At 60.6% G+C, this 230686-nt stretch carries 195 protein-coding genes, 3 pseudogenes and 1 riboswitch (2 of these 199 running past the window's edge); of the genes and pseudogenes, 103 read left to right on the top strand and 95 right to left on the bottom strand.

Annotated features, from left to right (window positions below):
* A protein-coding gene (locus BACI9J_RS12160; RefSeq protein WP_236558675.1) for a LysR family transcriptional regulator crosses the window boundary here: on the bottom strand, window positions 1-329 show its beginning. 598 nt of this gene lie to the left of the window's left edge; the window shows 329 of its 927 coding nt (coding positions 1-329); it begins with the start codon at window positions 327-329; its stop codon lies beyond the left edge, outside the window.
* Between the two features lie 317 nt (window positions 330-646).
* On the opposite strand from BACI9J_RS12160, the gene BACI9J_RS12155 reads away from it, so the two are divergent.
* The 3 genes from BACI9J_RS12155 to BACI9J_RS12145 all read left to right on the top strand — a co-directional run bounded on the left by BACI9J_RS12155 (window position 647) and on the right by BACI9J_RS12145 (window position 4191).
* The gene (locus BACI9J_RS12155) at window positions 647-2257 is read left to right on the top strand and encodes a sugar ABC transporter ATP-binding protein (RefSeq protein WP_159734612.1); all 1611 of its coding nucleotides are present in this window, start codon (window positions 647-649) and stop codon (window positions 2255-2257) included.
* Window positions 2254-3321, top strand: a complete 1068-nt coding sequence (locus tag BACI9J_RS12150; RefSeq protein WP_159734611.1) for an ABC transporter permease — start codon at window positions 2254-2256, stop codon at window positions 3319-3321. The genes BACI9J_RS12155 and BACI9J_RS12150 overlap by 4 nt, the downstream gene beginning before the upstream one ends.
* A 636-nt stretch (window positions 3322-3957) precedes the next feature.
* Window positions 3958-4191, top strand: a complete 234-nt coding sequence (locus tag BACI9J_RS12145) for a hypothetical protein (protein WP_159734610.1) — start codon at window positions 3958-3960, stop codon at window positions 4189-4191.
* A 569-nt stretch (window positions 4192-4760) separates the two neighbouring features.
* Here the strand turns inward: BACI9J_RS12145 and BACI9J_RS12140 are convergent.
* The gene (locus BACI9J_RS12140; protein ID WP_159734609.1) at window positions 4761-5312 is read right to left on the bottom strand and encodes a hypothetical protein; all 552 of its coding nucleotides are present in this window, start codon (window positions 5310-5312) and stop codon (window positions 4761-4763) included.
* Window positions 5313-5584: 272 nt separating this feature from the next.
* Between BACI9J_RS12140 and BACI9J_RS24625 the strand changes: the two genes are divergently transcribed.
* A complete protein-coding gene (locus BACI9J_RS24625) occupies window positions 5585-5713 on the top strand; it encodes a hypothetical protein (RefSeq protein WP_268891952.1) in 129 nt (42 codons plus the stop codon).
* A 152-nt stretch (window positions 5714-5865) separates the two neighbouring features.
* Here the strand turns inward: BACI9J_RS24625 and BACI9J_RS12135 are convergent, their stop codons facing one another.
* From BACI9J_RS12135 to BACI9J_RS12115, 6 genes are all read right to left on the bottom strand, one after another.
* The gene (locus BACI9J_RS12135; RefSeq protein ID WP_236558674.1) at window positions 5866-6972 is read right to left on the bottom strand and encodes a DUF4192 family protein; all 1107 of its coding nucleotides are present in this window, start codon (window positions 6970-6972) and stop codon (window positions 5866-5868) included.
* A gap of 928 nt (window positions 6973-7900) precedes the next feature.
* A complete protein-coding gene (locus BACI9J_RS12130; protein WP_159734608.1) occupies window positions 7901-9136 on the bottom strand; it encodes a hypothetical protein in 1236 nt (411 codons plus the stop codon).
* Between the two features lie 50 nt (window positions 9137-9186).
* Window positions 9187-10044 (bottom strand): DUF4062 domain-containing protein, encoded by an 858-nt coding sequence (locus tag BACI9J_RS12125; RefSeq protein ID WP_159734607.1) that lies wholly within the window; start codon window positions 10042-10044, stop codon window positions 9187-9189.
* A 476-nt stretch (window positions 10045-10520) separates the two neighbouring features.
* On the bottom strand, window positions 10521-11558 hold the full coding sequence (locus BACI9J_RS12120; protein WP_159734606.1) for a hypothetical protein: 1038 nt from the start codon (window positions 11556-11558) through the stop codon (window positions 10521-10523).
* Between the two features lie 1603 nt (window positions 11559-13161).
* On the bottom strand, window positions 13162-13287 hold the full coding sequence (locus tag BACI9J_RS24620; protein ID WP_268891951.1) for a hypothetical protein: 126 nt from the start codon (window positions 13285-13287) through the stop codon (window positions 13162-13164).
* A gap of 186 nt (window positions 13288-13473) precedes the next feature.
* The gene (locus tag BACI9J_RS12115; protein ID WP_159734605.1) at window positions 13474-14928 is read right to left on the bottom strand and encodes a UDP-N-acetylmuramoyl-tripeptide--D-alanyl-D-alanine ligase; all 1455 of its coding nucleotides are present in this window, start codon (window positions 14926-14928) and stop codon (window positions 13474-13476) included.
* 265 nt (window positions 14929-15193) lie between these two features.
* Between BACI9J_RS12115 and BACI9J_RS12110 the strand changes: the two genes are divergently transcribed.
* The 6 genes from BACI9J_RS12110 to BACI9J_RS12085 all read left to right on the top strand — a co-directional run bounded on the left by BACI9J_RS12110 (window position 15194) and on the right by BACI9J_RS12085 (window position 22238).
* A complete protein-coding gene (locus BACI9J_RS12110; RefSeq protein WP_236558673.1) occupies window positions 15194-16264 on the top strand; it encodes an amidohydrolase in 1071 nt (356 codons plus the stop codon).
* Between the two features lie 89 nt (window positions 16265-16353).
* Complete coding sequence (locus BACI9J_RS12105) at window positions 16354-16758, top strand: Rid family detoxifying hydrolase (protein WP_159734603.1); 405 nt, start codon at window positions 16354-16356, stop codon at window positions 16756-16758.
* Window positions 16759-16908: 150 nt separating this feature from the next.
* Window positions 16909-18543, top strand: coding sequence for a PucR family transcriptional regulator (locus BACI9J_RS12100; RefSeq protein ID WP_159734602.1), 1635 nt, complete (start codon window positions 16909-16911; stop codon window positions 18541-18543).
* 205 nt (window positions 18544-18748) lie between these two features.
* Window positions 18749-19897 carry a pyruvate dehydrogenase (acetyl-transferring) E1 component subunit alpha gene (gene pdhA / locus BACI9J_RS12095; protein ID WP_159734601.1) on the top strand — a complete coding sequence of 383 codons (1149 nt, stop codon included), beginning with the start codon at window positions 18749-18751 and terminating at the stop codon, window positions 19895-19897.
* Window positions 19894-20904 carry an alpha-ketoacid dehydrogenase subunit beta gene (locus BACI9J_RS12090; protein WP_159734600.1) on the top strand — a complete coding sequence of 337 codons (1011 nt, stop codon included), beginning with the start codon at window positions 19894-19896 and terminating at the stop codon, window positions 20902-20904. The genes pdhA and BACI9J_RS12090 overlap by 4 nt, the downstream gene beginning before the upstream one ends.
* Complete coding sequence (locus BACI9J_RS12085; protein WP_159734599.1) at window positions 20901-22238, top strand: dihydrolipoamide acetyltransferase family protein; 1338 nt, start codon at window positions 20901-20903, stop codon at window positions 22236-22238. The genes BACI9J_RS12090 and BACI9J_RS12085 overlap by 4 nt, the downstream gene beginning before the upstream one ends.
* Here BACI9J_RS12085 and BACI9J_RS12080 read toward each other — a convergent pair whose 3' ends face one another.
* Window positions 22239-22724: an Lrp/AsnC family transcriptional regulator gene (locus BACI9J_RS12080; RefSeq protein WP_159734598.1), complete on the bottom strand. Its 486-nt coding sequence runs from the start codon at window positions 22722-22724 to the stop codon at window positions 22239-22241.
* A gap of 165 nt (window positions 22725-22889) precedes the next feature.
* On the opposite strand from BACI9J_RS12080, the gene BACI9J_RS12075 reads away from it, so the two are divergent.
* The 7 genes from BACI9J_RS12075 (at window position 22890) to BACI9J_RS12045 (ending at window position 30341) form a co-directional block, all read left to right on the top strand.
* A complete protein-coding gene (locus tag BACI9J_RS12075) occupies window positions 22890-24173 on the top strand; it encodes an alanine racemase (RefSeq protein WP_159734597.1) in 1284 nt (427 codons plus the stop codon).
* A 79-nt stretch (window positions 24174-24252) separates the two neighbouring features.
* Entirely contained in the window at window positions 24253-25098 is an 846-nt protein-coding gene (locus BACI9J_RS12070) for a M55 family metallopeptidase (protein WP_159734596.1), read from the top strand.
* 167 nt (window positions 25099-25265) lie between these two features.
* The gene (locus BACI9J_RS12065; RefSeq protein ID WP_159734595.1) at window positions 25266-26720 is read left to right on the top strand and encodes an ABC transporter substrate-binding protein; all 1455 of its coding nucleotides are present in this window, start codon (window positions 25266-25268) and stop codon (window positions 26718-26720) included.
* A gap of 55 nt (window positions 26721-26775) precedes the next feature.
* Window positions 26776-27711 (top strand): ABC transporter permease, encoded by a 936-nt coding sequence (locus BACI9J_RS12060; protein WP_159734594.1) that lies wholly within the window; start codon window positions 26776-26778, stop codon window positions 27709-27711.
* A complete protein-coding gene (locus BACI9J_RS12055) occupies window positions 27708-28604 on the top strand; it encodes an ABC transporter permease (protein ID WP_159734593.1) in 897 nt (298 codons plus the stop codon). Before BACI9J_RS12060 ends, BACI9J_RS12055 begins: the two co-directional genes overlap by 4 nt.
* A complete protein-coding gene (locus BACI9J_RS12050; RefSeq protein WP_159734592.1) occupies window positions 28601-29536 on the top strand; it encodes an ABC transporter ATP-binding protein in 936 nt (311 codons plus the stop codon). The genes BACI9J_RS12055 and BACI9J_RS12050 overlap by 4 nt, the downstream gene beginning before the upstream one ends.
* A gap of 1 nt (window position 29537) precedes the next feature.
* Window positions 29538-30341, top strand: coding sequence for an ABC transporter ATP-binding protein (locus BACI9J_RS12045; protein ID WP_159734591.1), 804 nt, complete (start codon window positions 29538-29540; stop codon window positions 30339-30341).
* Between the two features lie 84 nt (window positions 30342-30425).
* Here the strand turns inward: BACI9J_RS12045 and BACI9J_RS12040 are convergent, their stop codons facing one another.
* The 5 genes from BACI9J_RS12040 to BACI9J_RS12020 form a co-directional block, all read right to left on the bottom strand.
* Entirely contained in the window at window positions 30426-31271 is an 846-nt protein-coding gene (locus BACI9J_RS12040) for a M55 family metallopeptidase (protein WP_159734590.1), read from the bottom strand.
* 10 nt (window positions 31272-31281) lie between these two features.
* A complete protein-coding gene (locus BACI9J_RS12035; protein ID WP_159734589.1) occupies window positions 31282-32148 on the bottom strand; it encodes a hypothetical protein in 867 nt (288 codons plus the stop codon).
* Window positions 32149-32294: 146 nt separating this feature from the next.
* Complete coding sequence (locus BACI9J_RS12030) at window positions 32295-33899, bottom strand: ABC transporter substrate-binding protein (RefSeq protein WP_201296575.1); 1605 nt, start codon at window positions 33897-33899, stop codon at window positions 32295-32297.
* 119 nt (window positions 33900-34018) lie between these two features.
* The gene (locus tag BACI9J_RS12025; protein WP_159734588.1) at window positions 34019-34918 is read right to left on the bottom strand and encodes a serine hydrolase; all 900 of its coding nucleotides are present in this window, start codon (window positions 34916-34918) and stop codon (window positions 34019-34021) included.
* On the bottom strand, window positions 34915-36303 hold the full coding sequence (locus BACI9J_RS12020) for a serine hydrolase domain-containing protein (protein ID WP_159734587.1): 1389 nt from the start codon (window positions 36301-36303) through the stop codon (window positions 34915-34917). Before BACI9J_RS12020 ends, BACI9J_RS12025 begins: the two co-directional genes overlap by 4 nt.
* A gap of 166 nt (window positions 36304-36469) precedes the next feature.
* On the opposite strand from BACI9J_RS12020, the gene BACI9J_RS12015 reads away from it, so the two are divergent.
* From BACI9J_RS12015 to BACI9J_RS11990, 6 genes are read left to right on the top strand one after another with little or no spacing between them, the layout of a single operon-like run.
* Window positions 36470-37453: an ABC transporter permease gene (locus BACI9J_RS12015; protein ID WP_268891950.1), complete on the top strand. Its 984-nt coding sequence runs from the start codon at window positions 36470-36472 to the stop codon at window positions 37451-37453.
* A gap of 3 nt (window positions 37454-37456) precedes the next feature.
* The gene (locus BACI9J_RS12010; protein ID WP_159734586.1) at window positions 37457-39442 is read left to right on the top strand and encodes a dipeptide/oligopeptide/nickel ABC transporter permease/ATP-binding protein; all 1986 of its coding nucleotides are present in this window, start codon (window positions 37457-37459) and stop codon (window positions 39440-39442) included.
* A complete protein-coding gene (locus tag BACI9J_RS12005) occupies window positions 39439-40428 on the top strand; it encodes an ABC transporter ATP-binding protein (RefSeq protein ID WP_159734585.1) in 990 nt (329 codons plus the stop codon). Before BACI9J_RS12010 ends, BACI9J_RS12005 begins: the two co-directional genes overlap by 4 nt.
* Complete coding sequence (locus BACI9J_RS12000; RefSeq protein WP_159734584.1) at window positions 40425-42431, top strand: S9 family peptidase; 2007 nt, start codon at window positions 40425-40427, stop codon at window positions 42429-42431. The genes BACI9J_RS12005 and BACI9J_RS12000 overlap by 4 nt, the downstream gene beginning before the upstream one ends.
* Window positions 42428-44068: a PucR family transcriptional regulator gene (locus BACI9J_RS11995; RefSeq protein ID WP_159734583.1), complete on the top strand. Its 1641-nt coding sequence runs from the start codon at window positions 42428-42430 to the stop codon at window positions 44066-44068. Before BACI9J_RS12000 ends, BACI9J_RS11995 begins: the two co-directional genes overlap by 4 nt.
* Before the next feature lie 41 nt (window positions 44069-44109).
* Entirely contained in the window at window positions 44110-45222 is a 1113-nt protein-coding gene (locus BACI9J_RS11990; protein WP_159734582.1) for a mandelate racemase/muconate lactonizing enzyme family protein, read from the top strand.
* A gap of 20 nt (window positions 45223-45242) precedes the next feature.
* Here the strand turns inward: BACI9J_RS11990 and BACI9J_RS11985 are convergent, their stop codons facing one another.
* The gene (locus BACI9J_RS11985; RefSeq protein ID WP_159734581.1) at window positions 45243-45881 is read right to left on the bottom strand and encodes a response regulator; all 639 of its coding nucleotides are present in this window, start codon (window positions 45879-45881) and stop codon (window positions 45243-45245) included.
* On the bottom strand, window positions 45869-47119 hold the full coding sequence (locus BACI9J_RS11980) for a sensor histidine kinase (protein ID WP_159734580.1): 1251 nt from the start codon (window positions 47117-47119) through the stop codon (window positions 45869-45871). The genes BACI9J_RS11985 and BACI9J_RS11980 overlap by 13 nt, the downstream gene beginning before the upstream one ends.
* 135 nt (window positions 47120-47254) lie before the next feature.
* On the opposite strand from BACI9J_RS11980, the gene BACI9J_RS11975 reads away from it, so the two are divergent.
* From BACI9J_RS11975 to BACI9J_RS11960, 4 genes are all read left to right on the top strand, one after another.
* Window positions 47255-48589 (top strand): acyltransferase family protein, encoded by a 1335-nt coding sequence (locus BACI9J_RS11975; RefSeq protein ID WP_159734579.1) that lies wholly within the window; start codon window positions 47255-47257, stop codon window positions 48587-48589.
* A 47-nt stretch (window positions 48590-48636) separates the two neighbouring features.
* Window positions 48637-50145, top strand: coding sequence for an alpha/beta fold hydrolase (locus BACI9J_RS11970; protein ID WP_159734578.1), 1509 nt, complete (start codon window positions 48637-48639; stop codon window positions 50143-50145).
* Between the two features lie 97 nt (window positions 50146-50242).
* Window positions 50243-51013: an ABC transporter ATP-binding protein gene (locus tag BACI9J_RS11965; RefSeq protein WP_159734577.1), complete on the top strand. Its 771-nt coding sequence runs from the start codon at window positions 50243-50245 to the stop codon at window positions 51011-51013.
* Window positions 51014-51087: 74 nt separating this feature from the next.
* The gene (locus BACI9J_RS11960; protein ID WP_159734576.1) at window positions 51088-53523 is read left to right on the top strand and encodes an ABC transporter permease; all 2436 of its coding nucleotides are present in this window, start codon (window positions 51088-51090) and stop codon (window positions 53521-53523) included.
* 1027 nt (window positions 53524-54550) lie between these two features.
* Here the strand turns inward: BACI9J_RS11960 and BACI9J_RS11955 are convergent.
* Both BACI9J_RS11955 and BACI9J_RS11950 read right to left on the bottom strand, forming a co-directional pair.
* Window positions 54551-55069, bottom strand: a complete 519-nt coding sequence (locus BACI9J_RS11955; protein ID WP_159734575.1) for a PaaI family thioesterase — start codon at window positions 55067-55069, stop codon at window positions 54551-54553.
* 43 nt (window positions 55070-55112) lie between these two features.
* Window positions 55113-55829 carry an SDR family oxidoreductase gene (locus BACI9J_RS11950; RefSeq protein ID WP_159734574.1) on the bottom strand — a complete coding sequence of 239 codons (717 nt, stop codon included), beginning with the start codon at window positions 55827-55829 and terminating at the stop codon, window positions 55113-55115.
* Window positions 55830-55955: 126 nt separating this feature from the next.
* Here BACI9J_RS11950 and BACI9J_RS11945 point away from each other — a divergent pair, with 126 nt between their 5' ends.
* Window positions 55956-56438: a winged helix-turn-helix transcriptional regulator gene (locus BACI9J_RS11945; RefSeq protein WP_159734573.1), complete on the top strand. Its 483-nt coding sequence runs from the start codon at window positions 55956-55958 to the stop codon at window positions 56436-56438.
* Between the two features lie 76 nt (window positions 56439-56514).
* Here the strand turns inward: BACI9J_RS11945 and BACI9J_RS11940 are convergent, their stop codons facing one another.
* Genes BACI9J_RS11940 through BACI9J_RS11915 form a run of 6 tightly spaced genes read right to left on the bottom strand, consistent with a single transcriptional unit; the run spans window position 56515 to window position 64369 of the window.
* On the bottom strand, window positions 56515-57717 hold the full coding sequence (locus tag BACI9J_RS11940; RefSeq protein ID WP_159734572.1) for an aminotransferase-like domain-containing protein: 1203 nt from the start codon (window positions 57715-57717) through the stop codon (window positions 56515-56517).
* Complete coding sequence (locus tag BACI9J_RS11935) at window positions 57714-59411, bottom strand: dipeptide ABC transporter ATP-binding protein (RefSeq protein ID WP_236558672.1); 1698 nt, start codon at window positions 59409-59411, stop codon at window positions 57714-57716. Before BACI9J_RS11935 ends, BACI9J_RS11940 begins: the two co-directional genes overlap by 4 nt.
* A gap of 20 nt (window positions 59412-59431) precedes the next feature.
* Window positions 59432-60286, bottom strand: a complete 855-nt coding sequence (locus BACI9J_RS11930) for an ABC transporter permease (RefSeq protein ID WP_159734570.1) — start codon at window positions 60284-60286, stop codon at window positions 59432-59434.
* Window positions 60283-61251: an ABC transporter permease gene (locus BACI9J_RS11925; protein WP_159734569.1), complete on the bottom strand. Its 969-nt coding sequence runs from the start codon at window positions 61249-61251 to the stop codon at window positions 60283-60285. The genes BACI9J_RS11930 and BACI9J_RS11925 overlap by 4 nt, the downstream gene beginning before the upstream one ends.
* Window positions 61248-62900 carry an ABC transporter substrate-binding protein gene (locus tag BACI9J_RS11920; protein WP_159734568.1) on the bottom strand — a complete coding sequence of 551 codons (1653 nt, stop codon included), beginning with the start codon at window positions 62898-62900 and terminating at the stop codon, window positions 61248-61250. Before BACI9J_RS11920 ends, BACI9J_RS11925 begins: the two co-directional genes overlap by 4 nt.
* A gap of 56 nt (window positions 62901-62956) precedes the next feature.
* Window positions 62957-64369 (bottom strand): FAD-binding oxidoreductase, encoded by a 1413-nt coding sequence (locus BACI9J_RS11915; RefSeq protein WP_159734567.1) that lies wholly within the window; start codon window positions 64367-64369, stop codon window positions 62957-62959.
* A 539-nt stretch (window positions 64370-64908) separates the two neighbouring features.
* Here BACI9J_RS11915 and BACI9J_RS11910 point away from each other — a divergent pair.
* A complete protein-coding gene (locus tag BACI9J_RS11910) occupies window positions 64909-66045 on the top strand; it encodes an ABC transporter substrate-binding protein (protein ID WP_236558671.1) in 1137 nt (378 codons plus the stop codon).
* Between the two features lie 74 nt (window positions 66046-66119).
* Here BACI9J_RS11910 and BACI9J_RS11905 read toward each other — a convergent pair whose 3' ends face one another.
* From BACI9J_RS11905 to BACI9J_RS11895, 3 genes are all read right to left on the bottom strand, one after another.
* Window positions 66120-66662: a GNAT family N-acetyltransferase gene (locus BACI9J_RS11905; RefSeq protein ID WP_159734565.1), complete on the bottom strand. Its 543-nt coding sequence runs from the start codon at window positions 66660-66662 to the stop codon at window positions 66120-66122.
* Window positions 66663-66664: 2 nt separating this feature from the next.
* Window positions 66665-68008, bottom strand: a complete 1344-nt coding sequence (locus tag BACI9J_RS11900; RefSeq protein ID WP_159734564.1) for an LLM class flavin-dependent oxidoreductase — start codon at window positions 68006-68008, stop codon at window positions 66665-66667.
* A 93-nt stretch (window positions 68009-68101) separates the two neighbouring features.
* Window positions 68102-68986, bottom strand: a complete 885-nt coding sequence (locus BACI9J_RS11895) for a MetQ/NlpA family ABC transporter substrate-binding protein (protein ID WP_159734563.1) — start codon at window positions 68984-68986, stop codon at window positions 68102-68104.
* A 222-nt stretch (window positions 68987-69208) separates the two neighbouring features.
* Between BACI9J_RS11895 and BACI9J_RS11890 the strand changes: the two genes are divergently transcribed.
* From BACI9J_RS11890 to BACI9J_RS11880, 3 genes are read left to right on the top strand one after another with little or no spacing between them, the layout of a single operon-like run.
* A complete protein-coding gene (locus tag BACI9J_RS11890) occupies window positions 69209-70327 on the top strand; it encodes a methionine ABC transporter ATP-binding protein (protein ID WP_201296573.1) in 1119 nt (372 codons plus the stop codon).
* Between the two features lie 2 nt (window positions 70328-70329).
* A complete protein-coding gene (locus tag BACI9J_RS11885; RefSeq protein ID WP_026540442.1) occupies window positions 70330-70989 on the top strand; it encodes a methionine ABC transporter permease in 660 nt (219 codons plus the stop codon).
* A gap of 17 nt (window positions 70990-71006) precedes the next feature.
* Window positions 71007-72167, top strand: a complete 1161-nt coding sequence (locus tag BACI9J_RS11880) for an LLM class flavin-dependent oxidoreductase (protein WP_159734562.1) — start codon at window positions 71007-71009, stop codon at window positions 72165-72167.
* 91 nt (window positions 72168-72258) lie between these two features.
* Here BACI9J_RS11880 and BACI9J_RS11875 read toward each other — a convergent pair whose 3' ends face one another.
* Window positions 72259-73632, bottom strand: a complete 1374-nt coding sequence (locus BACI9J_RS11875) for a PLP-dependent cysteine synthase family protein (RefSeq protein WP_159734561.1) — start codon at window positions 73630-73632, stop codon at window positions 72259-72261.
* Between the two features lie 191 nt (window positions 73633-73823).
* Here BACI9J_RS11875 and BACI9J_RS11870 point away from each other — a divergent pair, with 191 nt between their 5' ends.
* Window positions 73824-75359 (top strand): MFS transporter, encoded by a 1536-nt coding sequence (locus BACI9J_RS11870; protein ID WP_159734560.1) that lies wholly within the window; start codon window positions 73824-73826, stop codon window positions 75357-75359.
* Here BACI9J_RS11870 and BACI9J_RS11865 read toward each other — a convergent pair.
* Both BACI9J_RS11865 and BACI9J_RS11860 read right to left on the bottom strand, forming a co-directional pair.
* Window positions 75323-75775 (bottom strand): rhodanese-like domain-containing protein, encoded by a 453-nt coding sequence (locus BACI9J_RS11865; protein ID WP_159734559.1) that lies wholly within the window; start codon window positions 75773-75775, stop codon window positions 75323-75325. The genes BACI9J_RS11870 and BACI9J_RS11865 overlap by 37 nt on opposite strands.
* A gap of 41 nt (window positions 75776-75816) precedes the next feature.
* A complete protein-coding gene (locus tag BACI9J_RS11860; protein WP_159734558.1) occupies window positions 75817-76956 on the bottom strand; it encodes an LLM class flavin-dependent oxidoreductase in 1140 nt (379 codons plus the stop codon).
* Window positions 76957-77178: 222 nt separating this feature from the next.
* Window positions 77179-77288: riboswitch (SAM riboswitch) on the top strand.
* A gap of 36 nt (window positions 77289-77324) precedes the next feature.
* Between BACI9J_RS11860 and BACI9J_RS11855 the strand changes: the two genes are divergently transcribed.
* From BACI9J_RS11855 to BACI9J_RS11830, 6 genes are all read left to right on the top strand, one after another.
* A complete protein-coding gene (locus BACI9J_RS11855; protein WP_201296572.1) occupies window positions 77325-78419 on the top strand; it encodes an LLM class flavin-dependent oxidoreductase in 1095 nt (364 codons plus the stop codon).
* A 62-nt stretch (window positions 78420-78481) separates the two neighbouring features.
* Window positions 78482-79897: an NtaA/DmoA family FMN-dependent monooxygenase gene (locus BACI9J_RS11850; protein WP_159734557.1), complete on the top strand. Its 1416-nt coding sequence runs from the start codon at window positions 78482-78484 to the stop codon at window positions 79895-79897.
* Window positions 79894-81531 (top strand): ABC transporter substrate-binding protein, encoded by a 1638-nt coding sequence (locus tag BACI9J_RS11845; RefSeq protein ID WP_159734556.1) that lies wholly within the window; start codon window positions 79894-79896, stop codon window positions 81529-81531. Before BACI9J_RS11850 ends, BACI9J_RS11845 begins: the two co-directional genes overlap by 4 nt.
* A gap of 7 nt (window positions 81532-81538) precedes the next feature.
* The gene (locus BACI9J_RS11840) at window positions 81539-82486 is read left to right on the top strand and encodes an ABC transporter permease (RefSeq protein WP_159734555.1); all 948 of its coding nucleotides are present in this window, start codon (window positions 81539-81541) and stop codon (window positions 82484-82486) included.
* Between the two features lie 10 nt (window positions 82487-82496).
* Window positions 82497-83444, top strand: a complete 948-nt coding sequence (locus BACI9J_RS11835) for an ABC transporter permease (protein WP_159734554.1) — start codon at window positions 82497-82499, stop codon at window positions 83442-83444.
* Window positions 83441-85096 (top strand): dipeptide ABC transporter ATP-binding protein, encoded by a 1656-nt coding sequence (locus BACI9J_RS11830; protein WP_159734553.1) that lies wholly within the window; start codon window positions 83441-83443, stop codon window positions 85094-85096. The genes BACI9J_RS11835 and BACI9J_RS11830 overlap by 4 nt, the downstream gene beginning before the upstream one ends.
* Before the next feature lie 110 nt (window positions 85097-85206).
* Here the strand turns inward: BACI9J_RS11830 and BACI9J_RS11825 are convergent, their stop codons facing one another.
* The 4 genes from BACI9J_RS11825 to BACI9J_RS11810 form a co-directional block, all read right to left on the bottom strand.
* Window positions 85207-86691 carry a hypothetical protein gene (locus BACI9J_RS11825; protein WP_159734552.1) on the bottom strand — a complete coding sequence of 495 codons (1485 nt, stop codon included), beginning with the start codon at window positions 86689-86691 and terminating at the stop codon, window positions 85207-85209.
* A gap of 158 nt (window positions 86692-86849) precedes the next feature.
* Window positions 86850-87422: a flavin reductase family protein gene (locus BACI9J_RS11820; RefSeq protein WP_159734551.1), complete on the bottom strand. Its 573-nt coding sequence runs from the start codon at window positions 87420-87422 to the stop codon at window positions 86850-86852.
* Window positions 87423-87424: 2 nt separating this feature from the next.
* The gene (locus BACI9J_RS11815) at window positions 87425-88471 is read right to left on the bottom strand and encodes a methionine synthase (RefSeq protein ID WP_159734550.1); all 1047 of its coding nucleotides are present in this window, start codon (window positions 88469-88471) and stop codon (window positions 87425-87427) included.
* 20 nt (window positions 88472-88491) lie between these two features.
* Window positions 88492-89484, bottom strand: coding sequence for a DUF1852 domain-containing protein (locus BACI9J_RS11810; RefSeq protein WP_159734549.1), 993 nt, complete (start codon window positions 89482-89484; stop codon window positions 88492-88494).
* Between the two features lie 120 nt (window positions 89485-89604).
* On the opposite strand from BACI9J_RS11810, the gene BACI9J_RS11805 reads away from it, so the two are divergent.
* On the top strand, window positions 89605-90546 hold the full coding sequence (locus tag BACI9J_RS11805) for a LysR family transcriptional regulator (RefSeq protein WP_159734548.1): 942 nt from the start codon (window positions 89605-89607) through the stop codon (window positions 90544-90546).
* Between the two features lie 228 nt (window positions 90547-90774).
* Here BACI9J_RS11805 and BACI9J_RS11800 read toward each other — a convergent pair whose 3' ends face one another.
* Window positions 90775-92364: an amidohydrolase gene (locus BACI9J_RS11800; protein WP_159734547.1), complete on the bottom strand. Its 1590-nt coding sequence runs from the start codon at window positions 92362-92364 to the stop codon at window positions 90775-90777.
* On the bottom strand, window positions 92361-93605 hold the full coding sequence (locus BACI9J_RS11795; protein WP_159734546.1) for an MFS transporter: 1245 nt from the start codon (window positions 93603-93605) through the stop codon (window positions 92361-92363). The genes BACI9J_RS11800 and BACI9J_RS11795 overlap by 4 nt, the downstream gene beginning before the upstream one ends.
* Window positions 93606-93800: 195 nt before the next feature.
* Here BACI9J_RS11795 and BACI9J_RS11790 point away from each other — a divergent pair, with 195 nt between their 5' ends.
* Window positions 93801-94406: a TetR/AcrR family transcriptional regulator C-terminal domain-containing protein gene (locus BACI9J_RS11790; protein ID WP_026540479.1), complete on the top strand. Its 606-nt coding sequence runs from the start codon at window positions 93801-93803 to the stop codon at window positions 94404-94406.
* Between the two features lie 524 nt (window positions 94407-94930).
* Here the strand turns inward: BACI9J_RS11790 and BACI9J_RS11785 are convergent.
* From BACI9J_RS11785 to BACI9J_RS11760, 6 genes are all read right to left on the bottom strand, one after another.
* The gene (locus tag BACI9J_RS11785; protein ID WP_159734545.1) at window positions 94931-95233 is read right to left on the bottom strand and encodes a hypothetical protein; all 303 of its coding nucleotides are present in this window, start codon (window positions 95231-95233) and stop codon (window positions 94931-94933) included.
* A gap of 108 nt (window positions 95234-95341) precedes the next feature.
* Window positions 95342-95998, bottom strand: a complete 657-nt coding sequence (locus tag BACI9J_RS11780) for a TetR/AcrR family transcriptional regulator (protein WP_159734544.1) — start codon at window positions 95996-95998, stop codon at window positions 95342-95344.
* Window positions 95995-98457: a beta-glucosidase gene (locus BACI9J_RS11775; protein WP_201296571.1), complete on the bottom strand. Its 2463-nt coding sequence runs from the start codon at window positions 98455-98457 to the stop codon at window positions 95995-95997. The genes BACI9J_RS11780 and BACI9J_RS11775 overlap by 4 nt, the downstream gene beginning before the upstream one ends.
* Window positions 98454-99590, bottom strand: a complete 1137-nt coding sequence (locus BACI9J_RS11770) for an LLM class flavin-dependent oxidoreductase (protein ID WP_159734543.1) — start codon at window positions 99588-99590, stop codon at window positions 98454-98456. The genes BACI9J_RS11775 and BACI9J_RS11770 overlap by 4 nt, the downstream gene beginning before the upstream one ends.
* Before the next feature lie 22 nt (window positions 99591-99612).
* On the bottom strand, window positions 99613-100611 hold the full coding sequence (locus tag BACI9J_RS11765; protein WP_159734542.1) for a LysR family transcriptional regulator: 999 nt from the start codon (window positions 100609-100611) through the stop codon (window positions 99613-99615).
* A gap of 78 nt (window positions 100612-100689) precedes the next feature.
* Window positions 100690-101907 (bottom strand): flavin reductase family protein, encoded by a 1218-nt coding sequence (locus BACI9J_RS11760; protein WP_159734541.1) that lies wholly within the window; start codon window positions 101905-101907, stop codon window positions 100690-100692.
* A gap of 253 nt (window positions 101908-102160) precedes the next feature.
* Between BACI9J_RS11760 and BACI9J_RS11755 the strand changes: the two genes are divergently transcribed.
* Window positions 102161-103786, top strand: coding sequence for an MFS transporter (locus BACI9J_RS11755; RefSeq protein ID WP_159734540.1), 1626 nt, complete (start codon window positions 102161-102163; stop codon window positions 103784-103786).
* 18 nt (window positions 103787-103804) lie between these two features.
* On the opposite strand, the gene BACI9J_RS11750 is transcribed toward BACI9J_RS11755, so the two are convergent.
* Window positions 103805-107107, bottom strand: coding sequence for a glycosyl hydrolase (locus tag BACI9J_RS11750; RefSeq protein WP_201296570.1), 3303 nt, complete (start codon window positions 107105-107107; stop codon window positions 103805-103807).
* Window positions 107108-107306: 199 nt separating this feature from the next.
* Here BACI9J_RS11750 and BACI9J_RS11745 point away from each other — a divergent pair, with 199 nt between their 5' ends.
* From BACI9J_RS11745 to BACI9J_RS11725, 5 genes are read left to right on the top strand one after another with little or no spacing between them, the layout of a single operon-like run.
* The gene (locus tag BACI9J_RS11745; protein ID WP_159734539.1) at window positions 107307-108692 is read left to right on the top strand and encodes an ABC transporter substrate-binding protein; all 1386 of its coding nucleotides are present in this window, start codon (window positions 107307-107309) and stop codon (window positions 108690-108692) included.
* 35 nt (window positions 108693-108727) lie between these two features.
* Window positions 108728-109687: a carbohydrate ABC transporter permease gene (locus tag BACI9J_RS11740; RefSeq protein ID WP_159734538.1), complete on the top strand. Its 960-nt coding sequence runs from the start codon at window positions 108728-108730 to the stop codon at window positions 109685-109687.
* Window positions 109688-109693: 6 nt separating this feature from the next.
* Window positions 109694-110530: a carbohydrate ABC transporter permease gene (locus tag BACI9J_RS11735; RefSeq protein WP_159734537.1), complete on the top strand. Its 837-nt coding sequence runs from the start codon at window positions 109694-109696 to the stop codon at window positions 110528-110530.
* Window positions 110527-112068: a family 43 glycosylhydrolase gene (locus BACI9J_RS11730; protein ID WP_159734536.1), complete on the top strand. Its 1542-nt coding sequence runs from the start codon at window positions 110527-110529 to the stop codon at window positions 112066-112068. The genes BACI9J_RS11735 and BACI9J_RS11730 overlap by 4 nt, the downstream gene beginning before the upstream one ends.
* A 42-nt stretch (window positions 112069-112110) precedes the next feature.
* Window positions 112111-113745 (top strand): DUF5597 domain-containing protein, encoded by a 1635-nt coding sequence (locus BACI9J_RS11725; RefSeq protein ID WP_159734535.1) that lies wholly within the window; start codon window positions 112111-112113, stop codon window positions 113743-113745.
* Window positions 113746-113806: 61 nt separating this feature from the next.
* Here the strand turns inward: BACI9J_RS11725 and BACI9J_RS11720 are convergent, their stop codons facing one another.
* On the bottom strand, window positions 113807-115321 hold the full coding sequence (locus BACI9J_RS11720) for a GMC oxidoreductase (RefSeq protein ID WP_328699797.1): 1515 nt from the start codon (window positions 115319-115321) through the stop codon (window positions 113807-113809).
* 292 nt (window positions 115322-115613) lie between these two features.
* On the opposite strand from BACI9J_RS11720, the gene BACI9J_RS11715 reads away from it, so the two are divergent.
* Genes BACI9J_RS11715 through BACI9J_RS11705 form a run of 3 tightly spaced genes read left to right on the top strand, consistent with a single transcriptional unit; the run spans window position 115614 to window position 119289 of the window.
* Window positions 115614-116666: a TIM barrel protein gene (locus BACI9J_RS11715; protein ID WP_159734534.1), complete on the top strand. Its 1053-nt coding sequence runs from the start codon at window positions 115614-115616 to the stop codon at window positions 116664-116666.
* A complete protein-coding gene (locus BACI9J_RS11710) occupies window positions 116656-117048 on the top strand; it encodes a C-glycoside deglycosidase beta subunit domain-containing protein (protein ID WP_159734533.1) in 393 nt (130 codons plus the stop codon). Before BACI9J_RS11715 ends, BACI9J_RS11710 begins: the two co-directional genes overlap by 11 nt.
* Before the next feature lie 54 nt (window positions 117049-117102).
* Complete coding sequence (locus tag BACI9J_RS11705) at window positions 117103-119289, top strand: glycoside hydrolase family 3 N-terminal domain-containing protein (protein ID WP_236558670.1); 2187 nt, start codon at window positions 117103-117105, stop codon at window positions 119287-119289.
* 69 nt (window positions 119290-119358) lie between these two features.
* On the opposite strand, the gene BACI9J_RS11700 is transcribed toward BACI9J_RS11705, so the two are convergent.
* On the bottom strand, window positions 119359-120282 hold the full coding sequence (locus BACI9J_RS11700) for an AraC family transcriptional regulator (protein WP_201296568.1): 924 nt from the start codon (window positions 120280-120282) through the stop codon (window positions 119359-119361).
* 203 nt (window positions 120283-120485) lie between these two features.
* Between BACI9J_RS11700 and BACI9J_RS11695 the strand changes: the two genes are divergently transcribed.
* Genes BACI9J_RS11695 through BACI9J_RS11680 form a run of 4 tightly spaced genes read left to right on the top strand, consistent with a single transcriptional unit; the run spans window position 120486 to window position 124841 of the window.
* Complete coding sequence (locus tag BACI9J_RS11695; RefSeq protein WP_159734532.1) at window positions 120486-121838, top strand: ABC transporter substrate-binding protein; 1353 nt, start codon at window positions 120486-120488, stop codon at window positions 121836-121838.
* A gap of 20 nt (window positions 121839-121858) precedes the next feature.
* Window positions 121859-122827 carry a carbohydrate ABC transporter permease gene (locus BACI9J_RS11690; RefSeq protein WP_159734531.1) on the top strand — a complete coding sequence of 323 codons (969 nt, stop codon included), beginning with the start codon at window positions 121859-121861 and terminating at the stop codon, window positions 122825-122827.
* On the top strand, window positions 122824-123738 hold the full coding sequence (locus tag BACI9J_RS11685; RefSeq protein WP_159734530.1) for a carbohydrate ABC transporter permease: 915 nt from the start codon (window positions 122824-122826) through the stop codon (window positions 123736-123738). Before BACI9J_RS11690 ends, BACI9J_RS11685 begins: the two co-directional genes overlap by 4 nt.
* Window positions 123739-123779: 41 nt before the next feature.
* Window positions 123780-124841 (top strand): NAD(P)-dependent alcohol dehydrogenase, encoded by a 1062-nt coding sequence (locus BACI9J_RS11680; protein WP_159734529.1) that lies wholly within the window; start codon window positions 123780-123782, stop codon window positions 124839-124841.
* A gap of 150 nt (window positions 124842-124991) precedes the next feature.
* Here the strand turns inward: BACI9J_RS11680 and BACI9J_RS11675 are convergent, their stop codons facing one another.
* Complete coding sequence (locus BACI9J_RS11675) at window positions 124992-125801, bottom strand: alpha/beta fold hydrolase (RefSeq protein ID WP_159734528.1); 810 nt, start codon at window positions 125799-125801, stop codon at window positions 124992-124994.
* Window positions 125801-127063 (bottom strand): amidase, encoded by a 1263-nt coding sequence (locus BACI9J_RS11670; protein WP_201296566.1) that lies wholly within the window; start codon window positions 127061-127063, stop codon window positions 125801-125803. The genes BACI9J_RS11675 and BACI9J_RS11670 overlap by 1 nt, the downstream gene beginning before the upstream one ends.
* Window positions 127064-127277: 214 nt before the next feature.
* On the opposite strand from BACI9J_RS11670, the gene BACI9J_RS11665 reads away from it, so the two are divergent.
* From BACI9J_RS11665 to BACI9J_RS11640, 6 genes are all read left to right on the top strand, one after another.
* On the top strand, window positions 127278-128297 hold the full coding sequence (locus BACI9J_RS11665) for a LacI family DNA-binding transcriptional regulator (protein ID WP_159734526.1): 1020 nt from the start codon (window positions 127278-127280) through the stop codon (window positions 128295-128297).
* 10 nt (window positions 128298-128307) lie between these two features.
* A complete protein-coding gene (locus BACI9J_RS11660; RefSeq protein WP_159734525.1) occupies window positions 128308-129291 on the top strand; it encodes a helix-turn-helix transcriptional regulator in 984 nt (327 codons plus the stop codon).
* A 105-nt stretch (window positions 129292-129396) separates the two neighbouring features.
* Entirely contained in the window at window positions 129397-129633 is a 237-nt protein-coding gene (locus BACI9J_RS11655; protein WP_159734524.1) for a hypothetical protein, read from the top strand.
* A complete protein-coding gene (locus tag BACI9J_RS11650) occupies window positions 129633-131183 on the top strand; it encodes a sodium:solute symporter family protein (RefSeq protein WP_159734523.1) in 1551 nt (516 codons plus the stop codon). The genes BACI9J_RS11655 and BACI9J_RS11650 overlap by 1 nt, the downstream gene beginning before the upstream one ends.
* 71 nt (window positions 131184-131254) lie before the next feature.
* Entirely contained in the window at window positions 131255-132142 is an 888-nt protein-coding gene (locus BACI9J_RS11645; protein WP_159734522.1) for an alpha/beta fold hydrolase, read from the top strand.
* Window positions 132143-132775: 633 nt separating this feature from the next.
* Entirely contained in the window at window positions 132776-133750 is a 975-nt protein-coding gene (locus BACI9J_RS11640) for a cyclase family protein (RefSeq protein ID WP_159734521.1), read from the top strand.
* Window positions 133751-134072: 322 nt separating this feature from the next.
* On the opposite strand, the gene BACI9J_RS11635 is transcribed toward BACI9J_RS11640, so the two are convergent.
* From BACI9J_RS11635 to BACI9J_RS11615, 5 genes are all read right to left on the bottom strand, one after another.
* Entirely contained in the window at window positions 134073-135263 is a 1191-nt protein-coding gene (locus BACI9J_RS11635) for an FAD-dependent monooxygenase (RefSeq protein ID WP_159734520.1), read from the bottom strand.
* Window positions 135264-135282: 19 nt separating this feature from the next.
* Entirely contained in the window at window positions 135283-135966 is a 684-nt protein-coding gene (locus tag BACI9J_RS11630; protein WP_159734519.1) for a TetR/AcrR family transcriptional regulator, read from the bottom strand.
* On the bottom strand, window positions 135959-136876 hold the full coding sequence (locus tag BACI9J_RS11625) for an alpha/beta hydrolase (protein ID WP_236558849.1): 918 nt from the start codon (window positions 136874-136876) through the stop codon (window positions 135959-135961). The genes BACI9J_RS11630 and BACI9J_RS11625 overlap by 8 nt, the downstream gene beginning before the upstream one ends.
* Window positions 136877-137091: 215 nt before the next feature.
* Complete coding sequence (locus BACI9J_RS11620) at window positions 137092-138522, bottom strand: APC family permease (protein ID WP_159734517.1); 1431 nt, start codon at window positions 138520-138522, stop codon at window positions 137092-137094.
* Between the two features lie 71 nt (window positions 138523-138593).
* Window positions 138594-139001: a hypothetical protein gene (locus BACI9J_RS11615; protein WP_159734516.1), complete on the bottom strand. Its 408-nt coding sequence runs from the start codon at window positions 138999-139001 to the stop codon at window positions 138594-138596.
* Between the two features lie 225 nt (window positions 139002-139226).
* Between BACI9J_RS11615 and BACI9J_RS11610 the strand changes: the two genes are divergently transcribed.
* Window positions 139227-140141 carry a dihydrodipicolinate synthase family protein gene (locus BACI9J_RS11610; RefSeq protein ID WP_159734515.1) on the top strand — a complete coding sequence of 305 codons (915 nt, stop codon included), beginning with the start codon at window positions 139227-139229 and terminating at the stop codon, window positions 140139-140141.
* 11 nt (window positions 140142-140152) lie between these two features.
* On the opposite strand, the gene BACI9J_RS11605 is transcribed toward BACI9J_RS11610, so the two are convergent.
* From BACI9J_RS11605 to BACI9J_RS11590, 4 genes are all read right to left on the bottom strand, one after another.
* Entirely contained in the window at window positions 140153-140869 is a 717-nt protein-coding gene (locus BACI9J_RS11605) for a YoaK family protein (RefSeq protein ID WP_236558669.1), read from the bottom strand.
* Between the two features lie 145 nt (window positions 140870-141014).
* Entirely contained in the window at window positions 141015-141740 is a 726-nt protein-coding gene (locus tag BACI9J_RS11600; RefSeq protein ID WP_159734514.1) for a GntR family transcriptional regulator, read from the bottom strand.
* 103 nt (window positions 141741-141843) lie between these two features.
* Window positions 141844-143658: a gamma-glutamyltransferase family protein gene (locus BACI9J_RS11595; protein ID WP_159734513.1), complete on the bottom strand. Its 1815-nt coding sequence runs from the start codon at window positions 143656-143658 to the stop codon at window positions 141844-141846.
* A gap of 47 nt (window positions 143659-143705) precedes the next feature.
* Window positions 143706-144230: an Lrp/AsnC family transcriptional regulator gene (locus tag BACI9J_RS11590; RefSeq protein ID WP_159734512.1), complete on the bottom strand. Its 525-nt coding sequence runs from the start codon at window positions 144228-144230 to the stop codon at window positions 143706-143708.
* A gap of 148 nt (window positions 144231-144378) precedes the next feature.
* Between BACI9J_RS11590 and BACI9J_RS11585 the strand changes: the two genes are divergently transcribed.
* The 11 genes and pseudogenes from BACI9J_RS11585 to BACI9J_RS11535 form a co-directional block, all read left to right on the top strand.
* Window positions 144379-145470, top strand: coding sequence for a Glu/Leu/Phe/Val family dehydrogenase (locus tag BACI9J_RS11585; RefSeq protein ID WP_201296565.1), 1092 nt, complete (start codon window positions 144379-144381; stop codon window positions 145468-145470).
* Window positions 145467-146549, top strand: coding sequence for a thiamine pyrophosphate-dependent dehydrogenase E1 component subunit alpha (locus tag BACI9J_RS11580; RefSeq protein WP_159734511.1), 1083 nt, complete (start codon window positions 145467-145469; stop codon window positions 146547-146549). The genes BACI9J_RS11585 and BACI9J_RS11580 overlap by 4 nt, the downstream gene beginning before the upstream one ends.
* Complete coding sequence (locus BACI9J_RS11575; protein ID WP_159734510.1) at window positions 146546-147532, top strand: alpha-ketoacid dehydrogenase subunit beta; 987 nt, start codon at window positions 146546-146548, stop codon at window positions 147530-147532. The genes BACI9J_RS11580 and BACI9J_RS11575 overlap by 4 nt, the downstream gene beginning before the upstream one ends.
* 13 nt (window positions 147533-147545) lie before the next feature.
* Complete coding sequence (locus BACI9J_RS11570; protein WP_159734509.1) at window positions 147546-148853, top strand: dihydrolipoamide acetyltransferase family protein; 1308 nt, start codon at window positions 147546-147548, stop codon at window positions 148851-148853.
* Window positions 148854-148896: 43 nt separating this feature from the next.
* Window positions 148897-149136, top strand: a complete 240-nt coding sequence (locus BACI9J_RS11565) for a hypothetical protein (protein WP_159734508.1) — start codon at window positions 148897-148899, stop codon at window positions 149134-149136.
* Between the two features lie 43 nt (window positions 149137-149179).
* The gene (locus BACI9J_RS11560; protein WP_236558668.1) at window positions 149180-150394 is read left to right on the top strand and encodes an acyl-CoA dehydrogenase family protein; all 1215 of its coding nucleotides are present in this window, start codon (window positions 149180-149182) and stop codon (window positions 150392-150394) included.
* A 46-nt stretch (window positions 150395-150440) separates the two neighbouring features.
* Window positions 150441-151196: an SDR family NAD(P)-dependent oxidoreductase gene (locus BACI9J_RS11555; protein ID WP_159734507.1), complete on the top strand. Its 756-nt coding sequence runs from the start codon at window positions 150441-150443 to the stop codon at window positions 151194-151196.
* A gap of 47 nt (window positions 151197-151243) precedes the next feature.
* Window positions 151244-152465, top strand: a pseudogene (locus BACI9J_RS11550) (acetyl-CoA C-acetyltransferase).
* A 146-nt stretch (window positions 152466-152611) separates the two neighbouring features.
* Window positions 152612-153538: a methylisocitrate lyase gene (prpB, locus tag BACI9J_RS11545; protein ID WP_159734506.1), complete on the top strand. Its 927-nt coding sequence runs from the start codon at window positions 152612-152614 to the stop codon at window positions 153536-153538.
* A pseudogene (locus BACI9J_RS11540) lies at window positions 153535-153979 on the top strand (citrate/2-methylcitrate synthase); the annotation flags it as partial. The gene prpB and the pseudogene BACI9J_RS11540, both read left to right, overlap by 4 nt.
* A gap of 1 nt (window position 153980) precedes the next feature.
* Window positions 153981-154310: aminotransferase class IV (locus BACI9J_RS11535; protein ID WP_236558667.1), on the top strand; the 330-nt coding region annotated here is incomplete at its 5' end.
* A gap of 642 nt (window positions 154311-154952) precedes the next feature.
* Here BACI9J_RS11535 and BACI9J_RS11530 read toward each other — a convergent pair.
* Window positions 154953-155234, bottom strand: a complete 282-nt coding sequence (locus BACI9J_RS11530) for a hypothetical protein (protein WP_159734505.1) — start codon at window positions 155232-155234, stop codon at window positions 154953-154955.
* A gap of 187 nt (window positions 155235-155421) precedes the next feature.
* Complete coding sequence (locus tag BACI9J_RS11525) at window positions 155422-155868, bottom strand: universal stress protein (protein WP_159734504.1); 447 nt, start codon at window positions 155866-155868, stop codon at window positions 155422-155424.
* A 376-nt stretch (window positions 155869-156244) separates the two neighbouring features.
* Between BACI9J_RS11525 and BACI9J_RS11520 the strand changes: the two genes are divergently transcribed.
* The gene (locus BACI9J_RS11520) at window positions 156245-156691 is read left to right on the top strand and encodes a universal stress protein (protein ID WP_159734503.1); all 447 of its coding nucleotides are present in this window, start codon (window positions 156245-156247) and stop codon (window positions 156689-156691) included.
* A gap of 21 nt (window positions 156692-156712) precedes the next feature.
* On the opposite strand, the gene BACI9J_RS11515 is transcribed toward BACI9J_RS11520, so the two are convergent.
* Entirely contained in the window at window positions 156713-157576 is an 864-nt protein-coding gene (locus tag BACI9J_RS11515) for a universal stress protein (RefSeq protein ID WP_159734502.1), read from the bottom strand.
* 301 nt (window positions 157577-157877) lie between these two features.
* Between BACI9J_RS11515 and BACI9J_RS11510 the strand changes: the two genes are divergently transcribed.
* A complete protein-coding gene (locus tag BACI9J_RS11510) occupies window positions 157878-158576 on the top strand; it encodes a response regulator (RefSeq protein WP_159734501.1) in 699 nt (232 codons plus the stop codon).
* A gap of 4 nt (window positions 158577-158580) precedes the next feature.
* Here the strand turns inward: BACI9J_RS11510 and BACI9J_RS11505 are convergent, their stop codons facing one another.
* A complete protein-coding gene (locus BACI9J_RS11505) occupies window positions 158581-160290 on the bottom strand; it encodes a sensor histidine kinase (RefSeq protein ID WP_159734500.1) in 1710 nt (569 codons plus the stop codon).
* A gap of 154 nt (window positions 160291-160444) precedes the next feature.
* On the opposite strand from BACI9J_RS11505, the gene BACI9J_RS11500 reads away from it, so the two are divergent.
* The 3 genes from BACI9J_RS11500 to BACI9J_RS11490 all read left to right on the top strand — a co-directional run bounded on the left by BACI9J_RS11500 (window position 160445) and on the right by BACI9J_RS11490 (window position 164008).
* Window positions 160445-160915 (top strand): pyridoxamine 5'-phosphate oxidase family protein, encoded by a 471-nt coding sequence (locus BACI9J_RS11500; RefSeq protein WP_159734499.1) that lies wholly within the window; start codon window positions 160445-160447, stop codon window positions 160913-160915.
* 87 nt (window positions 160916-161002) lie between these two features.
* Complete coding sequence (locus BACI9J_RS11495) at window positions 161003-162070, top strand: zinc-dependent alcohol dehydrogenase family protein (RefSeq protein WP_159734498.1); 1068 nt, start codon at window positions 161003-161005, stop codon at window positions 162068-162070.
* A 9-nt stretch (window positions 162071-162079) separates the two neighbouring features.
* Complete coding sequence (locus tag BACI9J_RS11490; protein ID WP_159734497.1) at window positions 162080-164008, top strand: heavy metal translocating P-type ATPase; 1929 nt, start codon at window positions 162080-162082, stop codon at window positions 164006-164008.
* On the opposite strand, the gene BACI9J_RS11485 is transcribed toward BACI9J_RS11490, so the two are convergent.
* On the bottom strand, window positions 163953-164375 hold the full coding sequence (locus BACI9J_RS11485) for a pyridoxamine 5'-phosphate oxidase family protein (protein ID WP_159734496.1): 423 nt from the start codon (window positions 164373-164375) through the stop codon (window positions 163953-163955). The two genes, BACI9J_RS11490 and BACI9J_RS11485, sit on opposite strands and share 56 nt — an antisense overlap.
* Before the next feature lie 207 nt (window positions 164376-164582).
* Here BACI9J_RS11485 and pta point away from each other — a divergent pair, with 207 nt between their 5' ends.
* Window positions 164583-166652, top strand: a complete 2070-nt coding sequence (pta, locus tag BACI9J_RS11480; protein WP_159736439.1) for a phosphate acetyltransferase — start codon at window positions 164583-164585, stop codon at window positions 166650-166652.
* A gap of 2 nt (window positions 166653-166654) precedes the next feature.
* Here pta and BACI9J_RS11475 read toward each other — a convergent pair whose 3' ends face one another.
* Window positions 166655-167113: a universal stress protein gene (locus BACI9J_RS11475; RefSeq protein WP_159734495.1), complete on the bottom strand. Its 459-nt coding sequence runs from the start codon at window positions 167111-167113 to the stop codon at window positions 166655-166657.
* Window positions 167114-167181: 68 nt separating this feature from the next.
* The gene (locus tag BACI9J_RS11470) at window positions 167182-169782 is read right to left on the bottom strand and encodes a cation-translocating P-type ATPase (protein ID WP_159734494.1); all 2601 of its coding nucleotides are present in this window, start codon (window positions 169780-169782) and stop codon (window positions 167182-167184) included.
* Between the two features lie 134 nt (window positions 169783-169916).
* Here BACI9J_RS11470 and BACI9J_RS11465 point away from each other — a divergent pair, with 134 nt between their 5' ends.
* Window positions 169917-170423, top strand: coding sequence for a pyridoxamine 5'-phosphate oxidase family protein (locus BACI9J_RS11465; RefSeq protein WP_159734493.1), 507 nt, complete (start codon window positions 169917-169919; stop codon window positions 170421-170423).
* Here the strand turns inward: BACI9J_RS11465 and BACI9J_RS11460 are convergent.
* Complete coding sequence (locus tag BACI9J_RS11460; RefSeq protein ID WP_236558848.1) at window positions 170420-171214, bottom strand: universal stress protein; 795 nt, start codon at window positions 171212-171214, stop codon at window positions 170420-170422. The two genes, BACI9J_RS11465 and BACI9J_RS11460, sit on opposite strands and share 4 nt — an antisense overlap.
* A 170-nt stretch (window positions 171215-171384) precedes the next feature.
* On the opposite strand from BACI9J_RS11460, the gene BACI9J_RS11455 reads away from it, so the two are divergent.
* Both BACI9J_RS11455 and BACI9J_RS11450 read left to right on the top strand, forming a co-directional pair.
* On the top strand, window positions 171385-172524 hold the full coding sequence (locus tag BACI9J_RS11455) for an acetate/propionate family kinase (protein WP_159734491.1): 1140 nt from the start codon (window positions 171385-171387) through the stop codon (window positions 172522-172524).
* A gap of 16 nt (window positions 172525-172540) precedes the next feature.
* Window positions 172541-174961: a phosphoketolase family protein gene (locus BACI9J_RS11450; RefSeq protein WP_159734490.1), complete on the top strand. Its 2421-nt coding sequence runs from the start codon at window positions 172541-172543 to the stop codon at window positions 174959-174961.
* 93 nt (window positions 174962-175054) lie between these two features.
* Here BACI9J_RS11450 and BACI9J_RS11445 read toward each other — a convergent pair whose 3' ends face one another.
* The 8 genes from BACI9J_RS11445 to BACI9J_RS11410 all read right to left on the bottom strand — a co-directional run bounded on the left by BACI9J_RS11445 (window position 175055) and on the right by BACI9J_RS11410 (window position 181165).
* Entirely contained in the window at window positions 175055-175693 is a 639-nt protein-coding gene (locus BACI9J_RS11445) for a LysE family translocator (protein ID WP_159734489.1), read from the bottom strand.
* A 92-nt stretch (window positions 175694-175785) separates the two neighbouring features.
* The gene (locus tag BACI9J_RS11440) at window positions 175786-176853 is read right to left on the bottom strand and encodes an LLM class flavin-dependent oxidoreductase (RefSeq protein WP_159734488.1); all 1068 of its coding nucleotides are present in this window, start codon (window positions 176851-176853) and stop codon (window positions 175786-175788) included.
* A complete protein-coding gene (locus BACI9J_RS11435) occupies window positions 176853-177077 on the bottom strand; it encodes a tautomerase family protein (protein ID WP_159734487.1) in 225 nt (74 codons plus the stop codon). The genes BACI9J_RS11440 and BACI9J_RS11435 overlap by 1 nt, the downstream gene beginning before the upstream one ends.
* A gap of 5 nt (window positions 177078-177082) precedes the next feature.
* The gene (locus tag BACI9J_RS11430) at window positions 177083-178570 is read right to left on the bottom strand and encodes an aldehyde dehydrogenase (protein WP_159734486.1); all 1488 of its coding nucleotides are present in this window, start codon (window positions 178568-178570) and stop codon (window positions 177083-177085) included.
* Complete coding sequence (locus tag BACI9J_RS11425) at window positions 178560-179297, bottom strand: alpha/beta fold hydrolase (protein WP_159734485.1); 738 nt, start codon at window positions 179295-179297, stop codon at window positions 178560-178562. The genes BACI9J_RS11430 and BACI9J_RS11425 overlap by 11 nt, the downstream gene beginning before the upstream one ends.
* Before the next feature lie 11 nt (window positions 179298-179308).
* Window positions 179309-179863: an amino acid synthesis family protein gene (locus BACI9J_RS11420; protein ID WP_159734484.1), complete on the bottom strand. Its 555-nt coding sequence runs from the start codon at window positions 179861-179863 to the stop codon at window positions 179309-179311.
* Window positions 179860-180468, bottom strand: coding sequence for an amino acid synthesis family protein (locus tag BACI9J_RS11415; RefSeq protein WP_159734483.1), 609 nt, complete (start codon window positions 180466-180468; stop codon window positions 179860-179862). The genes BACI9J_RS11420 and BACI9J_RS11415 overlap by 4 nt, the downstream gene beginning before the upstream one ends.
* Before the next feature lie 16 nt (window positions 180469-180484).
* Complete coding sequence (locus tag BACI9J_RS11410; RefSeq protein WP_159734482.1) at window positions 180485-181165, bottom strand: GntR family transcriptional regulator; 681 nt, start codon at window positions 181163-181165, stop codon at window positions 180485-180487.
* Window positions 181166-181306: 141 nt separating this feature from the next.
* Between BACI9J_RS11410 and BACI9J_RS11405 the strand changes: the two genes are divergently transcribed.
* The 5 genes from BACI9J_RS11405 (at window position 181307) to BACI9J_RS11385 (ending at window position 186482) form a co-directional block, all read left to right on the top strand.
* Window positions 181307-182257 (top strand): flavin reductase, encoded by a 951-nt coding sequence (locus tag BACI9J_RS11405; RefSeq protein ID WP_159734481.1) that lies wholly within the window; start codon window positions 181307-181309, stop codon window positions 182255-182257.
* Window positions 182258-182358: 101 nt separating this feature from the next.
* Entirely contained in the window at window positions 182359-183789 is a 1431-nt protein-coding gene (locus BACI9J_RS11400; RefSeq protein ID WP_159734480.1) for a purine-cytosine permease family protein, read from the top strand.
* A 104-nt stretch (window positions 183790-183893) separates the two neighbouring features.
* On the top strand, window positions 183894-184403 hold the full coding sequence (locus BACI9J_RS11395; RefSeq protein ID WP_159734479.1) for an NUDIX domain-containing protein: 510 nt from the start codon (window positions 183894-183896) through the stop codon (window positions 184401-184403).
* 10 nt (window positions 184404-184413) lie between these two features.
* On the top strand, window positions 184414-185907 hold the full coding sequence (locus BACI9J_RS11390; RefSeq protein WP_159734478.1) for an NAD-dependent succinate-semialdehyde dehydrogenase: 1494 nt from the start codon (window positions 184414-184416) through the stop codon (window positions 185905-185907).
* A 26-nt stretch (window positions 185908-185933) separates the two neighbouring features.
* Window positions 185934-186482 carry a cysteine hydrolase family protein gene (locus tag BACI9J_RS11385; RefSeq protein WP_159734477.1) on the top strand — a complete coding sequence of 183 codons (549 nt, stop codon included), beginning with the start codon at window positions 185934-185936 and terminating at the stop codon, window positions 186480-186482.
* Between the two features lie 74 nt (window positions 186483-186556).
* On the opposite strand, the gene BACI9J_RS11380 is transcribed toward BACI9J_RS11385, so the two are convergent.
* From BACI9J_RS11380 to BACI9J_RS11320, 14 genes and pseudogenes are all read right to left on the bottom strand, one after another.
* A complete protein-coding gene (locus BACI9J_RS11380; RefSeq protein ID WP_159734476.1) occupies window positions 186557-187582 on the bottom strand; it encodes an SDR family NAD(P)-dependent oxidoreductase in 1026 nt (341 codons plus the stop codon).
* Entirely contained in the window at window positions 187579-189435 is a 1857-nt protein-coding gene (gene uidA, locus BACI9J_RS11375) for a beta-glucuronidase (RefSeq protein WP_159734475.1), read from the bottom strand. The genes BACI9J_RS11380 and uidA overlap by 4 nt, the downstream gene beginning before the upstream one ends.
* A 22-nt stretch (window positions 189436-189457) precedes the next feature.
* Window positions 189458-190468, bottom strand: a complete 1011-nt coding sequence (locus BACI9J_RS11370; protein ID WP_159734474.1) for a Gfo/Idh/MocA family protein — start codon at window positions 190466-190468, stop codon at window positions 189458-189460.
* Window positions 190465-191328, bottom strand: coding sequence for an ATP-binding cassette domain-containing protein (locus tag BACI9J_RS11365; protein ID WP_159734473.1), 864 nt, complete (start codon window positions 191326-191328; stop codon window positions 190465-190467). The genes BACI9J_RS11370 and BACI9J_RS11365 overlap by 4 nt, the downstream gene beginning before the upstream one ends.
* Complete coding sequence (locus tag BACI9J_RS11360) at window positions 191328-193112, bottom strand: dipeptide/oligopeptide/nickel ABC transporter permease/ATP-binding protein (protein WP_236558666.1); 1785 nt, start codon at window positions 193110-193112, stop codon at window positions 191328-191330. Before BACI9J_RS11360 ends, BACI9J_RS11365 begins: the two co-directional genes overlap by 1 nt.
* Entirely contained in the window at window positions 193109-194050 is a 942-nt protein-coding gene (locus tag BACI9J_RS11355) for an ABC transporter permease (RefSeq protein WP_159734472.1), read from the bottom strand. Before BACI9J_RS11355 ends, BACI9J_RS11360 begins: the two co-directional genes overlap by 4 nt.
* A gap of 49 nt (window positions 194051-194099) precedes the next feature.
* Window positions 194100-195656, bottom strand: coding sequence for an ABC transporter substrate-binding protein (locus BACI9J_RS11350; protein WP_159734471.1), 1557 nt, complete (start codon window positions 195654-195656; stop codon window positions 194100-194102).
* 278 nt (window positions 195657-195934) lie between these two features.
* Complete coding sequence (locus BACI9J_RS11345; RefSeq protein WP_159734470.1) at window positions 195935-196588, bottom strand: TetR/AcrR family transcriptional regulator; 654 nt, start codon at window positions 196586-196588, stop codon at window positions 195935-195937.
* 121 nt (window positions 196589-196709) lie between these two features.
* Window positions 196710-197516 (bottom strand): LacI family DNA-binding transcriptional regulator, encoded by an 807-nt coding sequence (locus BACI9J_RS11340; protein ID WP_236558847.1) that lies wholly within the window; start codon window positions 197514-197516, stop codon window positions 196710-196712.
* 48 nt (window positions 197517-197564) lie between these two features.
* Window positions 197565-197735, bottom strand: a pseudogene (locus BACI9J_RS24345) (LacI family DNA-binding transcriptional regulator); the annotation flags it as partial.
* A gap of 91 nt (window positions 197736-197826) precedes the next feature.
* Window positions 197827-198645 (bottom strand): SDR family NAD(P)-dependent oxidoreductase, encoded by an 819-nt coding sequence (locus BACI9J_RS11335; protein ID WP_159734468.1) that lies wholly within the window; start codon window positions 198643-198645, stop codon window positions 197827-197829.
* A complete protein-coding gene (locus BACI9J_RS11330; RefSeq protein WP_159734467.1) occupies window positions 198642-199874 on the bottom strand; it encodes a glycoside hydrolase family 1 protein in 1233 nt (410 codons plus the stop codon). The genes BACI9J_RS11335 and BACI9J_RS11330 overlap by 4 nt, the downstream gene beginning before the upstream one ends.
* 56 nt (window positions 199875-199930) lie before the next feature.
* Window positions 199931-202597 (bottom strand): family 78 glycoside hydrolase catalytic domain, encoded by a 2667-nt coding sequence (locus tag BACI9J_RS11325; RefSeq protein ID WP_159734466.1) that lies wholly within the window; start codon window positions 202595-202597, stop codon window positions 199931-199933.
* A gap of 33 nt (window positions 202598-202630) precedes the next feature.
* Window positions 202631-203983: an MFS transporter gene (locus tag BACI9J_RS11320; protein WP_236558665.1), complete on the bottom strand. Its 1353-nt coding sequence runs from the start codon at window positions 203981-203983 to the stop codon at window positions 202631-202633.
* Window positions 203984-204164: 181 nt separating this feature from the next.
* On the opposite strand from BACI9J_RS11320, the gene BACI9J_RS11315 reads away from it, so the two are divergent.
* Window positions 204165-204791 (top strand): TetR/AcrR family transcriptional regulator, encoded by a 627-nt coding sequence (locus BACI9J_RS11315; RefSeq protein ID WP_236558664.1) that lies wholly within the window; start codon window positions 204165-204167, stop codon window positions 204789-204791.
* 37 nt (window positions 204792-204828) lie between these two features.
* Window positions 204829-206283 carry a glycoside hydrolase family 43 protein gene (locus BACI9J_RS11310; protein WP_159734464.1) on the top strand — a complete coding sequence of 485 codons (1455 nt, stop codon included), beginning with the start codon at window positions 204829-204831 and terminating at the stop codon, window positions 206281-206283.
* Here BACI9J_RS11310 and BACI9J_RS11305 read toward each other — a convergent pair.
* Window positions 206275-206760, bottom strand: a complete 486-nt coding sequence (locus tag BACI9J_RS11305; protein ID WP_159734463.1) for a MarR family winged helix-turn-helix transcriptional regulator — start codon at window positions 206758-206760, stop codon at window positions 206275-206277. The two genes, BACI9J_RS11310 and BACI9J_RS11305, sit on opposite strands and share 9 nt — an antisense overlap.
* Window positions 206761-206845: 85 nt before the next feature.
* Here BACI9J_RS11305 and BACI9J_RS11300 point away from each other — a divergent pair, with 85 nt between their 5' ends.
* Both BACI9J_RS11300 and BACI9J_RS11295 read left to right on the top strand, forming a co-directional pair.
* Entirely contained in the window at window positions 206846-208681 is a 1836-nt protein-coding gene (locus BACI9J_RS11300; protein ID WP_159734462.1) for a flavin-containing monooxygenase, read from the top strand.
* 167 nt (window positions 208682-208848) lie between these two features.
* The gene (locus tag BACI9J_RS11295) at window positions 208849-209715 is read left to right on the top strand and encodes an SMP-30/gluconolactonase/LRE family protein (protein ID WP_201296564.1); all 867 of its coding nucleotides are present in this window, start codon (window positions 208849-208851) and stop codon (window positions 209713-209715) included.
* 62 nt (window positions 209716-209777) lie between these two features.
* Here BACI9J_RS11295 and BACI9J_RS11290 read toward each other — a convergent pair whose 3' ends face one another.
* The 5 genes from BACI9J_RS11290 to BACI9J_RS11270 form a co-directional block, all read right to left on the bottom strand.
* Window positions 209778-210599, bottom strand: coding sequence for a mesaconyl-C4 CoA hydratase (locus BACI9J_RS11290; RefSeq protein WP_159734460.1), 822 nt, complete (start codon window positions 210597-210599; stop codon window positions 209778-209780).
* A complete protein-coding gene (locus BACI9J_RS11285) occupies window positions 210559-212007 on the bottom strand; it encodes an MmgE/PrpD family protein (RefSeq protein WP_159734459.1) in 1449 nt (482 codons plus the stop codon). Before BACI9J_RS11285 ends, BACI9J_RS11290 begins: the two co-directional genes overlap by 41 nt.
* Window positions 211997-213199, bottom strand: coding sequence for a cytochrome P450 (locus BACI9J_RS11280; protein ID WP_159734458.1), 1203 nt, complete (start codon window positions 213197-213199; stop codon window positions 211997-211999). The genes BACI9J_RS11285 and BACI9J_RS11280 overlap by 11 nt, the downstream gene beginning before the upstream one ends.
* On the bottom strand, window positions 213196-213387 hold the full coding sequence (locus BACI9J_RS11275; protein WP_035760629.1) for a ferredoxin: 192 nt from the start codon (window positions 213385-213387) through the stop codon (window positions 213196-213198). The genes BACI9J_RS11280 and BACI9J_RS11275 overlap by 4 nt, the downstream gene beginning before the upstream one ends.
* Before the next feature lie 188 nt (window positions 213388-213575).
* The gene (locus tag BACI9J_RS11270; RefSeq protein ID WP_159734457.1) at window positions 213576-214475 is read right to left on the bottom strand and encodes a LysR family transcriptional regulator; all 900 of its coding nucleotides are present in this window, start codon (window positions 214473-214475) and stop codon (window positions 213576-213578) included.
* Window positions 214476-214592: 117 nt separating this feature from the next.
* Between BACI9J_RS11270 and BACI9J_RS11265 the strand changes: the two genes are divergently transcribed.
* The 8 genes from BACI9J_RS11265 to BACI9J_RS11230 all read left to right on the top strand — a co-directional run bounded on the left by BACI9J_RS11265 (window position 214593) and on the right by BACI9J_RS11230 (window position 222708).
* Window positions 214593-215795 carry an FAD-dependent oxidoreductase gene (locus BACI9J_RS11265; protein WP_159734456.1) on the top strand — a complete coding sequence of 401 codons (1203 nt, stop codon included), beginning with the start codon at window positions 214593-214595 and terminating at the stop codon, window positions 215793-215795.
* A gap of 58 nt (window positions 215796-215853) precedes the next feature.
* Window positions 215854-217002: a CaiB/BaiF CoA transferase family protein gene (locus BACI9J_RS11260; RefSeq protein ID WP_159734455.1), complete on the top strand. Its 1149-nt coding sequence runs from the start codon at window positions 215854-215856 to the stop codon at window positions 217000-217002.
* Window positions 216999-217838: an HpcH/HpaI aldolase/citrate lyase family protein gene (locus BACI9J_RS11255; protein ID WP_159734454.1), complete on the top strand. Its 840-nt coding sequence runs from the start codon at window positions 216999-217001 to the stop codon at window positions 217836-217838. The genes BACI9J_RS11260 and BACI9J_RS11255 overlap by 4 nt, the downstream gene beginning before the upstream one ends.
* Window positions 217839-217846: 8 nt before the next feature.
* Window positions 217847-218632, top strand: a complete 786-nt coding sequence (locus BACI9J_RS11250; RefSeq protein ID WP_159734453.1) for an SDR family oxidoreductase — start codon at window positions 217847-217849, stop codon at window positions 218630-218632.
* Between the two features lie 32 nt (window positions 218633-218664).
* Window positions 218665-219381: an alpha/beta fold hydrolase gene (locus tag BACI9J_RS11245; protein WP_159734452.1), complete on the top strand. Its 717-nt coding sequence runs from the start codon at window positions 218665-218667 to the stop codon at window positions 219379-219381.
* On the top strand, window positions 219378-220292 hold the full coding sequence (locus BACI9J_RS11240; protein WP_159734451.1) for a dioxygenase family protein: 915 nt from the start codon (window positions 219378-219380) through the stop codon (window positions 220290-220292). Before BACI9J_RS11245 ends, BACI9J_RS11240 begins: the two co-directional genes overlap by 4 nt.
* Window positions 220289-221347: a maleylacetate reductase gene (locus tag BACI9J_RS11235; protein WP_159734450.1), complete on the top strand. Its 1059-nt coding sequence runs from the start codon at window positions 220289-220291 to the stop codon at window positions 221345-221347. Before BACI9J_RS11240 ends, BACI9J_RS11235 begins: the two co-directional genes overlap by 4 nt.
* A 125-nt stretch (window positions 221348-221472) precedes the next feature.
* On the top strand, window positions 221473-222708 hold the full coding sequence (locus BACI9J_RS11230; protein ID WP_159734449.1) for an NAD(P)/FAD-dependent oxidoreductase: 1236 nt from the start codon (window positions 221473-221475) through the stop codon (window positions 222706-222708).
* A 23-nt stretch (window positions 222709-222731) separates the two neighbouring features.
* Here BACI9J_RS11230 and BACI9J_RS11225 read toward each other — a convergent pair whose 3' ends face one another.
* Window positions 222732-222902, bottom strand: a complete 171-nt coding sequence (locus BACI9J_RS11225; RefSeq protein ID WP_159734448.1) for a hypothetical protein — start codon at window positions 222900-222902, stop codon at window positions 222732-222734.
* 34 nt (window positions 222903-222936) lie between these two features.
* On the opposite strand from BACI9J_RS11225, the gene BACI9J_RS11220 reads away from it, so the two are divergent.
* Window positions 222937-224262: an MFS transporter gene (locus tag BACI9J_RS11220; RefSeq protein ID WP_201296563.1), complete on the top strand. Its 1326-nt coding sequence runs from the start codon at window positions 222937-222939 to the stop codon at window positions 224260-224262.
* 88 nt (window positions 224263-224350) lie between these two features.
* Here the strand turns inward: BACI9J_RS11220 and BACI9J_RS11215 are convergent, their stop codons facing one another.
* Window positions 224351-224656 (bottom strand): antibiotic biosynthesis monooxygenase family protein, encoded by a 306-nt coding sequence (locus BACI9J_RS11215; RefSeq protein WP_159734447.1) that lies wholly within the window; start codon window positions 224654-224656, stop codon window positions 224351-224353.
* 252 nt (window positions 224657-224908) lie between these two features.
* Here BACI9J_RS11215 and BACI9J_RS11210 point away from each other — a divergent pair, with 252 nt between their 5' ends.
* Complete coding sequence (locus BACI9J_RS11210; protein ID WP_159734446.1) at window positions 224909-225097, top strand: hypothetical protein; 189 nt, start codon at window positions 224909-224911, stop codon at window positions 225095-225097.
* A 15-nt stretch (window positions 225098-225112) separates the two neighbouring features.
* Here the strand turns inward: BACI9J_RS11210 and BACI9J_RS11205 are convergent, their stop codons facing one another.
* Window positions 225113-227521, bottom strand: coding sequence for a LuxR C-terminal-related transcriptional regulator (locus BACI9J_RS11205; protein WP_159734445.1), 2409 nt, complete (start codon window positions 227519-227521; stop codon window positions 225113-225115).
* 444 nt (window positions 227522-227965) lie between these two features.
* Between BACI9J_RS11205 and BACI9J_RS11200 the strand changes: the two genes are divergently transcribed.
* The 3 genes in view from BACI9J_RS11200 to BACI9J_RS11190 are tightly spaced (at most 45 nt apart) and all read left to right on the top strand, a layout consistent with a single transcriptional unit that may run on beyond the window.
* Window positions 227966-229156, top strand: a complete 1191-nt coding sequence (locus BACI9J_RS11200) for an acyl-CoA dehydrogenase family protein (RefSeq protein ID WP_159734444.1) — start codon at window positions 227966-227968, stop codon at window positions 229154-229156.
* Between the two features lie 12 nt (window positions 229157-229168).
* On the top strand, window positions 229169-229675 hold the full coding sequence (locus tag BACI9J_RS11195) for a flavin reductase family protein (protein WP_159734443.1): 507 nt from the start codon (window positions 229169-229171) through the stop codon (window positions 229673-229675).
* Between the two features lie 45 nt (window positions 229676-229720).
* Window positions 229721-230686, top strand: partial view of an aldehyde dehydrogenase gene (locus BACI9J_RS11190; RefSeq protein WP_159734442.1) — the 5' portion only. Its footprint extends 513 nt past the window's final position; the window shows 966 of its 1479 coding nt (coding positions 1-966); its start codon is at window positions 229721-229723; its stop codon lies beyond the right edge, outside the window.

Below are 230686 nucleotides of genomic sequence, written 5' to 3'. Positions count from 1 at the left end.
ACTCCCACCCTCAGACGCCCCCTAATGTGACCCGCAGCCGCCGCAGCGTCGACCACGGCGCGCTCCGCTGCCAGGAGGCACGCACGCGCGGCGGAAATGAACGCTGTGCCCGCCGCCGTTAGCTCCACCCGCCTACTCATGCGGCTGAACAGGGCGACGCCAAGCTCTTTTTCCATCGCTTTAATCCGATGACTTAAAGCGGACTGTGCCACAAAGCACTTGGCGGCCGCCCTCGTGAAGTTGGCCTCCTCAGCGACAGCCACGACATAACGCATCCCTTGCAAATCCATCCATTGATCGTGGCATGAGATAGGTGCAATGACAAACATGTGTTGGACTCATCGTCGCTGGGCTTCCAGAATGGGATGACCACAACGCGCCCACTCCCTCCGCCGACACAGCCGCGGGACACCGTTGGTGATCGACCGGAACAAGGATGATCATGCATCTTCATATGGCAGGTAGCTATTTCTCGACGCCGGCGCCTCAGTGGAGTTGCACTTGACGATGTTGGGCGACGACGTTCGGGAACCAACGGTGTCGGTCTGGCCGGAGGTCCCGGCACAAATCCGCGAGACCGATCGGAATGATTGACCATGATCTTTGGCATTAGTGAGCTGATTCTCAGTACCGACCGGGAGCGGCCATGACAGGTCAGATCAACCTCGGCCTTGGAGACGCTTTGACAAGTCCGACCGTGGCGCTGGGCGCTAAGACCATCAGCAAAACTTACGGCGGAACACGCGCTTTGAACGAGGTGTCCATTGGGGTTTCAACTGGTGCGATCCACGCCTTGATGGGCGGGAATGGATCCGGAAAGTCCACGTTCATCAAGGTCATGGCCGGCATCGTGACGGCTGATCAAGGACACTTGGCATTCGGCCGTGAATGGTCCGACGCGCGTTCGCACACGCCGGCTCGAGCGAAGGCAGCAGGGCTGCACTTCGTGCACCAGCAGAACTCCATCTTTCCTGACCTGACGGTTGCCGAGAACTTAGCGCTGAGTCGTGGGTTCGAGTTGACTGCGATGAAGTCCATATCTTGGAGAGCCCAAATGGCGCGGGCCCGCGATGTGCTCCAACGGTTCGAGATCAACGTCGCTCCGGAGACGCCGATGGACCGACTGTCGGCAGCAACGCAGATGATGGTGGCGATAGCTCGAGCATTGCAGGACCAGGACGACACGGCTGAGCGAGGAGTGCTCGTACTTGACGAACCGACGGCGAGTCTGCCTAAGCATGAGGTCGATCTGCTGCTCGATGCGCTTCGTCGGTATGCCGCGGACGGGCAGACGATCATCTACGTGTCCCATCGGCTAGACGAAGTCACTGCGATCGCCGATGAGGCGACTGTGCTCCGCAATGGCCGGGTAGCGGCTCGCCTGTTCGGAGCTGAAATCACCCATGACGCCTTGGTATCGGGGATTACTGGTGTTGTTGTCGGGAGTTTGTCCCCCACCACGGCTCCACCGAAGGCACCAGAGGTGTCGACGCATGGGCAACCTGGGGAAGTGCCGTGCCTTAGCGAGCCAGTGTTGACGCTCCGGCGGAGTGCCATAGCCTATGGGGAGGTCTCAGATGCGCTTGTGCTTCGAAAAGGCGAGATCGTCGCCGTCGCCGGTCTGTTGGGCTCCGGTCGCTCCCGACTCCTCAAGCAGATTTTCGGTGTCGTGCCGCGCAAGGATCTGCAGGTGGTCATCGGAAGTCAACCTCTGGCACCTTCCAAAATACGAGACGCGATGAAATGCGGCATCGGGTTAGTCCCTGAAGACCGGCTGCATGAAGCGGCCTTTCCGGATTTGAGTATCGCAGACAACCTCTCGATCAGCTGCTTGAGCGGGCTCTCGCGCTTCGGCTGGATTAGCCCGTCCCGTGAGCGGCAAGCTGCGAACAAGCAGATCGAGGAGTTCGCGGTCGTTGCCCCCAACAGTTCGACACCGTTGATTGCGCTTTCAGGTGGCAATCAACAAAAGGTGATGCTCGCCCGATGGATGCAACGTCGCCCGAAGGTTCTATTGCTCGATGAACCGACCCAGGGTGTGGATATCGGTGCTCGAAATGAAATACACGACTTGGTGCGCGCTGCGGCTGCGGCCGGAACCGCCGTGCTTGTGATCTCCTCTGACTTCGATGAGCTCGCTGCATTGGCGCACCGCGCTGTCGTGGTCAGTGACGGCAACGTCGTTTCGGCCGTGGATGGTCCCTTGACCGAGGAGAACCTCACCAAAAGCGTTTACGCACAGGAGAAAGCACTATGAACAACACGTCGCAAACGACCGAACCGAGTAATGCCTCTGGCACCGCGAGCGTGGCACCAGGGACGGAAATGCAGATGCACGAGCGCAAAGCGAATCGGCGGGCTATGGGAAATGGTCGCCTGAATCGCTTCCTTGAGTCTTACATACTGGTGGTTCTCTTGGTGGCGATTACACTGTTCTTTTGGTTCTGGCCTGAGACGTCCTCGACTTTCGCAACGGTGGCGAACCTGCAAATTCTTCTGTCCAGCCAAGTCGTGATCGGTGTGATCTCGCTGGGAGTGCTGCTTCCCTTGATGACTAAGGAATTCGACCTCTCGGTTGGCAGTATCGCCGCACTTTCCGGGGTCATGGTGGCGCAGTTTGCCACAGACACGGGCAGTTCGCTGGGCGCACTCGGGCTGGCATTGCTCATCGGACTCGTTGTCGGAGGCCTAAACGCGGTGATCGTCACCCGACTGCATGTCAATGGCGTCATCGCTACGTTGGGCATGGGGACAATCCTCACGGGTGTCATCCTCCAGCAAACAGGTGGTAGGGCCGTCTCGGCCAACATCCCGGACTTTATGTCGGCATTCGGAACCGCCGAGATCGGAGGTGTGCCGATCATATTCTTTGCGCTGCTGGCCATCGCTGCGTCAACCTACTTCATGTTGGACCACACCTCGCTTGGACGCCAGATATCCGCTGTCGGCTCCAACATCGAAGCTGCCAAGTTGGTGGGTCTGCGCACTGACGGGCTGCGTGCGACAGCTTTCATTGTTGGAGGTGTGCTCTGCGCGGTGGGTGGGTTCCTTTACGTCTCCCGTGCCGGTGGCGCGTCACCCAACGTGGGAGCGTCCTTTCTGCTTCCCGCCTTTGCTGCTGCCTTCCTCAGTGCCGCCTCGGTGAAGCCTGGTCGGTTCAACGTGTGGGGCCTTATCATTGCCGTCTACTTCCTCGCCGTGCTGAACAACGGATTGAGCTTGGCTGGAGCTACCCCGTACGTGAACGATTGGGTCAATGGCGCAGCGCTCATTTTGGGAGTTGCCCTCGCTGCTCTGCTTTACCGTCGACGGACTACCTGAGGACTCCCGAGACCGCCTTTCCGTCGAGCTGCCGGTCGCAGCCCGATTCCACTCACTTCCTGATTGGAAAGAGCGGACTGCGTGGATGCTTATGGTTCTGCTGCTTTGGGTTGTCGGATACCGGCATGGCTTTCACCAAAAATAGGTGCTTCGAGCTCGTCGGTGGAGTTGCCGCGGGCCCAATCGAACTGCTGAAAGCTGCCGCCAAGATGTCTCCGCACCTGGTGCCCCGCTGATATATAGGTGCGGTTGTCAAGAGGTAGAGGTGAAGCGGCTCGGGGGTTTGTGGTTCCGAGGGCCGCTCACCGTGTCGCCGGCCGGGTCGTGGTGTGGGTGTTGGCGTGTCTTTTTCGACTGCAGTATCAGGCTCATATTCGCGGGTTGGTACCGCATGACGATGTCTTCGGCTGGAGCGCGGGACGCCAGTGACCAGCACCAGCCGAAAGCTCGCGGGCGATCGCGGTGTTGGCTTTCACTGACATTTTGTGCCGGTCATCGAGGTGTTCCCCACTTGAGGTGGAGCCTGTGGTTTCCTTCCAGGGCACGGATGCGGGTTGCCGGGGAGCCAGAGCGTGTCGGCGCAGCAGCCGGACCCCCGGGGCGGGCGTAGGGGCGGCGGTGCACCAGGCCGCTTCGATGGGACATCCTGACAAAGCCGGAAGTCGACGCACTGCTCACCGCCGCCGACGCCGTACACCCCACGCGGTGCCGATCTCGAACTCGATTGCGGGCCGAGGCGTCGCGGGCGTGTTTGCCGCACGCACCCGGTCCGGCCTGCAGGTCGACGCGATGGGCGTCTCCCGGGATGCAGAAGGCATCGTCGCCCACCAATCGGTCTACGGCGGCGCCTATACGTCGACTCCGCGTTGACCTGGGAGTGCGTCGGTGATCACGGTGCGATAGGACTCCGTCGACGCGCAAGCCCAATTGTGCGTGTCCGACGTCGAGACACTGCCGGTGACCGCATCGGGCAACTTCTCGGCATCCATCGTGTTCTTCCTAGTCCTGCGGCAACGGCTTGTCGAAAACCCGCTCGCCGGTTGCGTTCAACGCAGCAGCACGATGCTCGGGCTTACCGTCATCAAGCGCGCAGAAGATCTCGTATCGTTCGTCCATCCGGCGCTTCTTTGCACCACTTTTGGCCGCAGTCACGACACCCGATGCTGGCACCCACGTTACAAAGAGATCTGGCCCCTCGGAAGGAGCCAGCCGGGTCCTTATCAGCAATCAGCGCGTGTCTCCGAACCTAGCGACACCCCTCGGTCATTAGTGACAGGGCAAGAAAGTCATACCAAGTCCAGCGACCAACTCCCGGTCCTCGGCGACGGAATAAATGTGAAGAGCGATAGATGAGGCGTTCCCTGGTCGCCGCGGGCCGCACTCAGCGGGGTTGCTCGCCTAGCCACGCGCAATACTTGGACACATGCTTGGGCGAGCGACTACAGCCATCGGCCTTGCGCTAGGTCCGACCAAAAATCGATTTGAATTGGTGGTTTGGAATCGGGCTGACCAAGAAACTCGGCCGCAAAGTAGGCGGCAATATTCCTGCCGTAGTAGATCACTTCGGTTTGGTAAACCGAAAACACGGAACTTTCCTCAGACGCTGGCGCTGCCAGCACATAACGGTGCGCGTAAAGGGGAATCAGCGTGGGCACGGATTGCATGCTTTCCCGTCCAACACGCAAAGCAGTAGCCATGTCGTTGGGCCTAGGTCCCCAAATGTTAGGCCAAAAAGCATTGTGTTCCACGTCGTACAAGACGCCATCCAGAGGCCAGCTTAGCCGCTCGTGGATCCCATTAGGATCGCCCCTCCAATCAGCCCATCCGGGACCCATCGGCGTTACCAAACTCAGTAGCTGCGCATGGTCGGGGCTGAACTCGATACCAAACTCATGTTCGACATTGGCGAGCTCGGTAGTGGATAGGCCTGGACCCAATGGCATTCGTACTGCGTTCAGGACATCAATGGCTGTTGCAACGACGGAATCCATGCCTGAATCATGTCATCTGATGGCCGCGCTATCTACAAGGCTTACGGTGGAAACGCGGAAATTCGTTGAATGGCAGAGTTCTTGCAACTACTCCCAGTTCGTACGTGGAGCGCCGATCAAGATGTTCCGTCAGTGAGGGGAGTGGCCAGCCGAGTCATTCATGACGCGCCTGAATAACGATATGGGGACACGTACGATGAGCGGACATTGACGAGTTCCATTCAGCCATATCTGTATCTGAATGGATAGGCGCCGGTGCACCAGATGATGAAATGAAGGCTGCCAGTCTGCAGTTCGTCAAGCCTGTGACGAACGTGGGAGTCAGCGATTCCATGCGACTCTGGGAACTACTAGGCAAGCCATGGAGCCAGGTCATCAGACTCGGAGGCACCAACGCGTGAGATTATCTCGAGGTGTAAGGAACAGAATTCTCGCAGCAGCTTCTACTACGGTACTTTGACGCTGTTATCGGACGATTCGTCAAGCAAGCCACCAACGACCCGGTAGGGATGCACGGGCCTATCCACGTCTACCTCGCGCTGGTCAGCCTCATTTACGGCATGTCGAGGCGGGTTTTGTAGGCGGTGTCTTTGTTGGTGTTCCACCCGGCGATGATGCCGGCTCCGAGCATTTGGTCGCTGAGTCTGGCGAAGCGGTAGGCGGGGTCGCTGTCGAGGGCGAGCTGCATGAACTGGTGGGCTTTGGAGCCTCTGCCTTGCCACCAGTTGATGTAGCCGATGGTGGTGAGTATGGGTGCTGCGTGTTGTGGGCTGGTTCTGGTGTAGGCGTGGAGGAGTAATTGTTGGGCCCATTCGATCCTTGACCATTGAGGTGGTGTCTGGGTTTGGGCGAAAAGGATGTGGTGGGCTGGTTCGTTGATGCCGGGGATGTCTGCCATGAGCTGATCACGGATGTGCGGGAACTGGAAGTAGGAGATCAGCGCTGTGGTGTCGTCGTCGTTCGGGTATTCACCTGTGTTCAGCATTGCGGTCCAGAGGTCATGGGCCTTTTGGACGGCTGCTGCTGGCGGCTGACTCAGGATTGTTTGCTGGTGGTCTTCGACGGCGGTCGCGTGCTCTGCTTTGTCAGTCGCCTCCGGGAGGATCACCTGGTTAGAAGGTGCGATGGTGCTGCCGCGGTAGATAAATTCGGCGTTGACTTGGCTGAACTGGGTTTTGCTGACGGGGAAGGTAAGTGTTTGGCCGATTTCGTCGTCGAAGGGGGAGTAGGTGGTCTCTCCGACGAAGATGCCGTCGCGGATTGTGATGCCGTTGCCGGCGAGAGTGCCGGTGAGGGCTGCGATGGTCGCGGCGTGGGGTTTCGATTGCCCGGGTTCGGGCTGGGCTGATGTGTAGAGGGCGAAGACGATGCTGTTAGCGTTCGTGTCGCTGGTGAGGTAGCTGGTGACGGTTCGGGCGTACAGGAGTTCCTGCCCTGGTTGCTGGGGGAGGTCGTGCGCAGTGTGGCGCCGACGTTGTTCTGGTTGAGGGTGATGCAGACAAGGCTTTCTTTGGGCCAGAAGCCCAGCGTGTGCCCGATGAAGCTGAGCAGATCGGCGGGGTCCTTTATCGTGAGCGCATTCATCGTCCTGTTCCCATATCTTGCTCGTTGTAACTGTGGTCGTTGAGTCCGATCGCTGCTCTGATGGGGATCGAAACACTCGGCTGAAGGGTTGGTGTCCGACTCTGGAGCGAACACCCAACTCTCCGCAGGGTCCCCGCACATGCCGTGGTTTGTTGTTAGGTGAACGGCGAGGATTTTGATACCGGAATGACAAGCAGCGATTTTGCTTCTGGTCTTTCATGGACGGGTCATGCCGTCGCACCATGACTCAGATGTAACCGGTTTGCACCGCTTAAACCGGCGGACCAAGATTTGCGCGGACTTGTTCAGTCCGGTTGTTCGATCAGCGTGAGCTGCGTACCGTCGGGGTATAAGAAGTATCCGGCTCGGAGGCATCATGTCTGCATACGGGCCGGGTGCAGACATGCTGCCTCCGGCCATCCTGACCGACACACCGAATTGGATGATGGCGTCGTAGTGTTCGATGACATCAGCGACGGGCAAACAACACATGAAGCTGCTGGATAGAACGCTTCAGTCGCATCGGAACCCTGTAATGGGAGATTGAGGGACGGCGTCATCGCGTGCCGGGGTCGAGGCCATTGACCAAAGGTGGCATATCGCAGACGCCGCGAATGGGCCGGTCCCCTGTACAGGATAAGTCGCTGCCGGAGGACAGCATCTCCACGAATGCTGAATGTTCGGCGGACCTGAGCACCCTCTGCTGTCCTGGCTGACCGACTTGGATCTACGCGACAGAAGTCATAAGCGCCGTTATCGGCACTCGTTGTGCGGGGACGGAGCGGACCAGTGTATGGTGTTCGCGATCGCCACGGTTGCATGTGAATGCCAGCAGAACCCGGAGCCGTTTCAATGCCTATCGCGCAGGGCTGCCCCGAACTTTGTGCTCCGAGATGCGGGGCAACTTAGGGCCATACTGCGGTCACTCTAGGTGAGATCGTCTTAGGCGCTTCGTGATGACCCTGGCCGGAACCTTCACCGCATTTGGCATGAATAGCCCGGACCTACCCCGTCGGTGCGGGCAGCCATTCCGGGTAGCCCCAAGACGACGTCTCGGCCAAAAGGGATAAAGCCGCCAGCAGGGGAACTGATGCCCTCGGCCGATAGATATCAGGAAGCATGCGTTCTGGTGTGTCAACCAGCCAGTCTGCCTCGTCGGCAGAAAGTCGTATCGTCGTTCGATCGTCAACGAAGCCCTTTTCCTTCGCAGGTATGGGACGTCGGTCTAGCTCATCGGAACTTACTGAGAGGCGAGTGATGGTAAAGAGCTCAGGACACGCCGCCTTGTCAAGCCACCTACCAAAGCCGAGGAACTGGCTTTCCACGATTTCACTTTCAGCGACTCCAGCTTCCTCTTCCAGTTCTCGATTTGCACCGTTCGCAGCTAAGTGATCCAAGGTTGTTGATGCAAGACGTCCGAAGTCTCTTGCTTCGAGAGATCCGGACCCGCTCGGCGCGTAGAGTCCCCGACTGCGGGCGTTACGTTTGCTCTGCTCGATGACGACTAGCTTTCCGTCTGATGTGAATGCCAGAGTGGAGGTTCCTATCCCATTAAGCAACCAGGACTTTCCGAGATCGCGAATGTTGTGAGAGGTGTCAATGAAAAGACTGCGACCATATTTGGCATCTTGAGTTCCCCTGCTTTTCACATCCCAAAGAGCAAACTCGTCTGTCTGGAGTTTTTGGAAGAATGTGGCAGGTTGCATCTCTATCTCATTGATGTCTATGTTCGATGTCCGACCGATGTCTGTGTTCCAACCAAGAACATCGCCATCATGCAGTCGTCGGGCGCCGGGTAGTGCTTGGCTTAAATAACGTAGACCCAGGTCACCTATTTCTGGTGGCGTTGTGTATTGCTCGTTTATGACTCGGGCTTTGACGAGACCGCTGCGGATCTTTGAGCTCAACGTAACGTCGTGAATAAAGATGCCGTGAGGGAAGACCTGAGGCCTGAATCGCTTGTTTCCTTCAAGCTGACCCAGAACATCTGAGAAAGAATCGGCACTACGCCTTCTGAAAGAAACAGATCGCCAACGTTTGAGCTGAGCTTTGGCTTCCACAAATATAAGGAAGAATGCGCCAATCGCAAACACAAGGTTGATCGTCAGGGGAATGGTCGAAAAGGCCCCAATGAGGCCCACAGCGGCGGATACTAAACTGGCTGCCAACCACTTCCAGCGACCAATCCAATACCTCACCACATAAGCAACAGTCTCCACTCGGCGCTTATTGGTGCTCAAAATTCCATCCTGATGTAGGTAGACGTGTGCTACAGCCCTTCGTGGTGAACCTATCCAACGTGAAATTCGCGGGATCTTTCTTGCCCGTCCTCAGTCCACAAAATTCGGAGTATGGGCTGCCCGGAGCCTCCCATGGTGAAGGCTGCGCCAACCCTCCTGGCTTGTCCACGATGAATGATGGTTGGCTCGTCATCAGAGAAGAGGTGCATTGATGACTCGGGGTTTGCATTCTCGAACCGTACGTTCTCTGCGTCTTTTCCGCCGTCGTTCGTCACCTCCAGCCAGTGGTTAGTGGTGTAGCGAGGCGAGCCATTCGAGCTGTATCCCGCTACCTCACGTTCTGAGTGTGGTTGGACAATGAAATCGACACCCTTGTTACGCTGGTGCAAGGATGGTTCGCCCAGGTTCAAAGTGACGAGATCGTGTTCGATCGCTTTCCACACTTCGTAGGTAAGCTCACTTGCGCTGTTGAACTCACCGAGGAGGCTTTTATCCTGCATGGCCTTCTTGAACTCACGAAGAGCGGAGAGTTGCTCCACATCGACGTCCGAGGGCAATGGGGCATTAGAAAAGTAGACATGGACTGGTTTGCCAAGCTCGACAGCACGCTCTATTTCCTCGGCCGTCCCAGACGCTGCTTCGGATGTTGGGCTACCTAGACGACTACCGAATAGCGCGAAAACAATGTCAGATCTGTCCACGCCCTGCGTGTTTATGAGCGCTTGGGCGCGCCCTCCAACCATAGGGACGGCTGACGTCTCCCATCTCCATGGTTGCAATACAACTCCCTTGTTCCGAGCGTTGGCTTCGTTCCATCCGTAGATGGCTTCCTGGACCGCATTACGGGCATCGGGGAGATCAGAGGGAGAAGCGATCATTACACTTAGGACGTGGGCCGCGAAACTCATATGTGCAGTTTACGGGAGTAACCGAAGCGACATTGGTAAGGCCACGGCCAGAGAAGCTGCGGACAATGGCAAAGGCAAGCCCAAGACTCTTAACCAAAGCAAGACGAGGAGCTGAAGGCGGAGAGTTTCCACCGGACGGCGCAAGGCCTGTGCGACGACTCCCCAGATCAGCCTATGCGTGAGCATTGCGACCCCGGGGCCTGTAAAGGCATGTTCCGAGGTCCCGACAATTTTCCCGGCGCAGATTCCTCATCGGCCCCTTTGCCTTACCAGCCGGAGACAAGAGGGTTCCTCCTGCATGGTCTGATCCTCATCCGAACCCCTTTGAATCCTCGGACGCGAGGCGGACTCCGCAAAGCCTGTCAACGAAGGCCGCTGAACCAAGAGCGGTTTTCGCTGAATGTGTGGTGCTCATCATGAAGGATTGTTAAACCGACACAGCAGCGAAACTGCCGAATTCTGGTCAGAGGCTCAAGTTATGTGGTTATTAGGGGAGATGAAGGGACTTCCGTTCTCCAGGCGTGCAAGCTCTGTGCCCATGGACCGCATTTGCACGGGCATGCTTCTGTCGGCTGAACGGGGAGGAGATTTCGCCAGTACGTGCGTTGCGTCATCGCCGACGCGGAAGTAGTGAGCCCGAAATCGTCCACTAATCTGAGCGCCGCATACAGGTGCTCAACGAGGAGCAGTCCGCAAGTTTCGAGCGCCGCGCCAGCTCTATCTTCGATGTCATAAGTGAAGTTAACCTGGTCGCCAGTAGGGTCGACGAGACGGAGGGGCGATCGACTGTGTAGACGTAGTGCAGTTGATCCGGACGCGTGCCGCAGCGGATTGGTCACATATACGAGACGCGCTCCGAAGGCGGGGTGCGAGGCATCCGACAGCCAGTCGTACCAATCAGAAAACTTGGAACTTTTGGAGAGCTTGTCCAGCTTTGAGATGTAGGTAAGCACATTAGTGGCACTTGGAGCGTTGGCCGGTTTGCTGGACATTCGACTTGCAAATAGCAATCTTGTCATTAGGGGAACGAGATCACCTCCCAACAACTCAGCCCGACGAACGGTGTCGACGTCCGGAAGCTTGGCTGTCTCCCACGCCTTCCGGATCAAACCCAGCTCAGTTACTAGGCATCCGAGTTCTTCTAAGAGAGCCCGTGAGGTGACAGCGGCGACGCTTGTGGTGCCACTCGAGGAAGATTCAATGCCGGTCTTCAAAAGGTCAACGCTCCGCCAAGCGTGGAATAACCACCAACCCACAAGTTGGGAGTGGAGTGGCGAGAAGACGACACCCTCGACGGGATTGCGGTGGGCTAGATGTGACGGCCTGTCGACTGCCAGAGTCTTGCTGCCACGGACTGCATAGACCCAGTCTTCACCGCCCCTGGAAGCCATTCGTTTCCAGTCCATTGCCGCCGCACCATCCATTGGAATGACAAGAACTTCCTCTACATAGGCGTCCCGAGTAAGCTCATCGAGCGCCGCCATCTGAAGTTGCAACTCCGTGAAATCGGCCACACATGCACCTTACCTGAGCTAGGGAAATACCTTGCAGCTCGCGAAATCGAAAAGGAAGATGTCCGACATAGTGGCTCCTGGCCTTCGCCCAACCTTAGTCTGCAGAAATCTTGGCAGACTAACGCCTATCTGTGGCTGGTTCCAGTCCTATCGATACTCAGCCGCCGACCATGAGCAGCCTGGAGGCAACCAGGTTGCTCTTTGCGATTGAATGGCGGGACTGAGACAGCGAACTAACCTGATCATGCCTCGAGGGAGAGCTCATGTCGACGATGACGGACCCGTAAGTTGCAAGGTACTGGTTCCGGAGCACACCCTCGGCACATCAGGGGAATCCGGTATTGGGCCTGATCTCTCGGATAAGAGAAGTCATATGGCTGCGATCCGGACCCACCATTGAACTGTGAAAGGAGGTGACACGATGAGGGATTCTTGCCCGTGGCCGGGTTGGGAAGTTCCAGTCCGTCGAACCCCTGGTTTGGGGTTCAACTCTCCGTACGCTGCGTCAGCAGGGACGTCTCTCGTCGCACTGGTTGCCGGGCAAAAAAGAGAGTGTGGACAATGTCCACACTTTCCACCCCGGACTGCTTCGTACACCCATCGGACTGCCCCGGATTCCGCAGGTTTCCGCGGGAACCCAGCAATAACAAGGCCGGGAATCGCGTTCGAGTCCCACCTCGGGCACGGCATACCCCCTCGTCAGAGGGGGTTTTTGCTTTAATGTGTGTACATTCTGGTTGGTCTGGTCCCTCTGACACTGGCCGCGGGGTGTGCCTGGCGCCGCGGGTCGCCTGTGAACTTGTGGGGGAGCGGGTCCAAGGTCGTGGCTGGTCGGCCCTCCGCTGGCTCTGAAGTGGGGTTATGTGTTCCTCTCGTGGTTCGTCGGGTAGGTCGTGGTTGGCCTTCACCTCTTCATGGGGAGGAGGACTGAGCGCAACATGACTTCGAGATCCGGAGTCAAAGTTCCTGGTTTTGACTCGTTGCTGGGGTTCAGAGGCCTGATTGAGGAGAGCTTTGTTAGGCCAAAGGGGGTATGGACATTGTCCACACTTAAATCTCCTTTATTGGGCCTGATCATTGCCATTCGCTATCCCCTGTTCGGCCTCCATCTACTCCTGCATCTGAGCACCATAGCGACATGACTCGGATCCGGAAGCGCTCTGCATGTGCAGAGTCATTCCCAGGCGAGAGTTCGGCAGCAACGGTTGGCCGAGTGCTTTCATGGTGGACTTGGCCATGTCATCGAGGCGCACTGGGAAATCAAGAAGACACGCGCCCGACGCACATGACCGCTCCCCAGCGGTGCCCCCGGAACATCGCAGCTCACGCGATCGTTGGCCGAGCACGTCGACGCGGGCCAGTCTGCCGACAAGTGTCCGTATGTTGCCCTGCCTCCGGTTTAGGTTTAAGAGCCGCTCAAACCTCCGTCCATGAAAAGGACTTCATGGCCTTCTTCGACGAAGTTTCTGCCGAGGACCTGACGTCGGGCCGGATTTTTCTTGCTGGGCAACCGACGTAGGCCATCTTCTCCGGACCTGGCGGGTTCCGTTACAAAGAGGGTGTTTTCACCGAAACCTGAGACTACCCCGCCCTGCAGCGTTGCTCAGAAGGGATCCAAACGACACACGCCCCAGCGCTTGGATGTTCGAAGAAGCTCCTGCTGGACCTCGTCGCTGACGGTCGTCCGGGTATCAGCGATGGCTTCCCGAAAATCCTGGGTGGACGTCACGTACGCCAGCTTGCCTAGCGTAATAATGCTAAGCGCCCTTGGCAGCTGTTTGTCGACCTCTGGGAGCAGTGAGTCTTGGGCTTACGGCCCGACGGCGGTCAGCAGACGGAGGTGACGCCGGGACCCTGTACGAGGCCGCCGCCGGATACCAAGTCTGCTCCGGCCGCAGATTCTTCACACACTCGCTTAATCTTTGCCAGCAGGGGAACTGGCACGAGGAGAAAGTGATGTTCTGTCGCCCAGGTGCCGCAGACCTACTTGCTTGGACGACTTGAACAAGACCAGGTCGCCCGCCTCCAGTTCGTTTTGCAGGAGCTCGTAGGCGTCCTCCACTGACTCGGTGAAATGGCACTCGTCCCCGGGCAATCCTTCCTTGATGGCGGAGTCAAAAAGGGCGCGGGCTTCCTGGCCCACCACCACCAGTTTGGAGATGTTCAGCTGAACCACTTGGGCGCCTACCGCGTTGTGTTCCTGGACGGAGTCGTCTCCCAATTCGAGCATGGCGCCCAGGACAGCCCAGGTACGCCTCTCCCGGCCAAGCTCCGCCAAGGCTCGCAAGGCTGCGCTCATTGATTCCGGATTCGCGTTGAAGGCATCGTTGATGATGGTGACACCGTCTTCGCGTTCCATCCGCTCCATGCGCCAGCGACTCGCTGCTGCCTGTGAACTCAGTGAGGTCGCGATGGCTGAGCTCGCTATGTCTGCCGCAAACGCTGCGGCAGCGGCCGCCAACAGGTTTGTCACATGATGGGCGCCAATTAGGCGGCTCCTTACAGGAACTGAAGGCCCGCCGTCCGGTAGAGCAAGATCGAAGCCGGGGAAGCCGTCGGAATTGATGAATACGTTTAGAGCGCCCACCTCCTCAGGGAGGCCGGCCGAGGCGGTAAAGCCCAAGACCTTGGCTTTTGTCCGGGGCCGCATGGCCGCCACTCGGGCGTCGTCGAGGTTTATGACCGCGGTACCATGCTCGCTGAGGGCCTCGAGCAGTTCACCCTTGGTCCTCGCTATATTGTCCACGCCACCAAACTCACCGGCGTGGGCCGTACCAACCATCAAGACAACACCGATATCAGGCTTGACCATGTCAGCGAGGTACTTGATATGCCCGAGTCCGGTGGCCCCCATCTCGATGACAAGGAAACGGGTTCCGGCATCAGCGTTGAAAACCGTTAGCGGGACGCCTACCTCGCCATTGTAGGAACCCTGCGGTGCAACTGTGGCACCGGTGGTGGAGAGTATGCCTGCAAGAAGATCCTTGGTGGTGGTCTTTCCAGCGGATCCGGTGATACCAATAACCGTGAATAATTCACCGCGAAGTTTGCGTTCGGACCGGATACGCCGGATGGTCTCCGCGGCCAACGCGCCCAGGGCCAGCACCGCATCATCAACCACGACGGCGGGATACGGGCTGCCGTGGGCGTCAACAACTTTGCGTTCGGCCAGGACCAGGACGGCGCCCCGCTCAAAGGCAGCGTGGACGAAGTGGTGGCCGTCGGCGTGTTCGCCGGGCTTCGCCACATACAAGGAACCGGTTTTGGCTTCCCTGGAATCAGTCACTACGGAAGTGGGTGTGACGTCCGGGTCTCCGTTCAGCCGGCCGTGGGTTAGCTGTGCGATCTCGGCGGCAGTAAATGCAATCAATTCATCATCCTGTCTTCTGTGTAACGAAAAGAAGTGGGGATGCCCGCTATCAGGCACTTTTATCTTCTTTGAGCTAAGCAGCCATACATGAGCTTTGACTTGGCGTTGCGGACTAAGATTTCGAGCTAACTTGGTGCTGACCCCTGAAGACAGGCTTTCATTGGCAGCATTGAATGTAGCTATGGCAGTAAAGGCTGAATCAAACCTCTCATCATCATTGACATCAAGCTCCCGGAAAGTGCGGCTTTCCAGGATTTGGAAGTATTTGAACCGGCATCCCGAGCCGAGCATGCGGGAATTCAAGACCACCGACTTTCTCAGGGTCATCATGGAGGAAGCAGGCCTTCAACCGCAGGAGTTCGGTGCATTTCCCGGGTTTGTCGTTGACGTGGGGAGAGGCAAACCCCGGGTCGGCCTCAGGGCGGACATGGACGCCCTGATTCAGGACATTGACGGGGTGCCGACGGCGGTGCACTCCTGTGGCCATGATGCGAACATGGCCATTGTTGCCACGGTGATGCTTGAACTTGCTGAAGTCAGTGACTCGATCGGGACGGGAGTGCGAGCAATCTTTCAGCCCTCCGAGGAGACCGGAAACGGGGCGGAGCTGGTGGCAGGACTTGGTGTTGCCGACGATCTTGACTACTTGTTTGGGGTGCATCTCCGTCCGGGTGACGAGCTTCCTTCTCCGTACTTTTCCCCGGCGATCGCCCACGGGGCCTGCCTCTTTGTTCAAGGCTTCATTCATGGTGAGGATCACCATGGGGCCCGGCCGCATCAGGGGGTCAATGCCATAGAAGTGGCTGGCGAGATCTCCGATGCACTGCATCGGATGAAGATCGATCCGCTGACGCCCCACTCCGCAAAGATGACCATGCTTAAGGCCGGAAGTGCGCTGAACGTCATACCTGGCAGTGCTCAATTCGGAATTGATCTCAGAGCACAGACCAATGGATCGATGGAGGTTTTGAAGCAGGGGCTCATTTCCTTGTGCCACCGCATCACCTCCAGTTCGTTGGTGACTATTGACTTGGAATTTCAAGATAGTGTCCCCGCCGCTTCGGTTGGCCCGGAAGCCGAGCGCATCCTCGCGACTGCCATCAAGTCGCAATATGGAACGGACTCCCTGATGCCTCGAACCGTTACCTCAGGTTCTGATGATTTCCACTTCTATTCGGTCCGAAATGAGCGTCTCCAAGCAGCCATGCTTGCAGTAGGTGCCGACGTTCGTCCGGGACTGCACAATCCTGGGATGACATTCGAATTTACGGCTATGGAACGCGCCGTGGCGGTCATGGTCGAGGCCTGCAGGCAGGCGCTTGTTCGCAACGTTTAAGTGGGACCGGACCTCACCCCTGCACAGAGCCGGGGGAGGTGACGATACCAGCACTCCCCAAGATGCAACATCACGAGATTGGAATAGCAATGCCTTCCACAACTGCTGACTCCCGAGCAATCACTACCACGGGTGCACCGATGGCAATCGGGCCCTACTCCCAAGCTGTGGCCAACGGGAACCTCATCTTTATCTCCGGTCAACTTCCTATCGATCCGGCCACTGATGGGATTGTAGAGGGCGGAGTCGCAGAACAAACCAAGCGAGTGTTGGACAACATCGAAGCAATCCTGCATTCGGAGGGGCTCACGCTTGGCAATGTCATCAAGACGACGGTCCTGCTGATGGATCTCGGGGAGTTCACTGTGGTCAACGCAATTTACGCGGATAGGTTCAATGAAGGCGTGCTCCCGGCGCGAGCGACCTTCCAGGTGGCTGGGCTGCCCAAAGGGGCGCTTGTGGAAATTGAAGCGATCGCGGCTGTCGCTGCGTGAGGTGTCCGCGGCATTCCAAACCTGATGGAACCGGCTCGCGACACGAAATGTGTTCCGGTCTGCCCGTTATGGACGAAGCGGCAAGTTGGTAGCCTCGTTAGCAGCCGTTATCGCACCATGACAGGTTTTTGATCGAGGAGATCCACTCGAATGACCGATCCGTTTGTCAGGCAAGCACAGCCATCGTCGAGGGGCATCACGATTGGAGTGCTCCTGGACAGCCTCGGTCCCGAGGTGGTGCGCCCTCTCGCGCTGCCACAAGGCCCTTCGGCGCCAATCGGTTCTCCCATAATCCATGATCCCGACCAGGTTAATATCGATCTCACCGATGCTGTGCTGCTGGTGCCTGGAAACCCGGATCCGGCCTTGTTCGGCACGGCTGCCGAGGGCCAGGTTGCAGCGGTAGTTGTGCGTGCCGGTGGCACGGAAATAGGGCGGTTGACAAAGCTTGCCAATCACTCCGGTATCACATTGTTGGAGTGTAGTGTAGAACTTTCTTGGGGCCAGTTGTATGTGCTGATCGATGCCCTGCGAGCCATCAGGGATCCGATCCACGATCAGGACGACAGGGCGGCGGACCTATTTTCACTGGCGAACGATATTGCCCTGCGGTCAGGTGGCGCAGTGGCTATTGAAGACTTGTCCATGAGGGTGTTGGCCTACTCCAGCATCCCGGGCCAAGTTGTGGATGACCTGCGCAGGGACGGTATCCTAGGACGAAGGGTCCCGGACCATCCCACCAATGCAGAAGACTATGCCAATGTGCTGCGCGCTGGAACGGCGACTTGGATAGGTATCGACGCCGACTTCCGCCCACGGCTCGCTATCGCCGTCCGTGATGGCGGTGAGGCACTGGGGAGTATCTGGGTGCAGTTGGGCGAGGCCCCCCTGGCTACCAACGCGGCGGAGGTCCTGACGGAAGGTGCCCGCCTTGCTGCGCCACATTTAGCCCGATTGAACGTTGCTGCCGATATTGACCGGCGACAACGGTCCGAGCGATTCGGTCAGTTGCTTCGAGGCCCTGTTCCTGACCGACAGCTCGCTGAGTCGTTTGGCTTGCGCTTTGACGCCCCTGCCACGGTGGTGGTGATCGGCCGTGACGAAGATTTGCCTGCCCGGTCTCGCGGCATGTCGGCCGAGTCGGCAGCAGTTCACGTGAGTGTACTGCTAAGGATGGCGTTCTCCTCGTACCGCCTGCAGACCGCCGTCGGAGCCGTCGACGGGCAGGCTGTAGCCGTTAGTGGCACCGCAGCGGATTCTCCAGTGTTGCAAAACATCCTCGCGTCTGTCCTGGCACGGGCCGGCGAAAGCCTGGGGGGCGGTTGGCGGGCTGGGATAGGCCGAACAATGGACACCGTGGCGGACGTGCCAGCCGGTTACGTCCAGGCAAAACAAGCCTTGGAAGTGATGTGCGGACCGCTCGGGCAGGGAGAGATCGGCAGGCATCAGGATCTGGGCGCATCTTTGTTTTTGCTTGAGGTGATGAATGCACTGAACTTGGAGCGGGGTGAGAACGTGGAGCCGCTCTCTCTGGTGGCTAACCACGATAGGCAGCACGGCACGGAGTACGTGAAAACGCTTCGCAGCTGGATTGCTGCGCACTACGACATCGCCAAGGGGGCAGACGCGTTGGTGCTACATCCCAATACCCTTCGGCATCGACTCCGCAGGATGGCAGAGGTGGTTAACATTGACGATCCTGACATCCGCCTCGCCTTGGCTCTGCAATTACGCCTTAAGGAAATCAGCACGAAGATGATGGACCGTCTGCCGCCGTCCGGCTAACTTGTGCTGCGGGATTTTTCCGGGCACCGTGATAACTATTTTGGTTCCGCTTCCGCCTTAACTGGGCTTCGTGTACAACCGTCGAGGGCCTTGTTGTGGGTGGTAACCCCGGATCAGTACCTTCTGATCCAACAGGCGTACGTATGGCAATACGCGTGGGAAACGACGTCGCTGTCACCGAACGACATCACAAAGGTGCGTGAATATGCTGGTACATGAGTTGAGCCTTGCATCAGGAGAGCAAGAACTACAGGATCCATCAGGGGAAGACCTCGTCCAACTGATTTCACCCGAAGGCCGCCGGCGGAAAAACTCCGACTTTGACCCCTGGGTGGAAGATGTAACTGATACCCGACTGGCTTCACTTTACGAGGACATGGTGGTCATTAGGAGGATCGATACGGAGGCCACGTATCTTCAACGCCAAGGTGAACTCGCGCTCTGGCCCCCGCTTCTCGGCCAGGAGGCGGCACAGGTTGGCTCAGGGCGTGCTTTACGGAACGAAGATTTTGTTTTCCCGAGCTACCGGGAGAACGGGGTGGCCTACTGCAGGGGTGTCGATTTGGGCGACCTTGTCCGAGTATGGCGTGGAAACGCGCACTCAGGATGGGACCCCTTCCAGCTAAACATGGCCACCCCGCAGGTCATCATCGGCGCCCAGACTCTGCATGCTACGGGTTATGCAATGGGAATCCAGCAGGATGGCAGTGACGCCGTTGCACTGGCCTACTTCGGGGACGGGGCAACCAGCCAGGGTGACGTCAACGAAGCGATGGTCTTTGCGGCCAGTTTTCGTGTTCCCGTCATCTTCTTCTGCCAGAATAACCAATGGGCCATATCTGAGCCTGTAGGTCTGCAGGCCCAGGTTTCGCTCTCTTCACGTCCGCTGGGTTTCGGCATCCCCTCTGTCCGCGTAGACGGCAACGATGTTCTGGCCGTACTTGCCGCCACTCGGTTGGCCCTCCACCGAGCGCGGACCGACGGCGGTCCAACGTTTATTGAGGCCGTCACCTATCGTATGGGTCCCCACACAACTGCAGACGATCCCACCCGATACCGTGACCCGCTCGATCTCGAAATGTGGGCTGCGAAAGACCCGATAGCCAGACTGGAAGCATTGCTTAAAGAGAAAGGAGCACTCACTCCCGAACTCGAATCATCCGTGGCTGCCAAGGCTGATGGTGTGGCCAAGGAGATGCGCGAAGCATGTATCACTATGCCGCCGCCGGCCGCCCTGGACCTTTTTAGCCATGTCTACAGCGAGCCGCATTCAGCGCTGGAAACCCAAAAGACCAATTACGCCCGCTACCTTCAGACTTTTGAAGGCGACCCCGTTGAAGGGATGAACCCATGAACACCATGACCCTCGGAAGGGCAATCAACGCGGGTCTGCGCAAGGCCTTGGAAGACGATTCGAAAGTGATACTCCTGGGCGAGGACATCGGAAAACTGGGCGGCGTATTTCGTGTCACCGACGGCCTGCAGAAAGAATTCGGAATCCATCGCGTAGTGGACACACCTCTGGCAGAGGCTGGGATCATGGGGTGCGCTGTAGGACTCGCCTACAGGGGGTATCGCCCCGTGGTCGAAATCCAGTTCGATGGGTTCATCTATCCCGCATTTGACCAGATCGTGTGCCAGGTCGCGAAGCTGTATTACCGGACTCAGGGAAGAGTCAAGATGCCGATTACGGTTCGTGTACCTTTCGGTGGTGGGATTGGTTCTCCCGAACACCATTCTGAGTCTCCGGAAGCTTACTTCACTCACACCTCCGGCCTCCGGGTAGTAGCGGCTTCGAATCCCCAGGACTCTTATTCCATGCTTCGTCAGGCCATCGCATCAGAGGATCCAGTAGTCTACTTCGAACCAAAACGCCGGTACCACGTCAAAGGCGAGGTAATTGAATACTCTGACCTGGAGGAGCTGTTGCCGATGGGTAACGCCCGGATCCTGCGTGATGGACGCGACCTTACGCTGGTCACCTACGGCCCTCTCGTGCCGACCGCCCTGGATGCTGCGCAGGCGGCCGAAGATGAAGGTTTGTCCATCGAGGTCATTGACGCCCGTTCGTTGTCTCCCATCGACTTTAACTGCATCGAAACTTCTGTTCGGAAGACCGGCCGCTTGGTGATTACCCACGAAGCGGCTCAAACGGGAGGTCTGGGAGCGGAGATCGCCACCACCATCACCGAACGCTGCTTCAACTATCTCGAAGCCCCGCCCCTTCGGATTACAGGTTTCGATGTTCCATACCCGCCCTCAAAGATGGAGGAGCACTACCTGCCCGATTTGGACAGGATCCTTGACGGTGTGGACCGGGCACTGGGCCGCCCCAACTCGCTGACAGGACTGGAAGCATGAGCGGGACCGAATTGAAGGAATTCAGCTTGCCGGACTTGGGTGAAGGCCTGACGGAGTCGGAGATTCTTAGCTGGAAAGTATCGGTAGGGGACCACGTTGCACTGAACCAAGTGATCGCGGAGGTGGAAACAGCCAAAGCCGTGGTGGAGTTGCCGTCTCCGTATGAAGGCACGGTGGCGGCACTACATGAACAGCCGGGAACGGTAGTTGCGGTGGGCGCGCCCATCGTTTCATTTACCGTCCCGGCGGATTCTCTGCATACTCCCGTAGAAGGGAACAGCCACGAGTCGGGTGTCACCCAGCGTGTACCCACCTTGGTGGGTTACGGAGCCGAGGTTGAAAAGTCCGGGCGCCCCAGCCGCCGTGCACGCAGGGCCCTGTTACAGGACCACCGGACCATCGGCGTGGACAAGGAAAATGTTGAGGGGGAGAGTTCCGACGCTGATATTGACCTTCCCCGCAGGGCAGGGCGGCCGCGGTGCACACCTCCCGTCCGCAAACTGGCGAGGGACTTGGGCGTTGACTTGGAAATGCTCACGGGCACAGGTCCGTCAGGACTAATCATCCGGCAGGATGTCAGCGCGGCTGCGATGAAGTCTGCGCGGCGGGAACTGCAGCCTGTTTCCAGCTCCGCCCGCGAGACCAGGACCCCCATCAAGGGGGTGCGGAAGCGCACAGCGTCCGCCATGGTCTCCAGCGCATTCACCGCGCCGCACGTTACGGAGTTCCTGACAGTGGATGCCACCGACGGCTTGGAACTGCTGGCAAGGCTCAAGGGAAAACGCGAGTATGCGGGCTACAAACTGACGCCCCTGACACTCGTGGCGAAGGCTGTCCTGGTTGCACTTAGCCGCAATCCCTCACTCAATTCCACGTGGGATGAAAACCGGCAGGAAATCGTGCACTTCAACTACGTCAATCTCGGAATTGCAGCCGCGACACCGCGAGGACTCATTGTGCCCAATATCAAGGACGCGGAAACTTTGTCACTCACAGGCTTGTCTAAGGCCCTGAGTGAACTTGCGGAGACGGCCCGAGGCGGAAAAACGAGTCCGGCGGCGCTCGCCGGTGGCACTATCACCATCACGAACATTGGAGTGTTCGGGATTGACGCCGGAACGCCTATCCTCAACCCGGGCGAAGCTGCCATCTTGGCGGTGGGGTCTGTCCGGCGCTTGCCTTGGGAGCACCACGGAGAAGTTGCGCTGCGCAGTCTAATGACACTTAGCCTTTCCTTTGACCATCGTTTGGTGGATGGCGAGCAGGCTTCCACGTTCCTGGCAGACGTGGGCTCCATTGTCTCGGAGCCCAGCACCGCTTTAGTCATGATGTAGTCAGGCGTGATCCAGCAGCTGGTGGATCCGCAACGGTATTAGTCTTTTCAGCAACAGGGAAGTGGTGCTGCGACGTATCCCTGCGCACTCCGTAATCGCCTGCCCAAGCCTGAACAGATCCTCCATGTCCCGCGCAACAACGCGGATAGCCAAGTCCGCTTCACCTGCCATGCCTTGTACTTCGATGACCTCGGGAATGCTGCCTAAAGCTTGGACGGCTGCGTCCAGGGATGACTGTTCAACTTCGGCGGTGACGAGCGCGGATATGGGTAGTCCCAATGCCTCAGGGGCGATGCGTGTGCTGTGGGGGAACAAGGAGCCTCCGGTCATCTTTCGTTCCAGCCTCGTCTGAACGGTACCTCTGGCAAGTCCCAGCTTTTTGGCAAGGAAGAGAATGGGGATTCGTGGGTCATCGTCCAGCGCCTTGAAAACGGCTTTGTCCGTACCGTCAAATATTTGCAGTGTTTTGGAGTCTGCGGTGGTCATGGAGGCTAAGGTATCAGTCCCATGACGATCGTCAAGGTTCCGCAAGGGGTCTTGCAAGGACTTCGTCCGAAAGGAAGAAACCAAGGCCCAGACCTCTGCCTGCAGCACCAAGGACGCAGATTCACGGCGGCGTATCTTCGAAGAAAGACCGAGGAGAACCCTTCAATGGCGCTAAATGATGTGCGTACCCCTGCTACGCAAAAGATTCACACTGAGCCGGCTGACTACCGTTTCAAAGCATTCCCTTCGGGCACGTCCTGGCTTTCCCTGGCAGAAATTCCGGAACAGGACTGGAACGCGCTCAGCGGAGACTTCTCCCTGCCGGTCATGGTGCTCAAGGAAGCAGAGCTAAACCACAACATTGAGCGGATGGCCGCTTGGTGCAATGGGCGTGGGGTCCTTCTGGCACCGCATGCGAAGACGACCATGAGCCCGGAGCTGGTTCGCCGGCAGATTGAGGCTGGTGCATGGGCTGTCACGGTAGCAACGGTGTCGCAGGCGCGAGTCCTGGCTGAGTTCGGAATGAGACGGATCATCATTGCCAATCAGGTTCTCGCCCGAGCTGATCTTGAATGGATCTGTGCTTTCCTTCGCGGAGATGTGACACGGGAAGTCTACGTTCTGGTGGACTCCCTGGCAGGTGTTCGCCTGATGGATGAAGCGTTGAGCGGCATCGGTGAGGCCGGGCGTTCCCTGCCGGTGCTGCTCGAACTCGGCTACAACGGAGGCAGGGCGGGATGCAGGACCACGGATGAAGCGCTGGCAGTGGCATCCGCCATTTCATCCTCTGCCCACCTGGAGCTGTTTGGCGTCGAAGGTTTCGAGGGTTTGGTCCCAGGCGAAACAGCCATTTACCGCCTCATTGCTGCGAGGGCTTTCCTTGCCGCCATGACGGCTACTGTGCTTGCCCTGCACAATGCCGGCCTCCTGCCGTCGCGTCCGATGGTCACCAGCGGGGGGAGCGCCTACTTCGATGAAGTGGTCCGTGAATTTGTTGGCGAATGGCAGGGCCCGCCCATCAGCGTTGTCCTGCGAAGCGGGTGCTACATCACTCACGATCATGGCCTCTATGAAACAGCGTCACCTCTACGTGACGACGCTGACCCCTTCCTTCCGGCCCTGGAGGTGTGGGCACACGTTTTGTCTGTACCTGCCACCGGCTTGGCAATCCTTGGGTGCGGCCGACGGGATGTCCCTTATGACGCCGGCATGCCGGTTCCCTTGAGGGTGAGGAATGCCGACAGCGAAAGAGGACTTGCCGATGCCAAGGTCACCTCGCTGAATGACCAACATCTCTTTCTTTCGTTTTCAGATGAGAATCGCTTGGCTGTTGGCGAATTGGTCTGCTTGGGGATTTCACATCCATGTTCCGCCTTTGACAAGTGGCCCCTGATTCCCCTTGTCGACGACTCCTACCAAGTGGTCGGCGCCGTCAAGACCTATTTCTAAACCGTCACCGTCCTTGCGGCGCCCAGCCGAAGATCGGCGCGGCCCGGAGTACCGTGCAGCGATCCTAAGGAGATTCACAATGAAGGTCTATATCTCAGTGGACATGGAAGGCATTGCCGGAATTGCCACCTACGACCAGGTTATTCGTGGCGGAAGCGGCTATTCGCGTGCCCAGCTGCTGATGACCTCTGAGACGAACGCCGCCATCGAAGGCGCCTTCGATGGCGGCGCGACGGAAGTTCTCGTAAATGACAGCCACGGAACCATGGACAATCTCATCCACGAGCAGCTGGATCCACGAGCACGAGTCATTTTTGGTTCCCCCAAAGCGTTCTGCATGGCCGAAGGCCTGACGTCCGATTTTGATGTGGCGCTGTATGTGGGCTATCACGCTCCAGCCGGCTCTGAGGGCGTACTGGCACACTCTTTCTCCGGTTACTTTGCAAGCTTCCGGGTCAACGGCGCTGTGGCTTCCGAAGCGTCCGTGAATGCGATGTTTGCTGCCACAAGGGGCGTGCCCGTCGGTTTGGTGACAGGAGACGACATTATCTGTGACATTGCGCGGAGAAGCTTTCCGGGCGTTCGAACTGTCCAGGTGAAGGAAGCCCGCGGTGTCATGGCGGCCAATAGCCTGTCGCCCCAAGAAGCCCGGAAACAGATCAGAAACCAAGCCGCGGATGCTGTTCGAGGGAACGGCGGAACGCAGCTTTTGCCCGTTCCAGACGGCATACGGCTTGAGATCGGATTTCAGACGGCGCTTGCTGCCGAACTCGTGGAGGCCGTGCCCGGAGTAGTCCGCACCAGCAACCTGTCCATTGCCCGGGAGCTCGACTCGCCGGAGGACCTCCTGGGAATGATCGCCACCAGTTACAACCTGGCGGGCCTCGCTGCCAGGACGGTGTACTCACTCGTCAACCGGACTTGAGTTCCGCCGAACCAGTAAATCCCTCACAACCGGCACATGCCTGACATTTAGGAATAACAATGTTCTCAACAAAATGGTTGCCAAAGCTGGCTGCTGTGACTGCCGTCTCGTCGCTACTCCTGGTGGGTTGCTCTCCAGGTGGGTCCACGTCATCAGAGGACCCGGGGGTGCCCAAAAGCGGTGGACAACTTGTTTTGGCCAGGGAAGCGGACGCATCAACGTTGATGCCGGCCGATGCCTCGGACAATGAGTCGATCTGGACGGTCGAAGAAATTTTCGACACCCTTCTTGTCCCTTCCGTGGACGGGGAAAGTCTCAATCCTGCCCTCGCCACCGCGTGGGTGCAGTCCGAAGATAAGCTTGCGTGGACGTTCACCTTGCGGCCCGACGTCAAGTTTTCCGACGGAAGCCCGCTCACCTCGGCAGACGTGAAGTTCTCCTTGGAGGCCGCTTCGGACCCGGACTTGCCCTCGGGTTTCCTCAACGAGCAGATCGAGACCGTTGAGGCGCCCACACCCGGGACTGTGGTCATCAAGACGAAGACCGCATGGTCTCCACTGCCCTCGGTGCTGGCACTTTTTGCCAACTCCATAGTCCCGGAGAATTACGGCGGATTGTCCAGGGAAGACTTCGCGAAGGCCCCTGTGGGGTCCGGTCCTTTCAAGGTGAAGAACTGGACCAAGGGGCAACAACTGGAACTCGTCAGGAACACGGCCTACTGGGGCGCTGACCGGCCATACCTGGATGCAGTGACGTTCGTGACCGTGCCCGACGCCAATACCCGTGCGACGCAACTTCAGGGCGGCCAAATCACCATCAACGAAGCCCCGGCCGCGAGTAGTTTCGCCGCATTGGCGTCAACCCCAGGACTAAAAGCTTCAGCATTCGACAGCAGTCTGACCAGCTTCCTCACGCTCAACAATTCCAGAGCTCCTTTCAATGATGTCCATGTGCGGCGCGCCATTGCCTCCGCGATTGATCGCGAGGCGATCCTGAAAGCTGCGTACTTTGGGCAGGGTTCTGCTGCCGGTTCGTTCCTGAGCCCGGCCTACTGGGCCTACGACTCAAACGTAAAGGGCCGGCAGCTTAATCTCGATGAAGCCAAGAAAGAGATGGCCAGCTCTTCCCACCCACGGGGGTTCGACGCGAATATCCTGGTGACCAGTGGCAATGCTACCCAGCTGACCATCGCCCAGATCCTGCAGAGCGAGCTCGCCGAAATCGGCATCAACGTCACCATTAACCAGATGGAGCCTGCATCACAACGGGCAGCCCGGAAGTCGATGGACTACGACATGGCCATCAGCGTGGCCACCACGGACATCACGGATCCCGACGAAATGGTGCGGTTTATTGCAGTGCAGTCGGGCGGGTCCAACGCCCTGTACACGGGCTACGACAATAAGGAAGTCGCTGATTTGGCAACCCAGGCAGCGGGCCTCAGCGATCAAGCTGAAAGGGTCAAGCTCTACTCAAGGATCCAGCAGATGGTCGACGAAGATCAGCCGATGGTCCCGTTGTTCTACCTGCCAGCCCTCTACAGCTACAGCGACACCGTCCGCGGTTTCCAACCGTCCATCACTGGCAACTACAACCTGGTCAACACATGGCTGTCCAACTAGTGCATCGCGGCCAACCGGTGGCGTCCTGGACCCCCAGCGGATCGGATGTCAGGAAATGACCCGGTTCCTGGTTCGGAGGCTTGGCTTGCTTATCCTTGTGATTTGGGGCGTAGTCACTGCGACGTTCATCCTGGTCCACGCCACTCCAGGTGATCCTGCCCGGACAACGCTGGGCGACAAGGCCTCCGAATCGGCTGTCCAGGCCCTTCGGAGCGAATGGGGATTGGACCAGCCTCTCGGTGTGCAGTATTGGAACTTCCTGGGTGATCTCCTCCACGGCAACCTCGGAAACTCATTTCAATTCCGAACCCCGATCGAGTCCCTACTCGCCGAACGGCTACCAACCACGCTTCTGCTAATGCTGCTGGCTGTGGTGTTCGCCGTGGTGATTTCCCTGCCGCTCGCGACCTGGGTGGCTGTCCGTGGCCGGGGTGGTGCGGACATCGGAGTTCGCGTCTTCGGCGCTGTTGCACAGGGCACTCCTGCGTTTCTGATCGGTACCCTGCTGGTCATCGTCTTCGGCCTGAACTTGCGCTGGTTTCCGGTAGGCGGTTACGGAAGAACAACCGGGGAACATCTCCACTCCCTCGTCCTGCCTGCCCTGACAATCGCTCTGGGAATTGTTCCCATGCTGGTCAACAGTTTGAGGGCCTCGCTAACGGATGCATTGCAAAGCGACTTTGTTGCCTTTGGCCACTCCAAAGGGCTCAGGCGATCCACAGTGATGGTTACGTACGCCATCCGCAACGGCAGTATTTCCGGCGTGACAATTCTGGGAATCCAAGCCGGCGCACTGGCAGGCGGGGCACTGGTGGTCGAAAAGGTGTTTGCGATTCCAGGTATGGGAAGTCTCATGCTGGCAGGCATCCTGGGACGGGATTTCCCCGTAGTGCAGGCCACCACGCTGATATTTGCGGGAATTGTTGTTGTGGTCTACCTCGTCACGGACTTTTCCTATGCCCTACTTGACCCGAGAGCGAGACTGGCATGACCCAGACACTTTTACCCCAACCACCGGCCAGTCCCGGATTCACCGCTTCAAAACGGCCAAGGCGGTTTGGTCTGCGGCCCTTGCGTCGCGGGGCCAACATCGAACTCATCATCGGAGGGACCGTTTTCGGAGCCATGGTGCTGGCGGCAGTATGCGCCCCGCTCCTGACTCCGCATGACCCCACTGCGCAGGACCTGGCGAACACCTTGTCCGGGCCAAGCGCTGCCCACCCCTTGGGGACTGACAACCTTGGGCGGGACACTTGGAGCCGCTTGCTGTTCGGCGCCCGCAGCGACCTTGGAATAGCCTTTTTGGCAGTACTCTTTCCCTTCGCCCTGGGCACTGTTGTGGGAGCACTGTGTGGCTACTTCCGCGGCTGGTTCGACACTTTGATAATGCGCATCGCCGACGTTGTTTCCGCTTTCCCGTTCTTTGTTCTGGTCATTACCCTGGTGTTTGTATTCGGGAACGGACCCATGAGTATCTTTCTTGCCATCAGCTTGGTGAGCTGGGTGTCCTACGCACGAATAGTGCGCGCCGAGACACTCGTCATCAGGAGCAGGGACTTCATCCAGTCCTGTGAAACCGGCGGCTTGAGCAACGCCCGCATCGTGGTCAGGCATGTCCTCCCCAATACCGCGACGCAGGCCATTGTGTTCGCAATGAGTGACGTCGTAGCAAACATTGGCGTCATTGTGACGCTGAGCTATTTCGGGCTCGGAATTGTTCCGCCTACTCCGGACTGGGGACAAATGATCAGTGACGGTCAACAATTCCTGGCCTCGGGAAACTACTCGCTTGTCCTGATTCCCGGTGCAGCAGTCATCCTGGCGAGCCTCTCCCTTACATTCCTAGGGGATGGAATTGCCAACACCTTGCGGGCCAAGCGATGAGGGGGATCCCGGTGGTGGAGTCGTTGCTGACAGTCGAAGGACTATGCGTTGATGTTTCCATCCAAGGCCGTGCCTACCCGGCGCTAAGGGACGTATCCTTTAGCGTTCAGCGGGGGGAAGCCCATGGCCTTGTGGGGGAATCAGGGTCCGGGAAGAGCCTGGCACTGCGTTCGCTGATGGGTTTGCTCCCGCAGAACGCAAGGGTCAGCGGAGGAAGTGCATTTTTCAACGGAACAGACCTTTTTGCCAACAATGGCAGGAATATCCGAAAAATCCGCGGCACAGGAATATCGATGGTTTTTCAGGAACCTGCTGTGGCGCTGAATCCCATTGCCCGGGTTGGCACGCAGATATCGGATGGAATAGCCCAGCGAAAAGGACTCAGCCGGAAGGAAGCCCGGAATTGCGCCATCCACATGATGAGTTTGGTGGGAATACCCAACCCGGAACTCCGAGTGGACGCTTATCCGTTCCAGTTGTCCGGGGGGATGAGGCAGCGGGTCATGATTGCCGCCAGCGTTGCTTGCGAACCTGAGCTGATTCTGTGTGACGAACCCACAACGGCCCTTGATGTCACAGTTCAAGCGCAGGTTCTGGCTCTCTTCGCGGGGCTGAAGACGGAGTTGAACGCGGGCATACTTTACGTCACCCATGACCTGGCCGTAGTTTCCGAACTCTGCAGCACCATCAGCGTTCTCTATGCCGGGCGATTGGTGGAGTCCGGTACCGCGGCCGAGGTCTTGGGGAATCCGCAGGAGGACTATACCCGCGCCCTCCTCTCGGCCACCCCGCGCATTGATGAGCCGGGTCAACGGCTGCAACCAATACCAGGAACCACGTTGGCGCTCCGGGACAGGCCAGCCGGCTATTCGTTCGCAATGCGGATGGCGGACCACGGCCCTGGTATCCAATCGATCTCTAAGGAGCTGTAGCATGTCCAACACTCAGCCAAACCGGCCCGGCTGTGACAACATTTTGGAGATGCGGGACATACGGGTGGAGTTCTCCAGTGGCCGTGGCCGCAGCAAGCGCCAAATCGTTGCCCTGAACGGCGTGGATCTTTCTGTCCCGAGGGGCACGATTCTGGGATTGGTGGGTGAATCCGGTTCAGGGAAGTCTACATTGGCCCGGGTGCTGACCGCTTTGGAGAGTTCATTTACCGGGACCATGGTCTTCAACGGTACCCACTTGCCAGCGCGCAGAACCAAGGAACTAAGGCGCCAGATCCAGATGGTTTTCCAAGACCCGTATTCTTCCCTGGATCCGAGGATGACTGTTCGTCAGACGCTGGCCGAGCTGTTAAGTGTCCACAAGATTGTAGAACGGCGCGATGTGAACAAGCGCTGCCGGGAACTCATGGAGCAAGTTCAGTTGCCCGAGAGGGCATTGGACACTTACCCGATCTCCATGTCCGGTGGGCAACGACAACGAGTGGCCATTGCCAAGGCACTGGCCCTTGAACCATCCCTGTTGGTAGCGGACGAGGCCGTGTCCGCCTTGGACGTCTCCGTACAAGCCGGCATCGTCAACCTTATGGCCGATCTGAGGGACGAACTGGGGTTGTCTGTCTTGTTCATCGCTCATGATCTGGCGGTGGTCCGCAGTCTTTGCGAAAACGTGGTGGTGATGTACCACGGCAACATCGTGGAAGCCGGGACCACGGAAACGGTCTTCGCGGAACCACGCGACGGATACACTAAGACCCTCCTCCGCTCGATCCCACGGATAAGGTACTGACGCCAGCTGCCTTATGAGAGGGTTAAACAACTTTGCAGGAGCCGGAACAGGCTCCTGCAAAGTTGTTTAACCGTGATGTGAAAGTTAGTTCAGGGACTCTCGAAGAAACATCGTCTTCGCGGCCACCGCAGCCAGCTCGTACGTAGTCCCAATCATTCCAAGAAGTTCTTCGGACGTGTCCACCTCCCGGGCGATCACGAGGTTGCTGATTCGGGATACGCCGGGGACGGCTTCCAAAAGTTCAGCGGCCAACGGGTTCTGGAAGCCGATCTCGAGCCGGAGTCGATCCGGAACGGGTAGCAACCGGGTCTTTTCCACGCCTTGGACGGCTGCGCGGGCACTCTTGCGAATGGCCTCGCGGGCGAAACCAGGGGAGAGACTGTTTGCTGCCTGGAATCCGTGGGCTACCTTCACCGGAACGGTCACCACTCCCGGAAACTCTTGCTCGGCAATGGCACAGATGACGTCGTCCCCTGTCACCAAGCCAACGGGAACCCCTCGGGTAGCGGCGAAAAGCCCATTGATGCTCGCTTCTGATGCGATCTCTCCATTGAGCTTGAAACTGGTGAAGAGCGCGGAGAAGCTGTGGGCCAACAGGCCCTCCACGCCGGCAGGGGCATGGTATCCAACGTAAAAGGCAACATCGAAGTCCGACGTCAGGCCCTCGGCCATACAGAATGCCGTAGGTGAGCCGAAGATAACGCGAGCCCTGGCGTCCAGATCCTCGTGCAGGAGGTTGTTCATGGTCCCGTGGCTATCGTTGACCAGAACCTCCGTGGCACCGCCTTGGAAGGCACCTTCAATTGCAGCGTTAACTTCCGCTGTCATGAGTGCTTGTGCCCGTGGGTAGCCTCGGCCTCCCCGGATGATTTGGTCGTATGTGGCCACTCCCGAGATGCCCTCCATATCAACAGAGATGTATACCTTCATGTGAGTCTCCTTAGAACGTGAATGCGGCGGGTGTGAGCTTGTACCAGCCCGTACGGCTGACTCCTGATGCAACGTAACCGGACGCCAATGCGGCTTCCAGGATGGCGCGGAGGTGCGAGCGCCATAGAGCGGCTTCCTGCGGGTTTGTTCCTCGTAGGGCGATAATGTCCCGGGGCGCCCGGCACCATAGATTGCCCTCGGACTGCACCAACGCAGGCTGCGAGTCGGGGCCGTATTCCATGACCCGATCCAGTGCGCCCTGCGGAAGGGTTACCTCTTCGGGCAGCCCTTCGCTGCACTGGATGGTGCGCGCAGAGGATAACGGCCATACGACAACCAACCTGTCGGATTGGTCATTGGCATTAAGTTCGTCCTGCATTTCACCGTAGAAGTTTCGTTCATACTCTGAAGCAACAGCGCCCAGCTTAGTCAGGTTGAACCGGGCATTCCGGCTGACCAGTGGATCGAACGTCCATGTCATGGTTTCCATGCCGCGCGCCAGGGACCAGGCCCGCTGGTGTTGCTTCAGGGCGAAGCCTACGCCTCTGTCAGCAATGCCCGGAAGCACCCCGGCAATCAGTGAGTACACTGACCCTTCAGGTGAAACGATTGCCACCGCGGTTCCGCAAAGGACCCCTTCAGGGGTATAGGCGGCTGCGACGTTGCACCCTGCATGAGAGATGCTGCGCAGCAAATCGAAGGGGATGGGAGCTCCGTGAGGAGACATTCCCCATACGGAGACCAGCAACTCTTCAACCTGCTGGAGCTTGTCCCGGTTGTGCTCGTCTATGATGTGGACGTTGGCCGTGGCCGCCGCTGATGCTGCAGTGAACAGTGCGCGCTCTGCGGAGGGGTGGGCGTCAAGATTCAGTGACATGATTCAATCCTTGCGTGGTGAGGGGCGTCTGGCTTTGTCCGCCCGGACCAACAGTTGACGCACTGCTTGTCTGGAAGAACCACTCCGAAAATAGGGAATGCTCCGCCCTGCGGAACAGGACGAAGCATTCGCTGTGAACGGGACTTTTAGCGGAGCATGCGAACCGAGGCAGGAGCCAACTGCCCGTCGGCCAGTTCGAACGTAGCGCCCTGGGCGAAGGTTGGGGTTGTGGAGTTGACGAACGGTACGACGTCGACGTGCTCAAAGATTTGCTTCTCGGCAGCGGCCCAATGTTCGCATCCCGCCTCACCGGTGGTGGCAACAGCCTTCTGGACGTTCTCCAAGTAGCCAGGATTGGTGATGTAGGCAAAATTGGTGCCCTCGGGAGGGGTGGGTCCTGATACAAGAGGTACCAGTTCATTTGGCAGTGCTACGCCTATCGGCACAAAGGCCGCCCCCCATCCTCCTTGTCCGCCAAGAATCAGGGAGCTCCCCTCGGCATCCGTGACCGGCCGCAGTTGAACATCCACACCGATCCCGGACCAAACTTCCTTGATCAGTTCCGCCCCGGCGGCAAAAGAGGGGCCCATGGTGCTGGGATAGAAGAACTCCATTTTCAGGGGCGTCCCGTCTTTGCTCCGCACGCCATTCCCGGCGGCTTTCCACCCTGCTGCGTCCAACGCGGATTTTGCCGCTTCGAGATCGTGCTCAGGCAGATTGCCGCTTAGCGTGTCCTGCTTGCAGGGGCTCAGCACAGGCGCAATGAGACCCGTGGAGGGCTTACCCGTGCCACTTGTCACCACTTGCCCGAGTTCATCGAGTTTCAGGGCTTGAGTCAACGCGCGGCGGACATTCTCATCCGCACCCGGGGAACCTGGCTTCTGGTTGAACCAGATTTGCCCCAAGGCCGTGACCAAATCACGCTGGAAGGCTTTCTTGCCTTCAAGCCTCTGTTTGTCAGGTCCAACAATGGTGGCAGCATTCACTTCCCCGGACAGCAGTAGATTTGCTGCCGTGGTCTCATTGGCGATGACTTTGAGGACAACTTTGTCTGGCAGGCCCTCCTGGTCCTTCTTCCAGTCGCCCGGGCCCCATGCGTAGTCCTTGCGGCGGGTCAAGGTGTAGTGGTCTCCCGCTGCTACCTCAGTCACTGTGTACATCCCGGTACCGTCCGCCCCTTGGGCGAGGATACTGCGGTCTTTCGCTCCCGCGGCACAGACGATAGGCAGTCCGCCCACGTTGCGGATCAGGAAGGGCTCGGGCGACGCCGACGTGACGGTCACGGTTCCGGCGACGCTGTCAGCAGTAGCTGTGCCACCAGGAGGAACATAGACGCCCGTCCGTGTGGAGTTATTGGCGGCGTCTCCCACGAAGTTGATGTTGGCTGCCACAATCTCCGGCGTTAAAAGGGTGCCGTCCGAGCATGTGATGTCTTTGCGCAGGGTGTAGGTGACGGTGGTTTCTGTCCCCTCCCAGGTCTGCGCCAGGCCCGGGATGATGTTCCCGTCGGGATCAAAATTGACCAGTGAATCGTAAAGGAACCTCGTGGCCTGCTGGGTAATGGAATTGGAAGCAAAGTGGGGGTCCAGGGAACCCGGGTCCACGCTCAGCCTCAAGGTGAACGTTTTGCCGTTCGCGAGCTCCCCGCCGCCGGCCTTCGGCGCGGAACCAGAGCAGGCAACCATCGTCACTGATAGCGCCCCGATGGCGGTGATGCTAAGAACCGCTTTGATCATGCCGTGAATTTTCATGGGGTTATTCTTTCCGCATATGTTCCAGAGGCCTTTAGCTAAGGCGACAAGCGCCGACGTTAGCGTTTGTCCAAAAGGACTACGAGGCCTCTGGCGGTGGAGATGGATGTCCTGGCCGTTTACTGTTGGCGCAGGAAATCCACAGCCAAGCGCGCCGCTTGGCCAATTGACGCATCGATAGCGGGCTGAGGGTCCTCAAGGGTCGCCGCCCTGGTAAAGACGGCGACGGCATAGTGGCGACCGTCCGGATACGTCACTACTCCCACCTCGTTGCGTATGGCCGGAAGGGTGCCGGTCTTGCCGGCTACCAGAACGCTCCCGTCGAAACCGGACGCAAGGCGCTGCCGCCAAATCTGCTGGGCCATCATTAACCGGACTCGCTCGCACGCCTCCGGTGAGCCTGCCGAATCCGTCCAGATGGCCTCCAAAAGGCGAACGATGTCCCGGGCCGTAGAGGAGGGTGTCCTGGCCGGGTCAAGGATTCCCAAGGACCAAATCTGCTGGGGCGTTGCCGCCGCAAGTATGGCCTCTAAATCGACGGGGCCGGCCTTCGGGTCCATGCCAAGATCTTCCGCCACCTGATGGTCCAGGTCTTCCCCGCACCCGATGATCTGCGTGTGTTTGAGGTTCAAGTCATCCAGGACGGCGTCCACTGCAGCTTGGCCCAAACGGTGGTAGAGGACGTCCGTGGCGGCATTGTCACTCATGGCCAGCATGAAGAAGGCCAGATCACGCCAGCTCATTTCGACGTCGTCCGCGCAGCCTGCGGTCCCCAGACCTCCTACCCGGTACCGCGAAGTCACGGTGGTTCTCTCAGTTTCCACCAGGCGGCCCGCCGAGACTTCCCGTGAGTAGGCAACGGCAAAGGGCACCTTGAAGACAGAAGCCAGGACTACGGGTTCATCCGCGTTCAGAGAAACCTCGGGACCATCGATGACCCCGATCTCCCGTGCGTGCAGGGATCCCACAGCTCCTGCAGAAGCGAAAATCCCTGCAAGTTTCTCCGTTTCCATGTTCATGCGTTGGCGCGGCGATCGGCCCGGCCGGTATGGACGAATAGTGCCCGGCCTTCACCGTCATCGCCGAGGAATACATGAGGTAGGTGCATGCCGTATTGCAATTGCGCAGGCAAAAAGTTGTCCCCGCCGGCTGCCACCAATTCAATCTTTTCCGTCTGGTCCCCAACTTCCTCGTAGAGCCCCTTGGGTGTTCTTTCCAGCCAGATCCTGCCTTCTGCGTCCTGGCTGACCACAACGTCGGCAACCTGTGAGCAGTACTGGCCCACGTAACGGGATGCATCTACTGGCGTTTGTGATTCGGAGGGAGCAGGAAGTTGCGGCAGGCCGATGCCGGCAAACTCCCGCAGCACACGTTCTCCGATTTCCGTAAACACCGAAAGCGGGGTGCCCCCATTACAGAAAAGTGCGAGGGAAACGTCCTTCTCCGGGCAAAGCCGCAAGAAGGCCGTCTGGCCGATAGTGCCGCCGTCGTGACCCACTACAGTGCCGCCGTCGTAGTCGAAAAGTGCGAAGCCGAGGCCCCACGCAGCGCCCATCCATCCCAAATCCGGCAGCTTCACTTGTGGTTTCAGCATGGCAGCAGCGGATGTGGCGCTGAGTATTTGCTCTCCTGATCCCGTTCGCCCCGAATCAAGGTGCATCTGCGCGAACTTGAGGAGGTCACGTGGACTCATGGTGAGCATGGCCCCCACAGGAGCAGTTGAGCGAGGCAACGCCCAGATAGGGCTCACCTGAGGCTCTTCACCTTCGTTCTGGACGATGTGTCCCACCGCAGTGCGGAAGAGAATGGCCTCGTAGGGGCCGTTTGCCGCGTGAGTGAGTTCCAGCGGCGCGAACAGAAACTCGCGTAGGCACTCGTCATAGGGCTTACCACGCAGAACTTCCATCATCCTGCCCAGCACCACGTATGCCGCGTTGTTGTAGGAGAACATGGTGCCCGGCGTGAATAACTGCGGAACTTCTCCAAAGGTCTCCACAAGCTTGGAAATGGCGTCGTCACCCTGACCGGTGTCGGTGAAGATGTCGCCCTCAAATCCGGCAGTGTGACTCAGCAGTTGGCGGGTGGTAACAACGGCAGCGGCTGACTCATCTTTGAGTCGGAAACCAGGGAGGTAAGTCGTGACTGGAACGTCGAGATCAATCTTCCCTTCGTCTACCAGTTGCATGATGAGGGTGGCTGTCCAGAGCTTGGTGATCGAACCAACTTGGAACAGCGAGTCCGTGGTCACCTCGACGCCGGTGTTCTTGTTGAGCACGCCGGCAGCGGCCTCTATCACCTCGCCCTTAACAGAGACCGCTACAGCCGCGCCCGGAACCTGATGTTCGGCCAGCAACGCGGGGAGGCGGCCTTCCAGCCAGGTACGAAGTTCATTGAGATTGGTCATTGGCCAATGGTAAGGCGCGGACTAACCGGCGCTTTTGTCCATTCCCACTATCCATGGCGAAATGCATGGGCCAAAAGGCCAACGGCCTCCGGAAATGTGAGCCACATAATAGAGATCGCCGGTCTCGTGGGAGGTCCATGAGACCCAAAAAGCAGGAGTTGAAAACTTGAGCACTGCACCTAGTGTCGTCGCGGTCGCTATAAGCAGTCCGTGGACAGGCTTTGCGGCGCGAAGGATAGGTCGCTTGGTGGTTTCCATCTGGGTGCTGGTGAGCGCGTCCTTCCTCATGATCCATCTGATTCCGGGCGATCCAGTGAGGTCCGCGCTGGGTGCCACGGCTCCGGCTGCCTTGGTGGAGGCCCGACGTGAAGCTTTGGGTCTCAACGACCCCCTTTGGCTGCAATACTTCCACTACCTCCAGGGCTTGTTGAGCGGAAACCTTGGAACCTCCATGACTTCTGACCTGCCGGTAGCTCAGGTCATAGGCGAACGATTTCCGGCGACCTTTGAGCTCGCCGGTCTGGCCTTCATGCTGGCCGTCCTGATTGCAGTACCTCTGGGTGCGCTGATGGGAGTGCTCACGAGAGGCGGCCGGCGCCGTCGGACAGAGCTCGCCTTCACATCCACTTCGATCTTGGTGGCAGCAATACCGGAGTTCCTCCTAGCCGTGGGGTTGGTGTTCTTATTCGCCGTACACCTCGGCTGGTTTCCGGTGGCTGGACGATCCGACGCGAGCTCGTACGTCCTACCCGTTCTGTCCATGGCCGTCGGCTCGGTTGCTGTACTGGCCCGCATCGTGCGGGTGGAAATGCTCTCCGTCCTCGGTGCTGACTACGTTCGCACTGCCCGTGCCAAGCGACTCCCGGACTGGGTGGTGTATTTCAGGCATGCCCTGCCAAATGCCTTGACTGCCACACTGACCCTCGGTGGCTTGATGCTCAGTGCCATGGTGGCAGGAACAGTCCTGGTGGAAAACGTCTTCGCCTGGCCTGGTCTTGGCAGCACTATTGTCGCGTCCATCCTCGCCAAGGACTACCCAGTGGTTCAGGGTGTGGTGTTGGTTTACGGCATGGGTGTGTTGCTGGTGAATCTTTTGGTTGACGTAGCACTGGGGCTGCTCGATCCGCGTTCGACGATTAAAGAGAGCTGACATATGCGCACTTTAAGCAAGGTAACTGCCCCGGGGGCGGGGGCTCGGTGGTTGGTGGCGCTGAAGTCGCCTGTAGGCGCAGTTTCTGCGGTGATGCTTTTTCTGGTCCTTGCGCTGGCAGTGGCCGCGCCCATTCTGTGGTCCGGACAGGCCGAGGAGGTGAACACCAAGGCCATTTTGCAAGGACCGTCGGCAGAACACCTGGTGGGCACTGACAGCCTGGGCCGTGATTTGTTCTTCCGTCTGCTGGTTGCCACCGGGTTGTCCGTCAAGCTGGCCTTGGCGGCAACCGGGATTGGCGTTCTTGCCGGCCTTGCCCTCGGCACCGTTCCATCACTGGTGGGGCGGCGCGCCGGAAGAATCGTCACAGCCTTCGTGAACATCGCCGTGGCTTTCCCGGGTCTGCTCCTGGCAATGTTTTTCGCGGTAATCTTTGGCGTCGGCGAAACGGGCGCGGTGTTGGCCATTGGTTTCGCCACTGCTCCTTCTTTTGCCCGCCTGACCCAAACCCTGGTGGCAACACAAGAAGAGCGGGACTTTATTGCTGCTGCAAAAATGGCCGGCGTCGGGAAGCTTCATCGGCTGTTCCGGCACATACTCCCCAACATCGCCGAACCTCTGGTGGTCACGGCCACGATCGGTGCGGGCGGTTCGCTCTTGGCCTTCGCCGGGTTGTCGTTCCTGGGACTGGGTGTCCAACCGCCAGCCTACGATTGGGGCAGGTTACTCAATGAAGGCCTTAACAGTATTTATGTGCACCCCATGGCGGCGCTTGCTCCGACCATGGCAGTGGTCATCGCCGGACTGGCGTTCAACCTCTTCGGCGAAGCGGTGGCCAAGGCCCTCGGCACCCCAACAGGCATCACCGGCACGGGCACAGCACCTCAGCGTGTGCTGGCGCCAACCGTCGTCGAGCCTTCAAGCAACGTCCAAACGGCCCCGGTTGAGGCGCACGGCGCAGTTCTGACTGTCACGGACCTCTTCGTCAGTTTTCCCGGCCCCAACGGCCCCATCACTCCTGTCCGTGGCGTGAGCTTTAGCCTGGCGCGAGGAGAAGCGGTGGGGATGGTGGGGGAATCCGGCTCCGGCAAGACTCAGACCGCCTTGGCGCTGGCGCAGTTGGTGGAGTACCCGGGGCAGGTGAAGGCATCCCGCCTTGAGTTCCTTGGCCAGGATCAATTGTCCGGGACCTCGCGGGCCCGCCGCCAACTGCTGGGAACCTCGTTCGCCATGGTGTTCCAGGATCCCATGAAGTCCTTCAACCCCACTATGAGGATCGGCATGCAGTTGGCGGAGGTCGCCATGCGGCATCAGGGGATGAACCGCCGGCAGGCCCTGACTCGGGCTGTTGACCGTCTCCGGGCGGTCAGGGTACCGGCCGCAGACAGGCGGCTGAAGCAGTACCCCCATGAATTCTCCGGCGGGATGCGGCAGCGCGCAATGATCGGGATGGGCATCATGGGATGCCCGGCGCTGATCGTCGCCGACGAGCCCACCACGGCATTGGACGTAACTGTGCAGCAACAGGTGCTGCGGTTGCTCTCCGCCATCAGGGAAAAGGACAACGTGGCGATGCTGCTCATCAGCCACGACCTTACGTTGGTAGGGCAGGTTTGCGATCGGGTCCTTGTGATGTATGCGGGCCGCATCGTGGAAGATCTGCCTGCTTCGGATCTCAAAAGGCAAGCCTTGCACCCGTATACGCAGGCCCTTCTGGCCGCGGTCCCGGACATGGACACGGACCGTGAAAGACCGCTGGCCGTGGTACCTGGTCGCCCCGCTGATCCGTCACAGCTGCCTGGAGGATGTGCCTTTGCCGCCCGCTGCGCCAAAGCATCTGAGCAGTGCGTCCGCGAAGATCCCGTACTCGTCCAGCGGGAAGATGGGCACCGGGTGGCCTGCTGGCATCCCTCCTCGGAGACTGATCCCCGACTAATTCCTGTGGAACTGAAATTGCACGCTGCAGCATTACAAGGAGATGCACTATGAGTGAGCTTCGGTTCGAGCAGGTTTCGGTCCGGTTCGGTGGCCGTCGCGGGATGACGGCTGTGGACGGGGTTGACCTCGTGGTGCCCCGAGGTCAGGTGGTTGGTTTGGTGGGGGAATCCGGCTCAGGGAAATCAACATTGGCCCGGGCCGCGGCAGGTCTTACTCCCCTCTCCGGTGGCCGGATCCTCTTGAAGGGCCAACCCCTGAGCACCCGCCAGGGAGAGCGCAGACCCCTGCAGATGGTATTCCAGGACCCGCATTCCTCGCTGAATCCGCGCATGAGCATCGGCGACTCCATCGCAGAATCGCTCTCCCTTTACGGGAAGGGGGCCAAGGCGAAGCGAACCGCCGAGGTACAACGGCTCCTGGAGATGGTGGGCCTGGATCCGCAACGAGCCTTCAGTTACCCCGGCCAGATGTCGGGTGGACAACTGCAGCGGGTTGCCCTGGCAAGGGCACTGGCCGGGCAGCCGGAAGTAATCATCGCGGACGAGATCACTTCTGCGCTTGACGTCTCGGTCCAAGGCACAGTCTTGAACCTGGTGCGGGACCTGCAACGCGAACTCCGGTTGTCCATGCTGTTCATTTCGCACAATCTGGCGGTTGTGCGTTACGTGGCGGACCGCATTGCAGTGATGTATCTCGGGCGGATCGTCGAACAAGGACCCGCAGAGCAGATCCTTTCAAACCCCCAACATCCCTATACCAAGGACCTGCTGGCCGCTGTACCAAGCCACACGCGTTCCAGTCTCACTCCGATGGCCATTGATCCGGCCGTCAGGGCGGTCAATGACGCTGAGCCAGCGGACCCGCACCACCCACCCAGTGGCTGCAGATACCACATGAGGTGTCCGATTGGCCCTCTTGTACTTCCAGGCCGCGGCATTTGCAAAGAGTCCGATCCAGCAGCCGAGGACCATCAACATGCGGCGGCATGCCACTTCGCCGATGAATTGTTGCCAGCGGGCAAGGCGGGGCTGTCATGACTCGCAGGCTTCGTTGTGAGGACTTGCTGGAACTGGAGGTCCCGGAGCAGCCCACGCTGTCCCCGGACGGTCAGCTGGTGGCCTACGTGCTGCGACGACTGGATGCCGGCACGGACAGCACACAACGGAACCTTTGGGTGGTGGATACCGGCGGCCGTTCAGCACGGCAACTCACTTTCGGTAACAGTGATTCATCGCCTGCTTGGTTGAGGAATGGAAGTCTCTCGTTCGTCCGCGAATCCGAGGGCCGGAGTCTGCTCTGCCTCTTGGACGTCAATGATGGACTTGTGGAGACCGTAGCCACCTTGCCGCAAGGAGCCGGCAAACCTGTGTGGAGTCCCGACTGTTCGCGCGTTGCTTTCGGCGCCTTTGTTCCCGGTGCCGTTCCGGGTGTCGGTCCGTCAGAGCGGGTTCCGTTGGCAGATCCTCCGAAGGTGGCCGATGGCTTGAACTATCGGTCAGATGGTGTCGGCTTGCTCGGAACGTTAGTGCGGCAGCTGCATGTCCTGGAACCGGCAAGCGGGGTTTGCAACCGGCTCACTCACGGGCAGTGGCATGTGCGGGACCCGGAGTGGTCTCCTGACGGCAGCCGGTTGGCATTTGCGGCAGGCCCGGCAGTAGATAATGATGCCAGCCTCGTCGCGCCGGTTCATGTTGTGGATATCAACCGTCCAGAGGGCAAGCCTGTAGTGGTGGGGCCCGCTGACATTGTAGTCAGCGCGTTGGAATGGGCTGTGGATGGAGAATCACTTTTTGTGGTGTCCACCCGGCCGGTTGGCCACAACTCCCTGGTTCGGCTTCCGTTGGATGGCGGCCCCGGCCTGGACCTTGCAGGTTCCCTGGACCGTAACGTCATGGCCGGAGCCCCCGCTTATCCAGGCGCCTCGCCTCGGCTCACGAGAAACGGTGGGACGCTGCTGTTCTGCATCCGGGAGCGTGGCTTCACGCACCTTTTTGGCGTGGACGTCGACGGCGGCCTACCTCGTCCCGTCCTGCAGGGCGACGGCTTAGTGGTCTCGGAACTCGCCGTGGCCGGCAGCACGGCAGTCACCATCCTCAGGACGCCGACCTCCTTCGGTGAGGTAGTAAGTGTTGACACTGAAACGGGCGCCACGCATGTCCTTACCCGGCACGGGGAAAACTTTGGGGACGTGGAACTGTTCCCTCGCGAGGAGCGGGAGTTCACCACCTCTGATGGCACGGTTGTGCACGGCTGGATCATGAGGAATCCGGAGACCATGGGCGCCCAACCGTTGTTGTTGGACATCCATGGTGGTCCGCATAACGCTTGGAACAGCGCAGCGGATGAAGTGAACATCTATCACCAGGAACTGGCTGCCCGTGGATGGGCGGTGTTGTTGCTCAACGTCCGGGGGAGCGATGGCTACGGCGAACAGTTCTACCAGGCTGCGTTGGGGCGTTGGGGCATAGTTGATGCCCCCGATTTCCTGGAGCCGTTGGATGTCCTTGTTGCCGAAGGGCTGGCAGACCCGAATCGTTTGGCGGTTACCGGGTATAGCTACGGGGGATATATGACCTGTTACCTAACCAGCCGCGACAACAGATTTTCCGCCGCTGTCGCAGGCGGGGTAGTCAGCGACCTCAGGAGCTTCGCAGGAACCTCTGACAGCGGACACTTCTTCACCGAACGCGAACTCGGATACCACGAGGCCACATCCCCGGAGGCGTACGAGGTAATGTCACCGATAACCAGGGTGGATCAAGTAGCGACCCCAACGCTCATCCTGCACGGTGCCAACGACCTCCGGTGCCCGGTGGGCCAGGCCGAACAGTGGCATGCGGCTCTGTGTGAGCAGGGCACAGTGAGCCGTCTGGTTCTATATCCCGGGGGTTCTCATCTTTTCCCGGATGTAGGTCCGCCTTCGCACAGGATTGACTTCAACCGACGGATCGTTGATTGGGTGGAGGAACATGCCAATGGTGTGTACCTAAGGACTGAATTGCAGGCTCGCCCGACGGTAGTTGAACGGGGACTTGAATGAGCAATCAGCATCCCCGCATCAGCCTCGGGCGCGTCCTCGACGACCTCGGGGCAACCCTCCTGGAGCTTGTGGCGGGAGACGTTGGACGTCCCGACGAGATCGGCGGAGTCGTCATCCACGACCCGTTCGACGAGCCGGTGCTTCCGCCCAACGCCTTGGTGCTCGGTATAGGTCTTCAGGACGCCGAGTGCATCGCGCCGTTGCTGACACGGCTGGGCCTACAGGGAGCCTTAGGGCTGGTTGTCCGTGCCCCGGTCGCAGCTGACCTCCGGATAGCCAACGCCGTCAGGGAATCAGGAGTGACCCTACTGGGGCTCACCCCGGGCGCCGCGTGGGCACAATTGGCGGCAATGCTGCGTACTTTGATGGCGGCTCGTGAGGCTGGTGCAGCCAGCACGGATTCGATGGGTGGGCTGCCCTCGGGCGATTTGTTTTCGTTGGCGAACGCCATCGCGGCACTCATGGATGCGCCCGTGGTCATCGAGGACCGCAGCTCCCGCGTGCTCGCCTTTTCAGGACGCCAGGATGAGGCTGACCACTCAAGGGTTGAGACGATACTCGGGCGCCAGGTACCTGAGGCTGTGTCCAAAATATTTGTGGAACGGGGAGTCTTCCGGGAGCTGTATCGGTCCAACGAGCCGGTCACGGTTGAGGCCTTGCCGCCAAACCTTGACGCCATATCACTTCCAAGAGTTGCCGTGGCTGTCCGTGCAGGCGACGAAGTCCTTGGGTCTATCTGGGTGGCTGTGCGAAGGCCACTTGGTGAAGAAAGGATGCAGTCCCTGCGGGACTCGGCCAAATTGGTGGCCCTGCATCTGCTCCGTCTGCGTACCGGCGCTGATGTAGAGCGAAGAATGCGCGCCGACCTTCTAAGCAAGGCCTTGGAGGGAGGCCTTGGCGCCCAGGACGCACTGGATCGTTTGGGCTTGGCGGAGCAACCGCTTGTGGTGCTTGCCTTGGCCGTGCTCCAGAATCCAGGCCGGCACGTGGAGGGCGACGCAGGACTTGCCATGGAGAGGCAGAGAATCAGCGACAGCTTCGCCATGCATCTGGGCGCGGTGCAGCCACGTGCCGCAGTAGCCCTTCTTGGAGACACCACGTACGCCTTGCTTCCCGTTTCCCAAGACGACCAGGGGGAAGAGCGCGCGGCCGCAACCGGTGGTGATTTCCTGCGGAGGCTGGGCGATCGTGCCAACGCCGCCATCGGCGTCGGGTCTCTTGCCAAGGGTGCAACTGAGCTGCCTGCTGCCCGAACCAGTGCAGACCGAGTTCTTCGTGTCCTGCGAACCGGAGACGGGAAAGGGCAACGGGTGGCACGTCTGGCTGATGTCCATGTTGAAGCGTTGATCCTTGAGCTCTCCGACCTGGCGGCTTCCCGAGGCGAACAACCTACAGGGCAGATTGCGCGCCTATACGCCTACGACGAGAAGCACAACGCTAACCTGGTGGACACCCTCCGTGCCTGGCTGGACGCGTTTGGCGATGTAGCAGTGGCCTCCGCAGCTGTTTATATCCATCCCAATACTTTCAGGTACCGGCTTCGGCGCCTCTCGCTCGTAGGCGGACTCGACCTGGACGATCCTAAAACACGCTTTGCTGCCATGCTTCAGCTCTGCATTCTGTCCTCGCGCTCCTAGCGACAGATCGCTGCCGCTGACCGATCGATAGGAAGACACCTATGAAACTCACTCGCGCCACCATTACCCTGATTGACCTTCCGTTAACCGAACCCTTTGTGGTCTCCTACGCGTCCTACCCCTCGATGCCAAGCATTATCCTCACCCTGGAAACGGACGACGGACTGATGGGATTTGGCGAGAGCGTGCCTGACGGGCACATTACGGGCGAGACCCCCACAGGTAGTGTTGAAGCGCTCAGAACAGAGCTGCTGCCAGCGGTTCTAGGCCTGGATCCTCGTGACATCACGGCCATCCATCAACGCCTCGATGCCGCGCTCAAGGGGTGCGGTGCTGCCAAAGCGGCGGTAGACATCGCCTGCTGGGATCTAGCTGGAAAGGCTGCAGGGCGTCCGGTGTATTCCTTGCTGGGCGGACGCCGGCCGCAACAGCCAACAATTGCCAGAGTGATGAGCATTTTGGCCCCGGACGTTCTTGCCGCGCAAGCCGTTGTAGCGCGGCAGGAAGGGTACCGGCACCTCAAAATGAAGTTGGGCGGGGGAGACGGCCTGGACATCGAGCGTGTACGTGCCGTGCGTGCTGCAATTGGCATGGACATGGGAATCCGCGTTGATGCGAACCAAGGCTGGGAAGACCCCGCCACCGCGCTCACCATGATCCGGGCCTTGGAGCAGTACGACATCGACTGGGTGGAGCAGCCAATCCTGGCCGACGATATTGATGGTTTCCGGTTGGTGCGGCAGGGCACCGTCATGCGGCTCATGGCAGACGAATCCGTGGTGGACGCCCGGGATCTTGCGCACTTTGTCCGTGACCGTTCAGTGGATATGGTCAACCTGAAGCTTATGAAGAGCGGTGGGATTACGCCGTGCCACCGATTGGCAACCCAAGCTGAACTCGGTGGGCTCAAAGTACAAATCGGCTCGATGCTGGAGACGAGCATCGCCTCTTCCGCGGGCTTCCACCTGGCACTGAGCCACCCCAACATCGTTTCCACAGAACTTTCCGGTCCCATGAGGTTCGCAAAGGAACCAGGCGACCTGAAGTACGTGGTTCCGGACGTACAAATCACGGAGAAACCCGGGCTGGGCGTCGAGGTCGACGTAGATATGCTGGCTGAACTAATGGTCCGCGAATGCGAGGTCGTGGCCTGACGGCGGGTGCGTCCCCGGGGCTACGTCCGTAGGTAGGCGAGGACGGCTAAAACCCGCCGGTGTCCTGGGTCCATGGCGGACAGGTCCAGCTTTTGGAAGATGTTCCCTATGTGTTTGCTGACGGCAGTCTCCGTAACCACCAACCGCCCCGCTATGGAAAGGTTGTCCAGGCCTTCAGCCATCAAGCCCAGAACCTCGCGCTCCCGGGGGGTCAACGTACTCACAGGGTCGCTGGCCCCCCGCCTGCTCATGAGCTGGGAGATGACCTCCGGATCCATAACGGTTGCACCGGCGGCTACCCGACGGAGCGTGTCGGTAAATTCGGCCACTTTTCCCACGCGTTCCTTCAACAGGTAGCCGAGGCCGGCAGCGCCCTCGGAGAGCAGGTCCCCAGCATAGCGGTCTTCCACATATGCGGAGAGGACCAAAACCGGGAAGCCTGGCCGTCGTCGTCGGGCTTCCCGTGCTGCCTGCAGTCCCTCGTTAGTGAAGGTGGGCGGCATCCGCACGTCCAGGACGGCGGCGTCGACATCGTCCAGCACGGCAAGGAAGTCATCGGCATTGTCCACAGCAGCCACAATGTCGAAACCCTCGCTTTTCAAGAGAAGCGAGAGCCCTTCCCGAAGGAGGGCATCATCCTCGGCTATTACCACTCGCACGGCAACTCCACCCTGACAGTTGTAGGTCCCCCTGCTGGGCTCTCAAACCGGGCTGAACCTTCGAAAGCCTCTGTCCGGCGGCGGATGCCTGCGAGTCCTCCGCCCGGACGTTCAAGCGCTCCGCCGGAACCATTATCTTCGACGGAGATGAATAGTTTATCCGCCGTCCCCGGCCGAACTGCCTCCCGGCTGACCTCGACGGATATTTGCGAGGCGGCGCTGTACTTATTTGCGTTGGTCAGGGCCTCGGCGACAATGAAATAGCTTGCGGACTCCAACGCTGCGGGTACCCTTTGAAGCTCCTTCAGGGTCAGGCGGCATGGGATTGCTGACCTTCCCGTGAGCGCGGAGAGGGCACCTTCCAGTCCGAGTTCGTCAAGGATCGGCGGATGGATGTCATGCACGGCTGTCCGGAGGCCCGCCAGTGCTTCTGTGGCAGCCTGTTGGGCCCGCCGGACGTGGGGGAGGGCCTCATCCGGGTTCTTTTCAAGCGTCCGTTCCGCCAGCCCAAGCATCATGACCACGCCCACCAGTCGATTCTGCGCGCCGTCGTGAAGGTCCCGTTCGATTCTCTTGAGCTCAGCGGCGTGTGCGTCCAAGGCTGCAGCCCTGGACGCCGTCAGCGCCGTCACCCTTTCTACCAAGGTTGATTTGGAAGGGGCAAGGATCCGCGACTGGATCCAGGAAGACCCTTGCGCTACTGCTGGGATCAACCACCAGGAAACGGCCGCATAGCCAAGCCCGATCGGCACCATCCAGTAGGCGCCCTCCCAAGAAGTTACTGGATAGATGCTGCTGACTGGCTGGTCCGGGGGAAGGAGATACCAGTATGTCGGGATGAGCAACGTGTTCAGAGCGGCGAAAGGCAGCCCGATGCACAAAACGGTGACGAGCGGCGTGAACAATCCATGCCCCACCAGCCAAAGGGTGTCCTTGCCGGTCCTCCGGGAAAAAACAAGGCGCAGTCTCTCTTCGAAAGAAGGTTTCCGGCGAAGTGGAAGGTAGTCAGCCGTGAGTTCGCTTCCTCTGTAGTGGCTTAGGCGGCGCCGGGCAATTGTGGCCCACCAACGGAGCGCAGCCACAGCGGGGTGCGCAATCAGCCACCCGCCACTGAACAAAAGCAGGGGAGTGAGAACAGCCGCGAGCATGAAGAGTCCCATGGAAATGAATCCGAATACCAGTTCACCGGCGAGGTAGGCAAAGGCGCGGCACCATCGCCCAAGTCGTCTTTTGATCATCTACTCAGTCTGCCTTAGCGGCGGGCCGCTCGTCGGTGTAGCCAGCTCCACCATTGGGCGGTGTAGCTCTCACCATCAAGAAGATGGCACTCTGCACCATCGTGCCCGGCTCCGGCAATCCGTAGCGTCGAAAGCATGAATACCGATGCAACATTCACAGCCATCCATCCGGAGGCGAGAGACATGGGCGGCACGTCTGTCGCGCCTCTGCAGCACCCGGACGGCCTCAAGAAGCAGTCGTCACGAGACGTCAGTATCGACGTGGTTCGGAGCCTTAGCTTGGTAGTGGTGGTAGTTCTTCACGCCCTCATGGTTGGCGTGAGCCTGGGACCTGATGGGCCCGTCCTCGAAAACGCCCTTGATAACCAGTCATGGTTCGCTTCCGTTACGTGGTTTGCGCAAGTCATGCCGCTGTTCTTCATGGCGGGAGGCTTCAGCTCGATCTCCCAATGGCGCGTCCTGTCAGCCAGGGGTGAAACGGCGGCGGACTATGTTCGCTCCCGGCTTTTGAGGCTCATGGTTCCGGCGGTGGTTCTGGTCGGTTTGGTGGGTTTCGGCCTGCTACTGCTGACGCTGGCGGGCGTTCCCGCCGAGATAGTTTCAACCGCCGGATACCGCATCAGCCAGCCCTTATGGTTCCTGGCCGTGTATCTTGGCTGTTCGGCTTTGGTTCCTTTCATGGCGCATGCGCACAAAAAGGCGCGAGTCGGTGCCATAGTGGGTTTACTTCTCCCTATAGTTGTTGTCGACGCACTCAGGATTCTGACAGACCAAACGGCCGTCGGCTACGCAAACCTCGTGTTTGTTTGGCTCTTTGTCCAGCAGCTGGGCTTTTGGCTCGCGGATGGGTCGCTTGAGCGATTGGCTCCGGTTGCCCGGGGATGGGCAGCGGGGTTAACACTGGCCCTGTTATTGGCCTTGACTGTTGCCGGCTGGTACTCCGGCGACATGTACGTGAATCTCAATCCGCCCACGGGAGCCTTGGCACTGCTGGCAGTTGTGCAGGTGATGGTCTTCTCCCTTTGCCAGCCGAGCATCCGGCGTTGGGCAGAAAATCCAGGTGTCATCAGTTCGATCCGTGCTGTTGGTTCACGCGCGATGACGATCTATCTATGGCACATGCCGGTTCTCGTGGCCCTTGCGGGGCTGCTCCTCATTCTGCCCTTGCGACTGCCTGTGCCAGGGAGCGGAGAGTGGTGGTTTACGCGGTCGTATTGGCTCGCGGCTGTCCTGTGTGCCCTCATCCCCGTTGTCCAGGTACTTGGGCTTTTCGAACGTGCGGGCAGCGAGCCGCGTCTATGTCCGAGCAGCAACCGACGCGCTGCGTTCAGCACCGTGCTCGGCGTAGTGGGAGTGATTGTCCTGTTGATAGAGGGAGTCACCCCGGTGACGGCCGCAATAAGCGTCGCGCTGTTCTGCTGCGCACTGATAGGTCACACAAATCTTCCACGCCTTCGACCAGCCCGTTAGCTTCAGCCCTTCGGGGTATCGACGTCATCAGAAAAGGAAAATGACCCATGAAAAAGCTGCGTACCACGTCCGTCGCCGCGGCCCTGCTCACCGTCCCACTCATGGCAGGCTGTGCGCCGGCAACCCTACCTGCCGATCCGGCAAGCGGCTTGGCGCGCTTTCACGATCAGAGCATCGGGTGGGTTGCGTGCGAGGACCAAGAGCTCGCCAACTCTGGAACTGAGTGTGCAACGGTTACCGTTCCACTCGACTATGCCGCCCCGGACGGCAAGACCATCACCGTAGCGATCTCCAGGATCGCATCCACGGACCCTTCGCAGCGGCGCGGGATCCTGCAGACCAACCCGGGCGGCCCTGGAGGGAGGGGCTTGGGCTTGCCGGCCATACTCCGCTCCGGCATGACGCCGGAGGTCGCCGCGGCCTATGACGTGATAGGCATGGATACGCGTGGGCTGGGGAAGAGCACTCCAGTGGACTGCGGCGTTCCCCAGATGTCCTGGATGCGGTCCGCCGGCGCCGACCGCGAAGGATTTGATGAGAATGTCGCAAGGGCTAAGGAGGCAGCTGATCGGTGCTGGGAGAAGTACCCTGATATCCTTCCCCACATCAATACACAGAATATTGCGCGGGACATTGACGTTATCAGGGCGGCAATGGGCGAATCCGAGACATCATTTCTGGGTTGGTCCTACGGGACGTTCCTCGGCGCTACGTATAGCCAGATGTTCCCCGACAGGATCGATCGTCTGGTCCTGGACAGCGCACCCGACCCTGCCAAGTATGGAATCACCATGTTCAAGGACATGGCTGCCGCAAACGAGAAGGCAATAGACGACTTCGCAGCGTGGGCATCTTCGCGGGATAACAGATACAGATTGGGGTCGACGTCAACCGAGGTACGGCATGGCATCGAAATGCTCATCAGTGACGCAGCAACTAAGCCCATCCCGGTAGGCGGTCACATGCTGGACGATCACGTGTTGCCCTTCCTCATGTACGTCAACGGGGTCAGCGACCTTCAAGCGGATAACGAAACGTTCGCGCAGGTGCTGGTTCAACTGCGGGACCTCGCCCACGGTGAAAACGTTGAGCTTCATCCCATGCTTGCCGGCTTGGTCCAAGCATGGTTCATGACTGAGCTCGGCACCGGCCCCGACTACTCTGCAACCCTCGCCATCATTTGCGGGGACGTAACCATGCCCTCCGACCCCGAGTGGTACTGGGACGAGATCCAGCGGCACCGGCGGGACCAGCCAATCTTTGCCGGGGTGCACAATACGATTACCCCCTGTTCGTTCTGGCGGGAGGCCCCTCCCATGCCCATTACCATCGACAACGCAGTGCCCGCCTTGCAGATACAGGCGGTGGGGGACACCAGGACCACCTATGAGGAAGGCTTGGGCATGCACGCAGCGATGAAAGGCTCCCGCTTAGTTACGCTCCCTGGGCGCATACACGCCGTTTTCCCGACCTACGGCAACCAATGCGCCAATTCCGCCGTGAACGATTACTTGCTTGACGGGAAGCTTCCTGGCAGGGACATGTTCTGCGAGTAGCAGGTCGCTGGGCTCAGCGCTTGGTATAGCCAGCACCACCTTCTTTCCGGGGCCTGGCTGGATGGGACGGAGCACGCGTCCGTTTTAGCGTTGAAGCATGGCTTCCCTACTCCGCGGCATCGCCAAGGCGATGCATCAGTCCACCGAGGTGCTGTGCCTCGATTCAGTCATCAAAACGTACGGCTCGAAGGCCAATAAGGTCACTGCGCTCGGCGGCGTCAGCCTGTCTCTCCAGCGCGGCAGCTTCACCGCCATCATGGGACCGTCAGGCTCGGGCAAGAGCACGTTGCTCCACTGCGCCGCTGGCCTCGACACCCCCACGAGCGGCTCGATCCGGCTTGGCGGTACAGAGGTAACCGGGTTGTCAAAGTCAGCACTTACGGCATTCCGGCGCGACCATGTGGGCTTCGTGTTTCAGGCATACAACCTGCTTCCTGCACTGTCGGTGGAGGAGAATATCAGCTTGCCGTTGCTGCTAGCCGGAGGCTCGGTTGAAAAAGGCTGGTTGGACTTCCTCTTGCATTCCGTTGGTCTGGAAGCCCATTCAGGGAGGCGGCCCTCGGAACTTTCGGGCGGGCAGCAGCAGCGGGTTGCGATAGCAAGAGCCCTGATCACACGACCGTATGTTGTGTTCGGGGACGAACCCACGGGGGCCCTCGACTCACGTTCAGGGAAGCAGGTGCTGGATCTGCTTGCACACACGGCGCGCGAACTGGAACAGACCGTGGTTGTTGTCACGCACGATCCCGTGGTCGCAGCACACGCCGATCGGGTCATCTTCCTCGCTGATGGCGCCTTCGCAGGACACCTCGACGGTGCCAGCCCCACCCAAATTACAGACCACATGAGCACCTTGGGGGAGTGGTGATGGGTAGTAGGCGTCTAACCTTTCGTCGTCTGGTCCATGCGGGCCTGCGCCACAACCGCACAAGCTTCGTGGGCGTGGCGGTATCGATTCTCGTCGCGACGGCGCTCATCACAGGCTTGGGCGTCCTGGTGGAGTCCGGCATCCGTGGCGGCATAGCCCCGGAGCGATACGCTGCTGTCGATGTGATCGTTGGTGGCAGACAGTCACTTCCCATCAAGGACGATATCCCGCTGCCCCTGTTTGAGCGAGTCCCCCTTTCGGCGGGACTCGCAGAGCAGATCTCTGAAATTTCCGGGGTGGCATCGGTAGTCGCAGATGCCACGGTTCAGCTTGCATCCGAGGAAGGCACGGTTGATGGACATCCATGGTCCACCTCAAGCCTGGGCGGGTTCACGATCCAGGAAGGAACCGCACCTTCGGTCAGCGATGAAGTCGTAGTATCGGCTTCCTCCGCTGCGGTGGTAGGAGACATGCTCCGTTTTACGCATGGAGGTGTTCCCGCTGAATACCGCGTTGTTGGCAAAGCAAACGCACCGATGGAAGTCACACGCGCTCAACACGTGTTCCTCAGCGGGGAACGAATCGCGCAACTGGACCACAAGGGCGGTGCGCCGCAGGTCCTGGGCGTCTTTGCTGAGGACGGCACGCAGCCAGCGGCCTTGGCAGCGGCAATCTCTGCGCGTTTCCCTCATCTGGCAGCGCAGACTGGTGATGCCAAAGGCGATGTTGAATTCCTGGAATCCGCGGCCGCACGCTCGTCACTCGTGGCCATTGGCGGCGCGTTCACAGGCACGTGCCTGCTTGTCACGATGTTCATCGTCGCCGGAACCCTGTCGCTCTCAATGCAGTCCCGCCGTCGGGATTTCGCCCTGCTCCGGGCGGTCGGGGCGGGTCCCACCCAGATACACCGCCTCGTGGCTCGCGAGGTGTTCACAGTTGGGTCGATCGCTGCGCTCCTGGGTATCGCCCCCGGGTACGTGCTGGCAACAACGCTGCAGGGCGCTTTCGTGAACTCAGGCGTTATCCCTGGTGACTTCGCACTCGCGTTCAGTCCGATTCCGGCTCTCGGAGCGGTGACCCTGGTGCTCTTGGCCGGCCGGGGCGCCGCCAGGGTCGCCGCAAGCCGTTCGGCTCGAATGGACCCGGTCGAGGCCGTGCGTGAAGCCTCGAATGGTCCAACGACTATAAGCAGGGGGCGGTGGATGACCGGGATCGCGCTCGCTGTGGCTGGTTTGACGCTCTCGGCCCTCCCATTGGCCATCAAGGGACAAAGTGCCGCCGGTGCGGCGGCGGGTGCCTCGATCATCCTCATCATTTCGCTCGCCCTGCTGGGTCCCTTGCTTGTTCGCTTCGCCGTCCGCTGCATCGGGACCAGCCGTGCACACTCATCTACTTCAGCGTTTCTCGCCTCGAAGAACGGAATCGCGAACGCAAGGCGGCTGGCTGCTGCAATCACACCGCTCGCGCTTGGCATCTCGTTGGGCCTGGTGCAGCTTGGCGGTCCTTCCATCCTGGCCAGCGAAGCCAAGGCCCAGGCGCAAGCCGGCGTGCTTGCCCAGTTGCGGGTGACTGCGCCGGGAGGGCTTTCGAGCGAGCGTGTCGAGGAAATCAAGGCGACGCCCGGTGTTGCCATCGCAAACCCTGTGGTGGTGAGTCAGTTGGTGCTCCACCAGGATAGGACGTACGGAGGACAACCAGCGAGCAGTTCCGCATTCGTTGCGCAAGGTGTTGACCCCCGCGCTGCCGCAGAGACCTTGGATCTCAAGGTGCAGGAAGGATCGCTCGAAGCCCTCAGAGGGGAACATCAAGTGGCCCTCAGCAGTAACGCGCAGCAGATACTCGGCATTGGCATTGGCGATAACATAGCCGGCCACTTCGGCGATGGCGGTCGGCTCGACGCCACAGTTGTGGCGATATACGAACGCGGTTTGGGATTTGGCGACGTCACGATGTCTGGTGAGGCGGTGCGGTCACACACCACGGCCGGTCTCCATGGATTTGCGCTTGTTAACGCCGTAGATGACGTGAATTCGACGCGCTCAGCCCTTTCAGAAGCGGGCTTCGTGGTCAGCGGCGGCAACGCAGCGGACCCTGCTGGTTCTGCAGGGCGGTCACAGCAGGGATGGGTGGGGCTGGTCGCGCTCATCGTGATTCTGGGGTACATCGCGATCGCCGTGGTGAATACCTTGATGATGGCTACTGGACAACGATCGCGCGAGTTTGCGCTGATGCAGCTCATCGGAGCTTCGCGACGGCAGGTCCGGGGAATGATGCGGCGTGAAGCCATGGTGGTTGCCCTTCTGGCAACTGTGTTCGGCCTCACCATAGCCTTGCCGCCGCTCGTGGGCATAAGCGTGGGCGTCACCGGGCATCCCTTGCCCCAGCTTTCGCTGTTCTGGTGTCTCGTGGTGATTGGGTCGATGTGCGCTCTGGCACTAATAGCCTTGGCGGTTTCGACGCGCGCCACCCTGCGGGTCCGCCCCATCGTGGAGATCGGCTCGCGCCAGTAGGCCCACGCGTGCAATCGGGTGCACTGCCTTGCGCGATCGAACCCAACTGCACGGAAGGGTCGTTGTTGCCACCAATTCATTGCGCGGAGCCGGCAATAGACTCGGCGATATTGCTGGCACAACCAGAGGGAGCTTCATGGTGGAATCACTGCCACAGGTTGGGTCCGGGTGGAGGAAAAACTGCCCGACTTGCGTCCGTGGCGATCCTCAGTGATGGCGAGGTGGTGCAGACCGCGGCAGGCGCCGTAAATAAAACGAGTGGTGTTGAGGCCACCTCCGATTCCATTTTTCGGATCGGTTCCATCACCCGGGTTTGACCGCCTCGCACGTCATGCAGTTGTGGATGAGGGCCTCATGGAGTTTGTGGACAATGTCCACACTTTCCACCGCGGACTGCCTCGTTCAGCCATCGAATCGGCCCGGATTCCGCATGTTTCCGCCACTTCCCAGTGTTTCCAAGGCTCGGAATCCCGTTCGAGTCCCACCTCGGGCACGGCATACCCCCTCGTCAGAGGGGGTTTTTGCTTTTAACTGTTGACAGCTGTTGACAGGAGCCTCTGATGTGGTTCCGGCTGTTGCCTGGCCGCCGGTTGGCCTGTTCAATTGTGGGGGAGCGGAATCAGGGGCGTGGCTGGTGGGCCCTTCGCTTGCTGTGAGCTGGGGCTATGCGGGTCCTCTCCAAGTTCGTCCGGTAGGTCGTGGTTGTCCCACACCCCTTCATGGGCAGGGGGACTGAGCGCAACATGACTTCGAGGAACTGCGTAGATGCCGCCTGGATCCGGCTCTCTCCTGGCGTGAGCAGACCGGGTCTGGCGCAGCTTTGTCAGGTTAAAACGGGTGGGGACAAAGCCCGATAGAGCACCGTTACGAGTAAACCTGAACGTCCCGTCCCACACCGAAGACACTCGGCGGAAGCATCACATAGTCGAGTGTCTTCGGGCCCCGGGCATCTTGGCTGGCCGCACATGCAGGCCCTCGATGGACCTCTCCCATGGTCTTAGGCTGGTCCTCTGAGGAGCGGCTGTAGCTAGTTCCCGCCCGGTTGGTGCGGGAAGACCAGCAGCGTGCTTGTGGCAGTGGCGAGGAGTTTTCCGTCGGCGGTGCTGAGGCGTCCTTCGGTGAAGATTGCCCGCGGGCCGGCTTTTACAACTGAACCCTCTGCGAGCAGAGCACCCTTCTGAAGCGTGATGGGTCTGAGGTATTTGACCGCCAGATCGATGGAGGTGTAGCCGACCCCCGCATCCAAGGTGGTGTGTGCTGCGCAGCCGAGTACCGTGTCCAGGAGCGTGCAGGCGAGGCCACCGTGCACCATCCCGAGGGGGTTGTAATGCGCTTCTCCCGGCCGGCACTGGAACTCCACGTGGCCGTATTTCGCGTCGACGAGATCGAAGTTCATCAGGGAGGCAATCGGCGGCGGAGCAATGCTGCCGTCCCGCAGGCCGGAGAAGTAGTCCATACCCGAGAGCCGTGGCAGCTTTTCGAGCGCGATTGCCGGATCAATCCACGTGAATGTTTCAGAGCGTTGTGCTGAGGTGTCGGTTGTCACGGGGTTCTCCTTGGGGCTCTCATGACTTCAGGTTTTGCTTCGGTCATGCCGGGGTGCTGGCTGCCAATGCGGGGTAAAGGTCCGAGATCGGCCCTGCCAGGCCCATTTTTACCCCTGCGCTGATTTCGTCCACGATGACCTCGTAGTCACCCTGCTCCAGCCCATCGAAGGACTTCCGCGCCACTTCCTCGGCCGAGGTCTTCGGGGCATTGACGCCCTTGGCCATGGCTGTGTCCATGTAGCCGACGTGAACACCGGTGACATGCGTGCCTTGGGGCGCCAATTCCTGGCGGAAGGAGTTGGTAGCCGACCACAGCCCTGCCTTTGACGCACTGTAGGCGCCGGTGAGGGCGATCCAGCTGAGCACCGAGTGAATGTTGAGGACCGCTGATGTCCCGTTGGCGGCGAGCACCGGTGCGAACGCCCTGGTCAAGGCAACCGGTCCGAAGAAGTTTGTCTCCATGATTTCGCGGAACTTCTCGTCGGAGAGAGCCAGGAATGTATCCGATTCGACGCTGATGCCGGCGTTGTTGATCAGAACGGTGACATCCTGGGCCTGAGTAACTGCGGTCCGGATCGAGTCCGGGTTGGTGACATCCAGGGCGAGGGGGACGACTCGGGAGTCGCTCCACTCCTGCGGTCGGCGGGCCGTCGCATAGACCTTCGCGGCACCCCGGGCGAGCGCCTGTTGCACGAGTTCGTGGCCCAGGCCTCCATTTGCACCGGTAACAAGGACGACGGCGCCAGATAGCAGCGGCATGGATTCTCCTGAACTCAGATTGGAGGCGACGCGGTTGTCGCGACCTCAGAACATCAGAGTAATGGAGACGGTTGGATTTTCCAACCCACTTGTATACTTGAGAAACGTAACGAAAGCAGGTGACAGGTGAACAGTCCGACAGACAAGGAACTTGATGGGCCCAGGGCGTGTTTTATCGCGGCGGGGCTCGACGTTCTGGGGGAGCGGTGGGCGCTGCTGGCGCTTCGCGAGATGTCCTTGGGCGTTCACCGGTTCGATCAGATCGCGAGAAATACCGGGGCGTCCCGTGACATACTCACGGGTCGACTACGAACCCTCGAAAATCGCGGCGTGATTGAGCGCGTCCAGTACTCCGAACATCCCCCGCGCTACGAGTACCACCTCACAACTTCCGGGACCGAAGTAGCACCCATCCTCATCGCACTGGCAGCATGGAGCAGTGCGTGGATGCACGACGAGACGCCCCGTGCTTCCTACCAGCACAGTTGCGGCGCCGACCTGCAGCCGGTGGTCTCCTGTGCGGTGTGCGGTGAAGAATTCGCCCAAGGAAGTCTGATGTTCGGGCCGCTTGTGACAGCGGCCGGCGCGGAGTCGGCGCCCGGCGAATAGGAACAGACAGGACGGAGGACGACGGCGGTACCTCCCGCCGTCGTCGTCATGCCTCACTCGATCCTGAACCAACTATCTAGCCGTGCTGCCTCGCCAGCGCCCGCCCCAGCCTTGCAGCCGCTTCCTCAAGCTTCGGCGCCGGAACGTCACCGTAGGCCAGGCGAAGGTGCCGGTCAGCGTCCGTACCCGGTCCCGAAGGGAAGAACGAACCCCGTTGGTACTCCACGCCTTCAGCGCTGGCGTCGGCGGCCAGTTGGTCCGGGTCAACGGCAGGGTCTGCCAGTTTGGGCCAGAGGAATAGACCGCCGTCGGGAAGAACGGTTTCGAAAGCCCCTGGCGCCTCACGATGCAGTGCGGCGACAAGCGTTTCGGCCCGGTTCTTGTACAGGGCACGGGCCCGGTCCAGGGTTGCGTCGAAGATTCCGGGGTCGGCGGTCACCAGTTCTCCGATGATCGCTTGGACCAGAGTGGAGCTGTGTGAATCCTGCCTGCTCCGCAAAGCCACAAGATCGCGTGACAGGCGCTCGGGTGCCACGGTCCAGCCGAGGCGAAGTCCCGGCCCCAGGGTTTTGGTGAACGTGTTGATGTGGAGGACGTGATCAGAGTTGTTGAATTCCTCCACGCTCTCCTGTTCACCGGCAAAACGAAGTTCGCGGTACGGGTTGTCGGCCAGGACCACGAAGCCGTAGTGCTCGGCCAACCGGACCAGCTCCTTCCGGGCCTCTCCAGGCAGAGTTCCCTGCGAGGGATTGTGGAAGTCCGGCACGGTATAGAGCGCGGATGGACGGGCGCCCGCGCGTAACTGGTCTGAGAGGTGATCCACGTCGAGGCCTTGGAGTCCCACCAAGATGGGCAAGGTCCGCGCATCCGACAACTGAAGCCCCCGCAGGAACAATGGAAAGATCGGGTTGTCCACCGCCACCAGGTCGCCTCGTTCCACCACGGATTGGATGGCAAGGGAGAGTCCGTGGAAGCCGCCGTTGGTGATCAGGATGCGGTCCACCGAAACACCTTCGCGCGCGGCGATCCATTCACGCAGCGGGGAGATGCCCTCCGTTCGCGAGTACTGCAGTGCCGGGACGCCTGGTCTGGCCAGCACGCGGCTGGTAGCGGCGGCCAATGCCTCTGTGGGGAGGACGCTGGGGTCCGGGATGCCGCCCAGAAGTTCGATCGCATCTGCCCTGCGGTCCCGGAGCGTTTGGTCGCCGAATCCCTTCGGTGCGGTGAAGGCCTCGACCAGTGCGGGGCGTCGGGTGGTTGTCAGCGTCTGGGTGGTCATGCCGTGGCCTTTGCTAGTTGTTTGGTTTCCGTGGCAAGCCCGCCAAGCGCGGATGCGGGAGTGGCCAGCGGAATCGAGTCGAGGAGTGCACGGGTATAGGGGTGCTGTGGTCGCGAGAAGATGTCCTCCACCGCGCCGGCTTCCACCACCTGTCCCTTTCGCAGGACGGAAACGGTGTCAGCCACTTGCCTTACCAGTGCCAAATCGTGGGAGACGAACAGGTACGTGAGGCCCAGTTCGCGTTGCAGTCTGGACAGCAGCTCAAGGATCCCCGCTTGGACGCTCACATCCAATGCGGACGTCGGCTCATCCAAAACCACGACGTCGGGCCTCACCACCAGCGCGCGGGCGATCGCCACCCGTTGGCGTTGGCCACCGGACAAGTGCGCGGGCCGTCTGGACGCTACATCGGCCGGAAGCCCCACTGACTCCAGCGCCTCGCTCACCCGCTGGGCACGCTCCGGCTTGGTCCCTACTCCGAACTGGTCCAACGGTTCACGGATGATCCTGCCTACCCGCCAGGTGGGGTCCAAAGACGTGAAAGGGTTTTGGTACACGAGTTGAAGGTGCCTGCGGATGTCGCGCACTTCCGCGCGGGACCTGCCCGACGTCGATTGGCCGGCAACGGAGATTTGCCCGCCGTCCGGTTGTTCGAGTCCAAGCAGCAGCCGCACGGCAGTGGTCTTGCCGGAACCGGATTCGCCAACGAGGGCGTGCGTCCGCCCGCGTTGCACGGAGAAGGACACTCCGTCGCAGGCAAGGACGTCCTTCCCACCGGCGGAGAAGCGCTTGGTCACGCCCTGAACTTCAATCTGAAGTCCCGGTGACGGTGAGGAAGCAGCCCCAGTGCGGGAGTCGCCGTCGTGCGCCTGCTCGGCTGGTCGAAACACAACGCGCTGGTCACGGTACCGGTCCGGGTGAAGCGCGGGGACGTCGGCTTGCAGGCTGCGGGCGTAGTCCGTTCGGGGTGAGGCGAAAACGTCCCGTGACGGGCCGCTTTCCTGCACGGCACCATCCTTGAGCACCACCAGCGAATCGGCGCGTTCGGCCGCGATGGCGAGGTCGTGCGTTATGAGCAGCAGGCTAATGTCCAGTTCCTGGCGGAGCTCGGTGAGCATGTCCAGGATCAGCTTTTGGACGGTCACATCCAGCGCAGACGTGGGTTCGTCGGCCACAATCAGTGACGGTCGGGGCAGAACAGTGAGCGCGATGAGCACGCGTTGGAGCATGCCGCCCGAGAGTTGGTGGGGGTAGGAGTCGTACACCCGCACGGGATCGGGCAGTCCCACTTGCTCCAGCACATCCAAGATCCTGGTGCGCCGGACTGAAGGATCGCTTTCGCCGAGCAACGCCGCTGCTTCATGTGCTTGGGCGCCGATGGTCCGGACCGGATTCAGCGCGGAGGCCGGATCCTGGGGGATAAAACCGAGCTCCCGGCCGCGCAGGGGACGGAACTGTTTTTCGGGCAAGGCCAAAACGTCCCGACCGTTCAATGCCACCCGGCCCGTCGCCGTCGCTTCGCCGTGGGGGAGCAGACGCAGGACGGCCTTGGCGATGGTGGACTTCCCCGAACCGGACTCGCCAATCAGTGCCAGGCTCTCGCCTTTGGCTACCGAAAACGAGACGTCATTAACGACGGCGGTGGGACCGTAAGCGATCGACAAGCCTTCCACCGTGAGTAGGTCAGCTGACACGTCGGTGTCCTTTCGAATTGTCACTTGGCGTTTCGCAGCCAGCGGCTGATGCGGTTCACCGACAGGACGGTGACCACGATGACCAAAGCGGGGGCGTACACGAGCCATGGCGCGGTGACGTAGGTTTTGCCCGAAGCGACCAGGAGCCCCCAATCCGAGGCGGGGGGTGGATCGCCGTAGCCGAGGAAGGCCAGGGAGGCGATGATGAGGATGGACGTGCCGAACTGCAGGACCGCGAGGACCAGCACGGAGCGGTACGCGTTGGGGAGGACATGTCCCAGCAGTGCGTGCAGCCGGTTTCCGCCCTCGAGGTAGGACGCTTCAACGTAGGTGGCGCTGCGGACCCGCATCACTTCTGCCCGCATCAGCCGGGCAAAGACCGCGACGGCGGACACTCCCGTGGCGATCGCGGCGTTGATGGTCTGGAAACCCAGTGAGCTGACGATGACCACCGCCAGGAGGAAGCCGGGGATGGCCAGCAGGACGTCAACGAAACGTCCCAGGACGGCATCCACCCAGCCGCCACGGAACCCGCTGGCCAGGCCGATGATGCTGCCGATCACCAAGCCGATGAGCACGGCCACCAGTGCACTTGTTACTGAAGATGCGGTTCCGTGGACTACGCGGGCGTATTGGTCGCGGCCGAGGTAGTCGGTGCCGAACCAGTGGGCGGCGCTCGGTGCGGCCAACTTGCTGGCGGTGTCGCCCGTGACCGGGCTCAAGGACGTGAAGAAGCCCGGTACCAATGACCATAGGATGACCACCAGAACAACCGCGAAGGACAAGAGGACGGTTGCCGGGGGCAGACCGGCGGTGAGTTTCCTCGGCGCTGACCCGAGGTCGCGGAGCTGGGTGTTGCTGAGGATGGCAGTCATGCGCCCACCTTTTCCTTGAGTGTGGTCTCCCGGAGTTTGACGCGTGGATCCAACAGCGGCGAGGCAAGGTCCGCCACCAGGTTCACGGCGACAAAGACCACGGCTGAGAGGGAAACGACCGCTTGGAGGACGGGTTGGTCCTCACCGGTCACGGCCTTTTGGACCACTGTGCCGATTCCATCGCGGCCAAAGATGGTCTCCGTAATCACTGAACCTCCCAGCAGTTCACCCACAATGAGCGCCACCATGGCAACCGAAGGCAGGGCCGAGGGCTTCACGAGGTGCTTGGCGAACAGCTTGGCCTCGATCAGCCCGCGCGAACGGGCCACCAGAGCGTATTCCTGCCGGGATTCGTGGTCCAGGCTGGCTATAAGAACTTCGGCTAGGGGCGCCGAGACCGGGATGGCCAGGGTGATCGCGGCGAACAGAGTTGCTACCGGGCTGTTGGGATCGGTGGTGGTGAACGAGTGCAACCGGAAGGCGAAGAACTCGATCAGCACCAGGCCGATGACGAAGTTGGGTACCGACAGGAAGAACGACGGTATGGACCGGACGATTGCGGCCCACTTCCCCGGCAGGTACTGGGCTCCATAGGCAATGGCGACAGCGAAAATGATGGCGATGAACAGTGCCGTTGTTGCCAGGGTCAGCGTCGAAGGCAGGGCATCACCCACCAGTTGGGACACCGGAAGGTTGGACTGCAAGGAGAAACCCAGTTCACCGGTCAGGAAGCGTCCCAGGGAGAGCAGCAATTGGACGATCACCGGCTGATCGAGCCCGTAAAACGCAACAATCCGCTGGATGTCTTCCTCGCTCAAGCCGTGCTGCGGATCCCTGAGCGTATTGGTAATGGCATCGCCCGGGAGGACGCTGATGATCAGGAACGTGAACACGTACGCGAGGAGCACAACGACGATCGCCTGTCCTGCGCGCGTCAGGGCAAAACGCCGGTAGTCGCCCGTCACTGCGAAATCCAGGCCGTGTAGAAGTTCGCGTACGCCAGGCCGTTGTACTGAACGTCCTTGATCTTGGGGCTGATCAGGTACAGGCGCTGGACCAGTTGGTTGAGGGGGATGAAGTAGCCCTGTTCCAGGACGTACTGCTGCAGTTCATCGGCAACCTTTTCGCGGGAGGCCCGGTCCGAGGCCGTGGCGATGGCGGTGGAAAGGTCGTTCAGCTTCTGGTCACTGGTGCCCAGCCCAAACCAGTCTTCGCCCTTGTTCTGGCTGGTCAGGACTCCGGCGACCGTTCCGACGTCGACGAAGCTGCGGGAAGTTTGGAACAGCGGCGGTTTGCTGGCCTGCACGGCCGCGTAGCCGGCGACGTCCACCACCTTGAGATTGACCTTGATACCCACCTTCTTGAGCTGCTGGGCGATGAGCTCGTCCTCGGCTTTGGTGGAGGGCACGTACGGGTTGGGTGTCAGGGTGAATTCGACGGTTTTGCCGTCCTTGGAACGGTAACCATCCGAACCGGAAGCCCAGCCGGCGTCGTCGAGGATTTTGTTGGCTTTATCGGCGTCGAACTTAAAGGTGTCGCTGAACTCGCCTGCTTCCGGCACGTTGCCCTGAATGAACGTGGTGGCCGCATTCCAGTCGCTGGTGTAAACGGTCTTGAGGATCTCGTCGCGGTCGATGCCGTGCTGGATGGCCTTACGGACCGCGGGATCGTTGGTGGGGAAGGCTTGGGTGTTGACCTGGAATCCGTCCACGAAGCCCAGGTATCGCGGCGTTCCCACCGTGAAGCCCTGGGCCTTGAGCGACTCAATTTCCTGGGGTTCCACGTTGAAGGCAACCTCCGCCTGTCCCGAAACCACGGTGGATGTCCGGACCGAGGTGTCCTTGATGACCTTGTACGTGATGGTGTCCAGGCGTGCCGGGCCAGTGTGGCCAAGCGCTGCCGGGCCCCAGTTGTAGTCCTTGCGTTTTTCCAGGACGTAGCTGTCACCCTGCTTCCAGGACTTGACCACGAACGGGCCGCTGCCGATTTCCTGGCTGAGGTCCGCCTGCGCTTCGACTGGGAGCGCGAGGGTCTTGGGCGAAAGCAGGATGCAGCCGTGATAGGCGAGTGTGGCGATGAAGCCGAGCGCGGGGGAGGAGAACGAAACCTTGACCGTGATTGCGTCAGTGGCCTCGGCAGAGACAAAGTTGGTCGACGGGAACAGGCCCACCTTGCTGACGCCGCGGGTGGGATCGCCCTTCGCCCAGGCGGTGAGGTTGGCGACGACGGCGGCTGCGTCCAGCGGGGTGCCGTCGGAGAAGGTGACGCCCTGCTTCAGGTGGATGACGAAGTCCTTGGCGCCGTTGAGTTCTTCCCAGCTCTCGGCAACCCACGGGCTCAGCTCGCCCTTTTCATTGACGTACACCAGCTTGTCCGTGATCTGGCCCCACAGGTTGCCCTCGTAGCTGGAGATGGAGGTCTTGCTGGAAACCCAGCCGGTGTCGTAGCCCTGGATCAGGAAGGTGATGTTGCCGCCATCCACGGGTGTGGTCGAACCGCTTCCGGTGCCGGCGGTGGTGCCGCCGCACGCCGTGACGAGGGCGGAGGTGGACAGTGCGCCGAGGCCGGCGAGGAAGGCCCGCCTGCGGAACTCGGGGGTGTTGAAGGTAGTCATGGGGTGGCTCCTGAAGCGTAGTGAAGATTGCGTTGGGGTAGTGCTGCGGAGGGCGGCTAGATGGCCTTGCCCGGATTGAGAAGTTGCTGGGGGTCAATGGCGGCCTTGATGGCATGCTGGAGTTCGCGGCTCCGCTCTGAAAGTTCCAGCGCTGCCCATTCGCGTTTGATGGTTCCCACACCGTGCTCTCCTGTGACCGTGCCGCCGAGCGAGAGCGCCACCTTCACCAGCTCTGTGGCAGCTTCGGCGAGGGAGGCGGGTGGGTTCGTGCCGTCGTCGGGCGTTTTGCCCTTGGTGATCAGCGGGTGGAGATTGCCGTCACCTGCGTGCGATACCGCCGAAATTTCCACGCCGAAGCGGGCCTCCAAGGCCGGGAAGGCCGCGTAAACCTTGGGCAGTTGGGACTTGGGGACGGCGATGTCCTCGCCGATGTACCACTTGTCCTGCGGGAGACCGCGGCCGCTGCGGCGCAGTTCCCAGAGCCGCACGCCGTCGTCGTCGGATTCCACCGTGACGCGGCCGCCTGCCGCGGTGAGCGCTGTGGCGAGGTGGGCGGCTTGATCGCCGATGCCGTAGCCGTCGATTTCGATGAGGATCAGCGCGGCGCCCCTTTCTCGCAGCGCGGTTCCGGAGTGGGCGTCAATGTTCGCCAGACTGGGAGTGTCGAAGAATTCGATCGCGGCCGGGCGCACCGGTGAGAGGGTGATGGCCGCGAGCCCCTCAGCACCCTCTGCCGTGCTGTTAAAGAACGCGGTGACCGTTTTGCGGGCGACCGGGATGGGACGCAGGCGCACGGTCGCTTTGGTGACGATGCCCAGAATTCCCTCCGAACCGACGAACAGGGACGTCAGATCCAGTCCGGTCACGCCCTTGATGGAGCGGTGGCCGACGGTAATCAGGCTCCCGTCCGGAAGAACGACGTCGAGCGACAGGATGGATTCGCGGGTCACCCCGTATTTGGCGCACCTTAGCCCGCCGGCGTTGGTGGCGATATTGCCTCCGATGGAGGAAATATCGAAACTTGCCGGATCCGGGGCGTAGAAAAGACCGAATGGTTCAAGGTGCCTATTCAGATCGGCATTGATGACGCCGGGTTCAACTACCGCCACTTCATCCAGAGGTGATACCTCAATGATGCGGGTGAGTTTCTCGGTGGAAATAACTATCTGCTCCGTGTGCGCGGTGGCGCCACCCGACAGGCCCGTTCCAGCACCACGGGGCACCACCGTTACGCCAAGCTCCGCCGCCAGCTTCACGGCTGCCTGGACCTCGGCTGTTGTTGCGGGAAGCACGACGGCGGGACCCGGCTTTCCGCTGTCGGCTGTAGTTTTAGCGGTGGCTGCGTCGTGGCTGTAGCGGGTGGTCCCGGCGCCGGGCTCGAGGATCTCGATGCCTTCAACCCGTCGCGTGAGTTCGCGGACGTAATCCTGGATGGTGGTTTGTTCTTGGCTGAGCTGCTGTGTTGTCATGCCGGCGTCTCTCTGTCCGGGTGCATGACAAGGCATTCCTGCGCGAAGCACCCAAAGGCTTTTGATGGAAATCCCGGTCACAAATGACTGGGTCCTCAAAAGCTAGCGGGATTCGGAATTTACTCGCGAGTTTCCTGAAACTTCAATCAACAGTTCTCAATGCGGGGTAGTAAAGCAGATTATTGAGTAAAGGAGCGCAATTCAGCGACACCATTCTTTGTTGATGGTTCCGGCCAGCCTGCTTGCGCGCCCAAGATGACGGTAATGGTCTGTTTGTTGCGCCAACGCGTCGTCCCGAGAACTTTGGTGTCGCCGCATTACTGCTGGAGACATACCCCTTTGTTACGGGGGAGTGAGCTACGTAATCTCGAGCATGCATCGGCTCTGAAGAAGAGCAAACTCCGTCGCATGAGGATCCCTAAGGACGTCTTTGCTTTCCGCGTCCGCTGGGTGTCGGCGGGTCATCCCCAGCATCCTCACCATCTCCGTTTATGGCCTGGAGCTTCTGCAGGCCAGCCCTCTCGCAAAGGAATATGTCCGTGTCTTCACCCCAAGACAACTCGTCCACCCGCATCGTTGCCGGTGAGACCGCAGCCAAGCCCAAGCGCCGCCGCACAGTAGAGATCGCCCTCGGCGTGGGCTTGGTGCTCCTCATCGGCGCAGGCGCTGCAGTTGCTTCCGCTGTTTCGCAGAACAACCAGGCCGCCCCGGCGCCCACCACGTCCCCGGCTGCTGAGCTGAAGCTTGGCTACTTCAGCAACGTCACCCACGGCCCCGCACTGGTAGGCACCAGCAAGGGCCTGATCGCCAAGGAACTCGGCGATACCAAGCTCAGCACCCAGGTCTTCAACGCCGGCCCCGCCGCGATCGAAGCCCTGAACGCCGGCGCCATCGACGCCACCTATATCGGCCCGAACCCGGCCATCAACTCCTACGTCAAGAGCAACGGCGAGTCCATCAGCATCATCGCCGGTGCAGCGTCCGGTGGTGCGCAGTTGGTGGTGAAGCCGGAGATCAACTCCGCGGCCGACCTCAAGGGCAAGATCCTCAGCTCCCCGCAGCTCGGTGGAACCCAGGACGTCGCTCTCCGGGCCTGGCTTGGTGGCCAGGGCTTTAAGACCAACACTGATGGCAGCGGCGACGTGAACATCAACCCCACGGAGAACGCCCAGTCGCTGAAGCTCTTCCAGGATGGAAAGCTCGACGGCGCGTGGTTGCCTGAGCCTTGGGCCTCCCGCCTGGTGCTCGAAGCCGGCGCGAAGGTTCTGGTGGATGAGAAGGACCTGTGGGAAAACGGTGACTTCACCACCACCATCCTGATCGTGAACAAGAAGTTCGCCGCCGAGCACCCGGAAACCGTGAAAGCCCTCCTGAAGGGCCACGTGGAATCCGTGAACTGGCTCAACTCCGCTTCCGCTGAGGAGAAGGCCACCACCATCAACGCCGTCCTCAAGGACACTGCAGGCAAGCCGCTGCCGGCCAACGTGATTGAACGGGCGCTCCAGAACATCAAGTTCACTACCGACCCCTTGGCTGGAACGTATAACAAGCTGCTGGAAGACGGTGTCAAAGCCGGGACCACCCAACAGGCCGACATCAACGGCATCTTCGATCTCCGCACCTTGAACGAGGTTGAAGGCAAGAAGACCTCGGCCGCAGGCCTCGGCCAGGAGTAAGTAGGAACGGGCTGGTCCGCTTCCCCTTGCGGTTCGCGCGGGGAGCGGGCCGGCCTTTTGCCATGTGGAAGCGGTCAAGCGGCGGGCGGCAAGTCCAACGTGTACACCACCAACTGCACCTTGGGCGCGGGACGTTCTTTCTCACGCTCGGGCCGGCGCACATAGCCAAGCCGGCGGTATAGGCGTTGTGACGGCTCATTGTCGACGGCGGTGTCCAGCACCACGCGCTCGGCGCCCCGAACTGCGGCCAAGCGGGCAGATTCGTCCAGCAATCTCCGGCCGAGTCCGGTCCGGCGGGCTTCGGGCAAAACTGCGAGCAGCCTGAGTTCCACTTCGCCCTCCAAGGCCTGCCGGCTCAGTCGGGAGCCATAGGGCAGCAGGGTTGCCGTTCCCACCAAGCGCCCCGTTTCCTGATCCTCGGCTACCAGCAGCACACCTTCGCGAGCCCGCGCGGCGGCATCCAGCAACAGACCGAGCCGCTCTTCGTCGGGTTGATGCGCCCCGGGAAGATGGTGGCCGAAACCTTCGTACGTCAGCCGGCCCACGGCGTCGTACTCATCCTCAAGAGCCTCGCGAATCACTATTGTGCCCGCGGCGACTGTCGACGTAGTGGTCATGGTTATCCTTTCAGCTGCGGATCGAGTCCGAGGTGCGATTTCAAGGTGGTGCCCGAGTACTCACGGCGGGCGAGGCCACGCTCCTGAAGCAGGGGAATGACCTCGGAGGCGAAGCGCTCCAGGTCCTGGGGGAGCAGCGAGAACATGAGGTTGAAGCCATCGGCGGCGCCTTCTGCATGCCACCGAGCCAAAGAATCGGCCACGTGCTGTGGGGTTCCGATGAAGTCGGGATTGCGTTTGTCGCCTGTGAGGATCGAGTAGAGATCCTTGAGCGTTACCTCATCTTCGCGGCCCCGGATCTGCTCGCCGGCCGAGCGGAAATCGGTCCTGGGCTGCGCGATGGTAGGAATGCCTGACTGCGCCACGGTGGCGTCAGCTCCCAGCCCGGTGAAGTCGAGGTGGTCAGCGAAGTACTCCTGCAGGAAATCCAGCACCTGCTGGTCAGTGATGAGGTTGTCCAGCTCCCGGATGCGTTCCACGGCTTCCTCACGGGTGTCTGCAACGACGGGAGAGATGGCTTGGTAGACGTAGATCTCATCAGGATTTCGGCCGAACGCCGCAGCCTGGTCCCGGACGGATTCCCGGTACTGCCGCGCCTGCGGAATGTCGGGGTGGCTCGCGAAGAGGGCGTTGGCAAAGCGGGCGCCCAACTGCTGCCCGGGGCCAGAAGTGCCGGCCTGGGCCAGCAACGGCGAATGCTGCGGAGATGGCCCGATGTTGAGCGGACCCGCAACTTTGAAGAACTCGCCTTCGTAATCCAGACGGCTTAGTTTGCGCCGATCAAAGAAGCTGCCGGAGTCCTTGTTGTAGAGGAAAGCGTCCGTATCCCAGGAACTCCACAGTCCTTTGGTAACTTCCACGAACTCTTCAGCGCGGCGGTAGCGGAGGCTGTGGTCGAAGTGCTCATCGGCGCTGAAGTTGCCGGCCGTGCTGTTGGTGAGGTCCCGCGTGGTGACGATGTTCCAGCCGACGCGGCCGCCGCTGATGTGGTCCGCGGTAAGGGCTGCGCGGGCAAAGTTGAAGGGCTCGTCGTAGGACGTGGAAGACGTGGCGATCAGGCCGATGTGGCTGGTAACCGCGCCAAGCGCCGTGACCAGGCCGATGGGATCGAAGCGGTTAAGGATACCCGGATTGGACGTCTCGTCGATTGCGAGGGAGTCACCCAGGAAGATCGCGTCGAATTTGGCGTCCTCGGCAGTTTTGGCGAGCTGTACCTGGTGGGCGAAATCGATGCTCGCCTGGGGGAAGGCTGTTTCGTGGCGCCATGAAGCCAGATGGATGCCGGTGCCCACCAGGTAGGCGAAAAAATGGATCTGCTGGCGTTCACGGATGAGTGTCTGGTTCATGGGCCTGCTTCGGTGCTCTTGGGTGCTCTTCGGGGTCAGGGAGGTTGAGGGGCGGCAGCCCTTCTGTGGCGCAGGGCCGCTGCCTCTCAAGTGCTATTTGGTCTTCTTGATGGCAGCTTCTTCAGCGGTGAGGACTTCCTGCAGCTTGGCCGCGGTCCAGTCAGCCTTGAACTGAAGATTTCCGTCATTGAGCTTGGTGACCGAGGCTTCGACTTCAGGAGAGTGGTAAGCCTCCACGATCTTCTTCCAGGTGGGATCGTCCTTGCGGTCAGCCTTCACCACGAAGCCGTTGATGTACGGCGCCAGGGACTCAGAGTTCAGGTCCTCCTTGAAGATGATCTTCTCGTCGCCAAGCCCACCCTTCTGAGCCTGCGTGTTGTTCACGACGGCGGCATCCGTGGTTCCCTTGAGCGCGTTCACCGTCTGGTTGCTGTCCACCGGGACAACCTTGATCTTGCTCGAGGTGATCTCAGCCGGGGTGGAGAGCGAGTTGCCGCCATCCTTGAGCTGCAACAGGCCGGCGGTCTGCAGGTTCAGCAGGGCCCGGGCCTGGTTGGTGGGGTTGTTGGGAATGGCAACCTCGGCATCAGCCGGCAGTTCCTCAACGGACTTGAACTTCTCCGAGTACAGCGCCAGCGGGTACACGGCGGTAGCGCCCACCGGAACCAGGGTGCCATTGCTGTTGACGTTGAACTGCGACAAGTACTTCAAGTGCTGGAACAGGTTGATATCCACCTGACCCTGCTGGGTGGCCGTGTTGATCTGCGCGCCATCGGTGAAGTTCTTGACCTCAAGATCGATCCCCTGATCCTTCAGCTTGTTCTTCAGCAAGGTCCAGTGCTCCTCAGCACCGTCGTCGACGCCAATGACCACTTTGGTGTTCGCCGCGGGTGTCGAACCACTCGAAGCACCCCCGCAAGCCGAGAGAGATAGGGCGGCGATCAGGCCGACGGCGGCCACTAACAGGCGGTTCTTCATGATGCTTCTCCGTACAAAGGATATTGGTGCGAATGGAAAGTACGGGGTGTTCCCCCTGGCTCACGCTAGGCAGTTGGCACAGTGAGAATCGAACGCCCTCGCAACACTCCGACGCGCACCGTCAAGGAAAGAAACCGCAGGTCACATGGGTTCATTGGGTTCGATTCGGAAGCCGGGGCGCTGTTGGAATAGGCATCCAATCAACCCCAAAAGGAGGCACCGGTGAGCGCGATCATTTCGCTGCGCGGCGTCAGCAAAGTGTTCCCGGTCCAAGGACGCCATCCCGGACAACGCGGCCAGCGCCCGGACCCAGTACGCGCCGTGGACGATGTGACCCTGGACATTGAAGAAGGCACGGTGGTGGGCATTGTGGGATATTCCGGTGCCGGAAAATCCACGCTGGTCCGCCTTCTCAACGGCCTGGAACGTCCCACCGAGGGCCAGGTTTTCGTCAAGGGCCAGGACATCTCCTCGCTCCCAGAAGGCCAGTTGCGCAAAGTCCGTGCCGGCATCGGCATGATCTTCCAACAATTCAATCTCCTGAAGTCCCGCACCGTGTTCGGAAACGTCGCCTACCCGTTGAAGGTGGCAGGGTGGCCCAAGGAGAAGATCAAGCCGCGCGTAGAGGAGCTTCTTGTGTTCGTGGGTATCGCGGACAAGGCAAGCTCCTACCCTCGCCGTCTCTCCGGCGGACAGCAGCAACGCGTGGGCATTGCCCGTGCGCTGGCAAACGCCCCGGACATCCTCCTCGCTGACGAAGCAACCAGCGCCCTGGATCCCGAAACCACCCGCGACGTCCTCCGACTGCTCCGCCGCATTAATAAGGAACTCGGCACCACCGTTGTGGTGATCACCCACGAGATGCACGTTGTCCGCGAAATCTGCGACACCGTGGTGATGATGGAATCCGGCCGGGTAGTGGAAACCGGACCCACGTACTCCGTATTCGCCGACCCCCAGAGCGACTCCACCCAGCGCTTCGTCTCCACAGCCGTCCACGGCACGCCGGAAGTGGACACCGTCAGCCGCCTCGCCGCAGCCCACCCGGGCCAGCTTGTGTCCATCGGCATCTCCGAGGCAGCGCCGACCCCTCTGGTTGCGGCCACGTTCGCGCGCCATGGCGTGGGCTCCAGTGTGGTGTTCGGGGGTGTCACCGAGATCCAGAACAAGATCCTGGGCACACTCACCTACGAACTCACGGGCAGCGAAACCGCGATTGACGCCGCGCTCGCCGAGCTGGGCGACGTCACCGCCGTCGAACGCCAAACGCCGACGGCGGACCCCGCCGACAGTGCCGTTCCGCAAGTCCCAGCCACCGTCCCCGCGAACGCCGGAGAATAGCCATGACCGACTGGACAACCCTCCTGCCCGTCCTGGGCGAATCCTTCCAACAGACCATCTACATGGTGGTCATTACCGTCCTGCTCAGCGGCATCGCCGGGCTTGCGCTGGGGGTCACGCTCTACGCCACCAGGCCCGGAAACCTGTTTGCCAATAGGGCCGTATTCTCGTTCCTGAATTTCCTGGTGAACATCATCCGGCCCATCCCGTTCATCATCTTCATCACGGCCATTGCGCCGCTGACCCTGATCATCATGGGCACCACTATTGGCACGACGGCGGCCATCCTGCCCATGGCGCTGATGGCCGGCGTCGTGATTGGCCGGGTAGTGGAGCAAAACCTGGTGGCCTCAGACCCGGGCGTGGTGGAAGCTGCCAGGGCCATGGGTGACAGCAGGCTGCACATCCTGTGGTCCGTGGTGATTCCGGAGTCGCTCGCACCCCTGATCCTGGGCTACACGTTCATGATCATCGCGATCGTGGACATGTCTGCCATGGCCGGGTACATCGGCGGCGGTGGGCTGGGCAACTTCGCCATTATGTACGGCTACCAGCAGTTCAACTGGGAAGTCACCCTGGTGACCGTCCTGATCATCATCGTCATGGTCCAGGCCGCGCAGTTGCTGGGTAACTTCCTGGCCCAGCGCATCCTCCGCCGCTAACTTTCAGGAGCCACAACATGCCTATCGAATTCCTCGGTATGGGTGCCGGTAACGACTCCACGGAGACGTCCCCTGCCACCACATCTTTCTTTGACCCCGCGTACGCCGCCAGGATTGCGCGGATCCACGAGGACAACAACTGGGACCACGTCCTGTTCGCCTACAACTCCACCACGCAGGATCCTTCAGTCCACGCGGCGTGGGTCGCGGCGAACACGGAGAGAATCCAGTTGAGGTTGGCTCACCGGCCCAACGTTTCCCACCCGACGTTCGCCGCCCGGTCCTTCCTGACGCTGGATCACATCGCGCAAGGCCGGCTGACCGTGCACTTCATCACCGGCGGAAGCCAAACGGACCAAGCCCGCGAGGGCGATTTCCTGGCCAAGGATGCGCGGTACGGCCGGACGCTGGAGTACATGCAGATCGTTCGGCGGGCATGGTCGGGGGATTCGTTCAGTTGGGACAGCGAGCACTATCGCTTTGAGGACTTTGCCTCTGGGCTGGCGCCCTTTGCCGGGAAGAGGCCGGGTATTTCCTTTGGCGGCTCCTCCGAGGCCGCGTGGTCTGTGGGCGCTGCCGAAGCAGACATCTATGCGCTCTTCGGCGAGCCGCTGGCCGACGCCGCTTCACAGCAAGAGCAGATCCTTGCACGGGCCGCTGCTCTGGGGCGCGTTGAACCATTGCGTTGGCAGATCGCGTTCCGGCCCATTGTTGCTGCGTCTGATGAGCTGGCGTGGGAGAAAGCGCACGCGATCTTTGGAACGTTCGAGGCGCGACGGTCTGCCGGTGAGGTCATTGATCCTGTCCGCCATTACAACCAGAAGCCCGAAGCCGCCGGCACCCAGCGATTGCTCGCCGCTGCGGAACGAGCTGACCTGCACGACCGCGCCCTCTGGACGGCCCTCGCCAAAGCAGCGGGTGGCGGGGGCGGAAGCGCGACGGCGTTGGTGGGCAGCTACGACACCGTCACCCAAGCGATCCTGGACTACCACGACCTCGGTTTCGAGATCTTCGGCCTCCGCGGGTACGACTTCGTCCCGGACGCACTGGAGTTTGGCCAGCACGTCATTCCGCAGTTGAAGCAGGAAGTGGCGCATCGGGAGCAGGGCCGCACGGCCGAGGAACTCCGGGCGGGCCAAGCCGCTGCCCGGGCACGGGTGCTGGCCGACGCTTCCTAACCCTCTTTGAGGGCAGTCCTCGCCCAATCCAACTTTTCCCGGTTGTTTCTGAGCATCCAAGGCGGCAAAGCAGGTGAGGAAGCAACGCCACCTACGGGAGAGTGGCGGCGATTCGGCCGTCGATCAGGACCGCGATGACCTCCGGCGTTGCACCAGCGCCGGAATCCGGGTCCGCGGCCGCGCCTGCCTCCGTAACCGGCAGTCCCGCGGCAATCGTGCGGTGGGGGATGGCCGCAGTGACCGCCGGCGTGGCCGGCTCAACGTCGCCCAGTGAACGTAGGGTCACCACTCCCATGACTTCGCGTGGATGCACGGTCCCGAAACTCTGGCCCCGGTCCAGGACCAGGAACACCGGCTCGTCCGGAGTTATTCCCCGGGAGTGAAGTTCGACGACGGCCTCCGCCGCTGTCAGGTCGCTCGCCAAAAGCTGCACTCCGGCAGGCGCAGTGGTGAGAAGCGAACGGATGGTTCCTTCCGGCGTCGGGGGTTCCAGGAAGCCGAGCGAGGCGAGCCAGTGGTCGTCGAAATAGGTGGACAGGTAGTTCCTGCCCGAGTCCGGCAGGACCACCACGATGGTGTGCTCCTCGTCCAAGGTTTCGGCGAGGTTCAAGGCAGCAGCCAGGGCGGTCCCGCCGGTGGCACCGATGAGGAGTCCTTCCTCGCGGGCGGCACGGTGGGCGGTGAAAATGGCGTCGCGATCACTGACGCTGATGTATTTGTCCACCAATGCGGTGTCGAACGCCTCAGGCCAGATGTCTTCCTTCGACGCCGGGTGCAGGGGGTGGCCGGCGCCCTCCGTGTATTTGAGCGAGCCGTTGCCCCCTCCATAGCGCGAGTGCTCGGGGTCAGCGGCGATGACCTGCACCAGTCCGTCGCTGGCCTGCTTCAAGTACCGGCCGGTTCCGCTGATGGTCCCGCCGGTCCCGACGCTGGCCACAAAGTGCGTAACCGACCCCGCGGTGTCGGTCCAGATCTCCGGCCCGGTGCTCTCCGCGTGGGCTTGCGGGTTGGCTGGGTTGTCGTACTGCAGGGCGAGCCAGGCCCCGGGAGTGGAGGCCGCGAAGGCCGCTGCCCGGTTGGCCAGGTGGCCAGGATCGGATCGCGGAACGAAATCAGCCACCAGATGGACTTCGGCTCCGAAAGCGCGCAGGAGGCGGATCTTTTCAGCAGCTGTGGCCGCCGGAGCGAAAATCACGGAGCGATACCCCAGTTGTGCGGCCACCAAACTCAGCCCGATGCCAGTGTTACCGCTGGTCCCTTCCACCACGGTCCCGCCGGGCTCCAACAAACCGGCCCGTTCTGCGGCCCGGATCATGGAAAGTGCGGCCCGGTCCTTCACGCTCCCGCCGATGTTCTGGAACTCGAGCTTCGCGTAGATGCGGGGCCGGACACCTTCGCCCAGCCGCTCCAGCCGAAGCAGGGGAGTGCCGCCGATTGCGTCCAGGATTGATTCATACACGGTCATGCGGCCACGCTAAGACGCGGACATCGCCCCACAAAAAAGCGTTTCCCGCTGCGTCCTTCCATGACCGGAGCGTCGGCGGACAAGCCCCAAAGAGTCATAAACGAGTCACCGGCGGTAACCCGGATTAACGCCCCTTAACCGGGTGTCTCGCGATGCCCGGACCCGGCAGAACCCGCCTAGAGTCCACAATCATGGGCCACGGAAATCACGCTAAACGTTCCGCCCTCTGGCTTTGCCTGGGCGCCGGATTCATCACGCTGCTAGACCAGTCAATGTTTGTCCTGGCCGTTCCCGCGATGTCCGCCTCCCTGCACGCCGATTCCGGGTCCGTGCAGTGGATCCTGGCGAGCTACTCGCTGGCGTTCGGCGTCGCATTGGTTCCCGCAGGTAGGCTGGGCGACATTGTCGGGAGGCGCACGCTTTTCATCGCCGGCATTGCCGTCTTCGGGGCATCCAGCCTGGTGGGTGGCCTGGCCACAGACCCCTCGCTGGTCATCATCGCCAGGCTCCTCCAAGGACTTGGTGCAGGCACCCTGAACCCGCAGGTTCTCGGACTCCTGCAGGACATCTATAAGGGACAGGACCGTGCGAAGGCCTTGGGCGCCTACGCCGCCGCCGGTGGTTCCGCTGCAGTGTGCGGACCACTGCTTGGGGGACTCGTCCTCTCGCTGGGCGACCCCGCGATCGGATGGCGGATCCTGTTCCTGGCGAACGTTCCCTTAGTGCTGATCCTGGTGCCACTTGCCTTCCGCCTCCTCCCGCGGCCGGCAGGCAGACACCCCGGAAACGCCAAGCCGTCCATCGACGTCATGGGCGCGTTGCTGTTGGGCGGAGTGGTGGTGGCATCACTCATTCCCACGATCTACGGCGCGGGCACCATTGCTGTGACGTCGCTGGCTGTCGGTGCCGGTGCGCTCCTCGCCTTCGCCGGCTGGGAGATCCTGTACCACCGGCGTGGCCGAACCCCGTTGCTCAGTGCCCCGCTGGCGAAATCCAAGGGTTACGCACTGGGAACAGTGGTGGCACTCTGCCAATTCGGTGTGGGTGCCGGAATGGCGGCCGTGACCGCCTTCTATTTCCTCTCTGGAACTGGGATGGCTCCGTTGGCAGCGGCAGCCATCCTTGCGCCGCAAGCCGCCGGCATGCTGCTGGCGTCGAGTTTCAGCTGGCGTTTCGTGGTCCGGTACGGGCGGGCCGGGATCGTGTACGCGCTTCTCGGCAGTCTGGCCTGCCTGATTGCCAAGGACCTTTTTGTGCAGGGGCTCGACGGCGGGACAGCGGCTCTTGCGGTGGCCGCCGTCGGGCTTCTCCAAGGTGTGTCAACCGGCCTGGTGGTCGCGCCTAACCAGACACTCACCCTCGCCCATGCGCCCGTGGGCGCCGCCGGAGTGGCTGCAGGGTTCTACCAACTCAGCCAGCGGTTCGCTGCGGCGCTTTGCTCCGCCGCGGCTGCAGGAATGTTCCTTCAAGCGCATGGCGCGGCCACCGGCCAAGCCTCCAAGGACGCCTTCCACCAAGGCATCGTCATGTGCTGCATCTTGCTGGGTGTCGCCTTGCTCGCCGGCGGACTCGACTGGCTGCGCGAGGCGCGGGACCTCACAAAGACAAGTGCCGCCGTCGTGACTTCCGGAAGGGAAGCCGCGACGACGGCACTGGTGCTGACGCCGGAAGGTCCGACGGCGGCAGGTACTCAGCGCTCGGAAGCCACCGAATCGGTGGACGCCTGAGTGGTGGCGGCGGGCGGTGCCGCTTCGGCGGGCGGTGCGGTGGGCCCGGTGGTGGGGACGCCGGCGTCGCGGAGGGCCGGGAAGCCACCGTCCACGTGGACAGCGTTTGCGTAGCCGAGGACCTTGAGCTTCTGCGCGACGGGTCGTGAACCGTTCACGGAGCCGCAGAACACCACGATCTTCTGGTCCGTGCCGGTGACCTGGGGCAGCCGATGCGCGGATTTCGGGCTGAAGTCCTCCTCCACGTGCTCGCGGTTCACCACCACAGCGACGGGGACTGCGTCGGTGCTGGCGCGGCCGCCTTCGCTGCGGACGTCGATCAGCAGGGCACCTTCTTCGATGAGCTTGGCAGCGGCATCGGCAGTGATCAGCTGGGTGTCTTGGACTGATTCTTGGACGGCGGTTTCAATGGACATGGTGCTCCCTTATATAGGTGGTGATTGGAAAATCGGAAACGCTAGAGACCCCATACCTCGGCCAGCAGCTGGTAGGAGTTCTGCCGGTCGGCGGGGTCATGGGCAATGGTGGTGATGAGAAGTTCCTGGGCACCCGTGGCCCGCTGCAAAGTGCGGAGTCCTTCGCTGACCTGGTGGGGGTCGCCCACGAACCGGGTGTCCAGACGATCCTTGATGAGCTCCCCGGCTTCGGCGTCCAAGGAAAGCTCCAGCGCATCCTCCGGTGACGGGTACGGGATGGCACCCTGGCCGCTACGGATCCCGTGAACCCACTGGGCGTAGCCGAAGGCCAGGCGCTGGGCCTGGCGTTCCTCCGGGGCTACCAGCACGTCCGCTGAGACGATCACATGCGGTTCCCGCAAGGCCGCGGAGGGTTCGAAGTGGGCCCGGTATTCGGCAATGGAGTCCAGAACGCCCGCCGGTGCTACGTGATAGTTCGCGCCGAAGGGGAGGCCCAGCTTGCCAGCCAAGCGGGCACTGGGTCCGGCGGTGGACCCGTGGATCCAAAACTGGGGCGCCTGGCCGAGGGCGGGGATCGCGGTGACTTCCTCGCCGTGTTTGGTCCTGTACTCGCCGGTGAAAAATCCGATGATGTCCTGGATGTCGTTCTCGAAGTTGTCCGTGTCTCCGGGGAAGCGGCCCAGCAGCTCGCCCTGCAGCCGGAACTTCCTGGGCAGGACCGCACCGAAGATGGGGCGCGGCGCAGGAACCAGAAGTCCGTCGACCACACGATCGGTGGGCTCGGAAGAATTAGCGGGTACCACTCCGGGAGCCGGATCGCTGGGGGATTTGGGCGGACCTGAGCGGCCAAAGCCAAGGTCGATACGGTCCGGGAAAACGGCGGCCAGCGTTCCAATGCTCTCGGCAATCTGGAGCGGCCTGTAGTTCCCCAGCAAGGTGGCCGCGGTCCCCACCCTGATGGTCTTGGTGGCCGAGGCAACCAACCCGGCCAGAATGTGCGGGGCTGACCCGGCAACGCCGGTGTTGAGGTGGTGCTCGGCCAGCCAATACCGCGAGTAGCCGGAAGCCTCGGTAACTGCGGCAAGGGCAACGGTGCTCCGCAGGGCATCGCCGGGAGTCTGACCGGCGGACACCGGGCTCAGGTCAAGGACGGACAGGGGAGTAACGGGAGGCTTCGGCATGGCACGACACTACGGATCCCAGCGCAGAGCCCAAAGCCGATCCGTCACCCCGCTCAACCGGGCTAAATCCAACGAAATCCGGCGAAACGGGCCGTCACAACCGACCCTTCAAAAGCCCGAAAATGACGATTCCAGCAGGCCTTTGACGTGGTATTTCCCGCCTTGACGCCGCAAGTCCAGCGGTTTGTACATTCCTTGGACAGCCTCCTAGATTCAAGTTCAGGTCAAGAGTCAGCACGCCAAGGACCGGCTCGTGCTGCGGCAACCCTCAGGCATTACGTGGCGGGGTGCTCCGGAAACAGACCAGGCCGCATCTGCGGCAAGTGAATGTCGTCCCGGCCGCTGTGCGGCCTCTGAAAGAGAGAATCATGCCTTCCACACCTGTACCCGAATTCCGCTCCCGCGTCATCGCAGTGGAGCTCGACGGCGACGGCGCCCACCCCGCGTCGTGGCGCAAGGCCCACCATGATCCGCAGGCGCTATTGGGGGGCCAGCGGATCCGTGAAACCGTCCAGGCAGCGGACATCGCCGGTTTCCATCTGGCCACGTTCAAGGACACCCGCGTGGTGGACACGGGCTCCACTGGGATCCCCGGACGAATCGACGCGATCCAGCGGGCAGCCTTCGCGGCGCCCATCACCCGCTCCATCGGCCTGGTCCCGGAAGCCGGAACGCTCTTTACCGAGCCGTTCCATGTAGCTACGCAGCTGGCCAGCCTGGACTACTCCTCCTTGGGGAGGGCGGGTTGGCTGGTCGCCGGGGACAACCTGGCCAAGGAAGCCCGCTCCGTGGGGCGCACGCAGTTGCCAGAAAGCGAGGCAGTTAGCGAAGCCGCGGATGTGGTCCAAGCCAGCCGCCGGCTTTGGGACTCCTGGGAAGACGACGCGGTGATCCGTGACATTGCCACCGGGCGGTACCTGGACCGGGACAAGCTGCACTACGCCGACTTTGAAGGTGAACGCTTCTCCGTCAAGGGACCGTCCATCATCCCGCGCCCACTTCAAGGGCAGGTAGTGGTGTTCGCGCCCGTTGAGCTGATCCCCGCCGTCGAGGCTGACGTTGCCCTGGTCTCCGCAGTCACCACGGACGCACTCCCGCAAGCAGCCCAAGCAGCTGCCGCGGGTGCGCCGAGGACCCTAGTGGAGCTGGACCTCATCCTCGATTCCCGTGGGCAGACCGCGCAGGACCGTCTTGCCGAATTGGACTCGTACGAAGAGTGGACGGGCGGTGCCCGCTACGTGGGCAGCGCCGAAGGCTTGGTGGAACTGCTCACCACGCTGTTCGCAGCAGCCGACGGCGTCCGCCTCAAGCCAGCGGTACTGGATGTGGACCTGCCTGAATTGGCCAACAAAGTGCTCCCGGAACTGTTCCGCAGCGGGCTGGTGGTACCGCCGGCCCCGGGAAGCACATTGCGCGAATCCTTCGGCCTTCCCCGTCCCGCGAACCGCTTCGCCGCGGCCTGACCGCCGCCTGACCACCGCCCGCCGCCAAGAGCCCACGGCCACCAGATTCAGAGAGCAGAACCATGACCAACCACCACCGCATCGCAGGCAACGGCCAGATCCAGTTCGGTGTCTTCTTCCAAGGCGTCAACCACACCACTGTGTGGAAGGACCCGCAGAGCGGCTCGCAAACCGACTTTGAGTCATTCCGCCGGGTCGCCCAGACAGCAGAGCGCGGACTCTTCTCCGCCTTCTTCCTCGGAGAAGGACTACGCCTCCGGGAACACCTTGGAAAGATCCACGATCTGGATGTCGTGGGCCGTCCCGACGCGCAGACCGCCCTCGCCGCGCTCGCAGCCATCACCACGAATATCGGTTTGGTTGCCACACAGAACACCACGTACAACGATCCCGCGGACCTTGCCCACCGCCTGGCCAGCCTGGACCTGCTGTCCGGCGGCCGTGCTGCCTGGAACATCGTCACCACGGACAACGCATGGACCGGTGCCAACTTCAGGCGCGGCGGGTTCCTCAAGCACGAGGACCGTTACGTCCGGGCCGAAGCGTTCGTTCAAACGGCCAAGGCCATTTGGGATTCCTGGGCTGACGGCGCAATCGCCGGGTCCCGGAAGGATCCACGCTGGCTCCGCGAGGACGCCATCACCACGGTCAAGCGCAAGGATGAGAGTTTCGACGTCGAAATCACCGGCAGGTTGCCGCGTTCCAGCCAGCAGCACCCTGTTCTGTTCCAGGCCGGGGACTCGCCGGACGGCCGTGATTTCGCCGTGCGGAACGCCGACGTGATCTTCTCGGCACATCCGGAACTGGAAGACGCCAAGAAGTTCCGCGACGACATCGTGGCCCGCACCCTCAAGGCCGGGCGTCCGGCAGATGACGTGAAGATTTTCCCCGGCCAGGAGTTCATCCTCGGTGCCACAGCTGCTGAAGCGGAAGAAAAGCACCAATGGGTCCGCTCGCTGCAGGTGGGTCCGGAAACGGCCATCGCCTACTTGGAACAGTTCTGGGGACGCACCCTCACCGAATACGACCCCGACGGTCCGCTGCCGGACATCGACCCTATTGTGGACGTCACCAACCCCACCCGCGGCAACGCCTTCCACGGGAAGAGCGCCAAGGACCTCGCCGCCCAGTGGCGCGCGGACGCCAAGGAAAACGGGCAGTCGATCCGTCAGTTCGTTGCTGCCCGTTCCCGGCTCAACGGCCGCGGTCTGGTGGGATCGTACGACGACATTGCGGACAAACTCGCCGAGTATGCCCACACCGGCGCAGTTGACGGCTTCAACATCACCCCGTGGATTGTCCCCGGCGGGCTGGATGACATTGTCAACGAACTGGTTCCCCGCCTGCAGGACCGCGGTGTCTACCGCACCGACTACGAAGGCACCAACCTCCGCGAAAACCTCGGCCTCCGCGCCCCGCTGACCCGCCGCGGATCACTCACCAGCACCAAACTCACTGAAAGCGAAGAAGTCGCATGAGCGTCCCCAACCCAACCTCAGCGCGCAAGCTGTGGAAACCAGCCGCCGTCGTTTCCGTCCTGGGAGCCTTTGCGCTCCTGGCTTCAGCCTGCGCTGGAGGGGCCGACGCCGGCAATCAGCAAAGTGCCGACGCCACACCGGTCTCCGGTGGCAACCTGAACTTCGCGGTGTCCGTTGATCGCGGCTGCATCGACCCGCAGCAGGTGGGCAACAACGATGCGATCGCGATTGCCCGCCAAACCGTGGCGTCGTTGACGTCTCAGGATCCGAAGACGGGCGAGATCGTTCCGTGGCTGGCGGAGAAGTTCGAAACCAACACCAACGCCACCAGTTTCACGTTCACACTCCGCAGCGGTGCGACGTTCGCAGACGGCACGGCGATTGATGCTGCCTCGGTGAAGACCAACTTTGAGGCCATCAAAGCACTCGGTGCCAAGGCAACGCTGGGTTCTACTTACCTGAGCGACGTCAGTGCCATCACCGTGAAGGACCCGCAGACCGTGGTGGTGGACTTCTCCAAGCCGAACGCGCAGTTCCTCCAGGCAACGTCCACGTTCACGCTGGGCCTGTTGTCCCCGGCATCTGCCACGCTCTCCGAAGCTGACCGTTGCGCCGGGAAGTTCTCCGGCTCCGGGCCGTTCAGCGTGAAGAGCTACACCGTGGACAAGGAAGCTGTCTTGGAACGCAGGGCCGGTTACAACTGGCCCGCCGCCACCAACAGCAACAAGGGCGAGGCCTACCTGGACACTGTCACCTTCAAGATCATTCCCGAGGCAGGCAACCGCACGGGCAGCCTGCAGTCCGGCCAGATCGATGCGACGGCAGCGATCTCCGCCGCTGACATCAGCCTGTTCAACGGCAACGGCTTCTGGAACGAAACACGGGCCAACCCGGGTGTGGTCTACAACCTGTACGCCAACCAGACCAACCCCAAGCTCAAGGAAACCGCCGTCCGGCAGGCCATTTCCAAGGCCATCAACCGCGAGGAAATTACCAAGACCTTGCTGACCGAAGCGGACCAGCCGGCCAAGGGCGTTCTCTCCCACACCACGCCGTACTTCAAGGACTACAGCGAGCTGCTGAAGAGCGATCCCGATGGCGCCAAGAAGCTCCTGGACGATGCCGGCTGGAAGGTGGGAACGGACGGCGTCCGCGAGAAGAACGGCGAGAAACTGTCCTTCAAGGTCACCTACTGGCAGTCACCCAAGGAAGTGCTGGAACTCGTGCAGCAGCAGCTCAAAGTGATCGGCGTGGACCTGCAGCTGAAGTTCACCACCATTGCGGACGTGACGGCTGCCCAGGCTGACAAGACCTATGACTTCTCCTACGGCAACCTGACCCGCAGCGACCCGGATGTCCTGCGCACCGTTTTCGCCTCCACCACAGCCCGTGGCGGAAGCAACCTCCGCGAGAAGCTGCCAGTGGACGATGTCCTGGGCGAGCAGGCCGCGGCGCTGGACAAGGACGCGCGCCAGAAGCTGGTGGACGAAGCACAGGAAATCCTGATCAAGGACGCCCACTCCATTCCGCTGTATGAGCTGTCCACCACTATTTCCGCCAGCGACAAAGTCAAGGGCCTCACGTTCGAAGCTTCCAGCCGCCTGGACTTCTATGACGCCTGGCTGAGCAAGTAGGAATCCCATGATCCGCTACATCGGCCAACGGTTGCTGCAAGGCGCGTTCGTCCTCTGGGCCGCCTACACAGTGTCCTTCCTGATCCTGTACTTGCTGCCCGGCGACGCCGTCAGCATCATGGCCAGCGGGGACGAACAGAACGCAGTGGATCCGGCACTCGTGGAGAAGCTGCGCGCGGAGTATGGCTTGGACAGGCCTCTTTACGAGCAATACTTCGTGGCGCTGTTCAAGGCGCTCCAGCTGGATTTCGGGCTATCCATCAAGAATGGTGTCCCTGCAACTCAGACTGTGGCGGAAGTCCTGCCGGAGACCATCAAGTTGGCTGTAGCGGGATTCGCACTCGCGGTGCTCCTGGGCAGTGCCTTGGCAGTGGTTGCGGCGTTCAGCCGCAACCGCTGGATCCGTCAGGCCTTCTCCTCGCTACCGCCTTTGGGCATCGCGGTGCCCACCTTCTGGATCGGCCTCCTGCTCCTGCAGTTCTTCTCCTTCCGGTTGCGCTTGTTTCCCGCGATAGGGAACGACGGCGGCCAGAGCCTCGTGCTTCCAGCCCTGACTTTGGCCATACCCACCTCTGCCGTGATCGCCCAGCTGCTGACGCGCAGCTTGCGCCAAACGTTGGGCGAACCATACATCGAACAGATCCGGGCCAAGGGAGCCAGTGAAGCGCTGATCAACTTTGGCCATGCCCTCCGGAACGCAGCCATTCCCACGCTGACCATGCTCGGAATTTTGGTGGGAAATCTGCTGGCCGGTGCAGTGGTGAGCGAGACAGTGTTCTCCCGAGCAGGCATTGGGCGGCTCACTGTCACAGCCGTCAACAGCAGGGACATCCCGGTGGTCCAGACCCTGGTGGTCCTGGCAGCCGCCATCTTTGTCATCACCAGCTTGATCATTGACCTGATCTACCCGCTCGTGGACCCGCGCATCAACACAGCGCGCGGCGCCAAGGTCTAGGAGGGCCATCATGACGCAGCAACTTGTGAGGGAACCTACGTCTGCTGAGAGCAGCTCGTCGGACGGAAAGCCACCCACGAGCTCCGTGGGATCCGCTGCACCGAGTGCCGTTGGCAGGGCTTCTGCCCGCGGCTGGGTCCTCAGGGTCCGCCAGGCTGTGGCCAAGCCGGGGTTGGTGCTGTCCGTGCTGGTCCTTGCCTTGGTGATCCTGTGGGCGTTGGTTCCCGAGGCTTTTACCCAGTGGCCTCCGGACACGGGTGTTCCGTCGTCGCGGCTCAAACCGCCGTCCGCGGAACACTGGTTTGGAACCGACAGCCTGGGCCGCGACCTGTTCTCCCGGGTGGTCCACGGCTCGGCGACGTCCTTGGCTGCCACGGCTGTGGCTGTCGCCGTCGGCCTGGTTGCGGGATCGGCGCTCGGTTTGCTGGCTGGCTCCATCAGGGGGTGGGTGGATGACGCCATCATGCGCGTCATGGATGTGCTGCTGGCCATTCCCAGCTTGCTGCTTTCCTTGGCTCTCATCACGGTGCTCGGCTTCGGAACCATCAACATCGCAATCGCGGTGGGTATTGCCAGTGTGGCCAACTTCGCCCGGATCATGCGGGCTGAAACCCTCCGGGTGAGCACTGCTGTGTACGTTGAGGCTGCACGGTCCTCGGGCGTCGGGTGGCACTCCATCCTCCTCCGACATGTCCTCCCCAACGCTGCCGGCCCGGTTCTGGCCTTGTCCGCGCTGGAGTTCGGCATGGCAGTCCTGTCGATTTCATCGCTGAGCTTCCTCGGGTTCGGCGCACCACCACCCTCTGCGGAATGGGGTTCACTGGTGGCCGGAGGTCGCGACTACCTGGTGGCTGCGTGGTGGTTGGTGACGTTGCCGGGCGTGGTGATTGCCGCCGTCGTGCTGTCCACCAACCGTATTTCGCATGCTTTCCAAGACTCTGAAAGGAACCGGCCATGAGCTCCCCTGCTGAAACGCTGTTGAAGGTGGAGAACCTACGTGTGGACTATGCGGTGGACGGATCCCCGCGGAACGCGGTGGCGGGTGTCAGCTTTGAGGTCCGGGCGAGCGAAGTCGTGGCGATTGTGGGGGAGTCGGGCTCCGGCAAGACCACCACGGCGCATTCCATCATCAACCTTTTGCCTGGCAACGCCCGAGTTTTGTCCGGCAGCGTGACCTTCGACGGCACGGACCTGACGCAGCTGACGCGCAAGGAGTGGCAGGGGGTGCGCGGCAAGGATATCGGGCTGATTCCGCAGGACCCCACGGCGTCATTGGATCCCCTCCAACGGGTGGGCGAACAAGTGGCCGAAGCGCTCACCATCCACCGGCTCCAGCCCAGGAAGGCTGCGCGGCAGAGTGCCGTCAGGTTGCTGGAGGAATCCGGAATCCGCGACGCTCCCTCCCGGGCGCGCCAGTTTCCTCATCAGTTCTCCGGTGGCATGCGCCAACGTGTCCTCATTGCCACAGCGCTTGCTGCCCAGCCGAAACTGGTCATCGCTGATGAGCCCACCAGTGCGCTGGACGTGACGGTACAGCGGCAGATCCTGGACAACATTGCTGCCTTGACCGAGGAGCGGGGGACCGCGGTCCTGCTGATCACCCACGACCTCGGCGTCGCGGCTGACCGCGCGCACCGCATTATTGTGATGCGTAGCGGAGAGATTGTGGAGGAAGGGTCAGCAGCGGCTGTGCTGGGAAGCCCACAGCACAGCTACACCCGGCAACTCATTGAAGCGGCACCGGGGCTGAACCCGCGCAGGCTGCGGCCAACGGTGCCAGTTGTTGACCGGGGGACGACGCCGGCCGGCGGTACTGCGTCCGGCTCAACTCTGGTGGAGGCCAAGTCGCTCAGGAAAGTCTTCACACTTCCGCGTGCAACCGGAGGCACAAGATCGCTGACCGCCGTCGACGATGTTTCGCTGAATATCAACCGCGGCGAAACTTTGGCGCTGGTGGGGGAGTCCGGCTCCGGAAAGAGCACTGTTGCCCGCTTGTTGCTGAGGTTGGACAAACCGACGTCCGGTTCGGTGGTGTTCGACGGCGTGGATCTGGCCAGTGCGAAAGGAGAGAGGCTGCGCCAGCTCCGACGCCGGTTCCAAGTGGTGTTCCAGAGTCCCTACGCATCTCTGGACCCTCGTTTCACTGTGGAGGACATCATTGCCGAGCCACTGCGGGCCTTTGCGGACGGCACACCGGCTGATCGGAAGGGCAGGGTGAAGGCGTTGCTTGAGGAAGTCCATCTTCCCGTGGACTACGGTTCCCGTCGTCCGGCGGAACTCTCTGGCGGCCAACGTCAGCGTGTGGCCATCGCCCGGGCCTTGGCGTTGAAACCGGAGCTGGTGGTGCTGGATGAAGCCGTGTCTGCCTTGGACGTTTCCGTGCAAGCGCAGATCCTGTCGTTGTTGGCTGAGCTGCAAGCGCAGGAGTCCTTAAGCTACCTGTTCATCTCGCATGATCTTGCAGTGGTGCAGCAAATCTCAGACCGCGTGGCGGTGATGCAGGCCGGGAAATTGGTGGAAATCGGGGAGGCACTCGAAGTGCTGGACAGCCCCACTCAGGAGTACACCCGCCAACTGATTTCCGCGATTCCGGGGCGGGTGACGGGCTAGAGGTACCTCCCTTATCCCGCAGTTGCCTCCGGCTGCGTGCACCCTCACGGAATTCGGTGTTTCGAAGTGATGCTGCGCGAACTTGTCCTTGTTCGCAGCTGGAAGTTTAGTTATTGACATGACGCAGAATACTTAGGTGTGCGGAGCTGGCTGGCCGCTCCGATTGGCCGATTACTCTTTGTTGTTGGCTGCCAACTGCCACGTCGGGGGCGTGGGAAATGAGCGAGCACTCCGCCACCCACCGACGAGGCTAGTGTTCCGGCGCTTTCGTGCGGGTATCGCCCAGAGAGCGGGAGGGTGGTCGCTGGGTGGTATCCAGGGGTGGTGAGGTAAACCGCGGTGGTGTCAGTGAGGTGGATCGTGACGTCGTGGTTCGTGAAGTGTCGTAGTGCGCCGTGCAGTCGCTGAACTGCCAAATATGTGCTCGCGGGTTGTTGATTATTGGTTTGCGCTTCGACACGGATGGAACCGGTACGAGCGGTCTCTTGGCTAGTGGCAGAAGAGATGTGTAGGAAATCCTGCTCCAGCTGCACTCTGACGATCCCGCTCTTGTAGCCGGTTCGCGAGGACTCGGCCAGGCGTTTTGCCTCGGAGAGATAGGAGAAGACTTTCTTGCTATTGAACGTCGCCGACGCGGTGATATTGCAGTCGGCAGGATTATGGGTTTCTTTCCAGGGGGCAACCTTGCTTGTCCAAGCCGCCCAGTGGCTTCCAGCGATCATGACGAGCTTCTTGCCCGCCGGCGATGTTGTCTCACCGAGGTGGATTTCGCCGCTGCTGATTGCTTGGGTGACGTCCTGAAGCCAGCGGTTATTAAGGGAAGTGGTGAAGTCTGAGTCGTGCCGGGCGAGGACGGCGGACTGGGCATAGGAGTACCGGTCGATGGCATCGAGGACGAGGCGCCCATCCAAGGTTCGGAGGGCCACTTGATTTGGTTCTCGGGGGTCCGGGCCGGTCGTGTTGCTCCCAGCGGAAGCTGATGCGAAAGGGACTGCTTGCTTGAAACCTGCAACTGTATGCACCCTGACCGTGGCATCCGCTCGCGGGGGTAGCTCGGGTTCGTCAATAACGCGGGTCAGTATTGCAGCTAGGTGGGACCGCCCACCAACGCTGATGCGTGCTCGCTCTTCTCCGTCATGCTCGATCGTTGCTATTGCGGCTGCTCGCGCCGCCGAAGGCAGCCCTTTCCGGAGTGCATCGACAATCTGCCAGAACTCGCGAGAGTCGATGACAGCAGTTCCTGGGACGTCAACGTTTGCTTCGAGGTCGCAGATGGCTGCGGCGAAGTCGCTGCTTGAACACATTCTTACGCCGTCTTGAAGGGGTTGCAGCCAGATGCCGCCTTTGGTGGCGCCTGTAGGGGAGTAGTCAGCCCCCGTCCTGACCAGATCGAGTGCCGAGACGAGTCGCATCAAGGGGATATGAAATCTGAACGGCTCGGCTGGTTTTGGAGGGTCGATCGTTGGGCTGAGGCGGTCGGTCCAGCCCGGCCATGTCAGCCTCGCGTCCCGAAGTGCTTGAATGACCAGGCTGTACTGGTCATCTGAGAGCTCGTCAATCAATCGCTTGAATTCCCACTTCTTAATTTCTGGCACAGTGCCATCATCCCTCATCGCATGCGTGCAGATCAGGGTTGCATCCGAGCCGTTCAGGAAGTCGATGGACGCGCCGACGTTAACGAGGACGACGGCGGGAGTTACCTCCCGCCGTCGTGCGCTGTTCGGCTTGGCGCCCCGCGTTGTTGGCGAGGCGCTTAGCCGTCGAGCTTGGAATGCTCGCCCAGACGGTGCCAGGAACGGTTGTGGTAGACCAGGGCGTCGCCGGGTTCTCCCGCTGGGACGTCACGCATCACGCGGGACTCCAGGGCGTGAACGGCGATGATGGTGGATGTCCCTACCTCCATGCGATTGATGACGGCGCAGCGCACCCAGGCGCGGACGTCGTCATACACCGCTTCGCCGGTTGCAAGGGCCGACCAGCGGTGTGTCTGGTTGAAGCGGCCGGCGCCGGGGGTCGCTCCGAACTTCGCCAGGTCGACGTCGTGCGCGTCCAGCAGGTGCACCACGACGGTTTCAGCGCGGGAAAGCACGGCCGATGCTGAGGACAGTGCCGAGACCGAGAAAATCAGCAACGGAGGTTCGGCACTCACTGACACCACCGACGATACTGTCAGTGCCACCGGCCCTTCGCCGGCATCCGCCGTGATGACGGCGACACCGCCCGGGTGGCCACGAAACAGTGCTTTAAATTCGTCAGCCGAGAGGGAGGACGGGAAGCTTTGCTCCGGAGCCCCGAGCCAAGTGTCTGGGGGGTAGGCGTGAAACATCGTTATGGCACCTTGGGTGCGGAGCGCTCGAGTTCCTCGCGAACGATATCCGTCCCTGCGCTGAGGGCACTCAGCTTGGCCAGTGCGACGTCCCGGGGGAACGGGGCCATGCCGCAGTTGGAGCTGGCAATGAGCTTGTCCGCATCGACGAACTGCAGGGCCTTGCGGAGGGTGTCGGCGACTTCCTCCGGGGTCTCGATGGTCTCGCTTGCGACGTCGATTGCCCCGAGCATGACTTTCTTGCCGCGGAGGAGCTCGATGAGGTCCATAGGCACGTGGGAGTTCTGGGATTCCAGCGAGATGATGTCGATGCTGGAGCTCTGAAGCAGCGGGAACGTTTCCTCGTACTGCCGCCACTGCGAGCCGAGCGTCGCCTTCCAGTCGTTGTTTGCCTTGATCCCGTAGCCGTAGCAGATATGTACGGCGGTCTCCGCACGCAGCCCTTCTGCCGCTCGCTCAAGCGCAGCCACGCCCCAGTCCTTGACCTCATCGAGGAAGACGTTGAACGCGGGCTCGTCGAACTGGATGATGTCCACGCCGGCCGCCTCCAGTTCTTTCGCTTCCTGGTTCAGGATCGCAGCGAACTCCCAGGCCAGCTTCTCGCGGCTCTTGTAGTGGTCATCGAAGAGCGTGTCCACCATGGTCATGGGACCGGGAAGGGTCCATTTGATCGGCCGGTCGGTGGTTGCGCGGAGGAACTTCGCGTCGTCGACGAATACCGGCCGCTCGCGGCGCACCGGCCCGACGACGGTGGGCACGCTCGCGTCGTAGCGATCGCGGATGCGCACGGTCTTGCGCTGTTCAAAGTCGACCCCGCTGAGATGCTCGATGAAGGTGGTGACGAAGTGCTGGCGGGTTTGCTCGCCGTCGCTGACGATGTCGATGCCGCGTCGGCTCTGCTCATGGATGGCGATGCGCAGCGCATCCTGCTTGCCCTCGAGCAGCGCATCTCCCTCCAGTTTCCAGGGAGACCACAGAGTCTCGGGCTGTGCGAGCCACGAGGGTTTGGGCAGGCTTCCAACAACGGTGGTGGGCAAAAGTGTGTTCATGATTGACGTTTCTCCGTGGGTCAGTTGACGAGAGCGGGGTGTTTGGCGGTCCACTGGTCCAATAGATCCTTGTGGGGCGTGATGAAGTGTTCCTCGGTGTACTTCGCCTGGGTGACCGCGAGCTGACTGCGCTCGACGCGGTCGTAATCGATCTGGGTCCGCGAGTAATCCTGCTCTCCCAGGCTCGGCTGATAGACGACGGCGGCGGCGGAGTTCGCGTTGTAAATTTCCGGGCGGTAGATCTTCTGGAACGTCTCCATGGTGCTGATCGTGCCGATGAGCTGCAGGTTGGTGTAGTCGTTGAGCAGGTCGCCGCGGAAATAGAAGGCCAGCGGCGCTACGCTGCCGCGTGGCATGAAGTAGCGGACCTGCAGCCCCATCTTTGCGAAGTACGCGTCGGTCAGTGAGAACTCGTCCTGCTGGTACTCGACGCCCAGGACGGGGTGATGGTTTTCCGTTCGCCGGTACGTCTTGGTCGTGGAGACGCTGATGCACACCACTGGCGGCTGCGGGAAACGTTCCTGGCATGCCGGGGAATCGAGGAATTGCTGGAACAGTTTGCCGTGCAGATCGCCGAAGTCCTCGGGAACGGTGGGCTTGCCTGCCTCCGCTGATGCCGCCGGCAGTACCACGCTGAAGTCGAAGTCACGGACGTAGGAGGAGAAGTTGTTCCCCACGATTCCTTGGTGGCGGACCCCGTTCAGTTGGTCGACGATCTGGATGTCGAGAACCTCGAACAGGGGGAACTTCTGGTCCGTACCTTCGGCAGTGAACTCTATCTGCACGGAGACGATCTCAAGCTCGAGCGTGTAACGGTCCCGGTCCGGGTTGTCCCAGCTTGCCAGATCGTTGAAGCGGCGCCGGATCATGGTCAAGGCGTTGCGGAGGTTCTCCTGGCGGTGCTCGCCCCGTGCCAAGTTGGCGAAATTCGTGGTGATCCGCGAGCCTTCCGACGGGGAGTAGTCCTCGTCGAAGGGGGTGGTGGTGATGCTGAAGGTGAAGTCGTCTGCCATGTGCTGCCATTCCGTTGATGGGCCGGAGACGGCCTTTCCGAAGGGGATGTATCCATAGTGCAGTCTGGCGAGGGATATCAGGTAACTAGTGGTTGCTATGCATTGATATAGAATTTTCCTATGGCCCAGATATCGAGCGGATTGACCCTGCAGCAGCTCCGCTACTTCATAGAAGTTGCAGCAGAGGGGTCGATCTCCGCGGCTGCCGATCTTCTCTACGTAGCGCAGCCGACAATGTCCGCATCGATGAAGGACCTTGAGGCCCGGGTTGGCCGTGCGCTCCTGGTTCGTTCCGCCCGCGGGGCCACCCTCACCGCCGACGGGGTAGAGTTCCTCGGCTACGCGAGGCAGGTCGTGGAGCAGTTTGCGCTCCTCGAGCAGCGCTACCTAGGCAGGCCACCGCGGCGACGTCTGCTCGGGGTGTCAACGCAGCACTACTCTTTTGCGGTGGACGCCTTCGTCCGGATGGTCAAGGCCACTGATGTGGCCGAATACGAGTTCTCGCTCCGTGAGTCCCGCACCTGGGACATCATTGAGGATGTCCGGACGCTGCGCAGCGAGATAGGCATCCTCTACCGGAACGATTTCAACCGGAAGGTCATCGACAAGCTGCTCCGGGAATCCGGGCTCGCGTTCACTCCGCTTTTCCTCGCCGATCCACACATTTTCGTCGCACGGAACAACCCGCTCGCTTCAAAAGAGCGTGCGACCCTCGATGACCTCGCCGGGATGCCGCGGCTGACCTTCGATCAAGGTGCGAACAACTCCTTTTACTTCGCCGAAGAGATTCTCTCCACCATGTCCAGTAAGCAGGAGATCCGGGTCTCTGACCGTGCCACAATCTTCAACCTCATGATCGGGCTCCACGGCTACACGATCTCCACGGGCATCATCAGCGGGGAGCTCGACCCGGAGATCGTCGCCATCCCTCTCGACGTTGACGAACGCATAGAGATCGGCTGGATCGGCCACGCCGCGATCCCGCTCACCGACCAAGCACAGCACTACGTCAGGGAATTGCGGGCCGTCGTCGCCGAGTTCGGCGTAGCGCTACTCGACTGACCCCAGGTGAGCGCGCGGGTCCGCCGTCGTGGGCATGGCCCGTCCATCGCGGAAATGAACACCCAAGCGATATGGTCAACTGAAAGTGCCCGTGGTGATCGCCACGGGCACTTCGAGTTTGCGAGGGACACGAGCTGCCCGATGACGCGTGGATGCGGGTGGAATACCGTTCACCCGAAGGTCATCAGGGATCACTGCATGTTGGTGCAGCGATCATGCGGCTCCGCCTTACTCCACCGAGTACTCCTCCCGTCCTGCGATGAACGTGCGCACGATGCGGGCGGTGAGCAGCGACGACTCACCATCGGTGAATGGGTCGGTGTCGAGCACACAGAAATCGGCGGCTTGCCCCACAGCGATACGGCCGCGCCACTCACCGTCGCCAACCGACGCGGCAGCATCTCTCGTAGCGTGTGTGATAGCTCGTTCCAGCGGCATGGCGTACTGCGGTTGCTCGGTCGGAAGGGACGGATTGAGCGCGGAGGATCGGGTGGCAGCTACGTACATGTTGGTGAGTGCCTCGAAGGGGGCGGTTGGGGCGTCCGTGGAGAACGCGAGCAGCGCCCCTGCATCCTCGTACTCAGACCAGGCGAATGCGCGGTCGACCCGTTCGTCACCAAGCTGCGCACTCCAGTTCGGGAAGATCGCGAGGTCGGCGTGTACTGGTTGCATCGATGCGGTCACACCCAGCCGGGACATCCGTTCGGCCGTGCCGGGTGCCGCGTATTCCAGGTGCTCGATGCGATGGCGACGATCAAGATCGCCGTTCGCGACCATGGCATCCTCGATCGCGTCCAATGCGAGTGTGCTGGCGTGGTCCCCGATGGCATGCATCGCGATCTGAAGACCCGCAGCATCCGCCGCAGCGATCACAGGGAACAGCCGTTCGGCGGGCCATATCGTTTCGGCGTTCGAACCGTCGGCATAGGGGTGTTTCATCGCTGCGGTGCACGCGTCGATCGTGCCGTCCACCAGCAACTTGATGCCGAGAACACGCACGCCCGGATGGTTTTCCGCCGCGAGCTCGGCAGCGCGGGCCACCTGTGCGAGATTGGCGGCGTCCTGTCCCGTGTTGAGGATGAACCAGTGCGCGTCGATCCGCAAAGGTAGCGCTCCACGTTCGGCGGCGCGGTTGAGCGCGGCGAGTCCATTTTCCTCAAGGGCCATGTCTACAGCCGCAGTAACGCCAGATGCAAGGTAGGCGGCCACTACTCGGTCGATGTCGGCGTCCCGCTGTGCGTCTGTGGTCATCGCGTCACGATGTGACCACACAAACTTGAGCGCAGTTTCGTACAGCATGCCGGTGGCCTGGCCGTCGGCGTCACGTTCTATACGTCCTCCAATCGGGTCGGGTGTGTCACTGGTGATGCCGAGTCTCGTGAGCGCCGCGCTGTTCATCCAGCATGAGTGATAGTCGTTCGCGAAGAGGTAGACAGGGATGTCGGAAACCGCGGCGTCGATCATCACGGCGGTGGGAGCACCGCCGTCGATGGCGTCAAAGAGCCAGCCGCCACCGTACATCTCATCCTTGGCATGGGCCCGTGCCGTGCGCAGCCGTTCTTGAATTTCGTCGAGTGTACCGGCATCGGTGAGGCCGACCTGACCGAGCGCACCGCCCGTCAGGAGCAAATGTGTGTGGGCGTCGGTGAAGCCGGGTAGCACGAGCCGTCCCTCGAGTTCCACCACCCGATCACACGCAGGAGAGTCAGCTTCCGTGCCGACGAACACAAACGAGCCGTTGTCGACGACGGCGGCGTCGGCCCACTGCGGGTGGTCTGCAGTGAAGAAGCGGGCATTGCGGTACAGCGTGCGAGTCATGCGTTTATCTCTTCCATGTGGTGGGTGTTGGTGCGCTCCAGGCGCGTGGTGAGTAGGGCTATTGCCCCAGCCGGGACGGCGAGCATGAAGCTCGCAATACCGAGGGTGATCGAGAAGCCTTGGTAACCGAGAATGTTGATCAGAGCGGCGCCGATCACAGGCGTCAGGGCTGACCCGACGAGGTAGACCGACAGCATGGGTGCGGACCAACGCCCGCCACTGTCGAGTGCGGCAGATGTGGCGAAGAAGAACATGAACGCGACAGCATAGACGGTGTTCCAAGCGATGAACACGACAATAAACGCCGTGGGATCGGTGGTGAAACCCTCAACAATCTTGAGGACGCCGCCCGCCAGCAGCAGGATCACCAGCGGCACGGCGCGTCCGAACTTGTCGCCGACGATCATGAGAAGCACCGCGGCGATGAGCGCTCCGGCAGTAGCCCCGCTGAGAGCGATACCGAGTCCTTCTGGTGTGAGGTCCGCCTGGTCGGCACCCATTACGCCGCCCATCGCCCACAGGGAATCCTCACTCACAGCCCAGAGCGTGAAAACGACAAGCAGTCCGAACCCGGCAAGCTTCACTGTGGGGGAGGGGGCGGGTGTGATTCGAATTGCCCCTGTCGATGGAACCTCGATCGGCATGGCCTCCGCCACAGCGGCGCCAGCCTGCGGATCGAGGACGGGAGCGGCCGGCAGCCACGTCGAGAACAGCAGTCCGAGCAGGCTGAACAGGGAGAGTGCGCCGAAGACTGTGATCGGAGCGAGCCCGATGAGCGGGATGACGGCGATCACGATCGTGACGAGGCCGCCTTTCACGAGTCCGCTGATACCGGCGACGCGTTCGGGATTTCGGAAGGCTGCCATTGCGGCGCCTGCTGCGGCGATCGCCCCACCTGCGCCGACGCCACCGACGAGGAGACCCGGAATCATGAGGGCGGGCACAAGGGCCGCTGCCCCGAAGCCGAGCGCGGCGATTGTAAGGCCCACCCGGGCTACGGTGCTGCGGAGGGTGCCCGCGCATAGTGGAGCGATCACCAAGCCGGCCAGCGCCGTGAGGAACAGGCTCGCGGTGACGATCCAGCTCGCCTCCAGAACGTCAATGGCTAGGGCCGCTTGTACGGCTGTGATCATGTAAGGCGAGAGATTGACGCCCAGATAGCCGGCGATGCCCACTGCGAAGGTGGCGGTGGCCGTGGGTAGGCGGAGTGGCACTCGTGTGCCGAAATCGATTGCTGTCATGGAGGACTCCAGGGAGCAGGTGGTGCACGAAAGGTGCGGGATGGGGGAGGCAGTGCGGTGCCCTTCGTGGAGCACGTCATCCTAAAACGAATGATGTTCGTAAATGAATGGTGTTCATTAGTATGCATGAAGGAGAAGTCTTAGGGAAGCCCCGGTATTGTCGAAGTTAATTTCTGCTGAGAGTTGAGTCATCCCATGTCCAGGCCATCCACTCCGCGCTTGTCGCCGGAGATCATCGGAGACGCCGGCCTCGCCCTATCCCGTGCCGGCGAGCCTTTCGGAGTTAACGCGATCGCGCGACACCTCGGAGTGCGGTCATCATCGCTTTACAACCACGTGGACGGCATGGACGGCATCGTCGAGCTCATGCGTGTCCGTCTCCTGGCCACCTATCGCGTCGATTTACCAAGGGAACGCTGGGAGGAGTACGTTCTGGCAATGTTGCGTGCACAGCGTCAGGCGTATGCAGATCATCCAAGCCTGGTGCCGCTGCTCGTCGGGAAGACCATGACCAGCCCCACTGTCGTGGAGGCCTATGATGACCTGGCAACGGTCCTCGCCGACGGCGGCTTCCTTGAAGAAGAGATCCTCTCGATCATCGCCGTCCTCGATGCATTTGCTATCGGCTTCGGCCTCGATCTCGCCGCGCCGGACGATATCTGGCAGCCGAACGAGGAGACACGCACTTTGAGACGCCTCCTAGAGTCAGGCGAGCGGGGCAGGGCGCGGGCCGATCACACCTTTGAGCTAGGCGTCAGTGTGCTCATGGACTCTCTCAGGGCGCGGCTAACAAATACTTGAGAGCCCGGGGCTCTGGCAGGCTATTGTTGCGACCCTGCGGGTACTGCCGGTCCGGACGAGAAGTGTGGACAACGTCCACTCTTTGCGTCCCGGATCGGGTCGTACTGGGGCTGACTGGCCCGGATTCCGCATGTCTCCTCCACTTACCAGCGGTCGCAAGGCTTGGAATCCCGTTCGAGTCCCACCTCGGACACGGCAAACCCCTGGGTACAATACGACTTGAAGCGCTGTGCTCAAGACCAGTAGTTCCCGCTTTTTTCTATAGCGAGGATGTCGTCGAGCAGGTCCGGGGCCTCCTTTAGCAATGCGAACCGGCACGGACGAGGAATGACGCCATGTAGCCGGGCTTCGTCTAAGAGCGCGGCGTAAGGTCCCGCAGGAGCATGAAAGTTAAGGCGCGGCCGGAGGACTGTACCGTCAGGAGAAATGAAGGCCCTTCAGGGTCAAAAATTTCGTCTCCGCCGGTCGCCTCACCATCAATCACGGGCCGCACGTGCCATGCTGACTTGTCCATTTCCAACCGATCAGTAGGCTTCGACGTGCGCGCGAACGTGGCTGCCGTCCTCGCTCAGCCATCCCTTACCGGCGGCGTAGACCAGCATGTTGGCAAAGCGATAATTCCAGCCCATGCCGATCCGGCCGGCGCATTCGTTGCGGATCCAGTCGACCGAGACGAGGACATCGCCGTCGTCGAGTTGCCCCGCTGATGTGGTCCTGAGCAAGGCAGGGAGTTTGTCTCGCGCCGCTTCGGACAACAGCACCTTGAAGCTGGTGCAGTCGTCGGGCTCGTCGAGGGCTACGGATCCGGGGCTGACGCGAACGTGCACGGCGGACTCCTTCCAATCGGCAGTGAAAATTTTTTGCTTGTTTCCACTATGCCGAGAGGCGGGAAGCGTCAGGAAGACGAGCTTTTGGATAGCCGGTATTGCTGAGATTTATGCCTTACTGGAAGGTTCCTGAATACTGGCCATAAGGTAGGACGTCACCATGCCCGTCAGCTTTTCCGAGATCTCCGGCCACTCCAGCTTTCCGCTTCCTTCCATGGTGCTTCCCAAACCAAGCCTTCGCGCGATGACGCTGTAGGAAACGTTGAAACACCAGTCAATCTCATCCTGCCCAAGGTACGCGCCAGTCCATTTGCGCAGCACGGCAGCGAAGTTCCCTGCGTGTACCGCATGGGATGCTGCACCTCTTTGCGAGACGGTTTCATCATTCGTGGCTCGGAGCATGAAGGGGCGAAGAATGTCCGCGTACCGCCTAAGGAGTTCGATGGTCGCGTCCATGGCTTCACGGACCACGGCTTCCAAGCCATCCTCCGCGTGGGACGGCAGAGCCCCAAAAAGATGGTTGGAGACGGCGTCGATGTCGTCCATTTTCCGGCCGTGGGCAACGCTGACGAGGTCCTCCTTGCCTTCGAAGCGCGCATAGATGGAGCCGATGGACACGCCTGACCGGGCGCTGACGTCGGCCAGCGTGAACTCGTCGTTGCCCCGCTCTTCGAGCAGGGCCAGGGCCGCCTCGATCGTTTTTTCGAACGACTGGCGGCTCCTGGCCTGCTTGGGTTCGCGGGATTTGGTCTCCGGAAGGGTCACAACGCGATCCTACAGAGGATTCCTTCATCAGAGGCACTCCGGGATACGCGAACCTCCCAATCTCCGGACGGCACGGTCCATCCAGATCCCGAAGAGTTCCATCGCCTGAACCCCAGGGCGTCCAAGGCAATCTCTGCCTCTGCGGTGTCGCCCGCGTTTACCGACACCGCTGCGAAGCCGACCAGCCTGAAGTCCATCTCACCGGGCGCCTTGGCGTAGGCCTGCAGGACATCCCGTCCATGAAAGCGGCCAGTGTTGCTGATGGTGGCCCGTACGTAGAGACCGCTGACGCCGTCGCTGGCAGTTTCCCGCCGGAAAGAAGAGCCAACGGAAGCGACGGCATCTGAGAGTTCGAAGGTGGTGTAACCGAGGCCGTACCCGAACGCGTAACGGGGCTGACGATGCGTAGTCTGGAAATGCCGGTAGCCCATGGGTTCACTGGCTGCATAGTCCAGCGTAAGTTCGGAATCCAGTCCGGTTCCCCATCCAGGAATGTCTTCGTCCCGGCGGGGGAAAGAAACCGGAAGGCGCCCTGAGGGAGCAGCATTACCGGTCAGGACGGAGGCCAAAGCGCGACCAAATTCCTGCCCTGGGAACCATGCCATGAGCACAGCCTTGACCTTGTCCGCCCACGGCAAGATCACTGCCCTGGAGGCGTTGACCACCACAATGGTTTCCGTAGCGACCTCAGCTACCGCATTAACCAGACGGTCGTCCGCGGGGTCGAGCGCCGCCGTCGTGCGGTCTGCACTTTCACGTGATGATCCCTGCTCATCACCGATGACGATCACCACAGCGTCGGCGCGGGCCGCGATTTCAACCGCTGCAGTCAGGGGGTCCCTTACTTGTGCGGGTGTTGCGACGGCGGTGATGGCTTGGACGCGTCCGGGCTGGAAGGCCATGTCGATGACCACTTGGACATTCCCGGCGGGAAGGTCCAAAGCAACTTCCTGTGTGTCTGCGCGGGCCACGACTCCCATGACGTCATCGGGCGCGGGCGGTGGAACCACCAACACCTCGCTGCCATCTACCCGAAGGGAACTAACGCCGGTTCCACCCGCACCCAGGGTCCACCGGGTCGTTTCGGGCAGGTCGAAGTGCGCCGTGATGCGGGCGCGCCCCGGAACGCCTGCCCCAAGACCTGGAACGGGTCCGAACCAGACGAATGCTGATGCCTTGCGCACCTCGCTGTAAAGGACGTTTTCCGCGTCGCCTGCTGCCAGGACCTCCAGAAGAACGCCGGGCGTGCCGTCCGGTGCTGCGCTGCCAAGGTCCGTCAAGGATAGAGCCGAAGACGGCGCGGCGCCAGGTTCGTAGAGAACCTCCACACCGGGTCCGGCGGCTTCGCGGATGGCCTCCAGCGGGGTGACAACCTCACCTTCGGGTCGGACCGTGGCAAAGGTTCCGCCCTGGAAGCACGGCTTGTCCGCGTTGGGGCCCACGACGGCAAGCGTCTTGATCCCTGACATGTCCAACGGCAGAACATTGCCCTTGTTTTCGAGCAGGACGAATGATTCGCTGGCAGCCTTGCGGAGGATTGCCCGCTGCTCTTCCTGACTGCGGAGTTGGGCGGGTGCCGTCGCAGTTCCGCCCGAACGGCGCCCGGTCCGATCCGCGAGCCTGGTGACGCGTTCGACGGCGTCACGCAGCCTCCGGGGTGCAACGTCACCGGCGGCGACTGCCTCACCAAAGCGGGCGCCAAGGTACGTGGCGGGTCCGGGCATTTCCAGATCGAGCCCAGCATTGGCAGCAGCGACGGTATCGTCCACGCCGTACCAGTCGGAGACGACCACGCCGTCGTAGTTCCATTCATCTTTCAAGACGCTGATCAGTTCTGCGTTCTGCGAGCAGTGGGTGCCGTTGACCCGGTTGTAGGCCATCATCAGCATCCACGGGTTGGCTGATCGAACGGCAGTCTCGAATGGCCTAAGGTATGTTTCGCGCAAGGTGACCTCATCCACGCGGGAGTTCATCCGGCGTCGTTCGGTTTCGGTGTCATTGGCGACAACGTGCTTGGTGCATGAGCCCACACCTTGGGATTGAACGCCATCCACCCAGGCAGCTCCCAGCACTCCGGTCAGGAAGGGGTCCTCGGAGAACATCTCGAATCCCCTGCCCGTGAGGGGAGACCGCGGCATGTTCAGATTGGGTCCCAGGATGGCCGACACCCCACGCTCCACGCCTTGCTGACCGATGACCTGGCCTACTTCTGAGACCAGCTCCGGGTTCCACGTAGCACCGAGCGCCGTGCCCGAGGGCATGATCAAGGACGTGTCGCGCTCATCCATGGCCTTGCTGACGATCCCCAGCGGGCCATCCAGGAGGACCATTTCCTCGACGCCGGCGCCTGCGCTTGCCGACGTGCTCCAGCCGTTCAGGCCGCCGGTGAGTTCTGCTCCAGTGAGGTCGGGGCCAGCGACGTTTATCTCTTGTTCGCTGGTGGCCGCACCCGCCGTCACAGTGCCGCGACCTTCTCTGTGTCAGTAGCGGATTCTGCGGTCCGCAGCAGGGGCTGAACGCGCTCTGAAAAGAGTCGCATGGTTTGAGCGGTGAAGCGGCGGCGTTCATCGGTGAGGGGGCCTCCCATGATCGCCATGAGGACATTACCGATTCCCAGATCAGCGTACTTCCGGAGCTCAGCAGCCACGGTTTCGGGGCTGCCGTAAAGGCACCAGGTGCCCTTATAGCCCTCCGTGCGCGCGTCCGGCGTCGGCCGCAGATCTACGCCGCTGATTTGCTCGGCCGCCTTGTTGGCAGCGTGTTCGCGCTCCACGGTCTCCTGGTACTGCTCAAGGATGATGTCCATTTCGGCGGCAGCTTGCTCGTCCGTTTCCGCGATGTGCACGTGCTGGTAGGAGTGGGTGGTCCACTCCAGGGCCGCTTTGACCGCCTCATCTGAATGGCCGGCCGCTTCAAGGGCAGTGCGGTAAATGCCGAAGTTCTTCTTCACTTCCTCATAGGCGTTTCCGCTGTCAATCACGGGAGGTGTGAAAGCGAGGATGAAGGCAGGCTGGGCGTTCTTGGCGGCGCGTTCCACGCTGGAAGGACGCGCAGCGACGGACATGACGCGGGGCTCCGGCTTGGTAAACGGAGCGGGGACAATGCGGGACACAACTGCTCCGCGGTAGTGGCCGTTGTCGAAGACCACCGGATCGTCGCCTGGTTTCTTCGCCCAGAGCCGCTCTGCGATCTCCAGGTTTTCGTTGGCCAGGCGTGAGCTGTCCTGGTAATTCACCCCGAAGCCGATCATTTCTTCAGGCGTAGTTCCGCTGCCCACACCCACCAGCAGCTTGCCGGCAGTCAACTGGTCCAGCAGTGCGAGGCGCTCTGCAAAGCGGACGGGGTGGTGGAGCGCGAGGGTCTGCACCGAGAATCCGAAGTGCATGCGTTCGAGTTTTCCAGCCAGGTATGCCGCGAAGACGAAGGGGTCACTGGCTGGGGGAGCGTACCCGGTGAAGTGATGATCGGGAAGGAAGACCGCGTCGAATCCCTTCTGCTCGGCATCCACGGCGTGCTCCACCATGGCCTGCATGACAGGGCGGTCTTCCTCCGGGCCGCGGGAACGGGAGGTGAGAAACAAAGAAAAATGCATGGGAACTCCTGAAGTGTTTGTGTCAGGCAAGAACGTGTTGAGCCGTCTGTGGCTCGAAGGTTCGTTCTGCCTCGGGTTTTTCTGATGTTCGGGTGACAGGGTTGTCGGTGGCTTCGGCGTCCAGCTTCGCTGCGGCGCGTGCTACCAGCCGGCGGAACCACTGATGCCCGGGGTCAGCTGTCTTGGAGGGGTGCCACCAGGCGCACTCCACCAAAGTGGGAAGGCTGATGGGAAGCTGCATGATCCTGACGCCGGCCACGGAGGCCAGCATTCGTGCGAGCCTCTCCTGGACGAGGGCCAGGCGGGCTGTTCCTGCCACGGCGAACGGAAGCATCAGGAAGCTGTCCACGATGATGTCCGTCCTTTCGCCCAGTTGGAGGTCATAGACCCTGCGGTCCGCCAACGTTGAATCAACCTCAGTCCCGAAGAGCCTCGCCCAGCGGGCGTCCCGCATCTCCTCTACGGTCAGCGTTCTTTCCGGCGACGTGGCCCCTGTGACGCATACCCAGTTATCGGTAAATAGCTCGGTATGCGGAAAGCCGGAAAAATGACCCTTGGGAATGAGCATGAGATCTGCCGACTGAAGCGTCTCCTTGATGCGTTCCACGGCCTGCGGGGTGACGGCATCAAAATGAACCTGCACTCCGGGTGCTTCCTCTTGGAGCATGCTCATCAATCTCCCGGACAGCGCTGTAAGGCAGTAGTCCGAAGTGACGATCCGGAAGCTCCGGGTTGACAGTGCGGGGTCAAATACGGCTTGCGCGTCAAAGGTTCTTTCCACCATGCGGAGGATCTGGGCGACGTCTTCTTTGAGGACCTGTGCCAGGGGGGTGAGTTCATAGGCTGCACCAACGCGTGTCAGCAGCTGGTCATCAAACTGCCTGCGTAGCCGCTGGAGGGACGAGCTCATGGCCGGTTGACTTATACCGATCCTGGCGCCTGCCCGCGTGACATTCTGTTCGACGAGCAGTGCGTCCAAGGCAACCAGCAGGTTGAGGTCCGCAGTCAGAAGGTTGACCATGAGGTTCTCCAAATCCGAATTAGAATACTGATACTAATTATGGGACGCGTCACACCCCAGGTCAATAGGCTGCCAGGACTATGGTGCGATGGCGCTCGGGGGAGTGCCTCCGATCGTTTGGGTGATGGCCGCAGCCGAAGCAGCCAGCCTGTCGCGGCAGTCTTCAAGCCGGGCCAAGGAGTCATCCCCGGAGAATCCGTTCACCGTGAGCGTCACGGCAACCTGCCCTTCCGAATCGAAAACGGGGGCGTGCAAGGACGTAACCCCTGCAGGATCATCCAATGCGGCAGGCCCGGAGGATGCTGCCCGTTCGATGAGAAGGGGCAGGACACCGCTGAGATCAGGTGCCGCGGTGTCGCTGGGTACGTGGACAATCCGTTCAAATTCAGCGGCTGCACCCACATCCACGGATACGGCGTATCCCAGGGAACGGACCTGCTCCAACTCGGCGTGCGCGAGGGTGGCATCAATCTTGCCCACCACCTCACGGGCATTGTCGATCCAACGCTTCTCTGCGCCCTCGCCTGCCCACGCCACGTGGAGCGGTGCAAGCGGAGCGGCAAGGCCGAAAGAGACCCCTACGCGTGATGGTGAGCCCCCGGGGGAGCTGTCCACACCAGCGGCGGTGAGGACTACAACGGAATCGTCAACGACTCCGCTCACCAGGACTTCAAGCTTCAACTCTTCGGCAAGTGCTTCAATAACCGGGCGTGCAGCATCCGCGGCCTTAACGTGCCTCGTGAGGGCGGTAGCCGGAGAAATGATGGAGGGAATGGTGAAGGAACCGTAGCCGCCACGGAGAAACAGCAGAGGCAGTTCCTTGGAGGACCCCACTCCCAATGCTCTGACGCGGCCAATAACGATGTCGTGATCGCCCGAGCGGATGACGTCCTCGATGTCACAGTCAATCCAAGCGGCCGCCCCCTCCAGCCGCGGGCTGCCCGATGGTGTGTCTGCCCAATGATTGGCGCTGAAGCGGTCCTCAGCTTTCCGGGAAAATGCGCGGCAAACATCCTGCTGTCCAGCGGTGAGGATGTTCGCGCAGAAGGAACCGGTTTCCCTGATCTTGGGCCAACTTGTGGAGCGGACATCGGGCATGAACGCCACCAGGGGCGGATCCAGTGAGACCGAACTGAACGTCCCCACCACCATTCCTGCGGGCTCATCGTCGCCGGGCGCAGCCGTGATCAGGGTGACGCCGGTGGGGTACTGGCCGAGGACGTAGCGGAACCAAGCAGCGTTTTCGGGGCTGGTCTCGTGCGTTTCGGCAGTGGAAGCGCGGATGCTCTGTGTCATCGTCTTGCTCTCCTCTTCGTTGAGATTTCCTCCAGTAAACGTGGGGGAGAGGCTGGTGCGGAAATAGTTCCAAAGTATGCGCGCTATCGCGAATTCCGATGCTTCATCCCCCGGTCCGGGGATGTGCGCCGGTGATAGGTTCGTGGGGATACCGGGGCCCTCGGGGCCCGTCGGCTGAGGGTCAACGTTCCCCCGGGCGCGCATCTGGCCGGTATCGAGCCACCTTTGCTGGCTCTCCCAGAACGAGGTTGCGGTGCGCCGTTCAAACTTGTCCCCACCCACCAGCCCCGACGATGTTGAGGGTTCTCCTGCTCTTGCTGCAACGTCGGCCACTGAGCCCCTGGAACCATCCGATGCGGTAGTGCCATCCGATGCGGTGATGCCCTCCGATGCGTCAGTCCAAGCTTCACCCAAGGTCCGGATCGGCCCGCTTTACGCCGCGTTGCTGATCATCGTTTTGCTGGGGGCCTTGGACCACACCATCGTGGCCACGGCCCTGCCTACCGTGGTGGGCGAGCTGGACGGTGCCCGCCACATGGCGTGGATCATTACGGCCTACACCTTGGCGATGACGGTGGGCATGCCTGTGTATGGGCGGTTGGGGGACCGGTACGGCCGGCCGATGCTCCTGATGGTGGCCTTGACCATATTCCTGGGGGCATCCGTCCTGTGCGGCTTCGCCCAGGACATGTTCCAGCTTTCCCTGTTCCGTGGCATTCAAGGATTGGGCGGTGCGGGACTCGGAGTGCTCCCGCCGGCGATCATCGCCGACCTCGTACCGCCGCGCCAGAGGGCAAAATACCTGGGCCCGCTGGGATCCGTTTTTGGTATTGCCACAGTCATCAGCCCCTTGGTTGGTGGCGCCATTACTGACACCGTTGGGTGGCGGTGGGTGTTCTGGATCAACCTTCCCGTTGGCCTGTTGGCTCTGGCCATGGCGTTTTCGCTCCGCCGCCTGAAGACCATCCGCGGATCGGGCGGCGTGGATTGGCCCGGCACCCTCCTGATGGTGGTCTTCACCTGTTCGTTGGTAGCGGTGATTTCGCTGGGCACGGAGCCGGATATAGCCGCAGGGATTCTCTGGGCAATCGGTGTATTGGCGGCCGTTTCCGGCGTGCTCTTTGTGGTGGTGGAGATCCGATCCAAGCACCCGCTGATCCCCATGAAAATGTTCAAGAGCTGGCCCGTGGTCAATGCGGCCGGTCTGGGCCTGGTGATCGGTGCCGGCCTGTTCAGCGTGGTGGCGTACCTTCCCAGCTACGTGCAGATGGTGTATTCCACCTCGGCTTCCGTGGCCGGCATGATTCTCCTGCCAATGGTCCTGGGGATGATGGTTTCTACGAACCTCACCGGATGGCTTGTCAGCCGTACAGGGAGGTACAAGATTTTCCCTCTGGCAGGGTCGGCGCTCGCCGTTGCAGCAGCCATTGGCCTCAGGCTCCTGCAGCCCGGTAGCCCGTTGCCGGTGGTGGGTCTCCTTCTTGCACTTTTGGGGTTGGCCGTGGGGAGCTTCATGCAGATCACCGTTGTGGCGGCGCAAAACGCGATGCCGCACTCCGTGGTCGGTAGCGTGACCGCATCCCTTGGCTATCTTCGTGAACTCGGGGTCACGGTGGGCACAGCGGTCTTCGGTGGACTCTTTGCGACCATGCTCGCCCGGGGCTCAGCAGAGAACAAGCTAGGTTTGCCGCCGTCGATGGTCACCGATCCCCAGGCGGTCCAGCAACTGCCCCCGGCGCTTCAGTCCGGTGTGGCCAGCATCTACACGGACGCGTTTCTCCCGATCTTCGGGTTGCTGGCCTGCATCTTCGCCGTCGGGGTATTGCTCTCTGTCTTCATGCCGGAGCAGCGCCTGGCCGACCACAAAGACGTCGGCTAGGCGCTGGCCAGCGGGGCCCTATCCCGCTCTGGCCAGGAGCCGGACCGGCCCGTGAAGGCCGGCCGGCAAGGTCGCGGCATTGGCTTCAAAGATGGATGCTCCCGGACGCTGGGGGTTGCCTTCCCCGGCATCGCCTGCCAGCCGGTTCCACCAGGTGTTGGTCACAGCTATCTCCAGAACATTGTTTCCGGTTTGGACAGCGTCGCTGATATCAATGATGAAGGGGTGGGTCCACAGCGTGCCCAGAAGTTTGCCATTGAGCCGAACCTCGGCAAGGTCGCTGACATCTCCCAAATCCAGAAGCAAGCGTTGGGGCGGCCCGGACAGTATCGCATCAGCAGAGAACGCATGGCGATACGTCGCAGTTCCTGAAAAGAACGTGACGTCATCCGTGTGATGGCCGGCGTTCGGCCCGCTCCAGGGTGCCGCGGTTTCCAACACGAGTGCGGACGGTGACTGGCCGTCGCCGTCGAAGACTACTTCCCACGGACCCTCCAACAGCTGCTCTGCGGTAGCACTTTCCTGACGATGGTTGACAGCTGCAGCGCGGCCGCCATGCGGGCGGAGAAGAATGAAGACCGAACCGAATGGTTCGAGGTGGAGGTCGACGGCGGTCCGGCCCGCTTCGGAGCGGACACTGACATCGGAGCGGGACGCCTTAACAGGGTCCCAAAGCTCCGCCGACCATGCCTCGCCCCGGAAAGATGCACTCACCTGTTCCTGGCGATCCTGCTGGTTGCTGACGAAGTAGAGTTCAGCGTCTTTCAGATGACGGCGGATGACTGGCAGCACCGCGGCCTCTGAAGCCCGCATCGCCCAATCGGCGTCCACGCCTATCCTGGCGAGTACAGCGGCGACGCCGTGTGCCGATGCCACGCCCGAAAGGTCCAGCAGGCCAGGATGCCCGCCCCATAGATTCTCGACGGCGGCAGCCCACACGGTGGGGTCGTCACTTTGGCTGGGGGAGCTTTCGGGACGCCACCCGGCAACGGTGGCTCCGGCGTCGAGCAATTCCGTGATGCGCCGGACGGCCGCCAGGGTCATCCGGCGACTGGAACCGCCTAGATACAGCAAACGGTAGGTTGTGCCGCCAGTGGTGAGCAGACCGCCGTCGGGGGTGACGCTGAGGTGATTCAGCAGGCCGTCAAGATTGATGAAGTCGAAGCCGTACCCCTCAGGCACTTCCGAAGCTGTGTCACCGAAGACAGCTGTGAGGGGTGCTTCCTCGCCGTAGAAGTATGCGACGTCAGCGGCGTATGTGCCCTGCTGGAGCAGGTAGCTGCAACGGCCTATGTAATCGAGCCACGGCATCGCTGCATGCGCCCAGGTTTCGTTCCGGGTGAAGGATTGACCAAGATACGGTGACAGAGGAATGCCGGGCTTGGGAACGGTCTCGGGCTGATGGGGCGATGTATGGATGTTCAGGAGATTAACTCCCAGCGCGAATTCCATATCAACGATTGGCTTGAGTTTACGGGGTGAATAAGTGAACGGCTTCCCGAAGGCACTCATGGACTCGGCGCCGGTTGCTGCTTTCCCGTAGACATGGGCAACGGAAGCGGCACCCCGAAGATCCGCAACATATGTTGGCTGGGGTCCTTCGTCGGGCTCGTAACACCACATGGCGCCCATGGGGATGTCAGCGTGGGAGCGCATCTCGAGGTCGTCGCCGAGCTGTGGCCGATGATCCTCCAACGCTTCCGCGTAATATGTCAGGCCGCGCTCACGGGCTATTCCGGCAATGGTTCCATAGTGGTTGTCTGCGAGAAGTTCGGAGATGGTCTTCCGGAGGTCCCAGAGGAAGGAGTCACTCTGCTGCGCACTGCCCACAATGATGCCGCTGATGGTGGGCAGCCATGGCAGAAGATCGTAACCGCGACGCCTTTGGAACTCGCTGCGCATGGCCGCCGTCCAATTTTGCGGGCCGGACTCGATGCTGTCACTGAGCAGAGCCGAGATTCCCTCCAACTCGTTGCCGAGAGCGTCCTCAAAGAATCCCAGATAATCCTCGAAATATCCGGTGACCAGACCCGCGTCCAGTTTGTCCACTTCCAGGCCGGTGGCGTCAACAGGCGCCGGAGCATTGAGATGCCCGGTCAAGGAGTAACCAAAGCGCAGGACAGTCCATTCTCCGCTTACAGGTACCCAGTCCAACGTTCCGTCAGGAAGCAGGTACGCCGTGACGTCAAGGACGTCCTGCGGGCGGACGGCATCGGACGGTTGGCTCGGCCCGCCGTCGAGCGCGTAATAGTCAGGGGCGGGCGCGTACCCGGCCTTTTCCTCCGCACGGTTGACGCGTACACCGGAGAAGAGCTGAAAGGCTGACACCTTGAAGGCTGGATTAATGGACGAGGCTAAACCGGGCAAGGGCCTGAGGCCCGGTTCAATGGGGAAACTGTGGCCCTTTCCCGTCTCAAGGACCAGCCGGAAGATGGGGGCGGTCACGGCAGGAAAACTCGTGGAACGAACCGGCGATCCCGACGCCGGGAGCTCTGCCACCAAGCTGAAGGTCACGCCGTCAAGGCTGGCCTCCAACCGGGCTTTGGGGGCAGGCGGCGCTCCGAAGCCGTGAGGGACCGGTAGGCCAACCCGCACGGACGAAATTGAAGTCGGCTGCTCGAATTCCGTCATGATCCACGCGGTATCACCGTCTGAAGAGAGTTCCAGGGCAGGCCAGAATCGGGCATCCGCCAACGAACTCAGCTTCCGGTTGCCTGTAGTTACTGCGCTCGCAGTGCAGCGACCCGTATCCAGCGGAAAGTGGCTACCCTCCCGGGGAATCGCCAAGACGGCCAGGTCTTCGTAATAGTCCGGTACGCCGATCGGGTCCTTTCGGACGGCCGCGAAGGGAATGTCCTGATAAGGCCCCGACGACGACGGCGGCGCAACCAGTTGTGGCCGGCCCGCCTGAGCAGCGGTCACGCATGCGGCACTCCAAACGAGCTTCTTCATTCCAGCGGCCGGGGCAACCCACGGGCCGCCCGTGGCGCTCCAGCCGGCTGACGTTGCAATCGCCAGTTCAAGCCCGAGCCTTGTGGCTGTGGACGCCGCACACGCGATGGCCGACTGCCATGCCGAAGAGCGGAAGGTTACGCACTCCGCGGTGTACTGGGGGACACCCATGGACCCTGTAAACGCTTGAACGCCACCAGCACCGGACGCTGCCAACCACTCGAGATCCTTGACGATTCCCGCTTCATCCACGTTCCCATCCATCCAATGCCACCAAACCCGCGGGCGGGCCGAAAGCGGCGGATCCACAAAACCCGGGAACAGGGTGTCTGCTTCGAGGGAAGGGGTGGCTGCGGCATCTTCGGGCACAGGGACATCCTTACGTAGGGGAGACGGCTCATGCCGCGACTTCTCAATTCAGCCTAAAACCTGCGCATGTACCCATGGGGGAAAGCAGGCATGCGGAGAGAAGATGGTGAGCATAGACGATAACTATTTCCATGGCCGCTGTGACCTGACCTACCTTGAATGACAGGAGCCAGCTTGTGATCCAGGAAACATTTCCCGGATGCGGCTCGAATCCACTGATCGCTATGGCGAGCAGGACAACGACGTCATGAAAGGCCCCACCATGAAGAATGCACCAAGCCCCGCTGGCCGGAGGTTCCTCTCCGTTGCAGCGCTGGCATCCGTCACCGCATTGGCGCTGAGCGCCTGCGGTGGGGGCGATGCGAACAGCAACGCACCCATCGCAGAAGAGACAGGCCCGGTTGAGATCACCCTGGCAACCCCCGCATTCACCGGCGGCGGCGCCGGAAACCCTTACCTGACGTTGATTGACGCCTTCAAGGCCAAGAACCCGAACATCACGGTTAAATTGGTTGAATCGCCCAACGACCAGCACGGGCAGACCATGCGCACCCAGCTCCAGGCAGGCAATGCGCCGGACATTTTCTACGTTACGGCAGGGCGCGGAAACAACCAGTCCTTTGCCTCACTGGCCGAGGCAGGCTACCTGCAGGACCTGACGGACCAGAAGTGGGCAGCGGATGCGATTCCAGCCTCCGCCAAGAACCTGTACTACGACGAGGACAAGGTCTTTGCCGTTCCGGCCGACCTCGCACCCATCACCATGCTGCAGAACACGGGTGTTTTGAAAGAGCTTGGCCTCCAGGAACCCGCCACGTTGGACGAACTGATCACCCAGTGCAAAACCGTACGGGCAGCAGGCAAGTCGTACTTTGCGGTAGCAGGAACTTCGGGTGCCAACACCGGTCTGCAGGCGATGCAGCTGTCCGCCTCGCTTGTTTACGCCAAGGATCCACAGTGGGACGCCAAGCGCGCCAAGAAGGAAACCACCTTTGCTGACTCCGACTGGAAGAAGGTCCTTGAGCAGATCGTGAAGTTCAAAGACGCTGGCTGCTACCAGGATGGCGCAGCGGGTGCCGGCTTTGACCAGCTCTTCCCGTCAGTTGCCCAGGGCAAAGTGGCCGCAGCATTTGCTCCTGCAGGTGCCGTTGCTGCACTCAGGGCCCAGGTCAAGGACGGTTCCTTCGACGTAGCGGTTCTCCCGGGAGAGAAGGCTGAGGACACCCGGTTGATCGCAAGCCCCGGCAACGCCTTGGCCGTCAATGCTGCCAGCAAGCACAAGGGTTCCACCCTGAAGTTCCTTGAATTCCTGGCCCAGCCCGCCAACCAGGACGCCTTGGCCAAGGCCAATGGAAACGTATCCGTCACCTCGGCAATTTCCAGCACGGTGCCTGAACAGTTCCCGTCGTTGGAACCGTACTTCTCAGAGCCTGAGAAGAAGATCGTTTCCCAGCCCAACTACCTCTGGCCCAACAGCGGCGTTTACGACTCGCTCGGCACCGGTATTCAGGGCCTCTTGACCGGTCAGGCCACCCCTGACCAGGTTCTGAAGACCATGGACGAGCAATACGACCGCGGCGCCTAGCCCACGGCGTCGAACCCTGATTGGAACAACTTCCCATGACCGCACAACTTGAGCACAAAGCGGAAGGCGCCCGGGTCACCGGGCGCCAGCCCCGCTCCGGCAAACAGAACAGCCGCAAAGGTGACCGCAACACCGAGCGTCGCTTCGCAACGTGGTGGTGGTTCACCCCCGCACTCCTGGCCCTGGTGCTCATCCACTATGCCCCCAGCGCCATTGGAGGTTTCTTTGCCTTCACCAACTGGAAAGGCTTGGGAAAGTGGAAGTTTGTGGGCTGGGAAAACTTCGCAGCAATAGCCGAAGGCGGCCCGACCACCACAGCCCTCATCAACACTTTCATCATCGGAATTTCGTTCGTGGTCCTCACAAACGTCCTTGGCTTGTTGCTTGCTCTTGGCCTCAACAGGACCGTGAAATCACGCAATGTCATCCGTACGCTGATTTTCGCTCCGGTGGTCCTCAGCTCGCTGGCAACGTCCTACATCTGGAAGTTCATCTTCGAACAAGACGGCCCGCTCAACGAATTCCTGGCATCGATCGGACTTGAGTCTTTGCAACGGACGTGGTTGGGCGATCCGTCCACCGTCCTTCCGGCGATCATCATCGTCATGGTCTGGCAGAACGTCGGCTTGGTGATGGTCATGTACTTGGCCGGACTGGCCACAGTATCGCCGGAACTCGAAGAGGCCGCATCCCTTGACGGGGCGAGCCTTTGGCAGAGGTTCAACTACGTGGTCCTGCCGGCCATCATGCCGTCCGTGGTGATCGCCATGACACTCATGCTGATCAACGGTCTCCGCGTCTTCGACCAGATCCAGGCCCTGACGGGTGGCGGTCCCTACGGGGCTTCGGAAACCCTCGCCGTGACCATCTATAAGGAGACCTTTGTGATGGGCCGCTTCGGATTCGGTGCCGCACTTGCCTTGGTCATGTCCGTGATCATCATCATCCTCACGGTGGCCCAGCGCCTCCTCCTCCGTACGAATTCCAAAGGTTAGCCAGCCATGTTCCGTTACACGAAGAAGACCTTCCTCCGCGAGGCACTGCTGATCCTGGTTGCCCTCATCTTCCTGCTGCCGTTTTACTTCCTGATCAACCTGGCCCTCAAGAACGGCAACGACGCTCTCACGACGTCGGCCATGCAACTGGTCACCAACCCCACCTTGGATGCTTTCGGTCAAGCCATTCGCGGCGGCCGCCAGGCAACGCTGATGGATGGGATGTTGAACAGCGTCATCATCACCGCGGGAAGCGTGCTGGTGTTGGTAGCTGTTGGATCCATCTCTGCCTACACGCTGAGCCGCCGGACCGGGAAGCTCAGCAAAGTGGCCATGGGACTCATCCTGGTGACCATGGTCCTGCCCGCGCAGGCCGCCATCATCCCCATTTATGTGGGTATGCGAAACGTCGGCCTGGTGGGCACCCACGCCGGCACCATCATTATGTACGCCGGTGCGCTGCTGCCCATCTCGATCTTCCTCTACATGGGATTTACCAACGGCATAGCCCGGGACTACGAAGAAGCCGCCCAGATCGACGGAGCTTCCCGGTTCACCGTGTTCCGTAAGATCATCTTCCCGCTGCTTTCGCCAGCCACCGGCACCGTGGCGATATTCACCGGACTCATCGTGTGGAACGACTTCTTCACCGGGCTGATCTTCCTCAACGGTTCAGACGCCGTCACCCTGCCAGTGGTGATCTACAACTTCGTTGGCGAGAGCGTTTCCCAATGGAACGTGATCTTCGCAGCCATCATCATCTCCATGATCCCCATCCTGGCGTTCTTCCTGGTGGCACAGAAGCAATTCATCCAAGGCTTCACAGGAGGCGTCAAATCTTGAGTTCACTCGAATTGACCACCGACGTCGAGGGCCAGCGTCGCGCTGATCTCGGCGATGGGACCTACATAAATCCGGTCTTCGCAGGCGACCATCCGGACCCGGCCATCCTCAAGGACGGTGAGGACTACTACGTCACGTTTTCGTCCTTTGAGTCCACTCCCGGACTCATCATCTGGCACTCCCGCGACCTCCTCAATTGGCGGCCGTTGGGCGCCGCCTTGCCAACACCGATCGGAAACGTCTTCGCCGTCGACATGTGCAAGGTGGGGGACAGGTACTACATCTACGTTCCCATTATTTCCACTGCCGTATCCCCGGACCCCACCGCGCCACCACAGATCTACGTGATTCACGCGGACTCCATGTCCGGGCCGTGGAGCGAACCCACCAACCTGGGAATCAACGGTCACATCGATCCAGGCCACGTCGTAGGCGAAGACGGCCACCGGTACCTTTTCCTCAGCGGCGTGAGCCGCGTCCGCCTGAGCTCCGACGGGCTATCAACCGACGGACCGGTAGAGCACGTTTACGACGGTTGGCGTTATCCGGATGATTGGGTCACCGAGGCTTATGCACTCGAAGGTCCAAAGCTCACCAAGCGCGGCGAATGGTTCTATCTCACGACGGCGGTGGGCGGCACTGCCGGTCCGCCCACGGGGCACATGGTCACAGTAGCCCGCTCGCGTTCGGTTCACGGGCCTTGGGAAGACTGCCCCGCCAATCCGATCATCCGAACCTGGGATTCCACGGAACCATGGTGGAGCAAAGGACATGCCACACTCTTTGAAGGACCAGGCGGCCAATGGTGGAGCATCTATCACGGCTATGAAAATGGCTTCACCACGTTGGGCCGGCAGACTTTGCTGGAGCCTATCGGGTGGGACAAGGACGGCTGGCCGCGTGCAGCCGGTGGAGATCTTTCCAAACCGCTGCCTGCGCCGCTTCCTGAAGTTTCCAGTTCGGGACAAACACGCCATGGGATCGAACTCTCTGACGACTTTGCTGAGGAACGGTTCGGTATTCAGTGGTCCTTCCATGCTCCGTCCAAGGATGAGTATCTCCGGGCTTCCTTGGATGACGGACTCGTCCTTGCGGCGCGCGGCACCAACCCATCAGACAGCTCTCCGCTGACTTGCATCGTGGGGGACCGGCGTTATGAGATCAGCGTCGAGGCCGAGTTCGTTGGTGGCGCCCAAGGAGGTCTGTTGCTCTATTACAGTGACCGGCTCTTTTGCGGCATGGGCCACGACGGCACCCGCTTGCAGAGCTACCGGGCTGGCAGGGATATTCCCTACTGGCGTGAACCGGCGCCCTCTGCGACGAAGATCCATTTCCGCATCGTCAACGACGGAAACATTGTCACCCAGTACTACAGCACCGATGGCATCGACTGGACGCGCCACGGCCTGCGGTTTGAAGTTTCCGGTTACAACACCAACACCGCGGACGAACTGCTCAGTCTGCGCCCCGCGATGTTCGCTACCGGCTCCGGCCACGTCAAATTCAGGAACTTCCGGTATCGGGCGCTCCAGGGCTAGAGACCCCGTGGCCCATGACCGCAGTTAATAAGAAAGAAGACCATGCCGTCCCTCCCCAGACTTGAACGCTATGCCGGCCACACCCGACTGATCGTTGACGATGAACCGTTCCTCTGTATTGGCGGTGAGCTGCACAATTCCAGCTCTTCGGATCGCCAGTTCATGGCACCACTGTGGGCAAAGATTGCTCAGTCCAAAGCCAACACAGTGATCGCAACAGTGGCGTGGGACCAGATAGAACCATCTGAAGGTGTCTTTGATTTCTCCGCCGTTGATGGGCTCATAGAAGATGCTGGATCGGCTGGCATGAAGCTCGTCATCATCTGGTTTGGAGCGTTCAAGAATGCTTCATCCACCTACGCGCCGTCGTGGGTACGAGGTGACACATCACGCTTTCCCCGAGCTGAGCGCGGATCGCAAACCATGGAAACTCCCTTTTCCTACAAAGGCTCCATGCCCCGCCCAACACTCTCTGTTTTTTCCAAGAACCTCTACGAAGCTGACAAAGCAGCGTACTGCCGCTTCATGGCCCACCTTGCTGAGACGGATACACGGCACACCGTGATCATGGTCCAGGTGGAGAACGAAGTCGGACTCCTCGGAGCAGGAAGGGACCGCTCAGCAGCAGCTTTGACCGCGTGGCAATCGCCTGTACCGGAAGTACTCAGGAAGGCCCTGGCCAACAATGAGCACTCATTCGATCCCTCGCTGGCGGCAGTTCTCCATCCCATCACCACCTCTGATGCCAGCTGGGAAGAGCACTTCGGCGACGGTAATCCGAACGCGGACGAGGCGTTCATGGCATGTGCGTTTGCCACGTACGTCGGTGGTCTGGCGGCCGCTGGCAAGGAAATACTGAATCTTCCGGCCTACGCCAACGCATGGATTGGACCGCAGCCCGGCCAGGATCTGCCAGGCAATTACCCGAGTGGCGGTCCAACGGCGAAGATGTTGCCGGTGTGGCAGGCAATTGCCCCGGCCCTGGATTTCCTTGCCCCGGATATCTATGTCCCCAACTCTGCCGAGATCATGGCCCAGTACGCTCTGCCGGAGAATGTGCTCTTCATCCCGGAGGCCAAATTCCGGGCAGGAGATGCCTTCCTCGCGGTGGGCCGGTTCGGAGGTTTTGGCTACCATGTCTTCGGCCTGGAGGATGGACGTGCGGGCAACCAATACAGCCGGGCGTGTCAGGCCATAACTTCCCTTACCCGGGAGATTGTTGATGCGCAGCGGGATGGGCGAATCTTCGGGTTTGCCTTGGAACAGGACGAAGATGACGTTGCCACCAACTTCGGCGGGATCACTGTCAGCATCCGCAACGCAGCGAAGCTATACCGGGCCATGCTCCTTGACGCAGGGGTAGTCCTGCCGCCGCCTGCGGAGTTGCCGGGGGAGACCGAAGGCTCCGCACACGGGCACACTCCAGGTGACAACCGTCCATTCGGGCTCATCATTGAGACGGGACCATTGGAGTTCCTGGTTGTGGGCCAAGGCGCGCTGTTCGATTTTAAGGGAGCAGACTCGGTGCTGGAGGTGGACTCGGTGCGGGAGCTTCGTCTGACGTTCGATGGTTGGCAAGAGGGACGACACCTAAACGGTGATGAGCGTCTGCAGGTTCTTCAAAGTGACACAATCAGCGCTGCTCGCATCAAGCTGCTGGACGTTTCCCAGCGCTGACGCTTCACAAGTATGGCGGTGTCACCTCAAAGGTGACACCGCCATTTCGCTGTCTGTGTGCTTACTGGATGCGGTCAGCTATGGCCCGGGCACCCAGCACCGCCAAGGCCACAGAAGTCAGCGTCGGATTGCAGGCAGTGGATGTGGGGATGACCCCGTTGCCGGCAACATACAGCCCGTCAGCACCCCAGACCTGGCTGTCCGGACCGCACACTGAGCGACCGTCGTCGTACTGGCCCATGCGAACCGAACCTTGGTAGTGCAATGACGAACCCGCTGGCAGGAGGAAGGGCGGCCTGTCATCCAGGAAAGTTCCCAACGCCTTCCCGGCCCGCGTGACTGACTCCTTGGCTGCTTCGATGGTCTGCAGGTCTTTCCATGTCAGGTGGTACTGGATGCTCATGCGAGGCATCCCGTAGTGGTCCAACGCGTTCTCGTCGAACTCAACCCTGTTCTCTTCCACGGTTTCCGTGGCGCAGAACCACCCGAGACCAATGATGGATCCGGGCACTACATCATCATCTTCTGCGAGTGGAACGGGCGATGCATCAAGTTGCATGACTTGGCCGTGGAAGGGCTCTTGGTCCGTGTAGGGAACCCAGGAGACTCCGCTGTGTTGTGCCGCACCCGCGGCAGCAGCTACCGTCCCGGCTTCGACAACGTCATGCGGCAATCGGACGGCAGTGATCACTTGCGGCTGGTCGTTCAAGTAGCGGCCCAGAGCGCGCAAGCGGATACCGGAAGCGAAAAGAATCTGCGGGGTCCGGAGGGCATCAGCTGCCACGACGACTATCGGAGCGCTCACAAAGGAAACAGCGCCGGTTCTGAGCTCCTTCAGCTCGACTCCGGTGACGCGTCCGCCGTCGAGCATTACGCGTTGGCACAGCGTTTGATCACGTAACTCGAAGCGGTCGCCGTGCGTCTTCGGTTCAGCCAGCGGACCAAGTACGACGTCGGTCCCTGACCACGTGACGGTGCCATTAGGATGCTTTTGAACAGCCAGCGGCATCGCTTTGACTGCCGCCGGCACTGGACGATGAAACTCACCCTCAAGTCGACGCCGGACCTCAGCCGCGAATGGTGCGTCCTCAAACGCCTCCGAAGTGACGGACAGGATCCGCTCGGCATCGGCAAGCGCTGCGTCCAAGGTGCCGTCGTCGAGGAACGTGATCCGTTCGGATCCTCCGGGCCGTGGACAGGCACAGGTCCAATGGGCGCCCATGCCGCCCACGTTGCTGGACATGGCTGCCGCCGGCATCCCCGCCAGGGGAGCCAATTCGTCGGGACGCAACAGGAACGTTCCAGGGCGTCCCGGACCTGGTGTTGGTGACTCGGTGCTAAGGGAGGTGACAGGGCCTTGGGACGCGAGCTGTGCAGCGGCTCGTGATTGTGGGTCCGGCAGGTTCTTCACGTGCAGACCTGGTTGCCCGGCCAGCAGCGGTCCGGCTTCAACCATCAGCACCCGGAGTTGTGGAGCATCTTCGTGGAGGATGCGGGCATACGTGGAGCCGGAGGGGCCGCTGCCAACAATGACGACGTCGTAAGGTTGGCCATGCATATCAGATTCGGTTTTCACGGTGGAATCCTTCGCGGATTACGTCAGTGCCCTGGTGGTGAGCCCGGCGCACAGTGCCCGGGAGCATCAGCGCACGAAGCGTTCTCAATCGATGCAGGCACCTGTAAAAACGCTACCCTTTGAAACTGCGGCGGTGCCGCTTGTGGTCATTCGATCTGTGGATGCGCAGCATCGGTGTTCGTGATCTTCCGGGCACTGCCTTTTGTGGGACTCCGCCGGTACCGTGGCAATACGCCCGTCGTTGGTCGGTGCGAAATGTCGCGCATACAGCGTGCCAAACACGAGGAGCCGGGTGTTGAATACCGCCCATCAGATCAAGCGTGGAGTCAGTTTCTACAGCTACCAGGAAGAGTGCTTCCTGAAGAAAATGTCCCTGGAGGACTGTGTCCGGGAAGCCGGATCCATTGGGGCTTTCGGTGTTGAGATCATTCCCGAACAGTCCATGACCGGCTACCCGAATCCCGGGGACGAGTTCTACCGCACCTGGGACGGATGGATGGCGAAGTACGGCACCACCACTGTGGCCACGGACCTTTTCCTGGACACCAAGCGCTACCCCGGCCGCGTCATGACACTGGATGAGATGACCGAGTCAGTACGTAAAGACCTGGACATCGCAAAAAGGCTCCGCGCAAAGTACGTCCGGGCCATCATCAATACCCCTCCGGAGGTCATGGAAGCATGCGCTCCTTACGCTGAGAAGCTGGGCCTGAAGCTGCTCCTGGAAGTTCATGCTCCCTTCCACTACGAACATCCGTGGATCATCCGGCACCTGGAAGTAATGCATCGGCTGGAGTCGCCGGCCTTGGGATTCATGCCGGACATGGGCACGTTTGTTGAACGTTTCCCGCGGGTCATGTCGGATCGCGCCTTGCGTGATGGCGCCCGGCCTCAGTTCGTTGAGCTCGCAGTGGAGACCTACAACAACCGTGGGGACGTGCACGGCCTCATGGATACGTTCAACTACATGGGTGCCAACCCAGTGGAACAAGGGATCGCACGACTCTCGACTTTCCTCACCTGGAATGACCCCAAGGTGATGCTTGAACACATGCCGCTGATCCACCACATCCAAGCCAAGTTCTACGAGATGACCGATGACGGCGTGGAGTACAGCATCCCCTACGACAAGATCATCCCGGTGCTCATCGAGGGCGGCTACAGCGGTTACCTTTCCAGCGAGTACGAGGGTAACCGGCACATCCAGGACATCTTTGACGTGGACAGCGTTGAGCAGGTCCGCAGGCAGCACCGAATGTTCGAACGCTTGCTCGGTGAAGAACCAATGATCGACGCCGCCGCTAGGGTCGGCATTTCCACCGTGGGAGGAACCAATGTTCGATAAATACATCATCGTGGAGGACACCCTGCGAAACGTCGTGGACGGCGACGACGTCACTGGCTTTGAGCTCGGCGTTCGACTTCCGTATTACCGCGGTTTAGGTCTTTCGATGGTGGAAGACGTTCAGGTCACCATTGACGGTGAAACTGCTCCGGCCGCATCGGTGTCACTGACGGTTCACGGCAATACGTACCAGCTGACTGACCTCCCAGGCGTTTTTGATGACCGATGGGAAATGGGGGAAGTCGCCACGGTTTCCGTTGCAAAGGGCGGTGGCTTGACCGCGGGCGATCATGCCGTCGCTGTGAGTGAACGGCTTCGGATCTCCTATATGCCCGTGCCGGGTGGGGGCGCGGACCAGAAGGTGCTGACCCTCCGGGACTGAACGCCAAAGCCCGCTGTAGTTGCAATCCCGTCCACTGACCAAAGGAAAATACCTGTGACATCAGCCCCTGTTCAGGAAGGGGTCATTGACCTTCTCGTCGCGTCGATGACGTGGGAACAAAAGCTCGCCCAGCTTCAGATAGCCTTCCGGCCCCGACTGGAGGACGCTGCGGATTTGGTCCGCAGCGGCATCGGAGCGGTCTTTTGGCCCCGCAGCGCAGCATCCACCAATGAACTCCAGAGGATTGCCCGCGAAGAGACACCTCACGGGATCCCACTCTTGGTGGGTTTGGATGTCGTTCACGGACAGCGGACCACTTTCCCGGTTCCCCTTGCGCAGGCTGCGAGCTTCGATCCGGCGACGGCTGAAACCGACGCTCGCGTATCTGCGCATGAGGCGGCCTCGGGGGGAGTTAACTGGACGTTCTCACCGATGATCGATGTATCCCGAGACCCGCGCTGGGGACGCGTTGTCGAGGGCTTCGGAGAGGACGCTTACGTCAACGCCGTGTTTGGTGCGTCGAAAGTGCGTGGCTATCAGGGCGAGTCGCTGCGTGATCGGGATTCCATCCTTGCCTGCGCCAAGCACTTCGTGGCCTACGGTCAGGCTGAGGGTGGTCGGGATTACAACACGGTGGATGTTTCCATGCAGCGGCTCCGAAACGTCTACCTCGAACCGTTCAAGGCAACGGTTGACGCCGGTGTGGCAACCGTTATGGCGGCCTTCAACACCGTATCCGGCCGTCCCGCCCACGCCAACCACCTCCTGCTGACAAGCATCCTCAAAGGGGAATTTGGGTTCAATGGCGTGGTGGTGGGAGATGCAGACGGCGTGGTCAACCTTCTTGATCACGGCATCGCAGAAGACCTGCCGGACGCACTCCTGCAGTCGTTTGCTGCCGGACTCGACGTCGAAATGGGCGGAAATGTTCTTTCCGATGACGGCCGTTTGCGACTGAGCCCCGGGGACGTTCCTTTGGAACGCGTGGACGATGCCGTTCGCCGGGTTCTGAATTTGAAGCTTGCCCTTGGTCTGTTCGATGATCCTTACCGGGAAGCAGACCACGAGGTGACGACTCCCTCACCCGCCAGTCGCCGGGCGACGCTTATGGCCGCTGAGAAGGGTCTGGTGCTACTCAAGAATGAATCTGTCCTGCCTCTTGGTCCGGCGCCGAAACGTGTACTGCTGGTTGGGCCCTATGCCGAGAGTACTGACCACCTCGGAGCATGGATTCAGTCGTTTGCGGAGCCTACCGGCTCCCTGGCCGACGCCATTGGGGAAGAGTGCCCTGAATGGTCGTTGACAGTGAGGGAAGGGACTGGCTTCTTCGGGGGACAGTCTGGCCATATAGCCGATGCAGTGGCTGACGCTGCGGACTTCGACGCCGTTGTAGTTGCTGTAGGGGAGCCTTCTGCGCTGACCGGCGAAGCTAGTTCCCGCAGTGATCTGCGGCTTCCGGGTGCTCAGGAGGAGTTGATTCGAGCCGTCGCCGCAACCGGCGCAGCGGTGGCCATCGTCATGTTCAACGGGCGGCCTTTGGTGACCAGCGGATGGATTGGTGCTGTGCCCGCAATTCTTGAAGCTTGGCATTCCGGTTTGGAGGGGCCTCGGGCGGTGGCGCGGGCCTTGAGTGGCGCAGTAAACCCTGGAGGTCGGCTGCCGATGACTTTCCCCCGATCGTCCAGTCAGGTGCCGATCTACTATGACCACGAAAACACCGGACGTCCGGCCACGGTCTCGGGCTCCCTTGACGGCGCTGCCGTTGATGTTGCGCTAATGGGTCCCGGCAACACGGACGACCATTACACCTCGAAGTACAAGGATCTTGACCTCGGACCCCAGTTCCCTTTCGGTCACGGCCTCAGCTATACCTCATTCGAGTACGGGGATCTTAGCCTCACGCACTCCCGGATCACCATGGAGGATCTTCGCGCCGGTCAGTCAATAGAAGTGACAATAGATGTGACGAACACCGGTCCGTGTAAAGGGGATGAAGTCACAATGCTGTTCATCCGGGACCTCGTTGCCTCGCTCGCCCAACCGGTCCGTCGGCTGCGGGGCTTCACCCGAAGCAGCTTGCAACCTGGCGAGACCATAACGCTTTCCTTCGAGCTGGGCTGGAATGACTTGGGCTTCTGGGACAACGAGGGTCTTTACATTGTGGAACCGGGTGCTTTCGAAATTCACGTAGGCGGTGGCCTCGACGATACGAGGGTATTTAATCTTCACCTGCGACCATAAATCGACAGAACAACGTGGTGTGCCCTTGAACCACGCCAAGACTGCAGGAGTGTCATCCAAGGATAGAGGCTAATCCTGCACACGTTTGCGATATTGGCTAGGGCTCTCGCCCGCATCGGCCAAGAAATGGCGGTTGAAGTTGGACAGGTTGCTGAATCCCACCTCGTAGCAGATGTCCGAGACGGGCTTATCGGTTCGTTCCAGGAGGCGGCGTGCGTGGGCCAATCGCAGTTTCCGGACGAGATCTGAAAAGTTCTGGCCGGTCGCACGTTTGAAGTATTTGGAGAACGTGGGCTCTGCCATGCCCACCATGGCTGCTGCTTCTGACATGGAGACGCTGCCGGCGTGGTTGCTGAAGACGTACTCCAAGACGATGTCCACTACGGCTTCTGCCTGGCCGTCCAATTGCGGTCGGAACCATTCGTCGGCGAGGTATTTGCGTTCGTGGTCCGGTGCCCGGGAAAGGGTGGCAAACAATGCCAGCAGGTGATGCAGCCGTTCCAAACCCGTGGAGGTGCCCATGGCTTCAATGGACGCGGCTGCCACTTCCGCCGTATGGCCAAAAAACTCTATGCCCCGTGCTGACTGTTCCAACAGCGGTTTCACTTCCGCCAGCTCCGGGACCAGCTCTGCCGCGTGTTCAACCCACCTTCCGTCAAACTGGATCACGGCATCGCGATTTTGAAGCAGTTCCCCTGGTTCGAGGTCGCTGACCCAATCATGGGGGAGCCCGGACCCAACCAGGGAAACGTGTCCGGCCTCGAAGGTGCCAATGTAGTCACCCACAATGAATTTTCCCGATCCTGTTCGGATGAGGTGGATCTCGTATTCAGGGTGATAGTTCCAACGCGCCACGGGGCTGGGGTAGTCGTGCTGGTGCCAACGGACGGAATGGTTCGGGTCTTCGGGGATCACTTCGCGGTTGGCCCGCATGCCCAGGAGCCGCTGGGCCAAGCGCGCCGCAGCACCATCGTGGGTGTAGGTGGAACTCACGGGGCCTCCAACTGGTAGGGAAAATAAGTATCAGTATGCGTCATCTATGACGCTAGTTGTGCCCCACCCCACACGCCTAATCTTGAGGAACACAGCGAGGCGCCCCGGTCATCCGGTCGAATGCCTTGCCCAGGTCTTGTACTTCCACGCAGTAGTAGGAGTGCGGAGACTGCGCACCCCCCCGAAGAACGAAGGAGTCCTCAATGCGCTCAAAAACACGTGCGGCAGCCCTTGCAGCCGGCGCTTTGTCCATCGCGCTCACCGCCACGGCCTGCGCCGGAGCGGGCGGAACCGGAGCTGGTGACCAGAACAGCATCAGCGTCCTGATGGTCAACAACCCGCAGATGGAAGACCTGCAGAGGCTCACTGCGGATAACTTCACCAAGGAGACCGGCATCCGCGTGAACTACACGGTGCTGCCGGAGAACGATGTCAGGGCGAAAATCAGCCAGGAGTTCTCCAGCCAGGCCGGACAATACGACGTCGCTTCGTTGTCCAACTACGAGATCCCCTTCTACTCCGCCAACGGCTGGTTGGCCCCTCTGGACAACGTGGCCAAGGATCCCGAGTTCAAGCAGGACGACATTCTGCCCGCCTACACTGCGTCCCTCACCGGCACGGACGGCAAACTCTATGGTGAGCCGTTCTATGGTGAATCCTCCTTCCTGATGTACCGGAAGGACGTTTTCGATGCCAAGGGTCTGACCATGCCGGAGAAGCCCACCTGGGATGAAGTGGCCGAGCTCGCCGCAAAGGTGGACGGCGCGGAACCCGGGATGAAGGGCATCTGCCTCCGCGGCCAGCCTGGTTGGGGGCAGGTCTTCGCGCCGCTGACAACGGTGGTCAACACCTTCGGCGGTACCTGGTTCGACAAAGACTGGAACGCGAAGGTCAACTCGCCCGAATTCACCGAAGCAACCCAGTTCTACACCAAACTGGTGCGGGAACATGGCCAGGCCGGTGCAGCCCAGGCAGGCTTCACGGAGTGCCTGAATAACCTGACGCAAAGCAAAGTGGCCATGTGGTACGACGCAACCTCGGCCGCCGGCGCGCTGGAGGCCGAAGCTTCCCCGGTGAAGGGCAAGATCGGATACGCCCAGGCCCCGGTGAAAGAAACCTCATCCTCCGGCTGGTTGTGGACTTGGTCCTGGGCTTTGCAAGCGGCTTCCAAGAAAAAAGACTCCGCTGAGAAGTTCATCGCATGGGCCAGCTCCAAGGAATACGAAGAACTGGTCGCCTCCAAGCTCGGCTGGGCAAAGGTGCCCTCAGGCAAGCGCATCTCCACGTATGAGAACGCCGACTTCCAGAACGCCGCCCCGTTCTTCGAAGCCGAACGCTTTGCCATCGAGAATGCAGACCCTAAGAACCCCGGCCTCCAGGAACGCCCCGCCGTCGGCATCCAGTTTGTCGGCATCCCCGAGTTCGCCGCTCTCGGCACCAACGTCTCCCAAGGCGTCAGCTCTGCCATTGCCGGACAGGGGAGCGTGGCTGAGGCCTTGACCAAGGGCCAGGAAGCCGCGCAAAAAGTTGGCGACAAATACAAGAACAAGCAATAACCGAACCGCAGGAGAACATCATGACTACCGCAACGGCGCGCATCTCCCGCCCGGGACATGCCACAGCCAAACCTTCACGAAACAAAGCATCGCGGGAACGCGCCCTGGCCTGGGCACGGCGCGCGCCACTGCTTCCAGCCCTGATTTTCCTCATCATCGTCACCCAGCTCCCCTTCGTGGTGACCCTGATCATCTCGTTCCTGAACTGGAACAGCCTGAGCCCCGGCACCACCGGTTTCGCCGGCTTCGAGAACTACGTCACGGTCCTAACAGATCCCGATCTCCGCCAAGCAATCTTCACCACCATCCTCCTCACGGTGGCCGTGGTCCTGGCGAGTCTGGTCATCGGCCTGGGCCTGGCCCTGCTGCTGGATAAGAAATTCATCGGACGCGGACTGGCAAGGACACTGCTGATTGCACCGTTCCTGGTAGTGCCCGTGGCCGCTGCCCTGATCTGGAAGCACGCACTGCTCAACCCCACCTACGGCCTGATCAACGGCATCCTGACGTGGGCATGGTCCCTGTTCGGCAGCGATACTCCTCCCCAGCTGGACCTGCTGTCGCAAGCACCGCTGATGGCCGTGATCATCTCGCTGGTGTGGCAATGGACTCCATTTATGATGCTCATCCTGCTGGCCGGCCTCCAGTCCCGGCCCATGGACACCGTAGAGGCAGCCCAGATGGACGGTGCCACACCGTGGGCCATCTTCCGGCACCTGACACTCCCGCACCTGCGGCAGTACCTGGAACTTGGGGGGCTCTTGGGTGCCATCTACATTGTCCAGAATTTCGACGCCGTCTTCACCCTTACGTCCGGTGGCCTGGGTACAGCGAACCTCCCTTACGCGATCTACCAGACGTTCTACTACGCCAATGAATACGGGCTGGCCTCCGCGGCCGGCGTGGTGGTGGTCATTGGCACCATCCTCGTGGCGACCTTCGCCCTCCGCACCGTTTTCTCGCTCTTCAAGAAGGAGGCAGCACGATGAGCACACTCAGTCCTGCCGCAGCCCGCACCACGCCTGAAAAGTCCAGCACGCCGTCGGGAACCCGCCGTCGCGGCAAGTCCCGCATGGACCCCACCCGCAACAACACGGCCGCCGGTCTCGCCGCCTGGCTGCTCGCGCTGCTCTTTGCCACACCCGTCCTCTGGATGATCCTGACCTCGTTCCACTCCGAGACTGACGCCGCCACCAACCCGCCGTCATTGGCTGCCAATCTCACCCTGGACGCTTACAAGGAGTTCTTCGGGGAGACCTCAGGCGTCAGCCCGTGGCCTTCGCTGATCAACTCCGCCACGGCCTCCATCCTGTCCACGGTTCTGGTGCTCGTCCTGGCCATTCCCGCCGCTTATGCCCTGTCCATCCGGCCGGTGAAGAAGTGGACGGACGTCATGTTCTTCTTCCTCTCCACCAAGATGATGCCGGTGGTCGCGGCGATCCTGCCGCTGTACCTCTTTGCCAAGACCGTTGGCGCACTGGACAACATCTGGTTCCTGATCCTCATGTACACCTCCATGAACCTGCCTATCGCAGTGTGGATGATGCGGTCCTTCCTCGCCGAAGTCCCCGTCGAAATGCTGGAAGCGGCCCAGATCGACGGCGCCAACCTGATCCTCACGCTGCGCAAGGTGATCGCACCAGTCGCGATGCCTGGCATCGCAGCCACAGCCCTGATCTGCTTCATCTTCAGCTGGAACGAACTGCTGTTGGCCCGGGTACTCACAGGCGTTGTGGCAGGCACTGCTCCCGTGTTCCTGACCGGATTTGTTTCCAGCCAAGGCCTCTTCCTAGCCAAAGTCTGCGCGGCTGCCGTCGTCATTTCGCTGCCAGTGCTGCTCGCTGGATTCGCGGCTCAGGACAAGCTCGTCCAGGGCCTCTCGCTCGGCGCGGTCAAGTAATTCAGCGCGGTCAAGTAATCAACTCCAAAGGACCCGAAATCATGACAACCTCAACGACCCAAACCCCCTTGCTTAACCAGCCGGAGCTGCCAGCCACCATGCGTGCGGCCATCCTGCAGCGCCAAGGGGAAATGACCATGGTAACGCTGCCCATCCCGCACCTCGACGCCGACCAGGTGCTGGTGGAGGTATCAGCGGTCGGAGTCTGCGGAAGCGACGTCCACTACTACGAGCACGGGCGGATCGGCGATTACATAGTGGACCACCCCTTGATCCTCGGCCACGAACTCGCAGGGCGGATTGCTGCCGTCGGGAGTTCAGTGGACCCCGCCCGCATTGGTGCGAGAGTCGCCGTCGAGCCGCAACGCCCCTGCCGAACCTGCAAGCAATGCAAGGCCGGACGCTACAACCTCTGCCCGGAAATGGAGTTCTACGCGACGCCTCCCGTGGACGGCGCCTTTGCCGAGTACGTCACCATCCAAAGCGACTTCGCGTACGACATCCCGGACAACGTCAGCGACGAAGCAGCCGCCTTGATAGAGCCGCTCTCCGTCGGGCTCTGGGCGTGCGAACGCGCAGAAATCAAGCCCGGCAGCCGGGTCCTGATCGCCGGCGCCGGACCGATCGGCGTCATTGCGGCGCAGGCCGCACGGGCCTTCGGCGCAAGTGAAATTTACATCACGGACATCGCCGAGGACCGTCTCGCCTTCGCCCTGGAACACGGCGCCACCCACGCGCTGAACGCGAAAACGGACAGCGTGCAAGGGCTCGGCGTCGACGCCTTTATAGGCGCTTCCGGCGCCCCTCTAGCGGTGCGTTCCGGCATCAAGGCCGTCGGACCCGCGGGCCGCGTGATCCTGGTGGGACTCGGCGCGGACGACGTCGAACTGCCGGTTTCCTTCATCCAGAACCGCGAGATCTGGCTCTCCGGCGTATTCCGCTACACCAACACCTGGCCCCTCGCCATCCAACTCCTCGCGGAGGGCAAAGTAGACCTGGACATCCTGGTCACCGGCAAGTTTGGACTCGCTGAGTCCGAGGACGCCCTCAAAGCTGGCAGGCAGCCCGGCCAGCTCAAAGCCGTGGTTTACCCGGGCCGATGACCAACGAGCGATCCACGCTCGTCGCGGACCGTGGCGCATCCTAGTGACGAGTCAACGTTGACCAACCGGTGGCGTGCGTAAGCATTGCCAGCGACGGCGCCGTGAGTAGGTTGACCGGAAGCCTGAATATTTCGTGACGGCAATGACGAACTAGCTGGAGTGTTGGGATTCGTTGTGCTTCAAGACAGCTTGCGTGAGGTGCTCCGCCAGAACGGCCGGCGCTTCACTGTGTGCAAGATGGCCCTGATTTGCCATGCGTACGATCTGGGCGTCGGGAAGGGCACGCGAAAAGACATTGAAAGCGATACCGTATGGCGGCTTCTCTTCGTTGCGTTCGCCAAGCATCAGGGTGATTGGAGCGGTGATTTCCCTGTATCGAGAGAGCGCTGCAACATGGTCATTTATTGCAGCCAGCTCATCAACCAGGGGGTGAACAAGAGGACGAAGGACAGGCCAAATCGGGTCTGCACGCAGGGCTGCCATATATTCGGCGGAGTAACCGGCCATGACCCGCTTTACCACCTCGACTGCGCTGTCCAAATCGCCCCTCCCAAGAGCAAGACGCAGGGGTTCAAGGGCGTTCGATCCGAACGGGCTGGAGACGGGCTCATACGCGATGACAGAATGGAGGTTGCGTCGCTCTGTCGCCGTTTCCAGAGCAATCAGTCCGCCATAGCTCCAGCCGAACAAGTGAACGTCCTCTTCGAGAGTGTTGAGGATGTGGTGCAAATCGTCAATTTCAGTCCGGACTGAGTACCCTTGGCCGGTTGGTCCACTGGGCAGACGCCCGCGGCGGTTAAGGACTATTACCGGGTTGGCCAAGTTCAAAGCGTTGGCGACCGGGCGCCAAGTGTACGCATCCGACATCACCCCAGGGACAATCACCACCGGCGGACCGCTACCCTCTCGCAGCTCCGCCGTCAAAGTTGTTCCTTCGCGGTTGAAGGTAAGTGTTCGCATCAGTTTCCTTTCATCGGGTACTGGGTCTCTTCGATCTGCGCGGCCACCCTCAAGAGTTGGGATTCGGCTCCAGGGGGACCTATCAGCTGTAGTCCAGCCGGCAGCCCTTCGGCTGTGCCCGCTGGAATGGAGATGGCCGGGAGTCCTAAAACGCTCCATGGGCTTGTTAGGGAGAGAAGAGCCTTCCGGGTCTCCAGGCTGCTCCCGTCGATGAACTCCATACGGCTGTTGAGCCGGGGAGGGGTCAGGGGGATCGTCGGAAGTGCCAGAACCCCGTACCGATTCAGCAGAGGCTGGATTCTTTGGCGGGCACTGTGCCTAAGCTCCATCGCCTTGACATACTCCCACCCTGGAATCTCGCCGCCGGAAAGCAACCGCGCGAGTACTTCGGGGTCGTAAAGTTCGGGCGAGTTGAATATCAACTCAGAATGTTGGGCGTATGCCTCACTGCCTTGGATGATCCTGTATGCCTCTCTGAGGTCACTGGCTTCCTGGACGTCGGCTTCCCCGGTGAGAAGTTGATCGACCCTGCTTCGGACCGTACAAGTGATTGAAGGCTGGGTCGGATAGATCGAATCCGGCTTGATCCATCCGATACCAGGGGGGAGAGCTATAGTCCGGGTGCCCCTCAATGCGGTCCACAGCAGGAGACAGTCGGCCGCGGTGCGGGCCAGCAAACCTATGGTGTCCAGGGATGGTGCCAAAGGCACCATCCCGCGGGTGGGCAAAGCTCCGTGGGTTGGTTTGAGCCCTACAACGCCGCAGCAAGACGCCGGAATGCGAGCGGAGCCGCCGGTGTCGGTACCGAGCGCCAACGGGATGATGCCAGCGGCAACCGCGGCAGCGGACCCGCTGCTCGAACCACCAGCCATATGGTCCGTATCGTGTGGGTTGCGCGTAGGGCCGGTGGCAGAGCGATCTCCGGTGGGTCCGTTCGCAAATTCGTGGGTCGTGGTCTTCCCAATAATGATCGCCCCTGCCTGGACGAGCCGTTCAACGCATTCGGCGTTTTCACGGGCTAGGTGGTTTTTTCGGTGACGCGAACCTGCAGTTGTTGGCATTCCTCGTACATCGATGACGTCCTTAACGGCAACAGGAATGCCGTGCAGCGGCCCCCGATCAATGCCCGAGGCCAGTTCAGTGCGAGCCTTCGACGCCGCAGCGTGGGCGCCGTTCTCATCGAACGAGACGAACGCGTTGATCGAAGGCTGCCAGCGGTGGGCCTCCTGCAAGGCAATTTCCACAAGATCCGCTGGGGTCATAAGCCCACTCCGCATCATGCCGGCGAGCTCGGAAACACCAAAGTTGGCGAAAAACCCAGCTCCAGGGGGAGTCTTCAGTCGTGCTTCGGCCGATCGCATACGTCCCTCTTTGCAATTGAGATGGTGTTGGTTGAATTGCATGTAACCATACCCAAACGTTTGGGACAATCGTTTGGTAAGATTTGTACTCAAATCTCAGAGGAAGTTTTCAACGATGCCAGGTAGATATAAAAGCAGCTCGGTCACGCTGAAAACGATCGCGCAGGCGGCAGGGCTCGACGTCTCGACAGTGTCGAGGGTTCTCAGCGGCTCTCCTGAGGAGGTTTCGCGCGCGGCATCACCGGCTACGGCAGCAGCAGTGCGTGACTGGGCTCAGCGGCTCGGTTATCGGCCCAACCCACACGCAAAGAGCCTGCGAACGGCGCAAAGCAATCTGATCGGAGTATTGGTTCCCCGGTTATCTGACATGGTGCTCGCCACTATCTACGAGGGGGTGGAAGACGCGGGTGCCCGCCATGGACTCGCCACGTTTGTCATGAACACTTACGACCGCCCGGCCGAACAGCGCGCCAGAATTGATTTGGCTTTGTCCCGTCACGTCGATGGCCTCATCCTCGGCGACGCGCACCGTGACGCAGTTGTACTCGATGAAGTGGCGGCGCGCGGAGTTCCCTTCGTTCTCGTGAGCCGGTACGCGTCCAAGTATCCATCCGTGACCTGCGATGACTATCTGGGAGGCAGCCTTGTTGCCGAGCACTTTCTGGACCTTGGGCACGAGAAGGTTGGCGTAGTCGCTGGCGAACCTTTCGCCAGCACGGGCGTGGACCGGAGCGGTGGCTTTGTCGATACGTACCGAAAAGCCGGCGTTGAAGTGCTAACAGTCAATTCCGCTTTCGATGCGAGAGGCGGCCATGAGGCAGCGGAACACCTCCTCAAACAAAACCCTAAATTGACAGCCATTTTTGCTGTCAATGACTTCGCCGCTATTGGTGTTCTCGGTGCAGTGCGGGACGCGGGACTGCATCCGGGCAAGGACGTCGCCGTGGCGGGCTACAACGACACTCAGCTCGCAGCAGAGCTGCCTTTGCCCTTGACCAGCGTGCGCTCACCACTGCACACCATGGGCACCCGGGCGCTGGAGCTGCTCGTTTCCGTTCTCCAGGGACAGAATCCGTCCTCTGAGCGCCTGACCCCGGAGCTGGTCATCCGGGAATCAACATATTCTCCCAACTAGGAATGGTTCAATGCGCGCCTATCCAGCATTAGAAACTCCCTTTGCAGCAACTCCGGTCACTCTTGAGCGCGCAGAGCAAATTACCAGACTCCTTCGCGACCTGGTGCGGTGTGATGCTGTATTACTTTCAGCGTCGAACCCTGCCGGGGAGCGATCTCAGCACCAGAAACTCACCTCGGACGGCTACTCCGAGGACGCCGTGTCACAACTGCTTGAAAACTTCATCCCGGAAACCAGGAATCCAGGGTTCGGTGTGGTGCGGAACCGGGTTCGTCAGGCTCTCCGATGGGCAGACCTTGATCGTGATTGGGACGTTCATTTTGCCTTCACGCCCCTGGCCGAAGAATATCTCCGACCGGCAGGCTTTAACGAAGGCATATCTGCCAGTCTCTGGTTGCCCGGTGGGCATCACGTGGGAGCCATCCATATGAATTGGTTGGGGGAACGGTCTGCAACAGAAGAAGCCAGGAGAATTGTCGAGCAGTTCCTTCCGGTGCTTGCCGCCGCCTGTGACCCATCCCAACCGTACCGGCTCCTGGCCGAAGAATTGCATGGCGACGCAAACGTGGCGGTGATAGCTGCCGGTTTTGACCAAACCATTGCTGGCCGTGAGCTAGGCAAGACACTCCAATCGGACGGACCGTTATGGCCGCTACTTCTGCCGCTCGCCCGTCATGGGGACAGCAGCTACATCTGGCTTGACGGTCAGGGGACTTGCCACAGAATCAGCATCACACGATGTGTACAAAACACGGCCCTTGTGGCAGAGCGGGAAGTGTTACCGCCCTATGGGCTAACTCCCAGAGAGCTTCAGATCGCCACGCTTCTTGCTGATGGCGTCAGTAACCCTGAGATAGCTGATGAGCTGGTAGTTAGCCGACGAACGGTCTCGACTCACGTCGAACACATCCTTGCAAAGCTCGGGGTTTCATCCCGTGCTGAAGCAGCCGCACTTGTTACCCGCGAGGGACTTCGACTCATTCACTCTTCATAGGGAGGAAAAGATACGTCACGTGACCGATATCACTGAGGGCGGGGCTTCCTTAGGCTGGGATTTGTCAACGATGACACCCCCAAACATAGTCCTAAGTGAGGCATCATGGAACGCGCAGAGATTCACAGGCGGTCCTTTTCTAATCTACTTTTCGGCACGCTGTTCACCCTGATATTTGTGCTGGCCTTGGCGCCGCCGCTGTACATCCCACTTTCTGCAGAGCACAAGCTGTTTGCCGGCGTTCCCGGCTCAATCTGGTATCTCCTTTTGATCTCGGCGGCACCCATCGTGGTCGCTTACGGCCTGTGGCGTGTTGAGGGACGGCGGGGGGAGTTGGACTGATGCTTATCACTTTCGGAGTCCTCGCGGCATTCTTCTTGCTTATTGTCCTTGTGCTGCATAAAACCAAGCATGGCCGCAGCGTCTCGGATTTCAGCAGCTATGCGGTGGGCGAAAGGTCATTTTCCAGCTGGTTCGTATCAATGGCTTACACCAATTCGTGGTGGCCCGGCTCAACGTTTACTGCGGTCTTTGGATTTGCCGTGGTCAGCGGTGTCATTGGTTTGTACTTCCTCGTCTATTCCACTTTGGGCGTTCTCGCCATGTACTTCATCGCGCGACCAGTGTGGAAATGGGGCAAACAGTTCGACCTACGAACTCAGTCGGACCTGCTGTCCCTGCGCTACAACAGTCCTGGACTGAAGCTACTTAGCAGCGCCATTAGTGTGGTGGCTCTACTTCCCTGGCTCATCCTCGGACTCATTGCCATGGGTGCGGTCATCCAATGGGCTTCCTTGGGAAATCTCTCGTTCGAGGTCTCGATTCTGATCGGTATCGCAGTGCTCGTAGTTCGTCAGTTCTGGACTGTGCAAATGGGCATGCGTGGACTGATCGTCACCGACATGGTTCAGGGGATCGTGGCATACGTCGGTTCTGCCGTGCTGTGCTTGGGCCTGCTGATCTTCTACTTCGGCGGCTTCTCGAATCTTGAACAGCTGACCACCGCGCAGCTAAGCCTCCCAGGCTACGGCTCAGAAAGCGGCGAATGGTTCTACTTCGGAATTGTCGCTTCCGGGATCATCGGCAGCTTGTGCTGGCCCATGATTTTCACCCGGATTTATACCGCCGGGAGTGTGCGGGAAGTCAAGAAGGGCTCCCTCCAAGCCATGGTGATCGGCTTTGTTTTCTTCGTGTTGCTTATGGCTGTGGCGCTTTGCGCCGCGCCCATGTCCCTTGCCTCGGCGGATCCGTTGTCGGCCTTCTTCGCCCTCACGCAAGACGCTGGTGGAACTTGGCTCCTTGCCTTTGCGTTGCTCATCGTCTTTGCGGCCAGCATGGGATTTGTTGACGGTGTCACACAATCCCTTGGGACGCAGGTTGCCAACGACATCGTCGGCGTGATCCGGCCGTTGAGTGATAAGCAGGAACTTTATCTGGCAAAAGGATCCATGGCGGGCGCCGCCATCATTGCAGCAGTCATCGCAAATCAGATCTACGGGTGGTCAAACCTGGCCGGAGTGGCCCAGCTTGCCTACCAAGCAATCATCCAGCTGGCTGTCCCTATTTTCGGTGGACTGATCTGGCGCCGCGGCAACAAGGACGGAGCCATCGCGGGGCTTTTTATCGGCACAGTGATAGCCCTGGCGCTGACCATTCCGTACATGGATACAGGTGGCGCAATTCCGTGGCTCGGCGGGTTTGGAGCCGGTTTGGTTGGGTTGATCGTGAATCTGATTGTTTACGTCCTGGTCAGTCTCACCCGTCGAAGCAGCGACGCCGAGCTGTCCAGAGTTGACGGCCTTTTCCGCGCAGCCCGCTCCCGTGCCGAAGTAGCAGGGGAAACTTCTGCACTGAAGGAAACGGAATCCGTACCGAGCCAAGAATCAGCATGACATCCATACCACTGGCTCCAGGCGCAGCCTCCGGCCAACGAGTCTCACAACAGGAAGAAAGTAATAGGAACATGAGAAAGATCGAGCAGACCGTAAGCGTCCCGCACCTTGGCGGATCAGTGGTTGGATACACACTGAGCGGTCAATATAACCCGGATCTGCCCACACTGGTGCTGATCAATTCCTACACCACATCTGCTGAACTCTATAGGCCCCAGTTCGCCAACGCCGCCCTGACGTCGGCAGTGAACCTCCTGGCACTTGAACCCTACGGTCACGGCCGTACAAGAGCGTCCTACCAACACTTCTCTTACTGGGACAGCGCAGTCGCCAACCTGCAGGCCCTGGCCGCTTTAGGTATCAACGAGGCCTTCGTGCTGGGGACATCCCAAGGAGGATGGATAGCGGCGCGCATGGCCTTGTTGGCGCCGGAAGTAGTCCGGGGAATCATTCCGCTGGGCTCGTCCATGGATTCCGAGACCCTCAAAAGCCGGCAGCTCGGCTGTTGGGATGCCCCGGAATTCTGCACGCCTTTCATCGAGGCCTTCGCAGACCCGGTACCGGACGAATGGGTGGTACCCGAGCAGTTTGTCGACGATACCTTTGACGCTGCACTGGGCGGACTCGCACCTGAGGAACGCAAATTCTGGCTGGCTACCTACCGTTCCAACTACTCCGGAGACGACGGTCGCCGACGGCTGTTGCTCAGCACCATTAACCTCAGGGACCGTGACGGGCTTCATGGACGACTGCGGGACATTACTTCACCCGTGCTGTGGTTGCACGGCTCAGAGGACAAGGTCTATTCCGTGGCCAATGCAGAAAAAGAAATCCTCATGTTCACTGGTGCGCGGGAGGTCCGGCTGGAGGTCATCGAAGGCGGTCATCACTTCCTGAGTGCTTCAAAGCCCGCAGAGGTTGACTCGGCAGTTCTTGAGTTCATCAAAAGCTGGTCCTAAAAACATCAGTGGGCCAGGTCGTGTGGCTGGCCCACTGATGTAATTTGGATCAAGAGATGGCCGTTAGGCAGCTTCAATCCTGACTGTCCGGTACGAATTGACAGTCGGAGGAGCCAGCGGCCGCCACGGAAATGGGATCGAAGATCATGGAAACCAACATTAAAATCCCGGATGTGCACCCAGCGGGGGACTAGCACGTTTGCAGAGTGGGCTATGACGATTGGGTGCATCTCAACAAGGGGGACAGGGTGCTCGTCCAAGTACCTGGGTCTCCAATCCTAAGAGCCACCGTCGACGATATAGGTGATGATGCCTCCTATTTCTGGTCATGGATCGACGGGTACGGCCGCAAGATGACCTTTGATGGCGACAGTTCAACGATTTTCAAGTTGACTGAATCGCCCCGGTAAACCGGCGCCTCCGTGCTTGGGCTGCCTAGTGCCTGGACTCCCTAGGAATACGGCGCTGTAGCCGGCAGGGATGCCAAGCCGCGAGAGCTGGTCATCATTCCGCCCTAGTCTGCGCCACCGGCACCTCGCCACTGAGGCCAGAGCGATCGACCGAATTGACGCCGATCACAAGAATCTCTTCAGCAATTGGTGCTGCAGTCCCGAGAAACCTAAGGAGCTAGCGATGACTGAGACCGAGGAAACCCTGGGCACGCCCACATTGCAGGAACTTCTACGTGATTCGCCTAAGAATTGGGGGAAGTGGGGACCCGAGGATGAAGTCGGCTCCTTGAATTACCTTACAGTCGAAGAAGCTCAGCGCGGTGCGGCGGAAATCCGTACCGGGAAGAGTTTTACTCTGGCCATTCCAATTGGCAATCCAGAAGGCGATCCGATCTGGCCCGGCCGAAAGACCGCAGTGAGGACTAACGTCATGGACCGGAGAAATTTTCTCTGTGGGACAGGCCCTAGCTTCAATGGCGATCTTGAATACGCCGATGATGTGATCACCATGTATCTTCAGGGAACCAGTCAGTACGACGCGTTGGGGCATATGTGGTACGGCGAAAAAATTTACAATGGGTATGCCGCAGAGACAACCATCGGGAGCCTGAAGAAGGCCAGCGTCTTCCCTATAGCAGAACGCGGAATCGTGGGAAGGGGCATCCTCATCGACATCGCGCGCTTTCGGGGCAAAGCGGCCTTGGAAAGAGGCGAAACTTTCTCCCATGAGGACCTGGTGGCTGCTGCGTCAGCACAGGGTGTCACCATCCATAAACGCGACATACTACTTATTCGCACAGGCTGGGTCGGCTCCTATTACGAAACGGAGGAAACGGAGTTCTACCGCGACTTCCTAGAACCTGGCCTGACCTACTCCCCGCAGCTAGTGGAGTGGTTCCGAGATATGGAAATACCCAACCTAGTCACTGATACCATCGGCAACGAGGTCACCCGCGACCCGGTCAGCGGAGTTGACCTTCCACTGCACAACGCGCTCATGCGTAACCTGGGCATCGCATTTACGGAAATTATCGCCTTGGATAAACTTGCCGAGGATTGCTCCTCTGACGGGCAATGGACTTTCCTCTACACTGCCGCTCCTATGAAGATTGTTGGCGGCTCGGGCGCACCGGTCAACCCGGTCGTTATTAAGTAGCCCGTCTACCAGCGTTGTGGCCGCGCTCGAATGGGCCCGACGCAGAGCCAGAGACTGAGTGTGCGTGATCCGCCAGCGCCGATAATGGACGTTTTGTCAGGTCGAGCGAAAGCTCACGCTCCGCCACCCAAGTCAACAGGGAACTCCGACCCTGCGGCACGCGCCGACCACAGAGTTGATGCGGTTTCTGCCAGGCTTACTCGCTGCAGTTGCTGGGCTGGCTGACGTGCTGGGGTCTGCGGATGGCGGTGCGGCGCTGGTCGGGGTGAATGTTCGCAGAAGGCGGCTGTCCGGTATCCCGGAGAGCCGCCTTGTGATGTTTTTAGGCCAGCGGGAGTGAAATCAGGGGAAATTGTCGGTTTCGCTCATCAATTTGGTCCTGGGTCTCCGGCACCATGAAGTCGCGTGCTTCCAAGACCCCCTCTTGCGCCTTGACCACAGCAGGCCGGAGGCGGGACTCGTACCGGGCGAATGCGACTCCATGTGCGTGATCGGAAGCGTGGAGTTCTTCAGCGAGGATGGCAGCACCCATGATCGCTAAGGATGTTCCCCTCCCTGAGAATAGCGATGCCGCGTGCGCGGCGTCCCCGACCAGCACTACACGTCCTTGGGACCATCGGGGCATGTGAACTTGGCTGACGGAGTCGAAGTAGATCTCGGAGGCTTCCCACGCGGCATCGAGAAGAAACGGGATGTGCCATCCTTGCTCTGCTTCGAATGCTTGTATAAGGAGCTTCTTCTGCGCTGTTGTATCTCGGTAGTCGTATTCGGTTTCCGGGCCTCTGTAGGCAAAAACACCGAACGAGCGGTCTCCGTAGTCGTTGATCCCCACCATCCGGCCCGGGCAGTTGAACGTTCGGCTTTCGCCGCTGATACCTTTGCTGGAGCGGGGGAGGTCGACGATTGCGTAGTAAACGCCCAGGTGCTTTCGATACAAGCTTTCCGGACCAATCAGAAGTCGCCGCACTGAAGAGTGAATCCCATCGGCGCCCACGACGATGTCAAAGGTCTTCTGTTCCCCGCTTGCAAACTGCACAACAACGTTTGTTTCACCATCAGTGATGGAAACCGGCCAGTCGCGATACACGAATTCGGTGGTCCCGTCCGTCTTGGCATGAAGGATGTTAATCAACGCTTCACGGGAGATCTCGATGTCATCGTCGGAGTCGTTGGCCATTTCCAAGGGTAGTTGGGCAACAGCATCCCCGTTTTCGTTGACGAAAGTGGTAAACACTGGTCGTTCATCACTATTTACCCTGTTCTTACGCAGGTCTTCAAGAATTTCCATTTTCCCGGCGACGGCCAACGCTTCGCCGCGGACGTCGATAGGCGTTCCAGTCAGTCTCAAGTGCGGTGATCTCTCAACCACTGTTGTTCTGTAGCCGACAGCCGAGAGTTGGGCGGCCGCAGAGAGACCTGCCATGCTGGCGCCCACGATGAGTGCAGTGCGGGTGCGAGCAGTGTTGGTGGACGCGGAGGGCGCATCCTGGGTGGTTGGGACTTCCTGTGGCATGGTGGCCTCTCTGGGATGGTTAGGATTTGTTGTGCGTTTTGGCTGGGCGCCGAAGTTTTTGGGACGGCACGCTGCGCAGTAGATATGAGGTGACTGCTCGGATGAGTTCCCTCTCGTAAACCTCGGGGTTGGGAAACCCGTCATACACGTGTTCAGCCTCGGTGATAGTCCCTAATGATGTGACGCGCATGAGAAGGCCTTGCACCATAAGTTCGTATACGAAGTCAACAGATTCATCGAAACCAGTGTCCCTGCCAGGATGGTTGAGAAGCAGGGTGTGGCGCAGAATTGTCTTGAGTCTCTGATGGAACAGGAACCCACGTTTGCGCATCTCAGCATCGTGAACGCTCTGCGCGAAGATGAATGCAAAGAGTTTCCGTTGATCCGTGAGTGAACCTGACAGTTCGGTGACGAAAGCATCTATGGTACTTTCAACATCGTCCGCGGTGATTTGGAGCCGCTGTTCGAGTTTGAGCTCAAGCCTGGTCAGTACGTCGTTCTTCACCTCACGAAGCAGCGCTTCTTTGTTCGCGAAATGTGCGTAAAGCGCGCCTATCGACAGTCCAGAGCCTGCTGACACCGAAGCCATATTGAATTCCGAGTAGCCGTGGAGATCAAGTGCTTTCTCGGTGGCTCCGAGTATTCGTTGAGCCGAGCGACGGCTCCGTTCCTGGACTGACTTGGAGCTGGTTGCGTTAATCACGGGGGGCTCTGGTACTTGGGTCAGCCCAGGATGCCCGCAGAAAGGTGATAGCCTGCTGGACTGTTTCTCGTTGAGAGAATACCTGGTCTCCGTGCTCGGCCCCAGCCAGCGTTACCAACGTGGAACTCCGGCCGAGACCCAAGAGCCCTTCGTGAAAACGAATACTTTGGCCAAGGCCAACGCGATGGTCAGCGTCTCCATGCATGAACAGGAACGGTGGAGAATCTCCTCGTTCCCGGGCAACTTGCAGTGGCGTGGCTTGGGTTGCTCTTTCTGGATTCTTCATGGGATCGAAGCCCAGGAACTGACGAATGATTCCGGCGAGTTCTTCCTTCTCATGCTCGGTATTCTCAAACGCGTCTTCACTTAGCTTCGCGAAATCCGAGATGCCGTAGTGGTTTACGACCGCGGAGACATGTGTGAGTGTATCGAGATCGTCCCCGATGGGTCGGCTCAAAGGAAGTTCTCCGGAAACGGCGGCCATGGAAGCAAGGTAGGCACCGGCGGAGCTTCCCCACAGGGCGATCGCGTTGGCATCCAAGTTGAATGCTTCGGCGTTCCTCCGCGTCCATCGCACAGCGGCGCGGACGTCTTCGACGGGGTCCGGGAAGTGGGCTTCTCCGGACAGGCGGTAGGACACCGAGACCACGGCTATTCCTTGCGCAGGCAGGGATTGCCATGGTCCCATCGCCTTGATTCCTCCTAGAAAGCTACCTCCGTGTACGTACACAACTGCAGGGTAGGGACCTTTTGATCCTTCCGGAAGGTGAACGTCCAGAAGCAGCGGCCTCCAGCCGAGGGGGGAAGCATATGAGAGATTCAGGTGGCTAAGGCAGCCATCGAGCACCCTCTGGGGAGGTGGGCGCAGCAGCTCAGCGGGAGCTAGTTCTTCATAATCGAACGCTGGCATGAGCGTTGAAATATGGGTGCCCGATTCGTCGCTGGTTGGCTCGTGGTCTGGGAACATGCGGCTTGCTTTCTACTCGGGACTCAAAGCCCTGGTCACCTCTGGGCTGCTGAGGTACAGAAACCGAATTCTGTTTCGACAAGGCGGACAAAAAAGAGGGCCGGACGGACCGGCTGGCCTGGATGCGGAGCCACGAAGGGCTCCGCATCCAAGTCCCACTACTCCCTAAGATGTTCCTCCAGGTCAGCGGCGTGGCGCCTTCTGTAAGCGATGGCTCCATAGATTGCAGCCGCAGCGGGGATGGCCGGCATCAGGGCCACCACTAGGGAGTCGCTTCCGGTGACCGCTTGGTAGTTCATGACGATGATGATCACGATGATGAGCAGGCCGGCTCCCGAGATCGCCGGGGCCACGATGGTTGCCCAGAGTCCTTCGGGAAGGAGCTTGCGGGTGCTTGCGACGATGATGCTGACGCAACAGCCGATCATAAGTGAGGTCAGCGACAGCGATGTAATGCCTGAAACAGCCGGGAACAGGTTCACTATGGGATCGGCTTGTGTCAGGACGAACGGAACCAGCATGACAAAGGAAATGGCAATCTGGACCATTGAGCTGATATAGGGGGTGCCGAACCGCGAGTGTGTCCGGGCCAGGCGTTTGGGGAGGAGGCCTGTGCGTCCCAGTGCGAAAAGGTACCTCGCCGCCATGTTGTGGAAGGCGATTGCTGCGGCCAGGAAGCTGACAGTCACCACGGTACTCAGCACACCGCCGGACCAAGGACCCAGGTACATGTCAGCGGTGCGGAATACCAGGGTCCCGGCATCCTCAAGAGCCACGGACTGAACGTCGTCGAAGGCCGACACGATGGACCAGGTCGAGAAGACGAAAACGGCAGCCAAGAGGATCAGGGAACTATAGGTCGCAATTTTGATGCTGCGGCGGGCCGCTTTCGCTTCCTCGCCATATATTGCAGTTGCTTCGAATCCGGCGAAGGAGAGCACACAGAAGACCAAGCTAATGGCGATGTTGCCGTTGAATGCAGCGGAGGGAGAGAAAGCAGCCAACGACCATCCTTCGGGACGTTGCAGGAGGATTGCAACGCCGAGGGCAATGATAATACCGAACTGAATCAAGGAGATGCCCGTGGTGAAGCGTTGGGCTATTCCGACGCCGCGAACACCCAACACCCCAGTTACAACGAGTGCGACTGCTCCGTAGACATACCAAGGCACACTGAGTCCGGTGTAAGACTCGACAGTGAGGCTCGCGAAGTAGCCGGTGGCAGCGATCATCCCTCCTGCAGCCATGTTGTACGCCACGGATGCCACAAAGGCGGAGGCCGCTCCAGTCCGCTTTCCCAATCCGTAACCGATGAAGACGTAGTACGCTCCGGCGTTGGTGACGTGCCTGCTCAGGACTACAAAGCCAACTGCGAAGATGGCCAAGAGTCCTGCCACGAGAATCAGTTGACCTACGGTGCCGGCACCCACCCCAAGTGCAAGGCTGATGGAGAGGTTTGAGGCCATTGCTGTCATCGGTGCGGCTGCGGCGATAACCATGAAGGTCATCCCAAAGGCTCCGATGGTGTTCTTTTTTAGTCCGGGTGAAGCAGATTGTGCCACGTCTGCGGCGCTGCCCTGAACGGTCATATTTTCTTACTCCTAAAGTGTTCCCGCCCGTTGGGGAGGGCGGGTGATGGCTGGTAGGGCCCTGGAGCGAATCAGTACCTGTTGCGTAAGTCGGTGACTTTGCCCAAGTCGTTGGCGACTGTGGGCAAATCCGTTGCGCTGGGGGACTCTTCGCTGATGAGCTCGATGATGTAGTGCGTCGTTGCATGATCGTCGAGGCTTCGGACCCTGTGAGGAACAAGCGGTCCTGATGAACCGACAGTCTTGAAAGCGACGTATCCGGGCTGGGCGACTTGTTCCAGTGACCAATCGTCATCTCCAAGCTCCTGGCCTTGGACGTGTCCGTTTTCGGGCCAGAGGATCACATGGTCGTGGAAATGCTGGTGGTAATCGAACATGCCGTGGGCGGGGATGGTCATCGACCACACCCGGACCCTCTCGTTTTCGAAGATCAGTTTGTCTCCAGGGGTGGGAGGGTATGTGCCCTGTGCGTCCGTCATGACTCTCCTGGTCGATCCGTTCTTGGCCGGAGCGAGCTGCTACAGGGCCGCTTCGATTCCAAGGATTGGATGTAAATGTGTAGAATTGGATCCGATTTGATGTGACGAATATCGCACGCATCCGGTGGCGGCGTCAACCCGTCACGGAAAATTCACCGTTTGTTTCTGTCGCCTGGGTGCTTGGTGCCACCAGAGGCGCGAAGCACTTCCATGATGGGAAAGAACTTGACGAACGCAGAAGCATCCCGGACCGGCGCCGGTCCGACCGCAGAACCTCCCTTGGATCTATGGGGCATGGTTGCAACGCCATTCCTAGCGGATCTGAAGGGGGTTGATGAGAATTCGCTGGGGCAGCTGGCGCTGACGCTGGTCGAGCGAGGATGTACAACGCTGGTAGGCCTTGGTGTTATCGCCGAGCCGGGTAGCCTCTCCATGAGTGAGAAGCTGCTGTCGATGGAAGTGATTGCGGAGGCTGCCGGCAAAATACCGGTAGTAGGGTCGGTTATGTCGGTGAGCGAAAGTGAAGCGTTGCTGGAAGCCGGGCAGCTGGCGCGAGCCTTGCGGGGGCAACTCTCGGCGATCATGGTGCCGGTTACCAGTAGCGACTCAGCGACATTCCGCGGTCATCTTCAGGGCGTCCACCGGGCTACGGGGCTGCCGATCCTGGTTCAGGATCTACCGCGTGCCACGGGCGTCCGGATCAGCGCCGAGGATCTCTCGACGGCCGTTGCAGGCTTGGATTTCATCGCAGGTATCAAATGCGAGGCTGAGCCTACGTTTGCGACCATTCAGTATCTGGCGGCTACAACGTCGTGTCGCCTCATCGGGGGCTTCGGGGGGTTGGGTTTGGTGGAGGATCTTCGCGCTGGAGCAGTTGGAATGGCTGCCGGGATCACCCGTCCGGAGGTGCTTGCCGCGGCCATGGCGGCGTGGCAGTCAGGTAATGAAAGTCGCGCCGCCGCCCTCATCGGGGAAATTTCCGGGCTCATTAATTTTGAAACCCAGCCGGGGACGAGTGTAGCAATCCGAAAAGAGCATTGGCGCCGGCAGGGCATCATCGAATTCGCTGGGGTCAGGCCGCCGGCCAGCTCGTGGTCGGCGGCCTTCGATCCGCACAGCCGTTTTTATGGATATATGTGAGCTCGGTGCGGCTAAAGTGCGGCGACCTGAGTTTGCGACTCGGGCACCGGCGTCGGCCGCCCCGAAAGATGGCCGACGACAGCTGCGACGAGGGTGATTGCTGCTGAAAGGGCGATGCCAAGGGCCAGGTGCACTGTCAACAGAACCGCGCCGACCGCTGCGCCGGCACTGATGAGCAAAACCGCCAGTAGGCGCCGCGGCCACGGTTGGGAGATGCGGGCCGCCAACCAAGAATCCGCAGAGAGCCCGGTAATGGTCGAAGTGACGACCACCGTAGTGACATCTTTGACACCCAGGTGTCGGGCTGCGGCGGCTTGGGCACCCATCGTCGTTGCCATGACCGCAGCGACGGCAATCTCGCTCAATTCCGGGGCTCCGGCGGACTCAAGCCCCAGATATACAGCCAGTGCGGTCAGGGCCAGGCCTACACCCAGCAGGATCCCGGTGGTGACGGCGGACCATGCTGCTTTCAGCCCTCGAAGTGCGCGCCCGGCTATTGCTGCGCCGGCCATAAACCCCCCGAGCGCAACGGCGGGGCCAACAATCGGTAGTCCATCCGCGCCGGCCAGGGCCATACCAAGGATGACCACATTCCCTGTCATGTTGCCGGTGAAGACTTTGTCGAGGCCTAGGTATCCCACGGCGTCGGCCACCCCGGTGGAGAACGTCAAACCCAGCATCAGCCAAAGGTGAATCGTCGCCACCTTGGGGCGATTTCTAGCTTTCACAGTTCCGCCCCGCTCAAGTCAGTGAGCCGGCGGAGGGGGTGGGTCATCGTAAAGGAGCTATCAACTGAATATGTCATAAGCTAATGATATCCAAAGCGGCGAGAATTGGATCCAAAATGACTCAAAGTTATGACCGCAGTAACTGTCAGCCTTGTTGCGTTTGTGATCCCACGTGAATTTCGACAAGTTCCCGTGCCCGGGCGCTGTGCTCAATGGTCAGTTTGCGCGCAAGTTCGGAGTCCCGTTCTTCGATTGCGTCCGCGATGCGCACGTGCTCTTCTGCATTGTCGCTGAGCAATCGAGGGTCCCCTCCGAGCGCTGACCATGTCAGGTTTCTCGGCATCCGGTGATGCAGGGCGTTGATGCTCAAGCTGAGCTGCCTGTTGCCGGAAGCTTGGATAACGGTGCCATGGAAGAGCTCATTGGCTTTGTACCAAAGTTCCTTGGCCTTCTCGTTGAATCCCTTGCGCGCTTCTTCGGCGGCCGCTTCAAACCATTGCCCTGCCTCATGGAGCTTGTCCATTTCGGCCTGAGTGCAGCCGCGTGCCGCGCGGAATGCCGCATGGCCTTCAAGTACGCCACGAACCTCAAAGGCCTCTGCAATATCGCGCATGGAGGGCATCTTCACGCGGGCGCCACGGTTTGCGACAATCTCGACGACGCCGAGTGCCTGGAGTCGGTGGAGCGCTTCGCGTATTGGCATCCGGCTGACCCCGAATTCTTCGGCCAATCTCTCCTGCCGAATCCACGACCCGACACCGAACTCGCCGTCGCTAATTCGTTCCTGAAGTGCGTTGACCAGAAAGTCGACGGTGCGTGCCCGCCCTTCGGTTGGTTGAAGGCGGGTGTCACTGTCAGTGGGGTCAGTCATTGGGTCCTCCAAGATCGATGCTAACGCATTTCAGTCAATTGGATCCTATCTGAATCAAATACCTGTAGGGATGTAGTGACTGAAGCAGCGCAGAGAAGGAAGGTCATCTACCGGCGGCGTAGCCCTGATTGCCTCGTGGGTTTGCGGCCGCACTGACTTGACCGGTCCCGGGATCCCTGAGGACCGTCGATAGGCGCCCCAGGGACCAGGCGTCGACCACGGTCACGTCGTGGCCCCTTTCCCTTAACTCGGCCAGGACCTCAGGCTGAAGACGAGACTCGGCAATGACACCCAGTGCGTTCCACGTTCGTGGCCAGAACGAACTGGCCAGGGCGCTGGTGTGGAATGTCGGTGCATCTATCGCTTCTTGGGGCGCATACCCTCCTACAAGCGTCCTGAGTAGATAGAGCAGCTGCCACTGATCCTGTTGATCACCGCCCGGCGATCCCAAGGAAGCGACCACACGGCCATCTCGCATCAGCAGCGTGGGGCTTAGTGTCGTTCGGGGCCTGGCCCCTGGACGGAGTGCCGAAGGCGAGGATTCGTCCAGCCACGTCATCTGCAGTCGCGTCCCGAGGGCGAAGCCCAACTCGGGGATCGCGGGGGAGGACTGTAACCAGCCGCCCGATGGCGTCGCGCTGACCATGTTTCCGTATCTGTCGACGACGTCCAGATGGCAAGTGTCTCCCCGGGTTTCGCCCGTTATCCGGACGGTGGGTTCGCCGGCGCCCAGCGCGGAGGTCGAATCAAGGGCATTAACAAGTGGGGGCCTGTGCGCAGGGATTCCGGGCAAAGCTCCCGGCCGGAAGTCCTTTGATGCATAGTCCGAAATGAGCTGAGCCCGGTCCCTGCCGTATGCGTCGGAGTACAAGGCTGTGAGATCGGCCGGCTCCGCGCGCGAGTCACCGTAAAAGGAATCCCGGTCAGCCATGGCGAGCTTCAGTGCTTCGATGATGGTGTGGGCGCCGAGGGCTGTTGATGGATCCAAATGTTCATCGTCGAAATTCTTAAGGATAGCCAGACACTGCAAAAGTACCGGTCCCTGCGACCAGAAACCCGCTTTGACAACAGTCGTTCCACGGAAGTCCATGGATACCGGTTCTTCGCTGCAGACGTTGAAGTCAGAGAAGTCACTGAGGCCGATAACTCCCGCGTGATCTGTTCCGGACGAGTGCCTATGGGGCCTGCGTGCGAAAGTGGTAAGGGCTTGGGCGACAAAACCTTCCTTCCACTCCTTGAGGGATTCACGGATCCTGCCCTGGCGCGTATTAGCCGCGCTACCGGCTTCAACCAATCGTTTCAGGACATTGGCGTAAGCTACATTTTTGACGTTGTCCCCCGCTGCCGGAAGTTTCTGGTCCGGGATCCAAAGCGACGCGGAAGTAGGCCAGTGTTGCTCAAAATGCACTGCCATGGTGCCGATCACTGCCGCCGCTTGATGACCTAAAGGGTGACCATTCTCTGCGTAGTGGATGGCGTACTCGAGCACTTCTGCCAATTCCCACGTTCCGTGGTCGGCCAGCAATGTCATCCAGGCTTCGACGGCCGCCGGGACAGCTGCCGCAAGCGCTCCGGCACCAGGCACTGAATCGAGACCCTCCGCGGTAAAGTGCTGAATAGTGGCTCTCGCCGGAGCTGGTCCCTGACCCATCAGAACGCGCGGATCCCGGCCCCTGGGTGCGTAGAGCGCCACCATGTCACCAGCAGGCCCGTTGAGGTGGGGTTCAACGACGTGCAGCACGAAGCCAGCCGCTACGGCTGCGTCGAACGCGTTGCCCCCACGCTCCAAAACAGACTGGGCACTCGCCGTAGCCAGCCAATGGGTGGAGGCGCTCATGCCGAACGAGCCCCGAAGAGTGGGCCGGGTAGGCGTCGCAGCCGCCGTCGTGTATTTCGTTGCAAAACCTGTGTGCGTCATGAGCCTAGTGTATTCAATTTTTCCATTTTTGGATCCAATTTGTGAGTCTAGTTCTCGTCTACTTCCGCGCTGGCGGGAAGGGGAGTGGATCGGCCCCATCCTAAGTCCTTAGTGAGATGATCCAGGAGTGGTTGAACCCGATAGGGCAGCGGGGTGGAGACCGTAAGCGTTGTGTTGGTGTGCCGAACGCCGGGAATGTCCACCATTCTGGCTGCAGCGGACTGAACTCCCTGCAGGGTGGTGGAGGCAACCCGGACCATGAGGTCTTCGCGTCCTGCCTGCGTAGTGACTTCAAGAACCTCCGGGATCCTGCTGAGTGCATCGACCACCTTTGCGAGCTGGCGCTGGTCCAATTCCAAGCCAATGAAGGCTTGGACGGGGATGCCCGCTGCCTCCAAGTCCATCACAGGGGCGAATCCCTTGAGTATGCCTGCGCCTTCCAGCCGTTGAAGTCTTCCCAGAACCGTATTCCGTGAAATTCGCAGTTGCACTGCCAGTTCCGCTACTCCCACCCTGGCCTTACTGTGCAGCCGCTTGAGGAGTTCGGCGTCAAGCTTGTCAATGGTGATCATTTTGTTCAGCTGCCCCTTCGAGTGCATCGCGCCAAGTGGACGATTCGTATAGTTGCTAACGAATGTGTTGACCATATCACCATGCTTACATCACGATTGTGGAACAGATCCATATTGGATCCAATTATCCGGCATCAGGAGGCACCACGTGTATGCGGCGTTATTGATCAAGCCCGACATGGGCAGGGACGGTACCTTCGACGTCGACGTTGATCAGACCAGCGGTCACGAACTCGTACGGATCATTCGTGACAGAGATACGGGACTGAGGGCGATCGTGGCGATCCACGACTCTTCCCTCGGCCCGGCACTGGGGGGAACACGCTTCTTTCCCTACAGGGATGAAAAGGAAGCCCTCACAGATGTCCTGCGGTTGTCCGAGGGAATGACGCTCAAGGCAGCCGCTGCTGGACTTCCGCTTGGCGGTGGCAAAGCGGTAATCATCGGGGACCCCCGGACTGAAAAGTCTCGGGAGCTGCTTGAAGCGTACGGCAGGTTCGTGGACATGTTTGCGGGCGGATACATCACTGCAGGGGACGTGGGGACGACGGCGTCCGACATGGACATCATTGGTTCCCAAACCCGTTGGGTGGTAGGCCGCAACACGGGAGGATCCGGAGACAGCGGGTTTTCTACGGCCTTGGGTGTGTACTCGGCCATGCAAGCCGGCGCGGTACACCTTTGGGGCAGTGCGGGGCTTTCGGGACGCAGCGTCGGTGTAGAAGGTGCGGGAAAGGTTGGGGGCCAGCTTGTCCGTCTGCTCGTGGACGCAGGTGCGAAAGTGGTCCTTGCCGATCGTGACCCCGAGGCGGTGGAGCGCACCGTCCAAGCTAATCCCGGGATAGCCACAGCGTCTGCAGTACTGGATCAGGAAATCGACGTCTACGCTCCTTGTGCTTTGGGAGCCACCCTGAACGAAACGACAATCCCCTCCCTGAGGGCGCGATTGGTTTGTGGTGCTGCCAATAATCAATTATTGACTGCGGAGGGTGAAAGCCAACTCCACTCACAGGGCACCCTCTGGATACCCGATTACGTTGCCAATGCCGGTGGCTTGATTCAGGTCTCATCCGAGGTCTGCGATCCAGGCGTAGAAGACGTAACTACCCGAATTGCAATGATCGGCGCCGCGGTCACCGAGATGCTCAGCACAGCACGGGATGGTTCGAAAACCCCGGCAATGGCAGCTCGGGAAATTGTGCAGCGCCGTCTTGCCGATGCAACAGGAGGCCGCGCATGACTGCCGAACCAATCCAGCTACTAAGCCAGGATGGAAACCTTTTATCACACCCTGATTTGTCTCTTGATCAGGACACCGTAGATGGCGCTGCCCTCTTACGAGACATGATCATGACCCGCAGGGTCGACACCGAGGCAATCGCGCTGCAACGCCAGGGAGAACTTGGACTGTGGCCATCCCTGCTGGGTCAGGAAGCAGCACAAGTAGGAGCCGCCGCCTCACTGGCGGAAAGGGACGTTGTTTTTCCTACCTACCGCGAACACGGTGTGGCGTGGTGCCGTGGGGTGGATCCGGTAAACCTCTTGGGACTCTTTCGAGGCACAACCCTGGGTGGCTGGGATCCCACGGAGAACAACTTCAACCTCTACACACTGGTCATTGGCGCCCAAACCCTTCATGCAGTGGGATATGCGATGGCCATAGTGCGCGACGGGGACGTCGGGACTGGCAATCCTGAACGTGACCGTGCGGTCCTGGTGTTCCTTGGTGATGGGGCCTTGAGCGAAGGAGAAACCAACGAGGCGTTCATCTGGGCTGCGGCCCAGAATCTTCCGGTTGTCTTCTTCTGTCAAAACAATCAATGGGCGATTTCGGCTCCCTACTCTGTCCAAAGCCGGGTTTCCGTCGCACAGCGCGCCCAAGGGTTCGGTTTTCCCGGCATACGAGTCGACGGCAACGACGTCCTGGCATGCCTGGCGGCAACCCGCGACGCAATGGCATCGGCCAGAGCGGGGAACGGCCCAACGCTCATCGAAGCATTCACGTACCGGCGCAATCCGCACACGACCTCGGACGATGACGGACGATACCGCTCAGGCGCAGAAAACGACGTATGGGCATCACTGGACCCAATCGAACGCCTCAGCAACTATCTGACAGCAGCTGGACTAATTGATCAATCGTTTTTAGATCGGATCGCCCAGGAAGAACAGGAATTGGCCGAAAGGCTCAGGGCCGGCTGCCGCTCCGCCAAGGACCCTGCCCCCGATCTGCCCTTTAGAACTACGTACACCGACATCACAGCAGAACTTGAACGCCAAATGAATGACCATAAGGCGTTTGTGGAGGCAGCAGAATGAGCAAGCAGCTGAGCACCATGCCGATCGCGCACGCCCTGAACGCCGGGCTGCGGGAAGCGATGGAAGAGAATGACAAAGTCATGCTGATGGGAGAAGACATCGGCCAATTGGGCGGAGTTTTCAGGGTCACCGACGGGCTCCAAAAGAGCTTCGGCGATCTAAGGGTCGTGGATTCTCCACTGGGTGAAGCAGGGATCATCGGAAGTGCCATAGGTCTCGCAATGGCAGGCTATCGACCGGTTTGCGAGATCCAGTTTGACGGTTTTGTGTTTCCTGCACTGAACCAGATCATTACTCAGCTCGCAAAGTACAGGCACCGATCAGAGGGCAGAGTGAGTCTACCTGTAGTAATCCGTATACCGGTCGGAGGAGGTATCGGCGCGATCGAGCACCACTCCGAGTCTCCGGAAGCCTATTTTGCCCATACTGCAGGCCTGAAGGTGGTCAGCCCGTCGTCGCCGCAGGAGGCATATGACATGATCCGTTTGGCAGTGCGCAGCCAGGACCCTGTGGTGTTCCTCGAACCCAAGCGCTCCTACTGGCTCAAAGGCGAGGTAGACCCAGCCCGGGCGCCTCAGCCTTTGGAGAAGGCAACTGTAGTCCGACCCGGAAATGACTTGACTCTTGTAACCTACGGGGCCCTGGTTCCCGTGGCCCAAAAAGTCGCCGACGTATGCGCCGAAGAAGGCCGCAGCATTGAGGTTGTTGATCTCCGATCACTGTCCCCGATTGATGATGCCACGATCATCGAGTCAGTAGAACGCACCGGTCGTCTGGTCGTCGCCCACGAGGCTTCCCGCACGGCAGGATTGGGCGCGGAGATCGCCGCCCGAGTCCAAGATGCAGCCTTCCACTCTTTGGAGGCTCCAATCATCAGGGTCACCGGTTACGACACGCCGTACCCACCGAGCCGGCTTGAAGAAGACTGGCTGCCCGGGTTCGACCGCATTCTCGACGCCGTTGACCAGAGCTTCAACTACTAACGGAACCGGAACCATGACTATCAAAGAATTTGCCCTTCCGGATGTGGGTGAGGGCCTCACAGAAGCAGAAATCGTAAAATGGTTGGTCAAGAGCGGAGACCATGTCACGGTCAACCAAGCCATTGTGGAGATTGAAACCGCAAAATCGCTGGTGGAACTACCATGTCCCTTCGCAGGAGAAGTCCGCGAACTGCTGGCCGAACAGGGCGAAACAGTTGATGTGGGACGCGCGATCATCAGCATAACGACCTCGTTGACCGAAAACTCCAGCACAAACCAGCCATCCACGGATGCGAAGGAATCTGTGGCCGATGATCGGAACCCGAAGCTGTTGGTGGGTTATGGGGCCCGGGAAACCGTGGCCAAACGACGGCGGTCGCGGACAACGGGACCAGAGAAGCAGTTTCGCCACGCTCCCGCAGTATCAGTGAGCCGGCCCAAAGCAAGCCCGCCGGTGAGGAAGCTGGCGAAAGACCTGGGATTGGACCTTCACACCATCGAACCAACAGGTAACGATGGAATAAGGACCCGCGAAGATGTGCTGAGGGAGGCACACTCGGTCAGCCCATCCAACGCTCCTGCAGTTCAGCCGGCCTCTGCAGGAGCAGTCACCCCCGGCGACATCCGAATTCCCATTAAGGGCGTTCGTAAACACACTGCCGCAGCGATGGTCCAGTCAGCATTCACGGCACCGCATGTCACAGAATTCGTCGCCGTCGATATCACGCGCACTTTGGAACTGAAGGCCGAAATCAGTCGCCGCAGAGAATTCTCAGGAATCAAGCTCACGCCTCTGACCTTCGTAGCCAGTGCCTTCCTGAAGGCACTTCAAAGAACGCCGGAAGCAAATGCCAGCTGGGACGAGGAAGCTCAGGAGATCGTGCAATTCGCGCAAATCAACCTAGGCATCGCGGCAGCCACACCCCGCGGTCTCATGGTTCCCAACGTCAAAGGCGCCCAGCAGATGGGCCTCCTCGAACTAGCGGGAGCGATTGGAGACTTGGCAGCTACGGCCCGTGCGGGCAAAACCGAACCTCAGGCTATGTCCCAAGGCACCGTGACCATCACAAACATCGGCGTGTTCGGCATCGATTCCGGAACCCCCATACTCAACCCCGGGGAAGCTGCGATTCTGGCGGTCGGAACTGTCCGTCGGACTCCCTGGGTTGTGGAGGACGAACGCGGGGAAAGGATCGAACCAAGGTCCATCCTTCAACTGGCTCTCTCTTTCGACCATCGCATCATAGACGGGCAGCAAGGTTCTCAGCTGCTGGCCGACACCGCTGCTCTGCTCCGCGAACCAGGGCTCGCATTTCTATAGAGCACGCCCGCAGCCAACCTGAGAGACATGAGACAGGCCGGACATGGAGACGAACCAAGCCTTCCTGGTCACTGACTGGACCATCCTCATCGGAGCCATGGTTCATGTTTGGCAGGACCGACGCATTCTTCGTATGGGTGTCGTTGAGACAGTTTCGACAGACGGCCGCGTCATCTGGCTCGAGCAGGGGCATGGCTTCGGCCGGCAAGTGGTGGACAAGGGGTCGGGATTCCAGATCCTGATATCCGAACAACAACTCAGATCCATCGGCAAGCTCCAGTAGCACAAATCCACCATTAGCTGACCCTGATAAGAAAAGAGGAAAAATGCCAGTGCTCAAAGAGGCAATGCCGACGGTATGCACACCCACTGCCCAGCATGAGGACCTACCGCCATACCCTGAAGCCGACCTTCTGTTCCTCTCCGACCTCCTCACCTCAGAGGAATACGCCAGGCTCCAGAGCGCACGGGACTTCTTTCAGCAAGAGGTACGGACCCTAGCTGTTGACTATTGGAACAGAGCCGAATTCCCCTTCGAACTCCTTCCCCGTCTTGCCGAACAGCAACTGACATGCCTGAACAGCCAAGGACATTTGCTAGCGGGCTTGATTCAGATGGAATTCGCCCGTGCTGATACCTCCATCTCCACCTTCTTCGGGGTGCATGACGAGCTCTTCACCGCCGCCATCAGGGAACTCGGGTCTGAGGACCATCGCCGAAGAATTCTTCCCGAGCTGCTGTCGCTCAAAAAAATTGGAGCATTCGCCCTCACAGAGCCGCTGCACGGATCGGACATCTCACGGGAAATGCAGACGACGGCGACCCAAGACGGCGGCGATTGGATCTTGAACGGCCACAAGCGGTGGATTGGAAATGCCACTTTCGCTGATTACGTTTTGGTGTGGGCCCGTGACACCGCAGACGGGCAAATCAAGGGCTTTATCGTAGAAAAGGGCACCCAGGGCTTCCATACACAGGCAATCACCAACAAGACCGCCGTTCGGATAATCCAAAACGCCAACATCACTTTGGATAACGTTCGAATTCCCTTCACCAACTGGCTGCCCGGAACAAACACTTTCCGTGACGCCAATTCCCTTCTCCTGCACTCCCGGGTCTGGGTCAGCTGGCAAGCGGTGGGACAGCAGCTTGCAGCATTCGACGTTGCCCGGGCCTATGCCTTGCAGAGGCAACAGTTCGGCAAACCCATCGCGTCATTCCAACTCATTCAGGAACAGTTGGCCAGAATGGCCGGAAACGCCACCATGTCGCTCTCTCTTATGATCCAGCTTGCCCGCCTCAAGGAATCGGGGAGGCTCACCATGGACCACGCGGCTCTGGCTAAGGCGAGTTGTACAGGTCTGATGCGCAGCACCGTTGCACTTGGCAGGTCCATCGTTGGCGGAAACGGAATCAGTACCGACTTTGAGATGGCGAAAATCTTTGCGGACGCCGAGGCCATCTATTCGTACGAGGGAAGCTACGAAATCAACGCCCTCTTGGTCGGCCGGGCGGTAACCGGGATCTCCGCATTCGGCTGATACCCCCGCGACCTACTTCAGCACACCCCAACGGAGGAGCACCTCAATGGAAATCAACAACACCGCAGCAATCGTCACCGGTGGCGCGTCTGGACTGGGCGCGGCAACCGTTCGTGCACTGGCCCTGAATGGCTGCTCGGTATTCGCCGTGGATCTGGAGGAATCAATCCAGAACGCTGAGCCCGTGGCCGGCGTGGAGTACCTCGCCGCCGATGTCACCGACCCAGGACAGGTCCGCACTGCCATCGTGAAGGCATCAGCCGGACTCCCTCTCCGGACGGTTGTCAACTGTGCCGGGATCTTGCCAACAATGCGAATCCTCGGCAGCAAAGGAGTCCATGACTCCGCGCTCTTCATGAAAGTTGTCCAAATCAACCTAGTGGGTTCGTTCAACGTTCTGTCGGCCGCAGCTGAAGCAATCTCGAAGACGGCCGCCGATGAGCAAGGACAGCGCGGTGTCATCATCAACACGGCCTCGATCGCGGCGTTTGAAGGGCAAATAGGCCAATCCGCCTATGCCGCATCAAAGGCCGGAATCGTGGGCCTGACCTTGCCTGCTGCGCGGGACCTGGCTCCGTTCGGCATACGAGTGAACACCATTGCACCGGGCATTGTTGAAACCCCCATGATGGCGTCCGTCAGCGAAGAGGTGCGCAAAGGCCTCGCCGCAGACGTCACATTCCCTAAACGGTTGGCCCGCCCCGAGGAATTTGCCCAGCTCGCCCTATCGATCATTGAACACGACTACCTCAATGGGGAAACCATCCGCATGGACGGCGCCCTGCGGATGGCATCCCGCTAAACGAGAACTCCATCCCGGACGCCCACGACTTATCCCGAAGGACACACATGAACAAGCACTCGCCAGTAAAACACATCCCGCCACGACCGGACGACGTGGTGATCGTAGGGGGAGCCAGAACCCCACACGGCAAGCTAAACGGCCAACTGGCCAGCCTGACAGCCGTAGATCTCGGCGCGGCTGCCGTCAGCGGGGCACTCGAAAAGGCAGGAATCGATCCCTCTTTGGTTGACGCAGTCGTGATAGGGCAAGTAGTCCAAGCCGGCTCAGGTCAAAACCCCGCCCGCCAGACATCGCTCAAAGCCGGCATTCGGCCCGAAGCGCCCGCAACGACCGTGAACAAAGTATGCCTTTCGGGTCTTACCGCCGTTATTGACGCCGCCCGCCTTATCCGTGCCGGAGACGTCCAAGTGGTAGTGGCAGGGGGACAGGAGTCCATGACAAGGAGTCCGCACCTGCTGCCGGGGGCACGCCAGGGTTGGCTCTACGGTCAGGGGATCATGGAAGATTCGCTCGTTCGGGATGGGCTCAGTGACGCCCAGGAGGCCGTCTCCATGGGGATTCTTACGGAGCGCGGAAACGAAGTTCACGGAATTGAACGGCTCGAGCAGGACGAAGTGGCAGCGGCTTCACACCGGCGAGCCGCCCAAGCTGCCCAGGGAGGGGTCTTCAACGACGAGATCGTTCCCATCACCGTCAGGCCAAAAAAGGAAGAGCCCCGAGTCCTCAAGCATGACGAGCAGGTGCGCCCCGCCACGGACGTGGAGACCCTGGCCAAACTCCCTCCAGCTTTCGACGCAAATGGGAGCATAACAGCGGGCAATGCTTCCCCACTCACCGACGGCGCTGCAGCCGTTGTCCTCACCAGCCGGGCAAATGCGGAAACTCCTCAACTGCCAGATACTTGCAGTTGTGGGCGCTCCCGGCCAAGTGGCCGGTCCAGACAACTCTCTGCATTCCCAGCCAGCACATGCCATCTCATCCGCACTGGCCAAGTCGGGGTGGACAGTAGAGCAACTCGATTTCATCGAGATCAACGAGGCTTTCGCGGCTGTCGCTGTGCAATCCCTCAAAGAACTGAACATTCCCTTGGACCGCTGCAACATACACGGCGGAGCCATCGCGCTGGGCCACCCAATCGGCGCGTCCGGAGCGCGGATTGCGCTGCACGCAGCAAAAGAGCTGTTCCGCCGCGGCACAGGAAGGGCAGTAGTGGCCCTTTGCGGCGGGGGTGGCCAAGGCGAAGCACTTCTGCTCTACCGAAACTAGTCGTCCCGGCTCTGAGGAACACCCGTCGGGCATCCGAGCGCGCCAAGTTCTCCGTCCGCCAATTCCAGGATGAATTGATGACACCAACCTATGAAGTCCGCGTTGACAAGAATTGCTTCGTGGCAGCTCCGAAGGGACTGTTCTAAATGCTGTACTCCAAAGTCACTCCGGAGCAGAAGCGCGTAAAGCTGCGGGAATTGCTGTCTTCAGGGATAGTGCAGCAGTTCCCCGGTGCGTTCAATCCGCTCTCGGCACGGCTGATCGAAGAGAAGGGCTTCGCCGGGGTCTACATCTCCGGCGCCGTCCTGGCCAACGACCTCGGCCTCCCGGACATCGGCCTGACCACCCTGACCGAGGTAGCTACCCGGGCAGGGCAGATCGCCCGCATGACGGACCTGCCCTCCCTGGTGGACGCAGACACCGGCTTCGGTGAACCCATGAACGTAGCCCGCACCATCCAGGAACTCGAAAACGCCGGCCTGGCCGGCTGCCACATCGAGGACCAGTTCAACCCCAAACGCTGCGGACACCTGGACGGCAAAAACGTGGTGGACATCGACACCGCCACCAAACGCATCCGCGCCGCAGCAGACGCCCGCCGGGACCCGAACTTCCTCATCATGGCCCGCACCGACATCCGGGCAGTCGACGGAATCCAGGCCGCGCAGGACCGCGCCAAAGCACTCGTAGACGCCGGCGCCGACGCGATCTTCCCCGAAGCCATGCGCGACCTGGACGAGTTCCAGGCCATCCGCGACGCCGTGGACGTGCCCATCCTGGCCAACATGACCGAGTTCGGCAAAAGCGATCTCTTCACCGTCGAGCAGCTCCAGGGTGTTGGCGTGAACATGGTCATCTACCCCGTCACCCTCCTCCGCATTGCCATGCGGGCGGCAGAGGGAACCCTGAACACCCTCAAGAGGCTGGGTACTCAAGAGGTACGCGTCGGCGAAATGCTCACGCGTGCGCGCCTCTACGAACTCGTCGACTACGAGGCCTATAACCAATTCGATACCGGCGTATTCAACTTTGAAGCGCCCTCGCTCTTCACAATGACAAAGGAGTCACGATGACCATTCAGCAGGAAGTAGTGCAAGCGCCCGAAGTTCGTAGAGGATTGGCCGGCGTTGTGGTGGATTACACCGCCGTCTCGAAGGTCAACCCGGAGACCAACTCGCTGCTGTACCGCGGCTACCCGGTCCAGGAATTGGCCGCCAAGTGCAGCTTCGAAGAAGTGGCGTACCTGCTGTGGAACGGCGAACTGCCCAACGAAACCCAGCTCGCGGAATTCGCGGGCCGGGAACGCGCAGGCCGCGCCCTGGACCCCGTGGTCAAAACGGTCGTGGACGCCTTGCCCACCACCGCCCACCCCATGGACGTCTGCCGCACGGCTGCCTCCGTGCTCGGCGCCCGGCACGAACTGGCCGAGGATTCCTCGCCCGAGGCAAACATGAAGAAGGCAATCGACCTCTGGGCTGCCATGCCCGCAGTGGTCGCCTACGACCAACGCCGCCNACCCCGGCCCTGAGCGGGACCATCCTTGAGGGCGTCACACGCATGTCCGTCATCCAGGTGGCCAAGGACATGGGCCGCGAAGTCACCGAGCGCAAGATCACCCTCGACGAATGGCGCGACGGCGTGGCATCCGGTGAGATCACCGAGGTCTTCGCATGCGGTACGGCAGCAGTGATCACGCCGATTGGTGTGCTCATGGACGCCACCGAATTCATTGGTTCCGAGGATGCGAAGGCCGGGGAAACCACCATGGCCATCCGCGCCCAGCTCCTGGGCATCCAAACCGGAACCGTCGAGGACACCCACGGCTGGCTGACCCGCCTGGTCTAAGTTTCGGCCCTTGTTGGGGTTGGGCTACAAGGTGGTGGAGAAAGGTGCTCTCAGATTCTCTTCGGAGTTGCCATAGAACGTGTTGAAGACATCCTCCGTGCAAGCCGTGTCAACTCGGCATTCTCGATGCCAAGTACAGATAAGTGAGTAAACCCAATGAAGAAGCGCGCATTTCGTCGAGCCCTAACCGGTGAACATTGTCCTGCATCAGGCTGGTGGTCCCCGGGTGACAGTATGAGCCCTGCGCTGTTTGTGAGCGAGGGCACCTTGATGCCAACTTCAAACGATGAACCCGCTATCTGGCACCTGGTGACTGTTCCGCGAACAGCCAATGCCAGGTGGCTAGACATATCTGGCGAGTCGACACGACGCGTCCGCAGGAACAACGACGTGTAGTTTTGCCTCGTCTAACGCTCAGGCATTTCCTCTGACTCGTCCATTTTCAACTCGTCAGTAAGCTTCCACGTGGGCGCGAACGTTGCAGTCGTCGGGCTCGTCGAGGGCTACGGATCCGGGGCTGACGCGAACGTGCACGGCGGACTCCTTCCAATCGGCAGTGAAAATTATTTGCTTGTTTCCACTATGCCGAGAGGCGGGAAGCGTCAGGAAGACGAGCTTTTGGATAGCCGGTATTGCTGAGATTTATGCCTTACTGGAAGGTTCCTGAATACTGGCCATAAGGTAGGACGTCACCATGCCCGTCAGCTTTTCCGAGATCTCCGGCCACTCCAGCTTTCCGCTTCCTTCCATGGTGCTTCCCAAACCAAGCCTTCGCGCGATGACGCTGTAGGAAACGTTGAAACACCAGTCAATCTCATCCTGCCCAAGGTACGCGCCAGTCCATTTGCGCAGCACGGCAGCGAAGTTCCCTGCGTGTACCGCATGGGATGCTGCACCTCTTTGCGAGACGGTTTCATCGTTCATGGCTCGGAGCATGAAGGGGCGAAGAGGCGCCAACAATCGTCCGGTTCGATTACTTCTGCCTCAGGAACCGTGTTTTTGTCGGTCATGTGCAGATCCTACGGCCGCATTCCGGCCTCCAACAGTGCCCAAAGGCCCGGCAACCAGTCGCCCTCGAACTGCTGGTTGGGACATCCTCCTGGTGGTCATCTCAATGGCCCTTTTCGGGGGAGTGGACCACCAGGACCGGGCAGTGCGCGTGCGCGACGCAGGCCGAACTGACCGAACCCAGAAGAAGTCCCCCAAAACCACCGTGACCGCGTCGGCCTACCACCAAAAGTGAGGCATGCTTGCTGCCTTCAACGAGCCCTGCACGGGGCGAACGTTGGAGCAGCCGGGAACTGACGTTCCTGGGCTTCTCCGTACCGAAAGCCTCCACCACGGCCTTATCGAGTTGCTCCTCGGCATCATGGGCAAATCCATCTATGCCCATGGCCAGATATCCCTCGTATCCCAAGGGCATCTCCCAGCACCCCCACGCTTCAAGCGGTGCGTTGAGCGCCACTGCAATACGCTGTCCTTGGCGTAGCGCCTCCACCGATGCTTGGGATCCGTCGACGCCAACAATAATCTTGCGGGGGTCAAGCAAGCTTGCCATCATGTGCTCCTCTGGTTTCCGTATGCTCTGGCGATGGCCGAGGGTTACTCAGCCCATGCAGTTGGGCGGGAATCTCTCCGGTGGCGGGCGTTTGTCCGAACGCGTGGACTCCTGTGGCGGGAGCGGTCACCCTCCTGCCTACCCTCCAGCATGCGTGTCGCAGGAAACAGGGCCGAAAGTCACGGTCACGGCTGCCGGCGTTGAACCTGCCGGCGCCGTTCTACAGGAAGCGGGGTAGGAAGCCTGCTGATTTCAACCAAGGTCAGGTCCGTGGTTGGGGGATGGGCTTCGGGAAATGTGACCTTCGGCCCTGTTTGATGTTGTTTGTTCACGCCATTCTGGCAGGAAGGAACGTCACAGCTGCTAGGAGGACGGCATGGACCAGGACAGGTCATGGGGCAAGATTGTTGTGGGTGTGGATGGTTCGGACGCGTCCATCGAGGCGCTCCGGGAGGCCCGGCGTCTTGCCGTCCCGTTGGGCGCAACGGTTGAGGCCATTGCGTATTGGGATTTCCCGCCGGTCTACGAGGGCTATCTGGCCGTGGGTGTCACGGGTTTTGAGGAAGCTGCCGGGCAAGTGCTGAAGGAGTCGGTCGAGAAGGCTTTCGGCATTGAGGTGCCGGACAACGTGGTCTCCCATTTGGAACAAGGCCATCCTCGGCAAGGACTGATCAAAGCCAGCCGCGGAGCGCAAATGATAGTCGTCGGCAGACGCGGCCACGGTGGATTCGGTGGTCTACTGATGGGATCGGTCAGCTCCGCCTGCGTCGCTCACGCACATTGCCCGGTTCTTGTAGTGCATACCCCGGAAAAGGAAGCATGAAATGACTGCCCGGCGTTGCTCTCAGTCGGAGTGCTTGATCGGGCTGATCCGCGCAATAATCGTAGGACACGGCAATTTGGTGAGAACCGCATGCGCTGTCGAGCCCAACAAGAGCCGTTTGAAACTTCCCCGTCCACGGCTGCCGACCACCAGCAACTGTGCAGTGGCCCCGGCCGCGAGCAATGCTTCCGCGGGCCGTTTGTGAGTGTCGAGGACCCGATGCACCACCAAATCCGGGTATTTGTCCGCCAAGCCGGCGACGGTCTCGGCCAAGACTACGCGCTCCTCTTCTGTGATGACCTCGAAGTAGTTGGTGTGGGGAACACCGCGGGTAACCCAAGGTTCCGGCGTGAGGAAGGCATGGAGAACAGTCAGCTCCTGGCCTTGGCGGTCGGCCTCGGCCGCGGCAAACGCGACGGCCTGTGTGGACTCTTCGGAACCATCCACGCCCACCACGATCCCTTTGCGGTTAGTCATGTCGTGCTCACCGACAACTGCGACAGGACAATGTGCAACGGCAGCAACCTGTAATGCACGATCGGTCAGGGAGCCGCCGGCCCAACCATGGCCGGAACCGATGACCACCATGGCTGCCTTTTTAGACCTTTTGCCCAATGCATATCCGACTCCGCCCGAGACGAGATCGGTGGTCACTTTGACGGTAGGTTCCATCTTGGCGGCCCGGTCCCTTGCAGCAGCAAGAAAGTTGACGCCGGATTCCCGGATCCACTCGTTGTACCCCACGGCGTCGTACACCCACCGGTCGTCCACTGCATGGACAAGCAGTACCGGCAGCCTCAGGGTGGCTGCTCGATGCATGGCCCACCCCATGGCAGCCTCGCTGCTGGGGGAATCGTTGACGCCGACGACGATTGCTTCATTCATGGCTGGGCCCGTTCTTCGTTGATGGGTTCCCCGGACGTCGGCCGGGGCCTTGTTGCCAGTTTGTACCGGTTACCTAGGGCAGGTAAGGGTCGAAAGTCCTTGCTCCGGTCCGAACCACCTCGGCCCCGATCATGATGTCCAGCCCAGACCCTCACGAAAGCACTTCCCGACGTGGCCTGAAGTCCCACTAGCGGCAGGGTCCTTGGGCCCTTGTGGGCAGGGCCGGCAGTCAGCAAGAATTTGGAAGGGCCACAATACGAGCTCTCGATATCGCGGCTATCCGCCGCCGGACAGGAGAATCATGGATCGCCCGGAAACAGCAGGCCAGGCCACAGGCGTTTTCCCCGGAGAGCCAATCCGCATTTTCATCCTCGACGACCATGAGTTGGTTCGTAGAGGCCTCCAGGAACTTTTGGAAGGCGAAGGATTCGTGGTCGTCGGCATGTCCGGTTCGGCGGAAGAAGCGACCCGCCGGATTCCCGCATTACGTCCCGATGTAGCTGTTCTGGACGCCCGGTTGCCGGACGGCACCGGAATCGAGGTATGCCGGGACGTTCGCTCCATCGACCCTGCAGTGAATTGCCTGATTTTGACAAGCTACGACGACGAACAAGCCCTCCGCGCCGCTGTCCTTGCGGGGGCCGCAGGCTACGTACTGAAGGAAATTGGGGGCACAGACCTCCTCGGCGCCATACGAAAAGCCGCAGGCGGCGAGTCGTTGTTCGACGAAGCTGTCAAGACGAGAATCATTCAGGGCCTCACGGCTCCAAAGAGGGAAGATCCCAGAACGGCATCCCTCACGCCCCAAGAGCGACGGGTCCTTGAATATGTTGGACAAGGTATGACCAACCGCCAAATCGGCGAGGATATGCTCCTCGCAGAAAAAACGGTCAAGAACTACGTCTCATCCCTGCTGGCCAAACTCGGATTTGAGCGCAGAACCCAGGCGGCGGTGTTCATGGCTCAAACACCTGGAGAGGATGCCGGTTCCCTGCGCTGAACGATCAGCTGAGCGGAACACACCATCTCACGGATGTCCCGTTGCCAGGCGTGCTGACGATGGTACTGGTGCCGTTCATCTCCAAAGCACGTCGGGCTAAGTTGGCCAGACCGTTTCCCGGGGCAGGCTCCACAAACCCGCATCCGTCGTCCACGACTTCCAGGTTCAGGCGTCCGTTGGCCACTGATACGGAGACATTGATCGATTGAGCTCCTGAGTGGCGCACTGCATTGCTAAGGCTCTCAGACAGGACGGCCAGCAGGTGTTTGATGATGGCGTCGTCATCTACCGAGTCAACGGGGCCAGCCAACGTTAGATGTGGCGCGTAGGACAGGGACTGGGCAGCGGTCTGGATGGACTGGAGGATGCGGCCGCTCAACGGCTCTCGTTCACGGCTATTGTCCTGCAGTGAATAGATGGTGTTCCGGAGGTCGCGGATGCTTGTGTCCAGTTCTTCCGTGACAGCGTCAATCCTGCTCAAGGCAGACTCGCCGGTGGTGAAATGCCGTAGGCTTTGAACGCTCAGTCCAGCTGCGAACAGACGTTGTATGACCAGGTCGTGGAGATCCCGGGCGATCCTGTCCCTGTCGGAGAAGACCACTACTTGTTCCCGTAGCCGGTGAATCCGTTCCAGGGCCAGTGCGAGGGCAACGTGCGAACCGAAGACCGCCCCCATTTCAGCATCGGTCTTTGAAAAACAGCCGGTACCGGGATCGCGGGCAAGGACCAAGAGGCCGTGGTGGGCTCCTTGGGCGCTGAGGTCGATGATCAAGAGTTTGGCTGCGGCTCCTTCACGAGCAATGCCGAGCAGTTTCGGGGAATCATCAAGGCATACTGGCTTCCCGGTGCTTGCAACTGCCTGGACTTCGGGGGCTTCCATATCCAAGGACACGCCAGCGAAATCGGTGCTGTGCGCTCCGGCGGTGCCGGCAACTACGTAAGTACCATTCGGGGATGGAACAAGGATCAAGGCCAGATGGCTACCTGACTCCCGGAGGGCTCTCGCCGCGATCAGGTCCAGAGCCGAGTTCTCAGCCTGGTCCCTTTGCTCGCCGCCCAGCATTCTTCCTGTAACGTCCATGCAGGCTTCCAGCCAGGATGCCCGTCGCCTTGCGTCTTCATACAGCCGGGCATTCTCGATTGCCACCCCGGCCGCTGCAGCCAGCGCCACGGCCAGGTCCTCATCTTCGGGAGTGAAGTCCCCGCCACCTTCCTTTTCGGTCAGGTATAGGTTGCCGAACACCACGTCCCTTACCCGTACCGGAACCCCAAGAAATGACTTCATGGGTGGGTGGTGTCGCGGAAATCCATAGGCTTTAGGGTGGTGGCTGAGATCGTGGAGGCGCAGCGGTGCCGGCTCGCTGATGAGCAGTCCGAGGACGCCGTGGCCAGTAGGAAGCGGGCCGATGCGTTGAGCGAGCTCGTCGTCTATGCCCACGGTGATGAAATGACTGAGGGCGTTGTCCTCGCCAAGGACGCCCAAGGCCCCATAGCGGGCCTGAAGCAGCTGGCAGGCGGAGGTCACCACGCGGTTGAGCACCGCTTCGAGACTCAGGTCCTCTGCTACGGCGACAACTGCTTCGAGTAGACCCCGGGTTCTTTCCTGTGCCTGCAAAAGTTCCCCGGCGCGGCCAACGAAGTCCTTGAGGAGGTCTTCAATCCGGATCCTCGGTACAACGTTGGGCTGCGGCTCAGGTGTTTCCGAGTCGTTCACAAGTTCCTTTCGAAGAATGCTGGAAATCCTGCGACGGACCCTAAGGGCTCCTTGCTGCCAGACTACTCTGGCACTTCTGAACGGGCCATGGCCCCGAGTGTGTGTAGGCCTTTGTGCCCTGTTGCCCTGGCGCCACCGGACTTACGGTCAAACCATGACGAACAAACTCACAGTGCCGGAAGCTGAGGTCCTGGACAACAAGCAGTGTTGGGAACTGCTGCGCAGTGTCTCCGTGGGCCGGCTCGCAGTCTGGGCGCAGGACCATCCCGACATCTTTCCCATCAATTACAAAGCAGATCACGGCACGCTGGTCTTCCGCACCGGCGAGGGGAGTAAGCTCCACGCTGCCCTCAGCGATATCCCGGTAGCGTTGGAAGCCGATGGAGTAGACCAAAATTCCGGTGTCGCGTGGAGCGTGGTGGTCAAAGGATCAGCAGAGAGCATCAAACTGACCCAAGAAGTGCTGGACACCGCTGGTCTGTTGCTTTTCCCGTGGCAGGCGGGGCGGAAGGATCATTTTGTTCGGATCGTTCCTACCTCTTTGACTGGTCGCCGCTTTGAGGTGACTCCACCGTTGACATGGTGGAGTCCGCTCGACGATGCCACCCGGGCAGGTTTGGAATGACGTCCAACCCGAGTGCCGCCGTCGAACGGCAGTGCCATCACGTACGCCCGGTGTTTCAGCCAGGCACTACAAGGACGGACTAACACAATGAAGGCACTCGTCTACGGTGGCCCCGGCGAAAAGTCCTGGACAGAGGTTCCGGATCCCGTGATCCTGCATCCCACCGACGCGATCGTGCGCATCGACACCACCACCATCTGCGGTACGGATTTGCACATCCTCAAGGGGGATGTCCCGGCTGTCCAGCCGGGTCGCATCCTCGGGCACGAGGGAGTGGGGACCGTCACCGAGGTTGGAAGTTCGGTCAGTTCACTCAGCCCTGGGGAACGGGTCATCATCTCCTGCATCAAGTCATGCGGGCATTGCGGCAATTGCAGGAAAGGACTGTTTTCCCATTGTCTTGGTGATGAAGGACAAGCTGGAACCGGCTGGATCTTCGGCCACCTCATTGACGGGACGCAAGCCGAATTCGTCCGGGTTCCCTATGCGGAGAACTCCCTGCACAAACTTCCTCACGGCGTAACGGATGCCGAAGCCGTGATGCTTTCCGACATATTGCCCACGGCCTTCGAAATCGGCGTCCAGGCCGGGCACGTGGTCCCGGGTGACGTCGTGGCGATCGTGGGGGCGGGACCCATAGGCCTGGCGGCCATGGCAACAGCCGGACTGCACGGCGCAGCCACCGTGGTGGCCATTGATCCGGACGAGGGCCGCCTCGCCAAATCCCGCGGCTTCGGAGCCACGCACACGGTCAATCCCAGCAACCCCGAATGGATGGCGGACGTTCTCGCCCTCACTGATGGCGCCGGGGTGGACGTGGCCATGGAAGCCGTCGGAATTCCGGAGACCTTTGACATGGCCCTGCGCCTGGTCCGGCCGGGCGGGCACGTAGCCAACATCGGGGTCCACGGAAAACCCGTCCAGCTGCCCCTCCAGGATCTGTGGATTCAAAACATCAACATCAGCATGGGACTGGTCAACACCAACACCACTCCGATGCTGCTTCGCTTGGTGGCCCAACACAAGCTGCCCGCAGATAAGTTCGCTACCCATCATTTCGAGCTCGAGCAGATCATGGACGCCTATGACACGTTCTCGCGTGCTGGGGAAACGGGCGCCCTGAAGGTGGTTCTGAGCCGAACCTCTCATGACTGATCCGCGGACATGAGACATCATCTGCTACAGCTGGCTTCGCGTTTTCCTTTAGTGACAGCAACCTTGGTGGTGCTGATCGCCGTCGCGGTCCTGACAGTCGTCGGACAAATTCCGCCAGCCCAAGGGTTGGCGAGTATCTTTGCCCTCAGTGTTGCCCTCTATCGGGCAGGGACAATGATCAAAGGACTCCTGCACGGACGCTGGGGGATAGATCTCCTGGCCGTGATGGCCATCTGTTCGACTGTTGCGGTGGGTGAGTACCTGGCATCTCTGATTGTGGTGCTGATGCTGACAGGCGGCGAAGCTCTGGAACAATTTGCCCAAGGCCGCGCTACCAGGGAGCTCCGTGCACTTCTGGACCGGTCCCCGCGGAACGCACACCGCGAACGGCCCGGGATGCCCGTGGAAGATATCTTGGTGGGGGCGGTGGCGCGGGGGGACGTGCTGTTGGTCAGACCGTCAGAGTTGGTTCCGGTGGACGGTGCCTTGCTGTCCGACGTCGGAATCTTCGACGAGTCAGCGCTGACCGGCGAAAGTTTGCCAGCTGAGCGAACCAAAGGCGACCTGCTGCTCAGCGGCTCGATCAACGGGGCCGACGCCGTACGAATGAAGGCCACCGCAACTGCGGCAGATTCCCAGTACAGCCAAATAGTTGCCTTGGTCCAGGAAGCTGCCGCAAGCCGCGCACCGACGGTACGGCTTGCCGACAGATATGCTGTGCCGTTCACGCTGGTTGCCTTGGTGCTGGCTGGCGCTGCGTGGTTCTTCAGCCAGGATCCCGGACGGTTCGCTGAGGTTCTGGTGGTAGCTACCCCCTGTCCTTTGCTGATAGCGGCACCTGTCGCGTTTCTTGCAGGGACCAGCAGGGCCGCCCACGCCGGTATCATCATCAAAAACGCGGGGACCCTTGAGCAACTCAGCAGAGTCAGGACCGCCGTTTTCGACAAGACGGGGACCCTCACCCAAGGCAATCCTTCCCTGGCCGGAATCCGGGTGGCCCCTGCCTCGAAACTGTCCGAAGACAACTTGCTCCAGTTGGCGGCCTCCGCCGAGCAGTATTCCACCCACGTCCTGGCTGCTTCAGTCATGGCAGCCGCCAGGGCGCGGGGTCTGGGGCTTGTACCGGCAACGAGCGCGAGCGAACATGCAACCAACGGGGTGACGGCGGCCTGCGGAAACCACCACGTGGTGGTGGGAAAGCCTGCTTACGTCGGCTCCTTGGTGACCGGCTTCGAGAAGATGCCACTGCCTGGAGGCCATCTCGGGATTTACGTCGGCGTGGATGGCCGGTTCGCCGGCACGTTGATCATGAGCGATCCGTTGCGGCGCAATGCGGAGGCAACCCTGACGGAGCTTCGGAGGCTGGGAGTCGTGGAGACCATGCTCCTGACCGGAGACTCTGCAACGACAGCCCAACACATCGCGGCGGAGGCGGGCATCAACAACGTCATGGCCGAATGCCTGCCTGCTGACAAAGTCACTGCCATAGCCGCTGTTCGGCTCAGGCCAGTGATGATGGTGGGCGACGGCGTCAACGACGCTCCGGTACTGGCAGCGGCCGACGTCGGCATCGCCATGGGTGCCAAAGGCGCCACTGCGGCCAGCGAGTCGGCGGACGTGGTGATTATGGTTGACGATCTGTCCAAAGCCGCGGTGGCTGTTGGCATCGGGCAGCGGACTCTTCGCATCGCCCGAACCAGTATCTGGACTGGGATACTGCTGAGCCTCGGCCTGATGGTGATGGCCTCGTTAGGCATGATTCCGGCCGTCGCCGGGGCGCTGCTGCAGGAGCTGGTGGATCTTGCCACGATTCTCAACGCCCTGAGGGCTTTAGGTCCCGGACGGTCTGTTGTGCCAGTGCACGCTGCGGACGGCCATGGGGTCAATACCGTTCCGGCTCATCACCGAGTTCAAAGTGGCGGCCATGGACCCGGGTAGGGGTGATCTCCACGTAGGTGTATTTGCGCGTCGGAATCCACGGCTTCAAGGGCAGCTTGTCCGCTTCGTCGATCTCCGATTGTGACTCGATCACCCTGGCGGTCCCCTTAAGGACAACACTCCAGGCTTCGGCGTCGACGATCTCCTCAACTTCGAAGGCAACCTTCTCATTGACAGTGAGCTCAGCGAGTTTGGTTCCCGGATTCGTCCTGACCAGCAGCCGCTGGTTGTGGGCGATGAAGTTCAGTGGGTAGATGTCCGGTTCACCAAGGACGCTGACTGCCAAACGACCATGTTGGTTTCGTTCCAGAACCCTCCATGAGTCGGCTTCGGACAGGACGGTTCCGGGGCGTTCGTCGGTTTCCATGGTCTGTGTCTCCTGGGTGCGGTGGCTGCTTGCGAATCGCCGCGTTGCCGTTGGTTTCGATGCTCCCGAGCCTATGACCGGCTCCCCGCCACCAACAGAGTCCAAGGTCCCGAGAGGAAACGTTGCCACCATGACCTTTGGCTCTGGTCTTGAGGGCCCGCTGGGTGGAACCTGAAGCATCGGATGATCGGCCCGGAGGAATACACCATGGTCCAAGGCGTTTATGTTCTGTCCGCTGCGCCGGAAGCAGGGAAGTCACTGGTGGTCCTGGGCATGGCTGACGCGTTGCACCGCAGAACAGGCCGCCTCGGCTTCTACCGGCCAATCGTGACCGGAACAGATCCTGCCAACGACCCGCTGATCCTGATGCTTCGCAGGCAATACAAGATGGAGTCAGTCCGCTGCCGGGGCGGAATGACGTTGGCGGATGCCCGGGCAGCGCTGGCGGCAGGCCGCGAGGACGAGGTTTCTTCCCGGGCACTCGAGGAGTACGGACGCATCGCCGAAGAATGTGACGTGGTTGTGGTGGACGGTTCGGACTTGAGGGGCCCGGACGCCGGCAGGGAGTTCGAGCTGAACGCCCAACTGGCCAACAATCTGGGCCTGCCGGTTCTTGCTGTCATCGGGGCCCAGGGCCTGAGTCCGCGGGAGATCACCGAGACTGTGGCCGACGCGTCACGGCAGCTGGAGGCAGCCAGATGCACGGTGTTGTCGGTGGTTGTTAACCGGGCCCGGCCAGCAGACATCGACACAGCCCGGGGAACCATGAGGACAGCTACGGGAAGCCTGCCGAGCTATGTGATTCCCGAGGTTCCTGAGATCTCGGCGCCCACTGTGGCAGATGTGGCGATGTCATTGTCGCTTGAACAGCTCTCGGGCAGTGCAGAGCTGGACCGTGACGTGGGCAGCGTGAGAGTGGCTGCGATGAATGTTGAGAACTTCCTGCGGCTGCTCGAGCCCGGGAACCTGGTGATTGTTCCCGGGGATCGCACAGACATCGTCCTGGCTTGCATTGGATCGGCCCTGTCACCGGAGCTGCCCACGCCGTCCGGAGTCATCCTGACGGATGGCTTGGTCCCTGCGGGTTACGTGCTGCCTTTGGTGGCACATGCGCCATTCCCCGTCTTCGCTGAAACCGAGGATAGCTACACTACTGCTCAACGGGTCTCGCACGTCCGCAGCGAGATCCACACTGGAGAAAGCCGCCGGCTCGCTGCCGCTCTGGGCATCTGGGCCCGCTCCATTGACGAAAGGGAGCTGCTGGAACGTCTGGCGCTCCCGCGTCCGGCAACCATGACGCCGCTGCGCTTCCTCAATGACCTCGTGGAACGTGCCCGCCAGCAGAAGAAGCGCATCGTTCTGGCTGAGGGCACAGATAGCCGGGTGTTGCGTGCGGCCGAGATTCTGCGTCGCCGGGATGTGTGCCACGTGACACTTCTTGGGAACCCGTCGGCGGTCCGGGAGCTTGCCGAGGCCGAGGGCATCGAGGTGGGTGGCATCACCATCACCGACCCCGCCCACTCGCCATTACGTGAGCGATTCGCGATGGAATATCAGCGGCTGCGTGCCCACAAAGGCGTGATCCTGGAACGGGCCAGGGAAGTCATGCTCGATGCCGCCTACTTTGGCACCATGATGGTCCACCTGGGGGAGGCCGATGGGATGGTCTCCGGAGCGGCTCACACCACGGCCAACACGATTCGGCCGGCGTTGGAGTTCATGAAGAGCCAGCACGGCACCGGACTTGTGTCCTCGGTGTTCTTCATGCTCTTTCCGGACCGCGTGCTGGTGTACGGGGATTGCGCTGTGGTGCCGGATCCAACGGACCGGCAACTGGCGGACATTGCGCTCGCAACGGCGACGACGGCGGCGCAGTTTGGCGTCGAGCCAAGGGTGGCTATGTTGTCGTACTCTACTGGCGTATCCGGCGCCGGAACGGCGGTGGACAAGGTCAAGCGTGCCACGGATATGGTGGCGGCTGCCCGGCCGGATCTTGCGGTGGACGGGCCCATACAATATGACGCCGCGGTGGATGCGGCTATCGCGAGTTCAAAACTGCCGTCCTCTGCTGTCGCGGGAAGGGCGACAGTCTTCGTCTTCCCTGACCTGAACACAGGCAACAACACCTACAAGGCCGTGGAACAGTCTTCCGGTGCTGTCGCCGTCGGGCCTATCCTTCAGGGGCTCCGCAAACCCATCAATGACCTGTCCAGGGGATCGACGATCGAAGACATCATTAACACTGTTGCCATCACCGCTGTCCAAGCGCAGGGGTAGAGCTAGCTCTTTTCGTCCTGAGTGACCACCAGGACGGGGCACTTCGCGTGGGCCGAGCAAGCCCGGCTGACGGATCCTATGGGCTGATTGAGGAATCCACCGGTGCCCCGCCTCCCCACGACGAGTAGTTGTGCGCCATGGCTTTCTTCGACAAGGATTTTGGCCGGTTCGCCGAACTTGACCGTCACTGTTAGATCCTCGGGGCGGCCTGCACCGAAGGCTCGTTCCAAGGCCTCATCGACGAGCCGCTTGGCAGTGTCTTCCAATTCCGTGGTGAAGCGTGTCAGTTCGGGCTCGAATCGCGAGGCCATGTAGTAGTCGGACATTCCGATACAGGTGATCACCTCCAGGGGGCCTCCCAACGCAGCTGCCATGCGGCCGGCCATCTGCAAGGTGTTGGAGGAGTATTCGGATCCGTCAACGCCGACAACGATCCGATCAGAGCGCGATTGTGTATTCATGGGACCAGCCTGCTCTTCCACGTGCCCGCGTCACTAGGGTCGAAGGGCACGGATCCGGCAAGCTGCCCTTAACGGGGGAGAGCCCCTCCGTGGCGCAGCCGTTTGTAGAGCCAGTCGGCGCCCAGCACGCCGGGAATCGCCAGGAGCGCAACGGCAAAGCCAGAGAGGGGAGGAGGGGCCTGACCCAGGATGCCTGCAACGGGAGGTACGTAGAGGAACAGTGCCAACGCCGCCAGTTCCACCCCTACGGCCCACAGCAGTAACTTGTTGGTGAACCATCCCTGTTTCCACGCAGGAGCCGTAGCACTGCGGCAAGCGAAGGCAGTTGCCAACTGGCCAAGGACCACCGCCGTGAACGCAGATCCTGACGCCCCCATCAGCACTCCAGGGTCCAACGGATCCCCCCGGCCCCAACCACTGCCAAAGAGAACCACAGAGAAAGCACCCATGGCGAACAACGCCTCCGTGGGACCCATGACCGCGAACACCCTCAGCATGAGTTGCCGATCCAGGAGATGCCGTTTTTCGGGAGGCCGGCTCAACACCCGTTTGCCTGGTGGTTCCGCCCCGAGGGCCAACGCGGGAAGCAGATCGGTTCCGATGTCCAAGGCGAGTATCTGGAGGACGCCGAGGGCCAACGGGAATTGACCACCGGAAAGTGCCCAGATCACGAAGGGCGTGAGTTCAGTGACGTTGTCAGTCAGGTGGTAAGTGAGGAACCGGTGAATATTTGAATAGGTGGCCCGGCCCTGTTCTATGGCGGCGACGATGCTGGCGAAATGGTCATCCAGGAGCACAAGGTCTGCGGCCTCACGGGCCACATCGGTGCCGCTGAGTCCCATGGCCACGCCGATATCGGCTTGACGTAAAGCGGGACCGTCATTGACGCCGTCGCCGGTCATGGCAACAACGTGGCCGCGGCTCTGCAAGGCTTTGGCCACCCTCAGTTTCTGTTCGGGTGAAACCCGGCTCACCACCACTCCATCACGGTCCAGGAGGGCCCCGAGGACTTGTTCGTCGTGGGGGAGGTCCGCACCTTGAAAGACCAGGTCCGGGTGCCCCAGCAGCCCGATTTCCCGTGCAATTGCGGCTGCTGTGGAAGGGTGGTCGCCGGTGATCATCGCAATGCGGATTCCCGCACCCCTGGCGGTTTTGATGACATCGGCCACTTCCGGCCGGGGTGGGTCATGGAGGCCAATGAGGCCTATTCCTTCGAGGTCCCGCTCAGCCTCTTCTGCGGGCCGACTGCGCCAGCTACCGGCTGTTCCAGGGAGCTCCCTCGTGGCGACAGCAATGACACGCAGGCCCTTGGCAGCCATGGTTTCTACTTCTTGGGACAGTTGAGCGGCTTCGACTCCGCAGAGGGGAAGGACGGATTCCGGAGCTCCCTTCAAGTAAAGGGTATTACCCACAATCACAGACTCTCTCCGACGGTCGGCGTCGAAAGCGAACCGTACCGATGGCTGAAGTTCCTGTGGTTCACTTCCCAAAATGCGGCGCATCAGAACGTCGATCGCTGCTTCCATGGGATCCCCGCTTGCCACCCATTCGTCGCCATGGAGCACTGCGCGCCCCTGCGAAGCGGCTCGGGCTGCACCGGCCACCCGGAGGGCGGATGACTGTCCCGGCCCTTCCACCAGGGCCTCGGGCTTATAGCCGTCACCGCTGACATATAGCGGCCCCTCCAACGTGAAGACCTCGACGGCGTTCATCCGGTTTTGCGTCAGCGTACCGGTCTTGTCGGTGCAAATGAAGGTGGTGGAGCCAAGGGTCTCCACGGCTTCAAGGTTGCGGACGAGTGCGTTTCTCGACGCCATCCGCTGTGCACCCATAGCGAGCGACAAAGTAACCGTTGGCAGTAAGCCCTCGGGGATCAGCGCAACCGCAACTCCAATGGCAAACAGGAAGGAATCACGCCACACAATTCCGACGAGGAGCGAGACCACAAAGAACAGCCCGGCGACGGCGAGCGCCACAGTTGCGACCAAGCGGACTATTCTGCGCAGCTCCAGGGTCAAAGGCGTTGGCGGAGATGTGGTGCCGCTGGTCAGCGCTGCGATGGCTGCCAGCTTGGTGTTGGCGCCGGTGGCGGTCACCTGCCCTTCCGCTTCGCCATTGACCAGGAACGTTCCGCCCCACGCTATGTCCGTCACGGTTTTGGGTACGGCCTCACTCTCTCCGGTGAGCATGGACTCATCGACGCTGCATGCTGATGCTGAGATGAGCTGCACGTCTGCCGGCAACCTGTCACCTGCGGTCAGGACCACCACATCTCCGGGTACCAAAGCACTGGCGTGGACGCTCTGAAGCCGATCATCCCGCCGGACAGTGACTTCGGCCGGGAGCAGGCCTTGCAATCGTTCGGCTGCGTGTTGGGCGCGTTCCTGTTGAATATGGGCGAAAACGCCGTTGACGATCACCACAATGATGATTGCTATGCCCAGTTGTGGCATGCCTGCCACGTAAGCGAGTCCCGCTGCAACCCACAGCATCAGGGCGAAGAAGTGCGTCAGTTCCCCGAGCAGCTTCCGCCATTGGGGGACCTTTCTGGCGGTGGGCAGGACGTTTGGTCCGAATCGTCGCAACAAATCGGTGGCGGTCTGAGAACTCAGGCCCTCGGCGCCCGGGGTCTGGGACAGCGAGGCCGGAGGTGTGTTCCCAAGGGACATCTTCTCTCCAATGCAGGAATGCCTGTTCGATGAAAGACTCCACCGGGGAACTGTCCGCGTCTAGGGTCGAAGGGCACGGTCGGGAGGGACCTTCTGCCCTATAAGGGCCTAGCCGGACGGGATAGGCTCGCCCCATGGAGAACACATCGATGGATCCAGACACCAAAGAGCTCAGCGTCCACGACTGCTGGAAGTACCTTCAGTCGGTGTCCATGGGCAGGATCGCCCTGATCAACGGCGGGGAGCCGGAGATCTTCCCGGTGAACTATGTTCCGAATTACGGAACGCTTCTTTTCAGGACGGGTCCGGGGACGAAGCATGATGCCCTACGCGAAGGGGCAGTGATTGCCCTTGAAGCCGATGGGTTCAACCGGTACGGAACCGTCGCTTGGAGTGTCATTCTCAAGGGCAGGCCGGAGTTCCTCACCCAGCCTGAGGACATCCAGGAAGCCGTGGATGCCGGTTTGTCGCCTTGGCAGCCTGGCGCGAAGGACATATTGGTGAGGATTACTCCCACGGAGATCAGTGGTCGCCGCTTCGTCATTGCCCCTCCGGCGAAGTGGTGGCCGCCAAAGGATCCGGCAGCCTCTGACGTTCACGACGACGAAACCCAGGAAGTCCCACCCCGCACCGCCGGCTAGGGGCGGGTCAGGATGGTGGGGCACTGCACGTGCGTGAGCACATGCTGGGCAACAGATCCCAGCAGCACGCTCAGACCTCCGCGCCCTTTGCAGCCCATGACCAGCAGCCGCGCTTCTCTTGCAGCGGCTATCAGCGCCTCTCCGGGGCCACGGGTGGAATCCAGGACTTCGTTCACGACGACGGCCGGGAACTTTTGGTGGACCCGCTGGACAGCCATGCTGAGGACACTCCCGTCCTCGGCAAGCCTGGCTTCCGGACCTATGGCATGGATAACGACCAATTCATCATCCAAACGTTGAGCCTCCTCCGCCCCTTTATCCAGAGCATCCAATGACTCAGGGGAGCCGTCAACGCCAACCACTACACCGGACCGCTTTTGAGGACCAACTCCCGGGACCACGGCGACGTCGCACTTGCTGCTGACAGCAACTTGGAAGCTGACCGAACCGTATCCCTGCCCTTCAGTGCCCGGTCCGCGGTCTGTCCCCACCACCACCATCGGGCGGCCCGATGAAAGGGATGCGATCGTTTCAGCAGGTTCGCCGGATAGCCGTTGAGTCGTGATATCCAAGGTGGGAAAGGCCGCCGCCAGCCGTGGTGCTTCGCTGTTGAGCAGGTCCTCAGCGCGGATTTCGGCCAGTTCATGGTCCGTTTCCCGGGGGTAGGCCCACTCCCCGGGAACCACATGGACCAGGGCCAGGCCAAGGCCAAGGGAGTCCGCGCGGGCAGCGGCCCAGTCCGCCACAGCTGAGCCTGCCCGTGAGCCGTCAAGGGCAACGAGGATCTGCATCTTCACGAACCGGCGTTCCCTTCGGATGACCAATGGTGGTGGTCTCCACTATCGACCGGTGGGCCCGCCGTCGCAAGGGCCGGAAGGCCCTCCCGCTGAACGGCTTAGTGCATTAGGGTCCACAGGAGAGGCAACGACCGTATCCCGTCCCGCGGAAGTGAGAGGAGAACATGCGCGTTCTTGTGCTGAATCCGGGCTCCTCATCCTTGAAATACCACCTGCATGACACAGCAGCTACTAATCCGGCTGCTGCCCTTCTTGCCTCCGGACAGGTCGACTGGCCACCGGATGAGCGTTCCAGCGCGACTCGCCTCCACGCTGCCTTTGAAGAGCTGAACGAAACCCTGAAAAACCCCGGATCCACGCCTCCGGAGGCGATTGGACACCGCGTCGTCCACGGGGGCGAGCAGTTCAGCACCCCGGTTCGTATCACGGCGGAGGTGATATCCGCCATTGAAGGACTAAGTCCCTTGGCGCCGCTCCACAACCCCGCCAGTATTGCCTGCATTGCCGCCGCCGCCCAACACTGGCCCGCCCTTCCACAGGTGGCCGTCTTTGACACGGCGTTCCATCGGTCCATTCCCGACTTCGCCGCCCGCTATGCCATACCGGAGGACGCGTACTTGGCCCACCCCTTGAGGCGCTACGGGTTCCACGGGATCTCGGTGGAAATGGCCTGCCGTGACACTGCAGCGTTTCTCGGTGTTGCGTCTCTAAGTGCAGTGGTGGCCCACATTGGCAACGGGGCTTCCGTCACCGCCGTTAGACAGGGGCTTAGCGTGGACACCTCCATGGGAATAACCCCGCTGGAGGGCCTCATCATGGGCACGCGGTCGGGAGACTTGGACCCCTCCATCGTCTTGCTGATGCAGAGCGGCGGTGCAACTGCCGCGGAGGTTGATGACATCCTCAACCACCGCTCGGGCCTGTTGGCACTGGCCGGAACCGCAGACATGCGTGAAATTGGTGCCGCTGCTCTCCACGGAAAACCTGATGCGATTCTCGCATTGGACATGGCTGCCTACCGTCTCGCCAAGTACGTAGCGGCCTACTCCATGGTGGTTGGCCGGCCTGACGCTCTGGTGTTCACCGGCGGCGTGGGTGAGAACTCTTCGCTGTTCAGGGACAGAGTGGTCGCATGGTTAGGACCACTGGGGCTGTGGCTTGATGAGGACCTGAATACTTCCGCCCAGGAAGGCACCCGCAAAATCAGCGCCATGGGCTCAGCATTTCCCGTGCTGGTAGTGCCAAGCGACGAAGAACGTGCCATTGCAGAATCGACGGCGGCCTTGCTGGCAATGGCCCCTTAGGAAGGTTGAACGCGACATGAGCCTGGACGAGAACGCAACAACTGCCGGGACTGAGCCGGACATTGAGAACTTCGACGTCCTGCACCGGTATTGGTCCGCGGCCAACTATCTGACAGTTGCCCAGATCTACCTGCAGGAGAACCCACTACTCCGGGAGCCGCTGAAAGTAGAGCACATCAAACCCAGACTTCTGGGTCACTGGGGCACAAGCCCCGGGCTGTCCCTGATCTACGCACACCTCAACCGCCTTATTCGTCGCACAAGTGCGGAAGTTCTGTTCGTGGCCGGTCCCGGCCACGGGGGACCCGCCGTCGTCGCCAATACCTATCTGGAAGGCAGCTACTCGGAGGTATACCCGGCAGTCGGCAAGGACCTGAAAGGGCTCCGGAGACTGGTCAGGCAGTTTTCGACGCCGGGAGGCATCGCCAGCCACGTAGGCCCGGCCACACCTGGCTCCATCCATGAGGGCGGCGAACTGGGCTACTCCCTGATGCACGCCACGGGCGCGGCAATGGACAATCCGGACCTGATAGTTGCCTGCATAGTCGGTGATGGGGAAGCCGAAACCGGTCCGCTCGAGGGCTCCTGGAAGGCGCCCTCGTTCATCAACCCGCTCAGGGACGGGGCAGTACTTCCTATCCTCCACCTCAACGGTCACAAGATTTCCGGCCCCACCGTCCTGGGTAGGTGCTCAGACAAGGAAGTAACGTTGCTTCTGGAAGCGCACGGCTGGGATCCCGTCGTCGTCTCCGGCGACAATCCCGCCGTCGTCCATCCTGCCTTGGCTTCCGCATTGGATTCGGCCTACGCCTCAATTCGCACCATCCAATCTCATGCCCGCACAGAGGGAGTCACCGGGCCCGCACGATGGCCGGCCATCATCCTGCGCACCCCCAAAGGATGGACAGGACCGGCCACAGTGGACGGAAAGCCCGTAGAAGGAACCCACCGCTCCCACCAAGTCCCGCTGGCCGGAGTCAGGGAAAACCCCCAGCACCTCAAGCAACTTGAAACGTGGATGCGTTCCTACCGGCCGGAAGAACTGTTCGACGCCGATGGCCGGCTGATTCCCGAACTCGCACAACTCGCCCCGGACGGCGATCTCCGCATGGGCGCACTGCCTGCCAGCCGCGGAATGCGAAGCCGAGACCTGGCCATACCCGCGCTCGATCGATACGCCATCGAGGCTGTTCCCCGTGGAGGCGTGATGCACGGGAGCACCAAACCATTAGGGGAGATGCTGCGCGATATCTACATGGAAACAGCCGATGACCCCCGGTTCCGCCTCTTCTGCCCCGACGAAACCAACAGCAACAGACTCGGCGCAGTCTTTGAAGCCACCGACAGATGCCTCCTCGAACCAGCTGCGACCACGGAAGCCGCGCTCGCAGACGACCATGTTTCCGCCAGCGGACGCGTCATGGAAGTCCTTTCAGAACACCTGTGCCAGGGATGGCTGGAAGGATACGTGCTGACGGGGCGGCACGGCCTGTTCGCCAGTTACGAGGCGTTTGCGATGGTAAGTGCTTCCATGACCATTCAGCACGCCAAGTGGCTCCAACATTCGCGGGAGCTGGAGTGGCGGCATCCCGGGCCAAGCCTGAACATCCTGCTGACCTCCACCTGTTGGCGTAACGATCACAACGGCTTCAGCCATCAAGGCCCGGGTCTCATCGACACGGTCCTATCGCTGTCCAGTACAGTCACACGAATCTATTTCCCTCCTGATGCAAACACCCTGCTGGTCACCGCAGAACACATGCTGAACAGCAAGGACTACGTGAATCTGGTGGTCATAGACAAGCAGGAACATCTTCAGTACCTGACGCTCGAAGAGGCACGGAAGCACGCATCCGTGGGTGCATCCACATGGGAATGGGCCGGAAATGAAACTCCCGGAACCTCAGCCGGCAAGGGGCCCGACATTGTCCTGGCATGCGCCGGAGATGTTCCCACACAAGAGACGTTGGCGGCCGCTTGGCTGCTCAGGCAGCACGTCCCTGACTTATCCGTCCGTGTAGTCAACGTCATGGATGTCATGGTCTTGCCACCTCCGGACTCGCATCCACATGGACTGGCGGAGGACAAGTTCGAAGAAATCTTCACCGCCGACGTGGACGTGGTGATGGCTTGGCATGGATACGCAAGGGCTCTCCACCAACTCCTGCACGGGCGCCCGCATCCCGAGCGGTTTCATGTCCGTGGCTACAACGAACAAGGCACCACCACCACGCCGTTCGACATGGTGGTCCTGAACAAGGTCAGCCGGTACCACCTGGTGATGGAAGCATTAGGCCGGGCACATGGGCAGTTTGCAGGCACAGACCAACTGCTGGAGCTTTGCAGTACGCAGTTGGACGCCCATTCCCGCTACATCCGCGAGCACTTTGAGGACCTCCCCGAAATCAGGGACTGGGTGTGGACGCCGCAGCAATAGCTATGCAGCGCGGCTCCAGTGTTTGCTCTTCCGCCACAGGGTCGAAGACGCGTCGCTCTCCAGGGCACCTGCCCACAGTCCGGGTGGCGGGGCTCAGGGGCGGGTGTCGCTCAGGGCGAGCGAGACTCCGACGCCGAGGATTGAGACGCCGCCGCCACGCGCAACTGTGGTCATCCTCCGCGGTGACCTGGCCAGCCAGATGCGGGCCCGGCTGGCCAAGAGGGCCCACGTAGTGTCCGTGACAAGGCCGATGAACAGCGGAATGAGGCCCAGCAGGAGAATCTGAAGAGTAGTGTCTCCGGCGGCCGGATTGATGAACTGCGGTACCACCGCGGTGAACAAAACAAAGCTCTTGGGGTTTGTCACTCCCACGATGATTCCGGTGCGCACGGCCTCCCATCCGGACCTGGACCCTGTGATGGCAGGTGATGCCTCAGACGCGGAACCGGCTTTGCGGAAAGCCTGGACCCCAAGCCAGAGGAGATAGGCGATGCCCGCCCATTTGATGATCTGGAACAGGAGATCAGAGCGCTCCAACAGCGGCCCTAAACCACACGCGACGGCGACTCCCGCGAGGTAGCAACCTATCGCGTTCCCCAAAACGCTCAAGACTGCATTGCGTCGCCCATACGTCAGGGCCCTTCCCACAACGAACATGACGCTGGGGCCGGGAATGGCGATAAGGACTACGCAGGCAAGGGCGGTGGCACCAATCTGGGTCAGGGAAATCACCTCCTGAGTATAGGGCGACGATGGGCGGCTGCACGGGACAGACGACGACGGCGGGCAAGTCCGCCGTCGTCGTCACCCAGGGTTCTGTTGAGCTACCGGGCGGCGTTTGCCGGTACTTCCTGGAAGGCGGGTACTACGTGTTCGATGAAGAGTTCCAATGAGCGCTTCTTCTCTTCATGGGACAGGCTGTTGTCGGACCAGAGGCTGAACTCCGTCACACCCAAGGCCTCATAGTGGCGGATACGCTCGATCACTTCTTCAGGAGTGCCGATCATCGCCGTTTGGTGGAGTGACTCCGGTGTGAATTCCGGGCGGCCGGCGAACTTCTCTTCGGGGCTGGGCTCGAGGAAGCCGTTCGTCGGAGTGGTCTTATTCCCGAACCAAGCATCAAAGGTCCTATAGAACTTGTTGATGGCCTCGGCGGGCTTGCGCCAACCTTCCGGTTCATCGGCTGAGTGAACGTGGGTGTGACGGAGCACCATGAGGTCCGGCCGGGGGACCCCGGGGTTGTTGTCGACGGCGGTATCGAACTTGCGCGCGAGGTCTTCGACTTCCTCGTCGCCCTTCATCAGGGGTGTCACCATGACGTTGCATCCGTTTGCCACTGCGAACTCGTGCGAGGAGATGTCGCGGGCAGCGATCCACATGGGCGGGGTGGGTTTCTGGACCGGCTTGGGGACGCTGGTGGAGGTGGGGAACTGCCATACCTCGCCGTCGTGCGCGTAGTCGCCCTGCCAGAGGGCGCGCACGGCCGGAACCATTTCGCGAAGGTGCTTGCCGCCGTCGACTGCGGGCAGGCCATCTGTGAGGCGGTCGAACTCGAACTGGTAGGCGCCACGGGCAAGTCCTACTTCCATTCTGCCGTCGCTGATGACATCCAGAAGTGCCGTTTCTCCGGCAACCCGGAGCGGATTCCAAAACGGAGCGATGATGGTCCCCGCACCCAAGCGAATGCGCGACGTGCGTGCCGCCAAGTACGCCAGCTGGGGCATGGGGCTGGGGGAGATGGTGTACTCCATGGAGTGGTGTTCACCGATCCAAACGGTGCTGAATCCGCCCGCTTCCGCCAGGAGGGTCAGCTCCGTCAGGTTCTCGAAGCATTCGCGGTGCGAAACGGATTCGTCCCAGCGCTCCATGTGGACGAAGAGGGAAAAGCGCATTATTGACTCCTTGTTTCTGCTGTTTCCGTTGCTGCTGAGTTGCGTTCTGCGATGGTCTGGTTGCCGCGGGACCAGTGTTCGTGCTGGATTTCGCGGATGATGACCGTAGTGTTTTCCGGTAGGGCACCCACGGAGACCTCGGCGGCCCGGTGTAGCTCGTGGATGAGCGTCCGGAGTTCCTCGGGTGTTCTGCCTTGGGCGATGGAGACTTCAATAAGTGGCAAGATCCTCAGCTCCTCATGATGAACGGGTCTGCAATAGGGGACTCGTCTGTGTTGATCCAGATGCTCTTGACCCGCGTGTATTCACGGATGCTTTCCATGCCGTGTTCCACCCCGACGCCGCTGGTCTTGAAGCCTTCCCTTGGTGATTGGGGAGACATGGTGCGGTAGGTGTTGACCCAAATGGTTCCTGCTTCCAAACGGCCCGCCATCCTGTGCGCTCTGGCCAGGTTGGTGGTCCAGACGCCGGCGGCGAGTCCGTAGCTGGTGTCGTTGGCGAGACGGACCACTTCTTCTTCTGTTTCAAACGGCATGATTGCTGCCACGGGGCCAAAGATCTCTTCCCGCACCACCCTCATGGAGTTGTCAACGTCAGTGAGGACTGTGGGCTCGAAGAAGTACCCGCCGAGTCCGGTGTCGGGCCGCCCTCCACCGGTGAGGACAGTTGCGCCTTCCGAGACGCCGAGGTCCACGTAGCTGGCCACTTTGTCGCGCTGGTCCTGGAACGCCAGCGGACCGAGTTCCGTGGCGTCCAGGAGGGGATCGCCAATGACGATGCTCCGGGCACGATTGGCAACGCGCTCGAGGAGTTCGTCGTAAATGGATTTGTGCGCGAAGACACGGCTTCCGGCGATACACGTTTGGCCTGCAGCAGCAAAAATACCGGCCACCACTCCCATGGACGCGTTGGCAACGTCAGCGTCGCCGAACACAATATTGGGGGATTTCCCGCCCAGTTCCAGTGTTGATCCGATAAAGCGGCTTGCAGTGGAGGAAGCGATCCGGGCGCCCGTGGCGGTGCTACCGGTGAAGGAGATCTTAGCCAAACGGCGATCATCCACCAGTGCGGCACCGGCCTCGGCACCGAATCCTGTCACGACATTGATGACGCCGGGCGGGAACCCCGCTTCATCGGCGAGGGCTGCGAGGCGAAGGACGGTAGCCGAGGTGTATTCGGAGGGTTTGATCACGATCGTGTTGCCGGTGGCCAATGCCGGGGCCAGTTTGCTGGTGGTGAGTGTCAGTGGGGAGTTCCACGGCGTGATGGCACCAACCACGCCCAGGGGCTCACGCAGCGTGTAGTTCAGCATGGTGCGGCTTGAGCCGGGAATGGTGTCGCCTTGGATCTTGTCGGCCAGGCCGGCGTAATAGTAGTAGTACTCCGGCATGGCAGCGAGCTGGGCGCGCATTTCACGCAGGAGCTTGCCGTTGTCCAAGGACTCCATCCGGGCGAGCTCGTCGCCGTGCTCGCCGATCAAGTCGCCGAGTCGTCGGAGCAGGTGACCGCGTTTGGTCTGGCTCAGATCCCGCCACGCCGGGTTCTCGAAAGCCGCGGAAGCGGCAGACACGGCCTTGGAAACGTCGGCTTCGTTGCCGCGTGCGGCGCGGTAGAGGACGTCCAGCGTTGCGGGGTTGCTGCTCTCGAAGTATTCCCCGCCCGACGGCGCAACCCAGTCGCCGTTGATGAAGTGTTCGTAGCGGCGTTCAGTGGACATGTGAATGCTCCTTGATGAAGGCTGTCAGGTCTTTGGCGAGCTCTTGGGGACGCTCCACCGGCATCATGTGCCTGGCCCCTGTGATAACGGTGTAAGTGCAGCCGGGAATGGCGGCAGCGAGCCGTGAGCTCATTTCCGGGGTTGACCCTGGGTCAAGTTCCCCGGTTACGGCGTGCGCGGGAACCTTGATACGCGGAAGCTCAGGTGCGATTTCCGCATCTGCTGTGGCGAACACCCGGTAGCAGGCCAGGAACGATCGGGGATCGTTGCTCAGCAGGACCTTCCGGGTTGATTCGATGACTTCCGGCGCCACTTGCGAGCCGTCCGGATACCAGCGACGGATGGATGCTTCCACGGTGCCAGGGAAATTGGCTTCCGCTGAAGCCAGGCGGCTCATGACGGCCGCTTGCTCTTCGGCTGTCCTGTCGCAGACTGAGGCGACGGAAACAAGCGACGCCACCAGGTCGGGCCGGTAACGGGCCAGATGCTGGGCGACGAGGGCGCCCAGCGAGAACCCCACAACGTGGGTGTCGGGTTCCAGGCGCTCGGCCACATCGGCAGCGAGCCCGGCCAGTGTAATTCCTTCGATGGCCTCCCCACGGTCACCGTGGCCCAGGAGCTCGATGATGTGGATGTCAAATTCCGGTTCCAGGAATTCACGGAGCGGCCCCCACATGGACCCGTCGAGCCCGACTCCGTGGATGAGGGCGATGCGGGCGCGGTTCACCGGTAGTGCTCCTACTTTTCTTCCGTGCTGAAGGCGGCCAGGCGCTGCTGGGGTCGTCCCTGGGCTGCTGCGGCCAAAGCGATCACGATTTCATCGGCGTGCGGGGCATCGTTGATCCGTACCTCGATGCTTTGGTGGTGGGACCTGATGGTCGCGTCGGTGATGTGCTTGAGCGGGATGTCGAATACGACGCCGGCAGGCCCGCGCTTTTCCACTGCCGGCAGGAGGGTGGTGGCCTTGGCGGCGTCACGGTAGTGATTTCCGAAAGCAAGCGTGTGGATAAGCCCGGAACCATGTTCGATTTCGCCGTTCAAACCCACGATTGCGGCCTTACCGTAAGCCTCGGCGGGGGAACCAAGGGCTTCGAGTACACGCGGAGCGAGCAGCGCGCCAAGGTCCGAGGCGTGGGCGTTGATACCTTCAGAAAGGTCCTCGACGAAACCTTGACCGGCCCAGGGATTCTTGATGATTGCTGCCACGACGGCCACCCTGGCGGCAGGGTTGACGTCCCTGCCCCCTTCGGTGAGGACGTCTTCGGTCAGCGTGACAATCTTACGAATGCTCATGAAACAAGTTCTCCTAGGGTTTCTACTTTGACGATGGGGTCGGTGAGGCGGTCGCCGATGCGCGAGTGGGGCCTGGGCCCGGTGGAGGCGCCGAGGACCACCACGATCTCGCCTGGACGGGGTGCGTCACCGATGCGCGTGGTGATGGTTTGGTAGTGGGTGCGGGTTGCTGCCGCATTCTTGTGCCAGAGGGGCACAACGAGCGAGGCGCCGGCGTCGGCACGGTCGTCTGCGAAGCAGATAATGGACTCGCCTTCGAAGTACTCGCGGACAAGATTGCCAAAAAAGGGAGTGTGGATGAGGGCGGCGCCATGCTCAATTTCACCGTCACTGCCCACAAGCGCCGCTTTGCCGAAGGCTTCGATGGCCTCCACGCCGCCGAGGTTTGAAGCTAGGACATCGGTGAGCTTGCGTGCAAGCACCGGAGCGAGCTGAACCACTTCCTGGCCGAGGTCATCAGTTGCCTTGCCTCCCAGCCAAGGGTTGGTGACTACGGCAGCGGCTGTCGCCCGCACTGCCGGAATGGCCGGGGCCTGGCCATTCTCGAGGAGGATTTCCTCGCTGTAGTACACAATTTTGCGGATGCTGTTCTGTGGATCGTTCATTATTGGTTCTTTTCCTTTAGTACCGGTGATCGTTCGCCGGGTCGGTCAGCGCCTCGCGGGACGAGGCGTGAACGTGGTTCCTCATGGCGGATTCTGCCCCGAAGGGGTCCTTATGCTCGATCATCTCCAGGACCGCACGATGTTCACGTGTGGAAGCTTCGAGCCTCCCGGGGTGTTCAACCGTGCGCAGCACCAGACGCTGGTAAGCAAGCTGGTTCATGAGCCGTTCGTAGTGCTCAATGAGTTTCCGGTTATCAGATCCCCGGACGATCGTCCAGTGGAACTCGTGGACCAGCCGGGCATAAGCATCTGTGTCATGAGTGAGCGATGTCATCTCGGACTCCTCAAGGTTCCGTCGCAGTATCGCCAGCTCGGGGACCTCCCCCCGGCCCGCAAGAAGGGATGCTGCGAGGCCCTCCAAGGACTCCTTGAGTTGGAAGAGCTCAATGATCTCCCTCCGCGTTGGCTCCCGAACAAAGGTGCCCACTTTAGGGCGGATCTCCACCAGTCCCTCATGCTGCAGCTGCTTCAATGCCTCGCGGATAGGGGTCCGGCTGACATCGAATTCCTGAGCCAGGAATGCCTCAGGGACTACGGCGCCCGGAGGGAAGTCACCACCCAGGACCAGTCGTCGGATTCGATCCAACAGTCCGTCGCGGTCAGACGGTGCGGTTACTTCTTCCACGTTCTCTTGCATGCATCACAGCTTATGTTGCATACATCAGTGACGTCAACGGCCTGAGCCCTTTTGGACTAGAAACCCCTAATTTCCGCAATTTACCTGTTATTTTGCATGCCCTCTTGACCTCAACGTGTGAGCTAGCTTACCGTCATTGGTATGCAACAGACGCTCGAACCACTCATCACTTCAGCCTGGCTCGCCGCCTGGGACAGGGGAGACCTTGACGCCCTGGACGGCCTCGTAACCCCCAGCTACACACGCACCAGCAAGGCGACGGGCGCTACCGTCGACCTCGCCGGACTCAAGTCGGAGATCGCTGCCGTTCGGGAAGCCTTCCCGGATCTGCGCACAACGGTCGACGATGTCGTCGAAGGAACCGGCACAGTCGCCGTTTTCTGGACTTCCACAGGAACCCACACCCACGAATACCTGGGCGTTCCGGCCACCGGCCTCACCGTCCAGACCCGTGGCTCGAACATCCTGATACTCAATGACGGCAAGATCGTGAAAGAAACAGTCACGTGGGACGGCAGCGAACTGCTGGCCGGCCTGGGGATCCGGCCCCTCCGGGGTATCGCTGCCCCCGTTGTTCCGGTTGGTGGAGAGGGCGCGGGGGAGTTCGCAGAATTGGACCCCTCGCTGATGAAGGCCTTCAACCGCCAGTTCATCACCGGAGTCACCGTAGTGACCACAAAAGAAGGAGATACTCCGAAGGGGTTGGCAGCCAACTCGTACTGCTCTGTTTCCCTGGAACCGCCCCTGGTGCTGGTCTGCGTGCAGAAGACCTCCAGCACCTACCCGGCCCTTTTCTCTTCGAGCCACCTCGGCATCAATATCCTCGGCACGGAGCAGCTGAACACTGTAAAGACCTTTGCCTCGAAAGCTCCGGACAAGTTCGCCGAACTCCAGTGGCATGACGGGCCCAAGGGAAGTCCCTTGCTGGATGGTTCGGCCGCTTCCCTTGAAGCTGAAATCCAGGAACGTTTCCAAGCCAAGACCCACACGGTCTTCATCTGCAGGGTCCGCCATGCAGAAATCAGTGAAACTGCACCCATGGTCTACAAGGCCGGGCACTTTTTCGACGGCGCAGAACTCGCCGAACTCTAAACGGCCGGCGCGGCTAACCATCCTCGGACAGGAAACCAACCGCGCCGACCGAACTGCTCGTAAGCAGCGCACCTAGGTGCGTCTCCAACATTAGGACAATAATGAGCCCAGATACCATCCGCGCTGCAGAAAGCAGCGTTGCTGAGGACCGCGGCTACCGCGATAGCCTCACTAAAATCGAGCCCTACGGCATCGAGCACATCCCCGAGGTGGAGCGTCACGGCAAGCCGCGTTCCCAGTTCTTCCTCTGGTTCGCTGCCGGCATGAACTTCCCCATCGTCGTCCTGGGCTTCAGTGCCACCTACTTCGGCCTGCCCTTCTGGGCAGCAGCCCTGGCCATTGTCCTTGCCGGAGTGTTTTCTTCGGCAGGGATGGGTTACCTCTCGGCAATGGGCGTACGCCTCGGAATTCCGCAACAAATGCAGGGACGCGGCCCGCTCGGGTTCATAGGCAACCTGTTCCCGGTGGCCTATGTCAACGTCTTCGCCGGCATCGGCTGGGCTGCAGTGACAGTGATCCTTGGTGGCCAGGCGATTGCGCTGCTCACGGATATTCCCTTTTGGCTTTCATCGTTGATCCTCATGGGAGTCCAGCTCGGAGTAGCTGTCATTGGCTACAACCTGATCCACTTCCTGCAGCGAATCCTGTCCTTTGTCCTGGTGATCGGGTTCGTTTTTATCACCGTAGTAGCTGCAGCCAACGGACGAATCGAAACTGACTTCAACTCCACGGCAGCGGGCTTCAACGGCTTGGGAGGGTGGATCATCTTCTTTGGCTGGTTCTTCTCCTTCATCGTGGCCTGGATGCCCTTCGCCTCGGACTACTCCCGCTACCTCCCCAACACGGCTGCGAACCGACGCGGTGCAGGCTGGGCCACCATGCTTGGCAACTTCGTCACCTTGGTCTGGATGGGCATCCTGGGAACCCTTTTGGGAACCACCACCACGGCTACGGACAGCATCGGTGCGCTGAAAGAGCTCATGGGTCCTTGGGCTGCAGTGGGACTCGGCGTCGTAGCCCTGTCCTCCTTTACGCAGAACTTCCTCAACGTCTACGGCGGTGCAATCTCGATCCAAACCATGGGTGTGCCGGTCAAGCGCCACACTGCGGTGGTGTTCATCTGTGTCGCCTCGTATCTGGTGGCTCAGTGGGGCCAGACAGGGTTCAACGAGGGCTTCACCGCGTTCTTGAATCTGACCGCCTACTGCATCGCCCCCTATGTAGCTGTCCTGGTCTGCGACTACTTGTTCGGAGGTCGACGCACCGATAGGGGCTTGCGGGAACTCTTTGATAAGAGCCGTAAGTTCGAGTGGGGTTTCGTGGCCTGGGTAGCTGGCGTAGTGCTGTCGTCTCCGTTCTGGATGTCCTCGATTTACACCGGCCCCATAGCCGCAGCGTTCCCCCAGATGGGAGACCTCTCCTACTACATTGGTGCAGGCATCGCAGCAGGCACGTACATGCTGACTCATCGACGCAAGCGTCTGTCCGGACTGGAAATGCTGGACCGGAGCCCGGGCGCACAAACCCTGTAACCGCACCACAGGCAAGGTTGGGGAGTAGGCCACCCGGGCTCTCCCCAACCTTGCCGATGTCTCCGCCGCCAGATGCCAGGGAAACAACTGCAAAGGAGCCCCCGTTGAGCACCACAACACTGCAGAGGACAAGCCCGGAAGCCCACTTATACGCATCCTGCTCAACCCGGACAGTCGTGGCTGTAGTAGTGGAATGGCGCGGCAGGATCGCCCTCTTCAAACGCAGCCGGTTTGTAGGGCATGAGCGTGGTCTCTGGCACTGCGTTACCGGATACCTCGAGCCAGCCGTGTCCCCGCTCCAGCAAGCACTGATCGAGCTCAAGGAAGAGGCAGGCTTGGAACTCCAGGATCTTGACAGCTTCACGGTTGGAAACCAGCTTGAGATCCATGACCCTGCCGGCAACCCGTGGTTGATCCATACCTATACAGCAGTCAGTCGCCGGCGTCGGCTAAAGATCAACTACGAACACGACAGCTATCGATGGGTCGCCCCGGATAAGATCCGGCGGTTCTCCAACCGGGTTCCCTGGCTGGATACCGTCCTCCACGGAAGAATGCCCAACCGCGAGGCGAATGGCGGCCCTGCAATCCAGAACATGAAGCATCCACACTAAGGAGCCATCCGTGGCCGAACACGCTACTTTGACAATTGACCGGGAAGCGGAGCTGCTGGCGTCCGTTCCCACCGGCTTGCTGATCGGCGGGCGGTGGCGTGACGCGTCCGACGGCGGGACGTTCGATGTCCATGACCCGTCCACTGGTGAGGTCCTGGCGACGCTCGCGTCCGCCACGAGCCAGGACGCCGTGGCAGCCCTCGACGCCGCCGATGCCGTGCAGGCTTCCTGGGCTAGGACCGCGCCGCGGGAACGGGCCGAGATCCTGCGCCGTGCGTTTGATCTCGTCATCGAACGAGCCGACGACTTCGCCCTGCTCATGACCCTGGAAATGGGCAAGCCCTTGGCCGAAGCACGCGGCGAGGTCACCTACGGCGCCGAGTTCCTGCGCTGGTTCTCGGAGGAAACCGTCCGGGACTACGGCCGGTACCTCACCACCCCCGAAGGCAAGAACAAAATCCTGGTCCAGCACAAACCCGTGGGCCCATGCCTGCTCATCACGCCTTGGAACTTCCCGCTGGCCATGGCAACCCGCAAGGTAGCGCCCGCGATCGCCGCCGGCTGCACCATGGTCCTCAAACCCGCCAAACTCACGCCACTCACGGCGCAGTACTTCGCCCGGACCATGCTCGACGCCGGCCTGCCCGCGGGTGTCCTCAACGTCGTCGCGTCTTCTTCCGCGTCCGGGATCTCGGGGCCGCTGCTCGCGGACTCCCGGCTCCGGAAGGTCTCTTTCACCGGCTCCACCCCGGTGGGGAAGCGTCTGATGGCGGACGCAGCCCAGAACGTGCTGCGCACTTCGATGGAATTGGGCGGCAACGCCCCGTTCATCGTGTTCGAGGACGCGGACCTGGACAAGGCGGTGGAGGGGGCATTGGCAGCGAAGATGCGGAACATGGGTGAGGCCTGCACCGCAGCGAACCGGTTCCTGGTCCACTCCTCCGTTGCTGCGGAGTTCACGGCCAAGTTCGCGGACGCGATGGGCGCTTTGGTGACCGGCCGCGGCACCGAACCGTCCACCCAAGTCGGGCCACTGATCGACGCCGGAGCGCGGGAGGACGTGCACGCCCTGGTGCGTGCCGCCGTCGACGCCGGTGCTACCGCCCTCACAGGTGGTAAGCCCGCGGAGGGTCCCGGCTACTTTTACCCGCCCACCGTGCTCGCGGACGTACCGAACGACGCGGACATCCTCCGCCAGGAAATCTTCGGACCCGTCGCCCCAGTGACCACGTTCGAGACCGAACAGGACGCCATCGGCCTGGCCAACGCCTCCGAGTACGGCCTCGCCTCCTACCTTTACAGCCGCGACATCAACCGTTTACTCCGGGTCGCGGAACAGATTGAGTTCGGCATGGTGGGATTCAACGCCGGCGTTATCTCCAACGCCGCAGCACCCTTCGGCGGCGTCAAACAATCAGGCCTCGGCCGTGAAGGCGGCTCCGAAGGCATCGCCGAATACACCACCACCCAATACATCGGCATCGCCGACCCCTACGCACACTAAGAAGGCCGAAAACAGTGAACACCCCGATGCCAGCAACACCGAACAGCGAGGCGAAAGGCCAGCTGGTAATCATCGACATGCAGCGGGCATTCCGTCAGGAGGGGGATTGGCACGTTCCGCGCTATGACGAAGCGGCGCGGACCATCGCCCGCCTGGTATCCGCAGGATTCGAGCCAGTGGCCACTCGATTCGTCCCGGACCCGGCAGAACCTGGTTCATGGTCGTCCTACTATGACCGCTGGTCGAGCATGCGCTTGGATCCCGCTGACCGGATCTGGGATCTGAAGCTTCCAGGGGTGGAGGTCGGCAGCTCCATGGACCTGCCGACCTTCACCAAATGGGGCGAGGCAATGGCCGGGCTCATCCCTGTGGGGGGAGAGCTCATTCTTGCGGGCGTGGCCACCGACTGCTGTGTGCTCTCCACCGCCCTTGGAGCCGCCGACGCCGGCCGGTACGTGACCGTCGTCGAGGACGGCTGCGCAGGCCAAAACGACGAAGCACACGATCAAGCCATCAGTCTCATGCGGTTGCTCTCACCGATGATCAACGTCGTCCGAAGCGAGACCCTGTTCTAACCTCACGTTATCCTGGCGGTCGCGGGCTTGAGCTGAGAATGGTGGTTTGCGCGACGTCGTGGTCAGTTCAGCACCTACTGAACTGACCACGCACCGTCCGATGGCAGGACGGCTCCGGAGATGTTGGTTCCGTCTTCGCTGAGGAGGAACGTGATGGAGGCAGCCAACTGCGAGGCCACAGCAACAGGGGGAATGATCTGCATGAAGGGTCCCAACCGGTTCGCGCCGAGCTCGGATCCAAAGGTGGCCTCGATGCCTGTTGCAACCGGGCCCGGGGCCACTGCGTTGACGCGGATTCCCTGAGGTGCGTACATAAAGGCGGTACTGCGGGTAAGTCCGAGAACTGCATGTTTGGAAGCGGTGTACGCCAGTCCTGCAGAATTGCCACGTAGTGCAGCTTCGGAGGCAACATTTACGACCGAACCGCGCCCGGCGGCCATCATGATCGGAAGTACGGCGCGGGTCAGGCGGAACATTCCGTCCACGTTGACCGCGAACACCCGGTTCCAGACCTCATCGGCCACCTCGTGCAACGGGGTCATGTCGTCCATGATTCCGGCGACGTTTGCCAACGCATATACCCGGTCTCCAGCGGCTTCAACAATCCTCAGAATGTCTTCTTCCTTGGTGATGTCGGCCTGGACGGTTACCACCTCAGCCTCCGGGTGATCCATCGCCAGTGCCTCAAGCCGGGCAGCTGCGATGTCTACGGCAATCACCCGTCCGCCTTCCCTGGCAATCCTGGAGGCAGTGGCGCGGCCGATACCCGAGCCGGCGCCCGTGACGATCACAGTCTTACCCAGGAATCTGCCATCGGTGATGCGTTCTTGCCAAAGGGTGTCGTCGATGTCCTCGGCGTCCGCCTCGGGTTCGATTCCCCCATTTGCTTCCCTGACCAGATGATCAAGTAAAGACTGCGGGAACTGTCCGCCACCGAGTTCCACGAGCTGTTGCAGTGCAAGGTGATCGATGGGTTTCAGGGCTGATTCGTCCTGACCGGCCTCCTTTAGCATTCCCCGAAGAAGGGGACCGCCAGCGGGATGGGCGAGCCATTCCCGAATAGGGCGGGAGCCGGTCAGTGCCTTGGTGTGGTTGGTCATTTTGCTCCTTCGAGAGCCGGTGCTGCATTGAGCTCGGCTGGCACATTTTCAAGAACTTCTGTTTCCTCCACAGCGGGCTTGGCACGCTTGAGACCAGTCCAACGGGCACGCAGGGCGTGTGCTGCTGCTTTTGGTTTTCTATCCCGGCTGAAAACACCCTTACGGTTGCCGTCCACACGGTGGATGCCGTTGGACGTTTGGAAGTCGGCAAAGTTCCAGACGTGTTCCCCTACAAAGCCGTCAATCCTGTCAAAGACCCGGTGGTTCATGGCCAGGAAGGACTGCTGGTACTCCTCGCTCCAAGGCATGTCCCAGATGGAGTGTTGTCCCGGCATGGTGTCTGCCCCGTATTCGCTCATCATGATGGGTTTGCCGAAGGCCTCCACCCAACCGCGGAGGTCACGTTCAAGGTAATTTTCTGCGGTCTGAAGGTCCCCGGTGAAGATGTACCAGCCGTAGTAGCGATTAATGCTCAGGACGTCGAAGAGATCCGCGATTTTGTCGTTCTGGAAGGTGGCAAACATGACGGCGGCGTAGGTCAGGGGACGGGTTGGATCGAGCTCACGGGCGAGCTGGACGAGAGGCTCGAAGAACTCCCGTGCGCCGTCCTCGTTGGAGGCCGGTTCGTTGGCGATGCTCCACATGACAACGCTTGGATGGTTCTTATCGCGTGAGATGACCTCGCGGAGGTGCTGCGCGTGGGCTGCTTGGGTTTCGTGGTTGAAGGTTTCCGGTGAAAATGTGGGTTTGGGGCCCACCCCTGTGAGCCCTCCCTGCACCCCCAGGTTCAGCCCGACGGCTGCGGTTTCATCGACGACGACGATGCCGTGGCGGTCCGCGAATTCCAGCACCTCCTCCGCATAGGGGTAGTGCGAGGTCCGGAACGAGTTGGCTCCCACCCAGTCCAACAACTGGAAGTCGTGCACAAGGTAGGCGTTATCGTGACCCTTGCCCCGGACGGCCGTGTCCTCGTGCTTGCCGAAGCCCGTAAAGTAGAAGGGCTCTCCATTGATGAGGAACTGGGTCCCGCGGACTTCCACCGTCCTCACACCGAACGGTTCCGTGTAACTGTCAATGACGTCTTCGCCGTCGAGGAGCTCTACCACCAGGTTATAAAGGTAGGCTGCGCCGGGTTGCCACAGCGAGACATCCTCGATAGTGAGTGTCCCCTGAGTGCCTTCGGCCGATGAAACTTCCTGGCCTGTAACATCCAAAGCCCGGACGCGGACCGGCGTCTTGTGACTTGTTTTGACCGAATAGTCTATGACGCCGGTCCGGCCAATAACGCCGGTAACAACAGTGATGTCGCTAATGTGGCGTTCTGGTTTGCTGTAGAGCCACACTGATCGTGCCAGGCCAGCGTAGTTATAGAAGTCATGCAGGTAGGTCTGTTGGCGTCGCCCGTCCTGGCTGACGCTGATGCTGCCCGGGGGGATAGTGGCACTGGTCAGTTCATTGTTCACCCCAACCGTGAGCCTGAATTCATCTCCGGGCGAGAGGTGGTCCGTGATGTCTGCTTCAAAAGGTGTGTAGCCGCCTACGTGCCGGGCTACCAGGACGTCGTCAACATAGACCTTGCCCTCGTGCGTAGCTGCGTCCAAACGGAGCAAAATTCTTTCGCCGGTCCAGCCCCGCGGTACACGTACGGTCCGCTGGTACCACACCCAGCCCACGTGGTCCCGGATCTTCTGGTCGGCAAAAAGGTCGTTGTAACTCGACGGTACGGCGGCCTCGAGATTTCCTCCCAGAACACCTCTCCAGGGTTCCGGGACGTTGGGATCCTCCAAGGCAAAGCGCCATAGGCCGTCCAGGTTGATTAGTTCGCGGGTAGTTGTAGAGCGGGGCTTAAGCAATGTATTTTCTCCTGCTTGGCTGTCAATGAGATAACTGGCTTGCGATGGTGTCCAGGGTGCGGAACACGGCAATCGTGTCTTTTGCCGGATGTACCGGGTGTTGGGTTGCCCCGGCACGGATTGCTTCGCCGGCGGCTCTGAGCATGGGGACGTAGCCGTTGCCCTCGCGGGCGTGATCGATGGGTTCAGGGGCGAACATTTTTTCCCAGGAACCTGCGTGGATTTGGAGGGTGGTGGATGTCCAGAACATGCCTGGGATGGTGATCCAGCCCTTGGCGCCGCTGATGGAGGCGGAGGGATCGACGAATTCGGTCATTGAACTGGCGCATTGCGCAAACTCGCCCCCTGCGAAGTCAAGGGTGAAATGTTCGGCGAAGTCGAGACCGTCGGCCCTCAGGCGGCCATTGGCCGTTATGGATGTTGGCTCACCGAAGATTGAGTGGGCCAGTGTCACCGGGTAGATCCCTTGGTCAAGGAGCGTTCCTCCGCTGCGCTCAATATCCCATCTGCTGCCACCATCGGCTATCAAGGGAAAGCCAAATCCTGCGCGGATGCTGGAAGGCTTTCCGATGATTCCGGTGCGGAGCAGCTCGAAAAGGTGTTCGAATGCGGGGTTGAACTTCATCCACATTGCTTCCATGAGGAAGAGTCCTTGGCGTTCGGCAAGTGCAAAGAGGTCTTGCACTTCATCCGCATTCAGTGCCATGGGCTTCTCGACAACCACATGTTTGCCGGCATTCAGCGCTTGGCGCGCCATGGCAGCATGGGTAGCGAACGGCGTGGCGAGATACACAACGTCAACGTCAGGGTCCATGACAAGCGAATCGAAGTCCCCGGTCCACCTGTCCAGGCCGAAGTCCTCTGCGAAGCCGGCAGCTTTCGCCGGGTTTCGGCTGAAGATCATTTCCACGTGATTTCCGGGCAGGAGCTGTAGATCCGGCACTATGCTGCGGGAGATCGTTCCGGCCCCGGCAATAGCCCACCGCAATGGAGCTTGGGGACGCCGCGCCTCATCCACGGTTCCAACCGTCATCCTGGAACTCCCGCCTGGACTTGCTGTTTCCGGTGCAGCTCAGCGAGGCGATGACGATCTGCCCGGCGTTTCTCCTGTTCCACAGGGTCTGCGATGGGTGCAGCCAGCAGCAGTCGCTGGGTGTAGGGGTGCTCGGGCGTGGAAGTTACCCGGTCCGCGGGGCCGGTTTCAACGATGTCCCCCCTGTAGACCACGCTGACGCGATGGCTGATGTGCCGGACCACGGAGAGGTCGTGTGAGACGAACAAGTAGGCAACGCCTGTGCGCCTTTGGATGTCGATGAAGAGGTCCATGACGCGGGCCTGTGTGGAAAGGTCCAATGCCGAGACGGGTTCGTCGCAGACAATGAGTTTGGGTTCGGGCGCAAGGGCCCGGGCTATGGCTACTCGTTGTCGTTGTCCGCCGCTGAACTCCCGGGGCAAACGTTCGGCCGCGTCCCCGGGCAGGCCGACTTGATCCAACAGCATCCGTACCCGGGTCCGGGCTTCAGGGGCACTTGTTCCTTGGACCACCAGAGGCTCACTTAGGGTGTCCCCGATTGTCAAGGATGGGTTGAGGGACGTGTAGGGGTCCTGGAACACCACTTGGATGTCTTTGGACAACTGACGGCGTTCCTTGGGCGTGGCGTGGGTGATATCCGAACCTTGGAAGGTGATGCGGCCCGATGCGGGCCTGACAAGCCCAAGGACGGCCCGGCCAATGGTAGTTTTGCCGGACCCTGATTCCCCCACGACGCCGAGAGTCTCACCTTTGGCGATTGACAGGGACACTCCGTGCAGGACCTCCACTTCCCTGGGCCTGAAGCCCCGGCCCTTGAAGGCGACGCGAAGGTCTTCCACGTTCAACAACTGCTGTGTCATCAATTACTCCCCGGGATAGCCGCCGAGACGGAAATGGGTTGGTCGGTCCGAACGGTGTGTTCGTCAAGGATGGATCCGAGGAGCATCTGCGTGTAGGGATGTTGAGGTTCCCGGAAGAGCTCCAGTGCTGTCCCTGATTCCACAACCCGGCCATCCTGCATCACGGCGATCCGGTCGCAGATGTCTGCCACCACGCCGAAGTTGTGTGTCACAAGCAACACGGCCATGCCCATTTCGGCTTGCAGGTCCCTTATGAGGTCCAGGATTTCGGCTTGGACAGTGACATCCAGGGCAGTGGTGGGTTCATCGGCGATGAGGAGTTTGGGACGACTGGCCACCGCACCTGCAATGAGGACGCGTTGGGCCATTCCGCCGGAGATCTGGTGGGGATAAGAGTCAAAAGTCCGTTCAGGATGTTCAATTCCAACACGCACCAGAAGGTCCATTACTGTTGCTCTTGCCTCCCGCCGTGACATCTGTGCAGAGGCGCGTATGCCTTCGACGAGTTGAGCGCCCACTGTGTAGGAGGGATCCAGATTGGACATGGGTTCCTGGGGTATGTAGGCAATGTCGCGTCCACGAAGGGTCCGGAACTCCCGTTCGGAAAGGCCAATCAAATTGCGGCCGGCCAGCTGTGCCCAGCCATGCGTGACCACGGCCTCCGGCGGAAGCACACCAAGAATGGCAAAAGCTGTTTGTGTCTTTCCTGAGCCGGATTCACCCACCAAGCCCAGGGTTTCACCTGCCTGTAACGTGAGCTCGACCCCTTTCACTACTTCCTTGAGTTCGCCCGAGGGTGTGGGGTAAGCGATGCCCAGGTCTCGGACGGACAGAAGGTCCGTCGTCGAGCCTTGGACGGCGTCTTTCGCGGGGATACGGCCGGCTTGTGCGGCCCGGGCTTTCACGGGTGTGAGTCTGACGCCCTCAAAGGCGTCCCTCAGTGAGTTCCCCAGCAAAACAAGGGAAGCTGTCAGTGTCCCAAGCATGACACTGGGCCAGATGAATTGGGTGGGGTCGACGTAGAGATTCGTGAAGCCGTCGGCGATCATCGCGCCAAAGCTGGGAACCAGTGTTGACCCTACTCCGAGAAAGGCCAAGCCGGACTGGAGGCTGATTGCGGAGCCGATAAGGAATGCGGTGGCGACGATGATGGGACCGCGGACAGCAAACAACACATGCCGACCCAGAATCCGCAGGTTGGACAACCCCGATACCCGCGCAGCGTCAACGTAGAGTTCGTTCTTGACCCCGAGGACCAGGTTCCTGACGATACGGTATACGCCGGGGGAGAGCAGTACCCCAAAGATGAGCATGGTTGCCCGGTAGTCGCCCTTGGTGACCGGCATCAGGACTATTAGCAGCAAGAGCCCCGGAAATGTCATGATGAGGCTGAAGACCCACTCCGTTGCGCTGCGCAGCTTTCGGCCGTAATACCCGCCGATCAGGCCAAAGGTGATGCCGATGGTCAAGGCAACACTGGCACCGATTAATCCTGCGATCAGGCTGGTACCGATTGAATGCAGAAGCCGCGAAGCGATGTCGCGCCCGTTTTGGTCGGCCCCCAAAATGTACCCCGGGGTCCCGGGTGTCGCGTTGATGGCATTGAGTTGGGCCTCATTGGGATCATGCGGCGCAATCAACGGCGTCAGGAGACCCAGGATGATGATGGCAAGCAGCAGAACCGAAGTGATGATGGCCTGGGGGTCCTTGGCGAGTTTCCTTAGCGGAGATTTCCGGGGTGGGGATGCAAGCCCCGGATCCACGCCGAGTTCTTCGATGCTCAATAGATTCTCGCCTTCGGGTTGAGCCAGCCGTTCACGACGTCTGTAATGAGGTTCACTATGACCACCAACATGACGCTGAACAGGGTGATGCCCATGATGATGGGGATATCGCCTTGGAGGGAGGCGTTGAATGCGTAGGCGCCGAAGCCAGGAAGCGCGAACACGTTCTCGATGATGAGCGCACCACCGAGCATTTGAATGAATTCAAGGGACAGGACCGTCAAGGCAGGACTCGCCGCATTCCGAAGCGCGTGGCGAAGAACAATTGAGCGTGTTGGTACCCCGCGGGTCCTCAGCGTACGGACGTAGTCCTTCCTGAGCTCCCCGATCATTGAGCCGCGGATTTGTGCGGCCATGCTGGCCACTCCACCGATGACGAGCACAATGACGGGGATGGTGATTGATGTGGCCCATTTCCCCGGATTCTGAGCGAAAGGAGTGAACCCGGTTGCCGGCAGCAACTTCAAATTCACCGCGAGAACAGCCACCAGGACAATGGCGATGAGCAAGCCGGGGACGACGTAGCCAATCAAGGACAAGCCTTGGGAGACCTTGTCAGCCAGTCCACCCCTTGTGGCTGCCCAGACGCCCAGCGCAACGCTGACGATCACAGTGATGATGAGCGCTGTGACCACGAGCGACAGGGTCACACCCAGCCGGGCGGCAACGGCCGGGGCTACGGGTTGACTGGTGAAAAGGGAGGTACCGAAATCCCCGGTCAGGACGGAGCCGAGCCAGTCCAGGTATTGGACGATGGCCGGCCGATCGAAGCCAAGTTCGGTCATCAATGCCTTCAAGGACTCTGGAGTCGCAGTAGCCCCCAGCCGTTCGCGGGCAACGGATTCCAAGGAGCCGCTGAGGAGGAAGAAGGTAATTAAGGTGACGAGCAGGGCAAGGACAATGCCTGCACCAAGTCGTCGTAGGGCGTAACTGATCATGAGTGGACTCTCGGCTTTTCCTTTGGCGTCCCTGAGCTCCTGGTTGGCATCATTTTCCGGACAGGCCGAAGTCACGTACGGTAGGCAAAACCACCCCGGTAGGGAGGAAATCAATGCCCGGAGCTGTGGCCCAGAGCGTGCCTACGTAGGCGATCGGTGCGTTCAATGCCTGCTTTACGGTGTATTCGTTGACCTTCTTATACAGAGCATCACGGGCTGTATCGTCCGGTTCGGTGGCAATGGACTGCAGCAACGTGTCGAACTCGGGGTCCTGCCACTTGAAGGGGTTGAGGAAGGCTTCAGGGGCGTACATGTCGCCGACTTGACGGCCTGCGCTGTTCAGACCGTAGAACCAAAGAACTGCCGGGTACTTCTTCGAGGCAATTGATGACGCTGTATTCTGCGGAGGCACGGGTTCCCACGTCACCTTCACTCCGATGTCCGCAAGAGCCTGCGTGATCACAGGCTCGAAGGACTGGGAGATGACCGTGCTTGGCATCGTCATGGAGAAACCGTCGGCGTATCCGGCCTCGGCCAATAGCTTGCGTGCCTTCGCCGGATCGAAGCTGTAGGTATCTTCAAGCCCGGGATCGTAGGCTCCACTGTTGGGGTCGAACACCTGGACCGTAGGCTTGCCTAGTCCGTTGAGGAGGGCCTTCACTACCTGTGCCCGGTCAAAGGCCATGTTGATGGCCTCGCGCACCTTTACATTGCCCAGGGCAGGAACGAGTTCTCCCTTCCGATCGGCCAGGACGAGAACCAGAGCGGCAGTAGCCTGCACCTCCTTGACTGTGAATCCGGCACCTTCGGCCTGCTTGCGTTGCGGGGCCTGAATCAGGGCTGCCTTTACTTCCCCTGCCTGGAGCGCGTTGTACTGGGCGGTCCGGTCCTGGATGACTTTGACCTTCACGGTTTTGAAGGGATAGGCCGAGGCGTTCCAGTAGTCATCCCGGCGTTCCATGACGTACTCGGTGCCGTCCACAGTTTTGTCCGATAGGACGTAGGGTCCTGAGCCTGTTGGGCGCAGCTTGGTGGTCTCTGATGCCAGCGTGTCCGCGTCGCCAATAACGCCTGTGGCCTGCGCCAGATAGTTCAGCAACGATGGTTCAGGAGCGGAAAGCTGGATGACTATCGTCGACGCATCGGGAGCGGAAATTGAAGAAACCTTGGCGAGCTTGGGCTGTTGCTGGCCCGGTGTGGTCCTGGTCCTCTCCAAAGTTGCTGCAACGTCCTTGGAGGTGACGGCGTCTCCGGAACTAAACTTCAGGTCGCTGCGAAGCTTGAGGGTCAGCGTGCGGAGGTCATCGGAATATTCCCAGCTCTCAGCCGCGTTCGCACGGATCTTGTTGTCCTTGTCCACCATGAGAAGGGTGTCGAAAATGGATGCCCAAATGTAGGACTGCTGTCCTTCTGCGAGCTGGGCCGGGTCCAACGAAGCCGGCTGGGCTTGAACGGCAATGCTGAGCTCCTCGTTGCGTGAGGAATTGCTTGCCTCCGATGCTGGTTCGGAAGAGGAGCAGGCCGCTGTGGAAAGTAGTGCCGCCACCGCGACTGAGGCTACGACCGCACGGGTCAGTGATGTGGTTCGGGACAAGACAGGAAACATGTCTTGGGACTCCTTTGTCATTGAGGAAAAGCTTTTGGAGATTTATGGAGGGCCATTGTCCGGGCCGTTTAGCCGGGAGTGACCGTAATCACTAGCAAAGCATTGGAAAAGCCAAAAGGCAACCGATTGCCAAAAATATATTTAGAATTAAATCTTCTTCCGCAAGTCTCACTTTGGGTACGACAAATGACCCCCTGATAAACGAAACAATGCATTTCGAAGATCGAGGCGGTGGAGTTTATTGCGGTGGACCCGGAAGGGTGCTTTTAGGGAATTGTCTATTGACTTGTGGACATAAGCTCTGTTAGTTGCTGTTTGAACTTCATGAGTGGGTTCCCATTAAGTGCGAGAAACGCCTGGGAAACTGCTGAGGTGAGATCAAGGGTGGGATCAATGAGCCACTGCATCCGCAGGCCACTCCAGGCTGCCATCATTTGGCGGCCAACCTTGTCCGGGTCCAGCGCTGGATCCGCGAGCCCCTTTGCCTGGCGTCTCCTCACTCCTTCTGCGAACTCAAAGACCACCTGTTCGTGGTGGGCCTTCAGGTAGGAATGGGCGGGGTGTCCGGGATCCACTGCCTCCGCGCTGAGGGAAAGAAACAGGCGGGTTGTGGCCTGGTCATCCAGCGTCAGGTGCGCCATTGCCGGTGGTGGCCAGTCGGAGTTTCCTCCGTCGATGACATGGAACTCTGCTGTGAGGATTGCGCGATACTCCTGGTCGGCCAGCTCCATTGCTGCCACGAGGATGTGATCGCGGGTTGGGAAGTGGTAGAGCATGGCAGTTTCGCTCATGGACGAACGCGCTGCAACTTCAGCTGTGGTCAAAGCCCGGTGGCCCTTCTCGAGCACAATGTCCAGGGCTGCCCGGGCTACAGCCGAACGCCGCTCAAGGGTCTTCGCGTAGCGTTTCCGGGGTGACGTTGTGGAGTCCATGTATAAAGAATAATTGAAAACTGAGTGGCACACCATAGATGGAGTACTTCTTCTTCGAAAGTGGGAGGATGCGGGAAGTTGGGCCAGTGTAAATTGACCTACGCTCGGTTTTGAAAGCGGCCTATGACGCACTCCTTGCCGGACCTGCAGATCCTCGGATGACCAGTTCGGTGTCCACCATCACGCTTTGAGGGTCATGCGGAGTGCCGGCAAAGGAGTTCAGAATCAGCCCGGCGGCCAGCGATCCGCACTCTCCCAGCGGGGATCTGATGCTCGACAAGGACGGAGTGGTGAAGTCAGCACCAAAGATGTCGTCAAAGCCCACAATGCTGATGGCTTCGGGAACGGCAATGCCGGTACCTTGAAGCTCGTGCATCAGGCCAATAGCCATTAGATCGTTATGCGTGATCACGGCCGTAGCTCCCGAGGCTTTGATGGTCCGGGCCAGTTTTCTGCCACCGTCAATGGTGGGGGATGTGGACTCGATGCGCTCTGCGGTGACATGGCACCACTCGCACGCATCGGATACCGCGTCCCAGCGCCGGGCTGACATCCAGGACATCTCTGGTCCGGCGGCGAAGACGATCTTCTGATGTCCGTTCCCTGCCAGAAAACGGACTGCCTGGCTGACGCCCCTGTCCGGATCAGGGACAACGCAGTCTATGCCGCTGACCTCTCTGTTGATGGCGACAACCTTCTTTGTGGCGGCAAGTAGTTGAAGGTTGCTTTCACTCATGCGGGGGCTGACCAGGATGAGGCCGTCGACTGTCTTAATAAGCCGCCGCGCCGCTGACAGTTCGGTGGCAGCGGATTCGGCCGCATTGCCAAGCACCACGCTGTACTGCTGCTGTGTTGCTACTCTTCCTGCTTCCCGCAGAATGCCGAAGAAGTTTGGGTTGGTTATATCTGAAACAAGAAGTCCCAGCATTCTTGTTGATCCCGTTTGCAAGACTTGTGCCGAATGGTTCGCTTGGAAATTGAGAACCCCGGCAGTTATTTCAACCAGTCGCCGCGTTTGCGGACTTACTCTTCCCGGATTACTGAGAGCCCTGGAAACTGTTGAAGGATTAACGCCGGCTTGTTGTGCTACATCATAAATAGTTGCTTTGGCTTTTTTTGTTTGCACTGGTGCCTCGTCAGCCGGCATTCTGCACTTTCCTGGATAGTGGAAAATCGGCCGGCTACGTGTGCATTGCTGAAGCACGCGTAACCGGCCGAAGAGTTGTCCGCCCTTGGCGCTAGATGGTCTGGCCGGCGTCAGCCAAAAGCGTGCTGCCCGTCATGATGGTGGACAGGTCGCTCGCACAGAAGAGGACGACGCGTGCAATGTCGTCCGGCGTTCCGATCCGGCCAATGAGACTGTTCGTCATGACGTCCATGGTCTCCGTTCCACTGGAGGGGGCGTGTTGGGCGGCAGCGGCCATGTTGCCTTCGGTTGGTACGAAGGTGGGGGCGACACCGAGCACCCGTATCCCCATGGGCGCAAATTCCAAGGCCATTTGTTTGGTCATGCCGCGAACTGCGTGCTTGGACCCGACATAGGCCGATAAGCCTGGCGCCGTCCCGCCGAATCCTGCGGTGGAAACGATGTTGATGATGACGCCGCCGTTTTTACCGTTGGACATATGACGGGCGGCCTCGCGGGAGCCGTTGAAGACGCCGCGGGTATTCACGGCGAAAACCTGCTCCCACGTGCTGTCACTGGTTTGCAGGACCGGGACGCTGGGGAAAATGCCGGCATTGTTGACCCAGATGTCGATGCCCCCGAAGGACTCCAGGGCTTCCTGTGCTCCGAGACGCACCGACCCGGCGTCGCTGACATCCATGCCGAAGCCGAGGGCGCGGACGGGAAAACGATCGGCAATCCCGGCTGCGGTCTCCTTGGCGAGATCGGCGTTGACGTCCCCGATGAGGACGTCGGAGCCGGCTTCGGCGAGTCGTGCTGCGATGGCTTTGCCCAAGCCCTGTGCCCCGCCGGTGACAACTGCCCGGCGTCCGGTGAGGGAGAGCAGGTCCCTGACCGGGGTGAGCGAAGCGTCGGCGAACGCTGTGGTCATGCTGAAACCTCGACGTCGAGGTTGTTGCTTTGCGCCACGCGGCCAAGCCAGGCCAGGCTGGGTTTGGGTGTGCGGACGAAGGTCTCCCGGTCCACTGCAATCAGGCCGAAGGTCGGTTCCCAGTGACCCCACTCAAAGTTGTCCAACAGGGACCAGTGGAGGTAGCCCCGCACGTCAATTCCTTCGTTCATGGTCTGGTGCAGGCCTTGCAGCGCTTCAGCGGTGTAGCGGATTCGTTGCTCGTCATCAGATGTGGCGATGCCGTTTTCCGTGACCAGCACGGGGACGCCCCCGGTGACGTCCCACGCGTGCCTCACAGCCATGGCCAATGCATCGGGCCGGTACGCGGTGCCCACCAAGGTGTTCTCAGGGTGCGGTGGGTGCGGGACGAGCCCGTTGGCATCCACTTGTTGGCTGGAGTAGGCCTGCACGCCAACAAAATCATCGCCGCGGCTGCCTTCCCAGTAGACGTCTTCTTTGCCGTATCGGATCTCCAGCAGCTTTTCCTCCCCACCCGGGGCGGCAGTGAGCGCGCCGGCGGCAATTGTCCATCCCACCTTGGCGGAGGTGTTCGCGCGGATGATTTCCCGGGCGGCATGGTGGATGGTGGTGAATGCTCTGCCTATTTCCGGGTCAGCGTAGGTCAGGAAGTCACTGTGCGTTTGCTTGGTTTCTTCGGTGCCCTCGACGGTGGGGCTTTGCCACTGAGCGTCCCCGGCAAGTTGCATGCGGCGCATGGCGGTCATGATTGCTGCCTGCATGTTCGGTTCGTTCATGGTCACCACCCACTCCACCCCGTCCAGGATGGTGGTGGTTTCCTTGACGTAGCGCTGGAACTTTTCCGATGCGTCCGGAGCCAACCAACCGCCGTCGTTCGCGAACCACTGGGGAGTGGTGAAGTGCTGCAAGGTGACCACGGGGGTGACGTTCCGCGAGAAGCAGTGCTCGATCATGCGTCGGTAATGGGCAAGTTCTGCCTTGGAGAAGGCTCCGGGTGCGGGTTCGATCCGCGACCACTCCAAGCTGAAGCGGTACGAGGTCAAGCCGGCATCGGCCAGCAGGTCAATGTCCTCACGGTAACGGTGGTAGCTGTCGCATGCGTCCCCGGAGAGCTCCATGCCGGGCATGGTCAGTTCACGTGCCCACCAGTCGCTGTTGACGTTGTTTCCTTCAATCTGGTGGCCGGCGGTAGCGGCACCCCAGAGGAAGTTGGCGGGGAAAGTTGTCATGGGATTCTCGTTTCTTGATCGTGTTATTGCCTGGGTCAGGCAGTTGGCAGGTTGAGTCAGGCGTGACTTGGAACGCTGATGCCGGCGGAAACCAGGGGTGCTGCGGCGCGGAAGGTGCCCGGTCCGGCAGCGTGTTCGGATCCATCGGGGAAAATGATCCAGGCGGTTGTCTCTGCCGGAATGTGGGCATCAATATGCAGCTCGGAACCCTCGATCCACCAGTGGACATTGATGGTGCCGTTAGGTGTTTCGTGTGAGCCGCGGGCCCAGGTAACTGAAGCGCCGGGGGTGGGTGCGATGACCAGTGAGCGCCAGGCCACAGAGTCTTTGGCCTGCCGCAATCCCAGAGTGTGCTCGTGCAGGAACCGGAGCACGGTTGCCTTGCTGTAATGGTTCAGCGAATCATGGGCGTCGCCGTTCTGGTCGATTCCCTCCCAGGATTCCCAGATGGTGGTGGCGCCCTTGTCCACCATGTAGAGCCACGACGGAGCCGTGCGCTGAAGCAGCAATTCATCGGCGACGTCGGTCCTGCCGGCTTCCACCAGAACGGGCAGCAGGTAGCCGGTGGACAGGAAACCTGTTCCCAAGTGGGTGCCTGCGGACCGGATGAGTTCAACCAGACGGTCGACGGCGGGCTCCCGGCGATCCGCCGGCAGCAGGCCAAATGCCAGCGCCCGCACGTAACTGGCTTGGGTATCGGCGTCCGTTGTTCCGTCCGCATGCAGATACGCTGCCTGCCAGGCGTTGCGAACGGCTTCAGAAACCGCAGTCCACTCAGCTGCTTCGGCGGATCGTCCAAGGACGGCGGCAACTCTGGCAAGCGTGGAAGTGGACCGGTAGAGGTATGCAGTGCCTACCTCGCCCTTGTCTTCCATGAACCATGCCATCGGGTTGTCCTGGATGGGATCTATCAGGCGCCCGTCGGCATCGCGCTGCTTTGGCTCCGTCCACTCACCCCAATGGAATGTGCCGTCCCACAGATACTGCTCAAAAGGTTCCGGTTCCGGAGATTCCTTAACCCTGGAGTGGTGGCGGGTTGTCCGCGCCATGTCCAGGGCCCACCGGACCCAACGGAGCATCGCGTCCCAGTTCTCAGCGAGGACCTGTTCGTCTCCGTAGGCTTCGTACAGTTCCCAAGGAACGGCAACGATCGCATCGCCCCACCCGGCGGATCCAGTCATCATGGCAAACTGATCGTCCAAGTGGTTCTTGATACCACGGCCATCAGGGGAGAAGTTTGCAATGCGGCCATCCGCCAACTGGTCATCGCGAACGGACTGCAACCATTTCCGGCTGAAGCCGAGCACATCCCGCAGCCGGGTAGCTGTGGAAATGAACACTTGGTAATCACCGCTCCACGCCAGTCGTTCGCGTGTAGGGCAGTCCGTGGGGACGTCCACGGCATTTCCAAGAAAGCTCCATTCTCCTATGCGATGAAGGCGGTTGAGGTCCTCATTGCTGCATTCAAAGGCACCCGTTGGGCGGAGATCACTATGGACAACCTGCATGGCGAGCCTGGAAGAATCCAAAGGCGCTCCGTTGCGGCTGATGCGTGCGAACTGGAAACCGTGGACAGTGTGCCGGGGTTCAAAGATTTCAGCGACTGCTCCTGCGGTGACCTCGTCACGCTGGGAGAAGATTCTGGTGGGTTCCCCCGGCTTGTGAGAGTCCAAATGTGACGTGGAGAGGTCGCCATCGCTGTCTACGTACTCGCCGTATTCGATCACCGTCTTGGTTCCTTGTGGCCCGAGATCCTCGAGCCGTATCCATCCGGAGGCATTCTGTCCGAAGTCCGCGATCCACACGCCCGGCCTGATTTGTGTGACGCTGACTGGCCGCCGCGAGTCGATGACCCGCACTGCCGGGGCGGGGGACCAGTTGATTGCAGGGGCGTCAATGGCGTTGAGCAGAACTTTCGACGGCGGTACCGCCGGAGCGGCTAAGTCAACCGTCTGTCCTTCCATGAGATCCGCTCGCGTCGTGGTTGACGGTGCGGACGTCCAGTCACCGTCGGTGACAATCACCTGGCGGGATCCATCAACTTTTTCGATGTGCAGTTCGGCGCGGGCGCCCAATGTAGTTCCCCAGTCGGCCGGGTGGCGGAATGCCCCCACCTGCCCCCGGTACCAACCATCGGAGAGTTCAATGGACAGTACGTTGATTCCAAGGGCCAGCGACGCCGTGACGTCGGAGGCCTGGGCATAAAGAGTATGGTCGTACGACGTCGACCCGGGGGACAATTCAGCGGTCCCGGCTTTACCTCCGTTGACCGCAGCCGTGTATACACCAAGGGCTGTGGCGTACAGTCGGGCGGACTTTACGGCCGCGTCCACCGTGAATTCCGTGGTGAGGCTATAAGCCGGACGTTGGCCGTACGCCGTCCCTTCCTGCTCCACCGGGGAAATCCAGGACGCCGTCCAGTCGCTGTCGAAAAGTCCCGCTTCAAAAGAGGACCAAGCCGACCATCCGTTCAAGTCCCCGGCAATCCGTACGCGCCACATGACGCGCTGACGGCTCGATAGAGCCGCCCATGGCCACTGAACGTGGAGCCTGTGGTCCAGGGTCGCCAGTGGCTGCGCCACGCCGTCGACCGTTGCTTCCACTTCATACGCCGTTGCTACTGCGTCCGCGGGAATCTTCCAAGAGAGCCTGGGGGATGGACCTGTGACGGGGAACTGGTCTCCGCCGCTGTCCACAGTGAGGTGATAGGGCACGAGGGCCATGAATTTTCCTTAATCTTCTGCCGATGCCGGCGGTTAGCGGACGGACTTGACCTTGAGCGAGATCAAGAGTCCGCCGATCAGCGCCAGAGCGGCACCGGCAAGGTACAAGAAGGTGTAGTTCTTGTCCGCTCCTGTGATGCCAATGGTGATGATCACGGAGGCCAGAAGAGGGGCCACGGCGCTTGGAATCTTTTGGGCGAAGGCGACCACGGCCATGTAACGCGCCGTTTCGGTCCGGTTGGGGAGAATGGCGAAGATGATGGCCTGATCCACGGTGGCGAACACGGCAATGGCAGTCTGCATGAGTACCGCGCCAATGATCAGTTGGGGCAGCGACCACGCGAATGCCTCAGCCAATGCTCCGCCGACGAAGAGGGTCGCAGCAACCAGGACAAACAACCGGCGCCTCTTGAGCTTGTCTGACAGGAATCCGCCCAGGAGCGCACCGGCGGCAGCGGCCACCACACCCAGCATGCCGATGGTTGCAACGACGCCGGCAACTTCCCGCACCGGGAGATCAAGGCGCTGGGCGTAGAAAAAGGTGCCGAAGGTGGTGTTGAAGTACAGGCCCATGAAGAAGACAAAACGGCCCAGCCAGTTCCACGCGAAGTCCGGGTACTTGCGGACACTGAAACCATAGCTGGCAACCACTGACCGGAAGGTGACCCGCGTGTCAACGCGGATATTCTGCGAGCTTCCCTCAGGCTTGATAAGCGGGAACAGTGCCAGGAGGACTGCGCCGATCACGCCGGGTACAACGAACACCAGGAAGGTGTTCGACGAAACAGCGTATGCAACGCCAATGCCCAAAACAGGAGCGATCTGGGTCATCAGACCGGTCAAAGCAGAGACCCGGCCGCGCTGGCTCTCCGGCAACTTATCAGCCATGAGGTTCTGGATGGCGGCACCGGAGATGGACCAACCGGCCATGCCGAGGATCCACCCGGCGCCCACCAGCAGAAGGTTCGGGGCCAGCCCCATGACAACCAGGCCGGCCAGGCCGATGCCGGTTCCCAGGAAGATGAAGGGCGCGCGCCGGCCGAAGCGGGATCGCGTGCGGTCGCTCCAGATGCCGATGAGCGGGCTGACGATCAGGTAGACGCCCTGCGCCGTGCCCGTAATGAAGCCGAGCATCTGCTCCTGGCCGGGAGCGAGCTCAGTAATCCGCACGGCGATGCCATAGGACAGTGGCACCATCATGGCGATGGATGCACCGAAGCTGGCAAGCATGAGCCAAAGAATGTAGCCCCTGCTCATGGGGATCTGTGGCTCGTCCGTGAGCTCCGGAAGTTCGACCGGGCCAACCGGCAGATGACTGCCCGGCGATGGTTCGGCGGCCGCGATGCCGCCGGCGAGACGCGGAGCCCCGTGCTTGTCAGTAGTCACCAATGACTCCTCAATACAGTAGATGGCCCGTCCGCTGCGTCGCGGACGAGAGCTGGGAGACGTGGGTCGATCCAGCAAAGGGTAACCATGATGGTTACTATTCGTGAATAGTAGTCACAGTGGTTACAATTGACAAGACCCAGCGCACAAAATGGTTTCCGTTGACGAGAGAAGGCTGTTCGTGACCATCACTTCAGAGCAGAAGGCCGGCAAGAAAGTCAGCTCCGGCAGGCGGGGCCCCTATGCCACAACACCGGCCCGACGGGCAGAGATCGTGCGCGCTGCCTCGGCCAGCTTCGCTGAGCATGGCTACGAGCGGGCAAGTCTCAGGGATATTGCCTCGCGGGCCGGTGTCACCCACGCAGCCCTTCTGCGTCATTTCGCCACCAAGGATGACCTCCTCCTGGCCGCCCTGGCGGAGCGGGACGCCGACGACGCCGAGCTGGCCACCCGGATCGTGCAGGCCAAAGTGCCCCGGGAGTCGGTGTTGAGCACCGTTCTCGCTGAAGAATTCGCCCGGCCTGACCACATGCGGAACTGGTTATCAATTACCATCGCGGCGACCAATCCGGAGCATCCTGCCCACGACTTCTTCATTGCCCGACGCGAGCGCATGCGTGATCACTTCACCAGCAAGCGACTCGCCACATCTGAAGACAGTGAGGAACTGAGCGCTGACGACAAAGTCACCATGGTGATGGCAATGATAGACGGTCTCCGGATTCAGTTCCTCCTGGACCCGCAGCGCAAAACCTTGCACCTGCTTGAAACGCTCTTCCGCTTCATCGACTCGCCTGAAGAAGACTGATGGCCCGCAAGAGGCCCGAGAGAAAGTAACGACGCCAGTGAGCACTCCAATCCTGCCGGGCTACCACCCGGATCCCTCAATATGCCGAGCAGACGAGGACTATTTCCTTATTAACTCCAGTTTCGAATACTTCCCCGGAGCTCCTGTCTTTTCGAGCCGCGACCTACTTAGCTGGCACCAGGTGGGCAATGTGCTCGACCGCGACGGCCAACTCAATGTGGTGTCCGGTATCGAGGGTGCGAGCGGGGGCATATATGCCCCGACGATTCGCTATCACAATGGCCGTTTCTGGATGATCACAACGAACCTGCATGATGTGCGGGAGGGACACATCATTGTCTCGGCCGATCACCCGGCAGGTCCATGGACCGATCCGGTCTACACGCCGGGACTCATTGGCATTGATCCCGACCTTGCCTGGGACGAGCGAGGCGACTGCTTTATCACGTGGGCAGACGTCATTGGAGGCGGCATCTCACAGGCGCGGATTGATCCGGCGACTGGAATCGCGTTGTCCCCGGCGCGGGAACTATGGCGCGGCTCGGGTGGGGCCCATGTTGAGGGGCCGCATGTCTACACACGCAATGGCTGGTGGTATCTCCTGACCGCGGAGGGCGGCACCGCAGCTGGTCACATGATCACCGTAGCCCGTGCAGAAACCATTGACGGCCCCTACTCGCCTTGCCCTGCAAATCCGATTCTGACGCACCGCAGCACTTCACATCCCGTGCAGGCGGTGGGGCACGGTGACCTGTTGGAGCTTCATGACGGCAGCTGGGCGATGGTACATCTCGGGACACGCCCGCGCGGTTCTTTCCCCAAGTGGCACACCAACGGCAGGGAGACGTTCATCGTCGGAATTGACTGGGTGGAGGACTGGCCCGTCGTGGCAGAGGATCGATTCACTGTGCCTGAGATCGACACTTCGTTCGAGGACAGATTCCTTGAGGGCCGGCTACACCCGCGGTGGCTTGCACCCGGAGTTAATCCGAGCTCGTTTGCCACGCCGGGCGAGAATGGACTGACGCTGCTTGCCGGCCGCCAACCCGCGAACGCGCGGGCATCGCGGCTCCTCGCAGTTCGGGCTACAGACCTCGAATGGACCGCCAGCGTTCAGGGTATCGGTGACCTGGCGCTCACGGTGCGCATTGATGACCTTCACCAGGCAACTGTTCAACGGGTCGGAGGGAAAGTGGCTGCCCGTGTGGTCATCGGCCCCACGGATCAGGACCTCGCTGTCTTGGATGCCGTATCCGAAAGCAGCGCCCTGACAATCCGCTCGGTACCGTACGACGGCCCGGCCGGCCAGCGCAAGGGTCCGGACCGGCTACTCCTGGGAGTGGGTGCCGGGGCTGATTTCCAGGAACTCGCGGCCGTTGATGGCCGCTACTTGTCAACAGAGGTTGCGGGAGGTTTTACCGGCCGCGTCGTGGGAATGGAGGCCCTGGGCTCCAACGCCATCATCAGCCTCTTCACGTACAGCTCACCCTAAGGTTTCCGGGCCGGCATTCTCTTGGCTTTTTGCTTCCCGCAGCTCGCGATCAAGGGCCCTCAGGCCGGTTTCGAGTGCCTGGAGCTCTTCAATCGTCAGCCCGGCCAGCACCTCACCACCTAGTTCGGGACGCGCAGCCATGAGTTCGCGAACTACCGACCGTCCAAGGTCGGTTGCAAAAATCCGCCTGACCCGCTGGTCCTCTGTATCAGTGGATCTGGCGACCAGCCCCGCCGCCGCGAGGCGATCGACAAGCTTGGACATGGATGCCATGGAGACACCGAAGGACTCAGCCAATCCCACTCCAGTAGCTCCACTCTCCGTGGTGACCACAACGGAGAGGACCTTCAGCTGCTGGATGGTCAAGTCTGTGGTCAACAGTGGCTGAAGGATGCGGGGAATGGAACGGATGGTGATGGCTATTGCCAAAGCGTCGATGCTCTTTTGTGCTGCGTCCCGATCATCTGATTCCGCCATGCCACTAAAGATATCGCGGACCCGGCTTTGCGGAATTACTTAGCTTAAAGCTAAGCTTTTTTGATAGCCGAAGCGAGGATGATTCATGAACAGCGTCAACAACCAAACGAGGCACCCACAAGAGCTGGATGTTGAAGGGCTCCGCGCAAAGTACCGCAAGGAGCGCGACCGGCGTATCCGGCCGGAGGGCCTGGGGCAGTATCAAAGCGCAGCCGGTGAGTTCGGGTACTACTCAAAGGATCCGTACACCGAGCCCATCAGGCGGGATCCCCGCACTGACTCAGTGGAAGTGCTGGTCATCGGCGCCGGATTCGGCGGGCTGCTGGCCGCCGCCAAGCTGCGGGAGACCGGGGTGGAGTCCATTCGCCTGATGGACGAGGCAGGTGACGTGGGCGGCACGTGGTACTGGAACAGGTATCCGGGCATTCATTGCGATATCGAATCGTACGTTTACATGCCGCTCCTTGAGGAGGTCGGGTACATGCCGGCGTGGCGTTACGCTCCCGGTGAGGAGATCCGGCAGCATGCCATCGCCATCGCGAAGCGTTTCGACCTGTACCGGGATGTACTCTTTCAGACCAGGGCAACCGCGCTGACCTGGGATGAGGCTGCGGAGGTGTGGACTGTCGAAACGGACCGCGGGGATCAGTTCCATGCGCGATTCGTGATCACGTCCTCGGGAACACTGACACAACCCAAATTGCCGGGGATCCCGGGCATGGAGAAGTTTCGAGGACATACTTTCCACACCAGCCGCTGGGACTATGACTACACGGGTGGTTCAGCGGACGGCGGTTTGACCGGACTCTCGGACAAGCGGGTGGCAGTAGTGGGCACAGGAGCCACAGGCATCCAGGTCATTCCGCATCTGGGCCGCGACTCCGAGCAGCTGCTCGTTTTTCAGCGAACGCCCTCCACCATTGACGTGCGTGGAAATCGCCTGACAGACCCATCTTGGGAAGCATCCCTCAAGCCAGGGTGGCAGCGCGAACGGATGGAGAACTTCATGTCCGTCCTGGCGGGGGAACAGGTAGAGGAAAGCCTTGTCCATGATGGGTGGACTGAAACCATCCAGCTGCAACGCCAGATCCTTTCCGGTGCGGTGGACGCAGGCCTCGCCCCTGCCGAACGGGAATTACGCGATGAACTCAAGGACTTTGAGACCATGAACCGCCTCCGTGCGCGTGTGGATGCAGTGGTGCAGGACCGCGCAACGGCAGAGATTCTCAAGCCCTGGTACAGGTACATGTGCAAACGGCCATGTTTCAGCGATACCTACCTCCATACATTTAACAGGCCCAATGTGACACTTGTGGATACTGCGGACCACGGAGGCATCACGCGCCTGACGGAGTCCTCGATCGTGGTAGGCGAAACGCACTACGACGTGGATTGCATTATCTTCGCTACCGGCTTCGACGTCGGCGTCTCGGGTGTGCTCTCCGGTTCCTTGCCCGTCCGGGGGAGAGGTGGACGCTCACTCCTGGAAACATGGGCAGGAGGACTGCGCACCCTGCATGGCTTCTACAGCCACGGCTTTCCCAACCTCTTCCACCTTGGCGCACTGCAGAACGCCAATTCCGTTAACTTCGTCCATATTCTGCAGGAACAAGCCGAGCACATTTCCGCGGTCATCGCCAGGGGCCTGGCCGTGGGGGCCCGGGTGATCGAACCGACCCGTGAGGCCGAGGATAACTGGGTCAAGACCGTCGCTGACACAGCAGCCGACACATCGCACTTCCAAGCAGAATGCACTCCTGGGTATTACAACGGCGAAGGCACTCGAGCGATCTCCGGCAGCTCATTCAGTCCAGGACCTGTGGCTTTTCACCGGATACTTCGGCAATGGCGGGAAGGCGACATGGGCGACGTCCTTGTTCCGGGACAGCCGGGGGCCAGCCAAACCGTGGCGGGCAAATGAGGCCTGATCGGGGGAAGCCGCTCCGGACACACTTGGGCTTTATTGCGGTTGCGGTTGTCCTTGTCTTGTCCGGTTGCACGGCGGGTACTTCCGGCGAACCCGGGGCTGGAGCAGAAAAGCCCAAGCCGTCGGAACAGAGTGCCAAGGCTCTGGCAAACGTCACATCGGTGCACCCATCCACCGGAATGACGCTGTTGGAGGGGCCCGTGGTGGGTCCTGACGGTGACCTCTATTTTGTGGACGTGACGGCACCGCCAGGGGCGCCAAAGGTCATGGCTCTCGACGTGGACTCATTGGAGAAGAGGACCATTTTCACGGACGGCACCAGTGCTGTCACATCGGCCCAATTCAGCCCCCGCGATGGGCGCCTCTACCTGACGGACTACCTGGGCACCATCATCAGCATGACCCCTGAGGGCAAGGACCGGCAGGTGTTCCATTCCGGTCCCGTCAACGGGGCGACGCTGCACGCGGACGACATCAGCTTCGACCGTGCGGGCAACCTTTATGTGACGGATGCTGCGGGAGCCCGGGAACCATATTGGAAACCGCAGGGAAGGCTGATTCGCATTGATGGTGCCACGGCCGAGCCAACGGTGCTGGCGGATCGGTTGGCCTCCCCGAACGGAGTCGCCTTTACACCCGGGTTTGACGGGTTGTGGATGAGCCTGAACACCGCAAACCAGATCGATTACATCCAGTTGACCGACGATGGCCGTGGAGTAAGCACAGCTCATCCGGCGATCCACGTCAGCGCGGGCATGGGCCAAATCGATTCCTTGGCCGTTGACGCTGATGGGAATCTCTACGTCGGATTTCACAACCGGGCGGCGATTATTGTCTTCGACGCCACAGGACAACAAACAGCCACCATCACCATTCCGTCCAAAGGGGGCGAGATATTGTCAGCTACCAACATTGCGATCAAGCCTGGAACGAAGGACGCCTACGTTACTGCCAGTGGCAAAGCGGGCGGCTGGATCCATACCTTCACGGCGCTTGCGGAGGGGATCCACCAATCCAACGGTGGCTGACGGGCAGATGGTGAAATCCGCACCGGGAACCGGGTGGTGATCCCCTCCGGGGGTTGCCTCTTTCAGACCTCGGACAGGGTGCTGATCGCACAAATTGCATCGTCGGCACTGCGGGCTTCCGCGCCCTTCTCCAAGCCGTCCGGGCCAGGCACAATGGAGAAGGTCTGCGGCTTGGTCATGGGGGAGGCAAGCCGGTAGCTGAAAGTTTTGCCCAACAATCCGATGCCCTCACGGCGCATGTGCTCGCCCATCATCAGCGCCAGCAGCGGGCCGTGAATCACCAGCCCGTCGTACCCCTCGTTCAGGCACCAATCGAGGTCGTAGTGGATTCTGTGCGCGTTGTACGTGAGTGCGGAGAACCTGAACAGCAGGCGTTCATCGGCAGCTTGACTCAGCACCGGACCCGCCGGAGGCGCAGGAGGGGATTGCGGGGCAGGGAGCGATCCTTTGCCAGGAGCCCGGTACACGATGTCCTGTTCTTCACGGATGACCAGCTGGTTGTTTTGGAAGACTTCATGACGGACCGTGGTGAACGTCAGTGGTCCGGTCCGGCCCGTCTTCTCAACGGAGCCTGCGATGGAGATGACTTTTGTAGCCGGCGTTCCAACGGTCAGATGACCGAAGGTTGAGACGCGCCCTCCGGCGAACATCCTGCGCCGTCCGGGACCGGGGGGCGCAGGAATGCCTACGGTGGGATGTCCGTCCGGACCGAGTTCACTGTGGCGGTTCCGCTCCAACAAATAGAGCCAATGCCAGAGTGGGGGGACGGACGTGCCTTGGGTGAAAGGGACGTCGATGTCCAGTGCGGCAGCCAGGGCCTCTACCGGCTCAGAAGCGATGACTTCAGTGCGCACGACCCGCTCGGTCAAGGTTGTTGGTGTCATGGTGGGTCTCTCTCCAATTGGCTAGGGGTGTGGCGCCCAAGGCGCTGACCAGGTTGTCAAGGGTGGGCTCGGAATCCAGGTTTTCCACTGCCTCGATGAGCTGGGCGGTGGCCTCGTTGCCGTAGGGGCGGAGGAGGGACCGTGCTTTTGCGACCACCTCGGCATGGGTCATGGGGTTCTTTTCAGACCCCTTGGCATCGGTCGGGTTTCCGGCAAGGAGCGTGATTCTTTCACCGGACGTCAGCTCGAACTCAAGGCGAGGTCCGTCTTCAAGTTCGATTGAGGGGTCCAACACCATGGAGATCTTGGCGAAGGTTTCCTGGATGCGGGGTTCCGATATTCGGGGTGGATCGAACTGGTCCAGCCCCACTGAACGGTTTTCCAGTGCCACGCTGATGGCGTACGGCAGGCTGAACTGAGCGTCGAACACGGTTTCTATGGGATCAACGGTGAGCATGTTGATGGCAGTTGTCCCCGCGGTGACAGTGACGCTGCTGACATCGGAGGGCTGCAGGTTCCGCTCCGAGATCAGCTGCATCACGGCATCGATTGTCGAATGGCTTCCCCTGCAGCAGGCATATGGCTTCAGATAGGAAGTGGAGACGTTGAAGATCCGGCCCAGTCCGGCAGTAACCCGTTCCGGAAAACCCCTACCGCCGGCATAGGTGGCTATGATTCCACCCCACGGTGCCTCAAAGACCTGATGCGGGCCGGTGATGCCCGCCCTCGCCAGGAAGGCCGCGTCAATGCCTGATTCGCCTGCTTTACCCGGATGCAGCCTTTTGGTCCACGCACCGTCCTCGATGAATGCCCAAATTCCCCCGGTAAAGGAACCCGCAATTCCCAAAGCATTGGCGAATGCAGCGGGGTCCAGCCCCAAAATCTTCGCGCACGCGGCGGCAGCCGCGAAGGTGCCGAAGGTTCCGGTAGAGTGCCAGCCGCGATCGGTATGGGCGGCGAATCCGCCGACTCCCTGCAAAAGCCGGTAACTGATGTCGTATCCGGCGCACGCGGCGACTATGAGGTCCCGGCCGCTGGATCCTAGAAGTTCGGCAGCAGCAATCGCTGCCGGAAGGGTTGCTGAGCCGGCGTGTCCCGGGCCGCCGCCGTCGTCGAAATCCCTGGCATGGGCGGAAGTCCCATTGGCAAGCGCCGCGTGGGCGGGATTAAGCCGTTCGCGGGTGCCCCACACAAGGCAGGGGCCGCCGTTGGACATACCGGACAGTGCATGCCGCACGCGACGGGACTCCTCTGACGGGATGCCTGCCATCGCCACCGCCAACGTGTCCAGGATGTGGTCCTTCATGGTGGACACCACCTCAGGCGGGAGGTCATGGAAGGTCGTTCCGGACCAGTGTGCAGAGAGTATTTCCGTCAGCGACTCCGGGGCGGGGTTCTCAGATGACATGGGTGTCCTCAGCCCGGGTGCCGGGATCAATGGTGAGTTGCTTGATGGTCCAGCGGCCGGCCGTCCGGGTGATCTTCGTGGCATCGTCAATCACGCGGGCGTTGGGATAATGGCGGGCCAGGTAAGCCACGACTTCCTCGATTTCCACTTTTGCGAGTCCTTGGCCAAGACAGTTGTGTGGGCCGGTGCTGAACGTCAGTGGCTGGTTCCGCTCCCTGCCCAGAATGAACTCACCGGGCTTCTCAAAACGTTCCGGGTCCCGGTTGGCGGACCATACGGCAACGTGTACGTCGGCCCCCGCCGGGATGGTGGTGCCGCCCACCTCGATTTCCTCTTCGGCGATCTTGCTGATCACACCTGTCCGGGGGTAGAGGCGAAGTGCTTCCATGACCGCAGCGGGTATCCATGAAGGATCGGCTACGATCTCACGCCAGACTTCACGGTTGCCCAGCAGGTTCCACACCACCAGGCCGATTTGGTGTCCTGTATTCACGGAGCTTGCCTCGAGCATGGACGTCGCTTCGTCAAAGAGTTCCTGGGCGGTGAGTTTGCCGTCGTCGGCGAGCGTCATCAGATGGGACAGCATGTCCTCGCCCAAGCCCGCTTGTCGTTTGCGCTGCATCAGATCCTGAAGGTACTGGAACAGTTCGTCGTACGCCGCGAGGATGTCGGGTTTAAGACTGGGATCCCTGGCCAATAGGGCCAACGTCCGCTCGGACAACTCCTGGACCATGGGCGCGTCGCTTTGCGGAGCTCCGGCCAGGTGGCAGTAGACCAAGGAGGGGATTCTGCGATCTACGCTGGAATGGAAGTCCATCGGTTTCGTGTCGTCCACATCGTTGAAGATCCCCCGCACGATCTCCGTAAGCACCTCACGGGTGTTCTGGACTGTTGCCGGGCCCATGAAGCGGGCGAGTGGAGTACGCAACCGTAGTTGCTGCGCCCCGTCCTGCATGATGATGCTCCGCGCCCGGAATCCATGGACGGGACCGTTGCTGATGCCAAATTCTTCCATCAGCCTCAATGCTGAGTTGGCGAACCGGGGATTGCGCAGCACCTCGGTGGCAAGTTGGTAGGAGAGGACGGCGTAACCGTCGGAACCGGCCGCGATTCCCCCTTGGGCCAGCGCACCGCCGGCGTGATCCGCAGCGTGCGGGGAGAAGAGCTCGAAGGTTGGCACTGTGGCGGTCATGACCGTGAGATCGCTCCCATCGGGCAGCAAAGAATCACTTCTTCAAGATCGTTTTCGCGATCATCCTGGACCTCTGATGCCAGCTGTACCAGGGTTCCGTCTTTTTCGATCTGGAACACGTCCGGCATTAAGGCTGCGCAGGTGCCATTGGCATCGCAGCGTTGCAGGTCCACGTTGACTTTGATCATGGGGATGCCCTTCCTCGTAAATCCTTGGGCCGTTGCGGCCCGGCTATCCGGGCAAGGGGTGCAGCGACCATTCAAATGGTTCATGGTCCAGATTGCTGCTGTTCGAGGTATTTCACAAATACCAATATTGCGGGGTATCCATCTACAGGATATATACCGCTTGTCGTTGGTCGAGCTGCCCTGACTGCTCAGTCACCCTGAAACAGCTCGACAAATCGCTCCGCGATTGGCGTGACGATTCCTTCCTTGCGCCGCACGATGGCGATCGGGACGTTAGGCCATCCGCCCACCACAGGAACCCGGGCTACGTCGGGATGCAGGCGGGCCATTTCCAGGCTGGACAACGAAACCCCGACGCCGGCCCCCACCAGTTGCGCGGCGGTCATGACGGTAGGCACTTGAATTACCTCGGTGGGGGCCGCTCCGGATGGTGCAAATTTATCGGCCCAAATGCGCCAGAGAATGCGCACGCCGGGAATCCGCGCCGGAAGGATCCACGTGGAATCTTTCTGTGACGCCACATCCAAGGGTTCGGATTCATCCAAGCCCCAGGCCTTGGGGGCGATCAGCGTCAGGGGCAGCTCGTCCACCACTGTGACATCAAAATGCACCCCGTTGACGGCCTGCAGCGGCTCCTCGGCCACGATCGGCATGATGGCCAGGTCGAGTGTGCCATCAGCGAGCCGGTCCAGTTGCACCCTGGGATTGGCGTCTGTGAGATCGAGGGTCACATTGCGATATATCGAGAGGAACTGGGAAATTTTGGTACTGCCGATCCGCCATAGGCACATCGGTTCGCACCCAAGGTGCAGTTCGCCCGCAAGCCCCTGACCCATGGACTTGAGAGTGTCCGAGATCCTGCGCTCTTCAGCCAGGAGCCGGCGGCCGGCGTGGTGCAGGTACTCGCCCGCAGCCGTCAGTTCGATCCCCCGGGGCTTCCTGTCAAACAGGGTCACTCCCAGCTCCTTCTCGAGTTTGGCCATGGCCATGCTCAACGGCGGCTGGGATATGCGCAAGGCATTGGATGCCTCAGTAATGGAGCCGTTCTCGGCCACGGCAATGAAGTACCGAACGTTTCGAAGATCCATCCATTCAGTATATGGAAACCCCTACAAATTGGTATTTGAAGTATGACGCCCGGTGGATCACGGTTAGTGAAGGAGGTGACGCTGACGTCACGTCACAGGGTTTACAACGGAGGCAACATGGAATACGAGCAACAGGTCATTGTGGCCGGGGCCGGTCCTACTGGTCTGCTCAATGCACTGGGCCTGGCGCAGCAGGGGCTGGACGTTACCGTCGTCGAACGCTCTTCCGAGCCGAACGACGCCCCGCGGGCGATTCTCTACCACTGGTCCACCCTGGATGGCTTGGAACGGCTTGGGCTTTATGATGACGCCACCCAGGCGGGATTCCTGAAACAGGACTATGCCCATCACGTCCGGGACACGGGCGAGACGATCCACTACGGTTTGAAGGCCCTGGAGGGGCGTGTAAAGCACCCGCATAACCTCCACCTTGGGCAAGGCGCGCTGGCCAGGATCATTCTCCGCCACCTTGAACAACTTCCCAATGCACGTGTCTTGTGGGGACATAAGATCACTGGGATTTCCCAGGACGAATCTGCGGTCAGAGTCGCAGCTGAACACGATGGAAATCCTGTCCGGCTGCGGGCGCCATGGCTGATCGGTGCTGACGGAGCCGGATCCGCGGTGCGCAACGCACTGAATCTTCCTTTTGAAGGCTTTACGTGGCCAGAGCGCTTTGTCGCGGCCAATATCCGGTTTCCCGATGACCGGAAAGGGTGGGCCCAAACGACGTTCTATGTGGACGACGTCTTGGGGGCAATCATCGTCAAGATCGACAATTCGGGCCCGCATGGGCTCTGGCGGTACACCTATATGGAGGACGCAGTGCTCCCGGAAGAGGGAGTCGTGGAGCGGTTGCCGCGGTTTTTGGAGCAGATTTTTGGCCCTGAGGTGGCTGCAGGCATCACGTTGGATGCCATTGCGCCTTACCGGATGCACCAGCGCAGTGCTCCAACCTACCGGGTTGGCCGCGTTCTCCTTGCCGGTGATGCTGCCCATGCAACCAACCCGACAGGCGGTTTCGGCCTGACCATGGGCCTGTTTGACTCTTATGTTCTGAACGAAGCACTGGGAGCAGTCATTGCAGGACGAGCAGGAGAATCCGTCCTGGATGCCTACTCGGAACTACGCCGCTCCGCTTTTATTGATAAGGCCAGTCCCCGAGCCACCGCGAACAAGCGGCTGATCTTCCACTCCTCTGACCCGGTTCAGAGGGACGGTGACTTGGAATTGTTCCGGCGGATGGGCAACGATCCCGACTTGGCAGCAGAGGTTCTGTTCTTCACCAAAACGCTTGAAACGCCGTCGCTTGTTCATTGACGTAAAACGCATCTGCCTCCGTCTGCAAGCCGGCACCATTACTTTTAGGAGTTTTATCATGCTTCCTCTGAGCGGCGTTACTGTCGTCTCTCTTGAGCAGGCAGTGGCAGCACCGTTTGCCACCCGTCAGCTCGCCGACCTTGGTGCAAGGGTCATCAAGATTGAACGGCCCGGAGCGGGTGACTTTGCCCGTGGATATGACGAAACCGTCAAAGGCATGGCGAGTCACTTTGTGTGGTTGAACCGGTCCAAGGAGTCAGTGGCCCTGGATCTTAAGAGCACCGAGGGAAATCGTGCGGTACACGAGTTGGTCCGGAACGCTGACATCTTCATCCAGAATCTTGCCCCTGGCGCTGCGGAGCGCTTGGGACTGGGCGCGGAGGCCCTGCGGGCGGAGCGGCCCGAGCTGATACATGTGTCCATTTCAGGCTACGGCGCGGACGGCCCCTATTCATCCAAGAAAGCGTACGACCTGTTGGTGCAGTGCGAGGCGGGACTGGTGTCCATAACGGGCACCGACCAGACACCGTCCAAAGTAGGGATTTCCATTGCGGACATTGCCTCGGGAATGTACGCCTATTCAGGAATTCTTACTGCGCTGCTCCAGCGAGGGCAGACCGGCGAGGGGGCAACCATCGAATTGTCCATGCTTGAGGCGCTCGGTGAATGGATGGGTTATCCCATGAACTACGCGGTGTACGGTGATGCGCCGCCTCAGCGGACCGGCTCTTCCCATGCTGCAATCGCTCCTTACGGCCCCTTCACCTGCGGTGATTCCCGGCAGGTCTTCCTGGGGATTCAGAACGAACGGGAGTGGGCAACGTTCTGCGAACGTGTGCTGGGGCGCGCCGAGCTTGCACTGGACGAGCGCTTCGCGCGTAATTCCCTGCGCGTTTTGCACAGTTCCGACCTCACCTCGGCCATTGAGGAGGCCCTCACCGGATACTCGGCTGAGGACGTGCTGGACCTGTTGGAACAAGCCGGCATCGCCAACGCGTTGTTGCGGGATATGCGCGGCTTCGCGGACCATCCCCAGCTGAAGGCACGCAACCGGTGGCGCAACTACGATTCACCGGTTGGACCCTTGAAGGCACTCATTCCTCCTGCCACCTTCGTGGGGCAGGAGCCTGTGATGGGCGCCGTGCCGGAAGTCGGCGAACACACGGAGCGCGTACTGGCAGAGTTCGGAGTGCTGGAAACATCATGAGTCATTGGAAGAAACTTCAGGATGCCCGTTCTTTTCTCTTTGTCCCTGGTGACCGGCCTGAGCGTTTCGGGAAAGCCGAGCAATCAGGCGCTGATGTCGTGGTACTGGATCTCGAAGACGCGGTGAACGGCGTGAACCAGGGCGTGGCCTTGCAAGAGGTCACTACGTGGTTGGGGGCCACTGGCCAGGCCGTGGTGCGGATCAGGTCAGGGCAGGACGTTACTCCGCTGAAGGGGCTCGCCGGTCTCCTGGGGGTCATGGTGCCCAAAGCGGAGCGCCCCGCGCAGATTACCAGTGTCCATGAAACGCTGGGTAGCCCCGTCATTGCACTGGTGGAGTCCGCTGCGGGAGTCCTGGCAGCAACGTCGCTGGCCGGTGCCCGCGGTGTGGCCCGCCTGGCCTTCGGAGAGCTTGACTTTGCGGCGGACGTTGAGGCCCACCCCAACCAGCGCGCCATGCTGATGGCACGGTCAACCCTGGTGCTGGCCTCCCGTGCAAGCGGCCTGCCAGGACCGCTGGACGGCGTCACAACAAAGTACGACGACGACGCCGGTCTGGCGCGGGACTTGCGCGCTGCCATGGAGCTGGGGATGACCGGAAAGCTCCTCATCCATCCCCGGCAGGTTGCCGTGGTCCACCACATTTTCCACCCCGGAGACGATGACGTCGCGTGGGCACGGCGCGTTGTCGGATCCATCAACAGCGGGGGAGGTGTGGCCACTGTTGACGGGTCCATGGTGGACGCTCCTGTGCTCCGCCGCGCACACGCCATACTGGACCGTTTCACGTCCGGCGCCCACGCGCTGGCTACCAAGGAAGAAGAGGGCTCAGCGTGAGTCACCCTATGAATGATCGCCCGGTTGCTGTCATCACTGGCGCAGGTGGCGGACTCGGAAATGACATCGCAGACCGTCTGGCAGACGACGGTTTCGATCTGGCGCTGCTTGATGTGTCCGAGCCAGCGCTTCAGGAAGCCGCTACGCGATTGAACCACGGAGCCCCGCAAGCCAAGGTGCTGACTTTGACCGGAAATCTTGCCGACGAGGCCGTGGTTGCGGAGGTGTTCGCCCGTATTGAGGCCGAATTCGGCCGCATTGATGCAGTGGTCTGTGCTGCCGGGGGAAGCGGCACGGCGGTGGTCCGTGAACTATCCGAACTCAGCGGCGATGTATGGCGCTCCGTCATCGAGAGCAACCTCACCAGCACCTTCCTGTGCGCCCGGCACGCGGTTCCGGTCATGCTGAAACGCGGCTACGGGCGCATCGTGAACTTCTCATCGCTGGTAGCCGACGGGCTTGCCGGCCCATCCGGAACCGTGGGTGCCCGCTTGGCTTATGCGGCGTCGAAGGGTGGAATTGTCAGCCTCACAAAGCAGCTGGGCAAGGACCTTGGCGGCACCGGCATCACCGTCAATGCCGTTGCCCCCGGGTTGATCCTTCCCACCAACGGCCGGGTCAGGGATTCGTTCGAGTCCATGGAGCCACAGGAAAGGGCCGCCACCTCTGCAGCAATTCCCGTTGGCAGGCCCGGAACCGGCCACGAAATCGCCGCGGCTGTGGCCTACCTCGTATCGGACGCCGCCGCCTTTACCTCCGGCACCGTGCTCCACGTCGACGGGGCAGCGTCATGACCTCCGCCGCCATTACCAAGGAAGGACCTGAAATGAAGACTGTTCCACTGATCATGTTGCCCGCCTTGGGCGCCGACTCCCGGCTATGGCAGCCGGTCATCGATGAACTCAACGGGGAATTCGACTGCACGGTGGTTCGCGGCGAAGGGCAAACCATCCAAGCCATGGCGGATCACGTCCTGTCCTTGGCTCCCGGGGAGTTTGTGCTGGTAGGGATCTCCATGGGAGGCTACGTCGCGCTGGAGATAGCGCTCAGGAACACGGGGCGCGTCAAGGCCTTGGCTTTGTTCAACACCTCCGCGATCGCCGCCCCCGAGGACCGCCGGCAGAACTCCCGGAACCTTGTGTCCATTGTGGAGTCCGGAGGGTTCCAGGAAGCCATCAGCCGCACGGCCCCCGCCGTATCCCGGGGAATCCCTGCGGTCCTGAAGGTTGTGGAAACCATGACCCGGGATCTTGGTGAACGGGTTTTCGTCGACCAGCAGCTTGCGGTCTTGGACCGCAACGACCGCCAGGACGACCTGGCGGGACTCAACTGCCCCACTTTGGTTGTTGGAGCGGCGGAGGACACCATCACACCCCCGGAACTGGGCGAAGATTTGGCCAAGGGACTCCCGGATGCCCGCTTTGTCCTGATCGAAAAGAGCGGTCATTTTCTTCCCTTGGAGCAACCCCGGGCGGCAGCGGCTGCGCTCAGGGCGTTTCTTCGAGACCATTCCGGGCAGACATCGAAAGGAAGTCAGCCATGACCACGGATCTCGGCCCGGAATCGCTGACCGAGGCTGTCATAGACAGCTTCAAGAACACCTCGGACGAACGGCTTAAGGTCATTCTGGAAAGTTTGACGCGTCACCTCCACAACTTTGTCCGTGAGATAAGCCCCAGCATCCCGGAGTGGGAGGCGGCCATCAACTTCCTCACATCAACCGGTAAAAAGTGCAACGACGTCCGGCAGGAGTTCATTTTGCTCTCCGACGTCCTGGGAGTTTCCATGTTGGTGGAGACCATCAATGACGCCGAGACTCCGGATGCAACGGATTCCACTGTGCTGGGGCCCTTCCATATGGTGGAGTCCCCGGCCCGGAACGTTGGCGAGAACATCTCACCGGAGAGCGACGGCGAGGTGTGCGTGGTCAGGGGGAGGGTCCTTTCAGTTGATGGCAGTCCGCTTCCAAATGCGCGGATTGACGTGTGGCAAGCCAATACCAAAGGCTTCTACGACGTTCAGCAGCCTGGCATTCAGACCGTTGGCAATGGCAGGGGTCTCTTCAGCACCGACGACGACGGCGCCTTCTTTTTCCGAAGTGTTGTTCCCAGTTACTACCCGATTCCCACCGACGGACCGGTGGGAAACCTGCTTGATGCCACGGGCAGGCACCCTTACCGGCCCGCGCACATCCATTTCATTGTCTCTGCGCCGGGTTTCAAGGAACTGACAACCCACATCTTCATAGGCGGTAGTGAATACATTGACTCCGACGCTGTCTTCGCGGTTAAGGAAAGCCTCATAACGCCCTTCACCACCAACGAAGACCCTCTGGCCGCCTCAGCATTCGGTGTGGGTTCCCCCTTCGTTGAGGGCGTCGTTGACATTCGACTGCACCCCGAATTCCGCACCCCCAATCACAGTGACCATGTCCACGAAGAGGTGTCCTCATGAAGGATTTCAGCTATCAAGCACTGCCGATGCGGGTGGTTTTCGGCTCAGGGTCGATTAGGAAGCTCGCCGAAGAAGTTGAAGCCCTGGGCCTTAAACGGGTGTTGGTTCTGTCTACCCCGTTTCAGGAGGAGCTGGCCAGGGACGTCTCCCGGCAACTGGGCGATGCGAGTGCGGGTGTCCATGCCGAAGCGGAGATGCATGTGCCTATCCAGTCAGCACACCGTGCCCGTGCGGCAGCCAAAGCGGCTGATGCTGACGGATACGTTGCAGTGGGGGGCGGGTCCACCACCGGGTTGGGTAAAGCCATTGCCTTGGAGTTCGGCGCACCCATTATTGCCGTGCCTACAACCTATGCCGGATCGGAAATGACCCCCATTTGGGGACTCACCGCCGACGGTGGGAAGAAGACCGGCCGTGACCCAAAAGTTTTGCCAACAAGCGTCATCTACGATCCCGATCTGACGTTGACGTTGCCAGTGGGGATGTCCGTTACAAGTGGTTTCAACGCCATAGCGCATGCGGTGGAAGCCCTGTACGCACCCGATGCCTCGCCCATCATCTCGCAGATGGCGGAGGAGGGAACGCGCGCCATGATCAGTGCCCTGCCATTGATTGCGGGAAACCCGGGCCATCCCGAGGCCCGTTCGGATGCCCTTTACGGTGCTTGGCTGTGCGGAGCAACGTTGGGGGCCACCACAATGTCCCTCCACCACAAGCTGTGCCACATTTTAGGGGGCACCTTCAACCTGCCCCACGCTGAGACACACACGGTAGTGCTCCCATACGCACTGCACTACAACGCCCCGTTTGCCCCCGAGGCAATTGCGGCCCTGCAGCGTGCCACTGGAGCGCAGGACCCGGCCCGCTACATCCGGGGGCTGAGCGTGGAACTGGGCGCCCCGGCTTCACTGCGCAGCCTCGGGTTGGACGACAGTGACGTCGAGACGGTTGTTGACCTGGCAACCCGTAACCAGTACGCAAACCCGCGGCCGTTGACCGAAGAGGGAATCCGCGGGCTTGTCACGGCCGCGCTGAACGGGAGTGACCTCGCATAGAACATGCCATATATTCCGTAGATACAAAGCGTCACATTTTGGTATTTGTGAAATATCAGCGCCAGTCCCACAGTAGAGGAAAGCGGTGATTCAGCTCACTTTTAGACGAGACAGGAAGTGCAGGCATGCTCCACAACACCACGGACATAGCGATTATCGGGGGCTCGACGGCGGCGCTCCGCGCAGCAGAAGCCGCCAGCCGCCGGGCGCCTGAATTGAAGGTCACGGTCATCAGTTCGGAAGACCACCTGCCTTATGAGCTGCCCCCGCTCTCCAAGATCCCCTTAAGCAGTGAGCTCGATATCGAGTCGCTGATCTACCCTTCGGCGCGGGCTCTGCAGGAGCAGGGTGTGGATTTTCGGTTGGGACAAAGCGCCACGGCCCTTGATCCACGGCGCCGGGTGATCAGCACTGATCAGGGAGATCTCCTCTATCGCGCAGCCGTGATCGCTACGGGCTGTGAACCGATCATGCCACCGGTTTTCCGCGGCGAAAGCGACGTTTTCGTGTTGAGGCGTTTCGAAGATTCAGTGGCCCTGCGTGGGAGCCTCGCGGATACGGGGCGGTCCGTGGCCATTGTCGGCGCGGGCTTCATCGGCGGGGAATTCGCATCCACGCTTACTGGCGCGGGGCGTGCAGTGTCACTGATCGACCTCTCGGAGCATCCGTTAATCCGCTTCGGAGAAGCCGTTTCCACTGTTTACGAAGATCTGCACCGCATCAATGGGGTAAACACCTTTTTTGGCGTGGGTGCAACCGGCACAGTGGAACGAAATGGCCGGCGATTCCTGACACTCAGTGACGGTCGTGAAGTCGCCGCAGACGTAATCGTGGTGGGGATCGGGGTCCGGCCCGCCGTTTCATGGTTGGCCTCTTCCGGTATTGAGCTCGAAAACGGTATCCTCACAGACCGCTACCTCCAAAGTTGCCAGGGGGTGTTCGCGGCGGGCGACGCCGTGAGATGGCCCAATGGCCGCTTCGACGCCACCATGCGGATCGAGCACTGGACGACGGCGGCCGAGCAAGGCCGGGCGGCAGGGCTGAATGCTGTGAGTTTCATCGAGAAGGCGCCGCTGGCGCCATTCGTCAGTGTTCCCTTTTTCTGGTCGGACCAACATGGTCAACGGGTGCAGTGGGCCGGCTATCAGACGGCGGGGCAACCAGTCCTTTCCAGCCGGAGTGATGACGGATCGATGTTCTTTTTCCGGGAAGGTGATTTTGTCAGCGGAGTCCTGGCCTTCGAACGGCGCCAGGAATTCGTTTCTCTCCGTGCCAAGCTTCGCCAACCCGTGGCGTGGGACCAACTCCCGGGACTTGTGGCAGGCCTGGAGCCAGTAATCGCAACGGTGCCAGTGCCATGACCACCAACCGCCGTCGATACGTTTCATGCCCCTGCGGCTCCCTCCTTGAAGGGAGCGATGACGATGAGCTTGTCCTCCAGGTGCAACGCCACCTCAGTGAGTACCACCCGGGCCTGCAGTACGGGCGGGACCAGATCCTCTTGATGGCCTACTGACTCGAGGCCGGTACCGGCCTCGGCTCCGGGGTCATCCAAGAAATTTAACGCGCATCAAACAAAGGAGTTTTCAGTGTCTGTTAAAACGTCCGGCCGAATGAAGACGGTGCTCTTCTCCAGCTTCATGGGCACAGCGATAGAGTTCTATGATTTTCTGCTCTACGGGCTGGCGGCGAGTCTGGTGTTCGCCCCTCTCTACTTCGCCAACATGTCGCCGGCGCTGGGCATCGTGGCATCGTTCGCAACCCTGGCCGTGGGCTATCTTGCCAGACCCGTTGGCGGATTGATCTTTGGGCACTTCGGGGACCGTCTTGGACGTAAACGAATGCTCGTCCTAACCATGCTCATGATGGGAGGCGCGAGCTTCTGCATCGGGCTTCTGCCAACGCAAGCGATGATCGGGCAGTTGGCGCCACTGCTGTTGATTCTGCTTCGAATCATTCAAGGCATCGCCGTGGGCGGCGAATGGGGCGGTGCCGCGCTGATGGCCATGGAGCATTCAACCCCTGAGCGGCGCGGCTTCTCCGCCAGCTTTGCCAACATGGGCGGCCCCGCAGGCGCGGCCCTCGCCACAGTGGTGTTTACCTTGAGCAGTTTGTTGCCGGAGGAGTCCTTTATGAGCTGGGGATGGCGCGTGCCTTTCCTCTTCAGCGCCGTTCTGGTGGGCGTGGGACTCTTCGTGCGACTCAAGGTGGCAGAATCGCCCGTCTTCCTGGAAGCACAGCGGCAGGCGGCATCGTCACAACGACGCCGCGTACATCCGCTCCTGGAGGTCCTCCGGAAATACCCACGTGCGGTGGTGGTCGCTTGCCTCGGAACGATCATGGCCTTCGCGGTCCAGTCGCTATTGGCCACCTTCGCCATGCCGTATGCCGTTGCCGCAGGACATAGCCGCGCGGATGTTCTGTGGATCAGCCTGGCGACCCAGGTCATCCATGTGTTTACCATCCCCATGTTCGCGGCTTTGTCGGACAGGATCGGGCGACGCAAGGTGATGATCACCGGAGTCGTCGGCATGATCGTCCTGATTCACCCGCTCTGGCTGATGATTGGCGCCGACAATCTGGTCTTGTTGTTCTTGGCTTTCCTGATTGGAAACCCGCTGCTTCAAGCCATGGTTTACGGACCCACCGCCGCATTCATCTCCGAGATGTTCGGTGCGCAATCACGCTACACGGGCGCATCACTGGCTTATCAGGTATCGGCGACTTTGGGCGGTGGCCTGGTGCCGCTGGCGGCCACTGCGCTACTGGCAGCGCGGGGAGGCAACGACCCCATCTATGTGTCCGCCCTGATCGTCGCAATCGGCATCATCAGCCTCATTGCGCTTTTGGTACCTCAACGTCCTGCCAAGGAAGTGGCGGCCGAGGATGCTGGAGCTGCGGTTCCAGTGATTTGATTCCAGCAGTGCAGCAGAGGAAGCGGAGTGCCCCGGTTGATGCCTGGGTGCTCCGCTTCATGCCTGCGCGGGGCATATGTGGTCCGGGTCACTGGGGGTTCAGTACGTCCTGCCCGCTGAAATGAACAACATGGGGTGCTTCGACGCAGTGCGCCATGAGAATTTTGTACAGATCTTCGGCTTGGGCTGTGCCCGGAAAAACAACGGTGTGGTCCTCGATGCTTTGCCAACCCACCCTCAGCAAATATGTGCCCGGAATATCCACGCTGGCTTGTAATTCCACCGAATGGCAACCCCGGGCAGCCAGCAGCAGACTCCTGACTGCGGCAGTCTCTTTGAGAAACTCTTCTTCGGTTCCGGGATTAATCCTGAGTTCGGCATGTTCGTAAATCATTTGATACCTTTCCAAAACCGTGGGGGAGGAAATATGGGTTTCCCTGCCTGGGCGCAGCCGATGATGAACAATGTAGCGAAAAAACCTGAGCCCGCACAATGTTTGCAATATTACCAACCTATGCGCGCCGGCCATACGCCCGGGCTATGGCAATTGTTGTAATTGGTATTTGTTCCTTCGTTCAAAAAAGCGCACGCTGGTCATAGTCGCCCGCAGAAGCGGGCACAGTACCTTACTCAATGAGGAGTCCCCATGACCACCATCGGCATCAGCCTCGGAACATTACCGGGACTGCACTTCGTCTCGCCATCCACGCCCCGGTCCCCGTCTCCACGGTTTCCCGGACGCCCGGCTTCCGGGAGTATTGTGGCTTATCCCTGGGCAGGCTGGGACGTTGAAGATCAGGACGACGCAGTAGCCCAAGCCCCCGTCAGCAACTGAAGACAGGCTCTCCCACTACGGGCCGGAAGAGCGACCGGCTATCCAGCTGGCTACTTGGGTGCGCGAGGTAAACCCGAGCTTGGACAGAATGCGTTCGATGTGTCCGCTGACTGTTCTGGGGGACAACACCAGTTCGGCGGCTATTTCCTTATTGCTCCGCCCTTGGGCTACCAGATTTGCCACTTGTTCCTCCCGCTCAGTCAGCGTCGGTCCTCCTGTGGCGTATGCGCTGGCGAATTCCGGCTTCTTGGCCCGGCGAGCAGCATGGCGGCCGTCATCGAGGGTGCGTGTGGCGGGTGAAACATAGGACGTCATGGCGAGGTTCAACGCAAGCTCTACGGCATGGTCCGTGGACATGGCCTCTCCGCCGTTCAGTATCTCTTGGAAGCGCGACTCTCCCAGCCCGTGCCGGATACGGGCCGTTGTTTCCGCGAAGTCCGTTTCCAGGGGACCGAAGGCGGAGACCGTGGTGCCGATCCCTTTCCAAACAGACTGAGCCGCACAAAGAAGGGTGGCCGCTGTTTCAAACCGGCCGCTTGAAGCTGCCGTCCAGGACATTTGCTCTACAACGAGCGCGATGCATAGCCCGTCATGAAAATCCCGCTGGATCTCCAATGCATTGATCTGGCATGTCCGCGCGTCATCGAGCTGGCCCAGGTGCCAGTGGCAGAGGCCCATCACAGCGTAGCCGTAAGCAAGGCTCCACCGTTCCCCGTGCTTTTTGCTTCCAGCCAGGACCTCTTGGCAGGTGGCCAACGCCTCCTCGATCCGACCCGCGTACATCTGGGTCCACGCCAGCAGGAACCTCGCTGTGAGTTCGGAAGCGTGGTTGTTTTGAAGTCGATGGGCAGCTGCTGCTCTGCCGAACAGCTCAACGGCAAGCTCGATTCGGCCACCTAGAACCTCACACAAGGCTTGCCAGTGATCAGCGTGCGCGGCCAAAACCGGGTCCTCCAGGTTTGTGGCGATCTGACGGCTTTCGACCAGAAATGCTTGAGCCGGGTCCCGATCACCCTGAAGAAGAGCCACCCACGCTGCCACCCACAGTGCATTTCCACGTTCAGGCGTCATATCTGTGGCAAGGGTTAGCATCCGCTCGAGCCATCGACGCCCGTCGGACAGTTTTCCGCCGGCTATCCAGTGGTACCTCAGCAGGGCCGCCAGCTCCATCCCGGCTACTTCCTCACCCGGGGTGGTTGCTGACCATTCCAAGGCTGAGAGGATATTCGCATGGTCCCGGTGTGCGGCGGCGAGCCGGTTCGACTGTTCCGGACCGCACCATGTTGCTACGGTTTCGGCGGCTTTGGCCAGGTAATGATCCCGCTGCCGCCGGCGTAGATCAGACGTTTCGCCCTGGCGTTCAAGTAAGGATGCTCCGTACTCGCGGAAAGTCATCAGTTGCCAGTACCGCCGCGGCTGGTCGCTTGAGGATGCGTGATCAATGACGTTCCCGGCAACCACCAACGATTTTGCAACAAGATGGTCCAAAAGATCCAGGACGTCTGCCTTGTTGATCTCGCCAAATCCGCACACTTCTTCTGCGGCTTCCACATCGAAGCCGGCGGGAAAAACGGAAAGCCTGGCCCACAACATTTGCTCTTCGCGGGTGCAGAGCTCGTAGCTCCAGTCAACCACCGCCTTCAGGGTTTGCTGTCGGGCGATGGCCGCGCGGCTCCCACCCGTCAATATCTCAAAGCGACGATCAAGTCGTTCAACGAGCTGAACCACTGAGACAGAGCGAAGTCTTGCTGCCGCAAGCTCAATGGCAAGAGGTATCCCATCCAGCATCCGGCACAGTTCGGCGACTGCCTGCCTGTTGCCTTCGGTGATTTCGAATCCGGCATGGACGCTCTTTGCGCGGTCAACCAGCAGCCGGACGGACTCAAACGACTCTATGGTTCCGGCCTCGATATCTGCGGCAGAGGGGGCGCTGAGCGGCGGCACTTGATAGACCTGTTCTCCGAAGATCCCCAGGGGCTCCCGACTGGTTGCTATCACCCGCAATTGGGGTGCAGTGTCCATGAGTTTTGCCACCAAGGCGGGCACTTCACCCAGCAGATGTTCGCAGTTATCCAGGACCAGAAGCAGTTGGCGGTCCTGTGCATAGTCCGCAAGCCTCTCCGCGGGGGACCTGTTTGACTGATCGGGCAGCCGCAGGGATGCGGCAATCTGCGAAGCCACAAGCGAAGCGTCTTCCAAGGCTGCAAGTTCAACGATCCATACACCGTCCCGAAAGGCTTTCCGGGTGCGGGCTGAAAGCTCCGCAGCAAGCCTGGTTTTGCCGACTCCACCGGGGCCGGTCAGCGTCAGGAGACGGGAGCGTGACATCAGCTCCCTTGCTGCTCCGAGTTCATTGCGTCGACCAATGAAGCTGGTTAGGTTGTGGCCCCCCGAGGAGCCAACAGTCACTGCCTCGTTACTCATGACCCTCCTGTGATGCAGACAACAATACAGGTACTGGATTGGGTCATTTGACCCGTCCCTCGCCAAGCGCAGCAGAGCACACTGGATACAGCCACAACAACACTTTGGAGAAATTGGAAGGTAAGCGCGATGAAGCGCAGAACAGCAAATCCAGACACCTGCCGGAAGGGCATGAATGTATCCTTTCCCGGCATTGTGAAACCCGCTGCATATTCCATTTTCTCTACAGACCTAAACACTACGAACGATGCTGGCAACGCAGATTCAGCTGATAACTTCTGGCCCGACTGTGAAGACTCTCGCTCCGCCCAAAAGCCGCAGGTGCTTCACGCAGCCTATTACACAAAGCAGCATCTGAGCGATTACTGAAGAACATTTCATACTTCACCCGAAGATCGTCGGAAAAGTCTGCCGATTTTATTTCACCCATATGAAAGAGGAACCATGACAGCGACGTCAATCACCGAATTGTCCGATACCAACGTGCCTGATTCCGAGTTAGTAGCCCGTGCTACTTCCCTGGTTCCGTTGGTCAGGGAGTTCGCGGCTCAAGGTTCGGAGGCCCGCCGTGTGGCTCCGGAAGTGGTTGCAGCTTTGGAAGAGGCCGGCCTGTTCCGGATGTTGGTACCCAAACGTCACGGGGGAATGGGGGCCTCCTTGCGCACGGCTGTGGAGGTAACCCAGGAAATTGCCCGGGGTGACGGTTCCACAGGGTGGGTTACAACGCTGATGATGGTGGGCACCGGCTTTGCTTCTACCTTTTCCGAGCAGGCTCAGGAAGAAGTCTTCGGCAGTAATCCCTTGGCCAAGGTGGCCGGAACATTCAGCCCCGGAAGCAAGAGTGAACGTGTTGACGGGGGCTACCTCGTCAGCGGCCGGTGGCCGTATTCCTCAGGCTCCTTCGCTGCAGATTGGGCAACGCTGGGTGTATTGCTCGACGGTGATGATCCGATGGCGCTGGCGTTGATTCCGGCTGAAGCCTGGACGATCGAACCAACATGGTTCGTGGCAGGGATGAAAGGCACTGGCAGTGACACGATCGTGGTTCAGGACCACTTTGTGCCGGACCACCGGGTTCAGCGCCTGAGCAACATGCTCAGCTCCAACTTTTTGTCACCGTACAAAGAGGACCGGATGGCAAACGTAGCGTTCAACGCCGTTGCGGCCGCGATCCTGATTGCTCCGCAGATCGGCTTGGCACGCCACGCACTGGAGATCACCCTGGCCAAGCTTCCGTCCAAGCCGGTGGCCTACACCATCTACAACAATGCCAAGGATTCACCGACGCACCAACTGGCAGTGGCCAAGGCAGCCTCGAATCTGCACTTGTCCGAGCTGCTGTTGAACCGCATGTGCCTGGACATTGACACCGCCGCTGATGCCGGGGAGCAGCTGGATCTTGCCACGCGGGCACGTATCCGTAACGACACCGGGGTTATTGCCGAACTTGTTGGTCAGGCAATTGATGCCCTGATGACCGCCAACGGCGCAGGGTCATTTGCCGAGGCCAACGTCCTCAACCAGATCTGGCGTGACTCCGAAATCGCCGCCCGGCACGCATTTGTCACTCCGGAAATCGGCAAAGAAGCCTACGGACGGGTCCTGATGGGCCTGGAACCCACCATCAACCTTTAAGGCAAGGTCACCATGTCCATCCCCACCATTCCCCAAGCACCAGCTGAGGACCCATCACGAACCTATCGCCGGGTTCTGGGCCACGTGCCCACAAGCGTCGCGGTGGTAACGGCCGGCACCAGGTCCGGGCCCGTAGGAATGACGGTAGGTTCCTTCACGTCCGTGTCATTGGAACCGCCCTTGGTGGCGTTCTTCGTGGACAAGGCATCCACAACGTGGCCCCGCCTCTACGAAGCAAGCCATTTTGGAGTCAACATCCTGGGGCAGGACCAAACCGCGCTCTGCAAGGCATTCTCCCGTCGCTCGGAGGACCGCTTCGATGAAGTCGACTGGACCCCGTCCAGCAGGGGAGTGCCTCTGCTCAACGATGCAATTGTCACGCTGGAATGCACCCGCTACAAGATCGACCTCATCGGGGACCACTACCAGGTTGTTGGTCGCGTCGAGTCCCTGGAACTCCGGGCCACCAACCCGCCGCTGATCTTCCTGCAAGGCACGTTCCTGAACCTCCCGGCCTGATGCCGGGGCGTCCTGAAGTTCCACAAATCTTAGTTAGGAGAACACATGTCCCTCATCGTTGAGAAGCAACATGATCTGGACCGAAGGCATTTCTTTATTGACGGTGTCTGGGCCAAGCCAACCGGGGATCTGCTCCGGGACCAGGTGGAGGCAGCTACTGGCGAGGTCATTGGCGTAGCCGCCATGGGGACGGAAGCAGATATCGATGCAGCCGTCCGGGCAGCCCGGCGGGCCCTCGACGAAGGGCCTTGGGGTAAGTCGACGGCTCGGGAACGGGCTGAGGTGCTTCGGCGGTTCGCCAGTGAGCTGAACTTGCGGTCCGCCGGCACTTCCGAACTGGTTTCCAGGGAGAACGGCATGCCGATCGGGCTCTCACAGATGCTGAATGGAGGTGCTCCGGGAGCTCTCCTGAACATCTACGCCGACGTGATTGAAAACCTGGCATTGGAAGAAGTGCGTACCAGCCAGGCAGGATCCACCATTGTCCGAAGGGAGCCGGTGGGTGTGGTTGGCGCAATCGCACCATGGAATTTCCCGCAAGCGCTGGCCATGTTCAAGATTGCACCGGCCTTGGCTGCGGGTTGCACGGTGGTCCTCAAGCCGTCTCCGGAAACCGCCTTGGACTCCTACGTCTTTGCTGATGCGGCCAAGGCTGCAGGACTGCCTGACGGTGTCCTCAACATTGTGCTGGGGGATCGGGACGCAGGGGCCGCGCTGGTGTCACATCCTCTGGTGGACAAGATTGCCTTCACTGGTTCCACGGCTGCCGGCAGGATCATTGGCGCCGAATGCGGTCGCTTGATCCGTCGATGCACCCTTGAACTGGGAGGCAAGTCTGCCGCCCTCTTCCTCGAAGACGGTGACGTCAACACGCTGCTGTCCGGATTGGACAACGCTTCATTCCTGAACAACAGCCAAACATGTACCACCCAGTCACGCATCCTCATTGCACGCTCACGCTACGAGGAAGTCGTAGAGGCGGTGGGGAGCTTTGCTGCCTCCTACAACGTA

Origin of the sequence: Arthrobacter sp. 9V (assembly GCF_902506065.1) — a bacterium.
Classification (GTDB): Bacteria; Actinomycetota; Actinomycetes; order Actinomycetales; family Micrococcaceae; genus Arthrobacter.
Note: the sequence above shows the minus strand (reverse complement) of the source record. Positions and strands in the feature narration are given on the sequence as shown.

Coding starts and splice junctions, on each gene's coding strand:
- BACI9J_RS12075 (WP_159734597.1), top strand. CDS start 22,890: ATGGCGCTAAATGATGTGCGTACCCCTGCTACGCAAAAGATTCACACT.
- BACI9J_RS11260 (WP_159734455.1), top strand. CDS start 215,854: ATGCTTCCTCTGAGCGGCGTTACTGTCGTCTCTCTTGAGCAGGCAGTG.
- BACI9J_RS11830 (WP_159734553.1), top strand. CDS start 83,441: ATGAGCTCCCCTGCTGAAACGCTGTTGAAGGTGGAGAACCTACGTGTG.
- pta (WP_159736439.1), top strand. CDS start 164,583: ATGGTCCAAGGCGTTTATGTTCTGTCCGCTGCGCCGGAAGCAGGGAAG.
- BACI9J_RS12145 (WP_159734610.1), top strand. CDS start 3,958: ATGGGACATCCTGACAAAGCCGGAAGTCGACGCACTGCTCACCGCCGC.
- BACI9J_RS11420 (WP_159734484.1), bottom strand. CDS start 179,863: ATGAGCATTCGTAAGATTGTCACGCTGACCGAAGACGTCCTCACCGAA.
- BACI9J_RS11810 (WP_159734549.1), bottom strand. CDS start 89,484: ATGGCAGACGACTTCACCTTCAGCATCACCACCACCCCCTTCGACGAG.
- BACI9J_RS11745 (WP_159734539.1), top strand. CDS start 107,307: ATGCGGCTCGAATCCACTGATCGCTATGGCGAGCAGGACAACGACGTC.
- BACI9J_RS11815 (WP_159734550.1), bottom strand. CDS start 88,471: ATGAACACACTTTTGCCCACCACCGTTGTTGGAAGCCTGCCCAAACCC.
- BACI9J_RS11895 (WP_159734563.1), bottom strand. CDS start 68,986: ATGAAGAACCGCCTGTTAGTGGCCGCCGTCGGCCTGATCGCCGCCCTA.
- BACI9J_RS11835 (WP_159734554.1), top strand. CDS start 82,497: ATGACGCAGCAACTTGTGAGGGAACCTACGTCTGCTGAGAGCAGCTCG.
- BACI9J_RS11340 (WP_236558847.1), bottom strand. CDS start 197,516: ATGCTGGGACTTCTTGTTTCAGATATAACCAACCCAAACTTCTTCGGC.
- BACI9J_RS11495 (WP_159734498.1), top strand. CDS start 161,003: ATGAAGGCACTCGTCTACGGTGGCCCCGGCGAAAAGTCCTGGACAGAG.
- BACI9J_RS12080 (WP_159734598.1), bottom strand. CDS start 22,724: ATGACCACCGCAGACTCCAAAACACTGCAAATATTTGACGGTACGGAC.
- BACI9J_RS11350 (WP_159734471.1), bottom strand. CDS start 195,656: ATGTTTCCTGTCTTGTCCCGAACCACATCACTGACCCGTGCGGTCGTA.
- BACI9J_RS11330 (WP_159734467.1), bottom strand. CDS start 199,874: ATGACAACTTTCCCCGCCAACTTCCTCTGGGGTGCCGCTACCGCCGGC.
- BACI9J_RS11905 (WP_159734565.1), bottom strand. CDS start 66,662: ATGACCACTACGTCGACAGTCGCCGCGGGCACAATAGTGATTCGCGAG.
- BACI9J_RS11455 (WP_159734491.1), top strand. CDS start 171,385: ATGCGCGTTCTTGTGCTGAATCCGGGCTCCTCATCCTTGAAATACCAC.
- BACI9J_RS11900 (WP_159734564.1), bottom strand. CDS start 68,008: ATGAACCAGACACTCATCCGTGAACGCCAGCAGATCCATTTTTTCGCC.
- BACI9J_RS12055 (WP_159734593.1), top strand. CDS start 27,708: ATGACCCAGACACTTTTACCCCAACCACCGGCCAGTCCCGGATTCACC.
- BACI9J_RS11365 (WP_159734473.1), bottom strand. CDS start 191,328: ATGACACAGCAGTTGTTGAACGTGGAAGACCTTCGCGTCGCCTTCAAG.
- BACI9J_RS12085 (WP_159734599.1), top strand. CDS start 20,901: ATGAGCGGGACCGAATTGAAGGAATTCAGCTTGCCGGACTTGGGTGAA.
- BACI9J_RS11470 (WP_159734494.1), bottom strand. CDS start 169,782: ATGTCCCTTGGGAACACACCTCCGGCCTCGCTGTCCCAGACCCCGGGC.
- BACI9J_RS11500 (WP_159734499.1), top strand. CDS start 160,445: ATGACGAACAAACTCACAGTGCCGGAAGCTGAGGTCCTGGACAACAAG.
- BACI9J_RS11245 (WP_159734452.1), top strand. CDS start 218,665: ATGAAGACTGTTCCACTGATCATGTTGCCCGCCTTGGGCGCCGACTCC.
- BACI9J_RS11385 (WP_159734477.1), top strand. CDS start 185,934: ATGCCAGCAACACCGAACAGCGAGGCGAAAGGCCAGCTGGTAATCATC.
- BACI9J_RS11850 (WP_159734557.1), top strand. CDS start 78,482: ATGACCAACCACCACCGCATCGCAGGCAACGGCCAGATCCAGTTCGGT.
- BACI9J_RS11430 (WP_159734486.1), bottom strand. CDS start 178,570: ATGTCCACTGAACGCCGCTACGAACACTTCATCAACGGCGACTGGGTT.
- BACI9J_RS11885 (WP_026540442.1), top strand. CDS start 70,330: ATGACCGACTGGACAACCCTCCTGCCCGTCCTGGGCGAATCCTTCCAA.
- BACI9J_RS11640 (WP_159734521.1), top strand. CDS start 132,776: ATGACTGAGACCGAGGAAACCCTGGGCACGCCCACATTGCAGGAACTT.
- BACI9J_RS11475 (WP_159734495.1), bottom strand. CDS start 167,113: ATGAATACACAATCGCGCTCTGATCGGATCGTTGTCGGCGTTGACGGA.
- BACI9J_RS11265 (WP_159734456.1), top strand. CDS start 214,593: ATGGAATACGAGCAACAGGTCATTGTGGCCGGGGCCGGTCCTACTGGT.
- BACI9J_RS11615 (WP_159734516.1), bottom strand. CDS start 139,001: ATGACGGACGCACAGGGCACATACCCTCCCACCCCTGGAGACAAACTG.
- BACI9J_RS12150 (WP_159734611.1), top strand. CDS start 2,254: ATGAACAACACGTCGCAAACGACCGAACCGAGTAATGCCTCTGGCACC.
- pdhA (WP_159734601.1), top strand. CDS start 18,749: ATGCTGGTACATGAGTTGAGCCTTGCATCAGGAGAGCAAGAACTACAG.
- BACI9J_RS11410 (WP_159734482.1), bottom strand. CDS start 181,165: ATGCAAGAGAACGTGGAAGAAGTAACCGCACCGTCTGACCGCGACGGA.
- BACI9J_RS11940 (WP_159734572.1), bottom strand. CDS start 57,717: ATGACCACCCAGACGCTGACAACCACCCGACGCCCCGCACTGGTCGAG.
- BACI9J_RS11915 (WP_159734567.1), bottom strand. CDS start 64,369: ATGACAACACAGCAGCTCAGCCAAGAACAAACCACCATCCAGGATTAC.
- BACI9J_RS11195 (WP_159734443.1), top strand. CDS start 229,169: ATGTCCATCCCCACCATTCCCCAAGCACCAGCTGAGGACCCATCACGA.
- BACI9J_RS11870 (WP_159734560.1), top strand. CDS start 73,824: ATGGGCCACGGAAATCACGCTAAACGTTCCGCCCTCTGGCTTTGCCTG.
- BACI9J_RS11660 (WP_159734525.1), top strand. CDS start 128,308: ATGCGCGCCTATCCAGCATTAGAAACTCCCTTTGCAGCAACTCCGGTC.
- BACI9J_RS12020 (WP_159734587.1), bottom strand. CDS start 36,303: ATGACCAATCTCAATGAACTTCGTACCTGGCTGGAAGGCCGCCTCCCC.
- BACI9J_RS11565 (WP_159734508.1), top strand. CDS start 148,897: ATGGAGACGAACCAAGCCTTCCTGGTCACTGACTGGACCATCCTCATC.
- BACI9J_RS11770 (WP_159734543.1), bottom strand. CDS start 99,590: ATGCATTTTTCTTTGTTTCTCACCTCCCGTTCCCGCGGCCCGGAGGAA.
- BACI9J_RS11230 (WP_159734449.1), top strand. CDS start 221,473: ATGCTCCACAACACCACGGACATAGCGATTATCGGGGGCTCGACGGCG.
- BACI9J_RS12090 (WP_159734600.1), top strand. CDS start 19,894: ATGAACACCATGACCCTCGGAAGGGCAATCAACGCGGGTCTGCGCAAG.
- BACI9J_RS11950 (WP_159734574.1), bottom strand. CDS start 55,829: ATGCCGCTGCTATCTGGCGCCGTCGTCCTTGTTACCGGTGCAAATGGA.
- BACI9J_RS12005 (WP_159734585.1), top strand. CDS start 39,439: ATGAGTGAGCTTCGGTTCGAGCAGGTTTCGGTCCGGTTCGGTGGCCGT.
- BACI9J_RS11820 (WP_159734551.1), bottom strand. CDS start 87,422: ATGTTTCACGCCTACCCCCCAGACACTTGGCTCGGGGCTCCGGAGCAA.
- BACI9J_RS11305 (WP_159734463.1), bottom strand. CDS start 206,760: ATGGCGGAATCAGATGATCGGGACGCAGCACAAAAGAGCATCGACGCT.
- BACI9J_RS11285 (WP_159734459.1), bottom strand. CDS start 212,007: ATGTCATCTGAGAACCCCGCCCCGGAGTCGCTGACGGAAATACTCTCT.
- BACI9J_RS12050 (WP_159734592.1), top strand. CDS start 28,601: ATGAGGGGGATCCCGGTGGTGGAGTCGTTGCTGACAGTCGAAGGACTA.
- BACI9J_RS11530 (WP_159734505.1), bottom strand. CDS start 155,234: ATGAACGATGAAACCGTCTCGCAAAGAGGTGCAGCATCCCATGCGGTA.
- BACI9J_RS11970 (WP_159734578.1), top strand. CDS start 48,637: ATGAAAAAGCTGCGTACCACGTCCGTCGCCGCGGCCCTGCTCACCGTC.
- BACI9J_RS11270 (WP_159734457.1), bottom strand. CDS start 214,475: ATGGATCTTCGAAACGTTCGGTACTTCATTGCCGTGGCCGAGAACGGC.
- BACI9J_RS11965 (WP_159734577.1), top strand. CDS start 50,243: ATGGCTTCCCTACTCCGCGGCATCGCCAAGGCGATGCATCAGTCCACC.
- BACI9J_RS11975 (WP_159734579.1), top strand. CDS start 47,255: ATGAATACCGATGCAACATTCACAGCCATCCATCCGGAGGCGAGAGAC.
- BACI9J_RS12060 (WP_159734594.1), top strand. CDS start 26,776: ATGACCCGGTTCCTGGTTCGGAGGCTTGGCTTGCTTATCCTTGTGATT.
- BACI9J_RS11710 (WP_159734533.1), top strand. CDS start 116,656: ATGTTCGATAAATACATCATCGTGGAGGACACCCTGCGAAACGTCGTG.
- BACI9J_RS11845 (WP_159734556.1), top strand. CDS start 79,894: ATGAGCGTCCCCAACCCAACCTCAGCGCGCAAGCTGTGGAAACCAGCC.
- BACI9J_RS11490 (WP_159734497.1), top strand. CDS start 162,080: ATGAGACATCATCTGCTACAGCTGGCTTCGCGTTTTCCTTTAGTGACA.
- BACI9J_RS11765 (WP_159734542.1), bottom strand. CDS start 100,611: ATGGTCAACCTTCTGACTGCGGACCTCAACCTGCTGGTTGCCTTGGAC.
- BACI9J_RS11250 (WP_159734453.1), top strand. CDS start 217,847: ATGAATGATCGCCCGGTTGCTGTCATCACTGGCGCAGGTGGCGGACTC.
- BACI9J_RS12100 (WP_159734602.1), top strand. CDS start 16,909: ATGACCGATCCGTTTGTCAGGCAAGCACAGCCATCGTCGAGGGGCATC.
- BACI9J_RS11345 (WP_159734470.1), bottom strand. CDS start 196,588: ATGGACTCCACAACGTCACCCCGGAAACGCTACGCGAAGACCCTTGAG.
- BACI9J_RS11650 (WP_159734523.1), top strand. CDS start 129,633: ATGCTTATCACTTTCGGAGTCCTCGCGGCATTCTTCTTGCTTATTGTC.
- BACI9J_RS11580 (WP_159734511.1), top strand. CDS start 145,467: ATGACTGCCGAACCAATCCAGCTACTAAGCCAGGATGGAAACCTTTTA.
- BACI9J_RS11760 (WP_159734541.1), bottom strand. CDS start 101,907: ATGACACAGAGCATCCGCGCTTCCACTGCCGAAACGCACGAGACCAGC.
- BACI9J_RS11215 (WP_159734447.1), bottom strand. CDS start 224,656: ATGATTTACGAACATGCCGAACTCAGGATTAATCCCGGAACCGAAGAA.
- BACI9J_RS11465 (WP_159734493.1), top strand. CDS start 169,917: ATGGAGAACACATCGATGGATCCAGACACCAAAGAGCTCAGCGTCCAC.
- BACI9J_RS11515 (WP_159734502.1), bottom strand. CDS start 157,576: ATGAATGAAGCAATCGTCGTCGGCGTCAACGATTCCCCCAGCAGCGAG.
- BACI9J_RS11740 (WP_159734538.1), top strand. CDS start 108,728: ATGACCGCACAACTTGAGCACAAAGCGGAAGGCGCCCGGGTCACCGGG.
- BACI9J_RS11255 (WP_159734454.1), top strand. CDS start 216,999: ATGAGTCATTGGAAGAAACTTCAGGATGCCCGTTCTTTTCTCTTTGTC.
- BACI9J_RS11980 (WP_159734580.1), bottom strand. CDS start 47,119: ATGATCAAAAGACGACTTGGGCGATGGTGCCGCGCCTTTGCCTACCTC.
- BACI9J_RS11840 (WP_159734555.1), top strand. CDS start 81,539: ATGATCCGCTACATCGGCCAACGGTTGCTGCAAGGCGCGTTCGTCCTC.
- BACI9J_RS11805 (WP_159734548.1), top strand. CDS start 89,605: ATGGCCCAGATATCGAGCGGATTGACCCTGCAGCAGCTCCGCTACTTC.
- BACI9J_RS11680 (WP_159734529.1), top strand. CDS start 123,780: ATGACAACCTCAACGACCCAAACCCCCTTGCTTAACCAGCCGGAGCTG.
- BACI9J_RS11240 (WP_159734451.1), top strand. CDS start 219,378: ATGACCACGGATCTCGGCCCGGAATCGCTGACCGAGGCTGTCATAGAC.
- BACI9J_RS11275 (WP_035760629.1), bottom strand. CDS start 213,387: ATGATCAAAGTCAACGTGGACCTGCAACGCTGCGATGCCAATGGCACC.
- BACI9J_RS11875 (WP_159734561.1), bottom strand. CDS start 73,632: ATGACCGTGTATGAATCAATCCTGGACGCAATCGGCGGCACTCCCCTG.
- BACI9J_RS12025 (WP_159734588.1), bottom strand. CDS start 34,918: ATGAACATGGAAACGGAGAAACTTGCAGGGATTTTCGCTTCTGCAGGA.
- BACI9J_RS11995 (WP_159734583.1), top strand. CDS start 42,428: ATGAGCAATCAGCATCCCCGCATCAGCCTCGGGCGCGTCCTCGACGAC.
- BACI9J_RS11635 (WP_159734520.1), bottom strand. CDS start 135,263: ATGCCACAGGAAGTCCCAACCACCCAGGATGCGCCCTCCGCGTCCACC.
- BACI9J_RS11855 (WP_201296572.1), top strand. CDS start 77,325: ATGCCTTCCACACCTGTACCCGAATTCCGCTCCCGCGTCATCGCAGTG.
- BACI9J_RS11290 (WP_159734460.1), bottom strand. CDS start 210,599: ATGACACCAACAACCTTGACCGAGCGGGTCGTGCGCACTGAAGTCATC.
- BACI9J_RS11355 (WP_159734472.1), bottom strand. CDS start 194,050: ATGATCAGTTACGCCCTACGACGACTTGGTGCAGGCATTGTCCTTGCC.
- BACI9J_RS11865 (WP_159734559.1), bottom strand. CDS start 75,775: ATGTCCATTGAAACCGCCGTCCAAGAATCAGTCCAAGACACCCAGCTG.
- BACI9J_RS11930 (WP_159734570.1), bottom strand. CDS start 60,286: ATGACTGCCATCCTCAGCAACACCCAGCTCCGCGACCTCGGGTCAGCG.
- prpB (WP_159734506.1), top strand. CDS start 152,612: ATGCTGTACTCCAAAGTCACTCCGGAGCAGAAGCGCGTAAAGCTGCGG.
- BACI9J_RS11210 (WP_159734446.1), top strand. CDS start 224,909: ATGACCACCATCGGCATCAGCCTCGGAACATTACCGGGACTGCACTTC.
- BACI9J_RS11600 (WP_159734514.1), bottom strand. CDS start 141,740: ATGACTGACCCCACTGACAGTGACACCCGCCTTCAACCAACCGAAGGG.
- BACI9J_RS12105 (WP_159734603.1), top strand. CDS start 16,354: ATGCCTTCCACAACTGCTGACTCCCGAGCAATCACTACCACGGGTGCA.
- BACI9J_RS11620 (WP_159734517.1), bottom strand. CDS start 138,522: ATGACCGTTCAGGGCAGCGCCGCAGACGTGGCACAATCTGCTTCACCC.
- BACI9J_RS11625 (WP_236558849.1), bottom strand. CDS start 136,876: ATGCCAGCGTTCGATTATGAAGAACTAGCTCCCGCTGAGCTGCTGCGC.
- BACI9J_RS11570 (WP_159734509.1), top strand. CDS start 147,546: ATGACTATCAAAGAATTTGCCCTTCCGGATGTGGGTGAGGGCCTCACA.
- BACI9J_RS11595 (WP_159734513.1), bottom strand. CDS start 143,658: ATGACGCACACAGGTTTTGCAACGAAATACACGACGGCGGCTGCGACG.
- BACI9J_RS11880 (WP_159734562.1), top strand. CDS start 71,007: ATGCCTATCGAATTCCTCGGTATGGGTGCCGGTAACGACTCCACGGAG.
- BACI9J_RS11520 (WP_159734503.1), top strand. CDS start 156,245: ATGGACCAGGACAGGTCATGGGGCAAGATTGTTGTGGGTGTGGATGGT.
- BACI9J_RS12040 (WP_159734590.1), bottom strand. CDS start 31,271: ATGAAGGTATACATCTCTGTTGATATGGAGGGCATCTCGGGAGTGGCC.
- BACI9J_RS11735 (WP_159734537.1), top strand. CDS start 109,694: ATGTTCCGTTACACGAAGAAGACCTTCCTCCGCGAGGCACTGCTGATC.
- BACI9J_RS11920 (WP_159734568.1), bottom strand. CDS start 62,900: ATGACTACCTTCAACACCCCCGAGTTCCGCAGGCGGGCCTTCCTCGCC.
- BACI9J_RS11990 (WP_159734582.1), top strand. CDS start 44,110: ATGAAACTCACTCGCGCCACCATTACCCTGATTGACCTTCCGTTAACC.
- BACI9J_RS11335 (WP_159734468.1), bottom strand. CDS start 198,645: ATGACCACAGCGTTCGCCGACGCTTCGCTCACCCCGGTCAGGGACCTG.
- BACI9J_RS11645 (WP_159734522.1), top strand. CDS start 131,255: ATGAGAAAGATCGAGCAGACCGTAAGCGTCCCGCACCTTGGCGGATCA.
- BACI9J_RS11235 (WP_159734450.1), top strand. CDS start 220,289: ATGAAGGATTTCAGCTATCAAGCACTGCCGATGCGGGTGGTTTTCGGC.
- BACI9J_RS11460 (WP_236558848.1), bottom strand. CDS start 171,214: ATGCAGATCCTCGTTGCCCTTGACGGCTCACGGGCAGGCTCAGCTGTG.
- BACI9J_RS11795 (WP_159734546.1), bottom strand. CDS start 93,605: ATGACAGCAATCGATTTCGGCACACGAGTGCCACTCCGCCTACCCACG.
- BACI9J_RS12070 (WP_159734596.1), top strand. CDS start 24,253: ATGAAGGTCTATATCTCAGTGGACATGGAAGGCATTGCCGGAATTGCC.
- BACI9J_RS11200 (WP_159734444.1), top strand. CDS start 227,966: ATGACAGCGACGTCAATCACCGAATTGTCCGATACCAACGTGCCTGAT.
- BACI9J_RS12030 (WP_201296575.1), bottom strand. CDS start 33,899: ATGAAAATTCACGGCATGATCAAAGCGGTTCTTAGCATCACCGCCATC.
- BACI9J_RS12125 (WP_159734607.1), bottom strand. CDS start 10,044: ATGAGTTTCGCGGCCCACGTCCTAAGTGTAATGATCGCTTCTCCCTCT.
- BACI9J_RS11800 (WP_159734547.1), bottom strand. CDS start 92,364: ATGACTCGCACGCTGTACCGCAATGCCCGCTTCTTCACTGCAGACCAC.
- BACI9J_RS11590 (WP_159734512.1), bottom strand. CDS start 144,230: ATGATCACCATTGACAAGCTTGACGCCGAACTCCTCAAGCGGCTGCAC.
- BACI9J_RS11860 (WP_159734558.1), bottom strand. CDS start 76,956: ATGCCGAAGCCTCCCGTTACTCCCCTGTCCGTCCTTGACCTGAGCCCG.
- BACI9J_RS11485 (WP_159734496.1), bottom strand. CDS start 164,375: ATGGAAACCGACGAACGCCCCGGAACCGTCCTGTCCGAAGCCGACTCA.
- BACI9J_RS11725 (WP_159734535.1), top strand. CDS start 112,111: ATGCCGTCCCTCCCCAGACTTGAACGCTATGCCGGCCACACCCGACTG.
- BACI9J_RS12010 (WP_159734586.1), top strand. CDS start 37,457: ATGCGCACTTTAAGCAAGGTAACTGCCCCGGGGGCGGGGGCTCGGTGG.
- BACI9J_RS12155 (WP_159734612.1), top strand. CDS start 647: ATGACAGGTCAGATCAACCTCGGCCTTGGAGACGCTTTGACAAGTCCG.
- BACI9J_RS11400 (WP_159734480.1), top strand. CDS start 182,359: ATGAGCCCAGATACCATCCGCGCTGCAGAAAGCAGCGTTGCTGAGGAC.
- BACI9J_RS11450 (WP_159734490.1), top strand. CDS start 172,541: ATGAGCCTGGACGAGAACGCAACAACTGCCGGGACTGAGCCGGACATT.
- BACI9J_RS11670 (WP_201296566.1), bottom strand. CDS start 127,063: ATGACCCCAGCGGATCTTGTGGAAATTGCCTTGCAGGAGGCCCACCGC.
- BACI9J_RS11690 (WP_159734531.1), top strand. CDS start 121,859: ATGACTACCGCAACGGCGCGCATCTCCCGCCCGGGACATGCCACAGCC.
- BACI9J_RS11510 (WP_159734501.1), top strand. CDS start 157,878: ATGGATCGCCCGGAAACAGCAGGCCAGGCCACAGGCGTTTTCCCCGGA.
- BACI9J_RS11370 (WP_159734474.1), bottom strand. CDS start 190,468: ATGACGGTTGGAACCGTGGATGAGGCGCGGCGTCCCCAAGCTCCATTG.
- BACI9J_RS11205 (WP_159734445.1), bottom strand. CDS start 227,521: ATGAGTAACGAGGCAGTGACTGTTGGCTCCTCGGGGGGCCACAACCTA.
- BACI9J_RS11525 (WP_159734504.1), bottom strand. CDS start 155,868: ATGGCAAGCTTGCTTGACCCCCGCAAGATTATTGTTGGCGTCGACGGA.
- BACI9J_RS11575 (WP_159734510.1), top strand. CDS start 146,546: ATGAGCAAGCAGCTGAGCACCATGCCGATCGCGCACGCCCTGAACGCC.
- BACI9J_RS24625 (WP_268891952.1), top strand. CDS start 5,585: ATGAAGGCTGCCAGTCTGCAGTTCGTCAAGCCTGTGACGAACGTGGGA.
- BACI9J_RS11380 (WP_159734476.1), bottom strand. CDS start 187,582: ATGACCAACCACACCAAGGCACTGACCGGCTCCCGCCCTATTCGGGAA.
- BACI9J_RS11685 (WP_159734530.1), top strand. CDS start 122,824: ATGAGCACACTCAGTCCTGCCGCAGCCCGCACCACGCCTGAAAAGTCC.
- BACI9J_RS11405 (WP_159734481.1), top strand. CDS start 181,307: ATGCAACAGACGCTCGAACCACTCATCACTTCAGCCTGGCTCGCCGCC.
- BACI9J_RS12035 (WP_159734589.1), bottom strand. CDS start 32,148: ATGTCACTGAATCTTGACGCCCACCCCTCCGCAGAGCGCGCACTGTTC.
- BACI9J_RS11560 (WP_236558668.1), top strand. CDS start 149,180: ATGCCAGTGCTCAAAGAGGCAATGCCGACGGTATGCACACCCACTGCC.
- BACI9J_RS11790 (WP_026540479.1), top strand. CDS start 93,801: ATGTCCAGGCCATCCACTCCGCGCTTGTCGCCGGAGATCATCGGAGAC.
- BACI9J_RS11415 (WP_159734483.1), bottom strand. CDS start 180,468: ATGAACGATCCACAGAACAGCATCCGCAAAATTGTGTACTACAGCGAG.
- BACI9J_RS11675 (WP_159734528.1), bottom strand. CDS start 125,801: ATGCGAACACTTACCTTCAACCGCGAAGGAACAACTTTGACGGCGGAG.
- BACI9J_RS11440 (WP_159734488.1), bottom strand. CDS start 176,853: ATGCGCTTTTCCCTCTTCGTCCACATGGAGCGCTGGGACGAATCCGTT.
- BACI9J_RS12000 (WP_159734584.1), top strand. CDS start 40,425: ATGACTCGCAGGCTTCGTTGTGAGGACTTGCTGGAACTGGAGGTCCCG.
- BACI9J_RS11555 (WP_159734507.1), top strand. CDS start 150,441: ATGGAAATCAACAACACCGCAGCAATCGTCACCGGTGGCGCGTCTGGA.
- BACI9J_RS11325 (WP_159734466.1), bottom strand. CDS start 202,597: ATGGCCCTCGTGCCCTATCACCTCACTGTGGACAGCGGCGGAGACCAG.
- BACI9J_RS11665 (WP_159734526.1), top strand. CDS start 127,278: ATGCCAGGTAGATATAAAAGCAGCTCGGTCACGCTGAAAACGATCGCG.
- BACI9J_RS11695 (WP_159734532.1), top strand. CDS start 120,486: ATGCGCTCAAAAACACGTGCGGCAGCCCTTGCAGCCGGCGCTTTGTCC.
- BACI9J_RS12045 (WP_159734591.1), top strand. CDS start 29,538: ATGTCCAACACTCAGCCAAACCGGCCCGGCTGTGACAACATTTTGGAG.
- BACI9J_RS11280 (WP_159734458.1), bottom strand. CDS start 213,199: ATGACCGCCACAGTGCCAACCTTCGAGCTCTTCTCCCCGCACGCTGCG.
- BACI9J_RS11655 (WP_159734524.1), top strand. CDS start 129,397: ATGGAACGCGCAGAGATTCACAGGCGGTCCTTTTCTAATCTACTTTTC.
- BACI9J_RS12140 (WP_159734609.1), bottom strand. CDS start 5,312: ATGGATTCCGTCGTTGCAACAGCCATTGATGTCCTGAACGCAGTACGA.
- BACI9J_RS11300 (WP_159734462.1), top strand. CDS start 206,846: ATGAACAGCGTCAACAACCAAACGAGGCACCCACAAGAGCTGGATGTT.